General features: G+C 71.1%; 132 protein-coding genes, 13 tRNA genes and 1 pseudogene. 68 read left to right on the forward strand and 78 right to left on the reverse strand.

Features of this window, described 5'->3' with window-relative positions; genetic code table 11:
- Positions 1 to 62: 62 nt before the first annotated feature.
- Complete coding sequence (locus Afe05nite_RS22170) at positions 63 to 4,070, reverse strand: PAS domain-containing hybrid sensor histidine kinase/response regulator (RefSeq protein ID WP_203819091.1); 4,008 nt, start codon at positions 4,068 to 4,070, stop codon at positions 63 to 65.
- A gap of 80 nt (positions 4,071 to 4,150) precedes the next feature.
- Between Afe05nite_RS22170 and Afe05nite_RS22175 the strand changes: the two genes are divergently transcribed.
- A complete protein-coding gene (locus Afe05nite_RS22175) occupies positions 4,151 to 6,175 on the forward strand; it encodes a response regulator (RefSeq protein WP_203819092.1) in 2,025 nt (674 codons plus the stop codon).
- 278 nt (positions 6,176 to 6,453) lie between these two features.
- Here Afe05nite_RS22175 and Afe05nite_RS22180 read toward each other — a convergent pair whose 3' ends face one another.
- Both Afe05nite_RS22180 and Afe05nite_RS22185 read right to left on the reverse strand, forming a co-directional pair.
- Positions 6,454 to 6,789, reverse strand: coding sequence for a YnfA family protein (locus Afe05nite_RS22180; protein ID WP_203819093.1), 336 nt, complete (start codon positions 6,787 to 6,789; stop codon positions 6,454 to 6,456).
- 93 nt (positions 6,790 to 6,882) lie between these two features.
- On the reverse strand, positions 6,883 to 7,203 hold the full coding sequence (locus tag Afe05nite_RS22185) for a hypothetical protein (protein ID WP_203819094.1): 321 nt from the start codon (positions 7,201 to 7,203) through the stop codon (positions 6,883 to 6,885).
- A 100-nt stretch (positions 7,204 to 7,303) separates the two neighbouring features.
- On the opposite strand from Afe05nite_RS22185, the gene Afe05nite_RS22190 reads away from it, so the two are divergent.
- From Afe05nite_RS22190 to Afe05nite_RS22200, 4 genes are read left to right on the forward strand one after another with little or no spacing between them, the layout of a single operon-like run.
- On the forward strand, positions 7,304 to 7,720 hold the full coding sequence (locus tag Afe05nite_RS22190) for a GNAT family N-acetyltransferase (protein ID WP_203819095.1): 417 nt from the start codon (positions 7,304 to 7,306) through the stop codon (positions 7,718 to 7,720).
- Positions 7,721 to 7,769: 49 nt separating this feature from the next.
- Entirely contained in the window at positions 7,770 to 7,904 is a 135-nt protein-coding gene (locus Afe05nite_RS44620) for a hypothetical protein (protein ID WP_275407498.1), read from the forward strand.
- Positions 7,904 to 8,590, forward strand: a complete 687-nt coding sequence (locus tag Afe05nite_RS22195) for a DsbA family oxidoreductase (protein WP_203819096.1) — start codon at positions 7,904 to 7,906, stop codon at positions 8,588 to 8,590. The genes Afe05nite_RS44620 and Afe05nite_RS22195 overlap by 1 nt, the downstream gene beginning before the upstream one ends.
- On the forward strand, positions 8,587 to 9,141 hold the full coding sequence (locus Afe05nite_RS22200; protein ID WP_203819097.1) for a TetR/AcrR family transcriptional regulator: 555 nt from the start codon (positions 8,587 to 8,589) through the stop codon (positions 9,139 to 9,141). Before Afe05nite_RS22195 ends, Afe05nite_RS22200 begins: the two co-directional genes overlap by 4 nt.
- Here Afe05nite_RS22200 and Afe05nite_RS22205 read toward each other — a convergent pair.
- The 3 genes from Afe05nite_RS22205 to Afe05nite_RS22215 form a co-directional block, all read right to left on the reverse strand.
- Positions 9,096 to 9,524: a hypothetical protein gene (locus tag Afe05nite_RS22205; RefSeq protein ID WP_203819098.1), complete on the reverse strand. Its 429-nt coding sequence runs from the start codon at positions 9,522 to 9,524 to the stop codon at positions 9,096 to 9,098. The two genes, Afe05nite_RS22200 and Afe05nite_RS22205, sit on opposite strands and share 46 nt — an antisense overlap.
- Positions 9,525 to 9,845: 321 nt before the next feature.
- Positions 9,846 to 10,886 (reverse strand): alpha/beta fold hydrolase, encoded by a 1,041-nt coding sequence (locus Afe05nite_RS22210; RefSeq protein ID WP_239118077.1) that lies wholly within the window; start codon positions 10,884 to 10,886, stop codon positions 9,846 to 9,848.
- Positions 10,887 to 11,109: 223 nt separating this feature from the next.
- Positions 11,110 to 13,485 carry a phosphoketolase family protein gene (locus Afe05nite_RS22215; RefSeq protein ID WP_203819099.1) on the reverse strand — a complete coding sequence of 792 codons (2,376 nt, stop codon included), beginning with the start codon at positions 13,483 to 13,485 and terminating at the stop codon, positions 11,110 to 11,112.
- Between the two features lie 261 nt (positions 13,486 to 13,746).
- Here Afe05nite_RS22215 and Afe05nite_RS22220 point away from each other — a divergent pair, with 261 nt between their 5' ends.
- Together Afe05nite_RS22220 and Afe05nite_RS22225 are read left to right on the forward strand one after the other, a co-directional pair.
- Entirely contained in the window at positions 13,747 to 15,306 is a 1,560-nt protein-coding gene (locus Afe05nite_RS22220) for a sulfatase-like hydrolase/transferase (protein WP_239118078.1), read from the forward strand.
- 59 nt (positions 15,307 to 15,365) lie between these two features.
- Positions 15,366 to 16,739 carry a transaminase gene (locus tag Afe05nite_RS22225; RefSeq protein WP_203819100.1) on the forward strand — a complete coding sequence of 458 codons (1,374 nt, stop codon included), beginning with the start codon at positions 15,366 to 15,368 and terminating at the stop codon, positions 16,737 to 16,739.
- Here the strand turns inward: Afe05nite_RS22225 and Afe05nite_RS22230 are convergent.
- The 3 genes from Afe05nite_RS22230 to Afe05nite_RS22240 all read right to left on the reverse strand — a co-directional run bounded on the left by Afe05nite_RS22230 (position 16,723) and on the right by Afe05nite_RS22240 (position 18,812).
- Positions 16,723 to 16,986 carry a hypothetical protein gene (locus Afe05nite_RS22230; protein ID WP_203819101.1) on the reverse strand — a complete coding sequence of 88 codons (264 nt, stop codon included), beginning with the start codon at positions 16,984 to 16,986 and terminating at the stop codon, positions 16,723 to 16,725. The two genes, Afe05nite_RS22225 and Afe05nite_RS22230, sit on opposite strands and share 17 nt — an antisense overlap.
- A 206-nt stretch (positions 16,987 to 17,192) precedes the next feature.
- The gene (locus Afe05nite_RS22235; RefSeq protein ID WP_203819102.1) at positions 17,193 to 17,912 is read right to left on the reverse strand and encodes a hypothetical protein; all 720 of its coding nucleotides are present in this window, start codon (positions 17,910 to 17,912) and stop codon (positions 17,193 to 17,195) included.
- Positions 17,913 to 18,059: 147 nt separating this feature from the next.
- On the reverse strand, positions 18,060 to 18,812 hold the full coding sequence (locus Afe05nite_RS22240) for a PASTA domain-containing protein (protein ID WP_203819103.1): 753 nt from the start codon (positions 18,810 to 18,812) through the stop codon (positions 18,060 to 18,062).
- A gap of 150 nt (positions 18,813 to 18,962) precedes the next feature.
- Between Afe05nite_RS22240 and Afe05nite_RS22245 the strand changes: the two genes are divergently transcribed.
- Positions 18,963 to 20,477 (forward strand): methyl-accepting chemotaxis protein, encoded by a 1,515-nt coding sequence (locus Afe05nite_RS22245; RefSeq protein WP_203819104.1) that lies wholly within the window; start codon positions 18,963 to 18,965, stop codon positions 20,475 to 20,477.
- Between the two features lie 63 nt (positions 20,478 to 20,540).
- On the opposite strand, the gene Afe05nite_RS22250 is transcribed toward Afe05nite_RS22245, so the two are convergent.
- Positions 20,541 to 22,121, reverse strand: a complete 1,581-nt coding sequence (locus tag Afe05nite_RS22250) for a methyl-accepting chemotaxis protein (protein WP_203819105.1) — start codon at positions 22,119 to 22,121, stop codon at positions 20,541 to 20,543.
- Between the two features lie 203 nt (positions 22,122 to 22,324).
- On the opposite strand from Afe05nite_RS22250, the gene Afe05nite_RS22255 reads away from it, so the two are divergent.
- Positions 22,325 to 24,910, forward strand: coding sequence for a hypothetical protein (locus Afe05nite_RS22255; RefSeq protein WP_203819106.1), 2,586 nt, complete (start codon positions 22,325 to 22,327; stop codon positions 24,908 to 24,910).
- Between the two features lie 164 nt (positions 24,911 to 25,074).
- Here the strand turns inward: Afe05nite_RS22255 and Afe05nite_RS22260 are convergent, their stop codons facing one another.
- Positions 25,075 to 25,821 (reverse strand): acetoacetate decarboxylase family protein, encoded by a 747-nt coding sequence (locus Afe05nite_RS22260; protein WP_203819107.1) that lies wholly within the window; start codon positions 25,819 to 25,821, stop codon positions 25,075 to 25,077.
- Positions 25,822 to 26,022: 201 nt separating this feature from the next.
- Here Afe05nite_RS22260 and Afe05nite_RS45125 point away from each other — a divergent pair, with 201 nt between their 5' ends.
- The 6 genes from Afe05nite_RS45125 (at position 26,023) to Afe05nite_RS22290 (ending at position 30,756) form a co-directional block, all read left to right on the forward strand.
- Entirely contained in the window at positions 26,023 to 26,226 is a 204-nt protein-coding gene (locus tag Afe05nite_RS45125) for an NAD(P)(+) transhydrogenase (Re/Si-specific) subunit beta (protein WP_239118079.1), read from the forward strand.
- Positions 26,227 to 26,282: 56 nt separating this feature from the next.
- A complete protein-coding gene (locus Afe05nite_RS22270) occupies positions 26,283 to 27,464 on the forward strand; it encodes an alpha/beta hydrolase-fold protein (protein WP_239118080.1) in 1,182 nt (393 codons plus the stop codon).
- Positions 27,465 to 27,475: 11 nt separating this feature from the next.
- A complete protein-coding gene (locus Afe05nite_RS22275) occupies positions 27,476 to 28,351 on the forward strand; it encodes an ATP-binding cassette domain-containing protein (RefSeq protein ID WP_203819108.1) in 876 nt (291 codons plus the stop codon).
- Positions 28,351 to 28,959: a hypothetical protein gene (locus Afe05nite_RS22280; RefSeq protein ID WP_203819109.1), complete on the forward strand. Its 609-nt coding sequence runs from the start codon at positions 28,351 to 28,353 to the stop codon at positions 28,957 to 28,959. Before Afe05nite_RS22275 ends, Afe05nite_RS22280 begins: the two co-directional genes overlap by 1 nt.
- Positions 28,960 to 29,045: 86 nt before the next feature.
- Positions 29,046 to 29,672 (forward strand): VanZ family protein, encoded by a 627-nt coding sequence (locus Afe05nite_RS22285; protein WP_239118082.1) that lies wholly within the window; start codon positions 29,046 to 29,048, stop codon positions 29,670 to 29,672.
- A gap of 19 nt (positions 29,673 to 29,691) precedes the next feature.
- The gene (locus tag Afe05nite_RS22290; protein WP_203819111.1) at positions 29,692 to 30,756 is read left to right on the forward strand and encodes a magnesium and cobalt transport protein CorA; all 1,065 of its coding nucleotides are present in this window, start codon (positions 29,692 to 29,694) and stop codon (positions 30,754 to 30,756) included.
- 72 nt (positions 30,757 to 30,828) lie between these two features.
- On the opposite strand, the gene Afe05nite_RS22295 is transcribed toward Afe05nite_RS22290, so the two are convergent.
- From Afe05nite_RS22295 to Afe05nite_RS22310, 4 genes are all read right to left on the reverse strand, one after another.
- A complete protein-coding gene (locus Afe05nite_RS22295; protein WP_203819112.1) occupies positions 30,829 to 31,632 on the reverse strand; it encodes a SigB/SigF/SigG family RNA polymerase sigma factor in 804 nt (267 codons plus the stop codon).
- 127 nt (positions 31,633 to 31,759) lie between these two features.
- Positions 31,760 to 32,452 (reverse strand): hypothetical protein, encoded by a 693-nt coding sequence (locus Afe05nite_RS22300; RefSeq protein WP_203819113.1) that lies wholly within the window; start codon positions 32,450 to 32,452, stop codon positions 31,760 to 31,762.
- Positions 32,453 to 32,514: 62 nt separating this feature from the next.
- Entirely contained in the window at positions 32,515 to 33,648 is a 1,134-nt protein-coding gene (locus Afe05nite_RS22305; protein WP_239118083.1) for a glutamate--cysteine ligase, read from the reverse strand.
- A 76-nt stretch (positions 33,649 to 33,724) separates the two neighbouring features.
- Positions 33,725 to 34,939: a hypothetical protein gene (locus Afe05nite_RS22310; protein ID WP_203819115.1), complete on the reverse strand. Its 1,215-nt coding sequence runs from the start codon at positions 34,937 to 34,939 to the stop codon at positions 33,725 to 33,727.
- Positions 34,940 to 35,704: 765 nt separating this feature from the next.
- Here Afe05nite_RS22310 and Afe05nite_RS22315 point away from each other — a divergent pair.
- The 3 genes from Afe05nite_RS22315 to Afe05nite_RS22325 all read left to right on the forward strand — a co-directional run bounded on the left by Afe05nite_RS22315 (position 35,705) and on the right by Afe05nite_RS22325 (position 40,607).
- Complete coding sequence (locus tag Afe05nite_RS22315) at positions 35,705 to 37,834, forward strand: transglycosylase domain-containing protein (protein ID WP_239118084.1); 2,130 nt, start codon at positions 35,705 to 35,707, stop codon at positions 37,832 to 37,834.
- 37 nt (positions 37,835 to 37,871) lie between these two features.
- Positions 37,872 to 38,843 (forward strand): glycoside hydrolase family 6 protein, encoded by a 972-nt coding sequence (locus Afe05nite_RS22320; RefSeq protein ID WP_239118085.1) that lies wholly within the window; start codon positions 37,872 to 37,874, stop codon positions 38,841 to 38,843.
- Positions 38,844 to 39,185: 342 nt separating this feature from the next.
- Complete coding sequence (locus Afe05nite_RS22325; RefSeq protein ID WP_203819116.1) at positions 39,186 to 40,607, forward strand: FAD-dependent monooxygenase; 1,422 nt, start codon at positions 39,186 to 39,188, stop codon at positions 40,605 to 40,607.
- Between the two features lie 25 nt (positions 40,608 to 40,632).
- Here Afe05nite_RS22325 and Afe05nite_RS22330 read toward each other — a convergent pair whose 3' ends face one another.
- Genes Afe05nite_RS22330 through Afe05nite_RS22340 form a run of 3 tightly spaced genes read right to left on the reverse strand, consistent with a single transcriptional unit; the run spans position 40,633 to position 44,677 of the window.
- Entirely contained in the window at positions 40,633 to 41,346 is a 714-nt protein-coding gene (locus tag Afe05nite_RS22330) for a peptidylprolyl isomerase (RefSeq protein WP_203819117.1), read from the reverse strand.
- A gap of 32 nt (positions 41,347 to 41,378) precedes the next feature.
- The gene (locus Afe05nite_RS22335; protein ID WP_203819118.1) at positions 41,379 to 44,081 is read right to left on the reverse strand and encodes a PQQ-dependent sugar dehydrogenase; all 2,703 of its coding nucleotides are present in this window, start codon (positions 44,079 to 44,081) and stop codon (positions 41,379 to 41,381) included.
- A 53-nt stretch (positions 44,082 to 44,134) separates the two neighbouring features.
- A complete protein-coding gene (locus Afe05nite_RS22340; protein WP_203819119.1) occupies positions 44,135 to 44,677 on the reverse strand; it encodes a TetR/AcrR family transcriptional regulator in 543 nt (180 codons plus the stop codon).
- 87 nt (positions 44,678 to 44,764) lie between these two features.
- Here Afe05nite_RS22340 and Afe05nite_RS22345 point away from each other — a divergent pair, with 87 nt between their 5' ends.
- Positions 44,765 to 45,127, forward strand: a complete 363-nt coding sequence (locus Afe05nite_RS22345; protein ID WP_203819120.1) for a DUF4267 domain-containing protein — start codon at positions 44,765 to 44,767, stop codon at positions 45,125 to 45,127.
- 57 nt (positions 45,128 to 45,184) lie between these two features.
- Here Afe05nite_RS22345 and Afe05nite_RS22350 read toward each other — a convergent pair whose 3' ends face one another.
- Positions 45,185 to 45,910, reverse strand: a complete 726-nt coding sequence (locus Afe05nite_RS22350; RefSeq protein WP_239118086.1) for a TetR/AcrR family transcriptional regulator — start codon at positions 45,908 to 45,910, stop codon at positions 45,185 to 45,187.
- Between the two features lie 194 nt (positions 45,911 to 46,104).
- Between Afe05nite_RS22350 and Afe05nite_RS22355 the strand changes: the two genes are divergently transcribed.
- The 4 genes from Afe05nite_RS22355 to Afe05nite_RS22370 all read left to right on the forward strand — a co-directional run bounded on the left by Afe05nite_RS22355 (position 46,105) and on the right by Afe05nite_RS22370 (position 49,900).
- On the forward strand, positions 46,105 to 47,151 hold the full coding sequence (locus Afe05nite_RS22355; protein WP_239118087.1) for a YihY/virulence factor BrkB family protein: 1,047 nt from the start codon (positions 46,105 to 46,107) through the stop codon (positions 47,149 to 47,151).
- Positions 47,152 to 47,222: 71 nt separating this feature from the next.
- Complete coding sequence (locus tag Afe05nite_RS22360; RefSeq protein ID WP_203819122.1) at positions 47,223 to 48,407, forward strand: PP2C family protein-serine/threonine phosphatase; 1,185 nt, start codon at positions 47,223 to 47,225, stop codon at positions 48,405 to 48,407.
- A gap of 217 nt (positions 48,408 to 48,624) precedes the next feature.
- Positions 48,625 to 49,422 (forward strand): hypothetical protein, encoded by a 798-nt coding sequence (locus tag Afe05nite_RS22365; RefSeq protein WP_203819123.1) that lies wholly within the window; start codon positions 48,625 to 48,627, stop codon positions 49,420 to 49,422.
- A 10-nt stretch (positions 49,423 to 49,432) separates the two neighbouring features.
- On the forward strand, positions 49,433 to 49,900 hold the full coding sequence (locus Afe05nite_RS22370) for an SAM-dependent methyltransferase (RefSeq protein ID WP_203819124.1): 468 nt from the start codon (positions 49,433 to 49,435) through the stop codon (positions 49,898 to 49,900).
- 13 nt (positions 49,901 to 49,913) lie between these two features.
- Here Afe05nite_RS22370 and Afe05nite_RS22375 read toward each other — a convergent pair whose 3' ends face one another.
- The gene (locus tag Afe05nite_RS22375; protein WP_203819125.1) at positions 49,914 to 50,804 is read right to left on the reverse strand and encodes a phosphotransferase family protein; all 891 of its coding nucleotides are present in this window, start codon (positions 50,802 to 50,804) and stop codon (positions 49,914 to 49,916) included.
- Between the two features lie 5 nt (positions 50,805 to 50,809).
- The gene (locus Afe05nite_RS22380) at positions 50,810 to 51,277 is read right to left on the reverse strand and encodes a PNPOx family protein (RefSeq protein ID WP_239118088.1); all 468 of its coding nucleotides are present in this window, start codon (positions 51,275 to 51,277) and stop codon (positions 50,810 to 50,812) included.
- A gap of 93 nt (positions 51,278 to 51,370) precedes the next feature.
- Between Afe05nite_RS22380 and Afe05nite_RS22385 the strand changes: the two genes are divergently transcribed.
- On the forward strand, positions 51,371 to 53,101 hold the full coding sequence (locus Afe05nite_RS22385) for a hypothetical protein (RefSeq protein WP_203819126.1): 1,731 nt from the start codon (positions 51,371 to 51,373) through the stop codon (positions 53,099 to 53,101).
- On the forward strand, positions 53,098 to 53,862 hold the full coding sequence (locus Afe05nite_RS22390) for a hypothetical protein (RefSeq protein ID WP_203819127.1): 765 nt from the start codon (positions 53,098 to 53,100) through the stop codon (positions 53,860 to 53,862). The genes Afe05nite_RS22385 and Afe05nite_RS22390 overlap by 4 nt, the downstream gene beginning before the upstream one ends.
- Before the next feature lie 44 nt (positions 53,863 to 53,906).
- Here the strand turns inward: Afe05nite_RS22390 and Afe05nite_RS22395 are convergent, their stop codons facing one another.
- Positions 53,907 to 54,449: a hypothetical protein gene (locus tag Afe05nite_RS22395; protein ID WP_239118089.1), complete on the reverse strand. Its 543-nt coding sequence runs from the start codon at positions 54,447 to 54,449 to the stop codon at positions 53,907 to 53,909.
- Between the two features lie 131 nt (positions 54,450 to 54,580).
- On the opposite strand from Afe05nite_RS22395, the gene Afe05nite_RS22400 reads away from it, so the two are divergent.
- Positions 54,581 to 55,207: an alpha/beta fold hydrolase gene (locus tag Afe05nite_RS22400; RefSeq protein ID WP_203819128.1), complete on the forward strand. Its 627-nt coding sequence runs from the start codon at positions 54,581 to 54,583 to the stop codon at positions 55,205 to 55,207.
- Positions 55,208 to 55,229: 22 nt separating this feature from the next.
- Here Afe05nite_RS22400 and Afe05nite_RS22405 read toward each other — a convergent pair whose 3' ends face one another.
- Positions 55,230 to 56,063, reverse strand: coding sequence for a hypothetical protein (locus tag Afe05nite_RS22405; protein ID WP_203819129.1), 834 nt, complete (start codon positions 56,061 to 56,063; stop codon positions 55,230 to 55,232).
- A 354-nt stretch (positions 56,064 to 56,417) separates the two neighbouring features.
- On the opposite strand from Afe05nite_RS22405, the gene Afe05nite_RS22410 reads away from it, so the two are divergent.
- Entirely contained in the window at positions 56,418 to 56,780 is a 363-nt protein-coding gene (locus Afe05nite_RS22410; RefSeq protein WP_203819130.1) for a histidine phosphatase family protein, read from the forward strand.
- On the opposite strand, the gene Afe05nite_RS22415 is transcribed toward Afe05nite_RS22410, so the two are convergent.
- Both Afe05nite_RS22415 and Afe05nite_RS22420 read right to left on the reverse strand, forming a co-directional pair.
- The gene (locus Afe05nite_RS22415) at positions 56,750 to 57,211 is read right to left on the reverse strand and encodes a DUF4440 domain-containing protein (protein WP_239118090.1); all 462 of its coding nucleotides are present in this window, start codon (positions 57,209 to 57,211) and stop codon (positions 56,750 to 56,752) included. The genes Afe05nite_RS22410 and Afe05nite_RS22415 overlap by 31 nt on opposite strands.
- Before the next feature lie 433 nt (positions 57,212 to 57,644).
- Complete coding sequence (locus tag Afe05nite_RS22420; RefSeq protein WP_203819132.1) at positions 57,645 to 58,244, reverse strand: DUF998 domain-containing protein; 600 nt, start codon at positions 58,242 to 58,244, stop codon at positions 57,645 to 57,647.
- Between the two features lie 104 nt (positions 58,245 to 58,348).
- On the opposite strand from Afe05nite_RS22420, the gene Afe05nite_RS22425 reads away from it, so the two are divergent.
- Positions 58,349 to 59,185, forward strand: a complete 837-nt coding sequence (locus Afe05nite_RS22425) for a hypothetical protein (protein ID WP_203819133.1) — start codon at positions 58,349 to 58,351, stop codon at positions 59,183 to 59,185.
- Positions 59,186 to 59,358: 173 nt separating this feature from the next.
- On the opposite strand, the gene Afe05nite_RS22430 is transcribed toward Afe05nite_RS22425, so the two are convergent.
- Together Afe05nite_RS22430 and Afe05nite_RS43920 are read right to left on the reverse strand one after the other, a co-directional pair.
- A complete protein-coding gene (locus Afe05nite_RS22430; protein ID WP_203819134.1) occupies positions 59,359 to 60,306 on the reverse strand; it encodes a hypothetical protein in 948 nt (315 codons plus the stop codon).
- 73 nt (positions 60,307 to 60,379) lie between these two features.
- The gene (locus Afe05nite_RS43920) at positions 60,380 to 60,931 is read right to left on the reverse strand and encodes an EF-hand domain-containing protein (RefSeq protein WP_239118091.1); all 552 of its coding nucleotides are present in this window, start codon (positions 60,929 to 60,931) and stop codon (positions 60,380 to 60,382) included.
- A gap of 129 nt (positions 60,932 to 61,060) precedes the next feature.
- Between Afe05nite_RS43920 and Afe05nite_RS43925 the strand changes: the two genes are divergently transcribed.
- The 3 genes from Afe05nite_RS43925 to Afe05nite_RS22450 all read left to right on the forward strand — a co-directional run bounded on the left by Afe05nite_RS43925 (position 61,061) and on the right by Afe05nite_RS22450 (position 63,460).
- Positions 61,061 to 61,537: a DUF4279 domain-containing protein gene (locus Afe05nite_RS43925; RefSeq protein WP_239118092.1), complete on the forward strand. Its 477-nt coding sequence runs from the start codon at positions 61,061 to 61,063 to the stop codon at positions 61,535 to 61,537.
- 9 nt (positions 61,538 to 61,546) lie between these two features.
- Positions 61,547 to 62,194, forward strand: coding sequence for a ThuA domain-containing protein (locus Afe05nite_RS22445; RefSeq protein WP_203819137.1), 648 nt, complete (start codon positions 61,547 to 61,549; stop codon positions 62,192 to 62,194).
- Positions 62,195 to 62,329: 135 nt separating this feature from the next.
- Positions 62,330 to 63,460, forward strand: coding sequence for a protein kinase domain-containing protein (locus Afe05nite_RS22450; RefSeq protein ID WP_239118107.1), 1,131 nt, complete (start codon positions 62,330 to 62,332; stop codon positions 63,458 to 63,460).
- On the opposite strand, the gene Afe05nite_RS22455 is transcribed toward Afe05nite_RS22450, so the two are convergent.
- Genes Afe05nite_RS22455 through Afe05nite_RS22465 form a run of 3 tightly spaced genes read right to left on the reverse strand, consistent with a single transcriptional unit; the run spans position 63,450 to position 67,216 of the window.
- Positions 63,450 to 63,818 carry a hypothetical protein gene (locus Afe05nite_RS22455; protein WP_203819139.1) on the reverse strand — a complete coding sequence of 123 codons (369 nt, stop codon included), beginning with the start codon at positions 63,816 to 63,818 and terminating at the stop codon, positions 63,450 to 63,452. The two genes, Afe05nite_RS22450 and Afe05nite_RS22455, sit on opposite strands and share 11 nt — an antisense overlap.
- Positions 63,819 to 63,856: 38 nt before the next feature.
- A complete protein-coding gene (locus tag Afe05nite_RS22460) occupies positions 63,857 to 64,948 on the reverse strand; it encodes a phosphotransferase (RefSeq protein WP_203819140.1) in 1,092 nt (363 codons plus the stop codon).
- Between the two features lie 18 nt (positions 64,949 to 64,966).
- On the reverse strand, positions 64,967 to 67,216 hold the full coding sequence (locus Afe05nite_RS22465) for an ATP-dependent Clp protease ATP-binding subunit (RefSeq protein WP_203819141.1): 2,250 nt from the start codon (positions 67,214 to 67,216) through the stop codon (positions 64,967 to 64,969).
- 199 nt (positions 67,217 to 67,415) lie between these two features.
- Between Afe05nite_RS22465 and Afe05nite_RS22470 the strand changes: the two genes are divergently transcribed.
- Complete coding sequence (locus Afe05nite_RS22470) at positions 67,416 to 68,126, forward strand: hypothetical protein (RefSeq protein ID WP_203819142.1); 711 nt, start codon at positions 67,416 to 67,418, stop codon at positions 68,124 to 68,126.
- Here the strand turns inward: Afe05nite_RS22470 and Afe05nite_RS22475 are convergent.
- Genes Afe05nite_RS22475 through Afe05nite_RS22485 form a run of 3 tightly spaced genes read right to left on the reverse strand, consistent with a single transcriptional unit; the run spans position 68,100 to position 70,279 of the window.
- The gene (locus Afe05nite_RS22475; protein ID WP_203819143.1) at positions 68,100 to 69,005 is read right to left on the reverse strand and encodes an alpha/beta fold hydrolase; all 906 of its coding nucleotides are present in this window, start codon (positions 69,003 to 69,005) and stop codon (positions 68,100 to 68,102) included. The two genes, Afe05nite_RS22470 and Afe05nite_RS22475, sit on opposite strands and share 27 nt — an antisense overlap.
- 30 nt (positions 69,006 to 69,035) lie before the next feature.
- Positions 69,036 to 69,734 carry a hypothetical protein gene (locus tag Afe05nite_RS22480; protein WP_203819144.1) on the reverse strand — a complete coding sequence of 233 codons (699 nt, stop codon included), beginning with the start codon at positions 69,732 to 69,734 and terminating at the stop codon, positions 69,036 to 69,038.
- Positions 69,734 to 70,279 (reverse strand): RNA polymerase sigma factor, encoded by a 546-nt coding sequence (locus tag Afe05nite_RS22485; protein ID WP_275407501.1) that lies wholly within the window; start codon positions 70,277 to 70,279, stop codon positions 69,734 to 69,736. Before Afe05nite_RS22485 ends, Afe05nite_RS22480 begins: the two co-directional genes overlap by 1 nt.
- 150 nt (positions 70,280 to 70,429) lie before the next feature.
- Between Afe05nite_RS22485 and Afe05nite_RS22490 the strand changes: the two genes are divergently transcribed.
- Positions 70,430 to 70,624, forward strand: coding sequence for a hypothetical protein (locus Afe05nite_RS22490; RefSeq protein WP_203819146.1), 195 nt, complete (start codon positions 70,430 to 70,432; stop codon positions 70,622 to 70,624).
- A 97-nt stretch (positions 70,625 to 70,721) separates the two neighbouring features.
- Here the strand turns inward: Afe05nite_RS22490 and Afe05nite_RS22495 are convergent, their stop codons facing one another.
- From Afe05nite_RS22495 to Afe05nite_RS22505, 3 genes are read right to left on the reverse strand one after another with little or no spacing between them, the layout of a single operon-like run.
- Complete coding sequence (locus Afe05nite_RS22495) at positions 70,722 to 72,113, reverse strand: AMP-binding protein (RefSeq protein WP_203819147.1); 1,392 nt, start codon at positions 72,111 to 72,113, stop codon at positions 70,722 to 70,724.
- A 23-nt stretch (positions 72,114 to 72,136) separates the two neighbouring features.
- Positions 72,137 to 73,330 carry a helix-turn-helix domain-containing protein gene (locus tag Afe05nite_RS22500; RefSeq protein WP_203819148.1) on the reverse strand — a complete coding sequence of 398 codons (1,194 nt, stop codon included), beginning with the start codon at positions 73,328 to 73,330 and terminating at the stop codon, positions 72,137 to 72,139.
- A gap of 19 nt (positions 73,331 to 73,349) precedes the next feature.
- Positions 73,350 to 74,243 (reverse strand): oxidoreductase, encoded by an 894-nt coding sequence (locus Afe05nite_RS22505; protein ID WP_203819149.1) that lies wholly within the window; start codon positions 74,241 to 74,243, stop codon positions 73,350 to 73,352.
- 102 nt (positions 74,244 to 74,345) lie between these two features.
- Between Afe05nite_RS22505 and Afe05nite_RS22510 the strand changes: the two genes are divergently transcribed.
- The gene (locus Afe05nite_RS22510) at positions 74,346 to 75,212 is read left to right on the forward strand and encodes a helix-turn-helix domain-containing protein (RefSeq protein ID WP_203819150.1); all 867 of its coding nucleotides are present in this window, start codon (positions 74,346 to 74,348) and stop codon (positions 75,210 to 75,212) included.
- A gap of 31 nt (positions 75,213 to 75,243) precedes the next feature.
- Positions 75,244 to 76,425, forward strand: coding sequence for a methyl-accepting chemotaxis protein (locus Afe05nite_RS44625; RefSeq protein ID WP_275407499.1), 1,182 nt, complete (start codon positions 75,244 to 75,246; stop codon positions 76,423 to 76,425).
- Positions 76,426 to 76,537: 112 nt separating this feature from the next.
- Here the strand turns inward: Afe05nite_RS44625 and Afe05nite_RS22520 are convergent, their stop codons facing one another.
- Positions 76,538 to 77,137 (reverse strand): TetR/AcrR family transcriptional regulator, encoded by a 600-nt coding sequence (locus tag Afe05nite_RS22520; protein WP_203819151.1) that lies wholly within the window; start codon positions 77,135 to 77,137, stop codon positions 76,538 to 76,540.
- 61 nt (positions 77,138 to 77,198) lie between these two features.
- Between Afe05nite_RS22520 and Afe05nite_RS22525 the strand changes: the two genes are divergently transcribed.
- The 4 genes from Afe05nite_RS22525 to Afe05nite_RS22540 are packed head-to-tail and all read left to right on the forward strand — an operon-like array spanning position 77,199 to position 82,645.
- Positions 77,199 to 78,362, forward strand: coding sequence for an acyl-CoA dehydrogenase family protein (locus Afe05nite_RS22525; protein WP_203819152.1), 1,164 nt, complete (start codon positions 77,199 to 77,201; stop codon positions 78,360 to 78,362).
- The gene (locus Afe05nite_RS22530; protein ID WP_203819153.1) at positions 78,352 to 79,566 is read left to right on the forward strand and encodes an acetyl-CoA C-acetyltransferase; all 1,215 of its coding nucleotides are present in this window, start codon (positions 78,352 to 78,354) and stop codon (positions 79,564 to 79,566) included. Before Afe05nite_RS22525 ends, Afe05nite_RS22530 begins: the two co-directional genes overlap by 11 nt.
- A complete protein-coding gene (locus tag Afe05nite_RS22535; protein WP_203819154.1) occupies positions 79,563 to 81,572 on the forward strand; it encodes a 3-hydroxyacyl-CoA dehydrogenase NAD-binding domain-containing protein in 2,010 nt (669 codons plus the stop codon). Before Afe05nite_RS22530 ends, Afe05nite_RS22535 begins: the two co-directional genes overlap by 4 nt.
- Complete coding sequence (locus Afe05nite_RS22540) at positions 81,569 to 82,645, forward strand: CaiB/BaiF CoA transferase family protein (protein ID WP_203819155.1); 1,077 nt, start codon at positions 81,569 to 81,571, stop codon at positions 82,643 to 82,645. The genes Afe05nite_RS22535 and Afe05nite_RS22540 overlap by 4 nt, the downstream gene beginning before the upstream one ends.
- A 144-nt stretch (positions 82,646 to 82,789) precedes the next feature.
- Here Afe05nite_RS22540 and Afe05nite_RS22545 read toward each other — a convergent pair whose 3' ends face one another.
- From Afe05nite_RS22545 to Afe05nite_RS22570, 6 genes are all read right to left on the reverse strand, one after another.
- On the reverse strand, positions 82,790 to 83,527 hold the full coding sequence (locus Afe05nite_RS22545) for a phosphotransferase (RefSeq protein ID WP_203819156.1): 738 nt from the start codon (positions 83,525 to 83,527) through the stop codon (positions 82,790 to 82,792).
- A gap of 42 nt (positions 83,528 to 83,569) precedes the next feature.
- Positions 83,570 to 84,439, reverse strand: coding sequence for an ATP-grasp domain-containing protein (locus Afe05nite_RS22550; RefSeq protein WP_203819157.1), 870 nt, complete (start codon positions 84,437 to 84,439; stop codon positions 83,570 to 83,572).
- Positions 84,328 to 84,768, reverse strand: coding sequence for a hypothetical protein (locus Afe05nite_RS22555; protein ID WP_203819158.1), 441 nt, complete (start codon positions 84,766 to 84,768; stop codon positions 84,328 to 84,330). The genes Afe05nite_RS22550 and Afe05nite_RS22555 overlap by 112 nt, the downstream gene beginning before the upstream one ends.
- A 31-nt stretch (positions 84,769 to 84,799) precedes the next feature.
- The gene (locus Afe05nite_RS22560; RefSeq protein ID WP_203819159.1) at positions 84,800 to 85,402 is read right to left on the reverse strand and encodes a 3'-5' exonuclease; all 603 of its coding nucleotides are present in this window, start codon (positions 85,400 to 85,402) and stop codon (positions 84,800 to 84,802) included.
- A 146-nt stretch (positions 85,403 to 85,548) separates the two neighbouring features.
- Positions 85,549 to 85,872 (reverse strand): nuclear transport factor 2 family protein, encoded by a 324-nt coding sequence (locus Afe05nite_RS22565; protein ID WP_203819160.1) that lies wholly within the window; start codon positions 85,870 to 85,872, stop codon positions 85,549 to 85,551.
- A 45-nt stretch (positions 85,873 to 85,917) separates the two neighbouring features.
- Positions 85,918 to 86,748, reverse strand: coding sequence for an SDR family NAD(P)-dependent oxidoreductase (locus tag Afe05nite_RS22570; RefSeq protein WP_203819161.1), 831 nt, complete (start codon positions 86,746 to 86,748; stop codon positions 85,918 to 85,920).
- A gap of 69 nt (positions 86,749 to 86,817) precedes the next feature.
- On the opposite strand from Afe05nite_RS22570, the gene Afe05nite_RS22575 reads away from it, so the two are divergent.
- Entirely contained in the window at positions 86,818 to 87,474 is a 657-nt protein-coding gene (locus tag Afe05nite_RS22575; RefSeq protein ID WP_203819162.1) for a TetR/AcrR family transcriptional regulator, read from the forward strand.
- On the opposite strand, the gene Afe05nite_RS22580 is transcribed toward Afe05nite_RS22575, so the two are convergent.
- The 3 genes and pseudogenes from Afe05nite_RS22580 to Afe05nite_RS43945 all read right to left on the reverse strand — a co-directional run.
- A complete protein-coding gene (locus Afe05nite_RS22580; RefSeq protein ID WP_203819163.1) occupies positions 87,471 to 87,638 on the reverse strand; it encodes a hypothetical protein in 168 nt (55 codons plus the stop codon). The genes Afe05nite_RS22575 and Afe05nite_RS22580 overlap by 4 nt on opposite strands.
- A 153-nt stretch (positions 87,639 to 87,791) precedes the next feature.
- On the reverse strand, positions 87,792 to 88,799 hold the full coding sequence (locus tag Afe05nite_RS43940) for an alpha-amylase family protein (RefSeq protein ID WP_239118095.1): 1,008 nt from the start codon (positions 88,797 to 88,799) through the stop codon (positions 87,792 to 87,794).
- A gap of 454 nt (positions 88,800 to 89,253) precedes the next feature.
- Positions 89,254 to 89,805: pseudogene (locus tag Afe05nite_RS43945) on the reverse strand (maltotransferase domain-containing protein); the annotation flags it as partial.
- A gap of 133 nt (positions 89,806 to 89,938) precedes the next feature.
- Between Afe05nite_RS43945 and Afe05nite_RS22590 the strand changes: the two are divergent.
- Positions 89,939 to 90,781 carry a PHP domain-containing protein gene (locus Afe05nite_RS22590; RefSeq protein WP_239118097.1) on the forward strand — a complete coding sequence of 281 codons (843 nt, stop codon included), beginning with the start codon at positions 89,939 to 89,941 and terminating at the stop codon, positions 90,779 to 90,781.
- Positions 90,782 to 90,810: 29 nt separating this feature from the next.
- On the opposite strand, the gene Afe05nite_RS22595 is transcribed toward Afe05nite_RS22590, so the two are convergent.
- Both Afe05nite_RS22595 and Afe05nite_RS22600 read right to left on the reverse strand, forming a co-directional pair.
- A tRNA-Cys gene (locus Afe05nite_RS22595) sits at positions 90,811 to 90,892 on the reverse strand.
- 6 nt (positions 90,893 to 90,898) lie between these two features.
- Positions 90,899 to 90,971: transfer RNA gene (locus Afe05nite_RS22600), tRNA-Arg, on the reverse strand.
- A 241-nt stretch (positions 90,972 to 91,212) separates the two neighbouring features.
- Between Afe05nite_RS22600 and Afe05nite_RS22605 the strand changes: the two genes are divergently transcribed.
- On the forward strand, positions 91,213 to 91,695 hold the full coding sequence (locus Afe05nite_RS22605) for a hypothetical protein (protein WP_203819165.1): 483 nt from the start codon (positions 91,213 to 91,215) through the stop codon (positions 91,693 to 91,695).
- 40 nt (positions 91,696 to 91,735) lie between these two features.
- Here Afe05nite_RS22605 and Afe05nite_RS22610 read toward each other — a convergent pair whose 3' ends face one another.
- From Afe05nite_RS22610 to Afe05nite_RS22700, 19 genes are all read right to left on the reverse strand, one after another.
- On the reverse strand, positions 91,736 to 92,107 hold the full coding sequence (locus tag Afe05nite_RS22610; RefSeq protein WP_203819166.1) for a hypothetical protein: 372 nt from the start codon (positions 92,105 to 92,107) through the stop codon (positions 91,736 to 91,738).
- A 54-nt stretch (positions 92,108 to 92,161) separates the two neighbouring features.
- Positions 92,162 to 92,386, reverse strand: a complete 225-nt coding sequence (locus tag Afe05nite_RS22615; RefSeq protein ID WP_203819167.1) for a hypothetical protein — start codon at positions 92,384 to 92,386, stop codon at positions 92,162 to 92,164.
- Positions 92,387 to 92,579: 193 nt separating this feature from the next.
- Positions 92,580 to 93,848 (reverse strand): barstar family protein, encoded by a 1,269-nt coding sequence (locus Afe05nite_RS22620; protein WP_239118099.1) that lies wholly within the window; start codon positions 93,846 to 93,848, stop codon positions 92,580 to 92,582.
- Between the two features lie 95 nt (positions 93,849 to 93,943).
- Positions 93,944 to 96,343, reverse strand: a complete 2,400-nt coding sequence (locus tag Afe05nite_RS22625; protein WP_203819168.1) for a hypothetical protein — start codon at positions 96,341 to 96,343, stop codon at positions 93,944 to 93,946.
- Positions 96,340 to 96,708, reverse strand: a complete 369-nt coding sequence (locus Afe05nite_RS22630) for a tyrosine-type recombinase/integrase (RefSeq protein ID WP_203819169.1) — start codon at positions 96,706 to 96,708, stop codon at positions 96,340 to 96,342. The genes Afe05nite_RS22625 and Afe05nite_RS22630 overlap by 4 nt, the downstream gene beginning before the upstream one ends.
- 8 nt (positions 96,709 to 96,716) lie before the next feature.
- Positions 96,717 to 97,595: a site-specific integrase gene (locus tag Afe05nite_RS22635; RefSeq protein ID WP_203819170.1), complete on the reverse strand. Its 879-nt coding sequence runs from the start codon at positions 97,593 to 97,595 to the stop codon at positions 96,717 to 96,719.
- A 49-nt stretch (positions 97,596 to 97,644) separates the two neighbouring features.
- A complete protein-coding gene (locus Afe05nite_RS22640) occupies positions 97,645 to 98,184 on the reverse strand; it encodes a tyrosine-type recombinase/integrase (protein ID WP_203819171.1) in 540 nt (179 codons plus the stop codon).
- A gap of 94 nt (positions 98,185 to 98,278) precedes the next feature.
- Positions 98,279 to 98,351, reverse strand: a tRNA-Glu gene (locus Afe05nite_RS22645).
- A gap of 40 nt (positions 98,352 to 98,391) precedes the next feature.
- Positions 98,392 to 98,478 (reverse strand) — tRNA-Ser (locus tag Afe05nite_RS22650).
- A 4-nt stretch (positions 98,479 to 98,482) separates the two neighbouring features.
- Positions 98,483 to 98,556, reverse strand: a tRNA-Pro gene (locus tag Afe05nite_RS22655).
- Positions 98,557 to 98,585: 29 nt separating this feature from the next.
- Positions 98,586 to 98,659 (reverse strand) — tRNA-Ile (locus tag Afe05nite_RS22660).
- A gap of 1 nt (position 98,660) precedes the next feature.
- Positions 98,661 to 98,747: transfer RNA gene (locus Afe05nite_RS22665), tRNA-Ser, on the reverse strand.
- 4 nt (positions 98,748 to 98,751) lie between these two features.
- Positions 98,752 to 98,823 (reverse strand) — tRNA-Asp (locus tag Afe05nite_RS22670).
- Between the two features lies 1 nt (position 98,824).
- Positions 98,825 to 98,900 (reverse strand) — tRNA-Ala (locus tag Afe05nite_RS22675).
- A gap of 113 nt (positions 98,901 to 99,013) precedes the next feature.
- Positions 99,014 to 99,086: transfer RNA gene (locus Afe05nite_RS22680), tRNA-Gln, on the reverse strand.
- A 37-nt stretch (positions 99,087 to 99,123) separates the two neighbouring features.
- Positions 99,124 to 99,567 (reverse strand): HNH endonuclease, encoded by a 444-nt coding sequence (locus tag Afe05nite_RS22685; RefSeq protein ID WP_203819172.1) that lies wholly within the window; start codon positions 99,565 to 99,567, stop codon positions 99,124 to 99,126.
- 46 nt (positions 99,568 to 99,613) lie between these two features.
- A tRNA-Gly gene (locus Afe05nite_RS22690) sits at positions 99,614 to 99,686 on the reverse strand.
- A 27-nt stretch (positions 99,687 to 99,713) separates the two neighbouring features.
- A tRNA-Glu gene (locus Afe05nite_RS22695) sits at positions 99,714 to 99,788 on the reverse strand.
- 136 nt (positions 99,789 to 99,924) lie between these two features.
- A tRNA-Trp gene (locus Afe05nite_RS22700) sits at positions 99,925 to 99,997 on the reverse strand.
- A gap of 791 nt (positions 99,998 to 100,788) precedes the next feature.
- Between Afe05nite_RS22700 and Afe05nite_RS22705 the strand changes: the two genes are divergently transcribed.
- Complete coding sequence (locus tag Afe05nite_RS22705) at positions 100,789 to 102,063, forward strand: EAL domain-containing protein (RefSeq protein WP_203819173.1); 1,275 nt, start codon at positions 100,789 to 100,791, stop codon at positions 102,061 to 102,063.
- A 195-nt stretch (positions 102,064 to 102,258) separates the two neighbouring features.
- Here the strand turns inward: Afe05nite_RS22705 and Afe05nite_RS44630 are convergent, their stop codons facing one another.
- On the reverse strand, positions 102,259 to 102,387 hold the full coding sequence (locus Afe05nite_RS44630) for a hypothetical protein (protein ID WP_275407500.1): 129 nt from the start codon (positions 102,385 to 102,387) through the stop codon (positions 102,259 to 102,261).
- 333 nt (positions 102,388 to 102,720) lie between these two features.
- On the opposite strand from Afe05nite_RS44630, the gene Afe05nite_RS22710 reads away from it, so the two are divergent.
- The 5 genes from Afe05nite_RS22710 to Afe05nite_RS22730 all read left to right on the forward strand — a co-directional run bounded on the left by Afe05nite_RS22710 (position 102,721) and on the right by Afe05nite_RS22730 (position 109,381).
- Complete coding sequence (locus Afe05nite_RS22710; RefSeq protein ID WP_239118101.1) at positions 102,721 to 104,331, forward strand: restriction endonuclease; 1,611 nt, start codon at positions 102,721 to 102,723, stop codon at positions 104,329 to 104,331.
- A gap of 297 nt (positions 104,332 to 104,628) precedes the next feature.
- Positions 104,629 to 106,134, forward strand: a complete 1,506-nt coding sequence (locus Afe05nite_RS22715) for a PQQ-binding-like beta-propeller repeat protein (RefSeq protein WP_203819174.1) — start codon at positions 104,629 to 104,631, stop codon at positions 106,132 to 106,134.
- Between the two features lie 356 nt (positions 106,135 to 106,490).
- Entirely contained in the window at positions 106,491 to 107,444 is a 954-nt protein-coding gene (locus tag Afe05nite_RS22720; RefSeq protein ID WP_203819175.1) for a S66 peptidase family protein, read from the forward strand.
- A gap of 296 nt (positions 107,445 to 107,740) precedes the next feature.
- Positions 107,741 to 108,118 (forward strand): hypothetical protein, encoded by a 378-nt coding sequence (locus Afe05nite_RS22725; RefSeq protein WP_203819176.1) that lies wholly within the window; start codon positions 107,741 to 107,743, stop codon positions 108,116 to 108,118.
- Between the two features lie 294 nt (positions 108,119 to 108,412).
- Positions 108,413 to 109,381, forward strand: coding sequence for an alpha/beta fold hydrolase (locus Afe05nite_RS22730; protein WP_203819177.1), 969 nt, complete (start codon positions 108,413 to 108,415; stop codon positions 109,379 to 109,381).
- Between the two features lie 89 nt (positions 109,382 to 109,470).
- Here Afe05nite_RS22730 and Afe05nite_RS22735 read toward each other — a convergent pair whose 3' ends face one another.
- Entirely contained in the window at positions 109,471 to 110,121 is a 651-nt protein-coding gene (locus Afe05nite_RS22735; RefSeq protein WP_203819178.1) for a lysophospholipid acyltransferase family protein, read from the reverse strand.
- A gap of 746 nt (positions 110,122 to 110,867) precedes the next feature.
- Between Afe05nite_RS22735 and Afe05nite_RS22740 the strand changes: the two genes are divergently transcribed.
- Positions 110,868 to 112,235 carry a DNA polymerase IV gene (locus Afe05nite_RS22740; RefSeq protein ID WP_203819179.1) on the forward strand — a complete coding sequence of 456 codons (1,368 nt, stop codon included), beginning with the start codon at positions 110,868 to 110,870 and terminating at the stop codon, positions 112,233 to 112,235.
- Positions 112,236 to 112,301: 66 nt separating this feature from the next.
- On the opposite strand, the gene Afe05nite_RS22745 is transcribed toward Afe05nite_RS22740, so the two are convergent.
- A complete protein-coding gene (locus tag Afe05nite_RS22745; protein ID WP_203819180.1) occupies positions 112,302 to 112,661 on the reverse strand; it encodes a MarR family winged helix-turn-helix transcriptional regulator in 360 nt (119 codons plus the stop codon).
- A 98-nt stretch (positions 112,662 to 112,759) separates the two neighbouring features.
- Complete coding sequence (locus tag Afe05nite_RS22750; RefSeq protein WP_203819181.1) at positions 112,760 to 113,140, reverse strand: hypothetical protein; 381 nt, start codon at positions 113,138 to 113,140, stop codon at positions 112,760 to 112,762.
- A 658-nt stretch (positions 113,141 to 113,798) separates the two neighbouring features.
- Between Afe05nite_RS22750 and Afe05nite_RS22755 the strand changes: the two genes are divergently transcribed.
- A complete protein-coding gene (locus tag Afe05nite_RS22755) occupies positions 113,799 to 115,472 on the forward strand; it encodes an ATP-binding protein (RefSeq protein ID WP_203819182.1) in 1,674 nt (557 codons plus the stop codon).
- A 308-nt stretch (positions 115,473 to 115,780) separates the two neighbouring features.
- On the opposite strand, the gene Afe05nite_RS22760 is transcribed toward Afe05nite_RS22755, so the two are convergent.
- Positions 115,781 to 116,872, reverse strand: coding sequence for a M35 family metalloendopeptidase (locus Afe05nite_RS22760; protein ID WP_203819183.1), 1,092 nt, complete (start codon positions 116,870 to 116,872; stop codon positions 115,781 to 115,783).
- Between the two features lie 95 nt (positions 116,873 to 116,967).
- Between Afe05nite_RS22760 and Afe05nite_RS22765 the strand changes: the two genes are divergently transcribed.
- Positions 116,968 to 117,225: a hypothetical protein gene (locus Afe05nite_RS22765; protein WP_203819184.1), complete on the forward strand. Its 258-nt coding sequence runs from the start codon at positions 116,968 to 116,970 to the stop codon at positions 117,223 to 117,225.
- Positions 117,226 to 117,268: 43 nt separating this feature from the next.
- Here Afe05nite_RS22765 and Afe05nite_RS22770 read toward each other — a convergent pair whose 3' ends face one another.
- The gene (locus tag Afe05nite_RS22770) at positions 117,269 to 117,958 is read right to left on the reverse strand and encodes a DNA-3-methyladenine glycosylase family protein (RefSeq protein WP_203819185.1); all 690 of its coding nucleotides are present in this window, start codon (positions 117,956 to 117,958) and stop codon (positions 117,269 to 117,271) included.
- 191 nt (positions 117,959 to 118,149) lie between these two features.
- Here Afe05nite_RS22770 and Afe05nite_RS22775 point away from each other — a divergent pair, with 191 nt between their 5' ends.
- Positions 118,150 to 118,353: a hypothetical protein gene (locus tag Afe05nite_RS22775; RefSeq protein ID WP_203819186.1), complete on the forward strand. Its 204-nt coding sequence runs from the start codon at positions 118,150 to 118,152 to the stop codon at positions 118,351 to 118,353.
- Between the two features lie 48 nt (positions 118,354 to 118,401).
- On the opposite strand, the gene Afe05nite_RS22780 is transcribed toward Afe05nite_RS22775, so the two are convergent.
- Both Afe05nite_RS22780 and Afe05nite_RS22785 read right to left on the reverse strand, forming a co-directional pair.
- The gene (locus Afe05nite_RS22780) at positions 118,402 to 119,154 is read right to left on the reverse strand and encodes a thioesterase II family protein (RefSeq protein ID WP_239118104.1); all 753 of its coding nucleotides are present in this window, start codon (positions 119,152 to 119,154) and stop codon (positions 118,402 to 118,404) included.
- Positions 119,155 to 119,186: 32 nt separating this feature from the next.
- Positions 119,187 to 121,844 carry a helix-turn-helix transcriptional regulator gene (locus Afe05nite_RS22785; protein WP_203819188.1) on the reverse strand — a complete coding sequence of 886 codons (2,658 nt, stop codon included), beginning with the start codon at positions 121,842 to 121,844 and terminating at the stop codon, positions 119,187 to 119,189.
- A gap of 949 nt (positions 121,845 to 122,793) precedes the next feature.
- On the opposite strand from Afe05nite_RS22785, the gene Afe05nite_RS22790 reads away from it, so the two are divergent.
- From Afe05nite_RS22790 to Afe05nite_RS22815, 6 genes are read left to right on the forward strand one after another with little or no spacing between them, the layout of a single operon-like run.
- Positions 122,794 to 123,891, forward strand: coding sequence for a hypothetical protein (locus Afe05nite_RS22790; RefSeq protein ID WP_203819189.1), 1,098 nt, complete (start codon positions 122,794 to 122,796; stop codon positions 123,889 to 123,891).
- Positions 123,888 to 124,607 carry a DUF6182 family protein gene (locus tag Afe05nite_RS22795; protein WP_203819190.1) on the forward strand — a complete coding sequence of 240 codons (720 nt, stop codon included), beginning with the start codon at positions 123,888 to 123,890 and terminating at the stop codon, positions 124,605 to 124,607. The genes Afe05nite_RS22790 and Afe05nite_RS22795 overlap by 4 nt, the downstream gene beginning before the upstream one ends.
- The gene (locus Afe05nite_RS22800; protein ID WP_203819191.1) at positions 124,586 to 126,196 is read left to right on the forward strand and encodes a GH3 family acyl-acid amido synthetase; all 1,611 of its coding nucleotides are present in this window, start codon (positions 124,586 to 124,588) and stop codon (positions 126,194 to 126,196) included. Before Afe05nite_RS22795 ends, Afe05nite_RS22800 begins: the two co-directional genes overlap by 22 nt.
- Positions 126,193 to 128,535 carry a hydroxymethylglutaryl-coenzyme A reductase family protein gene (locus tag Afe05nite_RS22805; RefSeq protein WP_203819192.1) on the forward strand — a complete coding sequence of 781 codons (2,343 nt, stop codon included), beginning with the start codon at positions 126,193 to 126,195 and terminating at the stop codon, positions 128,533 to 128,535. Before Afe05nite_RS22800 ends, Afe05nite_RS22805 begins: the two co-directional genes overlap by 4 nt.
- Positions 128,535 to 129,293 (forward strand): hypothetical protein, encoded by a 759-nt coding sequence (locus Afe05nite_RS22810; RefSeq protein ID WP_203819193.1) that lies wholly within the window; start codon positions 128,535 to 128,537, stop codon positions 129,291 to 129,293. The genes Afe05nite_RS22805 and Afe05nite_RS22810 overlap by 1 nt, the downstream gene beginning before the upstream one ends.
- Before the next feature lie 49 nt (positions 129,294 to 129,342).
- Positions 129,343 to 130,005, forward strand: coding sequence for an NAD(P)H-binding protein (locus Afe05nite_RS22815; protein ID WP_203819194.1), 663 nt, complete (start codon positions 129,343 to 129,345; stop codon positions 130,003 to 130,005).
- A gap of 37 nt (positions 130,006 to 130,042) precedes the next feature.
- Here Afe05nite_RS22815 and Afe05nite_RS22820 read toward each other — a convergent pair whose 3' ends face one another.
- Complete coding sequence (locus tag Afe05nite_RS22820) at positions 130,043 to 133,249, reverse strand: cytochrome P450 (RefSeq protein WP_203819195.1); 3,207 nt, start codon at positions 133,247 to 133,249, stop codon at positions 130,043 to 130,045.
- 232 nt (positions 133,250 to 133,481) lie between these two features.
- Between Afe05nite_RS22820 and Afe05nite_RS22825 the strand changes: the two genes are divergently transcribed.
- Positions 133,482 to 134,399, forward strand: a complete 918-nt coding sequence (locus Afe05nite_RS22825) for a phosphotransferase enzyme family protein (RefSeq protein ID WP_203819196.1) — start codon at positions 133,482 to 133,484, stop codon at positions 134,397 to 134,399.
- A 9-nt stretch (positions 134,400 to 134,408) separates the two neighbouring features.
- Here the strand turns inward: Afe05nite_RS22825 and Afe05nite_RS22830 are convergent, their stop codons facing one another.
- Entirely contained in the window at positions 134,409 to 135,587 is a 1,179-nt protein-coding gene (locus tag Afe05nite_RS22830) for a cytochrome P450 family protein (protein ID WP_203819197.1), read from the reverse strand.
- A 202-nt stretch (positions 135,588 to 135,789) separates the two neighbouring features.
- Between Afe05nite_RS22830 and Afe05nite_RS22835 the strand changes: the two genes are divergently transcribed.
- A complete protein-coding gene (locus Afe05nite_RS22835) occupies positions 135,790 to 136,701 on the forward strand; it encodes an alpha/beta fold hydrolase (protein WP_203819198.1) in 912 nt (303 codons plus the stop codon).
- Between the two features lies 1 nt (position 136,702).
- Positions 136,703 to 137,959, forward strand: coding sequence for an MFS transporter (locus tag Afe05nite_RS22840; protein ID WP_203819199.1), 1,257 nt, complete (start codon positions 136,703 to 136,705; stop codon positions 137,957 to 137,959).
- A gap of 35 nt (positions 137,960 to 137,994) precedes the next feature.
- On the opposite strand, the gene Afe05nite_RS22845 is transcribed toward Afe05nite_RS22840, so the two are convergent.
- Positions 137,995 to 139,737, reverse strand: a complete 1,743-nt coding sequence (locus Afe05nite_RS22845) for an acyl-CoA dehydrogenase family protein (RefSeq protein WP_203819200.1) — start codon at positions 139,735 to 139,737, stop codon at positions 137,995 to 137,997.
- Positions 139,738 to 139,910: 173 nt separating this feature from the next.
- On the opposite strand from Afe05nite_RS22845, the gene Afe05nite_RS22850 reads away from it, so the two are divergent.
- From Afe05nite_RS22850 to Afe05nite_RS22880, 7 genes are all read left to right on the forward strand, one after another.
- Positions 139,911 to 140,171 (forward strand): acyl carrier protein, encoded by a 261-nt coding sequence (locus tag Afe05nite_RS22850; protein WP_203819201.1) that lies wholly within the window; start codon positions 139,911 to 139,913, stop codon positions 140,169 to 140,171.
- Entirely contained in the window at positions 140,168 to 141,403 is a 1,236-nt protein-coding gene (locus Afe05nite_RS22855; RefSeq protein WP_203819202.1) for a beta-ketoacyl-[acyl-carrier-protein] synthase family protein, read from the forward strand. Before Afe05nite_RS22850 ends, Afe05nite_RS22855 begins: the two co-directional genes overlap by 4 nt.
- 268 nt (positions 141,404 to 141,671) lie before the next feature.
- The gene (locus Afe05nite_RS22860) at positions 141,672 to 142,427 is read left to right on the forward strand and encodes a helix-turn-helix domain-containing protein (protein WP_203819203.1); all 756 of its coding nucleotides are present in this window, start codon (positions 141,672 to 141,674) and stop codon (positions 142,425 to 142,427) included.
- 194 nt (positions 142,428 to 142,621) lie between these two features.
- On the forward strand, positions 142,622 to 149,851 hold the full coding sequence (locus tag Afe05nite_RS22865; protein WP_203819204.1) for a type I polyketide synthase: 7,230 nt from the start codon (positions 142,622 to 142,624) through the stop codon (positions 149,849 to 149,851).
- A 29-nt stretch (positions 149,852 to 149,880) separates the two neighbouring features.
- Positions 149,881 to 159,207 (forward strand): type I polyketide synthase, encoded by a 9,327-nt coding sequence (locus tag Afe05nite_RS22870; protein ID WP_203819205.1) that lies wholly within the window; start codon positions 149,881 to 149,883, stop codon positions 159,205 to 159,207.
- Positions 159,208 to 159,273: 66 nt separating this feature from the next.
- Positions 159,274 to 164,136, forward strand: a complete 4,863-nt coding sequence (locus Afe05nite_RS22875) for a type I polyketide synthase (protein WP_438868670.1) — start codon at positions 159,274 to 159,276, stop codon at positions 164,134 to 164,136.
- 54 nt (positions 164,137 to 164,190) lie between these two features.
- Positions 164,191 to 164,935, forward strand: a 745-nt coding sequence (locus Afe05nite_RS22880; protein WP_203819206.1) for a beta-ketoacyl synthase N-terminal-like domain-containing protein, incomplete at its 3' end; no start/stop codon positions are given.

Consider the following 164,935-nt stretch of genomic DNA (forward strand, 5'->3'; position numbering starts at 1 on the left):
CCACCCAGTTCTACCGGCTGTTCGGACCGGACTACCCGGCCGAGGATCGGCCGTTCGCTGGGCTACCTGTTCGACGCCGTGGTGCGGGTGCCGGTCACGGCCGGCTGACCGGCCAGGATCTCGTCGATCGCGGCGAGCATCTCCCGGGTGCGGGGGCGCAGCTCGGCCAGTGGTTCGACGGCGGCGTCCAGAGCACCGTCGCGGGCCGCCTGTTCGAGACGCCCGCACACGTCGGCGAGATCGCGCGCCCCCAGGTTGGCGGCGACGCCCTTGAGCTGGTGGGCCTGGTCGCGCAGCCGGTCGGGGTCGTCCATCGCGACCGCCTGGATGATCTCCTCGACATGCCCGGGGGCGTTGGCGCTGAGCCGCCGCAGCAGCCCGGCGAGCTCGGCCGGTCCGAGCGCGGCCCCGGCTCCCCGCAGCAGGTCCAGGCGTTCCTCGAGCTGCGTGCGGACGACACCGGCGGCGGTCCACTTATCCAGGATGCTCGCCACCTCCGCGGGCATCAGCGGCTTGGCGATGTGGTCGTCCATCCCGGCGCCGAGGCAACGGTCGCGGTCCTCGGCGAGCGCACCGGCGGTCATCGCGATGATCGGCACGTGCCGGCCGCTCTCCTGTTCGGCGCGGCGGATGGCGGCGGTGGCCGCGTAACCGTCCATCTCCGGCATCAGGCAGTCCATCAGGATGGCCTGGAACCGGTGGTCGTGGGCCATCTCGACGGCCCGGCGCCCGTTGCCCGCGACGTCGGCGGTGTAGCCCAGGTTGGCGAGGATGCCGAGCGCGACGGTCTGGTTGATGTCGTTGTCCTCGACCAGCAGCACGTGCCCCCGGTTGAGCCGGGGCGCGGGCGGCGGCGCGGTGAAACCGGCCGTCGCGTGCACCGTCTCGGCGCCCTCCAGCGCCGGCCACAGCGGCACCGTGAACCAGAACGTGCTGCCCATGCCGGCCTTGCTGGACAGCCCGATCTCGCCGCCGAGTACGCCGACCAGCTCCCGGCTGATGGCCAGCCCGAGCCCGGTGCCCCCGAACCGCCGGGTCGTGCTCGCGTCGGCCTGGATGAACGGCTCGAACAGCCCGGCCTGCTGGTCGGCGTCGATGCCGATGCCGGTGTCGGACACCTCGAACCGGACCGGAACGCTGCCGTCCGGGAAACCGCCGGACGCCGGTGCGGCGGCCACCGTGACCCGGCCCTCGGCGGTGAACTTGACCGCGTTGCCGGCCAGGTTGAGCAGCACCTGACGCAGCTTGCCCGGGTCGCCGCTGAGCACCCCGGCCAGCGCCGGGTCGCATTCCGCGGCGACGACCAGCGACTTCGCCCCGGTCACGTCGGCGACCAGGCCGATCACCTCGTCGAGCAGCCGCCCGATCTCGAAGTTGGCCCGCTCCACGACGACCTTCCCCGACTCCAGCTTGGAGAAGTCCAGCACGTCGTTGATCACCGACAGCAGCGCGACACCGGCGTCGTTGATGCCCTGCACGTACCGTCGCTGGGTCTCCCCCAGATCGGTGTTGAGCAGCAGCCCGGACAGGCCGATCACGCCGTTCATCGGGGTCCGGATCTCGTGGCTCATCGACGCCAGGAACTGCGACTTCAGGTCGGCGGTCTGCACCGCCTGGTCCCGGGCCTGGGCGAGGGCCTGCTCGGTCTGCCGGCGGGCGGTGATGTCGCGGGCGAACGCGTGGAAGGTGGACTTCTCGTCGCGGCGGACCCGCCACATGGTCAGCTCGATCGGCAGTTCGGAGCCGTCCGAGCGCACCGCCGCCATCTCGGTGGGCCGGTCGAGCAGCCAGTCCCAGCGGCCCGCGAGGATGCGGGCGAGGGCGGTGCCGTAGCGGCGGGGCAGGATCGTGTCGACCACGTGCTCGCCGAGCACCTGTTCCCGGGTCCAGCCGAAGACCTGCTCCGACTGCCGGTTCCACTCGGTGATCAGCCCGCGGTAGTCCATGCTGATGAACGGGTCGGACGCCGCCGCCATGATCATCTGGAACTGCTCGCGCTCGAACCGCAGCCGGTGCTCCGCCTCCACCTCGGCGGTGATGTCGTGCGAGATCGTCGACGCGCCCACGATCACCCCGTTGGGGTCGCGGATCGGGGCCATGCTCAGGGACACGTAGATGGTGGCGCCGTCCTTGCGTACCCGCCGCGTCTCGTGGTGCTTGACCAGCTCACCGTTGCGCACCCGGGCCAGCAGCCGCCGCTCGTCGTCGGGCTTGTCGTCGGGCAGTATCACCGTCACGTCGCGGCCGATCATCTCCAGCGCGGTGTAGCCGTAGAGCCGCGCCGCCCCCGGGTTCCAGGTCAAGATCGTTCCGTCCAGGGTCTTGGACACGATCGCGTCGCTGGAGGCGGCGACGATGCCGGCCAGCTGCGCGTCCGACTGCGCCTGCGCGAGCCGGTCGGTCACGTCCTGCACCGTGGCGAACACGACCGTACCCCCCTCGCCGTCGACCGCCGCCAGGCTGATCTCCACCGGGCACTCCGTGCCGTCCCCGCGGCGCGCCCGCAGGCGCAACCCCTCGCCCATCTTCCGCGGCGAGGGCGCGGCCAGATAATCCCGCCGGTGCCGCCGGTGCGACCCGCGCAGCTCGGCCGGGATCAGCGTCTCCACCCCCATCCCGATCAGCTCGTCGCGCTCGTACCGGAACACCTTGGACGCCTGCACGTTGGCCAGCACGACGACCCCGTCGGCATCGACGCAGATCATCGCCTCCGGCGTGGCGTCGAGCAGGGCCCGGAACTTGCTCTCGGCGATCCGCAGCCGGGTGGTCTCGGTGGTCACCCCACAGATGGCGTACGCCGTGGCCTGCTCGTCCCGAAGCGGGAAGACAGTGGTCACGAACGTCCGGTTGCCGTCGTCGAACTCGTACACGAGAGGTTCGTCCGACGCCACCACCAGCCGGTCCCGCCGCTCGATCTCCCGCAACTCCTCGGCCGGGTGGATCTCCGCGGCCAGCCGGCCGGCCGCCGCCCCCGGCTCGACCCCGTAGATCTGTTCGTACGCCGCACTGGCCATCCGATAGCGCCCGTCCAGCCCGCGGATGAAGAACGCCGTCGGCGTGTGCCGCATGATCGTCTCCATCTGCGCGTGCCGCCGGAGCTCCACCCGCGCCGCCCGCCCCGCCGTCTCCATCCGGGCCGCCCGCGAGCCCGCCACCAGGCTGACGATCACCACGATGGTGACATTGGCGGCGACGAGCAGAGCGGCCTCGAGCCGGGAGTCGTAGAGCCCGGCCCGCTGTCCGGCCACCACGAGCCACCCGGTGACGGGAAGCGCGATGAGAGCCGCCACCAGCATCCGCCGCGTGGCCATGGCGCTCACCGTCTTGTCCCCCAGCACCCACACCAGCCCGACCCGCGCTCCCACCTCGCCCCCGCCGCGCACCGCCGGTCCCTCCGGACCCGCCCGCCGTTCGCTGCCGGCGCCGTCCGCCGCCGAGCGCTCGCCGCCACTGCCGTCCACCGGCGCGGGACGGCGGGGGGCGCCCGGGACGACCGGCGTCAGGAGGGCGGCGGCGGCGGCCAGCACGGCGGCGGCGGCGGTCAGCGGCAACGCGCGGTAACTCGAGTCGGCCGGCGCCTGGAGCAGCAGGCTGTAGAGGGCCAGCAGGCCGAGCACACCGGCGCAGATGGCGGCGCCCTGGCCGGCGGCGGCTGCTCCGGCGCGTACCCGGCCGGCGAAACCCAGCAGCAGAGCTGTCTGCGCGGCAGCGAGCAGGACGAACGCGGCGACCCCGTTGGGGGTCAGGCGCAGGCCGGAGAGCGGGAGGAACAGGTCGACGCCCCGCGCGAACTGGTCGGTGCCGATGGAGATGAGCGCCACGGCGGCGGCCAGCAGCGGGAGGGCGGCCGCGGGCCGGCGCCGGGCGCCCGTCACCCGGGCGTGGCAGATCGTGCCGGCGGCGAGCAGGACCAGGCTGGTGGCGGCGTAGGCGGGGCCGGTCGCCGAGGAGAGCACGGCGAAGGTCATCAGGGCCGCTCCGAGGAAACCCGTCACGGCGCCCATCGACTGCGCGAAGATCATCGCGGGCCGGGACTCGGTGTGCGCGGTAACCTTCTGCGAAGAAGACATATATCCGAAATATCATGTTCGTTGGTGTTTCGGGCGGTAACTTCCTGGGTTAGCGAAGCCGATAAGTAAGAGGTGATGCGGTGGCGACCGTGCTTGTCGTGGACGATGTGGCGGCCAACCGGGAACTCATGGCCATGCTGCTCGGCTATCGCGGGCACGAGGTGATAGAGGCCTGCGACGGAGCCGACGCGCTCGCCCTCGCCCAGAGCCATCACCCCGACGTGGTCGTCTCCGACGTGCTGATGCCCGGCATCGACGGACTGGAAATGGTGCACCGGCTGCGCAACGCCGCCGACGAGCAGGCCGCGCACGCCCCCGTCATCTTCTACACCGCCAACTACCTCGAGCCGGAGACCCGGCCGATCGCCGAGGCCTGCGGCGTCTCACAGGTGGTGCTGCGCAGCGCCGACCCGCGCGAACTGCTCGACGCGGTGGACGTGGCGCTGCGCAACGGCCCGGTCGAGATCACTCCCCGGTCCGCCGACGAGTTCGCCACCGTGCACGCCCGAGCGATCAACGCGAAGCTGGTCGAGAAGGTCAAGGCGCTCCAGCACACCGAACGCCGGTTCGAGGCGATGGCCGCCTCCTCCCCCGTCGGGATCGTGCTGCTCGACGCCGACGGCGACGCGACGTACGTCAACCCGCGCCTGTCCGAGATCGTCGGCGTACCGGCCGCGCAGTTGCTCGGCCGCGGCTGGCTGATCTGCCTCGACGCCGAGTCGCACGACGAGGCCCTCGCGGTCGTGCACGCGCGCGCCACCACCGAATCGGTCGAGCACCGCTACCGCAACCGCATCGCCCGCACCGGCGACGAGGCCCGCTGGCTGCGCGTGCACCTGCGACCGATCGCCGACCCGGAGCAGTCCGGGGCGGTCGTCATGGTCGACGACGTCACCGACGTGGTCGCGGCCGAGGAACGGGCCGGCTGGGAGGTGCGCCAGCGCCAGGCCGAGGCCCGCCGCCGGGACGCGGAACGCCTCGACAGCCTGCGCCGGATGGCCGGCGGCATGGCCCACGACTTCAACAACCTGCTCGGCGCGATGCTCGGCTTCCTGGCCCTGGCGGTCGAACAGATCACCGAGGAGGTGGAGGGCGGGCGCATCGCGGCCAAGACCGGCGAGGCCCTGCTCGACGACCTCGGCCAGGTCAGCAAGGGCGGCGAACGGGCGAAGAAGCTCACCGAGCAGCTGCTGGCGTTCGGCCGCCGCGAGATCAGCCAGCCCGAGATCATCGACCTCGACTCCTACCTGACCCAGGCCGCGGCCACGCTCGCCGAGGCGGCCGGGCCCGGCATCAAGCTCGACCTGCACCCCGGCGACGTGCCGACCGTGCGGATCGACCCCCGCCTGCTGGAACGGCTGCTGCTCATCGTGGTCAGCAACGCCCGCAACGCCATGCCCGACGGCGGCACCATCACGATCACCTGCGGCCGGTCCGCGCACGGCCAGGCGACGATCAGCATCACCGACGACGGCCAGGGCATGTCACCGGAAGTGCTGGCGCGGGCGTTCGAGCCGTTCTTCTCCACCAAGCCGGGCAGCCGTACGGCCGGACTGGGCCTGGCCACCGCGCAGGGCGTGGTCAGCCAGGCGGGCGGCGACATCACCCTCGACTCGGAGGAGGGGCGCGGGACGACCGTACTCATCAGACTCCCCGCCGCCGACGGCAACGCGCCCCGCCCGCGCGAGACGACGCAGGCCACGCCGCCGCCGCAGGCGGTCACCCCGCGCCTCGGTGACCTGACCGTCCTGCTGGTCGACGACGAGAAAGCGCTGCTCGACGTGACCGCGCGCTTCATCGCCAAGGCCGGCTACCGGGTGCTGACCGCGGGCGGCGGCGCCGAGGCCCTGGAGGTCGCCGAGCACCACAGCGGCCCGATCCATTGCCTGGTCACCGACGTGGTGATGCCCGGCATGGACGGCCGCCAACTCGCCCACCGCTTCCAGACCGAGTGGCCGGACACCAAAATCATCTTCATTTCCGGGTACGCCGAAGCCCTCATCGACACCGAGGGCCGCTCGCTGGAACCGGGCCGGACCATCCTCGCGAAACCGTTCAGCAGCGCCCAGCTGATCGGGACGTTGAAAGCGGCCCTGACCGCATGAGGGCGACAGCCGCCTATGCCTTGCGCGCCCGGACGATCGCCGCGTGACAGGGCGCCGGCGATGCAGGACGACCAGTCGCCGACCACGCCGCGCCGTTCCGGCGTCAGATGATCCTCGGCGACCACGTCGGAGATCCCGATCCGCCCGCCCGGTCGCAGCACCCGGAACATCTCGGCGAACACGGCGGGCTCGCCGGCCCCATTTTCAGGGAAACAGGGGCCTCGAACGCGAGGGCGCAAGAGCCGGGCGGACGGGGCATGGGAGGGAGTCGGGCGGGTTCAGGAGGTGCGCGGGGCGTACATGATCACGGCTACGCCGATCAGGCAGAAGGTGGCGCCGATGAGGTCCCAGCGGTCGGGGCGGAACCGGTCGACGAGCATGCCCCAGGCGAGCGAGCCGGCCACGAAGACTCCGCCGTAGGCGGCCAGGATGCGGCCGAAGTTGGCGTCGGGCTGCAGGGTGGCGACGAAGCCGTACGCCCCGAGCGCGATCACGCCGGCCGCGATCCACCACAGGCCGCGGTGTTCCCGCCACCCCTGCCAGATCAGCCACGCGCCGCCGATCTCGGCCAGGGCGGCGAGCAGGAACAGCAGCAGCGAGCGGACGACCGTCATGGTCGAAACCTAGACGACGCCGGCGGTCAGTTCGCTGACGAAGCGGTACGGAGGTCACGCCCGCGGCCGGTGAGTCGGCGCCGGCCGTCGCGCTCAGTCGGTGCTCCACCGGGGTGAGCTGGGTGACCACCTCGCCGTCCCCCTCGTTGCCGCGGCCACCGCGACGCTGGGCCAGGTAGCAGCCGAACTCGCGGGGTCACGGCGCGCCGGATCGAGCCGAGCGGTGGCCGCTTCATGGTCGCGGAAGAAAAGCACCTTGCGGTCGACGAGCGCCTCCATCAGCCGGCCGTGACCGCATCCGTAGTCGAGGATCCGCGCGTCGCGCTCGAGGCCGGCGAGCCAATGCATGATCAGCGGGTGCGTGAACGTCTTCGTCGCCCCGGTCGTCTCCCGGTAACGCCGCTCGTCAGGCATATCTGTCCACGGTGCCCTCCTCCGTGCCGGGCGGACCGACCCCCGGCTCCGCTACGGTCGTCGGCATGAGAACGCTTGCGCGGCACCGGCCGCCGACCGGGTGAGCGCGTCCGGCGCGGCGACCGTCCGCCAGTTCGAGTGGCCCGACTACGACCGGGTCGCGGCGCTGTGGTCGGCGGCCGGACGCGAGGTGGTGCCCCGTGCCGAGCTGGCGGCGAAGTTGACCCGTGACCCCGAGCTGTTCCTGGTGGCCGAGTCGGCCGACGGGATCACCGGCGTGGTGCTGGGGACGTACGACGGGCGCCGGGGCTGGATCCTGCGGCTGGCCGTCGACCCGGCCCGGCGCCGCCGCGGGCTCGGCCGGGCCCTGGTCGCCGAGCTGGAGGCCCGGTTCCGCGAGCTCGACTGCCCCCGGGTCAAACTGCTCGTCATGCCGGACAACGAGGCCGGTCTCCGGTTCTGGCGGGAGCTCGGTTACCTGCCGGCGCCGGACGTGCTGTGCACCAAACCGCTGTGATCACGAGCATCTTGCCGGTGCGGTCAAGTTCGAGCTAGGTTTCTTGACCATGGAGTCGAGTAACCGCGAGACGGTCGCACCGGCCGAGCCCGAAAAGGCCGAGCAGCCGGTGATCGTTCCGCTGATCATGGTGGAGTCGGACGACGACAGTGCCGTCTGCGATGTCGACGGGACGTGCTACTGATGAGCGACAGTGTCTTCGGCCGGGCCGCCGAGCCGCTCGTGATCGACGTCTGGAGTGACGTCGTCTGCCCGTTCTGCTACCTCGGGCACGCGGTCCTCGGTGCGGCCGTCGAGCAGTTCCCGCACGGCTCGGCAGTCGAGATCCGCTACCACAGCTTCCAGCTCAATCCGGCCTTCCCGGTCGGCGAGGCCACCCTCGCCGACGACTACCTGGCCCAGCAGTACGGCATGCCCAAGGCGCAGATCGCCGGCTCGCACGCGCAGCTCGCCGCCCGGGGCGCCCAGGCCGGCCTCGACTACCGGTTCGAGGACGCCCAGATGATCAACACGCTGGACGCGCACCGGATGATCCACCTGGCCAAGGCGCACGGCCGGGAGACGGCGATGGTCGAGCGGCTGTTCAAGGCCGAGTTCACCGACGGCCTCAACCTGGCCGACCACACGGTGCTCGCCGACCTCGCCGCCGAGTTGGGGCTCGACCGGACCGAGGCGGCCACGGCGCTGCGGACCGGGGCGTACGAGAAGGACATCCGCGCCGACCTCGCACAGGCCCGCCAGCTGGGGATCAGCGGGGTGCCGTTCTTCGTCTTCGACAACAAGCGCGCGGTCTCCGGCGCCCAGCCGGTCGAGACGTTCCGCAAAGCCCTGGACGTGACCTGGCAGGACCGGGCGACGCAGCCGGCATGACGCTGCGAGCCGACGCCCGGCGCAACGTCGAGGGCATCCGGCAGGCGGCCCTCGACGTCTTCCGCACCGGCGGCCTGACCACCCCGATGGACGAGGTGGCCAAGGCCGCCGGCGTCAGCAAGGGCACGATCTACCACCGGTTCGGCAGTCGGCGGGGGCTGATCGACGCGGTGGTCGACGAACTGGTGGCCGAGCGCATCGCCGCCCTCGTCGCCAAGGTCCAGGCGCTCGACGGGCCGCTGGAACGCTTCGAGGCGTACCTGCGCGGGATCTGGCTGCTCCAGTTCGACGAACCGGCCGCCAACGACGTGCTGATGCGGGCGCTGCCCGACTCCGAACCGCTGAGCAACCTCTGCGACCGGGCCTGCGAGTTCGCCCGCGACCTGCTGGGCGACGCGCAGCGGGTGGGTGCCGTGCGGGCCGACCTCACCCCGGAGGACCTGACCCACCTGATCCTCGAACGCGGTGCCGTCGTGCGGGCGTGCGACCAGCAGACCCGCGACGACTACGACCGGCGCCTCGGGTTCGCGCTGAGGGGACTGCGCCCGTAACGGACGTGCGGGAACGGGATCGACAGCCAGGCGAGGCCGGCCGCGGTGCCGACCAGGACCGGGGCGAAGAGCCAGTGCCAGTACGGCGTCTCGACCCCGTCGACCGCCGGCACGAGCACCGCCTGAACCGCGAGGATAAGCGCGACCACCGCCGCGATCGTGTAATCCCGCGACCGGTAACGCCGCACCGCCGGCCGCCGCGACACCGGGTAGACCCCCGGGTTCTCGTCGATCACCCGCTCCGCGACCGCCGCCGGCACCCCGCGCAGGAACAGGTCACCGCCACGAATCGGGTCCGGCGCCGGGCCGTACCGGTCCGGAATCGACAGGCGAGGCACCACTTCCGCCGGGACCAGCAGATTCACCCGTTCCCCCGCCACCATCGCGCCGCCTCCCCTGGATCTTCGGCGACCGGAATTTACTGCATTCGATCATCCAAGGTCCACACCCGGCCCACCGTCATATTGATCTTCGGATCGGTACGCCTCGGGGGTTCGTCATGTACCACAGCTGGTGGCCTCATCTGCGCACCTGGGGACACGCCCACCTGAGTGCGGCTCGTCGTGGGGCGATCAGCTACTACGTGACCTTCGCGTCAACGGTGCCGGCCAAGGCCGACTACCTCCGGGACGTGCCGTCGACCGACGAGGAAACGGCATTGCATCGTCCCGACTTGCCGTTCGCGGTGGTACGTCGGCCGGGGATCACCTGGCCGGCGACAGAGGCGGAGTGTGCTGCGCGATGGCGGTGACGAGGTCGGGCCAGAGTGGGGTCGGGCGGTCGTGTCCCATGTCCGGTACCAGCATGAGCTTTGCGCCGGGGATGAGTTCGGCCGTCCGCCTGCCCCCGCTGGGGTCGATGAGGGTGTCGTCCAGTCCATGGACGACCAGGGTCGGGACCCGCAGTTGCGCCAGGTCGCCGGCGCGCGAACCGTCCAGGACCATCGCGCCGAGCTGGCGTGGGATGCCGGCCGGATAGTGGGCGCGGTCGTAGCTCGCCGCTGCCGACCGCCGCAGTCCCTCGACGTCGGGGTAGCGGCGCGATGCCCACACCAGCTCGCGGTCGGCGGCGGCGATATAGCCGTCGCGGTCGGCCGGCCGGGGGGTGAACAGGACCTGCTGAGCCTCAGGCGTGGACTGTCCCACCTCGGGTTCGCCCGTCGAGGACATCATGGATGTCAGCGTGCGGATCCGGGACGGATGCTCGATCGCCATCCGCTGGGCGATCATGCCGCCCATCGAGGCGCCGACAACATGCGCGTGCTCGATCCCCAGTGCCGTGAGCAGGTTGATGCCGTCGGCGGCCATATCCGAGAGGGTGTAGGGAATCATTTTCCGGGCTGCCGGAATGTCACCGCCGCTGACCGCACCGATGAACGCCGTCAGATCGACCGGGTGGTGTTCCCACTTCGTCGACAGACCGCAGTCCCGGTTGTCGTACCTGATCACCTGACGACCCTGCGCGGCGAGCATCCGGCACAGGCCCTCGGGCCACGCGATCAGCTGCGCTCCGAAGCCCATGACGAGCAGCACCGCGGGATCGCGCGGGCGCCCGAACGTCTCGTAGGCGAGCTGAACGTCGGAGGAGACCCTGGCTACCGGCACCGGATGATCATCCCAGCGCGACGCCGCGGCCGGCGCGGTATTTTCGCCGCCCACCACGCCATCACGGAGCGTGCAGGCGATCTGTCCGGCCGCGTCAGCACCTTTCGGCCGAGCTGCTCCGCCCGGCTCCGCGACGACCACACCACCGGCGAATGGTCTTCAGCGGGGACTGACCCGGGCGGGCAACGATCGATCAATCAATCACGCTTGCGGCGCCGGAGCCCGAAACTGGCGACAAAGCCGATGAGAACGACAAGGCCGTTCCCCGCCACCGGGACCGGGCCGGTGGCGAGGAACGGCAGTGACCGGAAACGGCCTGTTCGATTCACCCGGGACCGTTGGCCGATCCCGTACTCGAATGGTGTCAGCCTCGCGGGGCGAGTGACCAATCGCGGACCTCGGGCATGTCCTCGAGGTTCTCGACGACGTAGAGCTCGTGCTTGGCCAGCTGGGCCTCGCACCACGCCTTGAGGTCGGCGGCGCCGCGCGGGAGGCGTTTGGCGTTGTTGATGGCGTCCATGACGAGGTGGTAGCGGGAGGTCTTGTTGCGGACCGTCATGTCGAACGGGGTGGTCGTGGTGCCCTGCTCGATGAAGCCGCGCACGCGGAAGCGGTCGGCGTCGGGGCGGCCGTGGACGACCTGGTGGATGGCGCCGGGGTAGCCGTGGAAGGCGAAGACGACGTCGACGGTGTCGGTGAACAGTTCGGTGAACTGGACCTCCGACATGCCGTGCGGGTGGTCCTTGGGGCGGGGCAGGCTCATCAGGTTGACCACGTTGACGACGCGGGTCTTGAATCCGGGCAGGCGCTCCTTGAGGATCTGGGCGGCGGCCACGGTCTCCATGGTGACCACGTCGCCGGCGCACGCCAGCACGATGTCAGGATCGGTCACGCCGTCGTCGGTGCCGGCCCAGTCCCAGATGCCGGCGCCGCGGGCGCAGTGGGCGATCGCCTCGTCCATCGAGAGGTATTGCAGCTGGGGCTGCTTGTCGATGACGATCAGGTTGACGTAGCTGCGGGACCGGAAGCAGTGGTCGGCGACCGACAGCAGGGTGTTCGCGTCCGGCGGCAGGTAGACGCGGGCCACGTTGCCGCGCTGGTTGAGCACGACCTGGAGCAGGCCGGGGCCCTGGTGGCTGAAGCCGTTGTGGTCGTTACGCCACGCGGTGCTGGTCAGCAGGATGTTCAGGGACGGCACCTTGGCGCGCCACGGCAGGTGCGCGGCCTCCTGCAGCCACTTGCCGTGCTGCACCGTCTGCGACGCGCTGACCATGGCGAACGCCTCGTAGGTGGCGAACAGGCCGTGCCGGCCGGTCAGGTTGTAGCCCTCGAGCCAGCCGTGGCAGTTGTGCTCGCTGAGCACCTCCATGACGCGGCCGTCGGGGCCGAGCTTCACGTCGCCCGGGACGGTCCGCTCCATGAATGCCCGGTCGGACACCTCGAAGACGGCACCGAGCCGGTTGGAGTTGGTCTCGTCGGGGCAGAACAGCCGGAACCGGTCGGGGCTCGACGTGTAGATGTCGCGCATCATCTCGCCGAGTCTGCGCGTCGATTCGGCGCGTTCGGCACCGGGCACCTTGACGTCGACCGCGTATGTGCGGAAGTCCGGCATGTCGAGGTCGCGGGTGAGCAGGCCGCCGTTCGCGTGCGGGCTGGCGCTCATCCGCAGGTTGCCCTCCGGGGCGGCGTCCCGGACGAGCGCCACCGGCGCGCCGGTGGCGTCGAAGAGCTCTTCCGGACGGTACGACCGGAGCCACTGCTCCAGCATCTTGAGGTGTTCGGGGTTCTCCCGCACGCCGGACAGCGGCACCTGGTGCGCCCGCCAGGTGCCCTCCACCAGCACGCCGTCGACCTCGTGCGGCCCGGTCCAGCCCTTCGGCGAACGGAGGATGATCACCGGCCAGCGGACGTCGTCGCGGCCGTCCTTCTTGTCCTGGATGGCCTGGTAGGCCTCGGCCAGGGCGGCGGCGAACCGCTGGTGCATGCCCGGCAGGTCGCCGCCGGACACCTCGATGATCTGGTAACCGTGTCCGCGCAGCAGCGATCGGACGTCCTCCGGGTCCTTGCGGCCGAGCACGGTCGGGCCGGAGATCTTGCCGTCGTTGAGGTGCAGGATCGGCAGCACGGCGCCGTCGCGCTGCGCGTTGATGAAGCTGATGCCCTTCCAGGAACCCTCGAGCGGGCCGGTCTCGGCCTCCCCGTCACCGACGACCGCGATGGCGAGCAGGTCGGGGTTGTCCATGACCGCGCCGAACGCGTGCACCAGCACGTAGCCGAGTTCGCCGCCCTCGTGGATGGAGCCCGGCGTGGTCACCGAAACGTGGCTCGGGATGCCGCCCGGGCTGGAGAACTGGCGGAACAGCTTGAGCAGGCCGCCCTCGTCGAGGGTGATGCCCGGGAAGTGCTCGGTGTACGTGCCCTCCAGGTAGCCCGCCGCCACCAGGGCGGGGCCGCCGTGCCCGGGGCCGGCCAGGTAGATGGCCTCCTGCCCGGTGTGCTGGATGAGCCGGGACACGTGCGCGTAGATGAAGGACAGCCCGGGGCTGGTGCCCCAGTGTCCGAGCAGCCGCGGTTTGATGTGGTCCGCGGTCAGGGGCTCGCGGAGCAGCGGGTTGGCCTTCAGATAGATCTGACCGATGGTCAGATAGTTGTTGGCCCGCCACCAGGCGTCCAGCCTGTCGAGATCTTCCTGACTGGGCTCGCCCAGGGTACGGACAAGATCGGCACTGACTGTCGTCACGGTGGGTTTCCTTTCACGGATCTTCGTCTGCCTTCGAACCTACGTGTTCGGGGAATCGGTTCCGAAGGGTCTTTCGGCCCTCCGGGTGACTTTTCGGCGACGCTGAACCTCTTCCGCCGCGGATCCGTTCCACCTGGGGTGCAGCCCGATGCCCCACTCCCCCCACGCTCCCGGATTCGCAGCTTCTTCGCCCTGTTTTCCCGCCCCGCGGCTTCCCGAACGCTGACGGTCCTGGCGGGTCTGTACCTCTTTGTCGCGTTGGTGTTTCCGAACGTCGTGACCCGGCTGACCCCGCTCGGCTTCCTCCGCATCCCGGTCGAGGGTGCCTTCCTCATCGCGCTGCTGATGACCCCGCCCCGGGCCCGGCGCGTGGTCGGCATCGCCGTCGGCGTCGTGCTCGGCTGGCTGATCATCGAGAAGTGCCTGGACATGGGCTTCTTCTCGGAGCTGAACCGGCCGTTCGACCCGGTCCTCGACTGGGTGCTGTTCGACGACGCGTACAGCTTCGTCGTCGACTCCTACGGCAGGGCCGCCGCCGTCGGCGCGATCGCCGCCATCGTCCTGCTGGTCGCCGCGATCATGGCGCTGACCACCTGGGCGACCCTGCGCGTCGGCCGGCTGGTCGGCGCGCACCAGCGCCGCTCGCTGGTCGCGGCGGGCGGCGTCGCGGTCGCCTGGGCGGCCACCTTCGCCCTCGGCGCGTCCTTCAACGGGACGGTGCCGGTCGCCGCGCGCTCCACCGCCACCTACGCGTGGGACCGGGCGCACCAGGCGCAGGCCGGGTTCGCCGACGCGGCCAACTTCAAGAAAGAGGTCGCCGCGGACGCGTACGCCGGCGTGGCCCCCGACAAGATGCTGACCGCCCTGAAGGGCAAGGACGTGATCTTCACGTTCGTCGAGAGCTACGGGCGCAGCGCGGTCGAGCACCCGGCCCTGGCGCCGATCGTCGACCCGGTCCTCGACGCCGGCACGGTCTCGTTGCGCAAGGCCGGTTACGGCTCGCAGTCGGGCTGGCTCACCTCGCCCACCTTCGGCGGGGGCAGCTGGCTCGCGCACTCCACCTTCGAGTCGGGCCTGTGGATCAACAACGAGCAGCGCTACCGCAACCTGGTCGCCAGCAACCGGCTGACCCTGACGCGGGCGTTCAAGAATGCGTCCTACAAGACCGTGAGCGTCATGCCGGGGGCCACCCGCGCGTGGCCGGAGGGCAGCTTCTACGGGTACGACGCGGTCTGGGACAGCCGTAACCTCGGTTACCAGGGCCCCAAGTTCTCCTGGGCGCCGATGCCCGACCAGTACACGCTCAAGCAGCTCAACACGGTCGAGTACAAGAAGCCCGGCCGCCAACCGCTGATGATCGAGATGCCGCTCGTCTCCAGCCACACCCCGTGGGCGCCGATCCCCGACTACCTAGACGACTGGGACTCGATCGGTGACGGATCGGTCTACGCCTCGATGGTCGCCGACGGCAAGAAGCCCAAGGCGCTGTGGGCGAACCCGCGCGACGTCCGCCCGGAGTACGGCAAGTCGATCGTCTACTCGGTGACCTCCCTGGTCAACTGGGTCATCAAGTACGGCGACGACAACCTCGTCCTGGTCTTCCTGGGTGATCACCAGCCGTCGCCGATCGCGTCCGGCGCCGGCGCCAGCCACGACGTGCCGATCTCGATCGTCACCAAGGACCGGGCCGTGCTCGACCGGATCGCCGACTGGAAGTGGGCCGACGGACTGCACCCCAAGGGCGACACCCCGGTCTGGCCGATGAACGCGTTCCGGGACCGGTTCTTCACCGCGTTCGGCCCGAAGGTGGCAGCGTCCTAGGGCCCGGAATCCGCGGTTGACCCCTCCCGGGACGCACCGATCATTGGTAGCGTCGCGCCATGCCGACGGATTCCGGAGTTGATCGAGCTCGTCTCGCCGCCCTGTTCGCCCGCGAGCGGTCCTCCTTCGCCGCCCGGCGCCCGCGTTCCGCAGCCGCGCACGCGGGCGCCGACCACTTGTTCGGCCGCGTCCCGATGACGTGGATGAACAAGAACGCCGCCGGATTCCCGATCTACGCCGCCTCCGCCCGCGGGGCCCGGCTGACCGACCTCGACGGCCACACCTACGTCGACTTCTGCCTGGGCGACACGGGCGCGATGGCCGGCCACTCCCCCGCCCCGGTCGTCGAGGCGGTGACCCGGCAACTGGCCGACGCCGGCGGCGCCACCACGATGCTGCCCACCGAGGACGCGGCGTGGGTCGGCGCCGAACTGGCCCGGCGCTTCGGCCTGCCGTACTGGAGCTTCGCCCTGACCGCGACCGACGCGAACCGCTGGGCCATCCGGCTGCTGCGGGCCGTGTCGGGCCGGCCGAAGATCCTGGTGAACAGCTACTGCTACCACGGGTCGGTGGACGAGTCGCTCATCGTGGTCGGCCCCGACGGCCACGGCATGTCCCGCGAGGGCAACGTCGGCGCCCCCACCGACGTGACCACGACCTCGCGGGTCGCCGAGTTCAACGACCTCGCCGGCCTCGAGCGCGAACTGGCCCACGGCGACGTGGCGGCGGTGCTGATGGAACCGGCGCTGACCAACATCGGCATCGTGCTGCCCGCCCCCGGCTACCTCGCCGGCGTCCGCGAGCTGACCCGCCGGTACGGCACCTATCTGATGAACGACGAGACCCACACCTTCTCGGCCGGCCCGGGCGGGGCGACCGCGGCCTGGGGGCTGGAACCGGACGTGCTGACGATCGGCAAGTCGATCGCCGGCGGCATCCCGATCGGGGCGTACGGGCTGTCCGCGTCCCTGGCCGACGCGCTGACCGCCCGCGCCGACCTCGACCTGGTCGACATGGGCGGTGTCGGCGGCACCCTGGCCGGCAACCCGGTCTCGCTGGCCGCCGCCCGGGCCACGCTGGAGTCGGTGCTGACCGAGGAGGCGTTCGCGGGCATGATCGCGACCGCTGCCGAGTTCGCCACCGGGGTCCGCAAGCTGATCGAATCGGCCCGCCTGCCGTGGTCGGTCGCGCAGCTGGGAGCCCGGGTCGAATACCGCTTCGCCGACCCCGCGCCGGTCAACGGCACCGAGTCGGCCGCGTCGGCCGACCCCGAACTGGAGGACTTCCTGCACGTCTACCTGGCCAACCGGGGCATCCTGCTGACCCCGTTCCACAACATGGCCCTGATGTCGCCGGCGACCACCCTCGACGACGTGGCCCGCCACCACGAGGTCTTCGCCGAGGCCCTCGCGGAACTCACCGGCCCGGCTTGACCGTCGCCCCGAGCAGGCTCTCGTCGCGGACCTGCGCGATCACCGCCGCGGCCATCTCGGCCCCCCAGCCCACCCGGGCGTGTTCCCGCAGAACGGTCTCGGTGTCGACGTCGAGTCGCTCGGCGATCTCGGCGATCCGCTCGGACATCTCCTCCTCGACGGTCCGCCGATCGATCATCATGCCGCGCTGACGCATCGTCGTTACGAACTCGTCGACCAGGCGGGCGAGTGTCGTTCCTGCTGGCACTTTGTGTCTCCTCGGGCTCGTCGATCATGACGATGACCCACAGTGTGAGCAACGTCGGGCTCGAACACCCGGCGACGCGACTGCCAAGATCGGCAGGTCCGCCGTACGGGGTCGGCCGTTCGACTAACTCGGGCACGGCCCGGACGGTCACGGGAGGAGCGGCGGCACTCAGACCTGCAGGGCCGACTCAGACCTGCAGGGCCGACTCAGACCTGCAGGGCCAGCTCGGTCTTGGTGGGCTGCAGGTCGGCCGGCTCCACGCCGTATGCCCGCAAGGCCGACGAGACCCGCTTGGCGACCGCCGCCGCCTGGCCGACCGGGCAGCGCGTGGACAGCTCGAGGAGACGCGAGCCGTCCGGGTAACGCCACCGCTCGGCGGTCAGGCCGTGGTCGAGGCCACGGACCTTGACGTTGAGGCACCGCACGTCGATCGGGCCGAACACGACCAGATCACCGAGCCCGACACCGGCCGGCGCGTACCGGTCGAGGAGTTTGCGCTGCCGCGCCGAGAGCAACTTGGTGAGCGATCGGCCGGCCCGGACGGTGCGAGCCACCTCTTTGCGGCCGAGGCGTACCTTGAGGGCGCCGGAGCAGACCGAGTGGCCCGGCAGGGCGTCGACCTCCATCCGGAACCGGTCGGCGTCACGCAGCCAGCCCGGCACCCGCCCCGGCACCACCGGTCGCAGCTTGACCACGGCGTCGTCGCGCTCGCGAGCCCGATCACGGAACCGGACGATCACGCCGTGCCGGTAGAGGTCGAGGGCGGGGGTGTCGAGGAAGTACACCCGCCGGTTGGGGCCGCGGTCCGGATCGATGCCGAGTCGGCGTCCGCGACGCTCCGTCACGACGACTTTCAGCTCGACCTCCGGGGCCTGCCCGACGAGCGTGCGCAGCCCGTCCGCGCGCCAGAATCCGGTCGAAGCCACAGCACGCGTCCTCTTCGAAGTCGGGGCGAGGTCGCGTGGCCGCATACCCTGGTACACCCTCCGTTAACCTGACAGCTACCCCAAGGTTAGCTTATGACCCCCGTCTCACCGGCCGCCGCGCGTGCGCGCCGGCCCGGCCGCTCGGGCTCAGGGGGCGGCGGACTCCACTGTGCTGACCGCGACGGCAGTACCGGACGGGACGGTGGTGCCCGGCGGGACGGCCTGGCGGGTGACCCGGGACGAGTCCGGGGCGTCCTCGGGGACCAGGAGCGTGACGTTGTTCTGGCTGGCCGCCTCGCGGGCCTCGCCGAGGGTCTGGTTGCGCAGTTCGGGAACGGTCTGCTGGTTCTGGCGCTCGGCGTCCTCGAGGAGTTCACGCACCCGGATGCTGGTCCACAGGTAGTAGAGCAGGAACCCGGCGAGCAGCCCGACGATCAGCAGCGACAGGCCGATGGCGCCGGAGTAGGGCCGGCCGCCCAGCGGATCGTGCAGGGCGTGCGACAGGGACCGCAGGGTGGGCACGACCTTGCCCAGATTGACCAGGCCCAGGCCGATGACGATGGTGGTCAGCCAGTCGGAGACCTTGATCAGGTTGGAGTTGGTCAGATAGAAGGTGCTCGTCGTGGTGGACTCGTCGGCGACCCGGGCGCGGGGCAGGCCGAACACGAAGCCCATCGCGGCGCCGATCGCGGCCGCCGCCACGAACAACGCGAACGCGGTCAGGCCGGCGCCGCCGCTGTGGGTCGTGGCGGTGAGCAGGATCGCGACCACGACGGCGGCGAGGAGCATGGCGATGGCGATCACGAGCACCCCGCGCTGGATCTGGTCGCCGACCCGGCGGTCGCGCCGGGCGGAGAGCGGGGAAGTGATGCGGGCGGAGAACAGCTCACGCAGACCCATGCGCGGCAGGTTACCCACTCGTCGTCGTCGATGGTCGAGCAGGACCGGGGCCGGCCGGTCGGGCGCGTTCCGAGCAGGTGGTCGGTTCGGTGCCGGCCAACCTGGGCATAACGTATGAAAACTCGAATTTCACTACGTAGCCTGACTTTCATGGGTCTGTTTGGTAAACGGACGCTCGACCAGCCCGTGGTGCAGCGCCGCAATCCCCGTGACATCGAGGCACTCGAAGAATTCGTGTCGAACCTCGAGGCCGCCACGGACGAGCCGAGCACCTGGCGGATCTTCGCGTCCACCTACGTCGAGTTCTACGACATGGAGTACGGCGCCGCCTGGCAGGTCGAGAACGGCGTGCCGCGCATCGAGTACGAGCTGGGCCGCATCAGTGGCGCCCTGACCGGCACCGCCGACCGGGCCAGCCTGGTCCAGCAGGCGATCCGCACCCGGGAGGCGGTCTACTCGGACGCGATGGAGGCCGATCCCCGGCTGTCCGCCGCGCACCGGGCCGGCGCCATCGCGGCCATCGCCATGCCGATCGTGCAGCGCGGTGCCGTCACCGCCGTCCTGGAGATGTACGGGCGCAACCAGGACGCCGTCGACACCGCCCTGATCAGCAAGTGGGGCGCCATCATGCGGGTCGCCGAGCAGGCCCGCCAGGCCGCCCTGGCGGCGTTCCGCACCCGGCAGATCGCCGACGACCGGCTCGCCGTCACCAACGTGGTCAGCGCGCTCGGTCACACCAACGACTCGTCGCGGGCCCTGCAGTCCGCCCTCGACGCCGTGCGCACCGCGTTCGGCTGGGCGTACGGCTCCTACTGGGAGATCGACGACGCCGAGAACGTGCTGAAGTTCAAGGTCGAGTCGGGGTCGGCCGGCGACGAGTTCCGCAAGGTGACCCTGGCCGCCACGTTCGCCGAGGGGGTCGGGCTGTCCGGCCGGGCCTGGCGCGCCCGCGACCTCGTCTTCGTACGCAACATCGGCGATCTCACCGACTGCGTCCGCGCCCCCGCCGCCACCCGGGCCGGAGTCCGGTCCGGGGTCTGTTTCCCGATCGTCAGCATGGACCAGATCGTCGGCACGATGGACTTCTTCACCACCGAGTTCATCGACCTCAGCGACTCCCGCGCGGACGCGCTGCGCAACGTGCAGCAGCTGGTCTCGCAACGCCTCGACATCGTGCGCAACGCCGAGATCTCCGCGCACAACGCGCGCGCCCTGCTCGACACCGTGTCCCGGTTGCGCGACGCCACCAGCGACGCGGCCCGGGTCGCCGACGAGGCGGTCAGCCGCGCCTCCGACATGACCGGCGACGTGGCCGCCCTCGGCGACGCCTCCAACTCGATCGGCGACGTCATCAAGGTGATCACCTCGATCGCCGACCAGACCAACCTGCTCGCACTGAACGCCACCATCGAGGCGGCTCGCGCCGGCGAGATCGGCAAGGGTTTCGCGGTCGTCGCCGGCGAGGTCAAGGAGCTGGCCCGGGAGACCGCCGAGGCGACCAAGCGGGTGTCCGAGCAGATCGCCGCCCTGCAGTCCAGCGCCGAATCGGTGGCCGGCGGGATCCGCACCACCAGCGAGACCATCGGGCAGATGGACGCGGTGCAGGTCCGCATCGGCGAGGTCCTGGAGGAACAGGCGATGATGGCGCACGCGTTCGAGCGCTGAGAACGGCTTGCACGGGCCGCGGCTGACCGCCGCGGCCCGGTTGTCGTGGAAGCGAGCGCTTCCTCAGTACCGGAAACGCGAGACCAGCGACTGCAGCTGGTTCGCGGTCACCGCCAGTTCGTCGGCCGCCTGCCGGGTGTCGCCGACCGCGCCCGAGGTGCGGCGGGTCGCGTTCGAGACCGTACCGATCGTCTGCGCGATGTTGCCGGCGCCCGCCGCCGCCTCGTTGAGCGTGCGGTTCATCTCCTGCGTGGTCGCCGTCTGCTCCTCGACCGCGCTCGCGATGGCCAGCTGGATGCCGTTGATCCGCTCGATGATCGCCGAGATCTCGCCGATCGCCGCGACCGCGCCGTCGGTGTCCGCCTGGATGGTCGACACCCGGCGGGAGATGTCCTCGGTGGCCTTGGCCGTCTCCTGCGCCAGATCCTTGACCTCACCGGCGACGACCGCGAAGCCCTTGCCGGACTCGCCGGCGCGGGCCGCCTCGATGGTGGCGTTCAGCGCGAGCAGGTTCGTCTGCTCGGCGATCGCGGTGATCGTCTTGACCACGGTCGCGATCTCCGCCGACGACGCGCCGAGCCGGCCGACGATCATGTTGGTCTGGGCGGCCACCTCGACGGCCTGCACCGCCACCTCGGACGCCTCGCTCGTCGAGACGCTGATGTCCCGGATCGCCGAGCCCATCTCCTCCGAGCCGGCCGACACCACCTGCAGGTTGTTGGAGACCTGGTCGGCCGCCGCGGCCACCGACCCGGCCTGCGCCGACGCCTCCGACGCGGCCGCGTCTACCTCACCCGACACCGCGGTCAGGTGGGCGGCGGCCGAGTTCAGGGTGCCGGCGTTGCCGGCCAGCTGCACCAGGTCCTCGCGCAGGCGCGAGATCCCCCGGTCCAGGGCGGCGGCCATCCGGCCGACCTCGTCCTCGCTGGTCACTCCGGAGGTACGGGTGAGGTCGCCCTCGGCCAGGCCCTGCGCGAGGTGGGAGACACCCTGCACGTCGCCGCGCACCCGGCCGGCCACCCGGAACCCGATGAGCAGACTGCTCAGCACGCCGGCCGCGAGCAGCCCGCCGACCAGCCAGGTGGCCACGGTGGTGTCCTTCTGCGCCTTCGCGATGCTCGCCTCGGACAGCGCCTCGGCCCGCTCCTGCAGCACGGACTCGTCGGCGCCCAGCGCCGAGTAGAGGGTGTTGTACTCCTGCACCAGCGCCGCGAAGTCGGCCGCCTTGGTGCCGCTCCGGTCGGTGGTGCTGAACTTGAGGTACGCCGCCCAGTCGGTCTTCGCCTTGGCCACCGCGGCCGCGCCGGCCGGGTCGTCGGCGAGGCTCGACTCCAGGCCGGCGAGCGCGTCGCCGATGGCCTTCTCGTTGGCGGCCAGACCCTTCTTCACGTCCGCGGTCAGACTCGGATAGAGCTTCAACGCCGACTGGTTGCTCGAGTACGACTCGATATTCTTCGCGAACGAGCCGGCCGCGGCCTCGAGCGCGATGGTGCGGCGCTGCGCGCCGGCGGCGTCATTGTTCTGCCCGTTGAGTGTCACGATGGCGACGCCACCGACAATCACTCCGCCGGCCGTCGCCGTGAGAACGGCCGCGCCGATCTTGGTACGCAACGAGCGGTTGTCGAAACCACTGAGCAGTCCCATGCCTCGCCTCTCCCGAACACGCCTCGCATGAAGATGATCGGCACGAACGTCCCGCGCGTTGAGGATCAAGCCGAAATTCCTGATTCGACACTGTTCGACCCGCTCACTCCCTCTAGGCCGTCCTAGGAGGCTAGGGTCTTTCTGCGCGGGCACTCACCGCGAATCGCCTGCCGCCGGGCGGCCGGCCCGGTACGGTCGCGAACATGGCCGCGGTTACCGAGACCGTCGCCCACCGCCTGCCGGGCATCGGCAGCCGGCCGGCGAACCACACCGACGGCACCGTCCCCCGCCAGTTGAGCGAGGACGAGCTGCGCCACCTGCTGCGCGACGGCAGCCCCACCGACGTGGCCGACGTGCTGCGGACGCTGCCCGAGGCCACCCGCCGGGCCCTGGCGGGTGCGGTCCGCAACGCCACCGCCCCCGAGCCCGCCCTGCTGGTCGCCGGGGCCACCTGCCTCCCCGGGGCCGACGCCGTCGTGTCGTGGCTGCGCTCGCGCCGCTTCCACGACGTACCCACGGCCGAGACCCTGACCGCCCTGGTCGCCGCCCTGACCGCGCCCGGCCGGCCACGCCTGACCTCGATCGCGGCGGTGCTGGCCGACCGCCTGCGCCCCCGCCCGTCCTGGCCCGGCGAATGGTCGGTGGCCGACGCCGTCTTCCGGGCCGCCGGCACCCCGCCACCCACGACGGACGCCGTGCTGCGCGCCTGGATCCGCGGTCACGCCGGAGATCCGGCGACGCTCGCCGAGCGGCTGGCCGCCGACCCGTGGCTGGACCACCTGCTCCCCCGCCTGTTCCACGCCACGGGCCTGGACCGGCACTGGCCGCCCGCCCTGGTCGAGCTGACCGGGACCGGCCGGGTGGACCGCAGCCACCTGCTCCGCCTCGCCCTGCACCGGCTGCGCGCCGGCGGCACGGCCACCGCCCTGCGCCCGGCCACCACCACCCACGACCTGCTGGCACCGACCCCGGACGAGCTCGCCCGGCACCGCAAGGACTATCTGGCCCTGTCGGTGGGCCCGCAGGCGCCGTTGGCTCGCCGCGCCCTCCAGACCTTGGCCGCCCCGCCGCCGGCCGCGCCGCCGGAGGGGCGAGGGCGGGCGGAACAGCGGCTTCCGGAAGCACCCGCGCCCGCGGCGCCCGGACCCCCGGCGGCGTCCGGACCCCCAGCGGCGGTGGTGCCAGTGGCGGCGGCGGTGCCAGTGGCGGCGGCGGACCCGATGCCGCTCGGGCGACCGGCTGCGGCGGCCGAGCCGACGCGCACCGGGCCGCGGACGACGGCACCTCGGTTCCCGGCCGCACCGGTACGGATGGCGGCCGACCCGATGCCGCCGCCGTTCGAGTCGGTGACGGAGCTTGTGGCGGAGCTCGCCGTTCGGGTCACCCGACCGCTGGAGCCGGTCAGCCTCGAGCGCATCCTGGCCGGGATCGTCGCCTTCGCCCAGTCCGAGCGGGACGAACTGGTTGCCGCCATCAGTCCGCTCGCGGACACCGCGACGGCCCCGTTCGACGTACTGCTGTGGACCCTGCTCCGGCCCGGCCGGGTGCCCGATCCGTCCCCGGCCGATCCGCTGTCCGCCATGGTGGTGGCGCGGCTGCGCGAGCTCGCCCAGCAGCTCGCCACCGGCACCCCGCCGGCCCTGCTGGCCACCCCGCTCACCACGGACGGCGTGGTCAGCCCCGTACGGCTGCTGTTCCGGCTGCTCGCCGCCGAGCGGGACGGGTGGCAGCCCGGACCGTACGACCTGGCGCAGGCCCTGCTGCGGTTGCCGCCCGCGGTGGACCCCAGCGTGGTCACCGCCGCCGACCGCCTGGTGTCCTCGGCCGGCCGCCAGTTCGCGGCCTGGCTGCGCGCCGGTGGACTCCCGCCCGTCACGGCCACTGTGCTTCCCGGGCCGCAGCGGCAGGCGACCTTCGTGGCCCCGCAGGCCCCGACGCTGCCGCAGGACGCCCGGCCCGAGCCGACCCCGGACGGCATCGCGCCCCTGCTGCACGATCCGGCACCGCTCGCCACGGTGGACAGCATCGTCCGCGACCTGCTCACCCCGCCGGCAACCGGGCCGGGCGAGTCGGCGCGCCCGGCGGTGCGCTGCTGGCCGCTGGTCTTTCCGCACCATCGGGAGGTGACCGCGGCCCACCTCGTCCCGATCCTGGCGACGGCCGTCGACGAGCCCGGCCTGGCCGACACGATCGGCGGGCTGGCCCGGTCGTCGGGCCCGTTCGGAGCCGCGATGGCGCTCACCCTGGCCCACGGCCTCGTCTCCGCCGCCGGCGCCCACGGCCTCGGCTCCCCTGGCGGCGCTCACCGCCTCGACTCTCCCAGCGGGGCCCACGGCCTCGGCTCCCCGGGCGGCGTTCACCGCCTCGGCTCTGCCGGCGGGGCCTACGGCGTCGTCGCGGCGGGCGACGAGGTGCGGCGGAGTTCCGTCGGCACGGTGCTGCACCTGGCCGGCCACGGCGGGTTGGACGCCGGTCTGCTGGGCCGGGAACTGCGGGCGCTGCTGATCGGTGACGACACCCTTGTCGAGACGGCCGCCGGCAGCCTCGAGAGCATCGGGGCGGGTGGGGCCTGGCACGTCGTCTGGGCGATCGCTCATGCCGTGGTGCCGGCCCTGCTCCGGCAGCACCCGGTGCCGGCCGGCACCCCCGCCCTGCTGGCCGTGGCCACCGACGCGGCCACCGCCACCGGCGCCCGAGCCGACCTGTCTGAGGTGACCACGGCCGCGGCCGGGCCGAGCGGAGCAGAGCTGGCGGCCCAGGCCGCCCGCCTGGCCGAAGTCATCCGCTGACCCGCTCCGGCCGAAACGGCCGAAGCGCTCCGCCCGACCACAGCGCGGCGGAGGGGGCGGCCGATGAGCCACCTGGCCAAGGGATCGGGCGGGTGACACGGCACGGGTCAGCGGGCGCGGCGATCAAGGCGGCAAGCTGGGCGGGACGTCAGCTGGGCGGGACGTCAGCTGGGCGGGGACGGTGCCGCGGTGGCGGTGAACGAGCCCAGCGAACCGGTCATCCGGTCGGCGCTCACGGTCAGCAGGGGACGCTTCAGCATGCCCAGCGCCGTCATCTTCGCGGCCATCGGGTGCTCGCCCAGCCGTACGTCATAGGCGCCCCGGCCCACCCGGATGCCGGACAGGTTCATCGGGAGGCGGCCGCGCAGCAGGCGGCCGGCCTGCGCGCCGTGCCGCAGGAAGGACCAGGCCGGAAGCTTGAGGCGGGTGCCGAAGGGCAGGCGGAGCCGGCCGTCCCCGATCGAGGCGTGCATGACCTCGGTTTCACCGTCACGCACGGTGATTCGCGCGGGCGGGCCGAAGGTGAGGTCGGCGGCCATGAGCCATTTCGGCAGGGCCCAGAAGTCCTGGCCGGCCTCGCGGGTGAAGGCGCCGGTGACCGGCAGGTCGACCAGGTGCAGGCCGGGCGAGCGCGGGCCGGCCGAGCGGCGCGGACCGCGGACCAGGAGCCCGACGCCGACCTCGTCGTAGGTCTTGAGCACCCATTCGTCGTAGTGGATGAACATCAGCACGGTGACGGCTCGGCCGAAGATCGTCAGCGGCTCGAGCGGGGAGCCGGCGAGCACCCGGCGGGCCTCGGCGGCGGGTGTCGTGAAGACCGCGGCGGCCATCCGTGCACTGGTGATCGTCACCGGGAGAGTGACCGTCTCCCCCTGGATCGACCAGGTAGTCGCATCGATGCGTTCCGCCATGCGCAGACCTTACCGGGCGTTCCGGGCCGGTAACACCCGTCAGATGGAGCCGGGTGGCCCCTGGCGGCGATCCGGGCCGGCATCGAAGCTGACGAGTGGGCGGGCATCACGATCATCGGCGGGTCGGGTACGCGAGATCACCGCCGGCAAGGTCGTGATCGTTCCCGGTTACCGCCTCGCCGACGCGCAGGCACAACCCGGGTGCGTGGCGCCGGCCGAGGCGCTCACCGAGCGGGTGTCGAGGTCTCCCACGCCATCCACCCGGTCGCCGGGCGGATGCCGGGACACATGAACGTGCTGCTGGCCGAGGCCGACGCCCGCTGTCCGCAGCCGGTCCGACGGCCCTGCCGAGTGGGCTGCACCCGTACGCGAACGGATGCGAACTCATCGATTTCAGTCGCTTGACACCTAGTGATCGACTTGGAACGCTCGGTTCCGGGAACGTACACGGGGCTGGAATCGTGGGAGCCGAAGCCTTGCAGAGTCCGCGCATCAGCCGATTGCTGTCCACCCTGTCCGATCGGGATCTCGACGACTTCTGGGTGTCGACACCGACCCCGCTGATCGAGCCGCTCGGCGACGAACAGATGCTGGTGACGTTTCTGTGGCGGGGATCGGCGACCTCGACCCGGGCGTGGTGGGGTGTCGACGTGCCGCTCGGCCAGGTGCCCGGCACCGATCTGTGGCACGGCTCCTCGGCGATGCCGACGAACCTGCGCACCGTCTACTGCCTGGCCCACGACGACACCGAGAGCTCCCCCGCGGACGAGACCGGGACCGGCCCGTCGCACATCGATCTGGGCAACCCGCACCGCATCCACTTCCCGGCCGACCCCGCCGACCCGGCCGACAGCGACTCCTGGCTGTCGGTGCTCGAACTGCCGGCGGCCCCGCCCGAGCCGTGGACCGCCCGGCGGCCCGGCGTGCCGGCCGGTGAGCTGACCGATGTGGTGCTGCCCAGTGCCGCCCTCGGCGGCGACCGCCCGGTCACCGTCTACCGCCCGGCCGGCACGCCCACCGACGGGCTGCCGATCCTGGTCGTCTTCGACGGTTACGCCGCCCAGCACGTGCTGCGCGTCCCGACGATCCTCGACAACCTGATCGCGGCCGGCCGCGTACCGCCGATGGTGGCCCTGTTCGTCAGCAGTTTCACCGGCCGGCGCGAGCGCGAACTGGAGCCCACCCCGCCGATCCACGGTTTCGTCGAGCACGAACTGGTGCCCTGGGCGCGTACCCGATTGGGCGCCGGCACCGCCGCCACGCGCAACATCATCGCCGGGGTGTCCCGCGGCGGCCTCGCCGCCGCCTACGTCGGACTGTGCGCGCACGAGATGTTCGGGGCGGTGCTCGCCCAGTCGGGCAGCTTCTGGTGGCCGCAGCCGGCCGACGGCGAACCGGGCTGGCTGATCCGGCAGATCACCCGGAGCCCGATCGTCGACCTGCGCTTCTACCTCGACGTCGGGGTGCAGGAGACGTTACCCGGGCCGGGCGGCGCGCCGAACCAGTTGAGCGTCGTCCGGCAGATGCGGGACACCCTGACCCGGCACGGATATCCGGTGCACTACACCGAGTTCATCGGCGCCCACGACTACGTGAACTGGCGCCGCACGTTCGCCGAGGGCATGCTGGCGCTCCACCGGTAGAGTGCCGCTCGATGATCGAGACCGTGGAGTTGACGAAGGTCTACGGCAAGGCGCGCGCCGTCGACGGCCTGTCCTTCACCGCCCGGCCCGGGCGGGTGACCGGGTTCCTCGGGCTCAACGGCTCGGGCAAGACCACGACGCTGCGCATGCTGCTCGGCCTGACCCGGCCGACGAGCGGCGCGGCGCTGCTCGGCGGCCGCCCGTTCGCCGAGCTCAAGGCCCCGCTGCGGCACGTCGGCGCGGTCCTCGAACAGGGCATCGTGCACCCCGGGCAGAGCGGGCGCGCCCACCTGCGCACCCAGGCGATGCTGGCCGGCGTCGGCCGCGACCGGGTCGACGAGCTGCTCGACCAGGTCGGTCTCGCCGACGCCGCCCGGGTGCGCGCGGGTGACTACTCGCTCGGCATGCGCCAACGGCTCGCGGTGGCGACCGCCCTGCTCGGCTCGCCCGAGGTGCTGGTGCTCGACGAACCGGCGAACGGTCTCGACCCGGAGGGCATCGCCTGGCTGCGATCGCTGCTGCGGGCGCACGCCGACGCCGGCGGCACGGTGCTGATCTCCAGTCATCTGCTCGCCGAGCTGGCCCAGCTCATCGACGACGCGGTGATCATCGCGAAGGGCCGGTTGCGCTACTCCGGGCCCCTCACCGAACTGTACGGCTCGGCGACCGGCCGCCTGCGGGTCCGCGGCCGCGACCCGGTGACGCTGTGGCGCGCCTTCGAGGAGGCCGGTGCCGAGGTCGCCCCCGACGACCAGGTGCTCGAGGTCGACGGGCTCAGCGCCGAGGACGCCGGGGAGATCGCGTTCGCCGCCGGGGTACCGATCTACGAGCTGTCGACCGACCTGCCCAACCTGGAACGGATCTTCCTCGAACTGGCGGCTGCCTGATGCTCACCATGATCCGCAGCGAGCTCTACCGGATGGCGACGATCCGCTCCAGCTGGCTGACGCTGTCCCTGGCCGGTTTCGTGGCGGCCGCGTTCGGCGTCCTCGAGCCGTACTTCTGGGCCCTGTTCGTCGGGCTCGGCGCGTTCGGCATCGCGGCCCTGACCGTCGCCCAGAGCCACCAGCACCGGACCGTCGCGCTGCTCTACCTCTCCCGTCCGCGCCGGCTGACCGTGCTGTTCGCGCAGGTCCTGACGACCGTCCTGGTCGCCGAGGCGTTCGCGATGCTCTCCGGGATCACGACAGTGCTCAAGAGCGCCGGCGACATCTACTTGCACACGCTCTATCTGGTGCCGGTGATGGCGGTGTTCGGGGCGGCCGTGGCGTCGCTGGTGCGCCGGGCGTCGTGGCTGCTGTTCGGCTTCGCGGTGTGGGTCGTGGTCGTCGAGGGGCTGATCGGCAAGCTGACCTGGAACCTGCCGATCTCGGCCTACCTGGACTCGGCAGGCGGCAGCCCCGACACGTTCAGCCTGGAGGTCTTCGTCCTGTGGACGGTGGCGGCGCTGGGGGCCGCGGTGATCCTGCTGCCCCGGGACCTGACCGGCGACTGACCGCCCGATCGGCGACGCTTATGCCGAGCCGACGGAGGATGCGATCGAATGGGCCGGTGAACCGTGCCACCCGTACCCTCCTTGCGTTGATCTTACTCGGCCTCGCCGCGCTCGGGTTCCTCCTCGGCCCGGCCCGCCGGATGCTGCTGATGGCCGCGCCGCGGTGCCTGGCCGGGCAGTGGCACGGCTGCTACGACACCGAGAACGGCGTGGTGCTGATGACGCTGGCCGGGCTGCCGGTGGCCGCCCTGGCCGGCTGGGCGCTGGCCCGGGTCCGCCGTCCCGCACCCTGGCGGACGTCGCTGGCCGAGGTGGGGTTGGTCTACGGGACCGTGCCCTGGATCTGGCTGACCCTGATGCCCGGACCGGGTGCCGGTGTCGTGGCCGGCCGGGTGAGTCTCGTACCGTTGCGGGACCTGGTGACGATGGCGCCGCTGGGGATCGGCGGCAATCTGCTCGTCCTGGCGGCACTCGGCTTCTTCGCCCCGATGCGGTTCGCGGCGCTGACCGCCCTCCCCCGGGTCCTGGCACTCGGCGCGGGTTGCTCCGTCCTGATCGAGACCGCCCAGTACGTCTTCCGGCTCGACCGGGTCTCCTCCGTCGACGACGTGCTGATCAACGCGATCGGTGCGATGCTTGCCGCGTTGCTGTCCCGGCCCTGGTGGCGTGTTTCCGCTGACGAGCGGCAACCGATCCGGGCCGGGGCGTCGTAGGCTCCGACCGGGAGGGGTCTTGGACATCCGGCAGAACTGGCAACCGGCCCGGCCGGCCGTGCGGCGCCGCGCCGACCACACGGCCATCATCGGCTGCGACCTGTTCGTCGGCGGCGAGTCGGTCGAGAGCCCCGGCCCGGCCGCCGATCTGGGCCGGCTCCACGACCAGGCCCGCGCGCAGGCGGGTGCGTTCGTCTGGCTCGGCCTGCACGAGCCGACCGAGGCCGCGCTCACCCGGGTCGCCGACGTGTTCGGCCTGCACCCGCTCGCCGTCGAGGACATCCTGCACCGCGAGCAGCGGGTCAAGGTCGAACGGTACGACGACGTGATCTTCCTGGTCGTCCGGGCCGCCCAGTACGTCGAGCACGAGCGGGTGACCGCCACCAGCGAGATCGTCAGCACCGGTTTCGTCGGCATCTTCGTCGGCCCGAACTTCGTCATCACCGTCCGGCAGGGCGTCGTGATGGAGCTCAGCTCGCTGCGGGCCGAGCTCAGCTCCGCCCCCGAGATGCTGACCCAGGGTCCGTGGTCGGTGGTGCACGCGATCCTCGACCGCCTGGTGGACGCCTACGTGGACATCGCCGCCGAGATGCAGACCGACGTCGACCTGACCGAGGCGGCCATGTTCGCGGCCGGCACCCCGGTCACCGTCGAGCAGATCTATCAGCTCAAACGGCAGCTGATGAAGTTCAAGGCGGCGGTGCTCCCGCTGCAGCGCCCGCTGGCCGCCATGGTCAGCAAGCAGTTCGGCGACCTGCCCGGCGGGATCCGCCGCTATTTCAGCGACGTGATCGACCACCACGCCGCCGCGGTCGACCAGGTGCTGGCCCTGGACGACGTGCTCAACGCACTGCTGCAGGCGCGACTGGCCCAGCTGAACGTCGAACAGAACAACGACATGCGCAAGATAGCCTCGTGGGCCGCGATCGCCGCCCTGCCCACCGCGATCGCCGGCGTCTACGGCATGAACTTCACCCACATGCCGGAGCTGACTTCACGGTACGGCTATCCGGCCGTGCTCCTGGTGATGCTGGGTGGCGCCACCGGCGTGCACCGGCTCCTGCGCCGGGCCGGCTGGCTCTGACCGCGCCGGCTCGGGTGGCTCGGGTGAGGACTGTCGGCTGACCGCTCGGTGAGCGGTCAGCCGGCACGCCGCTCAGACGGTCGCGTCCAGCTGGCCCCGGAGCTTGGCGAGGGCCTTGGTCAGCAGCCGGGAGACGTGCATCTGGGAGATGCCGATCTCGTCGGCGATCTGCGACTGGGTCAGGTTGCCGTAGAAGCGCAGCGTGATGATCTTCTGCTCGCGCTCGTCCAGGGTGGCCAGCGCGGGGGCCAGCGAGAGGCGGGTGTCGGCGTGCTCGTACTCGCGGTCGTCACCACCGAGGGTCTCGCCCAGCTCGGTGCTGCCCTCGGCCCCGACCGGGGTGGACAGGCTCGTGGTGTTGTAGGCGCGGGCGCCTTCCAGGCCCTCGAGCACCTCCTCCTCGGAGATGTCGAGGTGGGTGGCGATGTCCGCGACCGTCGGGGAGCGGCCCAGCGTGTGGGTGAGTGTGGTGTTGGCGCTGGTGATCGACAGGCGGAGCTCCTGCAAGCGGCGCGGCACCCGGATCGACCAGGTGCGGTCGCGGAAGTGGCGCTTGATCTCGCCGACGATCGTCGGGATGGCGAAACCGGCGAACTCGACGCCACGGTCGGCCTCGAACCGGTCCACCGCCTTGATCAGGCCGATCACCGCCACCTGGTAGAGGTCGTCGGTCGGCTCGCCGCGCCCGGCGTACCGGTTCGCCAGGTGCTTGGCGAGCGGCGTCCAGGCCTCGATCGTGCGGTCACGCACAGCGGGTCGCGACGGGTGCCCGGCCGGAAGCGCGGCCAGCGCGGCGATCAGTTCGCTCGCACGGTCTGTCGTCGCCGACTCGCCGCCGGCAACGGCGGTGTCGGAGGACGTAACGACAACCGTCATGGAGATCTCCTCTAGTTGGTGGGACCCCCTCATTCCCGCTCCACCAACAGCCCCAAACTCACCCTTTCGGCTGGTCTCACCTGGCCGAAAGGTGGATATGGCGGGCGCCGGGGCGGCGGAACCGGGTCTAGCCGCCGAGGCCGCCGACCCCCTTGGCGATCACCAACACCGAGATCACCAGGGCGGATGTCGACTCGATGCCCATCAGAATCTTGGCCCGGGTGGACAGGGGCATCGTGTCGGTCGGGCTGAACGCCGACGAATTGCTCAGCGACACGTACAGGTAGTCGACGATCGCCGGGACCCAATCACTGTTCTTGCTGGAGCCGGCCATCACCTCGTCGATCGCGTCGTGGTCCTCGTCCTGCGGGAACCGGAAGTCCGCCCGGGGCAGCCGTCCGCGGGGCAGATGGGTGCGGGCCACCGGTCCACCCCGGTCCAGTTCCCAGAAAGCCAGCCCGTACACGATCACGTTGGTCAGCCACACCTGGCCGGCGGCGATGAGCAGCTCGACGGCCTGCGAGTCGTCGGTGGTGACCAGCTGCCGCAGCAACAGCACCAGCGCGGCCGCGTTCGCCACCGCGATCAGGGCGACCAGGGTCAGCGCGGCGGCCCGCGCCCACGGGGTGTCCCGGGTCATCCGGCGCGGGTTGATGATGATCAGCGCGATCAGCAGCACGACCTCGAGAGCCGGGATGACCAGGCGCGGCCCGAGGATCAGCGGCTCGGGCAGCAACAGATAGAGAGCGATCGCCGCGACGACGACCAGCGCGGACGGAAGCCGCGCCTCGCCCCGCCGGGCCTTACCAGCCGTAACCACCGGCACAGCATGCCAGCCCGGAGCGCCGGCCACCCCTCGACCGGCACCGGCGGGCGGGCCGGTCAACGATCCGGGTGACCCTCGCGCAGCTCCCGCACCAGGGCGGAGACCACGGCCTTGAGACTGCCCTCGTTGGCCGCGGCCACCCGCAGCTGCCGCTGATAACTCGCGCCACCCTCGACGATGTCGCGCACCTGGGCCAGCTCGGCCACGCAGTCGAGCGACTCGGCGACCGGCGCCAGGATCGGCAGCAACCGGTCCAGGTCCTCGGCGACGAGCCGCTCGTCGCCGGCCGCGTTCTGGATGATGATGGCGTCCATGCCGTAGCGGGCGGTCCGCCACTTGTTCTCCCGGACGAACCATGGCTGCATCCGCGGCACGTCACGGCCGGCATCCAGCTCCCGGGAGAGATGCTCGACCAGGCACTGGGTCAGGGCGGCCAGGGCGCCGAGCTCGCGTGCGGTGCAGACGCCGTCGAACGTACGCACCTCGATCGTGCCCCACTTCGGCGACGGCCGGATGTCCCAGCGCAGCTCGGTCAGCTCCTCGATGACCCCGATGTGCAGCAGGTCGGCCGCCATCGCCTCGTACTGCGACCACTCGGTGAACTGCGGGGGCAGCCCCGCCGTCGGCAGCTGCTGGAACATCAGCGCCCGGTTGGAGGCGTAGCCGGTGTTCTCCCCCGCCCAGAACGGGCTCGACGCGCTGAGCGCCTGGAAGTGCGGCAGGTAGGTGAGCAGCCCGTCGATGATCGGCAGCACCTTGCGGCGGTCCTCGACCCCCACATGGATGTGTACGCCCCAGATCATCATCTGCCGGCCCCACCACCGGGTCCGGTCGATGAGGGTGTCGTAGCGCGGGTTGCCCGGCGTCACCTGCTGCTGGAACCACTGGCTGAACGGGTGCGTGCCGGACGAGATGAGGTCGACGCCCATCGGCTCGGCGAATGCGGCCGCCCGCTCGATCAGGCGGGTGAGGTCGGCCACCGCGTCCCGGGCCCGGCCGTGCGGCGCGCTGACGATCTCGATGGTGTTGGTGAGCAGTTCATTCGTGACGTGCGGGAAACCGTCGGCGGCGCCGATCCGGGCGAGCAGCTCGGGCGCGGCCGGACTCAGTTCGCCGCTGCGCCGGTCGACGCAGGCGATCTCCCACTCGATCCCCAGCCTCGATCGGAGCGACGGGGCGAAGTCGATCACGAGGTGCACTCTATCGGAGCGGCCCGCCCCGCCCGCCGCTCGGGACACCGGCCGATGCCGGTGCCCCCGGACGCGGTCACCCCTGGGCGGCTCCGCCGGGGGTGGCTCCGAGCAGGCCGGCCGGGTCGGACAGGACCATGTGCAGTGCCTTGGCCATCACTTCCGGGTCGAACGTCGAGGCGTGGAACACCGCGTCCAGGTGCAGCACCCCGTTCATCTCGGCGGTGCCCAGCGCGATGCCGTCCGGCTCGCAGAGGGTGGAGACGCTGATGTTGCGGCGCTCCGCCGGCTCGACCGCCCACGGCAGGTCCTTCAACATGTCGTGCCGGCCCTGGTGGCTGTAGGTGATCCGGGCCTGCGGCGCGGCCACGATCTCGCCCGGATAGGCCGGCGGCACGCCCTTCGACCGGCTGAGGAGAGTCTTGATCTCCTCGATCATCATCACCGTCAGGATGCGCGGGAAGCCCGTCTCGGCCTTGAGCACCCGGTCGATCGCCGCCGGATCGGTGGTGTCGCCGGGCGACAGCCACATGCCCATGCAGAAGTCGCTGTCGATCTTGACGTCGTTGGGCAGGAACCGGCGGGCGTCGGCGAGGAAGATCCCGCCGCCGAGGTTCGGGTCGACGCCGAGATCCCGCAGCGCGGCCGTGAACGCCGCGAACACGATCGCGGTCGTCGACACCCCCCGCGCGTGGACCTTGCGGAACTCACGGATCTTGCGCATGGCGTCGGCGGACCGGTCCGTACGCCAGGTGATGTCGGGTTTCCAGGGCCGCGTCGTCCCGGACCCGGCGCGGGGCGGACGGGGCAGACTCAGGCCCTGCTTCCAGTTCGCCCGTTTCGAGCCGATCTTCTCCCACCAGGCCCGCAGCAGCGCGCCCCGGTGCGGCTCGTAGGGCCGGACCGACGCGGCGCGGCCCTCCTCGGCGGCCTTGATCAGCTCGTGCAGCAGCACCAGCACCGGGCCGGCGTCGCCGTACGAGTGGGTGAACTTGATCGCCACGAAATCGGTGCCGACCATGATCCGCAGCGGGTGGTCGGTGCGCGCCTCGGACTGCAGCCGCAGGCTCGCCTCGAACATGTCGAGGTCGCCGGCGTCGGTCACGGAGCCCTCGACGAAGCGGGCGAATGCCGCGGCGTCCAGGTGACGCCACGTCGCCCGGGCCCGGTCGAGCCGGGACACCGCCCGGTGCGTGGGATCGTTGCGATGCAGGCCGATCAGGGCGCCGCGCACCCCGTCGACGGTGATGCCGGCAAGCGGGCCGACGGTGCGGATGTATTCGTACGGCAACCAGACACGCTCGCGAACGGTGAGCCGTGTACTGACGTTTGTGCTGGACAGATCTGCCTCCCCGGGGCTGATGCCGACGGCACATGATCGGCCCCCGGCGCGGTCCCGGGCCATCGCCCGACCAGCCGCCACCAGCGGACGAACGTTCCCGCGGGCCACCCATGAAGGCAAGAGCTGTCAGGTTCGGCAGCGAACCGGACGGGACAATTCACCGGTGACGAACGTGGGCCGGCGCCGGCGCCGGCCTGCTCGACCAGATCATCATCAGCATCGCCCCGGTCACCGACCCACCTGATCCCGAGCCCGATCAGCCACCCGCAAGACCCGATCCCGAGACCACAAAAACGACTCCTGTGCCGAAAAGGACCCGCTTCTCCTCGCCCCCGGAGACCACAACTTCCGGGCAAAGGGCTCTCCCACTCGACGGAGGGCCCCCATGCGGGTGATCCTGGCTGATGTCGGGCGCGAAGAGACGCACGGTCGGTGGGGAGCGGTTGAACCCGTGCGGGTACGAGTCGGGGCGGTCGACGGCGAGCCGGCCCGCTCCCTCGTTGAAGGTGGCCGTTGTCTCGAGTGGACCGCTGACACTGCGGGCAAGCCGGCGCGGGGCGTGCTCGGAGGGCCGCCTGTTCGGGCCGGTCGGGCGGCTGTTCGGCGGGGCGGACAGCGGGGCGGAGGCAGTCGGCTGCGTACCGGAATCATGACGGTTGTCGAAACAAAGCCCGCCCAGGAAACCCCCGGAATCGGGCGCGTAGCCTGCCCCGGGTGACATCCTGGTTCCACCGGCGCGACCACAATGTGTTCGTCAATGCCGGGACGCTGCTGATCTGTGGGCTGCTTACCGGAGTGGTGGCCGCGGCCGCCGCTTTCCCGGCCGCGGCTCTGTCCGGGCTCACGGTGAAGGCCGGCGAGAGTGCCTACAAGGCGCTGCCCAGCACGCTCACCGACTTCAGTTCGCCGCAGATCACCCGCATCTACGCGGCCGACGGCAAGACGCAGATCGCGGTCATGTACGACGAGTTCCGCAGCGACGTCCCGCTGGCGCAGATGTCGCCGAACGTGCGCAACGCGATCGTCGCGGCCGAGGACCGGAACTTCTACCGGCACAACGGCGTCGACCTCAAGGGCACGCTCCGCGCCCTGGTCAGCGACTCGAGCGGGGGCAGCAAGCAGGGTGCTTCGACGCTCACGATGCAATATGTGAGGTTGTCGCTGGAGTACAGCGCGACCGACCCGAAGGATGTCGTCGCCGCCTCCCAGGACACCCCCAAACGCAAGATCACCGAGATGAAGTACGCGTTGGACCTCGAGAAACAGCTCTCCAAGGAGCAGATCCTCGAGCGTTACCTGAACATCGCCCCGTTCGGCAACGGCGCGTACGGGATCTACGCCGCCAGCCAGATCTACTACAACAAGAACCCGAAGGACCTGGACGTCGCCGAGGCCGCCCTGCTCGCCGGTCTCGTCAAGGCGCCGACCAGCTTCAACCCCACCACCGCGAGCGGCTATCCGCAGGCCGTCGGCCGCCGCCAGTACGTTCTCGACGGCATGGTCACGACCGGCGCGATCACCCCGGCGCAGGAGCAGGCCGCGATGAAGGAGAAGGTCCCGCGTACGGTCCGCAAGACCGGCAACGGCTGCACCTCGGTGAGCAAGAACGAGTGGGGCTTCTTCTGCGACTACTTCACCCGGTGGTGGCTGCAGCAGGAGGCCTTCGGCTCGACCGTGTACGACCGGCAGCGGCGCCTCAACGACGGTGGTTACCGCATCGTCACCAGCATGGATCTGCGGGCCACCGAGGCCGCGCACGACCGGATCAGCGAGCGGATCTCGAAGAACAACAAGGACGCCCTGATGCTGGCCGCCGTGAAGCCGGGCACCGGTCAGGTGCTGGCTCTGGCCGCGAACCGCACCTACAGCCTCGACGAGTCGGGCAACCACGTCTCGTCCGATCCGAAGAAGGCGGCCCGCAATCTCAAGGGCACCTATCCCAACACCACCAATCCGATCATCAGCGGCGGTGGTGACGTCGACGGCTACCAGGCCGGTTCGACGTTCAAGATGTTCACCATGGTGACCGCGCTCAAGCAGGGCGTCCCGCTGAGCAAGACGATCAAGGCGGAAGTGCTGGCGAAGACCCACTACATCGTTGATCCGAGCAGCCCGGCCGCCTGTCCCGGCACGCACTTCTACTGTCCCGGCAACGCGGGCGAGAGCGAAGCCGGCACGTACAACATGTGGTCGGCGTTCGGGCATTCGGTGAACACCTACTTCGTGCCGCTCGAGGAGCAGGTCGGGGCACAGAACGTGGTGCAGACGGCCCGGGACTTCGGCATCCAGTTCCGCGCCTCCAACGATCAGGCGCTGGCCCAGCCGGGCAGTGCCGAGCAGTGGGGCGCGTTCACCCTCGGTGTCTCCGAGTCCACCCCGCTGGACCTGGCCAACGCGTACGCCACGCTGGCCGCCGACGGCCGGTACTGTTCGCTCACGCCGATCACCCAGATCCTCGACCAGGACGGCGCGAAGATCGACCTCGGCGCGCCGAGCTGCAAGCAGGTGGTGACCCCCCAGGTGGCCCGGCAGGCGGTCGACGCGGCCCGCTGCCCGGTCGGCGACTCGGCCCAGACCGGCGACTGCGGCGGCTCCGGCACCGCGCCGCAGGCCCGTGGCGAGGTCGGACATCCGGTCTTCGGCAAGACCGGCACGACCGACAGCTCCAAGACCGCCGCCCTGATCCTGGGCACCACCGACGTCGTGGTGGCGGGCTACCTGGCCGACCCGGACTGGCCGAACACCAGCCAGCACATGGATCACGGCACGGTCAATCCGGCGGTCTGGGACACGGTGGCCGACTACATGCGGGGCAAGCCGAGCGTGCAGTTCCCCAGCCCCTGATTCCTCAGGTCCGGGGCCCGGCTGCCGACCTACGGCCGTGGCCCTGATCAGACGGTTGACCGCGGCCGCCGTGCTGGCTTCGGCCGCCGCCGTGTCGCTGCCGGCCGCCACCGGCACCGACCCCCGGCCGACCGTCGCCACCATGCTGAGCTGGTCGAAGGGGACGTTCATCGACCCGCGGCTGCCCGCCGCGCGCTGGGTCGACGCGCACCCCGCGGACAGCCGCGCCGAGGCGGTCCGGACCGCGATCAGCAGCCGGCCGATGGCGCACTGGTTCACCGGCACCAGCGATCCCGACCTGGGGGCGGCGGTCACCGACTACACCCGGTCGGCCCAGGCCGCCGGCCAGGTCCCGGTTCTGGTCGCCTACAACCTGCCCGGCCGGGACGCCTGCGGCGCGGAGTCCGCCGGCGGGGCGGCCGGCCCGGCCGAGTACGAGGCCTGGATCACCACGTTCGCGGCGGCGATCGGCGTACGGCCCGCGATCGTCGTCCTGGAGCCGGACGCCCTCGGCGACTTCAGTTGCCTGACCGCGGCCCGGGTCGCCGACCGGCTGGCGCTGCTCGACACCGCGATCCGCACGCTGGCCGCGACGGCCCCGAGCACGTGGACCTATGTCGACGCCGGCCACGCCGACTGGATCGATCCGGCGACGATGGCCCAGCGGTTGCTGCGAGCCGGCGTCGCGCGCGCCCACGGTTTCTCGGTGAACGTCTCGAACTTCATCGGCACGACCGAGTCCCGCGGCTACGCCGAGAAGGTCCGGGCCGCCCTGGGACGACCGGCCGCGTACGTGATCGACACCAGCCGCAACGGCAACGGCGGCAACGGCCGGTGGTGCAACCCGGCCGGCCGCAAGCTGGGCCGCGCCGCCACGGCGGACCCGGCCGCCCTGGAACTCTGGATCGCCAACCCCGGCAACTCCGACGGCCGGTGCGGAGTCGCCCCCACCACCCGGGCCGGCGTCTTCGACCCGGCGTTGGCCCAGCGCCTGATCAGCGGACGATAGCCGCCGCTGCGCGGGGCCGGCTGTCTCAGGTGCGGTCGACCGGCGCGCGGTGGTCCAGTTCGGCGGTCAGGGTCGCGGCGCTTCGCTCACTCATCGGGGCACCCCTAGCGCGTGAATACTCTGTCACCTCCTGACCCCTTCTGGCGACGGGACCCCGTCCGGAGGACTGGACGAGCCGAGGTCCGGTCTTGTAACTTCCTGCTGTCCGTGACAAGGCCCGAGGAGGTGAGACCCATGAGCGCAGTTGCGATGTGGGTGCTCCCCCAGCCGTCACGGCCGGGCGACTGACGCAGGTGTCGCCGGGAGCGCCTAGCTGACAAGGCACTCCTGAAAGGCCACACCATGTTCGACGTGATCATTGCCGGATGCGGACCGGCCGGCGCCATGCTGGCCGCCGAGCTCCGGCTGCATGATGTCCGAGTTCTCGTCCTGGAGAAGGAAACCGAGCCCGTCTCCGCCGTCCGCATCGTCGGGCTGCACATCCGCAGCCTCGAGCTGCTGGCGATGCGGGGATTGCTGGAGCGCATGCTCGAACGGGGCCGCAAGCGGCCGGCCGGCGCCTACTTCGCCGCCATCGACCGGCCCGCGCCCGCCGGCCTCGATCCCGCGTACGCCTATCTGCTCGGTATTCCGCAGTCGGTCGTCGTCCAGCTGCTCGAGGAACACGCGGTCGCCTCGGGCGCGCGGGTGCGGCACGGCTGCGTGGTGGCCGGCCTGACGCAGGACGACGACGGCGTGACCGTCGAGCTGAGCGACGGCGAGAAGCTGCGTTCGCGCTATCTGGTCGGTTGTGACGGCGCGCGCAGCACGGTACGCAAGCGGCTCGGCGTCGGCTTCCCCGGCGAGCCGGCGCGCACCGAGACCCTGATGGGCGAGATGGGGGCGCAGACGCCGCCGGCGGAGATCGCCGCCGCGGTGGCCGAGATCCGCGAGACCGACAAGCGGTTCGTCTTCGGGCCGGCCGGGCCCGGGGTCTATCGCGTCATCGTGCCCGCCGCGGGCCTCAGCGACCGCGCGGAGCCGCCCACTCTCGACGATTTCGCCCGGGAGCTACGCGCCGTCGCCGGAACCGACTTCGGCGTGCACTCCCCGCGCTGGATGTCCCGCTTCGGCGACGCCACCCGGCTGGCCGAACGCTATCGGGTGGGGCGGGTGCTGCTGGCCGGCGACGCCGCGCACATCCACCCGCCGATCGGCGGGCAGGGACTCAATCTGGGTCTGCAGGACGCGGTCAACCTCGGCTGGAAACTGGCCGCTCGGGTCCGCGGGTGGGCGCCGGACTCGTTGCTCGACACCTATCCGGCCGAACGCCGCCCGGTGGCCGAGGAGGTGCTCGACAACACCCGTGCCCAGACGGAACTGCTGTCCGACGGGCCGGGACCGCGGGCGGTGCGCCGGCTGCTCACCGCGCTGATGGACTTCGACGAGGTGAACCGCTATCTGCTGGAGAGGATCACGGCGATCGCCATCCGGTACGACTTCGGCGACGGTCCCGACCTGCTCGGCCGCCGGCTGCCCGACCTCGACCTGACGCGGGGCCGCCTCTACGGCCTGCTGCACCGCGGCCGTGGCCTGCTGCTCGACCGCACCGGACGACTGACCACCGGCGGCTGGGCGGACCGGGTCGACCACCTCGCCGACCCGGCCGCCGCGCTCGAGGCGCCGGCCGTGCTGCTGCGCCCGGACGGCCACGTCGCCTGGATCGGCGACGATCAGCGGGAGCTGGACGCCCGGCTCGCCCACTGGTTCGGCGAGCCGGGCTGACCGGCCCGGCCGGGGTGCCCGGCGCTCAGCGGTGCCGCACGGCCAGGCGGATCTCGGTGCGCACCGCGGGCGGGCCGTCCGTCGGCGCCGGGTCCGCCGGCGTCGGGGTGATCCCGCCCGCCGCGATCCGGTCGAGGGTGTCCAGGCCGGCCGGCTCGACCCGACCGAAGATCGTGTAGTTCGGGCGCAGCGCGGAGTCGGCATAGACCAGGAAGAACTGGCTGCCGTTGGTGTCCGGGCCGGCGTTGGCCATGGCGAGCACGCCGCGGGCGTAGACCTTGCGCTCGCCGGTCGGGTCGGTGGGGGCGGGCGGCAGACCGGTCGGCAGCTCGTCGCGGTAGCGGTAGCCGGGCCCGCCCTCGCCGGTGCCCGTCGGGTCACCGCACTGCAGAACCGACAGCGTCGGGTACGCGGTGAGCCGGTGGCAGATCGTCCGGTCGTAGAACCGCTGCCGCACCAGGTGCAGGAAGCTCTGCACCGTGCACGGGGCCGGCGCCCGGTCGAGCAGCACCGGGATCGCCCCCAGGTTGGTGTGCAGCACCACCTCGGCCGTGCCCCGGGCGGGCGTGTGCCGGGGATCGCGGGGCAGCGGGACGGGCCGGGCGGCCGGCTCGTCGGGGGTCGGCGTGTAGGCGCACGGGCCGGCGGTCGGATCGGCCGGCCCGGCCGCGGACGCCGGCGTGGCGACGGTGAGGCCGAGCCCCGCGATGAGGACGAGCACGCTCAGATGCTTGAACATTCCCCCGGGTCTAATCGAGATGAGTGGATACGTCAAGGCCGTGGCCGGAGCAGCGTGATGCGGGCGGCGCCCAGCTCGGTCACGTACAGGTTGCCGGTGGCCTGGTCCTCGGTGACGTCCAGGGGCTGACTGAAACCGGTCAGGCCGGTGATCCCGGTGGTGCGGTTGGCCAGTGCGCCGGTGGCCGCCACGTCGAAGACCTCGATGTCCTGGCCGTCGGAGTAGCGGACCACCAGCAGCTTGCCGTCCAGCGCCCCGCCGCGGTATTCGATCGCCCCGTCGGCCGAGGCGTGCAGACCCGCGTCATAGGTGCCGGCCAGGTCGAAGTTGGCGTCCGGCAGGGTGCCGACCGGGTAGGCGCCCACCTCGTACGGGTCGGCGGCGGCCGTCGGATTGCCGCCGGCCAGCACCCATTCGCAGCGCACCGGGTTGGGGTGGCCGTAGTAGCGACCGGCCCGTACGTCGAAGACGTAGTCGGTCTCGGCGGTCGGCACGCCGGTGAGGCCCGGCACCGCCGGTCCGGTGTAGCCGCGGCGCGCACACGACGCCGGGAGGGTGGCCGGGGTCGCCGGGGTGCTTCCGCCGGCCGCCGAGCCGTTCGTCGGGGCGTACAGATGACCGTTGTGGTGCCAGACCAGATCGAACGCGTTGCGGACGCCGGTGGCGTACAGGGTCAGCGGCGCGGTCACGGCGTACGGGTCGTAGGTGCCGCCGTCCTCGGTCTTGACGTTCAGCGCAAGCGTGGCCGGCAGGCGGGCCGGGTCGAGGCGCAGGACGGCCGCGCTGAGCAGCCGTTCCGGCCGGTTCCCCCAGGTGGAGTCGGCGGCACCCATCGCGTTGTCGGCGCCCTGCGACAGATAGAGCGCGCCGTCCGGTCCGAACGCGAGCGAGTTGGTCTCGTGGTCCTTCACCGAGCGCGGCAGGCCGACCACCATCGGCGTGTAGGTGCTCAGGTCGGGCCCGGACAACCGGCCGACGCGGCCGGACCAGTCGGGCACGTCGAGCGGCCCGACGTACTGGTAGTTGTCGGTGACCCAGAGGATCGGCGCGGCCGCGGTGGACGCCGGGTCGAAGGCCATCCCGATGATGGTGCGGGCGGGGGCGCCGGGCAGGCCGCGGGCGGCGGCGTCGGAGCGTACGGTGCTGATGACCGACGCCGTGCCGAGCGTGCCGTCGGGGTTGATCGGGAAGCGGAACAGCCGCCCGTCGAGGGTGCCCGCGTAGAGAAGCCCGTCCGGGCCCTTGACCACGCTGGTGAACGACGCGCCGGTGGCCACCCCGGTGACCTTGTCGAACGCGGCCGGCCCACCGGTGCCGCTCCCGGTGCCGGTGGTGAAGACCATCGAGTACGGGGCGAACGGCTTGCCGGTCACGTCGGTGACGCCGCTGGTGACGGTGAAGCGGTAGGCGGTGTTCGCGGCCAGCGGGGCGGTCGGGGACAGGTTGATGACGTCTCCCCCACCGCTGGTGAGCACGGTGGCCGGGACCGCCGCCCCGGTGTCGAGCCGGGTCAGCGTCACTGTCGAGCCGGTCAGCGAGGCCGCCCGGACGCCACCGCCGGGCAGGACGAGGTCTTCGACGACACTGGCGGTCAACGGCACCCCGGTCGCGCCGTTGGCCGGTGAGCTGGTGCGTACGGCCGGGATCGTGGCACCGCCCGGCACCTCGGCGATGTCGGCGTACGCGAACTTGGTGTTGGTGCCGCCGGCCGGGCTGATCGTCAACCGGCCGTCGGTGACCCGCACCGTGCGGGTGGCGGTGGCGAACCTCGCGGCGGCGGTCGGCCGGAACGCCGCGATCGCGTTCTGGTCCTCGATGCCGACCCAGTGGACACTGTCGACGGCCGGGCCCGCGTCGCCGACCGCGACCGTCACCGTGTAGAGCCCCGCGGGCACGGCGGCCTCCCAGCGGCCGGGGGTGCTCACCCCGAGCGCGCCGGCCGGCAGCTGCGCGTGCACGAAGGTGGCCAGCCGCGGATCGGCCTGCGCGGCGGCCGGGTTGCGGTTGCGGCCGTTGCCGGTGAGGTCGACCGGGGTGCCCTCGCCGAGATCGACCCAGCCGTAACCGCGGGTGGCGGTGAAGGCGGCCCCGGAGTCGCGCAGATAACCCGCGGCGGGGTCGGTGGCCGCGTCGGAGAAGTCGACGTTCAGCGCGAAGTCGGCGGTGACCCGGCTGATCTCGACGTAGTTCAGCTTGGTGTTGGTGCCGGCGGCGGCGACGGTCAGCCGCCCGTCGGTCACCGTGACGGTAGTGGTGGCCTGCCGGAATTCGGCCGCGGCGGTGGACACGAAACCGTCGATCGCCCGGATGCCCTCGACGTCGACGGTGTTCCGGCTGTCGTACGGCGCCTGGTCCCCGGCCGACACCGTGACCTGGTAGGTGCCGTCGGCCACGGCGTACTCCCAGGCGCCCGGGGTGAGCACGCCGTTGGTGCCGCCGACATCGCCGTACTGGAGGTGGATCAGGGTGTTGAGGCGGGCGTCGACGCCGGTGCGGGCCCGGTCGCGGGTGTTGCGGGTCAGGTCGAGCGGCGTGCTCGTGCCCTGGCGCACCCAGCCCCACCCGCGGGCGTCGGTGAAGGCGGCACCGGTGTCGGCGACGTAGCCGCTCGGGACGGCGCTCGCGGCCGGCTGGAAGTTGACCTTGGTGAGGGCGGTGACGGCGGCGTGCGCGGGGGTGGCCACGGCGATCGGGAGCATGAGCAGGGCGAGGGTCAACGTCAGTCGACGGCGCATGCCGCCCAACGTCGCACGTCGATCGGCCGATGACTGTCGGCTGCGCGACGCAATCAGCGCGTGAACATCTCGACCAGCCGAGCCAGTCGCTGTTCCTGCAGCTCACGGGGCAGACGGCGGCCCCGGGTGAGGGTGACGAGGCCGTGCAGAGCACTCCACAGCACCTCGGTGAGCACGTCGTCGCCGGCCTCGCCGGCGCCCACGACCCGGCGCAGCTGGTCGAAGCCGTCCCGCAGCGCCGGCGGTGTCTCGTCGGTGGCGAACGGCAGGTCGACAGCCCGGCTGAACATCGCGTCGTAGAGCGCCGGCGATCGCTCGGCGAAGTCGAGGTAGGCGGCGGCGACGGCGGCCAGCCCGGACCGGGTGCGCAGCTCGTCGGCGAGTTCGGCGAAGCCCTGCAGCGCGACGGCGGCCATGATGGCGTCCTTGCCCGCGAAGTGGGTGTAGAGGACGGGCTGGCTGTATTCAACGCGCTCGGCCAGCCGCCGGGTGGTGACCCCCTCCCAGCCGTCGCTCTCGGCCAGCTCCCGGGCCGCCGCGATGATCAACCGTTCCCGCTCCGCGTGGTCGCGTTGGCGCCGTGCCTGTGCCGTCATGCGCCCACTCTAGCAGCGCTAGCCGAACTGTCAGCGCTATGCTAGCGTCGGCAGCAGATCTAGCACTGCTAGCACACTGGAGTGGACATGCTCACCGGTCTCGCCTATGGACTCGCGATCGCCCTCGACCTCTTCATCCTCTACATCGGCATCCGCTTCCTCAGCCGCCCCGAGCAGGCCGCGGCCGGCTACGGCGTCCCCTCGCCGCGCTCGGCCTACCTCAGCGTCAAAGGAGTGCGGGACGCCGCCTACGGCATCGTCGGCCTGTGCCTGCTGTTCTTCGCGGGCGTCACGGCCGAGGCCTGGTTCATGCTCGCGGTCGCCCTCGTGCCGCTCGGCGACATGGTCATCGTGCTGCGCAACGGCGGCACGAGAGCGGTCGCGTTCGGCATCCACCTCGCCACCGCCGCGATCGTCCTGCTCAGTGCCGCGCTCCTGGTCGCCGCCTGACGCGGCCGGCCGGGTCAGCAGCCTTGCGTTTATGACATAAACACATTCTTCGTCCGCCTACTTCTCCTCGGTGAGCCGGGCCGGTCGGCGGCGGCGTGGAAGGAGCAGGGCCACGCGGTCGAGCAGAGCCTCCAGGGCCTGTTCGAAATCGCCGGCGGCGGCGTCCACGGACAGGTGCGGCTCGAGCCGCTGGAGGATCGGATAGCGACTGAGGTCCCCGGTCGGGGCCACGTCGGGCTCCTCCACCGGCCCGGTCACCACGCCGCGGGCGGACACCTCGAGCAGCAGGTAGCCGAGCAGGAAGCTGCTGAACGCCCGGTAGACGGCGGCGGCGCTCTCGTCGGAGAAGCCGGCGTCGGTCAACACCTCGAGCAGCGACTCGATCCAGCGCAGGCTGCGCAGCGGCGGGCGCACCCAGGGAGCGGCCGGCGGGCGGGTCGCCACCAGCGGGAACACCTCCGGGTGGGCGAGAGCGATGCGGCGCTGGCCGTGCGCCAGGCGCTGGAGGTAGTCGACCCAGCCGGCGTGCGCCCGCAGGTGCACCTCGGGGTCGCTGAACATCTCGTCGACGACCGCCTCGACCACGCCGTCGAGCAGTGCCTCCCGGCCGGGAACGTACCGGTAGAGCGCCATGCCGTCGACCCCGAGACAGGCGCCCAGCCGCTGCATGGTCAGCATGCGCAGACCGTTCTCGTCGATGAACCGCACCGCCGCGTCGATGATGCGCCGCTGGTCCAGCCCGGCCCGCCCGGAGCCCGTGACCTGTTCGCCACGCTCCGCCATGCCGCCTCCCGCGCGCTGTGTGCCGTCAAGAACCGCACAAGCCTCCCACAGCCCGACGGCCCCGTACCGCCGCCTTTTTCCTCCTTCCGTTTACCACATAAACGGAGCCGGAAAATGGTCACCGCGATCGCGATTGAGAAAGCAATCGGGTGGGGATTCCAGCGACGCACCCAGGCCCTGGCAGGAGGCACATGATGAGCGCTGGACGTGAACCCGACCGCGACGCGGTCGCCAGCACCAGGACCGGCGACGACAAGCCGTACGATCTGTCGGCGCCCGGCCCGGACGCCGGCCCGGACAATCCCGCGCAGCTCAAGGGCACCGGGGTGGTCGCCGCGGTGAAGCGCACCGTCAAGCAGTTCTCGGAGGACAACCTCACCGACTGGGCGGCCGCGCTCACCTATTACGGCGTGCTGTCCATCTTCCCCGGCCTGCTGGTGATCGTCTCGCTGCTGGGCATGCTCAGCAGCGACGGCGAGGCGACCGTCAAGGACGCGGTGCACGAACTCGCCCCCAACCCCCAGCTGCAGGAACTGGTCGGCACCGTCCTCGACCAGGTGAAGGACCCGGGCGCGGCGGGCCTCGCCGCGATCATCGGCATCGTGGTGGCGTTCTGGTCGGCGTCGGGCTACGTCGCGGCGTTCATGCGGGCCTCCAACGCCGTCTACGACGTGCCGGAGGGGCGGCCGATCTGGAAGACCCTGCCGATCCGCGTCGGGGTGACCGGGGTGATCGGCGTCATGCTGGTCATCTCGGCCGCCATCGTCATCTTCACCGGGGACCTCGCCGAGATCGTCGGCGACAAGATCGGCCTCGGCTCGGCCGCCGTGCTGACCTGGAACATCGTCAAGTGGCCGGTGCTGCTGATGCTCGTCAGCCTGATGTTCGCGATCCTCTACTGGGCGTCACCGAACGCCAAGACCGGCGGGTTCCGCTGGGTCAGCCCGGGCGGCATCCTCGCCGTCGTGCTGTGGATCGTGGCGTCCATCGCGTTCGCGATCTACCTGGCCAACTTCGCCAACTACAACAAGACCTACGGCACCGTCGGCGGCGTGATCGCCTTCCTGGTCTGGATGTGGATCAGCAACATCGCCATCCTGCTGGGCGCCGAGTTCGACGCCGAGCTCGAGCGCGGCCGGGCCATCGCGGCCGGGCACGACCCGACCGACGAGCCCTTCCTCGAACTGCGGGACGACCGCAAGATCAAGAAGGGCAGCGAGCAGGGCTTGAGTACGAATTGAGCACCCGCCCCGCCCGGTCTGGTTGAATCGGCGGCCGGGCCGGTGGTCAGCCGGCCGGGAAGAAGGTCACGGTGAGTGCGCTCGACGCGATGCGGCAGCTGATCCGGCAGGGATACCGGGCCCGCCCCGAAGATCTCGCCGACATGGCCATGCAGGCCGCCCCGCTCCTCGGCGTCACCGCGCTGATCATCTACGTCGTGGATCACCAGCAGCGTGAGCTCCTCCCGCTGCTGGGTTCCTCGTTGCCGGTGAGCGAGACCACCGTCATCGACGGCACCCTCGCCGGGCGCGCCTACAGCACCCTGACCGCCGTACGCGGCTCGCAGGACAGCGGCGAGCAGGTCGTGTGGGTGCCCCTGCTCGACGGCAGCGAGCGCATGGGTGTCCTGCAGGTGATCGCCGACCGGCCGCTGAGCGACGAGGCGGTCGACGACTGCGCCACCGTCGCCGCCTTGGTCGGGGAACTGGTCGTCACCTGTGACCTCTACAGCGACACCATCGAACGGCGCCGGCGGCGGGAGCCGATGCAGCTGGCCGCCGAGATGCTGCGCGCTCAGCTGCCGCCGCTGACGTTCGCGACCGGCCGCACCGTCATCGCCGGCATCCTCGAACCCTGTTACGACGTCGGCGGCGACGCGTTCGACTACGCCGTCAACGGCGACACCGCCCACCTCGCCCTGTTCGACGCCGTCGGGCACGGGTCCAAGGGCGGCATGCGGGCCGTCATCCTCGCCTCGATCGCCATCGCCGCCTACCGCAACGCCCGCCGCACCGGGATGGACCTCACCGCGACCTACCACGAGATCGACGACGCCGTCCGCAGCCACGACCGCACCGGCATGATCACCGCGGTGCTGGCCGAGCTGAACCAGGACACCGGCATCCTGCAGGTCATCTCGGCCGGCCACCCCGGCGGCATCGTGCTGCGCCGGGGCCGGGTGGTGAGCGTGCTGCCGTCGCCCACCGCCCTGCCGGTGACCCTCGGGCACCACCGGCCGCCACTGATCGTCAAGGAGGCCCTCGAACCCGGCGACCAGGTGCTGCTCTACACCGACGGCATCACCGAGGCCCGCGACGCCGACGGCAACCCGTTCGGCCTCGACCGGCTCATCGACTTCGCCCAGCGGGCCCTCGCCGACCACCTGCCGGCCGCCGAGACGACCCGCCGGCTCGTGCACGCCATCCTCGAACACCAGGACGACCGCCTGCAGGACGACGCCACCGTCCTGCTCCTGCAGTGGCTCAGCGGCCCCTGACTAGGAAGGCCCCGGGCGGGTCCCCGACGGTTGCCGGGCGGTGCCCGGCAACCGTGGCGCGGGACATCGGCGGCGAGCAATTACGGCCAGATCAGCGCCGCCCAGCCACGCCCTGACGAGTCAGGCGCCGATCACTTCTTCGGTCAGTTGCCAGGTTTAACCATTAAAGTAATAATAGCCCGACTTGTCCGGTTTTGGTGTATTGATTTGAGGTCCGGTGCGACTGACACCTTTCGCCACCTTCGCCGTGTGCCTGATGCTGACCGCCGGCGTGCTCACGCCGACGACCGCCGCCGAGGCCGGCACGGCACGGACCGCCGCGTGCGAGTTCGTGCCGGCCGACGACGACGCGGCCGGCCCGCATGCGCCCGCCCCGGTCGACCGGTTCCGGACGCGTGCCGCGGTGCCGGCCCACGCGATCGCCTTCACCAGCCCCGACGGCTTCGGCGGACGCGAGTACATCCTCGGCCCGCCGAACGGGACCTGCGTCGCGCACGGCGGCCTGGATCAGGACTTCGCCCAGCGGATCACGGTGCCCGGCCACCACAAACCGGCGTTCGAACAGGTCTTCGGCGCCGGCGGCGACTACCAGCTGCGGTACGGCTGCCGCTACCTGCCGGTGATCCGCCGGTTCGCCGCTCCCGGCGACTGTCCGGCGCTGCCGCCCACCGAGCACGTCCAACTCGTCGACACCGGCCTGGCCACGATGCCCGCCGCGCTGGTCCGGGTCGAGCCGGAGGTGGCCGACCCGCAACTGAGCACGACCGGGACCGACCCGGTCCTGGCCGTGGTGCTCGCCTTCGACCTCGGCGGCGACAAGGCCGACCCGTCTTACCGGGCCGTCACGACGTCCTTCGCCGACTGCCGGTCGACCGCCGCGACCACCGACCTCTGCATCGCGTCGCTGCAGGTGTTCGTCGACGAGGCGATCGCCTTCCAGCGCAAGTACGTCGATTTCCCGGTCACCGGCGACCCCGGTGCGAAGATCCGCCGGGCGCTGGCGGGGCAGAGCTAGCCTGCGGGTCATGCCCAGCTTCGAGATCACCTCGATCGGTACGGTCCGCAACGAGCGTACGGATGTGCAGAACACCGACAACTGGGGTGCCGTCCGCAGCACGATCACCATCGACGAGCGCTTCGGCGAGACGTGCATGCAGGGCCTCGACGGTTTCTCGCACGTGGAGGTCCTGTTCGTCTTCGACCGGTTCCCGGCCGGCGGCGATCACCATGAACCGCAGCCCTATCGTGGCCGCCCCGACCTGCCGCCCGTGGGCGTGTTCGCCGGGCGCGGTCCCCGCCGGCCCAACCGCATCGGGGTGACCTGCTGCGCCGTGGAGTCGGTACGAGGTCGCGAGTTGACGGTGGTCGGCCTGGACGCGATCACCGGCACCCCGGTCATCGACGTCAAGCCGGTGATCGTGGAGTTCCTGCCGGTGGGGGTGACGCAGCCGGAGTGGGTCGGTGGCCTGATGGCGCAGTACTTCGAACCGTAGGACCGGGCCCGGCTCAGTCCGCCAGCGCGAGCAGCCACTCGGCGTTCAGCGCCACGTCCGGCCAGCGGTCGCGGGTGGCGCAGTAGCCGATCGAGCCCAGGCCGATGTGCAGCTGGTAGGCCCGCAACGCGACCGGGTCCGGGTGCCAGCGCCGCCCGATCGCCGCCTCGAGGTCGACCGCCGACCACTGCGGGTACCAACCCTGGCAGTAGAGCAGCCAGGCGGCGTCGTAGAGCGGGTCCCCGAAACCGGCGCTGCCCCAGTCCAGGACGCCGCGGATGCGGTCGTCCGCGGTGAGCACGTTCCGGGCCAGCAGGTCGTGGTGGATCATGCGGCGGTGGTCCGGCAGCCCGGGGACGAGCCGGCGCAGGGTGGCCAGGCCGCGTTCGAACGGTTCGAGCCCGACGTCGGAGGCGGCCAGGGCGGCCCGCCAGCCCGGCACGCGCGGCGTCTCCCGGTCGACCGCGAGCAGATGTTCCGGCCACGAACGGGCGGGAGCCACCCGGAACTCGTCCCAGACGCCGTAACCGCGGCCACCGATGTCGATGCGGCTGATCGCGTCCATCACGTCGAACAGGTCGGGCAGGACGGCGGCGAAAGCGGTCGCGTCCAGGTCGTCGAGCGCCGTGCCGGTCAACCGCTGCGACACGGCGTACGCCCATCCGTCGATCTCGCCGCGGACCGTGACCCGCGGCACCGGCAGCGTGCCGCCCACGACCGCGCCGACGGCCTCGTCCTTGGCGAAGTCCCCGCCGTGCCGGCTGACCCGCAGCACCATGGCGCGCCCGGCGACGGTGATCGCGTACGCCGTGGACCACGCCCCGGCGGCCAACGGTTCCGGAGTGCCCGCCTCGCGCAACACGGCACGGGCGAGGTGCCCGGCCACCTGATCGGGATGCGCCATGCTGGTCACCGCGGGCTAAGCCGGATCGCCCGGGCGCCGGCCGCCCACGCCCGCCGCAGGTCGTCGGGATCGGGCCGGCCGCGCTCGTCGTAGCCGATCCGGTTGAACCGGGCGAATTCCCGGTTGCCGCGCAAGATGACGGCGTAATCCTCGATCACCCGGGCCTCGTCGGTGCGCACCTCGACGTCGGCCAGCCGGCGCCGGCCCTTGAGCCGGACCTCCACCGCAACCCCGGTCCGCAGGTTCCGTCCCCAGGGGGACGACGTCCCGATGAGCAGGATGCCCGCGTGTTCTGTGTATGCGACCGGCACGGTGTAGCGCTTGCCCGACTTGCGGCCGACCACATAAAGGGTGATCAGGCCGCTACCGATGCCGCGGGACAGCAGTGGTGCCCGGAGCAGCCCGCGCACGATCCAGTTGGTCGCCCCCTGGAAGGCGAGGGTCCGCGCTCCACCGCCCGCCTCATCCGCCATCGGCCCACCCTCCCGTACGTCCGAAGCCGTCGCAAGCAGGCTCACTATGCTCGGCGGCGTGCCGAAGACCACACCCCTGCCGAGTTGCTCCCGGTGAGGCGGCCCGCCGCGCCCACGCTGGACGGACCGCGGGCCGAGAGGTGGCGGGCGGCGGCCGCGCCCTGGTGGGCCCTGCGCATCGCGCTGCTCCTCGGGTGGGTCAGCGCCTGCGCCGTCGCGGTGATCACGGACCGGACGTCCTGCACCCCGCTGGATCCCGGTGTCTGCGGGCCCGATCTGCCCTTCGCGGTGTCGATCGTCGTCCTGGTGGCCACCCCGGTCCTGGTGTGGTGGCTGCCGTTGGCCGGCTGCGCCTCGGGAATCCTGTTCGCCGTCCTGGACCTGATCTACGACGACCTCCGGGCCGCTCATCTGGCGTTCGCGGCGCACGCCCTGCTCTGCGCGGGCATCGCGGCCTGGCTGGTCGTGGCGCACCGCCGGCAGGCCGCGATCGTGGCGGAGGTGGCCGGGACGGTCCGCCTGGACCCGGCGCTCACCGAACGGCTGCGGCCCGGCATGCCCGGGTGGGGGGCGCGCACGCTGTGCGCCGTCCTGCTGCTCATCGCCGGGATCGGCGGCCTGACGTGGTACGCGCATCGCACCGGCCAGGTCACCCGGCACGAGGCGGCGGCGGTGCGGATGGACGCCGTCGTCCGCACCGCCGACCAGGCCGAGGACGAGATCGTCGTCGAGGTGCCGAGGCCGGTACGGGTCGCGGTGCTCGACTCGTACGAGCCCGGCCAGGTCGTCCCGGTGCTGGTGGACGGCTCATGGGTGCACCTGGTCGCCGAGCCGGCGGACGTGACCGGCTGGCTCAGCGCCGGTCTCGGGGCCTTCGCCCTCGCCGCCCTGCTGCTGGTGCGCGAGCAGCGCATGCGGGTGGCGCGCCGGCGGCTGCTGAGCGGCCCGCTGCCCGCCGTCGAGCTGACCGCCGAGCCGGACGACCAGGGGCGCGCCGTGCTGCGCGACGGTCTGGCGGTGGTGCCGGTCATGTCGGCACCCCTGCGACTCGCGCGGCCGCACCTGACCGGCGAGGAGGTGGAGTGGGCCGACGGCTGGCCGGCCGAGCCGGCCGAGGATTTCGGGCGGGACTGGCGCGGCCCCGGCCACCGGGGCGAACCGCCGGTCGTGACGGTGGCCGGCGACCTGCGCGCCGGCGGCTGGGTTCTGCTGCTCACCGACTCCGTCGTGCTGCTGCCGGAGGCGCCGGTGCGGATTCCCCGGCGGCGCCCCGAACCGGCCGACGCGCTCCCCGGTGAGCCCGTACCGGTGCCGGCCGGCGGCGACGGGCCCGACCTGCCGGTGGTGCTGCGCCCCCGCGCGCGTGACCGGCTGCTCGGCGCGTTGTCACTGCTCGGTTTCGCCGCCGGACCCGCCGTCGTGCTCGTCGGCCTGCCCGACGACTGGTGGCAGACCGTCGTCGCGCTGTGGTTCGGCGGTTTCCTGACCTACTCCGGCTGGAGCCGGCTGACCTCCCGGGTCGCGCTGACCCGCGACGGGCTCGTGGTGCACGCGGGCCTACGGATCCACCGGGTGCCGTGGCAACGCCTGCACGGCGTGCGAGCCGACGACGAGGGCCTGTGGCTCGCCTGGGAACCCGACGTCGCCGTCCAGGTCAGCCGGTTGCCCGACCGCGCGGGCGCGATGATGATGCGGCTGCGGGAGCTCGCTCTCGCCGCCGGCGGGCCGGGCGGCCCGGCGAACAGCCGGCTCGGCGGCGGTCCGGCGGTTCTTGCCGGGTACGTGCTGGTGGCGCTCGCCGCCGTCTGGTGGGGCCGGCGTTGACCCGCGCCGTCCCGCTGACCATGCTCGTACGCATGGGGGACGGGGTGCGTCGATGGATTCCACCGGCCCTCGCCCGGCCGGGCCCGACCGGCATTCTGCTTGCCTGGACCGGCGCGCTGCTCGCCTGGACGGCGCTGGCGACACCGCTGAGCGTCACGATCGGCGAGTATTTCGCCTACTACGACCCGCAGTCCGACCCGGAACGGCTGGCATATCACCGCGACCTGGCGGCGCACGTCTACACGGCCGGGCACTGGCTCGGCCAGCTCCTCGCGGCGCTCGCCGGTGCCTGGCTGGTCACCCGCCGGCCCGGCCCGGCGACGATGCTGCGGGTGGCCCTGGCCGGCGGGTTGCTCGGCCTGTTCACCGGCGTGGTGGCGATCCTCGCCGGCCGCCCCGCCATGCACAGCAACGGATATCCGAGCGTGGCGCCCGACCCGACGATGCTCTCCGACCCGGCCGTGCGCTGGTGCCTGCTGTCGAGCCTGGCGTGTTTCCCGCTGTGGGCGCTCCTCGGAGCGGCCGTCGGCCGGTTGGCGCGCAGGCGGGCGTTGCTCGCCACCGTCGCCGTGATGCTGGCCCAGCCCGCCACGCTCCTGCTGGTAGTGGGGATCGCCGCGCCCCCGTCGAGCCATCCGTTCGCGGTGGCGATGATCGTCGACGACAGCCGGCTCGCCGGCCTGATGCCGTTCGTCGTGCTGGCCTGGGTCGCCCTGGCCACCGCCGGGGCAGCGATCGTGAGCCGGCGCCGGCTCTCGTGACGGCGGCCCGCTCAGCGGCGCCTCGCTCAGCGGCGGCGGCTTGCTCAGCGGCCGGTTACCGGGGTGGCGGTGCAGTGCGCGTCGGCCCGGTCCACCACCAGGTCTTCCGGCGTCGGATAGCGGCGGTGCATCGCGGCCAGGACGTGGTCGCAGGCGATGCGGCTGAACGGCGTGTCGCGCATCCGGGCGACCGAAGCCCGCACGGTCGCGGCGAACTCGGCCGGCCAGCGAACCTCGTTCAGTGCCTTGACGGTGTTGTCGTCCCGGTCGACCAGCACGATCCGCACGATCGGGTCGTCGGCGACGTCCGGCACCCCGTCCTCCTCGGCGGAGGCGTGCGGCGTGTAGGCGATCTGCGACCACGACAGGATGGGCCCGAGCCGGTAGACGAGTATGCCGACGTGTTCGCCGTCGACCCACGCGAACCGCGTCGGAGTCGCCGTCACGGCGTCGATCTCCAGCGCGTGCGGGCGACTTATGAAAATCATCAGCTGCGCCGGCTCGCCGGCGAACATCGTGAGGGCAGCGCCCTCCGGATAGTTGACGTACGGCTCAAGCCGGCTACCGACCTCAACGATCGAGTGCACCCCGCCAGCCTAGCCGCGAAATGTCGGCTTCGCGGCTGATTGTTCATCTCATCCCCGCCCGCCACTCCCCCGCCGCGGCACCATCGACGAGCACAATTCGACGTGCTGCTCCAACGGGACGGGATGCCTCCATGACGACGGTTCTGCTCATCCACGGCGGGCTCTGGGAAGAAATGAACGCCGAACGCTTCTGGCACCGGCCCGGCATCGTCGCCGGGCTGCAGCGCCACGGCGTCGAGGTGCTCGCGCCCACCCGCCTCCGCCGGGCCCGCAGCTGGGCCTCCGAAGCGCAGCACCTGACGACCCTGCTGCCGGACCACCCGGTCACCGTGGTCGCCGGTTCGAACGGGTGCTCAGCCGCCATCCGCCTCGTCCGTACCCTCGGCCTCACCGAGCCCGACCGGTTCGATCGACTGCTGCTGGCCTGGCCCGCCACGGCCGGCGACGCCCAGGTCGACGCCCGCACCCGCCTGGGCCTGGCCGAACTCGGCGCTGAACCGGATGTCCTCGACGCCCTGCTGGCGGGCCGAACCCTCCGCGGCACCACCGACGACGAACTCGCCTCGATCACCATGCCGGTCGGCGTGCTTGGTTCGGTCCCGGAGAATCCGTACCACCAGCGCCGCACGGTCGACGCACTGTTACGCATCTTGCCGTCGGCAACCGAACTGCCGGGCTGCCCCGAACCACCCCACCCGGCCTTCCCGTCCCACGCCGACTCGCTCGTCCGCACGGTCGCCGATTTCGCGCTGACCTGACCGCCACAGCCGAAGCGGACAGCTACCGCCCCTTCGCCGCGTCAAGCGTCACAGTGATCTCCGACTTCAATATCGCCACACAGCCGCTCGGCAGTGTTTCTTCGATCCGATGGGCCTTCCCGGTGCTGTTCCGGATTACCTGTTCAAGTTCCTCGGCGCAGGTTGCATCTGCGTCATAAGGTGTGAACTTGAACGGGGTTCCGGCCTCGTCTTTCTTACTTCCCACACCACCATCGTGCGCGCTCCACGGCCCGTCACGGTCGGCAGCGGCAAAGCTCTTGGCGTCGCTTTCCCGGGCCCCGGTTCCCGCCACCGCGAAGAGGGATTCGCTTTTCTTTGTACTTGAAATAATGAACAATTTGTGGCCGGGCGCGAGCCCTTCGACCGTTCCGGAAAGGTCGAGCTCAGAGCCTGCCTCGATTCGCCGATCATCGATCGCGGGCACGTAGAAACGAACCTTGACGCCCGGCGCGGCGCTAGGCGGAGTGGTCGGCCCACTGGTCGGCCCACTGGTCGGCGGAGTCTTGGTGGCCGTCGATCCGGCCAGAAAGGCCAGCGTCGCACCGACCGCCGCCATCGCGACACCGCCGACAATGATGAGCAGCGCGAGGGCTGTCGCCCACATACCGATGCGGCCGCTACGACTGGCCTGGGCCCGCCAGAGCCATCCGAACAGGAGGACACCGGAGACGGCGAATGCCGTGCCGCCGGCTATTGCCGAATTGTGGTCAGCCTGCGCGAAGACCTGAGCGGCTGCCCAAGTCGCGCCGAACAAAGCCAACCATACGGCTTCGCCGATTACGATTTTCTTGCTTACGGGACGAATCTCGGCTGGTTCTGCGGAAGGATCTGTCACGTCGACGCCCTCGCTACCTGACATGCGTTATCGGCATTCCGGCATACTAGGCGCGCCGCCGACCCGAGGAAAGAAGGCGGTGGATATCTACCTCGGACGGCCATGTCGACATTCAGATAGCGAAATTATTGAACTCCGCCGATGGTCCGAACGGCCGATGCGCGATGCTGCGGGGAACCCCGCTCGATGATCTTCACCGCGCACCCTCGATCCCGAGATCCCACCCGAACGATGGGAGCTCGATGCCGCCGGCCGTCGAGGTGCCGAGACACTCGAGGACGTCATCCCGCCCGACGCCGTGCTGGTCTCCAGTCAGGAGCCGAAGCACGCCAGACGCTCGAGCCGGCCGGGCCCGTGCGCACCGACGCTCGCTTCAACGAAGTAACCCGCGACGAGCCCTTTCACGGCGACTTCCGGGCGCGCCGGCGCGCCTACGTCGCCGGGGCGGACCATTCGGGGTGGGAACGCCGCGAGCAGGTCGTCGCACGGTTCGGCACCGCGCTCCAACATTGGTACGTCCGAGCAGCCACCCGCCCGCTCGTCATCGCCACCCACGGCATGGCCATGACGCTATGGCCGGCCGATGCGGTCGGCCTCGCCGATCCCGCCGGTTTCCGGGACGACCTCCGCCTGCCCGACCTGTTCGAGATCAACCCGATCACCCGAACCTCGACCCGTGTGGTGGCTCACCGGGTTCCTCGGACCTCGGCTGACTGAACCCCTCCATCGATCGCCAAGCCGTCCCTTTCGTCGTCCCAGGCGACGGCGCTGATCCGCCACCCGGCGGGGAGGCGGACGAACTGCAACGTCTTCATGCCCCGCCCGGTGAAGGCCGCACCGTTCTGCACTCCGGCCTTCGCGTAGCTGCAGAAGTGGTGCGCGACATCGCCGAAGATCTCCGTGTGCCCGCGCAGTTCCCATTCCCGAAAATCGGTGAGCGTTCCGCCGGACAGCAATTCCCGGCGGGGTGCGATGAAGCCGTCCACGCCGGAGACGACGGGGACACCACCACCGGTCCGGACGATCACCGCTTCGGGCAGAAAAACCTGCCGAAGGGCGTCGAGCCGCGCGGTGCAATCGGCACCGGAGGCAAAGGCACCGAAGAACGTACGCACAATGTCCGCGATCGCGGCGCGGTCGTCAGCCACCGCCCGGTCCGGTCCCTCATCGCTCGTCACGGCGCCACGCTAGCGCGTACGGGATCAGGTTGCCTTTCGTCGCTCATCCGGGCGAGCCGTGACCGGCCGGCGCTTGCGGCATGAAACCCGCTCTCCACGGGTGCCCTGGATTGGAGCGCCGCGGTTAAGGTCGCAGGCATGGACCTCGACGCGGCAATCGAAAGCGTCGACTGGTCGTCGTTCGCTTCGCCGCCGTGGTACAGCCCGTCGGCGGTGCGTACGGCATTGGTTGGAATCACCTCTGGCCGGGTGGAGTCCGATGTTGCCTGGGCCGCGGCGGCGTTACAGGACGCCGTGGCGCATAGGCACTCCGGTTCGTTATCGCCGGCGGCGGGGCCTGCGGTGGATGTCCGCGGGCCGGACCAGCGTGAACCGGGACGCATTTCGGGTGCCGTGCGCCGGATCACCTCGTGGCGGCCTTGCGATCTTGCGGTCCTCTGCCGGACAGCGCCGCGACCAGCGGCCAGCACGCCTGCGCGCCGGCCGCGACGCGTTCCGCCAACCCGACTCGGCCACCGGCGCTCAAGGTGAATGCGAACCAGCCCACCAGGCCGAGCAGTGCCACTGCCGCGGCTACGGACACGACCGGTCGCAGCGCCACCGGACCACGGCCCCGGCGCCAGGCAAACGCCGGCCACACCGCGAGGGCCCCGAACGCCGCACCGGCGGCCACCGCGTGTGCCGGCGCCGATCCCGAGGCCGGAAGAGGAAAGCAGGCCACCAGAACCGTCGCCACACCACCGACACCGAGCGCGATCCGACCTGCCGGAGCCGCCCGGGACAGCCCCAGCGCAGTCACGCCGTGACAGACCCCCACACCCACCAGCGCCAAGGTCATCAACCACCGGTCGTTGGCATCGCGCGCCGCCAGCGAACTGATCGTCGCCACCGTGCTGTCGTAGCCCCGCGGCTGCCGCTGCGCAGCCACACTCCACCCACCGATCAGCACAACCGGGGCCGCCGCCGCCGACAGCAACGCCCACCACGGCGTAGACGCTCGCATGATCACAGTGTGCCGCAACCCCATGGCGACGTTCGGCTATCCCGCCGCGTGGCCGGCGAGGTGGCAACGCTGCCGCTTTTGAAGAGCCTCGCTAACATCGGGCGATGCGGCATTCGCGCATCACGAGAGCCTTGTCGATCATACTTCCGGCTTTGGCGCTGATTGCTGCCTTCGGAGCGTTCCTATGGCTGGGGCGCACCACCGACCGGATCGGCGAAATGGAGGTCGCCTACGTCCGCTCGGAAGCCAACCTCAGAGAATGTCCCCGACTATACTGTCAGATAAGTGATACCTATCGGGCCGGGCAACAGGTCATTATCGAGCGCGTTGTCAGCGGTGATCGTGTCGACGGGTCCGACGAGTGGCTCGAAATCCGTTACGGCTCGGCAACTCGATTCGTCCATCGCTACGTAGTCGAAGCGCCGTCCACGTCGCTGGGTAACACCGTCGAGGCGTTGTTGTCACTGCTTTCTCTAGTTGTCATCGTTCCGCTCGCGCTATTGCCGCGACTGCAACGAAGAATCGTCCGAGAAAACGATGAGGCCGCCACGGACGGCCTTCTGTTCGGCGCCGTAGCAGCCTTTGGCATAGCTACCGGAACCTTGGGTTTTGTCTTCAGCAGGAGCAGCGGAGAGTCACTGGCCTCCTTCTTCGCGGGCACTTTCGTGAACCTGGGTTCAGGTCTGGCGGGAGCCGCGGTTGCATTTGTGCTGTTTCAAAGCCTCTTGGCAAAACGCGCTGCGGGGTCCCGGCAGGTTGATGCTCTGTCGGCAGAAATCGACCGCCTCCGAATAGACGTTCTCAGTCAGGTAGGAGAGTTACGCGGCGAAGTCGGCAGAATCGCGGCGTCATCGGCGGCCCACAGGCCCGTTTTGCGGAAGTCACCGCTGTCAAAATTAATCGCGCGAGTGCGCGGGGCGCCCAGCAGACCGAACAGGTAATTCCCCGAACCGCAACGGTAATGTAGGCGCACGGCTATCCACCGGCCGGTCGACGATTATCGCGTTCGGCGCGTTTCGGAATGTGTAGGTGAAATCCACGACTGAAGTCTCGCCGCGGAGAAAGCCGGGGGCGGCATCGCTGAAAAGCTTGTGCGCTCGCGTTGCGGGCCGGGTCAGTCCAGCTGGATCGCGGGGCGCAGTCGCATCGTGGCGAAGCTGTCGTCGTTCGCGACCTCGGCTGCGTAGTGGGAGTCGCGGTAGGCGGTCGCGACGGTCAGCCAGGACAGGAAACTACCGGCGCCGCCGCAGACGACGCTTCCGCCGTCGCCACCACAGACGACATCGCGTATGGCCGTACGTTCCTCGCGGTAAGGGTCCTGGCCGATGTGTAGACCGAACAGATTCGGCTCACGGTGCGGGCCCGTCGGCGCCGACCATGGGTCGCTGCCGGGATTGCTGTCTCCCCAACGGAACAGGGTCGTCGCACCGGCCCCGCATGCATGCTCCCATTCGTCCGGTGTCAGGAGTCGCTGCCCGAGTCCGGCCAGCCGGGCGACCTCGCCCTCGTAGGAGGGAGTCTCGAGTAGCCACGCGGCTTCGACGGTCCAGTCGGGTCGCAGGATAACCCGGGCGGCGTTCGACCATTCGGCCTGCCGTGGCGCGGGTTCCGCCGCCGGTCGAGGCCGCTGCTGGAGACGATCGACGCGGCGCGCGACATCCGGATGATCGGGCGGCACCGCGACGGCACCGGCCTCGACCGCTTCGACGGCCACCAGCAGCGAAGGCAGCTCGACTGATCGCGGTCCGGCGGTGACCGAGTCGGTGAACTGCCGGATGTCCGCGTCGATGCCGTACTCGTCCGCGCTGTCGGCGAAGCTGGCCTGCTGTTCTGCCGTCGGCTCGAAACGGGCACCGTCGAATCCCACGTTCACCGGGCCACCCGGCACGAACGCGAACCGCTCGCCGCCCACGACGAACACCGCGACCGGCGCACGTCGCCCGGCATACTCGTGCGCTTGAACCTCGACCAGTTCGGCACCGGCTCGAACGGCGATCGACCGGGCAACCTTCGCGGCGGTGTCGGTACCGAGACTGAACCACTTCGCCGCGTCCATGATCACCGCGGCAGCCTACCCGGGACCCCGGTGCCGGCCGAGCGACAGAATTCGCACGACGGAGCGGAACATCGGCGATTCAGCGTTCGATGTGGCCGAAGAAGAGGCTGGCGGGCGAGTCCAGCTCGGGTGAGGTGAAGAAGTCCCGGATGGCGCCGATGAATTCGCCGCGGCTGATCCGGCCGTCGTCGTCGGTGTCGAGTTCGAGGAAGACGTTCAGCGCTTCGAGGTCCGAGACGCCCCAGGCTTCCAGGAACACCTTGTACTCCGGCTTGCTGATGGTGTCGTCCGCGTCGGTGTCCATCACGTCGAAGATCGCCTGCGGGACCGCTTCGGCCATGGTGAACCGGCTGCTGTCGGCGCCGGCGGCCTGGTTCGCGAGGACGAACTGCTCTTTCGACAGCCGATCGACGCCGTTCACCTGCCGCATCAGCTCCGACCAGTACCTCTGGTAGGCGGCTCGCAGCGCATGTGCCCGGGGGTCGTCCGTCTCGATGCCGTAGCCGTCCAGGTAGCGGCTGATCAGGCGTTCGTAGTCGCTCCAGTCGACGAATCCGTCCCCGTCGGTGTCGCTCGCCCCGAACAGGTGCCCCAGTTTCACGGCGATCGGATCATCAGCGCCATCGGTCATGTGCCCTGGACCTCCACATGCGTCTTTTGTCAGCAACCTACCCCAAAATCGGCGAGCGGACCGATCGTCGCACTCCGTACTCCGTCGAACCGGCGCCAAGGACGGCCGGGCGGCTCCTATCCTCCTCCGGTGCACATCGACCAGTACGCCTACTTCGCGCTGTTCAGCCGCAGCACCTCGGCGGCCGAGATGACTGCGATCCTCGGTATCGAGCCCGACGAGACCACGGTCCGCGGCAGTCGCCGCACCGAACCGTCGGCGGTCCCGGTCCGGCACGGCTGGAAGATCGTCTGCCGCGAACCGGGGTTGTGCGTCGACGAGCAGGTCGCTCGCATTCTCGACCGGCTCCGCCCGCACACCACGGCCATCGGCGCGCTGGCCAACCGCTTGGCCGCCGCAGATCAAGAATCCGGTGCCGTCCTGGAGATCGTGCGCTGCTTCCGCGGCGAGGACGCCGAGCGGCACGAGCACCGCGAGGACGCCCCGAACCTGTTCGGCTGGCATCTCGACCGGGCGGTTCTGGATTTCCTGCGGGCCACGGGAGCGGTCTTGGACGTCGACGAGTACGACATGACACCCGACCGCGCCGAGGACGCTGGTGTCTAGGCTGCCGGGGTGACCCAGGACCGCGTTCTTGTCTTCACCCGCACGACCGGTTACCGCCACGACTGCATTCCCGCGGCGGTTCAGGCGATGCGTGAGCTGTGCCCGGCCGCGGAGGTGACCGAGGACCCGGACGACTTCACCCGCGCCAACCTCGCCCGGTTCGCCGCGGTGGTCTTTCTCAACACCAACGGCGAGGTTCTCACCGAGGCGGCCCGGCCGGCCCTGGCGGGGTTCGTGCGGGCCGGCGGCGGCTTCCTGGGGGTGCATTCGGCGGCGGCCACCGAGTACGACTGGCCGTTCTACGGTGAGCTCGTCGGCGCGTGGTTCGACCAGCATCCGGCGGTGCAGCCGGCCACCGTCACGGTGGCCGACCCGCTGCACCCGGCCACCGCGGAGCTGCCGGCGGCCTGGGATCGGATCGACGAATGGTACGACTTCCGGTCGCGGCCCGACGCGCGAGTGCTGTTGCGCGTCGACGAGTCGAGCTACAGCGGCGGGCTGATGGGCGCCGACCACCCCGTCGCCTGGTGTCACGAACGCCTCGGCGGGCGGTCGTTCTACACCGCCCTGGGGCACACCGTCGAGGCCTACGCCGAGCCCGCGTTCCGCCGCCACCTGGGTGAGGCCCTGCGCTGGGTGCGGCACGGCGCCGAGTGAAGGCACGGCGCCGAGTGAGGGCACAGCGCTGATTGCGAAGAGAGCTTTAACAGCAGCATAAGAGTGACCTCCGACGCGGTTTCGGCGTGCCTCCGCCGGGTAAGCTGCGGCCACGACGGGGAGGTCGCTGTGCAAATGCTCGCGGGGCGCTACGGGTTGGGAGATGCTCTTGGCCAGGACGGCGGCGCCGTGGTGCATCACGGATTCGACACCGTCCTGCGACGGTCGGTGGCCGTCAAGTTGTTCTCGCCCGACGCGAGTGACGTGTTGCGCGAGGCGCGCACGGCCGCCGGGCTCGGCCATCCGAACATCGCGCAGGTCTACGACTACGGCGAGATCGGTGACGGTGGCACGCCGTACCTGGTGATGGAATTTCTCGATGGTGAGACCCTCGCCGACCGGTTGGCTCGCACCGGCGCGCTGCGCTGGCGCGAAGCCGCCCAGATCTGTGCCGGCGTCGCCGGTGCGCTGGCCGCCGCCCACGCGCAGAGCCTGGTGCACGGTGGCATCAGCCCCCGCACCGTGAAGCTGACCACCGACGGGGTGAAGGTCCTCGATTTCGAGATGGCCACCGCCGTGGCGAACTACGGCGTCGACGTCAGCGCGCTCGGCTTCCTGCTGTTCGAGTGCCTGACCGGCGCGCCGGCGCGACCGGGCGAGCAGTTGCCGCGCATCCTCGGCGCGCCGCGTGACCTCAGCCTTCTCTATGAGGCGTGCGCGACCGAAGCGGTGCCGGCCGCCTCCGTCGCCGAGGCTCTCCGGCGGATCGCCGGCCCTGTTCCGTCGGTCCGGTCCGCCAACCCGTCCCGCTCCCGGCGGCGGGCCGCGGCGATGGCTTCGGCCGCGGTCGTCACGGCGGTGCTGAGCATCCTCGGCGTGCAGCTCGCCAACGGCACCGCCACTCCGGGTGGACGTTCGGCGGAGGCCGCCGTCGAGGCTCCGCCGCCGGCCACGGCCGTGCCGGCCACCAGCAGCCCGGTGCGACCGACGCCGTCGGTCAGCGGCTCGGTTCGCAAGCCCGTCGTGACCAGCACCGCCCGTGCGCACAAGAAGGCTCGCGTCTACACCCCGCAGACGTCCGCGCCGCCGTCCGCCGCCCCGTCGGCGTCGCCGAGCAAAACGCCGCCGAGCGCGCCGCCCTCGACCAAGCCGACGCCGAAGCCGACGACCGACGACAGCACGCCGCCGGTCGAGCCGACCGACACCCCGACCACCCCGGCGCCCGAGGACACCCCGCCGGTGAACGGCGAGTCGATCAGCGGTTGAGGTGAGCGGCCAGGCCGCCGAGCTCCTCGCCGGCGACGACCACCGACCGCACGTTGACCTGGGTGGTCTCGACCCCGATCAGCCAGATGCCGGTCACCGCGCCGCCGTCGTCCCGGCGCGGCTCGCGGGTGAAGTCGAACAGCGCCCGGCCGGCCGGGACGTCCCGCGCGGTGCGCGATTCGCCGGTGCCCCGGACGTGGTCCAGCAGCTCGGTGACGGCGCCGCCCGGTTCCGGCCCGACGGCGTCGAGGAACGCCTGGTTGGCCGCCTCGATCCGGTGGCCGGGTTCGACCAGCACCGCGAAGACGACAGTGGACTGCCCGAACAGCGCCCGCTGGTCCACATCTGCTGCAGTCACGGCCAAGAGACTGATTGGGTGGCGGCACCGGGGGAACGTCAGGCCACGTCGAACACGGCACGCTGGGCGAGCACGTAGGCGATGTCGCCGCGATAGAACTCGTCGTGACCGGCTTCGATGTGCCCGGCGAAGGCCGCGTGGCCGGCGGCGGCCGCGGCGTGCATGAAATCGACGAGGGCGGTCAGCCTCGCGACCACGGCGTCGACCAGCCCCGCCCGGTCCGCGGCGGCCAGGCCGTAACTGTCGCAGAACACCCGCAACCGGACCGCCTGCTCCGCGGTCGTCCCGAAGCCGTCCAGGTGGCCGGGAACCGTCATCGGCACCCACCGGTAGGCCGCGTAGGCGACGTCCCACAGCCGCGGCCCGGGATGCGCGAAGTCGAAGTCGATCAGGCCGGCCACCCGGTTGCCGTCGAGCACACAGTTGTGCGGCGCGAAATCCCCGTGACAGATCACCTCGACCGGTTCGCGAGCCGGCACCTGCCAGCCGGTCCGCGGCGCGGTCGCGGCGTACTCGGCGGTCGCGTCGTGATAGCGCCGCAGCAGCTCCGCCGCGCTCACCAACGCCTCCGCGGAGGCGGCCGCCGGCGTCGCCGGATAATTCGACACCTCCCCCGGCAGAAAATCCAGGACCTCGAAACCGTCAGGCGTCACTCGATGTACGCGCGGCGCCTCCCGGAAACCCACCGCCGCCAGGTGACGCAGCAGGTCGTGGACGTGCGGCGACCACGGACCGGTCGGCCGGCGCACCCTGTTGCCGACCCGGACCACCTCGTTCACCCCGCCGCCGGCCAGGATCTCCGAGCCGACGTACACCCACGCGGTCGCCCCGGACGCCAGCGGTGCCTCGACGCGGTGGTAGCCGTCGACCTCGTAGTCGTCCGCCCGCAGCAGGTCGTCGTCGGTCACCTCGAGAGCCGCGCCGTCGACCGTGTCGGCCGGGTCACCGGTCGCCAGCAGGACCGGATGGTGGGTGCGCCCGCTGACCGCGATCACCGCCGGGTCGGTGATCTCCAGCGCGGCCAGCCGGAAGCCGACGATCCGGTCCGGCCGCGCGGCCGGCGTGCGACCGAAATTGGCTCGCTGCACGGCCGGATCACGGAGGGTTCCATAGGAGAACAGCAACGGCATGGTCAGCAGGCTATTGCCTCAGCCGGGCTGTCCGACAGCGATTTCGCGCGAGCGGAAGACGAGCGCGTCGTCCACCCGGTCGATCACCGTGACCTGACCGGGCCGCAGCTCGTCGAGCAGGATGCGGTCGGCCAGCACGTCCTCGACCTCGCGCTGGATGGTGCGGCGCAGCGGGCGAGCGCCGAGCGCCGGGTCGAAGCCGGTGGCCGCGAGGTGGCGCCGGGCCGCCGCGGTGACCTCGATGCCCATGTCCCGGTCACGCAGGCGCAGGTCGACGCGGGCCAGCATGACGTCGACGATGGCCCGCACGTCGGCCTCGGTCAGCCGGGGGAAGACCACGATGTCGTCGATGCGGTTCAGGAACTCCGGCCGGAAGTGCTTCTTGAGGGCATCGTGCACCTTCACCGCCGTACGGTCCTGGTCCTGGCCTTCGGGCTGGAAGCCCAGCGGAACCGCCTTGGCCAGGTCCCGCCCGCCCAGGTTGGTGGTCAGGATGAGCACCGTGTTGGTGAAGTCGACCGCCCGGCCCTGGGCGTCGGTGAGCCGGCCGTCCTCGAGGATCTGCAGGAGCGTGTCGAAGACGTCCGGATGGGCCTTCTCGATCTCGTCGAACAGCACCACCGAGAACGGTTTGCGGCGCACCTTCTCGGTCAGCTGGCCGCCCTCGTCGAAGCCGACGTAGCCGGGCGGCGCACCGACCAGGCGGGACACCGTGTGCCGGTCGTGGAACTCGGACATGTCCAGGCGCAGGAGGGCGTCCTCGGAGCCGAACAGGAACTCGGCGAGGGCCTTGGCCAGCTCGGTCTTGCCGACCCCGGACGGCCCGGCGAAGACGAACGAGCCGGCCGGCCGCTTCGGGTCCTTCAGCCCGGCCCGGGTCCGCCGGATCGCCCGCGCGACCGCCCGCACCGCCTCGGCCTGGCCGATGATCCGCTTGTGCAGCTCGTCCTCCATGGACCTCAGGCGCGCCGTCTCCGACGAGGTCAGCCGCTGCACCGGGATGCCGGTCCAGCCGGCCAGGACCTCGGCGATCTGCTCGTCGCCGACCTGCCGGTCGCCCTCCGGCCGCGCGTCCGCCCGGGCGCCGGCCTCGTCGATCAGGTCGATCGCCTTGTCCGGCAGGAACCGGTCGGCGACGTAGCGGCCGGCCAGGGTGACCGCGGCGGTGAGGGCGACGTCGGTGTACGAGACGCGGTGGTGTTCCTCGTAACGGGGGCGCAGGCCCTTGAGGATCTCGACGGCCTCGGCCGAGCTCGGTTCGCCGATCGGGACCGGCTGGAACCGGCGGGCCAGGGCGGCGTCCTTCTCGAAGTACTTGCGGTATTCGGCGGTGGTGGTGGCGCCGATGGTCTGCAGTTCGCCGCGGGCCAGCATCGGCTTGAGGATCGAGGCGGCGTCGATCGCGCCCTCGGCCGCGCCCGCCCCGACCAGGGTGTGGATCTCGTCGATGAACAGGATGACGTCCCCGCGAGTGCGGCACTGGCCGACCACCTTCTTGAGACGCTCCTCGAAGTCGCCGCGGTAGCGCGAGCCGGCTACCAGGGCGCCCAGGTCCAGCGCGTACACCTGCTTGTCGCGCAGCTTCTCGGGAACCTCGCCGGCCACGATGCGCCGGCACAGCCCTTCCACGACGGCGGTCTTGCCGACGCCGGGCTCGCCGACCAGCACCGGGTTGTTCTTGGTGCGGCAGGACAGCACCACGGTGATGCGGTCGATCTCCCGGTCGCGTCCGACCACCGGGTCGAAGGCGCCGTCGCGCGCTCGCCGGGTGAGGTTCTCGCCGTACTGGTCGAGCAGGGCCGAGGTCGGCGGCGGCCCGGCGGCCAGGGCGGGATGTCCGGACAACAACTGCAGGACCTTCTCGCGTACGCGGGGAAGGTCGGCGCCCAGCGCGACCAGGATCCGAGCCGCGCCGCCCGCGCCCTCCCGGACCAGCCCGAGCAGGATGTGCTCGGGGCCGATGTGGTTGTGCCCCAGCTTGAGGGCCTCGCGCAGGGAGAGTTCGAGGACGTTCTTGGCGGCCGGGGTGAACGGCACGTGCACGCCGGCTTCCTCGTGGCCCTCGCCGACCGCCGCCGCGACCTCGATCCGGGCCGCGCCCAACGTGACGCCCAGCGCGCCGAGGGCCTGGGCGGCCACCCCGTCGGCCTCGCTGAGCAGACCGAGCAGCAGGTGCTCGGTGCCGATGTAGTGGTGGTCGAGCAACCGGCCCTCTTCCTGAGCCAGGACGACAACGCGGCGGGCCTGATCGGTGAATCGTTCGAACACGACAGTCACGTCCTCGCGGCGAGGCCCCACGCACCCCACCCGGTCGGCGCACGGGGGCGCGCTCAAGGGTGGTGTGCGCTGAGTCGGTGACTCTTGGCGTCGCTGCGGGCCCGCGTGGGGGGCTCGCCCGCTCGTGCAGGCGCGGCTACCCCCCGAACGTACCGCAGGAAATCTACGATGGGTTCGAGGGAGGGCCGTGATGACCGCTGCCGAACGCCGCCGCCAGGCCGGGGACCGTGCTCGCCGCCGTGCCGTACGGGCTCTCGCCGCCCAGCTGGGAGTGCCTTATACGGTCGCGGCCCGGCTGATCGCCGACCCGCACCACCCACCGGTGTTCGCCCGTCGCGAACAGCGCCCGTTCGAGGTCCGGGTGCGCGACACCCGGCAGGCCGCCGCTCCCCCGCTGGGCCGGGCCGCCCATCTGACGACCCGCTTCCCCCGCCTGCACACCACGGCGGGCCAGCTCTATCACGGCCGCCACCGGCGGCAGTTGCTGGCGATGGTCTACACGGTGGTGGCCCACGAGTCCCCGGACCTGCGGCCGGCGGCCGAGGAGCTGGCCTGGGTGGCCGACCTGGGCGAGGAGACCGCCGTCGACATCACCTGCGCGGCCCTCGACCGAGGGGCGCGGCTGCTGCTCGACGAGGATCAGCCCGGCCCCCTGCGGGGATCGCTGCCGGGCGCCCGGCAGACCCTCGACGCGGTGCTGCTGGCGGCGCACCGGTTGCCGACGCCCGGCAGCCGGATCGATTTCCACGGGCACACGGCCACGGTCGTCGGGGCCCGCTGGCCACGAAGCGGGCCGCCGACGGCATTTGAGGTGCGACTCGACGACGACCCGCGGGTCCACCTGGTCGAGCTCGGTCAGGAGCAGGAGCCGGCCTCAGCCGATGGCGCGGCTGCCCGATGACGGGTGCGCGTCGAGGAACGCCTCGACGCGGTCGGCCACCAGCCCCGGCGAGTGGACCGGAAGGTCGTGCGACGCCCCCGGCACGACCTCGACCCGGGCGCCGGGCATGACCCGGCCGAGGCGCTCCGCCACCTCACCGGTCCGGTAGAGCACGCTGCGCTCGCCGAGCAGCACCAGCGTGGGCGTGGTGATCCGGCCGAGCTGCTCGTCGGTCAACACGTCCGGCATCGGCAGCCGGCGGCGGAACCTCATGGTCAGCGGCAGCAGCGGCATCAGCTCGTCGGCACGCAACGTGGCGTTGCGCACCGGCCCGGCGAGCCGGTGACGCACCGGCCTCGGGGTGAGCCCGGCCAGCCCGCCGGCGATCAGCCACACCCAGAACCGCGCGCCGATGCGCCCGAGACCACCGGGGTCGAGCAGGGTCAGACTGGCCGCCCGGCCGGGAAACGCCAGCTCGTGGTGGAGCAGGGTCCACCCGCCGTAGGACATGCCGATCAGGTGGCAGCGCGGCACGCCCAGCCCGGCAAGCGTTTCGGCGAGAACGGCGGCGGCGTCGTGGGCGGTGCCGATCGGGCGGCTCTGCCGGGCCATGCCCGGTTCGCCGATGGGGTCGAGCGCGATCACCGGGTGCCGGCGGCCGAGACGTTCGGCGTACTGGTACCAGGTGACCGCGCTGCCGCCGGCCCCCGGCACCAGCACGACGGGAATCCCGTCGGGGCGGCCGGTGCGGTAGGCGACGGCGTCGCCGTAGCTGGTGGCCACCGTGCTCGGAACCGGTGGTTCCGGCCAGAGCCGGGTCAGCAGGGCGCGGTAGGCGGGGTCGAATCGTTGCCGGGCGCGCGCAGTGGTGAAGTCGCTGATCCGCTCGGCCGCTTTCATGATACGAACGTACCATGAAAGCGGCCGGGGTCAGTTCGACGGCGACGGCGAGAACGAGTAGGGCGGACCGGACGGCCCGAAACCGGTCCGGCCGGTCTCGCTCAGGAACTCGAAGGCGAAGCCGGCCCGCCCGTTCGAGCGGGCGTCACCCGAGGCGAAAACCCGCAGATAGCCGTACGACGGCTGGTGGATCTCCAGTTCGAGGGGTGCCGGGTGGCCGGCCGCGCACGTCGCGTTGCCCGCGCCCAGCACCGTGTCCCCGGAGTTGCCCTGCTTGACGACGACTCCGACGGTGCCGGCCCCGACGCAGAAGAACCGGAACCGGTAGGTGTCGGCGGGCATGTCGTTCAGGTGGTTCTCGTAGTCCGGGTAGACCACCCCGTTCGTCGCGTTGATCGAGGTAGGTGTCTTCGACCGGTCGGCGAGCAGGCCACCGGCCGCCCGCACCGGGTCGAGCTCGGACCCGGTCGGCTCCGGCATCACCGGCGGTCCCCCACTGGACGACGCCTCGGCCGGGCTGCCCGCGGAGTAGTCGCCGCCGGCGTCCGGGCGGGTTCCCAGACCCGCGCCGAGCAGCATCGCGGCCACCACGAAACCGGCCCCGGCCGAGACGGCGGCACCGCGCCGCCGGCGTACTGTGCTGCGGACCTTGGGCGCGCCCGGCGCGACGATCTCGCCGAGCGTGTCGCGACGCAGGTCCGCAAAACGTTTTCCGAGTTCGTCGGTCATCACGAGATCTCCTTCGGCGAGGTCGAGGTGGGCGGCCCGGCGAGTTGCCCGGCAAGCGACTGGCGGGCGCGGTGCAACCAGGACTTCACGGTCCCCGCCGGTACGCCCTCCCGTTCGGCGATCTCCGCCACGCTCAGGTCACCCAGGTAGTGCAGGACGGTCGCCCGGCGCTGGGTGTCCGGCAACGTGGCAAGCGCCGCGATCAGCGCCACCCGGTCCGGATCGGGCCCGTCGACCTGCGGCTCGACCGGACGCTGGCGGCGCAGGAAGGTGCGCACGGTGCGCTTGCGCCGCCACCGGCTGACCGCCAGGTTCCAGGCCACCCGGCGCACCCAGGCCACCGGGTCGTCGAAGCGGGACATGGTGCGCCACCGGGCGTACGCCCGGCAGAACGCCTCCTGGACGACGTCCTGAGCCTCCTGCCGGTCCCCGAAGTAGGCATAGAGTTGCACGGTGAGGTCGCCGTAGTGCGCCGCATACATCTCGTCGAAGGACGACGTCTCGTTCGGCACGACCGCCAACGCCTCCGGTCCCGTTCCGGCGATTGCTGTCACGCCCACTACACGCCCGGCCCGGCGCCGAGGTTGCACCCGACCGCCGTCCGGGCTGAGGGCTTTCGTCGGCGGGTTCGACTTTGTGGCGCAGGAAGTGTCGTAGCCGCCCCATCGTCCACTTTCGCTGATGGCTTGGTCGAGATGACCACGACCGCGCGGATCCCGGAGCCGTTGGCGACCGGCGACCGTCCGCTCTGGGACATGTGGCGCGGCGGCGGCCCCACCCGCACCCACCTGGTGTCCGGCTACGACCGCAAGAGCTGGCTGCCCGCCGTCACCTTCGATGATCCGGTCCGCGATCTCGGTGAGGACGGCGTCCAGCTGGAGCTGCGCTGAAGAAGCGTTGCCGACCGGGCCTCAGCGCCGAGCCGGGTCGGCGCTGAGGCTCGGCTACGAACGGCTCCTGCTCCCGCCCGCAGGATCGGTCCGGGGCTCAGACGTCGCGCAGGCGGGCCTTCTGCACCTTTCCCATCGCGTTGCGGGGCAGCGCCTCGACCACGCGGACCGCGCGGGGTCGTTTGTGGGCGGCCAGGCGTTCGGCGACGAACGAGATCAGGTCGGCCTCGGCGGGCGGGCCGGACTCGGCCACCACGAACGCGGTGATCCGTTCGCCCAGGTCGGGGTCGGGCAGGCCGATCACGGCGACTTCGCGGACGGCCGGGTGCAGCAGCAGGACGTCCTCGACCTCGCCCGCCCCGACCCGGTAGCCGCCGGTCTTGATCAGGTCGGTGGAGGCGCGGCCGACGATGCGGTGCCAGCCGTCGGCGGCGATCGTGGCCACGTCGCCCGTCGAGTACCAGCCGTCGGTCAGCGGGGCCGGGACGACCGCACCGTCGCGCAGGTAACCGTCGAACATGGTCGCGCCGCGGATCTGCAACTGGCCGATCGTGGTGCCGTCGGCCGGCAGCGGTGCACCGGACTCGTCGATCAGGCGGGACTCGATGCCGGTCAGCGGCAGGCCGACCGAGCCGGGGCGTCGTTCACCGGCCGAGCGGACGCTGACCGTGATCAGGGTCTCGGTCATGCCGTACCGCTCGACCGGGGCCTGCCCGGTCAACTCCGCCAGCGCGTGGAAGACCGGCGTGGGCAGCGGCGCACTGCCGGAGACGAGCAGGCGGGCCGGTTCCAGCGCGCGGGCGGCGGCCGGATCGGCGGCGACCCGCGACCACACGGTGGGCACGCCGAAGTACATGGTGCCGGGGGCCGCGGCGTACGCCGCGGGGGACGGCCGCCCGGTGTGGGTGAGCCGCCCGCCGATCCGCAGCGGCCCCAGGGCGCCGAGAACCAGGCCGTGCACGTGGTAGAGCGGCAGACCGTGGACGAGCGTGTCGGACGGTGTCCACTCCCACGCCGAGGCGAGCGCGTCGAGGTCGGCGGCGATCGCGGCGTGCGAGACCACCACTCCCTTGGGTTTGCCGGTGGTGCCGCTCGTGTAGAGGACCAGGGCGGGGCTGGTCGGCGGGACCGGCGCGGGGAGGACTGTCGAGCGCGCGGTGCGGGTGATCGGGACGACCGGGATGTCGGTGGCCGCCGAGTCGTCGGAGAGCAGCATCGTCGCGCCGGAGTCGCGGAGGATGTGCTGTCGTTCGAGGACACCGGCGTCGGGCGGGACCGGCACCACCGGCACCCCGGCGAGCAGGCCTCCGGCGACGGCCGCGACGGTGGTGGCGTCCGGCACGGCATCCACGGCCACGATCGGCGCGCCCGCGATGTCGGCGGCGATCGAGGCGGCCCAGCCGAGCAGGTCGTGCCGCGCGTACCGGCCGGACTGGGTGACCAGGGCGTCGTCGAGGTCTTCCGGGGACAGGAGGGCGGTCAGCAGCATGACCGCATCCTGACATGTCCCGGTCAGGCGACCCGCATGCGCTCGCACAGGCCGCGCAGTTCGGATCCGCCCGCGAGCCGCCTGGACCGTTCCAGCAGAGCGCGCGTGGTTTCCTGGGCCACCGCTGAGGTGTGCACGTGCTGGGGTGCGATGCGTTCGGCGGTGAGCAGGAATCGGATCGCCTCCTGGTCCTTGCGCAGCCGGGCCAGCGCCCGTGCCGTGTCGGCGTAGTAGAAGACCTGCCGGAAGCCGTACGCCAGCACCCCGGGGTTGGTGTCGCGGGCCACCTCGGCGGCGCGGCCCGGGTCGTCGCCGTCGACCTCGATGCCGATCCGCCAGATGCCGACGTTCGTGGGCCCGAAGTAGAGGGCCAGGGTGGTGGTCTCGCCGGTGTGCTCGGCCAGGGCGGCGGCCTCGGCGGCCCAGGCCCGGCTGTCGTCGGTGTTGCGGCGACCCCGGCTCGCGTAGGAGCACAGCAACCGCAGTGTGCCGGCCACCTCGGCGCCGCCCGGCCGATCGCTGAGATCGTCGATCGCGCGGGAGGCGATGGTGAGCGCCCGGTCGAAGGAGCCGCACGCGGAGGCCGCCCCGGCCCGCGCGTAGGCCGCGACGCCCAGCAGGACCGGGTCACCGGCGGCCTCGGCCGCGTCCCGGCACCGCTCGGCGGCCAGCCACGCGTCCGCGAGATGCCCGAGGTTACGCAGCACCGAGGAGGCGATGTGGGTGGCATTGATCAACATGGGCAGGGCCTCGCGGCGGCCCGGCCCGGCCGCGGCGGCGTGCAGGCCGCGCAACAGATCCGGGGTCAGCCGGGCCGCGCCGGCGTAGTCGCAGGCCTGCCGGAGCTCGTCGGTCAGCGTGAGCTGACCGGCCAGGGACGCGAGCGGTGGCGCCGCGACCGACGGCGTCTCGGTCAGATCGATGTCGACCAGGGCCTGCCGGATGCCGTGCACCGCGGCGTGGGCGGCCACCACGGCCCGGTCGGCGGCCGGCACGACGCTGCCGGCGAGCTCGGCCGGGGAACACTCGAGGGCGGTGGCGATGTCGGCGAGCATGAACCGGTTGTCGGCCGCCTGCCGCCCCCGTTCGATCCGGCTCCAGGTGGCGTGTGAGATCCCGGCGCGGCTGGCGGCGTGCCTGATGCTCCAGCCGCGGAGCAGGCGGCGGGCTTGGATGCGATCGCCGATGCTCGGGTCGGCGGTGAGTCGTGGCGTCATGTCCGGACCGTAACCGCGCTCACTCGCCCGGCTGGTCCATGGTTGTACCGGCGGCGATCCCGGCCAGCTCGGCCAGCGCGTCGGCGGGCAGCTTCAGCCCGGCCGCGGCCATGTTCTCCCGCAGGTGCGCCACGCTCGACGTGCCCGGGATGAGCAGGATGTTGGGTGACTGGTGCAGCAGCCACGCCAGGGCCACCGCCTTGGGGGTCGCACCCAGCCGCGCGGCGACCGAGTCGAGCACCTCGGACTGCAGCGGGTCGAACCCGCCGAGCGGCCAGAACGGCACATAGGCGATGTCCTGCGCGGCGAGCGAGGCGATCAGCTGCTCGTCCCCGCGGTGCGCGACGTTGTACCAGTTCTGCACGGTCACGACCGGGGCGATCGCCTGCGCCTCGGCGACCTGGGCGGCGTCGACGACACTGAGCCCGAGATGCCGGATGAGCCCCTGCGACCGCAGCTCGGCGAGGGCCCCGAACATCTCGGCGACCGACCCCGGCACCGGTGTGTGCCCGGCACTGCCGCCCCCGACCCGCAGGTTGACCACGTCGAGCGTGTCCACCCCCAGGTTGCGCAGGTTGTCGTGCACCTGGGCGACCAACTGGGCCGGCTCCCGGGCGTGCAGCCAGGCACCCTTGTCGTCACGCACGGCGCCGACCTTGGTGACGATCACCAGCTCCTGCGGGTAGGGCGTGAGGGCCTCGCGGATCAGCTGATTGGTCACGTGCGGCCCGTAGAAGTCGGCCGTGTCGATGTGGTCGACGCCCAGCTCGACGGCCGTCCGCAGCACCCGGATCGCCTCGGCCCGGTCGGCCGGCGGCCCGAACACGCCGGGACCCGCGAGTTGCATCGCCCCGTAACCCATCCGATTGACGTTTCCCATCGGATTCACCTTGAAGGTGCTCTTCGTCGTCATGAGCACAGCCTGGTCCGGCCGGGCGGAATCAGGCAGTGGAGCGCTGATCCTGGGAGTGCCGGGGCCAGGTTCGCGACCGCCCGCCGGTCTAGCGTGACGGGCATGAGCGACAACCCGATCGGCGAGTTCCTGCGGGCCCGCCGGGCCCTGGTCACCCCGGAGGAGGCCGGCGTGCGCGTCACCGGCGTGCGCCGCGTCGCCGGGCTGCGTCGCGAGGAGGTGGCCATGCTCGCCGGCATCAGCGGCGACTACTACCTTCGCCTCGAGCAGGGCCGCGACCGCAACCCGTCGGTGCAGGTGCTGGCCTCGATCGCCCGGGTGCTCCAGCTCGACGAGACCGCCACCGACCACCTGATCGGCCTGGCCGCCGACAAGCCGCGCCGGGCCCGCCGCCCCCGCCGCGAGTCGGTCCCGGCGGGCACCCTCCAACTGCTCGACGTGCTCGGCCTGCCGGCCTTCGTCGAGGGCCGCTATTTCGACGTGCTCGCCGCGAATGCGCTCGCCACCGCGCTCTCCCCCAATCTGCAACCGGGCCGCAACCGGATGAGGTCGGTCTTCCTCGACCCGCAGGAGCGCGCCCTGCATCCCGACTGGGAAACCGACACCGCCACCCTGGTCGCCGGTTTCCGCGAGTCCGTCGGCGCCGACACCGACGACCCCCGGTTCGTGCTTCTGGTCGGCGAGTTGTCGCTGGCCAGCGACAAGTTCCGGCAGTTGTGGGCCCGGCACGACGTGCAGGCGCTGCGGGGCCGGCCGGCCCGGCTCGACCATCCGGAGGTCGGTGAGCTGACGCTGCGCCGCGAAAAACTCGCCATCGGCGGCACCACCGGTCAGATGCTCGTCGTCTACCACGCCGCCCCGGGCAGCGACAGCGCCGACAAGCTCGCCCTCCTCGGCTCTCTAAAGCAGGCTGCCGCGTCGCCGATTCATACCCCGTCGCCGCAGTCGGACCGAATGGAGCGCCGGTGAAAGCCATCGTCAACACCCCCGGATCCACGGCGTGAGCTGGCTCTGGGCCGGGCTGACGCTGGCGCTCGCCGCCGGCGCGTTCGCCGCCGGGGCCCGCCTTCAGCGTCGCCGTGCCCTGCGGTCCCTCGAGACCGGGAGCACCGGCCCGGTGACCTTCGAGGGCGTGCGCGATCGGCTGATCGAGCTGGCCGCCCTGGTGACCGACCGGGAGACCGACCTGGAGCAGATGCGCGCCGACCGCGAGGAGCGGGCGCGCCTGACCGAGCAGGAGCAGCGGCAGATCAACGGCCGGCTGCGCCGCCGCGCCAAGGAAGCCATCGACGACACCGGCGCCGTCATCGGCGAGCGCCTGCGCGACGTGGTCGAGCAGGTCGGCGCGGCCCGCCAGGCGGCCAACGCCACCCACGAGCGGGTCGGGTCGACGAGCGCCGCCGCGGCCACCATGGTGCGCCGGGCCCGCAGTGCCGACGAGGCCGCGACGGCCCTCAACGACAGCCTGCACCAGGTCGCCGGCATCGCCGGCGTGATCGGTGAGATCGCCTCGCAGACCCGCATGCTCGCCCTTAACGCCACCATCGAGGCGGCCCGCGCCGGCGCGGCCGGCAAGGGTTTCGCGGTGGTCGCCGACGAGGTGAAGAACCTGGCCGACACCACGGCCAACTCCACCGACAAGATCACCGCGACGATCGCCGCGCTCGAGGCCGACGTGGCCCAGATGGGCGGCACGCTCACCGCGATCGTCCAGGACGTCGACGAGATCGAGCAGGCGATGGGCCTGCTCGACGGCATCGCCGACGACCAGCACCAGATCGTCGAGCGCCTCAACTCCACCGTCGACGCCACGATGCTGCAGATCCAGGACCTCTCCGAGGTGGCCGAGCGGCTGGAACGCCGCCGCGCCGACCGCCTGTCCGCGACGGGCGACGTGCGGTTGCGGGTGCCGTCCCGGCCCGACCCGGTCGCCGGCCGCCTGACCGACCTGAGCAACGGCGGCCTGGGCTGCACCGTCCCGCCCCGCACCCCGATCGCGGTCGGCGACACCGCTCAGGTCACCGCCGAGATCAACGGCGTCACGGTGAACATGTCGGGGCGGGTGGTCCGCCGCCGCGACCTCGTCGACGAGATCGAACTGGGCCTGGAACTGACCGATGTGGGCGCCGAGGCGCAGCGCCAGATCGACGCCCACATCAGCCGCGCGTTCGAGACCGCCTGACGGCGCCCGCACCGCGGCCGGCCGGCGTTGTTTCTTGAGGGGTCTCAGATCAGTCTGAGACCCCTCGGCTCGCCCGCGCGAAACCCGGGACCAACGGTGCGGGGAAGGCCGGTCAGGCGTCCGGGAACACCCGGTCCACCATGGTGAGCAGGGTGGCGGTGAGCAGATTGTGCACCTGGGCGCGGGTGAGGTCACCGCGCTGGAGCCACTCGCGGGCGGTCGAGGTGGCGAGGCCGACATAGGAGCGGGCCATGGCGTGCAGGGCGGCGTTCGGCTCGACGAACCCGACGGCGGTGAGCACCTGGTCGGCGGCCACGTCGACGGCCTCGGTGATCACCCGGTCGACGTCGGCGTCGCCGGCCATGCCGCCGGCGTTGATGGCGCCCAGCCACGAGGTGGAGTGCCGGGACACGACGTCCAGGAACCAGCAGACGATCGATTCCGTACGGGTGGCCAGGTCACCCGGCGGCACCAGGGCGAGGGCCGACGACGGCACGGTCAGCATCACCCGGATGACCTCCAGGTAGAGCTCCTTCTTCGTACCGAAGTAGTGGTTGACCAGGCCGCGGGCGACTCCCGCACCGCTCGCCACGTCGCCTGTCGAGACGTCGGCGTAGCCGCGCTCGCCGAACAGGCGCACAGCGACCGACAGGATCTGTTCGCGCCGGGCGTCCGGTTCGAGCCGGCGGCGCTGGCCCGCGTCCACACTCACGAAGTGGACCTTACGGCACCGCGCTTGTTGACACCGTGTCAACAAGCCGCGAGAGTGAGGCATGCCCACTCCCGGACTGGACGGGTACGTCCCGTCATGGCACAAGCCGGAGCACGACGACCTGGCCGAGCTGGCTCGTGACTTCTTCACCCAGCAGGTGCTCCCGCACACGGAGCGCCTCGAGAAGCAGGGTCACCCCGACCGCGAGCACTACAAACAGGCCGGTTCGCTCGGCTTGCTGGGGCTCAGCGTGCCGGCGGAGTACGGCGGCGGCGGGGGCGACTTCACCCACGAGGCGGTGATGCTGCACGAGCAGCAGCACGTCGGCGAGGGCAGCCTGGGCCTGGCCGTGCACAGCGGCATCGTGACCGGCTACCTCGTGGCGTACGGCACCGACGAGCAGAAACGTCGCTGGCTGCCGGGTCTGTGCGACGGCGAACTCGTCGGCGCGATCGCGATGACCGAGCCCGGCGGCGGCTCCGACCTGCAGGCGATCCGCACCCGGGCGGTCCGCGACGGTGACGACTACGTGATCACCGGGTCGAAGACCTTCATCACCAACGGCGGGCTCGCCGACCTGATCATCCTGGCCGCCAAGACCGACACGACCCAGGGCGCGGCGGGCATCAGCCTGATCGTCTGCGAGGTCACCGGTGAGCCGGCCGGGTTCCGCCGCGGCCGGCTGCTGGAGAAGATCGGCCTGCACTCCAACGACACCGCCGAGCTGTTCTTCGACGACTTCCGGGTGCCGGCGGCCAACCTGCTCGGCACCGAGGGCGGCGGGTTCTTCCAGATGATGCAGCAGCTCCCCCAGGAACGCCTGGTCATCGGGGTCGGGGCGGTGTCGGCGATGCAGCGGGCGGTCGAGCTCGCGGTCGCCTACGCGAAGGAGCGCACCGCCTTCGGCAAGACCGTCCTCGCCCACCAGAACACCCGGATGGTCCTCGCCGACTGCGCCGCCCGGACCCGCGTGTCGCGGATCTTCCTGGACGACTGCATCGCCCGGCACACCCGTGGTGAGCTGGACGTCCCGACCGCGGCGATGGCGAAGCTGACGCTCACCGAGGGCCAGTGCGAGGTCGTCGACAAGTGCCTGCAGATCTTCGGCGGCTACGGCTACACGACCGAATACCCGATCGCCAAGATGTACGCCGACGCCCGCGTCCAGAAGATCTACGGCGGCACCAACGAGATCATGAAGGAGCTGATCGCCCGTGTCCTCTGAGGCCTTCGTGTACGACGCGGTGCGCACCCCGCGCGGCCGTGGCAAGGAGTCCGGCGCGTTGCACGGCGTCAAGCCGATCACCCTGGTCGCCGGCCTGATCGACGCGCTGCGGGAGCGCAATCCCGGACTTGACGAGTCGACCATCGACGACCTCGTGCTCGGTGTCGTGACCCCGGTCGGTGAACAGGGCGGCGATCTCCCCCGGGCGGCCGCGCTGCTGGCCGGGCTGCCCGAGACGGCGGCCGGGGTCCAGCTCAACCGCTTCTGCGGCTCCGGCCTGGAAGCCGTCAACCAGGCCGCCGCCCGCATCCGGTCGGGCTGGGAGCACCTGATCCTGGCCGGTGGCGTCGAGTCGATGTCGCGCAACCCGATGGGCTCCGACGGCGGGGCGTGGTTCCTGGACCCGGAGACCGCCCTGGCCACCGGTTTCGTGCCGCAGGGGGTCAGCGCCGACCTGATCGCCACGATCGAGGGCTTCAGCCGCGCCGACGTGGACGGCTATGCGGTGCGCTCCCAGGACCGCGCGGCCAAGGCCATCGCCGGTGGCCACTTCGGCCGCTCGATCGTCCCGGTGCGCGATCCCAGCGGTCTCACCGTTCTCGCCGCCGACGAGCACCCCCGCCCGGACACCACCCGCGAGGGGCTGGCCCGGCTCAAGCCGTCGTTCGCGACCATCGGCGAGGCGGCCGGCTTCGACGCGGTGGCGCTGCAGAAATACCACTGGGTCGAGAAGATCGACCACGTCCACCACGCCGGCAACTCGTCCGGGATCGTGGACGGCGCCGCCCTGACCATGATCGGCAGCGAGCGGTACGCGGATGCGGGCCTCACCCCGCGCGCTCGCATCGTCGCGGCCGCGGTCACCGGCGCGGACCCGACGATCATGCTCACCGGCCCGATCCCGGCCACCCGCAAGGCGCTGGCCATCGCCGGGCTGGAGACCGCCGACATCGACCTGTTCGAGATCAACGAGGCTTTCGCCGCCGTGGTCCTCAAGTACGAGCGGGACCTCGGCCTCGACCCCGAGAAGGTGAACGTCAACGGCGGCGCGATCGCTCTCGGCCACCCCCTCGGCGCCACCGGCGCGATGCTGCTCGGCACCGCGCTGGACGAGCTGGAACGCCGCGACCAGCGCCGCGCCGTGATCACCCTGTGCATCGGCGGCGGCATGGGTGTCGCCACCGTGATCGAGAGGCTCTCATGATCCGCTACGAGCGCGCGGCGGACGGGATCGTCACCCTCACCATCGACGACCCCGACCAGTCCGCGAACACGATGAACGTCGCCTACGCGGCCGCCATGACCGAGGCGCTGGACCGGCTGGAGGCCGAGCGCGACGACGTCACCGGGGTGATCGTGACCAGCGCGAAGACGACGTTCTTCGCCGGCGGCGACGTGCCGATGATGAGCCGGGTGACCGAGGCCGAGGTCCCCGAGCTCTTCGAGCTGCTCACCACCGTCAAGCGGGACCTGCGCCGGCTCGAGACGTACGGGCGACCGGTCGTCGCCGCGATCAACGGGGCCGCGCTCGGCGGTGGGCTGGAGATCGCGCTCGCCTGCCACCACCGGATCGCCCTGGACGCGAAGGGGACCCGGCTCGGCTTCCCCGAGGTGACCCTCGGCCTGCTGCCGGGAGCCGGCGGCGTGACCCGCACCGTCCGGCTGCTCGGCCTCGCCCCGGCCCTGACGAGCTGGCTGCTCACCGGGCGCCGGTTCAAGCCCGCCGACGCCCGGGAGAACGGCCTGGTCGACGAGGTCGCGGCGACCGAGGACGAGATGATCGCCAAGGCCCGGGCCTGGATCGCCGCCAACCCGGCGGCCACCCAGCCCTACGACCGGCCGGGCTACCGGATGCCGGGTGGCACGCCGAGCCACCCCAGGCTCGCCGCCCAGCTGCCCGCCTTCGCGGCCACGCTGCGCAAACAGCTCAAGGGCAACCGGCTGCCGGCGCCCGAGGCGATCCTGGCGACCGCCGTCGAGGGCGCCCAGGTCGACCTCGACACCGCCCTGATGATCGAGACCCGCCGCCTGATCACGCTGCTCACCGGGCCGATCGCCAAGAACATGATGGGCGCGCTGTTCTTCGACATGCGGGCGGTCAACGGTGGCCTGGCCCGGCCCCGGGTGGCCACCCTGCCGGCGACCCGGATCGCGGTGCTCGGCGCCGGGATGATGGGCGCCGGGATCGCCCAGGCCTGTGCCCGCGCCGGCCTGCCGGTGGTCGTCAAGGACGTGACGCCCGAGCTCGCCGCCCGCGCCGCCGGCCCCGGCATCATCACCACCGCCGACGTCGACGACCTGCGCGGCTGCGACGTGGTGATCGAGGCGGTCTTCGAGGACCCGGCCCTGAAGGCCGAGGTGTTCGCCGAGGTCGAGCCGGTTCTCGCGCCCGGCGCGCTGCTCGCCTCCAACACCTCCACGCTGCCCATCACCGGCCTGGCCGAGTCGGTCGGCCGGCCCGCCGACTTCATCGGCATGCACTTCTTCTCCCCGGTCGGCAAGATGCCGCTGCTGGAGATCGTGGTCGGCGAGCGCACCCGCGACGAGGCCGTGGCCCGCGCGTTCGACCTGGGCCGGCGCCTCGGCAAGACACCGATCGTGGTCAACGACGGGCTGGGCTTCTTCACCAGCCGGGTGATCGGCAAGTTCATCGACGAGGCGATCGGGATGCTCACCGAGGGCGTCCCGGCCCCGTCGATCGAGCAGGCCGCCCTCCAGGCGGGCTACCCGACCGGTCCGCTCGCTCTCGCCGACGAGGTCAGCCTCGCCCTGGTGCAGCGGATCCGCCGGCAGTTCGAGGCGGCCGCCGGCGACACGTTCGAGCGACAGCCGTCGCACGACCTGGTGGACCGGATGGTCGACGAGCACGGCCGGCCGGGGCGCGCGGGCGGGGCGGGCTTCTACGCGTACGCGGCCGGCAAGCGCACCGGCCTCTGGCCGGGCCTCGCCCAGCTCGCCACCGACGAAGGCCGCGGTGTTCCGTTCGCCGACCTGCGGGACCGTTTCCTGTTCGCGGAGGCGATCGACGCGCAGCGGTGCCTGGCCGAGGGGGTGCTGCGCACCGAGGAGGACGGCAACGTCGGGTCGATCCTCGGCATCGGCTACCCGGCCTGGACCGGCGGGGTGCTGCGGTTCGCCCGGCACGACGATTTCCCCGGCCGGGCGGCCGAGCTGGCCGAACGCTACGGCGAACGGTTCGTCCGGTCGTGAGCGGTCCGCTGGCCGGGGTCCGGGTCGTCGAGCTCGCCGGGCTGGCCCCCGGCCCGTTCGGCTGCATGATCCTCGCCGATCTCGGCGCCGACGTCGTCCTGGTCGACCGGCCCGGTGGCCCCGGCATGGCTCCGCCACCGGGACCGCTGCAGCGCGGCCGGCGCGCCCTCGCCCTCGACCTCAAGTCCGAAGCCGGCGTCGCCGAGCTGTTCCGCCTCGTCGAGCGCGCCGACGTCCTGGTCGAGGGCTACCGGCCCGGCGTCGCCGAGCGCCTCGGCCTCGGCCCGCTCGACTGCGAGAAGATCAATCCCAGGCTGGTGTACGCGCGGATGACCGGCTGGGGTCAGGACGGCCCGTTCGCGTCCCGGGCCGGGCACGACATCGACTACATCGCGTTGTCCGGCGCCCTCGAACCGATCGGGCGGGCCGGACAACGTCCGCACGCCCCGCTCAACCTGATCGGCGACTTCGCGGGCGGCGGCATGCTGATGGCGGTCGGCGTCCTCGCCGCCCTGGTGGAACGTTCCGCCTCCGGGCGCGGCCAGGTCGTCGACGCCGCCATGGTCGACGGGTCGGCGCTGCTCACGACGTTCGTCCACGGCCTGAGCGCGGCCGGGATGTGGCCGTTCCCGCGCGGCCGGAACCTGCTCGACGGCGGCGCACCGTTCTACGACACGTACGCCTGCTCGGACGGCGGTTTCGTGGCCGTCGGCGCCCTGGAACCGCCGTTCTACGCCGCCCTGCTCGACGGGCTGGGACTGGCCGGGGAGGAGCTGCCGGCCCAGCACGACCGGGACGGCTGGCCCGTACTCCGGGAACGCTTCTCCTCGATCTTCGCCACCCGCGGCCGGGACGAGTGGGCCGACCTGTTCGCCGGCACCGACGCCTGCGTCGCCCCGGTCCTGGCCCCCGGCGAGGCCGCCGGCCACCCGCACAACCAGGCCCGGAACGCGTTCGTCGAGGTCGGCGGGATCATCCAGCCGGCGCCCGCCCCACGGTTCGGGCGCACCCCGCCCGGCACGCCGCGGCCGGTGGCCGGGACCACCGTCGACGAGGTCCTCGCCACCTGGTGAACCCTCAAGACGCCACCCCGCGAGCCGAACCTTGCGGGGATGAGCAAGACACCCGAACCGTCGGTCCGGCGACGGCGGCGCACCCTGGAGGCCGCGCTCTCCCGCGGCTGACCCGTCAGCGCCTGCGGGCGGGCCGCGGCCCGGTCACATGCGGGCCTTGAGCACGTCGATCTCGCAGCCCGGGGCGGCCGGGTCGAAACCGTGCCCGGCCAGCCAGCGCACGTTGAGCAGGCTCCGCAACGACCACCAGCCGCGGATCACGTCGGCGTCGGCCTCCGGCCCGTAACCGGCGAGGACGTCGGCCAGGCGCTCCTCGTGCCCCAGCGTCAGCCCGGCCAGGTCGGCCATCGGGTCACCCGGCGCCGCCTCGGACCAGTCGATCACGCCGGTGACCTCGTCACCCTCGACGAAGACGTGGGTGATCTGCATGTCGCCGTGCACGAAGACCGGGGTGAACGGCCGGAACGCCGCCTCGGCGACCCGGCGGTTACGCGCGACCAGGTCGGCGGGCAGGATGGCGGAGCTCACCAGCAGCTCGCACTCGACCTCGAGTTCGGCCGCCACCTCGTCGAGGCTCCGCCCGGGCCACGGCGGCAGCGGCGCGTCGTGCAGCTTGCGGAGGGCGGCCCCGGCGGCGGCCCACGCCGCCGGCGACGCGGGCGACGGTTCGCCGAGGCGGCCCAGGGCCGTGCCCGGCACGGCGGCGATGGCCAGCACGTTCGGCTTCTGCCACAGCACCCGCGGGGCCGGGATCGGCGCCATCGCGATCGCCGCCACCTCCCGGTCGATGCGCGTCTGCACGGTGTCGACCTTGAGGAACACGTCCCCGAGGCGCAGGGTGGTGCGCTCACTGTGCGCGACGACGACGGCGATCTCGTCCATGGCGGCCATTCTGGCCGGGCCGCTCCGCCGTCGTCACCCGGTTTACCCGGTCGCGGTCGACGCCGCCACCAGGCGGGCCACCGCTTCCGGTGGGGCCTGCGGCAGGAACAGCGACGGCTCGACCAGCTCCACCTCGAGGACGCACGCCTTGCCGTCGTCGTCGCGAACCAGATCGACCCGCGCGTACAGCGGAACACCGAACCGGCTGGTCACGATGTCGATCACGCGGCGGGCCACCGCGATCTGCTCGTCGTCGGCGACGTACGGCGCGTTGGTCTCCTCGGCGAACAGTTCGTCGATCACCCCGGCGCGGGGCAGCGCGACCCGCTTGCCGGCGGCATGGCTGTACTGACCGGCGAAGAACACCAGCGGCCACTCGCCGTCCACCTCGACCGACTTGAGCAACGGCTGAATCAGCACACTCGCCCCACCCTCGTGCAGCCGGCGCACGTGCGCCCGCGCCACGTCGTGCTCGGCCGGTCCGTAGCCGGCCGCGTCCCGGCTGCCGGCGCCGATCGCCGGCTTCACCACGAACTCGCCGTCGGGAAACACCGGCTCCTCCCCCGACCCCGGCTCGGCGAACACGGTCGGGGTGACCGGCACGCCGGCGGCGTCGAGCTCGGCGAGATAGTGCTTGTCGAGACTCCACCGCACCATCGGCACCGGATTGCGCAGATCCGTCACCTCGGCCACCGCGTCGAGCCACCGCCTGAACTCCCCGAGCCGCTGCGGATAGTCCCAGGTCGACCGCAACACGACCCGGTCGTACGAAGCCCACCGCACCGCCGGGTCGTCCCAGTTCACCACCTCGGCCTCGACCCCGGCCGCCCGCAGCGCGGGCAGCGCCAGTTCCTCGTCCTCGTCGAGCCCGCGGGCCTCCCGAGCCGACACCCACGCAAGCCGTCGCACCACAGCCCGCACTCCCCTTTCTCCACCCACGGCACGTCCGCCGGCCGCAACCATTCCGGCCGGGCTCTCTCGTCTTCCCGACGCGCGAGCCCGTCGAGCCACTCGGCCGGCTGTTCGTCCGGGAAGTTCTGTCCGCCGCCGTGGACCACGCCCTCGTCGATCCGGTCGAGCTGATATCCGGCGAGGTCGGCGACCGGGCCGCGCAGCAGAAAGACCTCGGCGTCGACGCGGGCGCCGCGCACCCGCAGCACCCAGGTGGCGTCCATGCCGGCCGGGTCGAACGACCCCTCGACCTGGGCCGCCGGGCGCCGGGCCGCGACATCGCGCAGCACAAAGCCCAGCGCTTCGGTACGTTCCCTCGGCCTACGGTGGGCCGGCGCTCGGCGCGGCCGTGAGATCGAAGATCGGCAGGCCCATTTCGCGCAGGTGGCGCAGGGTTTCGAGGATCGAGTGGCAGTCCTCGAGCGCGTCATGATTCGACTCGATCGGCCCCGGCCGCCCGAGCGCACCGGCCAGGCTCCCGGCGGCGAGAGGCACGGTCGACGGCAGGACCCGATTGAGGTACGGCCGGATGTTGACGAACGGCGGCAGCGGCCCGGCCGTACGGCGCCCCGGCGGATACTGCAGCACCAGGTTCTCGCCCAGGATCACCATGTCGTTGCCGTACGAGAGGGCATAGCCCCCGTCGCAGAACTTGAGGAAGAGGTCGAGCGCCTCGGCGAAGCCGACTCCCCGCTCGGTGATCGCGTCCTGGCTGATGCCGGTGAGCTGTTGGAAGAAGGCCGAGAGCCGAGGATTGCGCACCGGCTGCACCAGCACCTCGAACTCGCCGTCGAGGGCGAGCGTCACCGGGTCGACCCGTACCGCTCCGATCTGGACGATCTCCCGGAACTCATCCGCCCCGGTCCACCCGCGGTCCTGCGCACCGACCCAGGTCGTGTACTCGAGGTCGAAGATCACGATCACGCCCCCACGCTACCGACCACCGGCCCGATCCTCACCATGCCACCCGGCCAAGATCGACACAACTTCCCCGGGAGGCGCCGCACCAAGCGGGTCGGCGGCGCCCCGGCCGGCCGGGGCGGCCCTCGGCTGCCCCGGCCGGCGATGGCTCAGACCGGGGCGATCGCGAGGTCGATGACCTGGTCGTCCTTGATGCCGAACACGAACGAGAAGGACAGCGGCCCGCCGGGGAAGTCGCCGTCCCCGGAGGCCACCAGCCGGTCGCCCGCGAACGAGGTCGGGGTGAGCACGATCTTGGGAGTGATCAGATGACTCTGGACCCACTCGCGGATCTCGGCCCCGCCGGTCCAGGTCTTCCCGTCATCGCCCACGGTGGCTCCCTCGCCGAAGACCGCGACCAGGGCGTTCGCGTCGTGCGCGTTGGTGGCCGCGATGAAGTTCTCGACGGCCTTGGGCAGCGTGATGTCGTTCATTTCAACTCTCCGTTTCTCGGGTGTCAGGATTCGGGGCGACACGGCTCAGAAGTCCGCGCTGCGGGACAGCTTCTCGTTGGCGCGCAGCTCCGCGAGTGCGTTCTCGTGCATCTCGACCACGGCGTCGTAGCCGGAGTTGCCGAGCACGAGCCGGTGCGGCGGGACGGGTGCGTTCATCGCGTTGAGCACGGCCTGCACGCCGCGAACAGGATCACCGGGCTGCTTGCCGTCGGCGTCCACGAAGGCCGCCTTGACCGTCTCGACCATCGGCACGTAGGCGTCGACGGTCTCGGTGACGGGCTCGTTCTGGAAGTAGGAGAAGGCACTGGTGCGGAAGGCTCCCGGTTCCACCGCGAGCACGCGCACACCGAACGGCTCGACTTCCTGGCGCAGGGTCTCGGTGAGTCCTTCGATCGCGAACTTCGCCGCCGCGTAGTAGCCGAAGCCCTGTGCGCCGACGAGGCCGGCCACCGACGACATGTTCACGATCCAGCCGTCGCCGCGTGCCCGCATGCCGGGCAGGACCGCGTGCATCAGGTCGACGACGGCGAACAGGTTGAGGTCGAAGGTGCGGCGGATCGTCTCGCCGGGGGCGCCCTCGATCGAGCCGTACCAGCCGCGGCCGGCGCTGTTGACGAGCACGTCGATGCCGCCGAACCGCTCCTCGGCCCGCCGCACCGCCGCCCGTACCTGGTCGGCGTCGGTGACGTCGAGCTGCAGAACCAGGACCCGGTCGCCGTACGGCTCGGCCCATTCCCGCAGTTCAGAGGGCCGGCGTGCGGTCACCGCCACCTGGTCTCCCTGGGCCAGTGCGGCCTCGGCGTAGGCCTGGCCGAACGCTCCGGGCGTCGCACCCGTGATGAACCAAGTTCTCATGGCTTTCCCCTCTCGCTATAGCAGCGCTACAGGAGGCAATGTAGCGCTACATGCGCTAATGTAGCAAGCATGCAGAACGCACGGGATCGGCTCCTGCTCGCCGCGGCGGAGTTGCTGGAGAGTGGCAGCACGGTGTCCACGAGGGCGGTGTGCGACCAGGCCGGGGTGCAGGCCCCGACGCTGTACCACCACTTCGGCAGCAAGCAGGGCCTGATCGACGCCGTGGCGAACCACGGCTTCACCCAGTACACGGCGGTCGAGAAGTCCGGCGACCCACTGGTCGACCTGCGCGCGGGCTGGGACCGGCACGTGCGGTTCGGGCTGGAGCACCCGTCGTTCTACGGGCTGCTGTACGGCCGCGCCGAACCGGGAAGGGTCTGCGCCGTCACCGCTCCCGCGCACGCCGCGTTGCGTGAGCGGTTCACCGCCGCAGCGGCCCAGGGCCTGCTCAAGGTGCCGGCGGCGGACGCCGCCGAACAGCTGTTCGCCGCCAACATCGGCATCACGCTCACCCTGATCAGCCAACCGGAGCCGGATCTCGGGCTGTCCGAACGCGTCCGCGAGTCCGCGCTGGCCGGAGTCCTGCACACCCCCTCGGCCGACGCGCCCGCGACCCGGGCAAGCACCGCGTTGACGTTGCGCGCGCTGGTCGACAACGACCCCGGCGACCTCACCCCCGGCGAACGCGGACTGCTCGCCGAGCTGCTGGAGCGCCTGGCTCGCTAGTAGAGCGCGGCGGTCACCGCACCGGCGACGGCGAGCACCGCTCCCCCGCCCAGCAGGGCGACACAGAGCCGGTTGAGGTTGCGGCCGGAGACGGCGGGCTGATCGAGTACGGCGAGGGCCACGCCCCAGGCGACAGCGACCGCGCCGAGCAGATACTGGAGCACGTCAGCCCACCGGCCGATCGACCTGCGTCATCATGCTTCTCCGTTCGTCGACCGGATGAGCCTGCGACGCGGCGGTGGCCGGCAACTGACCGCCCGGCGACCGGAAAGTGACGACTGGCGATACGGCACGACGCATCCCCGGCCGACGGCGCCCTACCTCTCGATGTGGACGACGTGCACGGGTTCGGTGGCCGGTCCCAGCCGCACGAAGTTGTGTTCCGACCAGTTCCAGCGCTCGCCGGTGATCAGGTCGTGCGCGATGAACCGGTCGTGCGGAGCAAGTCCGAGGTCGGCCAGGTTCAGGTGGATCCAGGTGTCCCGGGTGTGGTCCGGTTCCAGGTTGACGACGACCACGATCACGTCGTCGCGGTCGTAGACCCGGCGGGCCTTGGAGAACACCAGGATGTGCTCGTCGTCGGCGTGATGGAAACGCAGGTTGCGGAGCCGGTGCAGAGCCGGGTGGGCGCGGCGGATGTTGTTGATCAGCGTCAGGTACGGGGCCAGGGTGGTGCCCGCCTCGTCGTGCTCGGCCCAGTGCCGGTCCTTGTACTCGTACTTCTCGTTGTCGATCTGCTCTTCGGCGCCGGGCCGGGCGACGCGTTCGGTCAACTCGTAGCCGGCGTAGATCCCGTAGCTGGGGGCGAGGGTCGCGGCCAGAGCCGCCCGCATCTTCCACGCCTCGAGCCCGCCGCGCTGCATGAACGGGGTGAGGATGTCGTGCGTGGTCGGCCAGAAGTTCGGCCGCATGTAGGCGGCGGCCGGGCCGGCGAGCTCCGTGGCGTACCGCTGGATCTCGTCCTTGGTGTGCCGCCACGCGAAATAGGTGTAGGACTGCTGGAAGCCGATCTTCGCCAGGGTGTGCATCATCGGCGGGCGGGTGAACGCCTCGGCGAGCCAGATGACGTCCGGCCGGTCGGCGCCCACCTCGGCGATCAGCCGCTCCCACAGCCACAACGGCTTGGTGTGCGGGTTGTCGACGCGGAAGATCGTGACGCCGTGGTCGAGCCACAGCCGTACGACACGCAGGATCTCCGCGTACAGACCCTCGGGATCGTCGTCGAAGTTGAGCGGATAGATGTCCTGGTACTTCTTCGGCGGGTTCTCGGCGTACGCGATCGACCCGTCGGCCCGGGTGGTGAACCACCGCGGATGAGCGGCCACCCACGGGTGGTCGGGGGCGCAGTTGAGCGCCAGGTCCAGCGCGACCTCCAGGCCGAGCTCCCGCGCACGGGCGGTGAAGGCGTCGAAGTCGGCGAAGGTGCCGAGGTCCGGGTGGACGGGTGTCGTGGCCGCCGTCGGACGAGCCGATCGCGTACGGCGAACCGGGGTCGGCCGGCTCCGCGGTCAGCGCGTTGTTCCGGCCTTTGCGGTTGACCTCGCCGATGGGATGGATCGGGGTCAGGTAGACCACGTCGAAGCCCATCCCGGCCACCGCGTCCAAGCGCTGGGCCGCCGTCCGGAGGGTGCCACTGCGCCACTCGCCGGTGCCGTCGTCGAACCGGGCCCCCTCGGACCGCGGGAAGAACTCGTACCAGGCGCCGAACAGCGCACGTTCCCGCTCGACCAGCCAATCGAAATCCCGCGACGCCGTGACGTGATCGCGCAGCGGCCGGGCATCCAGCACTGCCCGGACCTCGGCGGCCACGCCCGCGCCGAGCCGGTCCTGCGGCGTGCGCCCCGAGTCGCGCAGGCCGGCGATCGCGTCCGTCAGCACGGTGAGCTCTTCCTTGCCGCGGGGCACCTCGGCGGCGGCCCGGTCGAGCACGCGAGCGCCTTCCGCCAGCATCAGCTCGACGTCGACACCGGCCCCGACCTTGATGACGGCGTCGTGGAACCACGTCCCGTACGGGTCGGTCCAGCCCTCCACCCGAAAGGCCCACCTCCCGGCCCGGTCCGCGGCGACGGTGGCCGACCAGGCGTCGAGCCCGGCATTGACCCGGTCCATCGGCACGCGGTGCTCGAGCCCGTGCGGGTCGGTGAGGATCACGGTGGCGCCGACCGCGTCGTGCCCCTCCCGGAAGACGGTCGCGGTCACCTCGAACTCCTCGCCGGTGACGCTCTTGGCCGGCCGCTCACCGCGCTCGACCACCGGACCGACGTCGACCACCGCGATCCGCCCGATCGTTGCTCGCACCACGACACGACTCCCGTCAAACCAGATCGGCACTGCGGACGACCTTCAACGCTTACCCGGTACGCCGCCGCCATATCCGGCCGTTCCCGCAATGTTCACCACGGCAATCCCCCCTCGACCCCACTACCGCCTGCGACGCCGGAACCTTGATCGTTACCCTGGGCTGGTGATTCAGCCGGCCGACGGGCACGTACACACGGAATTCTCCTGGGATGCCCCCGACGGCTCCATGGAACGGACCTGCGCCCGCGCGGTGCGGCTCGGCCTCCCGGCCGTCGCGTTCACCGAGCACGTCGACTACTCCCGGTGGTCGGTCGACGAGGTGGTCCTGCGGCAGTCACCGCTGCGGCGCGAACTCACCGGCCCCGACGGCGTGCTGGTCCCGCCCGAGCTGGATCAGGAGGGCTACCTGGCCTCGGTGGAGCGTTGTCGTGAGCTTTTCCCCGCGCTGCACGTCATCAGCGGCGTCGAGCTGGGCGAACCCCACTGGAATGCCGTACCGGTCGCGAAACTGCTCGGCACCGGCCACTACGAGCGGGTGCTCGGCTCGCTGCACGCCCTGCCCGTCGACGGCCGGCTGGTCGAGGCCAACGCGCTCTACCGGCAGCGTCCGGCCGTCGAGGTCATGCGGCTCTACCTGGCCGAGATCGCCGACCTGATCGTCCGCTCGGACGCGTTCGCGGTCCTCGCCCACCTCGACTACGCCATGCGCGGCTGGCCCGCCGAGGCCGGGCCGTTCGACCTGCATGCCTTCGAGGACGAGTTCCGGTACGCGCTACGCGCCCTCGCCGCCTCCGACCGGACGCTGGAGGTCAACACCCGTATCCCGCTGGCCTCGGAGATCGTCCGCTGGTGGCGCGAGGAAGGCGGCAAGGTGGTCACCTTCGGCAGCGACGCGCACGTCCCCGACGCCGTCGGCACCGGCCTGTCCACGGCCGTCGACATGGTCGAGGCATTCGGTTTCCGGCCGGGTCGTCACCCGTACGACAGGTGGACCCTCCCCGGGTGACGATCTCCACAGCGGAACGGCACGAGACGTGGAAGCCTTGGGGGGACTCGAACCCCGCGCACTCGGACTCGTTTTGCAGACGAGCAGCTCCACCCGGAACTCGCCAAGGCCACGACCTGCCCGCGAAGGGATTCGAACCCCTGACCCCCGGTTCCGGAAACCGGTGCTCTGTCCACTGAGCTACGCGGGCATGGTGCGAGCGGGAGGACTCGAACCTCCTGAGCACATGTGCAGCCGGTTTACAGCCGGCCCCTTAACCGAACTTCGACGAAAGTTGATATTGGGAAGATGATGGGCAACCTGACCGCGGCCCGGCTGCGGCGGACTGCAGTCAGCCCGGCACACCTCGGCGGGATCACGGCCGCGGAGGGGCGTCGACACCAGACATCGTCGAGAGTCCGACCCTCGCGACCTGGTACCTTCCCGGACTGATGACACAACGTTTCGGTGACCGAGCGAGATTCTGCGTGGAGGTGGGCGAGACCACGCCTCCCGCACTCCGCGTTGTCGATCTCTGGGCGGCCGGCAAGTGGCTCACCACTGACGACAACACGGCCTACACTCCTTCACTGTCCCACTACATGCGACTTGAGGCAGATCGTGTGCGCCGGGGTGACGTGCCGTCCTGCCCCTTTCCTGGCCGTCCGCCGGCGGAGATTTTCCAACTGCTTCGGGCGGACGAGACAGAGTTCGCGCAGCAGTTTTGGTTTATGCGTTGGAGCGAGATCGTCGACAACGTGTCAGCCTTCGCCTACCTCGATGACGACTTGGTGATCATGTTCGGGTTCTGGAGGACAAACCACCGCTTCACAGATGATCTGGGCACAGGTTTTGTTACCAGAATTCCTCCGGCAGAGTTCGCGTCTATCGCCAATGCGGCAGCCGACTCGCTGGATGCCGGCGTCACTCAATAAACGAGTGGTTGAGCGGCGATTAGCCGCGCCGGCACCAGCTTCAACGGTTGCCGGTCAGCCTAGCGGCAACACGGTCGACTAGCGCCGCAAAATCATGAACATCATTTAGCTCAACGTATTCCGTAATCACTTCGTCGCTTGCGACTGGAACGTAATCAACATCAACCCACCCGCCAGCATATAAGACGAACTGAGCTTCCGAAGCCTGCCCTTGAAGACGGAGACCAAGCGACATGGGCCTCCGCACTTGTTCTCGGTCTGTCAATAATGGCGCTGGCCAGTCGGCTTCATTGTCGATCCACGTCGGAGTCTCGACGATAAGACCGAGCCTCAGCCACTTCGCCCGTCGGCGCCCGATGAGAGCGGCCGCTTCATCGAGGTCCAGATTGCTGAGGTCGATGCGGCGTTCCATAGCTAGGGGGTTCCGCCCAGGTGAAGAAGCCCCTTGTGAGGGTTGCTGGCAGGATCAGTCGAGCGAAGCCCTGATCAGAGGCATGCCGATATTGGTCGTCTTACTTTTGGCGATGGTGCGGTCGAGGCTTGCCAGTTTAGCTTCGGCAGCCGTGAGGCTGAACTGCAGTCCTTCGACTTCGCCGAGCCAACCATTATGCCGGGCCTCACTAACGCGGGCGGCGAGGTTTCGTGCTATCTCGACCAGGCGCCCTCGCTGCTTCGGATCAACTCGAAGCATCGGACAGCGAATGCAGGCTTAACCGAAGTGATCTTGAAGCGAGGGAACACGACAGTCCATTCCAGCCATCACCCCGAGTCATGGGAGGGGTGTCGAATCTGGCGCCCTGGGAGTATCGATGTCGGACTAACAAGAAGAGGCGACCCGGAGACGAGCGGCGTGGGCTGCTTAATTTGACGGCGGCGCGGTCGATTCAGCGTAAGTCGATCTCGACTTGTTCCGCTGTGAGAAGGTCCAGCAGATATTGCAAGGAGACCGCTGGGCCCAGCCTGCGTCGGTCGTAGCCGTCCACCAAGTGCTGCCGGGCGACGATGGAGTTGTGCCAGGTCAGCCGGAACGGTGTCCGCGCGCCGAAGCCGCCGTGGAGACAGTCGTCGAGGGCGTCGAGGTTCCACCCGAAATAGCCACCGGGGCCGTTGATCGCCTCACCGATCGCGCAGTAGAACCCTTCGATGTCGGTTACGAACCGGCCGTCGAGATCGTACGTGGCGCCGGCGGGCCGGTCCGGCGCTGCGGGCACACGGCCGAGAGCGATACCAGCCCAGTGGTGACGAAGTTCCCGGTCGTAGCCGGCCCACAGATTCTTCTCGGCCGGTCGGCCGGTGCGCCAGTGGCCCAGCATGTCGAGCACGCGTGTCGGGAACGGTTCCCTCGGGTCGCTGTCGATGGTGATGTCGAGAAGACCGGCACCGAGTCGCGACGGCTCGCTGGCCTGGACGCTACCGGACACCGCAGCACCGACGAGGTGCCCGGTCGAACCGTCGGCAGCGACTACATGCACCTCGGCGAGGATCCGACGGCGACGCTCAGCGGCCGTGGTCGACTGCCCGATCGCGTCGAGCGCGGTCAGCAACGCAGGTGCCGGCCGGCAACCGCGCAGCCTGACTTGTGGTACCGGCGGTGCGGCCTGGTCGCGGAACACGCCGGTCAGGTCGAGGCAGGTCCCGTAGCGTTCCTGGCCCCCGCCCAGGAGAACGAAGTCCGAGGTGTCACGAGGACGTCTCACCGCATCGGTGCGGTCATCGACATCGACGAAGCCGCTGAGGTCGACATCCACGGTTCCGGGCATGCTGGTGCTGGGACGTCGACCCAGCACGATGACATCACCGAGGTACTCGCCCGACCAGACCGGCGGTGTTCCTGGCGGTGGCGAGGGCTCGGTGATGGCGACGTCGCCGAGCCAAGCCTGATCCGTACCGAGTGCCTCGGCGGGGAGCCGATTCAGTAGATCGGCGAGTGCACCCTCCGGCGCGCAACCGACAAGCGTGAAATGTTCTCGCGGTCGGGGTGGTAGATCAACGAACAGTCCCTCGATCTCCACACACCGTCCCAGCGGGATGTCGTCGTAGCAGTCATCCAAGCCGACCTCGCCGAGGAGCAACCAGCGGAGGCCAGCCCCGGACTCCTTTTCCCATCGCCGCTGCCCGGGCAAGGGGGCTTCGGGACCATCGATCACTGCCACACGGTCACCCTATCGACTTGAGTTTGCGATCAACTTGTCGGGAAAGGGGATGTCAGGACGCTTCCTGGCGGGATACGCGTTCTCATCGGTCCGGCCTACGCGAGTTCGATCGGCCCGCGGACGGGCCGACATCCGGCATACCGAGGTGAACGGGCGACTGACAAGCAGTACGCATGGCTTCGAGCTTTTGAGCCGCCGCTGCCATGGTGGTCTCGATCGCGGCGACTTCGCCGATCCAACCTTGATCTTTGGCCTCCTGCAGCCGGTCGGCGAGGTTGGCGTGGATCTCCTCCAGCCGTGGTAGCTGGGCGGGATCGACCCGAAGGAGTGGGCACCTGACACACGCGTTTTCGTGCTGGCAAGGCGTTCCATGGTCGCGGCCGCAGGTGCCGAGGGCGACCTTCCGCAGCTCGAAGTGGGCGAGGAACTGGTCCCATTCGGCGGCGGTGAGTTCGCGGTATTCCGCGCTGGGGCGTTCGGCGCGGCGGCGGGCGATGAATGCCCGGTGGTGGGTGATCACGTCGTCGGGGTAGATCGCGGCGTACCCCATTGTGGTGTCGACCGTGGCGTGGCCGCAGACCTTGGCCGCGATGTGTGGGGGCAGCCCGGAGCGGATGGCGTCGGTGACGAAGATCCTCCGGGAAGTCGTGGGGCCGCCACTGCAGCGGCTGTCCGCCGGCGACGATCCGCGCGGTGTCGGACATGGGGACCAGGCATTCCCGGATGTAGCTGCGGGTGAGTGGCCGGTCCTCGGTGCCGAAGCGCTGCTGGAACAGAAACGGCATCGGCGGGCTCCAGGTCTGCTCGAACACGTCGTAGGCGGACACCAGCGGTAGGGCGGCTTGGCCGGCGCGGACCCGGAAGATGATCGCGGTCAGTACCTCGGCGAGCTCGGGCGAGACCAGCAGCAGCCGCTCTGCGTCGGTCTTCGAGGGGGCGACCTGCAGCATCGGCACGACCTCGCCGGTGGTGGGCAGGGTGTAGGCGATGAAGCTGTAGTGGGTGAGTTCCAGCATCTCCTCGATGCGGATCCCGGTGTGCCGCAGCACTTCCACCGTCGCCCACGACCAGAATGCCGCCTCATCCTCATGGGTCAGATCTCGCCGCTTGCCGGTGGCCAGGTCGGTGGCGAAGACCCGGCCGGACTGGCCCACCCGGCACCGCTGGAGGTCCTGGCCGGCCACGGTGAACCGTCCTCCGGCGGGCGTCTCCTGGGCAGCGTTGAGTCGCTCTTCGGCGTCCTTGCGCTGCTGCTCGACGGCTCGTAGCAACGTGGGCATCAGCGGCAGTTGAGTCCGGGTCCGCTGATCCATCCGGGCCTTGACGCGCGCCTGGGCCTTCTTGCGGGTCACCTCGGATGCTTTGATCGGACAGGGTGCCACCCATGGCGCCCATCGGGCCGGGTCGTCCGCGGCCCAGCGGGCGATGTCCTCGTAGAAGGCCCGCACGAAGACGAGCTCGCTGCGGTAGTTGACGCGAGCACGGACGGGTTGGCCGTCGTCGTCGCGGATGTAGGCCAGCCGTTCCTTCCAGGCACGGGCGACCGCCGGTTCCAACCGCAGCGAGTCGATGCCGGGGTGGTGCAGTTCCAGGTCGCGCCAGAACAAGGGGCAGAGGGTGCGGGCGACCGAACGCAGCGAGGTGTGATCGAGGTCGGGTGCCCGTTCGCTGAGGTACTCGACCAGCAGGTCGCGGACCGGCCGGCACTCGATGGCGCAGGCGTCGACGATCTGCTCGATGCTGCGGCGCCCGTCCAGCCGCAGCATCCGCAACCGTTCCGGGGCCGCGGCCGGCAGCATGCCCGCCTTCTTCAACGCCGCGTAGAACAACGGCCGGTCGGCGCTGCCGCGGAAGTGGTGCTCCTGCAGCGCTCTGGTCAGCTCGATGCAGTCGCCCACGGTGATGTCGGCGACAAGGCCGCCCTTGCGGATCACGATCCAGGTGAGCTTGTTCATCGCGTCGGACTTGGCCCAGTCGGCCGCGTGCCCGGTGTGCCGCTCGATGTTGCTGAATCCCTCAGGGTTCGTGGCCGTTCTGGTCTCGGCGAGCATCAGAGCGTGGCGTTGCCGCAGCAGCCATCGATAGCCTGGCCGGATGACCTGTCCGGCCACCAGCAGCGCCAGCCCGCACGACAACTCGTCACGATGATGACGCCGGACCGGGGCACGCTCGCGCAGCGGCAGATCGGCCCAGTCGAAACCCGCGGTGTCGGCTCCACTGGCCAGCCACCGGTCCTGCCAGGTATCCCCGGGCTGGCGCTCAAGCCAATCCAGCAGCTTGCCCAAACCGCGTCGTCGCGTCTTGTCCCGGGTGCGGCCGGTGCTCGGGTCGGTGAACGCCTGCAGCAGCCGTTCCGTCAACGCTTCCCGGCTCTGGCGGGTCTGCCACCAGCCTTCCTCGTCGGCCCGCGGCTCCCATTCGCTTGGCCGGGCCGTCGTATCGGCGTCGACGATCCCGGTGGTGGCGGCCGCAATGCCCGGCGCTGCGATCGTCACTGCGTGTCTCCGCCTGTGGTCGCGGCGCCGAACAGGGTCGTCAGCACCTCGGGCCGATACCCGGGTGCCGGCGGCGCGGGTGGCTTGGCCAGCTCGGCCCGCTGCCGCTCGTGGTGGGCAAGGACGCGGGTGATGACCTCGTCCGGGGTAGGCGCGGTGTAGATCTCCGTGGTGGTGATGTGCGCATGTCCCAGCACCCATTGCACGTCGGACAACGTCAGATTCGGGTCACGGACCATCCTCTTGGCGGCAGAATGTCGCAGGTCATGCAGGGTCCAGTTCGCGCCGAGCGCCGCGTTCGCCTTGTTGAACAGCATCCTGACGGCGTCGTAAGTCAGCGAGCGAACGGTCGGCGCAGCGTCCACCACAACGCCTAGTCCGGCCCCTTCGGCACCAGATCCCGCACTTCCTGCTGGTAGAGTCGCAGCCACACGAACGCGTCCGTGGACGCCGGTAACTGCTGCAGTGCCCGGCTCCCCTTGCGGACCACGCCGATCACCTGCTCCTCCGGAACGACCAAGCGCTGCCGGACGCCGAGCAACTCCGACGCGCGAGCACCGGTCGAGATGTAGAACGCGATCAGCGCCCGGTCCCTGTTGCAGGACAAGGCCGCGAACAGGTCGTTGAATGCCTGATCGGGAATGCTCCGCGGCGCTGGCTTGGGTTCCTTGGGCTGGTACATCGCTCGCCTCGACGGACGCCGGAACGGCTGCATCGGGTTGTGGTGAGCATTGAGATGGTCGTCCTCGGCGCCCCTGCTCTTGGGGAACGGGTTGACCAGCGGCCGGCCGTGCATCTCCCGGTGGTACTCGTAGAACGATCGAATCGCGGCACGGGCATGCCGCCGAGTTCGGGCCGCGTAGTTCTCGCCGGATGTTGCCTTGCCGGTCACCGGGTTCACCGAACCTGCGGCTGGTGTGTCAGGACGGCGCTGTCGCGGTGGCTTCTTGCTGATTTTCAGCCACAGGGCGAAATCCCGAGCCTCAGCCCGGCCAGCGGCATGCCAATCGATGCCGACCGCGCGCAGGAACCGGAACCACGCCAGCAGTTCGTATGCGTAGGAGCGCAGCGATGCTGGGCTGGCGTCGTCCGCGAGCATGTGGTGCAGGAACTCGCTGACCGCTTCCACCTCGACGCCGTCTTCGTCCAGAACTCGAAACGGCCGCAACCGATCGGCGGTCTCGTCCACGCGGCCGGCCCTGTCGACCTTCAACGCTGCGACGTTCCTGAACGTCGAACCGGGCTCTGCCATCTATACCTCCGCTGGCCGTCGAGCTTGACGACCGGGAGATGACAGCAGATCAGGGCCGTCGCCCACAGTCACCCGCAAGGAGGACTCGGGCTCCGGACAGAGATCCGACGTCACTCTCCGTTGACTGTGCGGGAGTCCGATGGAAGGTAGGCGCTATTTCGGTCAACGGGACATGCTCGTGTTTACAGGGGCTTCCGTAGGGTCGCCCACAGTCCCCGAGTTCGAGCTTTCGCAGCTCGAAGTGCTGCTGGAAATCACGCCATTCATCGTCGGTCGGTTCACGATACTCGTCCTCTGGACGTACCTTCCGCCGCGCCTCCAGGAAGCTGCGATACGAGCGGATGAGATCATCTTGAAAGACTGCGAGGTAATGCTGGGTCGTGGCCAGGTTGGCATGCCCCAGAAGCCGCGCCACGATATGAACCGGAAGCCCGCCGGTGACGGCCTCGGTAGCAAACATTCGCCGAAAGTCGTGCGGCGTGAAACGCAGCGGTTCTCCTGAGGAGTTCCGAAGGCTCGTGCGGGCTAATGCGGCGTTGAGTAGATCGGTGATCCGGTGATGATTCAGTACGGCTCGGCGGGATCCCACGCAGAGGTCCCGTCCTTAGTCCGGTCAACAGACCGACTCACCGTCGTCGGCGCGCTCGCTTGGGTGATCGCCGATCGGGCGACGATGGATCAAGTGGAGCCGGCGGGACTCGAACCCGCACGATCCGGGTTGAAAGCCCGGCCGACCTGGCATTAGTCGACGGCTCCGGGTCCGGCACCGGAATCGAACCGGCAATCGGCGCATGCGCGGAAGGGAGGAGGGTCGAACTCCTACGGGCGTAACCCCAACGGTTTTCGAGACCGCGGCCGGCGCCATCTGTCGGCTGGCCCTTCCCAAGTCTGGTCGACAGGATTTGAACCTGCGGCTTCTCGGCCCCGAACCGAGCGCTCCACCAAGCTGAGCTACGACCAGATCGCGTCATCCGGACCGGCCGTCTGGCGTCCTGGTGCGCGGAATCGAACCGCGGGCCTCCGCCTTATCAGGGCGGCGCTCTCACCGACTGAGCTACACCAGGTTGGCGGAGAGAGCGGGACTCGAACCCGCGAGGGGCGGACCCCCACCGCATCAGCACTGCGGCGCCATAGCCACTAGGCGATCTCTCCGTTGCGCCACCGACGGGACTCGAACCCGCGGCCCCCCGATCGACAGTCGGGTGCTCTCCCTCTGAGCTACGACGGCATGGTGGAGCCGGCCGGGCTCGAACCGGCTACCTCCCGCTTGCAAGGCGGGCGCTCTCCCAGGTGAGCTACAACCCCATGCGTACCCGGAGCGGGAGTCGAACCCGCACTGACCGCCTCCTCGGGACGGCGCCTCTGCCGGTTGGGCTACGAGGACATGGGCGGCAGGGCCGGACCGGACACCTGCTGCGCTCCGAGAGGAGGACTCGAACCTCCAACCTTCCGCTCCAGAGGCGGACGTGCGGCCAGTTGCACCATCTCGGATCGGGCCGGCCGCCGCCGCGGCGGCGGCCGGCTGGGGTCATGCGCGAGCGGCCGAAACCCAGGTGGGTGTACGGGGCTCGAACCGCATGACCATCCCCGCCTGACGCGGGGTCCGGTCGGCCTTGCGCTGGTTGCAGGGGTAGCACGCGGCGATCGTGTTGAGCCACGTGTTCTCGCCGCCCTGCGAGCGCGGGACGATGTGGTCGACCGTGGTGGCCGGCTGCCGGCAGTAGCCGCAGCGGCGGTGGTCTCGGGCCAGGACCCCACGCCGGGACCAGGCCGGGCCATCGGTCTGCCGCCACCGGGCGTAGACCCAGCGGACGAGCCGGACGACTTTGGGTACGGGCCAGACGCCGATCGCGCGGTCGGGGATCTGGTCGTGAACCTCGGCGACCTGGCGGACGAGCATCTTGACGGCGTGGCGGAGGCTGACCCGGGTCAGCGGCTCCATGTCGGCGTTGAGGACCAGGACGTCGGACACCCGGGTCACCTCCTTCCTGCTTGTTGTCGACGGTGATGTCGTAGCGAGCGGACGGCGGGACTTGAACCCGCGACCCCCACCTTGGCAAGGTGATGCGCTACCAACTGCGCCACGTCCGCATGAGAGCCACGGGCCACCGCGGTGCGTGGTCCTGGTCGGGCTCGAACCGACGATCTCCTGGCTGAGAACCAGGTGAGCTTTGCCGACAGCTCCACAGGACCAGGTGCTGGATATTTCGTGTTGCCAGGGCCCGCCGGCCGCGTGGTGGCGCCGGCGGGACCTGTACTCATGCCATTTCCGCTGTGGAGTTCTCAAGTGGTGCCATGTCCATGCCCGCCGGTTCGGCGAGGGACCAAGCAGGGGTGACAGGGCTCGAACCTGCAACCTTCGGTTTTGGAGACCGGTGCGCTTCCCGTTGCGCCACACCCCTGTGCGGTTGTGCCGGAAGGCAAAAAATGCCGCCTTCCCGGTTCGGGAGGCGGCTTCCGCGGCGTGCGGTGAGCTCGGGCGCTTAACGGCGCCTCCCTGGTACGGACTTGCTGAGCTGGTCTTCGGGGAACTCGTGGGCCGTCATGAGCGCGCAGCCGGCCGAACCCCGTAGCACGATGTGCTGCGGGTTGGTCTCGGCGTGCCGGCGATACATGAGCGGAACTCCTGAGTGAGGTCGTCGAGGACGGAAACGGGCGAAGAACCAGAAAGCCGCCCGGTCCCGGATCGGGAGGGGCGGCGCTGTCGCTAGCGAGGTTGCTAGCTGCGCCACCGGTGGTGTTCCTGATTCGGGTAACTATCGTCCAGGGAGCGGGATTGCCCGGCACAGATCGTGACGGCCTCACCCAGCGGCGCGGGCCGCCGTACGGTGCTCGAGGCTTGCCACCACATCGGTGCTCCCTGACATCGGTCGTCGTTGGTGATCCCTACGTTAGGGGGATCGGGATGGGTGAGCAACGCGTTTTCCATGGCGGACATCGCTGGTTGCTTCTGGGCGACGCCGGATTCAACGACACCTGCGACGACGACACTCGGCACTGACCAGGCCTGGGTCACTGGCACACCGGCCGGCCGAGAGCAATCTGTGGGCCGGCTACGATCGGGAGCTTCGCCACTACTGGGCCGGCCTCGCTCTCCATCGTCTGCCTGGTGGGCCGCCGCCTTCAGGTGCCGCCGACGCCGCGCGCGTCACAAACACTCAAGTCCAAGGCTGAGGCGTCGAATCGTTCAGGCATGGACTTGGAGACTCGTGTCGGGTCGGTCGAGCAGATCATCGACACCGGCGCCGTACACCCGGTCTTCCAGCCCATCGTCGAGCTGTCGACGCGCCGGATCGTCGGCGTGGAGGCGCTCACCCGCGGCCCCGCCGGCTCACCGCTGCACTACCCGGACGCCCTGTTCGCTGCCGCGAATCAGGCGGGCATGCTGCACGAGCTCGACACGATGTGCGCCGCCCTGGCGATCGAGGGCTTCAACGCCCACCGCGGCAGCCTTCCGCCACTGCTGTTCGTCAACTCCGAACCGGGAGCTCTGACCAAGCCACCCACGCCGGCCCTGCGGGCCGCCCTGGCGAACCAGCGGGACTACCGCATCGTCATGGAACTCACCGAACGTACGCTCGCCGCCAATCCGACCGGCCTGCTGCAAGTCGCCCAGATGTGCCATGCGGTGGGTAACGCCCTGGCCCTCGACGACGTCGGCGCCGATCCGCTGTCGCTGGCCTTCCTGCCGCTGATCGAGCCCGAGGTCGTCAAGCTGGACATGCATCTGCTGCGCGATCCCACCAGCGCCGACACGATCGCGACCGTCGCCGGCGTCGGCGCGTACGCGCAACGCACCGGCGCGGTGGTGCTGGCCGAAGGCATCGAAACCGAATACGACCTGGCCACCGCCACCGCGTTGGGTGCCACCTGGGGGCAAGGATTCTTCTTCGGCAAACCCGGCCCGCTGCAGAACCTCGCCGGACGACCGATGAACGCCCAAGCCCGGTTGCGGGCCGCACAGCCGGGCCTGCACCACGTTGCCGGCACCCTGTTCACTACTGCCTCCGCGGCACACCCGCCACGACAGGTCAGTCGTCATGTCGCGGCGGCGTTCGCCGACCATCTGCTGCAGGAAGCGACCACCGCCGGCCAACACGGCGTGGTGCTGGCCATGAACCAGGACCCGGAGAGCTTCGACCAGTCGCTGCCGAGACTGGCGCAGATCGCCGCCCGGGTGGGGTTCACCGGCGTGGTCCGACCGCCCGGAAGCGCCCCAGCACCGGACGGTGTTCGCCAAACCATCGACGACACCCTCTCCACCGAGCGGTTCGAGGCGGCTCTGGTGGTGGTCCGGCCCGGCGCGGCGGCCGCACTGTGCCTACGCCGCCTGCCCGATCCCGACATGGTGGAACTGGTCCTGTCCCACGACCCCACCGTTGTGCACGGCCTGGCCCGGATGCTGCTGGGACAGTTGGGCACCCGCTTCGAGTTCCCCGCCGTGGTAGGCGGTCCTCGCTCGGCCTGACGTACAGCGGACATGAACCCCGGCTGCGCTCCCGAACCGGCACCGCCCGGCCGGCGGACGCCGATGCACGGGCAAAATATCGCTTTGGCACACTGCCACCGATTGCCTGGGGCGGTGAATCCTCGCCCGGGTTCGGGTTGGCGTCCAGTGGCAGCCGCACCGCACCAGCCCTGCCGACCCCTTTCACCCGACATTTCAAGGACCGGCCTTGATGTACGGGTCGGCCTGGGCCGGGCCGCCCGCTTCGAACACGACCTGGACCGTACCGTCCACGGAATCGACGTAGCGGGTGCCACGGCCGCCCGCCGCAGAGGTCGACTTCATCGGAGCCGATTTCAAGCCCGGCGACCGGGCTCAGGGTGCCGTCGAGGATCGCGTATGCGGCTGCCGTGCTCGCGGATCTCGCCGCCGGCGAACTTCCCGAGGAGCTTGTGGTTACCATGCCGGGCGCCGTGGGATGCGGGAAGTCTGCGAAGCCGGTATTGGCGGCCCGCCGTCGTTGCGGCCCAGCGACGCCCGGTGCGTCCACCCGCCGGCGAATTGCGTGGGCCGTGTCGACCTTCTCTACGGCGATCACGTAGGCGGATCAGCTGATTACACTTTGGAGTTTCACGACGGTAATGTGCTCCGCGTTCGCACGTGACGCGGGAGGATTCATTGGCTCGGCGTAAAGGCATCATCGCTTCCCTGCAACGCGAGCACGCCCGGCAGATCCGGGCAGCTCAGCAGGCCCAGACGGCGTACGTCCGCCAGCAAACCGCGATGCGCCGGGCCGCCGAACAAGCCGCCCGCGCCGCGCAGCGAGCCGCCGTGGCCGACGAACGCGAACGTAAACGCCTCTACCTCGAGGCCCGCGCGGCCGAGGTCGCCGCCGACAACGCCGACATCCAAGCGCACCTCGAAGAGCTCGAACAGCTACTGCAGTCCACCCTCGAGGTCGACGACCACATCGACTTCACCCGGCTGAGAAAGCGGGTTCAGCATCCCCCGTTCAACCCGGGCCAGCTGGCCCAGCCGATCCCGGGACCGGATTGGCGGCGCTTCGAACCACCCGCGCCGACCGGACTCGGCAAAATGTTCGGCGGGCAGAGCAAGTACCAGCAGCAGCTCGCGGCCGCCCGAACGCAGTTCCTACAGGCCCAGGGTCAGCATGCCGCCGCCGAGGCCGACCGGCAGCGCCGGCTCGCCGCCGCCTACCAGCAATACCAGCAGCACTGCCAGCGCGTCGACGCCGAGGCCGCCGCACAGAACGCCGAGATCGACCGGTTCGCGGCAGCGTTCGCCGCCGGGGAGCCGCAGGCTGTCGTCGACTACTTCGGCATGGTCCTCGCGAACTCGGTCTACCCCGACGACTTCCCCCAGCAGTACCGCCTCGCCTACGTGCCCGAGTCCCGGCAGCTGGTCGCCGAATACGAGCTGCCCGCCCTGGATGTCGTGCCGGCAGTCAAGGAACATCGATACGTCAAGACCCGCGACGAGATCACCTCCACCGCCCGGCCGGCCAAGGACGTCCGCGAGCGCTACACCTCCGTGGTCACCCAGGTCACCCTCCGCACCGTGCACGAGCTGTTCGAGGCCGACCGCACCCGGCTGGTCGACACCGTCGTGTTCAACGGCGTCGTGGACACCACCGACCCGCGCACCGGCCAAGCCGTCCGCCCGTGCCTGGTCACCCTGCGCACCACTCGCGACCAGTTCACGCCGATCAACCTGGCCAAAGTCGACCCGGCCGCCTGCCTGCAACATCTCAGCGCCTCGGTGTCCAAACGTCCCGAAGAACTCGCGCCGGTCCGGCCGGTCCTGGAGTTCGACATGGTCGACAAGCGGTTCATCGACGAGGTCGACGTCCTGGCCGACCTCGACGAACGCCCCAACCTGCTGCGCCTGAACCCTTACGAATTCGAGTCGCTGATCCAGAACCTGTTCGCCAAGATGGGCCTGGACACCAAACAGACCCGCGCCTCCCGCGACGGCGGCGTTGACTGCGTCGCCTACGACCCCCGCCCGATCTTCGGCGGCAAGGTCGTCATCCAGGCCAAGCGATACAAGAACACCGTCGATGTGTCCGCAGTCCGCGACCTGTTCGGCACTCTGCAGAACGAAGGTGCCTCCAAAGGCATCCTCGTAACCACCAGTGGCTACGGCCCCACCTCTTACGAATTCGCGTCCGGCAAACCGATCGAACTCATCGACGGCGCCAACCTGCTCTACCTCCTCGCCGAACACGCCCAGCTCCAAGCCCGTATCGACGCATCCGAACTCGAGTAGCCAGAGCCGTGCACGGGTCGGCAGGAGTTCCGACGTCATGTCCCCCGCGGACATCTTGGCTGACCCCGCGGCGAGCACAGCCGGTAAAGCGTCCTAGGAACCTGGGTTTGGTCCCGTGAACCACGGGCCGAAGTCGAGAACCCGGAACGCGCGCTGATACGTTGGCGGCGCGCCGAGAGGTCGACCAGTGCTGATGCGGGAACTCTCGAACGGGGGATCGTCCGTTCCCGCAGGCTGGTGCCCGGTAACCGGGGGGCGCGGATTCCCCGCGTCTCAACTCCAGGATGGTCTTCAAGGGTGAACGCTTCGCTGCGGGTCGAACGGATTCTGGGAGACCGGCCCTTCGCTGAGATCGGCGAGCCCGTCCTGGCGGTCATGGCCGACGATCGCCTCGCGGTCGCGGGCGAGTTCGTCCACGAGTCCCGCCGGGCGCCACTGGCCGTCTACGACACCGGTGACCTGTCCTGCCTGGCGGTTGCCCGGTCGCGTCATCCCGTCCATGCGATGGCGTTCCATCCGACGCTGCCGCTGCTGGCAGCCGGCACCGGCCGCTACGACGGCGGCTACTTCTTCGAAGGCGAACTACTTCTGCTCGACCTGCGCACGAGCGCGGTCGTGTCGCTGTTCGAACACCCGCTGGGCCGCCAGGTGCTCGGCCTGCAATGGCTCGACGACCACCGGTTACGCCTGCTGCTGGCACCACCGGACGATTGGCAGGACCGGGCGGCGTGGGTCGAGGGGCAGGTGGCGGTGGTCCGCCGCGACGACTGGAGTGCCGTCGCCCCGGCCTCGCTCGAACCGACGGAACTGGCCGGCCCTCGGGTTCCGATGCCCCGCCCCGACGACAGGGTGCCGGCAAGCGCGGCGGTGCGGCGTCTGAGCCCCCACGCTGAGCCGCGGCGCACCGTTCGCGCGGTCGAGGAACTGTCCGACGGGCGGATCCTTGCGGCGCTCGCGGATGTCACGGTGGAGTGCTGGCTGGCGTCGAGCGAGGTCCAGTGGCGCGTTTCGGACGACAATGGCCAGGATAGCGGCGGCCAGGACCTGGTGGTGTCGGCGGACCGCCGATCGGTCTGGGTCGGCCTCGTCCGGCCCGGCTGGCAAAACGCCCCGCAGTCGCTGATCCGGTATTCACTGACCGACGGCGCCCAGCTCGACGAGATGAGTCCGCAGCATCCGTACGCTCTGGTCCAGTGCGCCGACGGACAGCCTGCCGTGGCCCCCCTCGGGACGGTGCCGCAGGCCACCCGGCTGCGGGTGCGCCGAGGCCGGCGCATCTACGTCCGGGAGGTCGAGCGTCTGGGCACGTCGTTGCTCGCACGGGCGTCCGAGTGGCTGTCGGCCGCTGATCCGGTGCCCGCCACGATCGACGGTCGCCCGCGTGAAGCCGGCCAGGCCCGACGTCTGTTTCCGTATTCATGGGTGCCAGGCGAGTCGCACTTCGCCGGGCCAGGAGTCGAACTAGCGGACGGCAGCCTGGTCTATGCCGGCACGGTGTACGACGGTCGGGGTCTGCAGCCGGGCGGCGCCTTCGTGGTCCGGCGCGACCTGGCCACCGGGAACCCGCTGTGGACCTCCCACACCGATCACGCCGCCGTCGATCTCGACACCGACACCGACACCGCCTATGTCGCCTACCAGGACGGCGAGATCGTGGCCCTGGATCTGCAGAACGGCGCCGTACGCCAGCGGTGGCGCCTGCCCCGCGTCTTCCCGACCGCCCTGACCGTGACCGGACCCGATCGGCTACTTGTCGGCACCAGCGACGGACGAATTCTCGACTGCCGGACCATGCCGAGCTGAGCCGGCCCGTGCCGGAGAACAGACGTTAACGGGCTGCGGTGGAGTCCGCAGTGGCACATGGGAGATCGACGACCCGCGACGCTCTGGCGTGCTTGCCAGGAGTGCGAGGTCGGCCAGGCCAGCCGTACCGCTGATGTGGGCCAGAACTATGTAAGCGAGGCCGAGCGGTTTCGCCACCACGCTGGCCGGACGACACCAGCGCGATCCGGCGTCGACGTATCGTGCCGTGCACGAGGAGGTCGCTGGCCACTACCAATAGCCAACCGTTGGTGGTGTCCTGGGCGGTGCCACCGTCCCGGCGTATTCCGCCACGGCGGCGGCCCGGTCGTCATGACTCGTCTCGCTAACCTGTTCCCATGGTGCCGTTTTCACCGGTGAGACCGGCAATGCTGCAACCGGGCGAGCTGGTGCGGTTGGTCGCGCCATCGGGATGGGTCCGCCCCGACCGCGCCGCCGCCGCGATACAAGCACTGACCAGCTGGGGACTTCGAGCACAGGCGGCGAAGAGCGCCCTCAGCCGCCACTTCTATCTCGCCGGAACTGACGAAGAGCGGCTGGACGATGTCAACGACGCGTTCCGCGACCCGGAGGTCCGCGCAGTCCTATGCCTGCGAGGAGGATACGGAGCGCAGCGGATCATCGACGATATCGACTTGGACGCCGTCCGCAATGATCCAAAACTCTTCATGGGCTATTCGGACATCACCGCACTTCACATCGCGCTGTGGTGCGAGACCCGTCTGTCGACCGTGCACGGCCCGGTGGCCGCCTACCTGAGCGATGCCGACAGCTCGACAAAAGGAAGCGTCCATCGGGCGCTGATGACCGGTGATCCGGTGGTCATGACCGCCGACGAGAAGGAGAGCACCTTCGACGTTCGAGTAGCCGGCCGAGCCGAAGGAATCCTTCTCGGCGGGAACCTGACCATGCTGGCCACGATGGCAGGCGGGCGGCACAAACCGGATCTGGGCGGCGCGATTCTGGTGATCGAGGCCACGAACGAAGAGCCCTACCGAGTCGACCGCTCCCTCGTCCAGCTCAAGCGAGCCGGATGGCTCGACGGCATCGCGGGCGTCGCCGTCGGCCAGTTCACCAACTGTGTCGACGACGGGCCGACCCCCACGGTCGAACAGGTCCTGTCGGAACAACTCGGATCGTTCGGCGTCCCGGTACTCGGCGGTCTGCCCATCGGACACGGCGACCAGCAGACCACCGTGGGCCTCGGCGTCCCGGCCGTCCTGGACGCGGACTCCGGAACACTTGTCGCCCAGCCGGTCGGCCGACCGGCAGACCAGCAAGCCTCCGGTTGACGACGAGAACGAGACGATCTCACCTGCTGACAATCACCTCAGCAGGACAGGACGACCGATCGAATCAACGCTCCTGGCTGCTGATTTCGGCGGCTCTTTCCAAGCAGTCCGGCCCGGAACTGCAGGGGAGGATGCGCTGGCGGAGCAGGTCGAGGTTGCGCAGCCGTACATGGTCGTTCGAGTGCTGGTGCTCTGCTCAAAAATCTGTCGGGAATCCGGGTCACGGCGTCCGGCGACGGCGCCATCGACGATCACCGGAGTGCGTGCGCGGCCACGTCTATGGGTATGAGATCACCATGAGCTCACCTATCGACGAGGACGCGCCCGCGTTGGCGACAGTGGCAGCTAGATCGGTCGAGTTGCTGAGCGACGCGACCGGGCCGGAAGTCGGGTACCCGGGTCTGACCGGCACCGGCGACGTCGAGGACGTGCTCGCCGCACTGAACCGGATGGCCGGGGACCTGCAACAAACCGCAACCCAGCTCAAGCGCTATCTCGACGACGAGTTCGCCGCGGGCCACCTCACCCGGGCGCCCGGCTCGAACGGCCAGAACGCCGAGACCGTCGCGGCCGCCAGACAGGCCCTGACCGACGTCCAAGAGAATGCTCGGACACTGGCTCGGCTTCTGACCACGGCCGAGACCGCGATGCTCGCACTGCGACCCGGCAGCTGACGCAGCAGAGCCCAGGCGACCGCGACGCGATACCAGCGGAGCGCCCGGCCCGCGGTCGGATCAGGCCGAACAGGTCGGCCGGCCGCGGGTCCGGTTACCCGGCCGGCGCCACGGCGCGGCGTCCCGCCCGCATGAGGCCGGGACGCCTGCGCAAGCCGGTGAGCCCAGGCCGGGTTCCTTGGCCCAGCCGTGAGACGCGCCTTGTCAGCGGCAAGGTGGGTAGGGCTGGCCCCCCATCCGAGAGGGTTGCCAGCAGGATCGAACGCGGCCGAGAAACCGCCAAAAATGATCTCCATGACCGTACAGAACGATCTCGGCGCCACGCAGAAATTGTCGCGGTTCCGCCGGGCCGCCTTCGCCCTCGTCCTGTCCGTCGCCGTAGTCGGCGCGGTCTGCGGGTGCGGTGATTCGGCGGCGTCGAAACCCGCGCACCCGGCCGGCCCAGCAGCTCCGGCCCCCGCTGCCGCGACCAACGCGGCCGAACCCGCGAACTCGGCCTCTACGGCGGGCCAGCACATGATCACCAACAACGGGCATCGCCTGGCGTTCTACGTCGTCCCCGGGCACTCACCGGCCATCGTGTTGGACTCCGGTGGCGGCGAGGACCACACCCAGTGGAAAGACATCGTCCCGCAGCTGTCGACGGCGACCGGGTCACAGATCATCACCTACGACCGGGCGGGGTTAGGCAACAGTGACGAGGTGAGGGGCCCCTGGGACGGCCGGGCCGCCGCCTCTGACCTGCAGGCCGGTCTGCGCGAGCTCGGCATCACTGGCAATGTGATCCTCGTGTCCCACTCGCAGGCCGGGGAGGTTGCCACCTACTTCGCCCGCGCCAACCCGGGCGTACTGTCCGGGGAAGTACTCGTCGACGCCAACGTGCCCCCATTCTTCACCGACGGGCAAATTCAGCGCCTCGTCGCGCTCACCACGCCGCAACTCGAAGCGCTCAAGAAGCAGCCGTCGACGAAGGCGAACCGGCAGCTCATCGCCACATCCGAGAACTTCGGTCCCACTCATCTGGCGTACCACGAGGTCTCCTGGCCGGACAGCGTCCCGGTCACCTACATCGCGTCGGAGAAGACGCCGTTCGACGGCTCCCCGCAGGACGCCCGGCGCTGGCGCGACGCGGCGGCCGCGTTCGTCGCGGCCGGGCCCGGACGCACCCTGATCACCGCCAAGGGAAGCACACACGAGATCCCGCAGGACAAGCCCCAGCTCGTCGTCGACGAGATCGAAAAGCTGGTCGCCGCTCGCCGCTGAACCACCCCACCGACGATTCCACCCGCCCCGGATCAGAGGCGTCGCAATCCGCCGGCGTGAACTCTGTAGCGCCAATTGTCGACTTCTGGCTAGGGTCGCCCCGCCGCCGCTACCGGTGCGACGGCGCGGAGTTCGGCGGTCAGCCGCGTGGCCAGTTCCAGCGCGGATTCCGACGGCGGCGACGGTGTGGGTTCGAAGAATGTCACCTTCAACCGGGGGCGCCGCGGGAAACGGGCGATATCCACGGTTCCGGAGACCGCCGCGCAGACGATGCGGGCTTGCGGCACGGCCTGCGCGAGGCGTCCGGCGCCGCTCCGGGCGCGAAGCTGCCGGCCCTGTGAGCGGGTGCCTTCAGGGAAGATCCCGAGACAGCCGCCGGCGGAAAGACACTGCACCGCGGCATCCAGCGCGTCGGTGTCGGCTTGGCCACGCCGTACGGGAATCTGCCCCATCCCGTTGAGCACGCTGCGGAGCAGCGGATTCTTCCAGAGTGACGCTTTGGCCAGGGCTTGGATCTGCCGGTGTCGGCGGGCGGCGACCGCGATGACTACGGGGTCCCACGCGCTGTCGTGGTTTGCCACGATGATCGTCGCGCCGTGCTTGGGAACGTGGTGCACGCCCACCACTTCCAGTCGGCCCCACCAGCGGACAATCGGCCCGGCCGCCGTCATGACCGCTCGATAGACCGGCGGGATCCGGCCGGCGTTGTTGATCTCAGCGGCAGAACGATTGCGCTCCATGACTCACTCTCACTGTCCAGGCCCATGCCGCTTCACCAGCGAACGCTTGCTGCTTTGCTCGCGCCTGCCGCCGTCCCCTGCATGGACGGCGGCTCACGGGCCCTGTTTAACAGGTCGAGCGGGCCTCAGCAACGCGACGGAGTTGTGGTGAGGTGCGCAAGCTCCCCACGAAACTGCGTTTTGTCGGCCGGTGGGCACGCCGGTCGGACTGCGGATGGTGAGCGCGGAGTACGCGGACTTGTCGGGCTCGGTGCCGGCGAACACAACCGCGGCCTGGTACGCGGCGACCTTTCGAGAGGCCCGGCCGGGGAGTCCGGCCGGAAGTAAGAGGCGGCTCAAGGGGCGGTCGCACGCGTGACACACGAACGGTGTCCTGAGTAGACGCCACCGGACCCGGCCTTCATCGGGGGCCGGGCAACTCTGGAAGTCCCAGGTTGACCGGTCGTGCCCAGTGCGCCCGTTTGTCGATCTGCGCCAGATGCACCCGACTCGAGCTCCGGTACTTCTTCCTGGGCGGCAGTCCTTTCCTGCCTGCTCGGCGGCGACAAGCTGACCGGTACCCAGACGGCATGGACACGCGCATCCACACCGCTGCAACTGCGGCGTACAACCTCGCGGCACGCGACCAGGCCCACCTTCGCTCGGCGGTGACGCGGATCCGAATCGCGGCAGGCATGCCGGTACACCGGCGTTCGATCGCGGACACTGGAGGTGGGCGACGGGAATACGGGTCAGCGGAGGTGGGCGTGAGGCAGGAGGCAAGTCTCGCGCATGTCGATCTCGACGCCATGTTCGCCGCGGTGGAGCAACGCGACAAGCCCTCACTTCGTGGCAAGCCGGTGATTGTGGGTGGGGTCGCCGGCCGGGGTGTGGTGGCGACCGCCTCGTACGAGGCACGCCGGTTCGGGGCCCGCTCGGCGATGCCGACCTCGGAGGCGCGGCGCCGCTGCCCGTCCGGCACCGCCTTCCTGACGCCGCGTTTCGCCGCGTACCGCAAGACCAGCGAGGTCGTGATGGCCCTGCTCCATGAGCTGTCGCCGCTGGTCGAGCAGGTCTCCATCGACGAGGCGTACATCGACCTCGCCGCCGGCGGCCATGACCTGTCGCCGGCCGGCGTCACGGCGGTCGCCGAACAGATCCGGGCGTCGATCGCGGCCGCCACGGGCGGTGTGACGGCCTCGGTCGGGGTCGGCACCTCCAAACTCGTCGCCAAGATCGGCTCGGACCTGCACAAGCCCGACGGACTCACCATCGCCGCCGCCGGAGACGAGCAGGCTCTACTACAACCGCTGCCGGTGACCCGCCTGCCCGGCGTCGGACCCGCCACCGCCGAACGGCTGCGCCGCGCGGGCATCCACACCATCGGTGCCCTGGCGCAGGTGGAGCTGCCGCCGCTGATCGACTGGTTCGGCCAGGCCCACGGCGCCGGCCTGTACCGGCTGGCCCGCGCCGACGACGACCGGCCGGTCGTCAGCGAACGCGAGGCGAAATCGGTGTCGGCGGAGGAAACCTTCGCCGTCGACCTCACCGACCGGGCCCGGCTCGGCACCGAGATCGACGTACTCGCCACGAAGGTCGGCGGCCGGCTCCGAGCCGGCGGCCTGTCCGCTCGCACGGTCACGATCAAAATCCGCCACCACGACTTCACCACCATCACCCGTTCGACCACCCGGCCCCAGCCCACCGACCAGCCGCGCTTGATCGCCCAGCTCGCCCGCCGGCTCCTGGCCGAGGTGGACACCTCAGCCGGCATCCGCCTGCTCGGCGTCGGGACGAGCGGTCTGGAAACCTTCGTTCAGGACGACCTGTTCGGTGACACCGAACCGGACCAGCCCAGCGGGCAGCCGGCCCCGGGCCCAGCCCCGAGCACGACCGATCAGAGCGCCGTCGTGCGGGAGCACCACGTGCCCGGGTCTTGGCGGGCGGGCCAGGACGTGCAGCACGACCGGTACGGACCGGGATGGGTATGGGGCAGCGGACGCGGCCTGGTCACCGTCCGGTTCGAGGGACCCACCACGGCACCGGGCCCGATCCGTACGTTCGACGCCGCCGACGCAGCCTTACTTCCGGCTGATCCACCCGAGTGGGTAAGCAGCGCCTTATCACCGACATAGCAGCGACGCCGCGGCGATGACACCGAAAGGCCCGCCCTTCATCTCCCGTGGGAGTGCGGCGAGCGGTCAGGGACGGGTCGGCCGGGCTGGCGCTTCTATTGCGTGCGACCTGGCAATCAGATCAGCCATTGCTCGCCGGAAATCTTCGCGGCGTTGTCGACTCCAGCCCACGGTCAGGTCGTCGAAGACCTGCTCCTGCCATCTGTGCGCGTCCTTCAATGCGGCTTGCCCGGCGGTGGTGATGGAGACCTCCCGCCGGCGCCCGTCGGACGTGCCCTTCGCCATCGACAGGTAGCCCGCGTCAGTAGCACTCTTGACAAGCCGTGATGCTCCGCTCTGGTCGATGCCGAGTTCGTGTGCAACCGCGTTCACGGTGGCCGGTTCGTCGCGAGCGACCAACGCGTTCACCGCCTCTGTCACCTGCACGAGGCGTCCCTGCTCGGCAATCGTGGGATCTCCCGCTGCTCTGCGCCGCGACCAGAGCCGGACGAAACTGAACAGCAGCTGCCCGGGTCCTCGGGCACTCATTCGGATGCGGCCATCTCTCGGCAGATGTAGGCCAGTTCGAGCGCTGACCGCAGATCAGGCAGTCGCAGCGCGGCAGTTACCTTAGCCCCTGCGACGCGGAACACTGTCGCCACGCGGGTAGGCGTCCGACTGTCAGGCCAGGTCGCATCCTCTTCAACGACCATCAGTCGCTCGCTAACCGGGTGCCAGGACCGCGGAACCAACCGGATGCCCGAATGCTCCACCCAGTCCGCGAATTGCACGGGCGTGATCGGTCCTGCACCCCTCGGCCCCAGGACGATGATGGGATCACCCACCGCGTGCATGGACCGCTGCAGATCGCCGGCGTTCACACTCGTATGCCACTCGTTGATGGCTTCCTCGAGGTTTGACTCCATGCTCTCAATTATATGCGATACGCATGTAACTGCACGGATCAGTGTCAACGGCCGGCGATCCCGCCCGCGGGACTTGACCCCCGTTCGGTCTCGAACCCTGCCGGGAGAGCCCGGCGCGTCAGCTGCTGCAACGGCGGCACGGCACCGCCGCCGAACAGCCGCGGCCACAGGCGGATCAGGTAATTCCCGATACCACGCAGGCGTTGCCAGGCCGCGTACGTTGCCTCGCCGCCGGCGGCAGAGGGGTTCCAACCCCGCAACCGGATCAGTCGGGGCGGCGGGGAACGGCGCCGGGCACCGTTGGTACACCGAACGGGAGGCCACCGTCAGCCGTACGTCCGCTGGTACGACGGACGCATTGGATCAAGACTGGCGAACGGCACCGAGGGGGACCATGACGACCGAGTTCGCGTTCGACAACCAGATTCTGGTGCTGGACGGCCGGGCAATTCGCCGAGTTCGGCGAGTTCGTCGCCTTGGCGCTAGCGGCGCGCGACCGCGCCCCCAACCTGTAGCCGCCGGCCGGCGCTCTCGATCGAAGGATGCCTTGAGATGTTCGGACAGCGGCGAATCCGCAAGCATGGCCGTACCGCTCCAGAGCGATGATGCGGCGGCAAGGCCTCAGGGCCATTGCTTTCCCGTCGATGAGATAGTCGCGATGACTGTTGATGATCTCCGGCTGCGCGTTCCGGGCCGGGTAGACGATCCCGTCCGGTTGCAGGCACTGCGGGCGACCGGGCTGCTCGACGCCGACTCGGCGACGTCGCTGGACAGGCTGACGCGGTTAGCCACCCGGCTGGTGCAGGCGCCGGTGGCGCTCGTGTCACTGGTCGACTCGGACCGGCAGGTGTTCGTCAGCGCGGTCGGCTTGGCCGAGCCGTGGGCCTCGCGGGGGCAGACCCCGCTGACGCACTCGTTCTGCCAGTACGTGGTCACCGATCAGGCGCCGCTGGTGATCGACGATGCCCGTGCCGACGGCCGGCTGTGCGGGAACCTGGCCATCCCCGATCTCAACGTGATCGCCTACGCGGGGTTCCCGCTGCGCTCGCCCGACGGTCAGGTCCTCGGCTCGTTCTGCGCGATCGACGGCCGGCCGCGGCAGTGGTCGGCCACCGAGGTGGAGATCTTGCGGGACCTGGCGGCCAACGCCGAGTCGGAGATCGCCCTGCACGTGGCGCACGGCGACCTGTTGCTGTCCTCGGCACGAATGCAGACGGTGCTGGAGACCGCCCAGGACGCGTTCGTGTCGATGGACCAGGAAGGCCGGGTGACCACCTGGAACGACGCCGCCGAGCGCCTGTTCGGTTGGCCGGAGGCCGAAGCCGTGGGCCGGCGGGCCACCGAGCTGCTGATCCCCCAGCGATTTCATGACGCGCACCGGGCCGGGCTCGCCCGGGTCCGGCGTAGCGGGGAGTCGAGGCTGGCCGGTCAGCGACTGGAACTGACCGCCGTCGACCGCGCCGGCCGCGAATTCCCGATCGAGATGACCATGCAGATGGGCCAGGAGCGGGGCCGGCCGGTCTTCCACGCATTCCTGCACGACATCACCGAACGCCACCAGCTCGCCGTACAGCGCGAACAGTTGCTCGAGCAGCAACAGCAACAGGTCCGCCGGCTGCGCGAGATCGATCAGATGCGCGACGAATTCATCGCCATGGTCATCCACGAGCTGCGCAACCCGATCGGCGTCATCCAGGGCTACACCGAGATGCTGGTCGCCGACCCGGACCTGACCGAGCATATCCGCGGGGAGCTCGCCGTCATCGACCGAACCAGTGGCCGGCTCACCCAGCTCGTCGACGACCTGCTCGACCTCGCCCGCCTCGACGGCGGCCAGATCGGCATCGACACCGCGCCCCTGCAGCCGGCTGCGCTGATCCACGACGCCGTGCACGCTCACCAGGGTGCCGCCGCGAACCGCCAGATCACGCTGACCGAGGACATCGGGCCGCTACCCGTCATCAACGGCGAAGCCCGCCGGCTCCAGCAGGTCGTGGACAACCTGCTGTCCAATGCCCTCAAATACACTCTGCCCGGCGGCACCGTCGCGGTCACCGCCCGCGGTGACGGCGGCGGCGTGGTCCTGACGATCGTCGACTCCGGCATCGGCATCCCCGCGGAGCAGTACCCGCGTCTGTTCGATCGGTTCTTCCGGGCCAGCACCGCCACCGAACGCGGGATCAAGGGCACCGGGCTGGGCCTCGCCGTCACCAAAGCCATCATCGAGGCACACCACGGCACGATCACCGCCGGACCCGGCCCCGACAGAGGAACGTGCTTCACGGTGACCCTGCCGGGCGACGGCGACAGACCGGACGATCGGGCAAGCTGAACCGAGGGTGTCGGTCCCTTCCATTGGCCTGCGGGCCGCAGCCGTACGACGCCGGGCGGATCTGCTGCGATGCGACGGTGGCGGTGGAGAGCCGGCGCGTGACCACAGGTGAGTTCGCTGAGCGGCCCGTGCCGTGCCGCCATCGTCCGCCGTGCCGGCCACGCGTACTCGATCCTGTCGATGTCAAGTTCCGCGAGCCGAGCCGAGCCGTTCGGCGGCAGCCCGATCCAGCCAGGGCGCCGTAGAGTTCGCTACGTCGCGCGAAATGCGCTGGACCGGGCTGCCGAGCGGAGCGGGCTGGTCGGGGGTCAGCGACTCTCAGCGAAATACTCGTAGTTGTCGGCGTTGTCGACGGCGTTGCCCGGGTTCGACGAGGCGAGTTGCTTCGCCGCGGTTTGCCCGTACGCGTGATCGTCGGTGCCACCGTTGACGGTGAAGTGACTCGACTCGTGGATCAGTGTTCCGGCTTTCGAGTCGGTGCCGGTGGCCGGCGCGGTCCAGAACGCGTTGCAGAGGTAGATGACGTAGGGCTGGTCCGGGTAGACGTACGCGTAGTAGTCCTCGTCGCTGGTGCAGTCGAGCGTCAAGGCCTTGCTGGTCAGCTCGGTGGTTATCTTGCCGTACGCCGAGGTCACCCGGGCGAAGCGCGTCGAGCTGTAGGTGCCGAACCAGGTGGTGTAGGCGCCGCCGCCGGACGGGTTCGCCGCGAGCCAGGTCTGCGACTTCTGCGAGTACGTTGCGGCGTTGGTGACGGCCTTCTTCAGCGCAGTCTGTTCACTCGTGGTACAGCCGCGGTAGGTGATGCTGACCGCGGCGGCGGCGAGCTTGACCTGCTCGGTGACTGTCGGCGCGACGATGGACGCCGGGTCGGCCTTCCGGATGCCGCCAGCGCTACGGACGGTAGCGTGCTCGGTGGCGATCCGGAGCGTGTCCTCGAGCGCCGCGGTTGCCCGGTTCAACACCCGCACCCGGGTCGATGCCAGAGCGACGGTGAAGGTTCCCGGCCGGGACAGGTCGTAGTCTCCCGCCAGATCCACGGTCACGGCGTAGCTGCCGCCGGCCGGAATGTGCGTGTAGTCGGCGGCGGTCGGAGCCCCGAACTTCACCAGCTTGCCTCGATAGGGCACCGGTGCGCCGTCTCTGGTGACGGCCAGAACCGCGTTGGACTCGCGCGCCTGCGGCAGGTCCCGGGAGAGCACGTCAACCGCCGACGATGACGCGTTCCGAACCGCGACACGCACGGTGAATGTGCTGGTGGTCAGCTCGCCGATCTGGACGGTCGCAGTGAGACCCGCGGGGCTGGCCGCGGCCGCCGAACTCGCCCCGACGGCGGTGGCTGCCGGGATCGCTATCCCTACAGCGAGGCATGCCGCCCAGAGCGGACGTCGAGAGATGCGCACATGGTGTCCTTTCTCGCCATCGACTCCCCTGGGCTGCCCTCCGGGGGTCAGCGACGCGAGGGCCGATGCTTAAACATCAATAGTTTTCAATATAAATGATCACCCGCTTCGATCAATGGGCGTTTCATCCCAAGGAGGTCATATCTCGGCGACGCGGCGGAGGGCTCGACCACGAGGGGTTCGACCGGGTGGTCCACCCGATCCCGCCGACCGCGACGGCGATGGCGACCTGCGGCATCGGGGCTGACGTCACCCCGTTCACGGCGATCACCGACATCGCCGGCACGTCAAGGTCACGACGGTCAGCCGCACGCTCTTGCCGGAATGACTCGGTGATCGATTTCGACGCCTGAGCCTCAGCTGAGACGCCGGAGCCTCAGCTGACAGGCCTGAGCCTCAGCTGACAGGCCCGCGACGACCAGGCCGGCCGGGTGGGGACGTCGAACCGACCCGCCGTGACAGGTAATAGTGCCAGAGGAGGATCGTGGCGATGGTCCGGTACGGCGCCCATTCCCGGGCGACGGCGGTCAGCTCCTCGGCGGTTGTCGTCCGGGGAAGGCCGGCCAGCTCCTTGAGCCCGTTGACAGCGCCCAGATCCCCGGACGGGAACACGTCGACGCGGTGCAGGGCGACGATCAGATAGACGTCCACGGTCCAGTTGCCGACGCCCTTGAGCCGGACCAGCCGATCTCGTACGGCGCTGTCCGGGAGTTTCTCGAGCTCGCCGAAGTCGAGTTGGCCGTCGGCTACCTGCTGAGCGAGCCCGCGGACGTAGTTCGTCTTCTGCCGGCTGAAGTAGGCCGCACGGAGCTCGTCGTCGGTCAGCGCCAGCACGTTCTCCGGGGTGATCTCGCCGACCCGCTCCCGCAGCTTCTCCAGAGCAGACTTCGCCGAGGCCTGCGAGACCTGCTGTTCGAGAATGAACCAGACGAACGACTCGAAGGTATTGGGCCGATCCCAGAACGGGGGGTGACCGAACTCGTCCACGACCCGCCGCAGCCGGGGATCGCGAGCCGCAACCTTGTCACACAGCGCGGGGATCCCCCTCTCGGTGAAGACTCCGTCCGCCGTATCGATGATGAACACCCCGTCCGAAGGCCGTGCCCCCACCGTGCCCCGACCACACCGGGCATCCCGGTCGAGGGGGTATAGGCGAAGTGCTGTGGCGAGAATACGCGGACCAGGATGTCGTCGGAGGTCCACGGCTGGGCGTCCCGTTCTGAGTGGCACAGTGGGACGGGCACGGGGTCGCTTCGGGTGAAAGGTCGTACCGGAAAATGAGCTGGATTCGGGTGGTCGGTGGTGCGCTGCTGTTCCTGATCGGCGGCGTCTGGGTCCTGCAGGGGTCCGGCGCGACCGGCGCGACCGGCGGAATGAACGGCGAGCGGCAGTGGCTGCTGATCGGCATCGTCGCTGCCGTGGTCGGGTTTTTCCTGCTGGTCAGCGGCATCAACCGACTGCGGTCCCGGATACGACGGTGACCGTGCGGGAGCACCCGTCATCCTCCCGACGACCCCGCGCCGCACCACCTATGCGGAGGTCCGCTGCTCCTCCTCGATGTGGGCGGTGATCGCGGCCAGGATGGCCGGCATGTGGTGGGTCAGGTAGAAGTGGCCGCCGGCGAACGTGGTGAAGGTGAACGGCCCGGTGGTGTGCCCGGCCCAGGCCCGCATCTCGGCGGCGTTCACCTTGGGGTCGGCGTCGCCCAGCAGCGCGTACACCGCGCAGGTCAACGGCGGCCCGGGAAGGTACTTGTAGGTCTCGATCGCCCGGTAGTCGTTGCGCAACGCCGGCATGATCATCTCGACGATGTCCGGCGTGTCGAACATCCGGGCGTCCGTTCCGTCGAGCCGGCGGAGCTCGGCCAGCACCCCGGCGTCGGACATCTCGTGCACCCGTTCGCCCCGGTCCACCGACGGCGCGAACCGTCCCGAGACGAACATGCCGCTCACCGCGATGCCCTCGGCCTGCAGTTGCCGGACGATCTCGAAGGCCACGGTGGAACCCATGCTGTGCCCGAAGAAGGTCAGGGGCCGGTCGGCGACCTGCCGGACGGCCGGGACGATCTGCTCCGCCAGTTCCTGGATCGTCGCGGTGAAGGGCTCGTTTCGCCGGTCCTGGCGGCCCGGGTACTGCACCGCGAGGACGTCGACCGAGGGCGCCAGCGCCAGCGCGACGGGGTGATAGAAGGTCGCCGATCCGCCGGCGTGCGGCAGGCAGATCAGCCGGTGCGGGGCCTGTGGCGCGGAGCCGTAGCGGCGCAACCAGGTCTCGGTGGACAACGGGCCGAACCTCCGGGAGAGGAAAGAGGGTCTCACAAGCTGTCGGTCAGCGCATCGAGCGCGTCGCGCCGGTCGATGCCGAGCTTGCGGTAGATCCGGGTCAGGTGCTGCTCGACGGTGCTCATCGTGATGAAGAGCATGCTGCTGATCTCGCGGTTGGTGTAGCCCTGGGAGGCAAGTCGGGCCACCTTGGCCTCGGCCCGGGACAGCTTGGTCGCGCGCTCCGTCCGGGCCGGCGGAGCGGAATAGGCCATTGCCACCGCGGGCTCAGCCCCGCGCCGGCGGGCCAGCTTCTCGGCGCGGCGCTGCACATCGCGTCCGGCGGCCAGCTCTCCGGCGCGCTGATAGGTGCGGGCCAGGACCTTGAGCGTGCGAGCCTGTTCCAACGATTCACCGTGGCGCTGCAGCGCGGTGACCGCCTCCCGTAACAGAGGCAACCCCTCGGCCGCCGGAAGGGTCTCAGCCAGCACGCGTATCGCGCGGCTGCTGCTCCACGACGACGCCGGGACGAGAGCCAGATGTTCACGCGTCAACCGGCGCGCGGTCTCCGGGTCTCCCTGTCGCAGGGCGACCTCGGCCAGTTCGGAGCGCCAGGGCAGCAACCCGGGAGCCTCCATTCCCCAGGATCGCAGGATGTCGCCGATCGCCCGCAGGTCGTCGGCCGCCGACTGCGGCGCGCCGGTCGCCAACTGGTGACGCGCACGGGCGCGCAGGTGCAACAACCCGTACGGGCTGCGGAGGAAGTCCTCGGGCAGCTCGACGGTGAGTTCCGCAGCGACCTCCTCGTGCCGGCCCTGTTCGGTCAGGGCCATCATCCGGACCGCACGCGGCAGCGCCACCAGGGCGCTCCAGGGCCCGCCCCGGGCCGCCTCGATCGCCTGCTGGGCGAGAGTCTCGGCCTGGACGAAGTCGCCACGCCACAGGGCTGCGGTCGCCTGAGCCGCGTCCAGCAGCAAATGCCACTGCGGCAGATCGGATGAGCCCGCCTCGCGGACGAACGACTCGTACCACGGCTGGGACTGCTCGAAGCACTCCAAGGCCAGCATGGTGAAGATGGCGACCTGACCCGCTTCCAGGTCGGACGCCCGGGCGACGATCCGTTGCAGCACCTCGATCGCCCGGGCAGCCGCCTGCTCGGGGCTTCCGCCGGCGAGCAGACGAGGCAGGGTGACCGCCTGGAGCAGCCACGGGGAGCGGCCGATGACCTGCTCCGGGGCCAGCTCGACGGGCGCGCCGGCCGGGGTGCCGGGAAAGACGTGCCGGATCCACATGTCACTGATCGCGTGCTCGGTCCTTTCCCGCGGTCCGGTGCCATCGCCGCCGGACAGGGCAAGAAGGCTCCGGGCGTCTTCGGCTCGCACCTGCCAGGCCATCATCCGAGCCAGCCGGGCCGGCACCTCGCCCGCGAGGCCGCTCTCGCGCACGTTGCCGGCCAGCGACGCCAGCAGATCCCCGATGCGGCCCGGTTCGGACAACCACCGCACGTCAAGCAGTCGAGCCCGGATCGCGCCCCGGGCATCCGGCGCGGTGGACCAGTCCAGCGCGACGTTGAGCAACGCCGCGGCGGCCTCGAAGTCACGCTCTCGCAGCGCCTCCTCCGCCGCCTCGCACAACACGTCGGGCGCCCAGGACTGCGACGCCTCCGCGTTGGCCATCAGATGCCGGGCGACCACCGTCGCCGAAGCGCCGTCCTCGTGAAGCACTTCCGCGGCGCGCAGATTCAACCGCCGCACCACAGCGGGCTCCGCGGCGGCCTGGACCGCCGCCTGCACACGCGAGCGCAGGAAGTGACCGGGTGCGAGCAGGCCGATCGCGATGAGCTCGTCGAACAATTCGCTCAACCGGGCCACGGAAAAACCGAGCACCCGGCTCAGCGTCGCCGGATCACAGTGGTCGCCGAGCACTGCCAGCCCCTGGGCGACCTCCAGCAGTTCGGGGCTGTCGTGCAGATAGAGCAGATGTTGCACGGCCCGGCTGAACTCCGGCCCCACCCCCGCCTGCCACTGCGCCGCCGAGGCCGCCGTGACCAGGTCGTCCAGCGACGCCGCCAGCAGACTCGCGTTACCACCGATCGACGGATAGACCTGCCCGATCAGGGAGTTGTAGAGGTCATCAGGGAGCCGGCTGCGGAACAATTCGGAGACCCCGCCGGCTGACAACGGCCGCAGCTGCACGCGCCGGTACGGCCCCCGCAAACTCAACGACGGCGCCCTGCCGGTCAAGACGCTGCTGCGCCAGGCGACAACCCCGAGGACCGCGCCGGAGCCCGCGAGGCGGGACAGCTCCTCGAGAAAGCGGCGGCACGCCGGGTCAAGAAGATTGGCGTCGTCCGCGATGACCGCCACCGGGGTCAGCCGGCTCATCCTGGCCAGCATCGCCGCCAGTTCGGCGGGATCGTCGTGCGGTACATCGCCGATCCGGTCGGTGATCAGGCGCCGAGCGGTACCCAGCAGGGTGCTGGAATCGTCTGCGCGGTCACCGGAGGCGAACAGGACCTGCAGGCCGCGGTCACGGGCCATCCGGCTGGCCGCGCGCAGCAACGCCGAGCGCCCGAAGCCGGCCGGGCCGGTCACCACTGTCATCCCGCCGGTGCCGACACTGCCCTGCGCGATGGAGTCCGCGATCACCAACAGCTCGGCCTCCCGCTCGGCCAGCTTGGGCTCGAACGGTGTGGCCGGTTCCCCGACCATCTGCAGCAACTTACCCCTCTGCATTTCGGGAGCGGGTGTCAGCTCAGGATTCATGCACCGTAAGACCATTCGACTTCCTCACGAACGGGAAAAGGTCCTTCGTGTACACCTTATTATTGTTCTTGTTTCAAGTGTGTGACGGGCCCGACGGAAAAAATTCCGCCTCTCGGGAACCGTAGTCGACTCGCCGAGAATGCGACCAGGCGGGATCACGAAGCACGCCGGGACGCTCACCCTCGGCGACGCCCACATACGTGACGGCCGCAACATCAGCCCCTCTCCCCATCCGGCAAACAGCCGACAAATGGCCAGCTGAACGCGCATTTCCAGCCGGTCCGACGAGGTGATGCCACTCGCGTCCGGACGGCGCCGGCCGGCCGACAGTCGCTGCCGGTAGCTGTCCAGCGGCTCAGCAGGGCCGCCGAAAAGACCTATTTAATCCGAAAATTATACCCGGAAGCCCCGAGGCGCCTGCCCGTGCACGCTCACTCCACCTTGACACCGGCGAACGTTACGTATATAGCGGCTCGGCCGGATGACCCGTCCTCACCCGTCGCCGACATCTAGACGAGCACGAATGCGTAACCGGCCATTGACAATGCCCTGAAACCCCCTTGCCGGAATCGTCCGCCGGAGAATCTTGAATAGACACCGATTAACTTTTACCACTGTCGTCGAACCGGCGTCGCATAGGCGACCGGGGCATTAGGGGGGTACTAGGGGTGCCCCTCGTCGGGAAAAGGCCGTTCACCGGGAGTTCACCCGTGACCGGCCGGTCCGGGCGCTACCACCCGGCCGGATGCCCGCCCGTCGCCGCCGCGACCGATGCCCCTATCACCCCCTACCTCCGGCAACGGCACCCCTAAGGGGCTGCAATCGCCGGAACAACAGTGCGTGAATGAAATCGGCATTACCGGGTCGAGGAGGGATTCATCATCGTGGCGCGGCCATGAATACGCACTGGGACGAGTTGGTGGTCGCGCCAGTGACCATCACGCCGACCAAGCCCTTGACACCCACCCACGTCAAAGGTCTTTTGTGGACGGACGTGCTGACCAAGGCGAGCCGCCGGATCGGCCGCACCCGGCTGGTCTGGAATCCGCGGATGGCTCACCTGACCACTCAGACCACCGCCTTCTGGTGGCATCTCGACCGGACCGAGCCGGAGACCGATTGGGGCACGGAGTCCGAGGCCTCGATCGGCGGCCGCTACGTCCGCTTCCACCAGGGCCGTCCCGTCGTCGAGCCGCGGCAGCTCGACCCGTATTTCGAGCGGGTCGAACAGACCGGGTGGATCCATCCGGCCGCTCGCCGACTGCTCGGAATCTGGAAAGCCCAGCTCGGCCAGCTCAACGTGGCGGATCCCGGCCTCACCGACCAACGGCCGCTGGCCGCCGGCACCGGCGAGACGCTCGACCGGCTCGCCGACCGGCGCCTGCTGATCGACCACCGGCGTTACGGCGGCCCGATCCTGCTCGACGCAGCCCGCTGGGGCATGCCCGTCCGGCAACTGGTCAGCACGGCCGGACACGCCAACTATCTGCTACCCATCCTGCGTGAGCTACTGCCGGCGATCCGGCCCGGGCGGCTGTTCGTCCTGCTCTACGACGACGGGCTCAACGCCGACTACACCATGCTGGAGCGGGTGTTGGCCGAGTTCGGGGCGACGGTCACCCGTCTGCCGCTGAGCCGGGTGCCGATCGGCGGCCGGGTGGTGTCCAGCAAGTACGGCGGCTGGGCCGGTTCCACTCTGGGCGACATCGCCGCCACCGAGGGCTCAGCCGACCGGGCCGCGTACCGGCTGGGCATGCGCATGTACTTCGTCGGATCCCTCGATCGCGGCTCGACCCAGTCCTTCCGCATCGATCTGCTGCGCCGCCGCGTCGGCCGAGCCGCCCGGATCCTTGCCCTCGGGCCGGCCTCCGCCGAGTGGCTGCCCGATCTCGGCCGGCCGGCCGGCTACGTCGACCCCCACCGGCTCACCACCGCGGTCTTCGGGCCGCGGCCGCGGGCGCTCTCCCCCGGGATACGAGGGATATTCGGATGAGCGGATCCCCGCAGGAGTTGCTCGCGGCCGCCGCCGTCGCCCGGCTGGAGGACGCCGCCGGCAGCGGCACCGCAGGACCCGGGCTGAGCGTCGCGGTGGTGGTCCAGGACTTCGAGGCGGAACCCTTCTTCCGCTCGGTGATCCAGTTCGCCCTGGCCGTACCGAAGGCGGAGGGCGAAGCCTGGCAACGGGCCTTCACCCGGACCATCTTCCTGGCCGGCCGGCCCGACAGCCTGGCGCAGCGCTTCACCGCCGACCTGAACGGTCCGGCGGGGTCCGTCGCCTGGTACGGACCGGCCCGGGAGAAGCAGCTGCGTAACCTGTCGCGGATGCTGCGCGCCTTCCAGGGCGACGCACCGGTTCTTCCGCCACCGGGGAGTGTCCTCGTGCGAGCGCCCGGACCGCCGAGCGGGACCGAGCACACGGCGACGATCGCGACCAGGGACGTCAGCTTCGCCGGCTACCTGGTGCACACCCACCACCTGTTCGCCGAGGCGACCTTGCGGGGGCTGATCCGCCCCGGCGACACCATCCGCGTCGAGCACCGCGGCGAGCTCGACGGCCCGCTGATCCGGACCGCGCTGGATCCGGCGCTCGCACCCGGCGTGCAGACCCGGATCACCCATGACGGCCGCGACCCCGACCGGCTCCGCTTGTACGCGGTGCTCGTCGCGGGGAGAAAAGGAGACGAGCCATGCAAGCCGACCGCGTCCTGACGGAACAGCAACGGCTCCTGAGCACGCTGGAACGCCCCGAGCAGGTACAGAGCGAGCTGCTCGCCGGCATCCTCGCGACCAACCAGGACACCGACTACAGCCGCGTACACGCATTGTCCAAGGTGGGCGATGCGGACGAGTACCGCCGGGCCGTGCCGATCCGGACCCACGAGGATCTGATGCCGTGGATCGACCGGATGCTGGCGGGCGAATCCCGCGTGCTGACCGCCGAGGACCCGGTCATGTACTTCTCCTCGAGCGGCAGCACCGGCCGGGAGAAACACATCCCGGTGACACCGAGCTACATGCGCGAGGTCTTCCTACCGTTCTACTACGCCTCGTTCGGCGTGCTGGTCCGGTCGATGCCACAGCTCCTGAGCTCCGCCGACGAGGTGCTCAACCTCTGGCAGGACCCGGGCTCGCCGAAGGGCAGCACCCGCGGCGGCCAGCAGCACATCGGCCCGAGCCAGGTCGACTACCAGCAGTTCGGGGAGAGCAGCGCGGCCGCCCCGGGCGGGAACGCGTCGTGGAGCCGGATCCCGCCGGAGCTGGCCGATGCGGACCCCTACGAACGCGCCTACTTCAAGCTGCGGCTGGCCGCGGAGCAGAACATCCGCCTGCTCATCGCCGTCAACCCGGCCCTGGCCGCGGGCCTGCCCTACCAGCTGGCCCAGGTGTGGCCGCGGCTGGTGGAGGAGATCCGGGCCGGCACTCTGGGCGGCCGGCCCCACGGCACCCCCGATCCCGTACGCGCCGACGAGATCGCCCGGCACGCGGCCGAACACGGCACCCTCCGGCCCCGCGATCTGTGGCCGGAGCTGTCGGCCATCGTCGTGTGGAACAGCGCGCTGGGCTCGCTCTATCTGCCGAACCTGAGCGAATCGTACGGCCCGGGGGTCGAGTTGATCGACGCACCGATCGCCTCGTCCGAGGGTCCCGCAGCCGTGCCGGTCGACCGCAGCCCGCTCGGAGCGCCGCTCTACCTCCCCGGCTGCTTCTACGAATTCGTCCCGGCCGACCGGCGCCTGACCGAGGACGCCGAGACCGTGCTGGCCCACGAGCTCGAGGTCGGCCGCGACTACCACCTGGTGGTCAGCCACCTCGGTGGTCTCTACCGCTGCGCGATCACCGACGTGGTCGAGGTGACCGGTCACCTCGGGCGGACCCCGCGCATCCGGTACGCCGGTCGCGGGGTCGAACGGCCGTTGGCCGGGATCCGGCTGACCGAGCCCAGCGTGATCCGCGCCCTGGCCGCCGCCGTCGCCGACACCGGCGCCCGGCTGCGCAATGCCACCGTCAAGCCGGCCGGGGACCGCTATCAGGTCGCGGTGGCCGGCGACCTCCCCGAAGGCTTCGCCGCGGCGCTCGACGCCCGGCTCGGTGAGACCGCGGACGGTTATCGGGCGGCCCGTACGGCCGGGACCCTGGCCCCGGTGCAAGTCGTGCGCGTACACCACGACGCGTTCCTGCACGAGTGGGAACGGAGTATCCGGGCCGGGCAGCGACCATCCCGGGTGAAGGACCGGATCTTCCTGCCCGGTACCGAGACCTGGGCGCGGATCGTCACCGACCAGGAGGTTGCCGCATGACCGACGTCATCCCCGGCCGGGGCCAGTACACCGAGGAGGCCCGGCTGCGCCGCCTGGAGTGGCTGCGCGGCCGGACCGGAGCGGCGATGCCCTCGGCGGAGAAGACCGGTTTCGACGCCCGGGCCCTGACCGGCAACCTGGAGAACTTCGTCGGCTCGGTCGAAGTGCCGGTCGGCCTGGCGGGCCCGCTGCTGTTCGACGGCCGGGCCGCCCAGGGCGGCATCGTGGCCCCACTGGCCACCACCGAGGGCGCCCTGATCGCCTCCGCCTCGCGCGGGGCCCGGGCGATCACCGACTCCGGCGGCGTGACGACCCGGGTCCTCTCCCAGCGAATGAGCCGGGCGCCGGTGTTCGAGTTCGCCGACATGGCCACCGCGCTGCGATTCGCCGACTGGCTGCGATCGGTGCGCCCGCAGCTCGACGAGCAGGTCGCCCTGGTGTCACGGCACGCCCGCCTGATCGACGTCGACCCGTACCAGATCGGTCGTTACCTGCACGTCCGGTGCGTCTTCGAGACCGCGGACGCGGCCGGGCAGAACATGACCACCGCCGCTACCTGGCAGATCTGCCGCTGGCTGACCGAGGCGCTGCACGACCAGGACTCGTTGCGTCCCGAGCGCATGATGCTGGACGGCAACCTGAGCAGCGACAAGAAGGTCAGCGCGGTCTCCATGCTGGCCGGTCGCGGCAGCCGCGTCACCGCCGAGACCCGGATCAGCGCCGACGTCGTGGCGGCGGTGCTGAAGAGCGACCCGGCCGTGATGGTGCGGGCCCACACCGCGACGGTGATGGGCGCCCAGCAGGCCGGCATGGTCGGCTACGGCATCAACGCCGTCAACATCGTCGCCGCGCTGTTCGTGGCGACCGGCCAGGACATCGCCAGCGTGCACGAGTCCGGCGTGTCGATCCTCTCGCTCGAGCTGGACGGGCCCGACCTGCTGGCCACCATCCTGTTGCCCAACCTGGTGATCGGCACCGTCGGCGGCGGGACCGCCCTTCCCCATCAGCGGGAGTGGCTGACCGCGCTGGGCTGCGCGGGCGACGGCGGGGCCGAGCGATTCGCCGAGATCGTCGCGGGCTTCGCCCTCGCCCTCGACGTGTCGACCGCGGCGGCCATGGTCAGCGGCCAGTTCGCCGACGCCCACCGGCGGCTGGGCCGCGCCCGCCCGGTCGAGTGGCTGCTCAAGGCCGACCTGAATGCCGCTTACCTGCGCCCACCCCTCGCCCGGTGCCTCGCCGATCCGGGGCTGGTGGTCGAGTCGGTGACGCTGGCCCCCGAACTGCACGGCGACGGCATCGCGAGCGAACTGGGCGCGCTCGGCGAGCGGCGCAAGCTCACGGGCCTGCTCCCGATGACCGTGCACTGGACCGCGGGTGACGGCACGCCGGTCACGGCCGACCTGGTGGCGAAGATCAAACCGCGTGGCGAGGACCTCATCGCCGGCATCGCGATGGTCGCGTCCCGGTGCGGTCGGGAGGTCGCCCAGGCCTGGGACCAGTGGGGCGGCGAGAGCGACTTCGCCGGCACCCACCGCCGCGAGCCGGCCGTCTACCGGCGCCGCGAGCCTCCGCTGACCGCGCTGCTGCCCCGCTGTTTCGGCATCGTCGAGGACGACAGCCGCGAGGCCTACGTGATCCTGATGGAGCGGCTGGTCCACACGCCCGGACCATGGGACTCCGAGCGCATCGATCGGGCGTTACGCGGCATCGGCGCCGTCCACGGGCATTGGCTCGGCCGGGACCAGCAGCTGATCGCGGAGGGCTGGCTGCACCGGGGCGCGGGTGGCTCGCACCTGGCCAAGGCCGGTGAGCTGTGGGAGGCACTGGCCCGGTACAACGCCGCCGAGCACCCCGGCCTGATCGGGGCCGAACGCCGCGATCTGCTCCTGGGGGCAGCCGGCAGCGTCGGCTTCTGGGACCAGGAACTCGAGGCGATGCCGCGGACGCTGGTACACAACGATTTCAACCAGCGCAACGTCACGGTGGCCGACGGCCGGCTCATCGCCTACGACTGGGAGCTTGCCACCGTCGACGTGCCCCAGCGCGACGTCGCCGAGCTGCTGGCCTTCACCCTCGGCCCGGACGCGTCCGAGGCGGCGGTCGAGCACCACCTCGAGGTGCACCGCGACGCCGTGGCGGCGGTGTCCCCCGCGGCAACCGGGCTGGTGGCCGGAGCCGACTGGCGTCGCGGGTACCACCTGTCCCTGCGCAAGCTGCTACTGAGCCGCCTGCAGCTGTACACGGCCGCCCACGCCCACCGCGAGTTCGCGTTCCTCCCGGCGGTACTCGACTCGGCCTTCCACCTGTGGGAGATCGAGGCGCGGCGGGACGCCGAGTGATGCGCACGGCACTGGTCGGCCTGGACGGCAGCGGGAAGACCACCGTGGCCACCCGCCTACGGAAGCTCCACGGAGTGGCGGTCATCCACGCCATCCGCCCGCACGACGACCCCACCAGCCCGTACGCGGAGCTCTCCCGGCATCTGACGGCGGCCTCGGCCGCCGCCGACTCCGTCGGCCACCCGCAGCTCAAGGTCGCGTTGCTCTATCTGCAGCTCAACCTCTACGGACCGCAAGAGCGCCGCAACACCGTTCCGGTTCTGGTGTCCGATCGGCATCCGCTCGTCGATCCGCTGGTCTACCTGCCGATGTACGCCCGCATGGCGACCACCGGCGGCCCGGGTCCGGACGTCGGTCGTTGGTGGGCCGCTCAGGAACCGGAGACGGCCCGCGTGGTCCGCGACTGGCTGTGGGAGTGCGGCGGCGGCGAGGACATCTGGGCGCTCGGCACCGAGCTACTAGGCCTGGCCACCCTGGCCGGCGAAGAGCTGACCCGCGAGCTGGTCCAGCGGCTCGAGGTGGACCCACCGGACCAGATCGTCATGCTGGCACTGCCGGTCGAAGAGGCCCTGAGCCGCACCCGACGGCGGTCGTCCGGCACCGAGCTGCACGAGACGACCGCCGCGCTGAGGGCCGTGGAGGCGGCGTACGAACGGGTGTTGTCCGATCTGGCGACCTCGATCCCGGTCCATCGGGTCGATTGCTCACGACGCGACATAGCTCAGATCACCGACGACGTGGCCGCTCATCTTCGCTGAGCCCGCCGCCCTTTGCCCGACCAACCGCCCGATCACCGAGGAGCTCACGTTGGATGTTCTTGTCATGGGTATCACCACCGGTCTCGGCGCACGCCTGGCCGACCAGCTCCGGGCCCGGGGGGATCGCCCGATCGGCCTGGTGCACCGGCTGGAGCAGCGCGACGACCTGCGTGCCTCCGGGGTGGACGCCCTGGTCGTCAACGAGAGCGGGGAGGGCCACGCCGAGCTGTGGGGCGCTCTGACCGGGGCCGGCGGCGTGGTGCTGGCCACCGGCAGCGGCACGGAGACGGCCGGGCCGTCGGCCGGCCGGGCCGGCGCGTCCGGGCTGCTCATGATGGCCGCCGAAGCGGCCGGCGTCGCCCGGTTCGTGCTGATCAGCAGCTTGCTCCCGGGCCGGGCGCTGCGGGAGTCACTCGGCGACGGTCTGCCGGCGTACCTGTCGGCCAAGCGGGCCGCCGAGCAGGAGCTCCGGGAGCGTGCCCTGTCCTGGTGCGTCGTGCGTCCCGGCCGCCTGACCGACGAGCCGGCCACCGGGCTCGTCTCGGTCCGCGGCGGCGAAGATCCCCGACCCGACGGTACGATCCCGCGCGCCGACCTGGCCGCGGTCATCGTCGAGGTGCTGACCGCCGACCCACCGGTGACCGGTCTGCTGGCCGTCGGCGCCGGCTCGGAGCCGGTGACCACAGCTCTGCGATCGGTCCACGCCGGGTGAGGCGTACGGGCCCGGGACGCCCCGGGCCCGTACGGTCTCAGCCAGCCGCGTAGATGTCCTCCACGTACCGGTCGTCCACCATCAGATCGGCCAGCCAGGCCGCCGACTTCTCGCTCGAGGAACCGGTCTTCCGGCCGTGCAGCTGCTCGAAAGCCCGGCGGACGCCCACTCCCATACCGGTGGCGTCACCGCAGACGTAGACGGTCGCCCCGTCCTCGAGCAGCTGCCACACCTCGTCGCCGTCCGCGGCGATACGGTCCTGTACGTAGCCACGCTCCGATCCGGACACCCGGGAGAAGGCCGGCCGCAGGCTCACCACGCCGGCCCGGTCGGCGGCGGTCAGCTCGGCCGAGTACAGGAAGTCGACCTCCGGATCGGTGCAGCCGAAGTAGCACAGCGACGGAGCCAGCTCACCCCCCGCCGTGCGGCGCACCATCCGGTCGGCGATCGCACCCCGGAACGGGGCCAGCCCGGTACCGGCCGAGACCAGAATCGTCGGGCGCTCGTGGTGCACGCCCAGCACGTCCCGGCGGGGTGAGACCCGGGCCAGCACGACGTCGCCCACCTCGACCCGGTTCAGATAGCCGGAACCGGTGCCCTGGTAGCGCCCTCTTCCGGAGCGGTGCGGCTGGTCCAGCCGGGACACCATCAGATCCACCACCCCGGGCGATACGAACGCCGACGACGACACCGAGTAGTACCGGATCCGCATCGGCGGGAAGAGCTCGAGCACGGTTGCCCAGTCCAGCCGCCCGGCCAGGGCCGGGAACCGCTCGATCAGATCGAGCACCGATGCGTGGCCCGGCGCCCGGACGGCCAGCTGAACCTGCTCGGGTGGGCATGGGTTCAGCTCGGCCAGCCGGGCGATCTGCTCGGCGGTCGCCGGATCCTGCAGCTCCAGGTGCCGGGCGAGCAGGTCGCGCACGGTCAACGGCCGGTCGGCCGGCAGGGCATGCCGCAGCGGGGCACCGGGCCGGATGGCCAGTAGCGTGTCCAGGCCGGCACCGAGCAGCCCGGCCGCCCGGTCCACCAGCCCCGCCTCGTTCACCGGCAGGACCACCAGATGGTCGCCCGTGCGGTAGGCCTGACCGTCCGGCAGGCGCAGGCTGACCGAGCGCTTGGCCCGGCCCTCGGGCCGGGCCGGATCGGCCAGGTCGCCCGTGGCGACGACTGTCATCGCCCGCAGATCGTGGCGGGCGGCGAGTGCGGCCCACGGATCGGGCGGGATGATCTCGACCTGGTAACCGGTGTCGCCGGTGGATTCCTCGCCGGTCGAGCCGGGGTCACCGTACTCGGTGAGCAGCGCCTGCCGTAGCTGGTCGGTGAACCGGCGGGCCGCCTGCTGCTGACCGGTGCTCACATCGACCGCCACCCGCTCCAGCAGCCGCCGGCCACCGGCCGCCGCCAGCCGGTCGTCGATCAGCGTCGGCACCCGCTGGTACGTGGTCGGCCAGTTCCGGTCGCCCACGCCGAGCACACAGAAGCGCACGCCGTCAGCGAAACGCTCGGCCTCGGCGCCGGCCAGGCGCTCGACGAACCGGGCCGCGTCGTCGGTCGGTCGTCCGTTGTAGGACGAGGCGACCACCACCACCGGCTCATCGCGGGGCAGGTCCGCCGTGGCGTAGTCGTCCAGAGGCGAGAGCACCGTCTGGAAACCGATGGCCGCACCCAGCTCGGCGACCTGCTCGGCCAGTTCGAGGCTGTTACCGAGGTTGGAGCCGTGCAGCACGTGCAGAGTGTTGCCGGCCCGTACCCGACGTGGCAGCCCGCGCACGTCCCCGGTGGCCTCCGGCGCCGCGGTGACGTCGGCCCCCGGGGCCGCGACGGCCGCCCGGACGGCTCGCCGCTCGGCCGGGACCCGGCGGCGCACCTTGAGCCGGAAGTCGGCGGGCTTCATCGTGAGTCGCTGGGCGATCCGCAGCTGGTAGGACTCGGGGTCGAGGAAGCGGTAGCGGTGGATCAGCAGGCCGAGAACCAGCACGGCCTCGTGCATCGCGAACTGGCGGCCGATGCACGCCCGTTCGCCGGTGCCGAACGGCTTGAACGCGTGCACCGAACGGGCGGCCTCGCGTTCGGGGCTGAAATGGTCGGGATCGAAGGCATTGGGGTTGTCTCCCCAGACGGTCGGGTCGCGGTGCAGCACCGGCGCCAGTACGACCGCCCAGTCGCCCTTGTTCATCGGGTGCCGGCCGAGCAGGGTCGTGTCGACCTTGGCCTGCCGGCTGAAGCCCGCGGCGGCCGGCCACAGCCGCAGCGATTCGTTGAACACCTGGCGGACGTACGTCAGGTTGCCGATGTCCTCGTACGACGGGGTCACTTCGTCGGTGTCGCCCCACAGCGCGTCCACCTCGGCCCGCGCGCGCCGGAGCACCTCCGGGTGGTTCACCAGGAAGTACATCGCGAAGGCGAGCGAGCCCGAAGTCGTCTCGTGGCCGGCGGCGAGGAACGTGACGACCTGGTAGCGCGCGTTGACCGGATCGAGCTTCTCGCCGCTGACCGGATGCGGCGTCTCCAGCATGAGGCTCAGCATGTCGTCCTCGGTCGGCGTGCCGGCCGTCGTCCGCGCCTCGATCACCTCGTCGACCACGGAGGCGATGAAGTCGCAGTCGGCCTTGAACTCGGCGTCCGCCGCGCTGTGGTCCAGGCCGTCGTCGGGCCGTCGCATCTCGAGGGACTGGCTGTAGGCGAGCCCACGGACCATGGCGGAGACGAAGGGGTGCGGCTCGGCCCGCTCGAACGAGGAGAAGTCGTACCCGAAGCCGGTGAGGCCGATCGTGTCCAGCGTCATCCGGGTCATGTCGTCGGCGACGTCGACGAACTCGTCGTCCGCCGCGTCCCACGCACCGATCAGTCGCTTCGCCACCTTCACCATCGTCGTGTGGTAGCGGCGCAGGGCACTGCCGGAGAAGGCCGGCAACAGGATGTCGTGCGCCTTCTGCCAGTTCGGTTCGTCGTTGAACGCGGTGAACAGCCCGTCGCCGGTGAAGCCCCGCACGGTCTGCTGCCCGATGGACATGTACTTCTCGAAACGGTCCTCGTCGGAAAGGTCGATGGCCGCCTCGAGCGAGCTCGCGGAGATGATGTCGAAGCCGTGGTAGCGGCGGATGTACACGCCACCGTTCTGCAAGGCCAGCCGCAGCGACAATTCGATCGGACTACGGACGTCGAGCGTCATCTGGGAGACGTCGACGACCGGGATGGGTTCGATCGGCGCCTCGGTCGCAACAGCCTCGTCGACGGACATGAATGGGGCCTCCGAAGGACTCATCGACATGATTTCGAGTAGCACTCAAACTCGGCCAACATAACGCCACGAATGCCGTCCGGAAGCCGCCCGGATGACATTTCAGGGGTCGTTTCTGGGGTAGGCGGCGGATCACCCCTAATACCCCCTAGGTCGGGCCGCCGGCATAGCGGACACAGTCCCGGAAGCGGATACTCGGTGCCATTTACCGGAACCGTCGGGAGTGGATCACATGTCGCAGCCGTCACCGGAGTCGCTACCCCTGCAGCCGTGGGGCGCCGAGGACTTCACCGTGGTGTCCTGGCCCGAGCAGGACTGGCACGCCGGGTGGAATTCGCGGGTCTGGCTGCTGGAGCGAGACGGCGAACGAGCGGTCCTCAAGGCCGTACCGGAGCATCTGCCGACCCGGCTGCGGCCCGGTCTCGAGGCCGCCGAGATCGTCGAGGCGGCCGGCATCCCGGCCGGCGCGCCGTACCGGACGACCGGCGGGGACGTCGCCGCCGACGCCGACGACTGGACCTGGGTTCTCCTGCGGTACGTGCCGGGCCGCTCCGCCTCGGCCGCCGACCACGACGACCTGGCGCTGGCCGGCCGGGTGCTGGGCCGTGTCCACACCGCCCTGTCGGACGTCCCCGAGACCCCGGAGACCTCGGTGTTCACGCAGCGGGACTGGCTCACCATGGAACAACCGTTCCTGGTCGGCGACAACGCGTGGATCCCGGCGGCCATCGAGGCCGGCTTCGCCGCGATGCCGGCCGACCTGTCGACCGGGCTTATTCACGGCGACCCGCAGATCAACGACTTCCGGGTAGGTCCGGAGGCGACCGGGCTCATCGACTGGGCCGAGGTGCTGCACGCCCCGTACGTCTTCGATCTGGGCATCCTGCTCAGCACCCTGGGCGCGGGGGTCGACCCGGAGCCGCTTCTCGCCGCGTATCTGAGCGCGGCACCGGTCAAGGCGGCCGAGTTCGCCTACCTCCCGGAGATGATGAAGATCAGGGCGGCGATCGAGGGCTGGATCTTCGCGAGCCGGGACGCGTTCGGCATCGAGCTGGGCGACAGCTCGTACACCAACGCCGAGATCGTGCAGCTGGCCCGGGGGCGCTACCTTGCCGCCGAGGCGCTGGCCCCGGACCACTTCCTTCGCTGAGCCGGTCACTCACCAGCGCACAGGCAGGTGCCGGACGCCGCGCATCACCAGACCGGGGAAGAACCGCAACGGCTCGGCGTCCGGGTCGAGCCGCAGGTCGGGGCAGCGCCGCAGCAGCGTCCCGATCGTGATCCGGGCCTCCAGCCGGGCGAGCGGCGCGCCGAGACAGAAATGGATGCCGTGCCCGAAGGCGAGATGGCGGCCGGCACCGCCCGACGCGCGGGTGATGTCGAAGCGGTCGGCGTCCTCGAACCGGCGGTCGTCCCGGTTCGCCGACAGCAGGCTGACCACGACCAGCCCGCCGGCCGGAACGGACACGCCGCCGAGCTCGACCGGCTCCCTCGCATACCGTTTGGTGCTGGTCTCCACCGACCCCTCGAAGCGCAGCATCTCCTCGATCGCCGAGTCGAGCAGGGACATGTCGGAGCGCAGCAGGGCGAGCTGGTCCGGATGGGCCAGCAGCGCCCGGATGCCGTTGGCGACCATGTTCACGCTTGTCTCGTGCCCGGCGAGGACGAGCAGGAACGCCATCGCGCGGACCTCGCTCTCCGACAGCCGGTCCCGGTCCTGCTCGGCGGTGCGCAAGAGGGCGGAGACCAGATCGGGCCCCTCGGCCGCACCCCGCCGGCTCTCGATCAACCGGCCGAGGTAGTCGTGCAGGGCTCGGCTGCCGGCCATGGCCACCGCCGGGTCGGCCGGCGCCAGCATGTCGATCGTCCAGCGCCGGAAGTCCTCGCTGTCCGACTCCGGGACGCCCAGCAGATCACACAGGATCGTCATCGACAGCGGAAACGCGAGCGCATCCACGAGATCGGCGCGGCCCTCCGGCATGGCCGCATCGAGCAGGCCGTCGACCAGCTGCTGGATCCGGGGGCCGAGCGCCTCGACCCGGTGGGGGGTGAAGTCACGACCGACCAGCCGCCGCAGCCGGGTGTGATCCGGCGGATCGACCACCAGCAGGTGCCCGTCGACGAAACGCTCGGCCAGTCCCGCGGTGCTCCGAGATTTCGACAGCCGCGGATCGGCCAGCGCGCTGCGGCCTTCGCCGTAGTCCACGACGATCCAGCTGCGGCCGCCGTCCCCGGCGCGCAGCTCGTGGACCGGACCGTCCGCGCGCCACTTCGCGTAATACGGGAATGGGTTCTCGATGAAGTCCGGCCCGAGAGCCGCGAGCTCGATGACTGCCATTGTTCGTCGTCCTGTCCGGCGGCGGATGTCGAGAGCTCATTCAAGCGACCCGGCCGGCGTACCCGCAACGATTCCGGTCATCGTGGCCGCAAATAGGGGGTGATAGGGGATTGGAAAAGACGCGGCCCCGGCCGAATATCGACCTCACGTCTTTCCAGCCCGGATGCCAGAAGCGCCGGAGACCGGCCATACAGGAGTGGTAATGACAGTTGCGGCACGGGAAGAGATCAGGGAACTGACGTACCAGGGGCTGCGGTACACCTGCCGGATCTCGTGGTGCGAGAACCCGGATATCGATCCTATTCTCGTGCTGTGCGGCGCGTACCAGGACGTCTACACCTGGCGCCGGTTCGACAAGTACTGGAACCACGTGGCGACCACGATCAGCCTGGATCTGCCCGGCTCGCACACCACCGACCCGGTGCCGGCCGACGAGGGCTACGACGTCCACGCCGGCGCGCTCGGCCACGCCCTGGACGAGCTGGGGCTCGAACGGGTCAACCTGGTCGCGATCAGTTATGGGTTCGGCCCGGCCCACCTGTTCGCCCAGAAGTCCCCCGAGCGGATCAGCAACCTGGTGCTGAGCGGTGCCGCCGCGGATTTCCCGCCGGACGTGCGCCGGACCATGGTCGACGGCATGCAGTTCCTCGAGTCGGGGAACGTGATGGAATGGGCCCGCGGAACGGTCGGGCTCTTCATGTGCCAGGACCCGGAGGTGACCGTTCGCAACCGGGAGCTGCTCCACCGGGCCCTGATGGCGAAGTTCACCAACGTCCCGATCGAGGAACTGCCGCGGTACCTCAACCTGAGCCGGCGCGCCGTGGAACACCTGCCGACCCGGCCGGGCGGCATCTCCGGGGTCCGCACTCTGTGCCTGACCGGCGAGCACGACACGATCGCGGTACCGGACGATGCCCGCGCCCTCGCCGCCGAGATCGACGGTGCTCTGTTCACCACGATCCGGGAGACCGACCACCTGGCCTTCCAGGAGCGCGGAGCGGACTGGGCCGAGACGCTACGCCGGTTCTTCTCCGGCGAATCGCTGCAGGGACTGGACTTCCTCACGCCGATCGAACAACCCAGCCGCGCCCTCGCCGTCGACGCCAGTCTCTGACGTGGTCGCGCCCGTCGCGTCCGGGCCGGGCGTAGCCGCCGACCCGGCGGCGTCCCGCCGGATCTGGTTCCTGCTCCCGCTGTCGGCCTTTGCGACATTCACGTTGATCGGCGGCGTCACCTCGGTCCTGCTCGGCCGTCAGGTGGCCATGCACTACTCCGACACCGATGCCGCCGGCGTCCTGGGCCTGGTGCTCGCCGTGACTTCGATCCCGACCGTCGTGACTCAGCCGATCTTCGGAGCCCTCAGCGATCGTGGCCGGCGAGGGCGCCCCCGCCGCCGTAATATCTGGGTCCTCGGTTCGGCGTTCGCGATCATTCCGTTCGTGGTGGCGACCGCACTGGCCGGCAACGTCGTCCTGATCACCCTGCTGTGGTGCCTGGCGGCCTTTCCTCTCAACGCCGCCTCGGTGAACCTGTCCACGGCCCTGCCCGAGCGGGTTCCGGCCGCGAAGCGCGCGACCATGTCCGGGTTGCTCGGTCTCTCCCAGGTATCAGGGCTCCTGGCCGGCCTCGTCCTCGGCGGTCTGAGCAGCATCCTGTTCGGCTATCTGGCCGTGGGCGCCGTTTACGTGCTCACCATGATCCTGTTCGCCGCGCTCGCCCCCGAGACCCACCACGAGCTGCCTGAGCCGCCACCAGCTCCGGCCCGGCGATGGGGACTGCCCTCGTTCACCGGTGCGCGCGATTTCTACCTCGCGGCGCTGGGCCGCTTCCTGGTCCTGTTCGGGACCCAGGTGGTGCTCGGCTTTCTGCTTTACACGCTGCGCGACTACGTCCGCGTCGGGGACGGCTCCTTGGCCGATGCGACCGCCGCGCTGGTGCCCCTTTCAGCGGTCAACGGGGCCGCCACTCTGCTCTCGGCCGCCTGCAGTGGCTATCTGGCCGACCGGCTCGGCCGGCTCAAGATCTTCGTGGTGATCTCCAGCCTGATGATCGTCCCGGTCGGTCTCATCCTGTTCCTGTCGGCCACCCTCGCGGCTGTCTATGTGTGCGCCGGCCTCCTCGGGCTGGCCTTCGGCACCTATCTCGCCATCGACCAGGCCCTGGTGACCGCGGTTCTGCCCAGCGAGAGCCGGACGGGTGGCGACCTCGGTCTGATCAACGTCGCGAGTACGCTGCCGAACGTCCTCGGACCGGCCGTGGCCGGTGGGCTGGTCGCCCTGACGGGCTCCTTCCGGCCGGGCTTCGTCACGATGATGATCGCCGCTCTGCTCGGCGCCCTGACCGTCCGCTACATCAGCGACCGCGTTCGATGACTTCCATCCCTGGGTGAGCCGGGACATGGCCGGTCTCACCGGGCGATCGGGAAGTCCTCCAGGGAGAACATCAGGCCCTCGTCGTAGCGACGCAGCATGTCGGCCTCCGCCGCCAACCCCTGGACGTGGTCGAACGGCCTGATCCGGTGCATGATGCGCTGCAGACAGCCCAGCAGCCAGTCCCCGGCACCGAAGTCACCGCCGGTCTCCTCGCGATTGACCAGCCAGGTCTGCAGGCAGGCGGAAGCCGCCCACAACAGGCTGAACATCCGTGACGCGTCGTCCATCTCGGCCGAGGAGGCGAAGGCGGGGTCGGCGGCGCGAAGGCCCGCCACCCGTTTTCTGAGCGCGCCCCATTCCTCGTCGAGCTCCCGGACCAGGAGCTCGATCGCCGCTGCGGTGGTGCTCGTCACGGCCGCGGAGGAGCCGGCCCCCAGCATCGTGACGGCGTGCCGCCAGTTCTGACCGACCTCGTCGACGCCCCGGTTGGTCAGCTGGAGTTTCTCACCGTCCGGTTCCCATCGCACGGCACCTTTCGAGAACGAGAACACCGCGGCCATGGCGTCCCCCGCCTCGTCGATGCCCTTGGGCGAGCGCTCCAGGACCACCGACAGCTGGGCGGCGATCGCGCGAACGCAGACATGGGTGGTGCCGTCGAAGACGCTGACCACCGAGTTGTCTCGGAGTAACTTCTGGAACATTCCGTACCAAGGGCCTTCCCGCATGAATTTGCGAGCGCCGAGGATCTCGCCGACATCGGCCATGACGTCCTCGACCAACGTGGGAACCAGGTACTTCGAAATCGCCGACCACAGGCTGAGTCTTCCGGGCAACGCGGACATCGCCCGGAAGGCCGGACGGGCGACACATTCGGCGATCAGAAGGTCGAGATAGGAACCGACCAACTGCCGGCGAATCGGGGGGATGTCGTATGCCGTCTTCGCATAGAGCTCACGCGATCGAAGATGGGCGAGCGCCAGGCGCAGTGCACTGTCCCCGCTGCCGAGGGAAAATGTGGCCAGCATCGTCCGCGTCACCTGAAGCGTCTTCATCGTCTGTTTCAGGCCGTCCCGGCCGATCTGGGCCGACGGCGGGATCTCGCAGTCGCTGAACTTCACGCCGGACAGATCGAAGCCACGCAGACCGTGCAGCCGCACAGCGGGAATATTCGTCCAGCCGTCGGCCGGCAGGTCCGCCTTGAACAGGCAGACGATCGAGAACCCGTCACCGCTCGCGCCGGGGGACCTGGCCAGCACCGTGATGAAGTCACCTCGGGTCGCATTCCCGATGGGCCACTTCGCACCACTCAGAAAGACTTTCCCGGCGCTGCTCACCAGAACCGCGTCCGACGCCATGAGATCGCTGCCGTGCTCGGCCTCGGAGATGGCGAATCCGCCGAGCGAGCCACTGACCAGCGCCTGAGCGAGCCGGGTGCGCTGCTCGGCGGTACCCCAGAGCCACACCGGCATGGCCGCCAGCAGGGTGCTGCCGAACGACAGGGTCACCGTCAGGTCACGGCGGGCCGCGACCCGGCCCGCCCACAGGACATCCTCGGGCCGGTCCAGCGCACCGCCGAGACTCGCCGGGATCATGAACGCCGGAAAACCGAATTTCCGCATCAACGACATCGCCTGCTCCGGCAATTCCGAAGCCTCGTCGCACTCGACCTGCTGCCGGTAGTTGAATATGTTGGCCGTGTCGTTCGGGTCGCCCAGGCCGAGCTCGAGCTGCTCCGCCCGAAGACCGATACCGCCCCGGCGCACAACGGATTCCGGCATGTCCACCCTCGCCTCTCCATACACGCGTTACGTCGCCGTCGCGTGCCATGAGCCGAAATACTCCATCCGCGGGCTGTCCTCGGCACCGGTGTTCCGCCACACGGAACGCCCGGGTCGGCGGGTATGAACATTGTTACCGTCGGCGTTCTCATCGGACCCAGGAGGAGCTGAGGATGATTTCGTTGACCGAGGAGACATTCACGAAGATGTTCGAGGAAGCCCTGCTGGAGGTCCTCGGGGAAATCCCCGACGGCGTGGGGTTCGACTCGAGGTTCAGCGACCTGAAAATCGATTCGCTGTCCCGCCTCGAGGTCATGACGATCCTCGAGGGGCGGCTTCAGACCCGGGTCGACGACTCGATGCTCCAGAAGATCGACAGTGGCCGCGACATGTTCCTCCTGCTCACCGGAACCCCGATCAAAGAGGATGCGTGACTGTCGAGGTCGTCGTCACCGGGGTCGGAGCCATCAGCGCGATCGGCGATGACGCCGCCGCATCCCATGACGCCCTGGTCGCCGGCAGATGCGGCATCCAGGTCCGGCCGGGGACGGACGTCGCCGGTGCCCGGCCGACGCTGCAGGCCGCGATCGGCGACGGATCAGCGATCGGGGCGACCCGGCTGGAGCAGCGCAAGTGGGACCGGGCGACCGCCTTCGCCATGCACGCCGCGCGCGGCGCATGGGCGATGGCCGGGGCTCCGGCGGTCGACCCGGAACGTCTGGCGGTCGCCGTCTCCGGCGCCTTCCCCGGATATCTGTCGCTGATGCGGATAGTCGAGGACTTCGCCGCCAAGGGAAGCTTCGCTCTCACCGCGGCATCCATACCCCGCACGATGGTCAACGCCCAAGCCGTGAACATCGCCATCGAGCTCGGTGCCCGGGGCGGGTCCTACGCTCCGAACAGCGCCTGCGCCTCGGCGTCCGACGCGATCGCTCTGGGTTATCGACTCATCGTCTCCGGCGAGGCCGATGTCGTGGTCGTCGGGGGTGCCGACGCACCCCTGCACCCGGTCATGCTCGCGGGGTTCCAGGCCATGCGGGCGCTGTCCGGGAACATCGGCGAACCGCATCTCGCCAGCCGGCCGCTCGACCGTCGGCGGGATGGTTTCGTCATGGGCGAGGGGGCCGGCGTGCTGGTGCTCGAAGCACTGGACTTCGCCCGGAGCCGGCAGGCCAAGCCGATGGCGATGTTGCGTGGCTTCGGTGCCACCTCGGACGGCCACCACCTTGTCGCACCCCACCCCGGCGGAGTGGCGGCCTCCTCCGCCATGCGTAAGGCGCTGGAGCGTGCCGGTGTCGGCCGGCACGAGGTGACCGCGATCAGCGCGCACTGCACCGGCACGCCGGTCGGTGACGCGGCGGAATCCACCGCGATCACCCGGCTGTTCGGGGCACACACCGGCGGAATCGCGGTCACCGCCACCAAGAGCGCGATCGGCCACACGATCGGCGCGTCCGGAGCCCTCGCCGCGGTGCTGGCCTGCTGCGGCCTGCAGGAGCGCGTGGTCGCGCCGGTCCTGGGCTTCCACGAATCCGACCCCGGCGTCGAACTGGACATCGTGCACGGTAGTCCCCGGTACCTGTCCGTCGACCGTAAGCAGGTCTCTCTGGTCAACGCCTTCGGGTTCGGAGGCCAGAACGTCAGTCTGTGCTTCTCCGAGCCCTGACCGGAAGAGGCGGCAACCGTCAGCCCGTCCCCCGCTCACCGAGCGTTCGGCGGGCTGTCCGCGGTCCCCCCTCAACCCCGATGGAAGCGGCCACCGGCCCCCCTAAAGTCTCGGGTTCGTCTGGTAATCCTCGACAAACCGGTGGAATCATCTGCCACGCAGATGACGCCCGGCTGCCGCCCGCCGGCCTTCGGAAGGATGCTCGGTGACGACCACTGACCTCCGGCCTTCTGGTCCAAGTCGAAAAGTTCGGGGCGACACCATGCCGGTGCGGAGTCGAACAGGTGGCCAGGCGGTCGGCTCGGTGCTCGCTTCGCCCGAGCGGCCCACCATGCTGTCCCGCGGGATCCGCATCCTCAACTGCTTCGACGAGCCCGGCGCGAGCTACGCGTTGTCCGACATCGCCCGCCGTACGGGTCTGCCCAAGACCACGGCACATCGGCTGATCGGCGAGTTGCTCGACTGGGGCATGCTCGATCGCAACGGCAGCGCCTACAGCCTCGGACGCAGCATCGCGGCACTCAACGCGCGGCTCTCCGAGGACACCGCGGTCGCCTATCACCTGCTCGCCTCAGCCCAGCGCCTTCCGACGAGCCTGCCGGAGCCGGTTCTGCTGTCGGTCTTCACCGAGCAGAGCGTGACCCACTTCGACACCAGGCGGGAACGCCGGGTCATGGACAACGACCTCGCGCTGGACCAGCCCTGGCCGGCCTGCATCGCCGCGGCGTCGAAGATCGCCCTGGCTTCGTGGCGCTTCCGGCCCACCGAGCCCGTCCTCCGGATCCCCGACACCGCTCGGCTCGCCTCGGCACAGGCCTGGTCGGACGCGGACCTGCTGAGGTCCGTACAGCAGGGTTATTCCACGTGCCGGGTCGGAGACATGGTCGCGGCCGCCGTGGTGATACGCGATGCGACGGCACACGCCTGCGGCGCCTTGTCGACCGCGGTTCCGGCGGAGCCCGCCAGGCGGGCCGAGACCATTCGCACCCTCATCGCCGCCGGCGGCAGCATCACGAAGGCCTAGCAGACCGGGCCGGCACGGATCCCCCGGATTGCCGCTCGACCACCCTGCGCCCCTACCCGACAGGCGCGAACGCGGTAGGGGGGCGCTAGGGGTCTCCAGGGGTGGCTGTGCCTGCCCGTTGCTTGTTTGCTGGGACTCCAGATCCGCAGGCTGATTTTGCCTGTCGAGCCTTTACCTCCAAGGGATATTCGCCCATGACCCAAGGTGTTCACCGCGTCGTCCTCGTCGTCGGCATCGGCCACCGTCCGGCCACGGGCCCGATCCCGCCCGCCGCCGCCGTCTGGAGCGCGATCGAGGACGCGGGGGCCATCGCGTCGGCCGCGCAGCCGATCGTGGTCCTCACCACGGTCGCGGTCCCCGACCTCGACGGCATCGAGGGTGTGCTGGTCCATTCCGCCGACGACCCCTTCGCCGCCGCCGAAGCGTGTCTCCTCGAAGAGACGGCCGCTCTGGTCGTCGTGCCGCAAGGCCCGGACCACCCGGCCGTCGCGCTGGCGCTCGGTTCTTCCGCTGACGACGGCTACGGCCCGCTACCGGCCGACCGGTCGACGATCTCGCGGCTCTCGGCGAAGGCGAGTGCGCCGGGTGCCGAGTTGCCGTTCACGGCGCCGCTGCTGGTCTCCGGCCGCACCGAGGCGGGATTCCGCGCGTACGCCAAGGAGCTGGCCACCTATCTCGAGCGGACGCCGCAGGCGTCGATCGCCGACACCGCCTACACGCTCGCCATGACCCGGACGATCTGGCCGCAGCGCGCGGTGATCGCCGCATCGGAGCGGGCGGCCGTCGTCGCCGCGCTCGAGCGGCTGGCGACGGGTGTCCCCGGCGAAGGACTCGTCCGCGGTGCCACCGACCCCGGACCCGGCCCGGTGTTCGTCTATCCGGGACAGGGTGCGCAGTGGGCCGGGATGGCCACCGAACTGGCCGCCACCGCTCCGGTCTTCGCCGACGCGCTCGCGGAGTGCGCCCGCGAGCTACGCCCGTACGTCGACTTCGAACTCGCCGACGCGCTAAGCGGCGCCGTGCCGATGGACCGGGTCGAGGTGATCCAGCCCGCCCTGTTCGCCGTGATGGTGGCGCTGACCCGGCTGTGGCAGTCGAACGGGATCACCCCCGCCGCCGTCGTCGGGCACAGCTTCGGCGAGATCGCCGCGGTGACCGCCGCCGGCGGGTTGTCCCTGGCGGACGGTTGCCGTCTGGTGGCCGCCGTCAGCCAGGCCCTCGCCCGGCTGCAGGGCAACGGCGACATGGTCGCCGTCGCCCTGCCGGCCGACCGGCTGGGCGCGCTGATCGCCGAGTGGGGTCTCGACCTCGAGATCGCCGTCGTCAACGGTCCGAGCTCCACGGTGGTCGCCGGGCCCGGCGAGGCCGCCGCCGAGCTGGTTGCCCGGCTGCGGGAACGCGGCGACCGGGCCCGGATCCTGCCGATCAACATCGCCGGACACACGCGGCACATGGAGCCGATCCACGAGTACCTGATCGGCGAGGTGGCCCCCATCCGGCCGCGGGCCAGCACCGTGCCGGTGCACAGCTCCACCGCGCCCGAGCCGCTGGACACCGCCGTGCTGGATGCCGAGCACTGGTTCGCCAGCCTGCGCGACACCGCCGAGTTCCAGCGGGTCACCGAGACCCTGCTGGGCTCGGGGCACCGCTTGTTCATCGAGATGAGTCCCCACCCCGTGCTGGCCATGTCCATCACCGAGACCGCGGCCCGGGCCGGCCGGGAAGCGGTCGTGCTCGACACCATGCGGCGCGACGACGCGGGCTACGACCGGTACGTCCGGGCCCTGGCCGAGTCACATCTGAACGGCGCGGCCCCGGACTGGTCGACGGTCCTGTCCGGCGCCCGGAAGATCCCCTTGCCGGCCTACCGGCCCGACCGGGACACCACCGGCGACGACGGCGACAGCCTGCGTGACCGGCTGCTGCCCCTGAACCCCGACGCGCGCCTCGAAGAGGTCGTCCGGCTCGTCAGCGGTCTGCTACCGGCCGGCGAGGGTGCGGACCAGGACTTCCGGTCGCTGGGAGTCGACTCGGTCGGCGCGCTCGCCCTGCGCAACCGGCTGAACGAGCTCACCGGGCTCCGGCTGAGCGTCACGCTGCTCTTCGACCACCCCACCCCGCGGGCGGTCGCCGCGGAGGTCGTCCGGGCCTTCTTCGGCGGCACCGAGCAGGAGGACACCGGCGGCCCGACCGACGGCCCGCCGGACCCGCGGGAGCCGATCGCCATCGTCGGCATGGCCTGCCGCTTCCCCGGCCGGGTCGACTCCCCCGCCGATCTGTGGCGGATGGTGCACGACGGCCGCGACGGCATCACCGCCTTCCCCGGCGACCGGGGCTGGGACCTGGGCGCGCTCTACGATCCGGACGCCGCCACGGCCGGCACTTTCTATCCGCGCGAGGCCGGCATGCTCGAGGACGTGGCCGGCTTCGACGCCGACTTCTTCGGCATCTCGCCGCGCGAGGCGCTGGCGATGGACCCGCAGCAGCGGCTGCTGCTGGAGACCACCTGGGCGGCCCTGGAGGACGGCGGTATCGACGGCACCGCCCTGCGTGGCAGCCGGACCGGCGTCTTCACCGGCATCATGAACCTGCCCTACGGCAGCCCGCCGCACCAGGCGCAGCCCGAACTGGAGGGCTACGTGGTGACCGGCACGCTGGCCAGCGTCGCCTCCGGCCGGGTCGCGTACGTCCTGGGGCTGGAGGGGCCGGCCCTCACCCTGGACACGGCCTGCTCATCCTCGCTGGTGGCGCTCCACCTGGCCGCCCAGTCCCTGCAGCGGGGCGAGAGTGACCTGGCCCTGGTCGGCGGGGCCACAGTGATGGCCGAGCCCGGCCTGTTCATCGAGTTCAGCCGGCTGCGCGGGCTCGCGGCGGACGGCCGTTCCAAGCCGTTCTCGGCCGCGGCCGACGGCTTCGGCATGGCCGAGGGCGTCGCGGTCCTCGTGGCCGAGCGGCTGTCGGACGCGCAACGCCTCGGCCACCCGGTCCTCGCGCTCGTGCGCGGTTCGGCGATCAACCAGGACGGTGCGTCGAACGGGATGACCGCGCCGAGTGGCCCGGCCCAGCAGCGGGTGATCCGGGCCGCGCTGCGCGACGCCGGGCTCGGACCGGTGGACGTGGACGTCATCGAGGCCCACGGCACCGGCACCAAGGTCGGCGACCCGATCGAGGCGCAGGCCCTGATCGCCACGTACGGGCGCGGCCGGCCGGCGGACCGGCCGATCCGGCTGGGCTCGGTGAAATCGAACATCGGGCACACCCAGTCCGCGTCCGGCATCGCCGGCGTGATCAAGATGGTCGAGGCGATGCGGCACGGGGTGATGCCCCGCAGCCTGCACGCCGAGAATCCGACGCCCGAGGTCGACTGGTCGGCCGGGACCATCGAGCTGCTGGCCGAGAACCGCGAGTGGCCGAACGACGAGCACCCGCGCCGCGCCGGGGTGTCCTCCTTCGGGATCAGCGGCACGAACGCGCACGTGATCCTCGAGGAGTTCGTCGCCGGGCCGCCGGCGGCCGAGCTCGGCGGCGTCACCCCGCTGATCCTGTCCGGCAAGAGCCCGGAGGCCGTCCGGGACCACGCGCTGGCCCTGCACCGGCACCTCACCGCCCACCCCGACCTGCCCCTGGGCGACGTCGCCGGGACCCTGGCGCACCGCGCCGTCTTCGCCCACCGCGCCGTCGTCTCCGGGGACCGCGAGCAGATCCGCACCGCCCTCACCACGGTGACCCCGGTCCCCGTCGCCACCCGGGTGGCCGCCGTCTTCTCCGGCCAGGGTGCCCAGCACCTCGGCATGGGCCGGCAGCTGGCGGCCGACTTCCCGGTCTTCGCGGCCGCCCTCGACGAGGCCTGCGCCCACCTCGACCCGCTGCTCGGCCGGCCCCTGCGCGAGGTCATGTGGTCCGGCGGCCCGGCACTGATCGACCGGACCGAGTACACCCAGCCCGCCCTGTTCGCCTTCCAGGTCGCCCTGGCCCGGCTCTGGCAGTCCTGGGGTCTCACCTTCGCCGCCCTGGCCGGGCACTCCGTCGGTGAGATCGCCGTCGCCCACATCGCCGGCGTGCTCACCCTGCCCGACGCCGCCCGGCTGGCCGTCACCCGCGGACGGCTCATGGGCGCTCTGCCGGCCGGCGGGGCCATGGCCGCCGTCGACGCCCCCGCCGCCGAGGTCGAGGTCGGCGGCGGCATGGCGATCGCCGCGATCAACGGCCCCCGATCCGTGGTCGTCTCCGGCCCCGAGGCCGAGGTCGGCGCCGCCGTCGCCGGCTGGAAGGACCGCGGCCACCGCGCCACCGTGCTCCGCGTCAGCCATGCCTTCCATTCCCCGCTCATGGAGCCGATGCTCGCCGCCTTCGCCGCCGAGCTGGACACCCTCACCTTCCACCGGCCCACCATCGCGATCAGTTCGTCGGCCGACACCGGCCACCCGATCACCACCGCGGCCTACTGGACCGACCACGCCCGCAACGCCGTGCTCTTCCACCGGGCCGTGACCAACCTGCCCGAGGTCGACGTCCTGCTCGAGATCGGGCCCGGCGCCACCCTCACCCCGTTGGTCGACAACGGCATCCCCTCGACCCGCCGCAACCAGGACGAGACCCCGGCGATCCTCACCGCGGCCGCCGGCCTCCCCGTCGACTGGCGGCGGATCGTCCCGGCGGGTGGCCCGACGCCGCTGCCCGGCTACCCCTTCCAGCACCAGCGCTACTGGCTCGGCGGGCCGGACGTGTCCGGGGCAGCGTACGGGTCCGATCCGCAGACCCATCCGATGCTCACCCAGCGCACCGACCTGCCCGGCACCGGTGGCGTCCTGCTCTCCGGCAAGCTCACCCCGGGCACCGACCCGTGGCTGTCGCATCACGTGGTCATGGACACGATCCTGCTGCCCGGCACCGGCTTCGTGGAGCTGGCGGTCGAGGCGGGCCGGGCCGTCGGCGCCGGTACGGTCGAGGAACTGGTCCTGCGCGCTCCGATGGTCTTCCCCGCCGGCCGGGCCCGCGAGCTCCAGGTGTGGATCGCCCCGGACCAGGGCGACGGCCAGGACCTGCAGATCCGTACGCGGGAGCCGGCCGGCGAGTGGACCCTGCACGCGACCGGGCTGCTCGGCACCCGCAGGGCCGACACCAGTGCACTCGGCGCCGACTGGGCCGGACCGGTCTGGCCGCCGGCCGGCGCCACCGAGGTACCGGGCGCGAGCTTCTACCCCGACCTCGCCGCCCGCGGTTACGAGTACGGTCCGGCTTTCCACGGCGTCAAAGCCCTCTGGATCCGCGGTGACGACCTCTTCGCCGACGTGGTCCTGCCGGAAGGACAGCCGACCGGCTTCGGCATCCACCCGGCCCTGCTCGACGCCGCGCTGCACGCCCTGCCGATCACCGGCCGGCTCTACGACGGTGCCGACGACGTCCGGCTGCCGTTCTCGTTCAACGGCGTCTCGCTGCTGTCGGCCGACGCGCGGCGGGTGCGGATGCGGATCCGGGTGGACGACGCCACCGGCTCCGCCGCCGCCTACGCCACCGACCCGGACGGCCGCCCGGTGCTGGCCATGGAGTCGCTGATCATCCGTTCGGTGCAGCGCTCCCAGCTGGAGTCGGCCGGTGCGATCGAGCCGGCCGGGCGCTTCGCCGTCGGGTGGGAACGACTCGCGACGGCGGCCGGCGCTGACCGCGTACCCGGGAACTGGCTCGTCCTGGGCGCCGTGGACCCGCAGCTCACCGCTCTGCTCTCGCCGGTCCCGGCCGGGGCCGTGCCGGACGGTGTGCTGGTCGGCGCGGGCGGCGCCGAGGATTTGCTGGCCGCCCTGCACGAGGTCGGCGACGTCGCGCCGGTGTGGTGCGTGACCAGTGGAGCGGTCGGCGTCGGCACTGGCGATCCGGCCGCCGACGTGCGTGCGGCCGGCGCCTGGGGCCTGGGCCGGGTCGCCGCGCTGGAGCTGCCCGGCCGGTGGGGCGGCCTGATCGACCTCCCGGCCGGCGTCGACGCGGCCGGCGCGCGGCTGCTGGCGGGCATCCTGTCCGGCGCCGGCGACGAGGACCAGCTGGCGATCCGGGACGGCGCGGTATGGGCCCGCCGGCTGGTGGCCGCCCCGCCGGCGGGCACCGAGACCTGGACCCCCAAGGGCACCGTTCTGATCACCGGCGGGACCGGCGGACTGGGCGGTCAGGTAGCCCGGCGGCTGGCCGCGCTCGGCACCACCGGCCGGCTCGTCCTGCTCTCCCGGCGCGGGGCCGACGCGCCCGGGGCCGCCCAGCTGACCGAGGAACTCGTCGCCGCCGGGGCCAACCCGCTCCTGGTGGCGGCCGACATCACCGACCGCCGGTCGGTCGGTGAGCTGATCGACCGGCTGGCCGCCGAGGGCACCCCGGTGAGCACCGTCGTGCACACCGCCGGAGTGGTCAGCGAGACCCGGATCGCCGACCTCGGGCCCGAGGCGCTGGCCGCCGAGACGGCGGCCAAGGTGCAGGGCGCGTTGGTGCTCGACGAGCTGCTGGCGGACCTGGACGACTTCGTGCTCTTCTCGTCGATCTCCGGGACCTGGGGTGCGGCCGGGCAGGCGGCCTACGCGGCCGGCAACGCCCAGCTGGACGCCCTGGCCCGGCGGCGGCACGCGAGCGGTCGGCCGGCCACGGCGATCGCCTGGGGCCCGTGGCTGGGCGGCGGCATGCTGACCGACCGCGACGAGCGCGAGCTGCGCCGCCGCGGGCTGGCGCCGCTGGCCGTACCGAGCGCGATCCTGGCTCTCGAGCAGGTCGTGGCGGCCCGCGCCGTCGAGAGCGTCGTGGTCAACGTGGCCTGGCCGCGCTTCCTGCCCGCCTTCACCGCCTCCCGGCCGAGCCGCCTGCTCGTCGGTTTCGAGCCCGCGGCCACGCCGGAGCCGGTCGCGGCCACCGGCGCGGGGTCGCTCACCGAGCGGCTGGCCGCCCTGCCGGTTGCCGAACGCCGGCCCGCGTTGCTCGAGGTGGTCTGCGCCAACGTGGCCGCCCTGATCGGACAGTCCGAGGTGGGTCGCATCGATCCGGGCCGGGCGCTCAAGGACCTCGGATTCGACTCGCTGACCTCGGTCGAGCTGCGCAACAAGTTCGCCGCGCTGCTCGGCATCCGGCTCTCGGCGACCTTGGTCTTCGACTTCCCGACGCCCCACGCGCTGGCCGATCATCTGCTCACCGAGCTCGATCTGGGCGCCGCCACCGGCGCCGACGTGCCGCTGCTGGAGGAGTACGGGCGGATCGAGGCCAAGGCGCTCTCCCCGTTGACCGCCACCGCCGACCGGCTCGAGCTGACCGCCCGACTGCGCGGCCTGCTCGACCAGCTCGAGCTGCTGGACGAGCGACCGGACCGCCCGGCCGACACCGGCACCGCCGGCCTCGAGCACGCCAGTGTCGCCGAGCTGATGAATTTCATCGATGCCGAGTTCGGCAACCCCTGATCCGCCACAGCCGATGGGTGCCACCTGACATGACCGAGGAAAGCCAGCTCGTCGAGTACCTGCGCAAGGTCACGACCGACCTGCAGCGGACCCGCTCGCAACTGCGGGAAGCCGAGACACGCGGCACCGAGCCGATCGCCATCGTCGGGATGGGTTGCCGCTATCCCGGCGGGGTGCGCTCGGCCGAGGACCTGTGGCGGCTGGTCGCCGAGGGCCGCGACGAGATCAGCGAGTTCCCCACCGACCGCGGCTGGGACGTCGCCAACCTCTATGACGCGGACCCGGCGGCCAAGGGCAAGTCGTACACCCGCGAGGGTGGCTTCCTCGACGGCATCGAGCTGTTCGACGCCGAGTTCTTCGGGCTGAGCCCGCGCGAGGCGCTGTCGATGGACCCGCAGCAACGGCTGCTGCTGGAAACCACCTGGGAGGCCCTGGAAGACGCGGGTATCCGGCCGGAGACGCTGCGCGGCAGTCGTACCGGCGTGTTCACCGGGGTCATGCACCACGACTACGGCAGCCGCTTCCACGAGGCGCCGGACGGCTTCGAGGGCTACCTCCACACCGGCAGCGCCGGCAGCATGGCGGTCGGTCGGGTCTCCTATCTGTACGGGCTGGAAGGCCCCGCGGTCACCGTCGACACCGCCTGCTCGTCGTCGCTGGTGGCACTGCACCAGGCCGTCAGCGCACTGCGCGGCGGCGAATGCGATCTGGCCCTGGCCGGCGGCGTCGCCGTGATGGCCACCCCGAACTTCTTCGTCGAGTACAGCCGGATGCGGGTGCTCTCGACCGACGGTCGATGCCACTCGTTCGCCGACGACGGCGACGGGACCGGCTGGTCCGAGGGCGTCGGGGTGCTGGCCGTGGAACGGCTGTCGGACGCGCGGCGCCTCGGCCACCGGGTACTCGCCGTCGTCCGCGGCTCGGCGGTCAACCAGGACGGCGCGTCGAACGGGATGACCGCCCCGAGCGGCCCGGCCCAGCAGCGCGTCATCGAGGCCGCCCTGCGGCACGCCCGGCTGTCGGCCGACGGCGTCGACGTGGTGGAGGCGCACGGCACCGGCACCCGGCTGGGCGACCCGATCGAGGCGCAAGCCCTGATCGCGACCTACGGCAAGGCCCACAGCGCGGGTGACCCGCTCTACCTGGGCTCGCTGAAGTCGAACATCGGGCACACCCAGGCGGCCGCGGGCGTCGCCGGCGTGATCAAGATGGTCCAAGCCATGCGGCACGGCGTCCTTCCCCGCAGCCTGTACGCCGACAACCCGACGACCGAGGTCGACTGGTCGGCGCGCACCGTCGAGCTGCTGGCCGAGTCCCGGCCGTGGGAACGCGGAGACCGGCCCCGCCGGGCCGCGGTGTCGTCGTTCGGGATGAGCGGCACTAACGCGCACGTGATCCTCGAGGAGTACGTCCCCGAACCGGCCGTCGCACCGGCGAGCCCGAGCGGCATCACCCCGCTGATCGTCTCCGGCAAGACCGCCGAAGCCGCCCGGGCGCAGGCGCAGACCCTGCGCGAGCACCTGCTCGCCCACCCGGAGCAGCCGCTGGCCGATGTCGCCGGGACCCTCGCCCACCGCCGCAGTCTCTTCCCGCACCGGATCGTGGCCGGTGGTGACCGGGCCGGGATCGTGGACGGGCTCACCACGACCGCACCCGCCGTCGCGCTCCCCGGTGGACGAATCGCCGCCGTCTTCTCCGGTCAGGGCGCCCAGCATCCCGGCATGGGCCGGCAACTCGCCGCCGACTTCCCGGTCTTCGCCGCCGCTTTCGCCGAGGTCTGCGCCGTCGTCGACCCGCTCCTGGGCCGGCCGCTGCGCGAGGTCATCGACTCCGAGGCCGTCAACCGCACCGAGTACGCCCAGCCGGCCCTGTTCGCCTTCGAGGTGGCCCTGGCCCGGCTCTGGCAGTCCTGGGGCCTCACCTTCACCGCCGTCGCCGGGCACTCGGTCGGGGAGATCGCCGCCGCCGTCATCGCCGGAGTTCTCCGCCTCGAGGACGCGGCCCGGCTGGCGGTGACCCGCGGCCGTTTGATGGGCGCCCTTCCGGCGGGTGGCGCCATGGCCGCCATCAACGCCCCCGCCGCCGAGGTGACGATCGGCGGGGACGTCGCCGTCGCGGCCGTCAACGGGCCTGACAGCGTGGTGGTCTCCGGGCCCGAGGCCGACGTGGACCGCGTCGTCGCCGACTGGAGGTCGCGCGGCCACCGGGCCGCCCGGCTGCGGGTCAGCCACGCCTTCCACTCGGCGCTGATTGAGCCGATGCTCGCCGCGTTCGGCGCCGAGCTCGCCACCATCACGTTCCACGAACCGGCCATCACCATCAGCGCCTCGGCGGACACCGCCCACCCCATCACGACCGCGGCGTACTGGCTCGACCATGCCCGCAAGGCCGTTCTCTTCGCCCACGCGGTCGCCGGCCTGCCCACCGTCGACGCGCTGTTGGAGATCGGTCCCGACGCCGCCCTGACCCCGATGCTCGACGACGCGATCCCGTCGAGTCGCCGCGACCGGGACGAGACCCGCACCCTTCTCGCGGCGGCCACCACCCTGCCGATCGACTGGGCCGCCGTCGTCCCGGCCGGGCGGCCCGTCGCCCTGCCCCACCATGCTTTCCAGCACCAGCGCTACTGGCTGGACCAGCCCGCCGGCCACCCGTTCCTGACCGGTTCGGTCGAGCTGCCCGACGACGGTGGCCTGATCCTCACCGGCCGGATCTCCCCCTCCACCGACCCCTGGCTCGACGGGCACGCCGTCTCCGGCACCGTCCTGCTGCCCGGCACCGGCTTCCTCGAGCTGGCCCTGCTGGCCGCCCGGCGGACCGGCGCCGGCCAGGTGAGTGACCTGGTCGTCCAAGCGCCCCTGGTGCTCAGCCCCACCGGTGTCGACATCCAGGTGTCGGTCGCGGCCGACCGGGGCCTGACGATCCGCAGCCGGGACGAGGACGGCGGCTGGCACGTGCACGCCACCGGCAGCCTCGCCGAGCCGGCCGAGGCCCCCGCCGGCACCGATTGGGCGATCGCCTGGCCACCGCCGGGCGCCACCGCGGTGGACGTCGCGGCCCTCTACGACGATCTCGACAGCCGCGGCTACGCCTACGGGCCGGTCTTCCGCGGCCTGCGTGCCGCCTGGCAGGACGGCCACGACCTGTACGCCGAGGTGGCCCTGGCCGAGGCCGACCAGGACCGCCGCTTCGGCCTGCACCCGGCCCTGCTCGACGCCGCCCTGCACGCACTGGCCCTGACCGGCGACTCCACCGAGGTACGCCTGCCGTTCGCCTTCAACCGCAGCACCATGCACTCCAGCAGCGCCGCCGACGTCCGGGTCCGCCTGCGCACCACGGCCGGCGCCGCCCGGCTCGACGTGGCTTCCCCGACCGGTGACGCGGTGCTGACCGTCGACGAGCTGGTCCTGCGGGCTGTGGATCCGACCACCCTGGCCGCGCGGGCCGGGGCACAGGTCGACCGCTGGCGCCACGAGGTGACCTGGGAGCGGCTGCCGGACGCGACGGCCGGCCCGCTGGCGGGCACCTGGCTGGTCCTCGCCCCGGCCGAAGTCCCGTGGATCCCGGCCCTGCTCGAGAGCCGGACCACCGACCTCGCCGCCACGCCGGTGGGCGTGCTCTGCTTCCCCACCGGCCCGGAGGATCTGCTGACCACCGTCCGATCGCTCACCGAGGCCGGCGTGGCCGCGCCGATCTGGTGTGTCACCCACGACTGCGAAACCGACCCGGACGCCGCCGCGATCTGGGGCGCCGGCCGGGCCGCGGCCCTGGAACTCCCCGGGCGCTGGGGTGGGCTGGTCGACCTGCCCGCCCCGCCGGACGCGACGGCGATCGGCCGCCTCGCCGCCCTGCTGGCCGACTCGGCCGGCGAGGATCAGATCCGGATCACCCCCGCCGGCGCGTACGCCCGGCGGCTGGTCAAGGCCGCTCCCGTGCGCGACCTTCCCCCTTGGTCGCCGTCCGGCACCGTCCTCATCACCGGTGGGACCGGCGCCCTGGGCGGCAGCGTCGCCCGCTGGCTGGCCGGACTCGGCGGTGCCTCGCTGGTGCTGATCTCCCGGCGCGGACCGCAGGCCCCCGGTGCGAGCGAGCTGCTGGCCGAGCTGACCGCCGCCGGCACCCCGGCCCGGATCGTCGCCGCCGACGCGGCCGACCGGGCGGCCATGACCCAGCTGGTTCGGGAGGCCGCCGACGCCGGAGTGCCGGTCCGCGGCGTGTTCCATGCCGCCGGAGTGGCCGCCGAGTCACCGATGCTGCGTACCGACCCGGACCGGTTCCGGGCCGTCCTGGACGGCAAACTCGAAGGTGCGCGCGTGCTGGACGCCGTCCTCGGCGACTCCGAACTGGACGCCTTCGTGCTGTTCTCGTCGGTCTCCGGGATCTGGGGGGCCGCCGGGCAGTCCGCCTACGGCGCGGGCAACGCCGGCCTGCACGCGCTGGCCGCCGCCCGCCGGGCCCGAGGGCTGGCCGGGACCGCACTTGCCTGGGGCCCGTGGGCCGGTGGCGGCATGGTCGACGCGGACCGGGAGCCGCGGCTGCGGCGGCAGGGTCTCGTCCCGCTGCCGACGGCCGACGCGATCACCGCGCTGGCCCGGTCGGTCGCGCTCGGCACCGACAGCGTGCTGGCCGAGGTCGCGTGGTCCCGCTTCCTGCCGTTGTTCACCGCCTCCCGCCCGGCGCCCCTGTTCGCCGCCTTCGCTCCCCGCCCGGTCGGCACCGCGGCGGCCACTCCGGCGGTCCGGACCGAGAGCATGGTCGACCTGGTCCGCGCGGAGATCGCCGCGGCTGTCGGGCACGCCGACGCCACCCGGATCGCCGCCGACCGGCCGCTGCGGGAGCTGGGCTTCGACTCCCTGATGTCGGTGCAGCTGCGCAACCGGCTGTCGGCCGCCACCGGGGTGAAACTGCCCGCGACGCTGGTGTTCGACTACCCGACCGCCGCCGCGCTCGCCGCCCACCTGGAGGCCTCCGGCCGGGCCGCCCCCGCTGCGGCGGCCGCGACGGCCACCGCGACCGGGGACGACCCCATCGCCATCGTCGGTATGGCTTGCCGCTATCCCGGCGACGTGACGTCGCCGGACGACTTGTGGCGGCTGGTCGCCGAGGGACGTGACGCGGTGACCGAGTTCCCGGCCGACCGTGGCTGGGACCTGGCCGGGCTGTACGACCCGGATCAGAACCGCACCGGGCACACGTACACCAAGGAGGGGGGTTTCCTGGCCGATCCGGCCGGCTTCGACGCGGCCTTCTTCGACATCCCGCCGCGCGAGGCGCTGGCGATGGATCCACAGCAGCGCCTGCTGCTGGAGACCTCCTGGTCGGCGATCGAGCACGCCGGGATCACCCCGGCGTCGCTGCGCGGCAGCCGCACCGGCGTCTTCGCCGGGGTGATGTACAACGACTACTACACCCGGCTGGACGGCATCCCGGACGGTCTCGAGGGCATCCTCGGCCTGGCCAACAGCAACAGCGTGATGTCCGGGCGGATCTCCTACCTGCTCGGCCTGGAGGGCCCGGCGATCACCGTCGACACCGCCTGCTCCACCTCGCTGGTCACCCTGCACCTGGCCGGCCAGGCGCTGCGGGCCGGCGAGTGTGATCTGGCCCTGGCGGGCGGCGCGACCGTGATGGCCTCGCCGAACATCTTCATCGAGTTCGCCCGGCAGGGCGGCCTGTCCCCCGACGGCCGATCGAAGTCCTTCTCGGCCGGGGCCGACGGCACCGGCTGGTCCGAAGGCGCCGGCATGCTGGTGCTGGAGCGGCTCTCCGACGCCCGGCGGCTCGGCCATGAGGTCCTCGCCGTGGTCCGCGGCTCGGCGGTCAACCAGGACGGCGCGTCGAACGGGATGACCGCCCCCAACGGGCCGTCCCAGCAGCGGGTGATCCGGGCCGCGCTCGACCGGGCCGGACTCACCGCCGGGCAGGTCGACGCGGTCGAGGCGCACGGCACCGGCACCCGGCTGGGTGACCCGATCGAGGCGCAGGCCCTGATCGCCACGTACGGCGACGCCCACAGCCCGGCCGGTCCGCTGTATCTCGGCTCGCTCAAATCGAACATCGGGCACACCCAGGCGGCCGCGGGCGTCGCCGGGATCATCAAGATGACTCAGGCGCTGCGGCACGAGACGCTGCCGCCGACCCTGCACGCCGCGGTGCCCTCGCCCGAAGTGGACTGGTCGGCCGGCACGGTCGAGCTGCTCACCACCGGGCGGGCGTGGCCGCGGGGCAGCCACCCGCGCCGGGCCGGCGTGTCGTCGTTCGGGATCAGCGGCACCAACGCCCACGTCATCCTCGAGGAAGGCGACCCGATCCGGGTCCCGCCACCCCGCCCGGTCACCACCCCGCTGCTGTTCCCGCTGTCCGCGCGTACGCCGGGCGGGGTCCGCGCCCAAGCTCTCGCCTTGCGCGATCACCTGCTGGCCCACCCGGAACTGCCGTTGGCCGACGTCGCGTGGTCGCTGGCGAACACCCGTTCCGCCTTCCCGCACCGGTCATCGGTGGTGGCCGCCGACCGGGCGGAGGTGCTGTCCGCGCTGACCGCCGTCACGCCGGGCGTGGCCGGTCCCGGCCGGGTGGCCGCCGTCTTCTCCGGGCAGGGCGCCCAGCACCCCGGCATGGGCCGGAAGCTCGCCGCCGACTTCCCCGTCTTCGCCGCCGCCCTCGCCGAGGTCGGCGCCGTCGTCGATCCACTGCTCGGCCGGCCGTTGCGCGACGTCATGGACTCCGAACTGGTCAACCGCACCGAGTACGCCCAACCGGCTCTGTTCGCCTTCGAGGTGGCGCTGGCCCGGCTCTGGCAGTCGTGGGGGGTCACCTTCACGGCGCTGGCCGGGCATTCGGTCGGGGAGATCGCCGCGGCGGTCGTGGCCGGGGTGCTCACGCTCCCGGACGCGGCCCGTCTCGTGGTCGCCCGCGGCCGGCTGATGGGCGCCCTGCCGGCCGGCGGTGCGATGGCCGCTGTCAACGCCGCCGCAGCCGACGTCAAGACCGGCGGGGACGTCGTCATCGCCGCCGTCAACGGCCCGCAGAGCGTCGTCGTCTCCGGGCCCGAGGCCGACGTGGAGCGGATCGTGGCGGAATTCAAGGCTCGCGGCCGGCCGGCGACCCGATTGCGGGTCAGCCACGCCTTCCACTCCCCCCTGATGGAGCCGATGCTGGCCGCGTTCCGCGCCGAGCTCGACGGCCTCACCTTCCACCAGCCACGCATCCCGATCAGCACCTCCGCCGACACCGAACACCCGATCGACGGCGCGGCCTACTGGGTCGATCACGTGCGCCGGGCGGTGCTCTTCGCCGACGCGGTCGGCGGGCTGCCGGCCGTCGACGTGCTGCTGGAGATCGGCCCGGACGCGGCGCTGACGCCCATGCTCGACGAGGCGGTCGCGTCGAGCCGCCGGGACCGGGACGAGACCCGGACGGTGCTGGCCGCGGCCGGGGCGCTCGTCGGCCGCGGCGTCGTCATCGACTGGTCCGCGCTGCTCCCGGTGGGTGCGCGGGTCCCGCTGCCCACCTATGCCTTCCAGCACGAACGCTTCTGGATCGACGGCGCGGTCGTCCCGGCGACCGTCGACCGGTACGAGGTCACCTGGGACGAGATCCCCCCGGCGACCGGCACGATCGAGGGCGACTGGGTCGTCGTCATGCACGAGGGCCAGGACGAACCCGAGATCCTCGACGCCCTCAAGAACTCCCGCGCCCACCTCCACGTGATGACCGCCGGCACCGAGATCCCCACCGGGACGACCGGGATCATCTCCCTACTCGCCCTCGACGCCGCCGAACACCCCGACCACCCCGGCACCTCCACCGGAGCCCTGGCCACCCTCTCGCTGATCCAGGCGCAGCGGGACAGCCGCCTGTGGACCCTGACCCGCGGCGCCGAGACCGACGCCTGGCAGGCCCAAACCTGGGGCCTGGGCCGGGTCGCCGCCCTGGAACACCCCACCACCTGGGGCGGCCTCATCGACCTGGACGGTGACTTCAGCCCGCCCGCTCTGCACGTCGCGCTGACCAACACGGCCGGCGAGGACCAGATCCGCATCGTCGGCGACCGGGTCCAGGGCCGGCGGCTCAGCCGGACCACGGCCCCGGCGACCGGCCCGTGGTGGACCGGGGGCACCACCCTCATCACCGGCGGTACCGGCGCTCTCGGCGCCCACACCGCCCGCTGGCTCACCACCCACGGCGCGCCGAAACTCATCCTGACCAGCCGGCAGGGACCCGACGCACCCGGCGCCGCCGAACTCCGAACCGAACTCGGAGACACGGTCAGCATCATCGCCTGCGACATCACCGACCGGGGTCAGGTGGCCCGGCTCGTCGCCGACCACCCGGACATCCGCGCGGTCGTCCACGCCGCCGGAACCACCACCGAGCAGGCACTGGCCGACCTCGACCCGGCCTCCTACGCGGCCACCACGGCCGCGAAGGTCGCCGGGGCCGAACTGCTGGACGAACTGTTGCCCGGCGACCTCGACGCGTTCGTCGTCTACTCCTCGATCGCCGGCACTTGGGGCAGCGCCCATTCCGGCGCGTACGCCGCGGCCAACGCCCACCTGGACGCCCTCATCCGCCGGCGGCGGACCGGAACCTCGATCGCCTGGGGCCCGTGGGCCGGCGGCGGCCTGGCCGACCCGGAGTTCCGCCGCCATCTGCGAGAGCGCGGCATCCGCGCGCTCCCGCCGCGGCAGGCGGTCGAGACCCTCCGGTACGCGGACCCGGCCGCCGCCACCGTCAGCGACATGGACTGGGACCGGTTCGCGGACGTCTTCACCGCCCAGCGGCCGAGCCCGCTGCTCAAGCACCTGGTCAGCACCCGGGAGGAACCCGGCTCGGAGCGGAGCGCCCTGGCCCGCCGGGTGGCCGGGCTCGGCTCCGACGAGCGGCACGGCGTCGTGCTGGAGCTGGTCTGCGCCGAGGTCGCCTCGGTACTCGGCCACGAGTCCGCGCGCGACGTCGACCCCTACCGGGCCTTCCAGGAGCTGCGCTTCGACTCGATGATGTCCGTCGACCTGCGGACCCGGCTCAATCGGGCGACCGGGCTGCGGCTGCCCGCCACTCTGGTCTTCGACCACCCGACCCCGGAAGCGGTCACCGAGTTTCTGTGCCAGGAGATCACCCCCGGCCGCGACGAGCTGACCGGGCTCGTGCTGGCCAACTTCGACCAGCTGGAGAGCACGCTACTGGCGCTCGATCCCGGCGACGGCACCCGGACCCGGTTCACCGCCCGGCTCGGCGCCCTGCTGGCCAAGCTCGACCGGCCGGCCGGCGACGCGGCACCCGCCGGCGGCACGACCACGCTCGCCACCGCGAGCGCGGCGGAGCTCCTGAAGCTCATCGACCAGGACCTCGACTGATGGAGAGGGAACAGACCCATGCCCGGTGACGTGACCCAGGACCAGCTGCTGCAGGCATTGCGCAAGGTGACCGGCGACCTGCAGGACACCCGTACGCGCCTGCGGGAGGCGCAGGCCCGCGAGCGCGAGCCGATCGCCATCGTCGGGATGGGCTGCCGGTACCCGGGCGATGCCGACTCCCCCGAGGCACTGTGGGATCTGGTCAGCGAGGGCCGGGACGCGATCGCGGGGGTGCCCACCGACCGCGGCTGGGATCTGGCCGCCCTGTTCGACCGGGATCCCGAGCGCAAGGGCACCTCGTACGTCCGCGACGGCGGGTTCCTGCGCGGCGCCGCCTGGTGGGACGCCGGTTTCTTCGGCATCTCGCCGCGTGAGGCGGTGACCATCGACCCGCAGCAGCGTCTGCTGCTCGAGGTGACCTGGGAGGCACTGGAACGGGCCGGGATCTCCCCGCTCTCGCTGCGCGACAGCGACACCGGGGTCTTCGCCGGGGCGATGTACCAGTACTACGACGTGCCGCTGCAGGCCTCGGCGGAAGACTTCACCGGCTTCCTCACCACCGGCAACAGCGGCTCGGTGGTATCCGGCCGGATCGCCTACACGCTGGGCCTGACCGGGCCCGCGGTGACCGTCGACACCGCGTGCTCGTCGTCGCTGGTGTCGCTGCACCTGGCCAGCCAGGCGCTGCGACGCGGTGAGTGCGCCCTGGCCCTGGCCGGCGGGGTGACGGTGATGGCCACCCCGCTGACCTTCACCGAGTTCAGCCGCCAGCGCGGCCTGGCCCCGGACGGGCGGGCCAAGTCGTTCGCCGAGGCCGCCGACGGCACCTCGTGGGGCGAGGGCGCCGGGATGCTGGTGCTGGAAAGGTTGTCCGACGCGGACCGCAACGGCCACCACGTGCTGGCGGTCGTCCGGGGTTCCGCCCTGAACCAGGACGGCGCTTCCAACGGCATCGCCGCGCCGAGCGGGCCGGCCCAGGAGAAGGTGATCTGGCGGGCGCTGCGCGACGCCCAGCTGTCGGCTTGCGACGTGGACGTCGTCGAGGCGCACGGCACCGGCACCACGCTCGGCGATCCGATCGAGGCGCGGGCGCTGCTGGCCACGTACGGGCAGGAGCACCCGGCCGACCGGCCGCTGTGGCTCGGCTCGTTCAAGTCCAACGTCGGGCACACCCAGGCCGCGGCCGGGGTCGGCGGGATCATCAAGATGGTGATGGCCATCCGCACCGGGACGCTGCCGCCGACCCTGCACGTCGACGAGCCGACCACGCGCGCCGACTGGTCCGGAGGCGCCGTACGGCTGATCACCGAGCCGCAGGCCTGGCCCGAGACCGGGCGGCCGCGCCGGGCCGCCGTGTCCGCCTTCGGGGTGAGCGGCACCAATGCGCACGTCATCATCGAGCAGGCGCCGGTCTCGGTGCCGGAGCGCACCTCCGGCACTCCGGCCGCAGCGCTGCCGTGGCTGCTCAGTGCGCGCAGCCCCGAGGCCCTGCGGGCGCAGGCCCGGCGACTCAGCCGGCAGGTCGCCGCCGAGGAGCCGGACCCGGCCGACGTGGCCGTCTCACTGGCCACCACCCGCTCAGCCTTCGAGTACCGCTCGGTCCTGGTCGGCCCGGACCGGCCGGCGCTGCTGAGCGAACTCGACGCGCTCGCCGCCGGCGAACCGGAGCAGGGCCGCATCGACGGAACGGCCGCCCCACGCCGCCGGGTCGTGTTCGTCTTCCCCGGCCAGGGCGGCCAGTGGGCCGGGATGGCCCAGGAGTTGCTCGACACCGCGCCGGTCTTCGCCGCCCGGCTGCGCGAGTGCGAGGTGGCGCTGGCCCCGTACGTGGACTGGTCGCTGCTGGCCGTTCTGCGCGGGGAACCGGGCGCGCCGTCGCTGGACCGGGTCGACGTGGTCCAGCCCGTCCTGTTCGCGATGATGGTGTCGCTGGCCGAGCTGTGGCGCTCGGCCGGAGTCAGGCCCTCGGTGGTGATCGGGCACTCCCAGGGCGAGGCCGCCGCCGCCTGCGTCTCCGGCGCGTTGTCGCTGGCGGACGCGGCCAAGGTGGTGGCCCTGCGCAGCCGGGCGCTGGCCGGGATCGCCGGCACCGGCGGCATGATGTCGCTGCCGCTGAGCCGGGCCGACACGGCCGCGCTGGTGTCCGGCTATGCGGGCCGGCTCTTCCTGGCCGTGGCCAACGGACCGGCCTCGACGGTGGTCTCCGGCGACGCGGCCGCCCTGGACGAGCTGCTGGCCACCTGCGAGAGCCGCGGGATCCGGGCCAAGCGGGTCGCGGTGGACTACGCGTCGCACTCGCCGTTCGTCGACGCGATCGAGGACCGGATCCGGACCGAGCTGGCCGATCTCGACCCGCGGCCGACCACTGTGGACATGCTCTCCACCCTTACCGGGGAACTGGTCCGGGCGGGCGAACTGACCGGCTCGTACTGGTTCCGCAACCTGCGTGAGCCGGTGGAGTTCGAGGCCGCCGTGCGCAAGCTGGCCGAGCCCGGCGACGCCGTCTTCGTCGAGGTCAGCCCGCACCCTTTGCTGATCATGGCGATCGGCCGGACCACCGAGTCGCTCGGCCTGGACACGCCGCTGGTGCCCACACTGCGCCGTGACTCCGGCGGGCCGGCCCGGTTCCTGACCTCGCTCGGCGAGGGCTGGGTCCGCGGCCTGACCGTCGACTGGGCCGCAGTGCTGCGCGACAGCGGCGGACGGCGAATCGACCTGCCGACGTACGCCTTCCAGCGCAGCCGCTACTGGCCCGGTCCCCGCGAGGTGACCACCGTCGCCGGACAGAGCGACGGCGGCACCGGCACCGACTCGCTCCTCTGGGACGTCCTCGCGGCCGGCGGTGAGACGCTGACCGGCACGCTCGGGCTCAAGCCGGACGAACCGGCCGACGCCGTGCTCCCGGCGCTGGCCGCGTGGCGCCGGGGCCATGTGGAGCGGGCCCGGCTGAACTGCTGGCGTTACGGCATCCGCTGGGAGCCGATGCTCCTGGACCCGGCGGCGAGCGCCACCCTCGACGGGGACTGGCTGGTGGCGGTACCGGCGGGACCGGGTCGGGACCCGGTGATCCACTGGGCCCGGGAATCGCTCGAGACGGCCGGCGCCCGGGTGGTCGTCGTGGAGCTGGACCCGCGGGTGGCGGACCGAGCCGGCTGGGCCGGGCAGCTCGCCGGCCTGCCGCCACTGCGCGGCGTGCTGTCCCTCCTCGCCCTGGACACCCGGCCGCTGCCGGACCGGGCCGCGGTCACCGGCGGGCTGGCCGGAACCGTCCAGCTGATCCAAGCCCTCGGCGACACCGGCGTCACCGCTCCGGTCTGGGCCGTGACCCAGGGCGCGGTCGGCACCGGGCCGGGCGATCCGACCACCGATCCGGCCCAGGCCACGGTCTGGGGGCTCGGCCGGGTGGCCGCGCTGGAGCACCCGGAGCGCTGGGGCGGCCTGATCGACCTGCCGGCCGCGTTGGACGCGAGCCTGGACGGCCGGCTGGCCCAGGTGCTCAGCGCGCCGGGCGGCGAGGACCAGATCGCGTTGCGCCCGACCGGCGCCCTGGCCCGGCGGCTGACCCGGGCCGCCACCGACCTGCCCGACCCGGCCACCGTGGCGGACGGGACCGGCTCGTCGGCCTGGCCCGCGCACGGCACCGTGCTGATCACCGGCGGCACCGGGGCGCTGGGCGCCCGGCTGGCCCGGCGACTGGCCGGTCAGGGGGTCCGGCACCTACTGCTGACCAGCCGTCGAGGGCCGGACGCACCGGGCGCCGCCGACCTACGGGCCGAACTGGCCGGGCTGGGCGCGTCGGTGACGATCGCCGCCTGTGACCTCACCGACCGCGAAGCGGTTCGGGGCTTGCTGGACTCCGTCGATTCGCGGGCTCCGCTGGTCTCCGTCGTGCACGCCGCGGCGGTGCTGGACGACGGCTTCGTCGACACGGTCACCGCCGATCGGCTCGAGACCGTGCTGGCGCCCAAGGCCCTGGCCGCCCGGCATCTGCACGAGCTCACCGCCGACGCCGAGCTGGCGTCGTTCGTGCTCTACTCCGGCTTCGCGGGCACGGTCGGCAGCACCGGCCAGGGCGGGTACGCCGCCGCGAACGCCTATCTGGACGCGCTGGCCGAGCAGCGTCGCGCGACCGGGTTGCCGGCCGTCTCGGTGGCCTGGGGCCCGTGGGCCGGCGGCGGACTGGTCGACGACGCCGTCGAGCAGCGCCTCGAGCGCACCGGCCTGCCGGCCCTCGAGCCCGAGGCCGCGGTCACCGCGCTGATGCTGGCGGTGGCCCAGGACGGCCCGGCCGGCCTGGTGCTGGCCGACGTGGACTGGTCGCGTTTCACCGGCTCGTTCACCGCGGTGCGGCCCAGCCCGCTGCTGGCCGACTTCGCGACCGTCGAGGTGGCCGGCCCGGCCGCCGCCGAGCCGACCGGAGCGGTTCTGGCCCGGCGGCTACGGCCGCTGCCGGAGGCCGAGCGCCAGCGGCTGCTGATCGACCTCGTACGCCGACACATCGGGGCGATCCTCGGTTACGCCCAGGCCGGCACGATCGCCGGTGACCGGCAGTTCAAGGACCTGGGCTTCGACTCGTTGACGGCGATGGAGCTGCGGAACCGGATGCAGAAGGCGACCGGGCTGGCCCTGCCGGCCACCCTGGTGTTCGACCACCCGACACCGACGGCGCTCGCCGCCCACCTGGGCCGGGAGCTGCTGCCCGAGGCGGCGGTCACCGTCGACTCCACATTGGACGAGCTGGAGGCGGCACTCGGGCGGCTGACGCCGGATGCCGCTGGGCGGGGCACCCTGGCCGCCCGGCTGCGGTCGATGGCCGCCCGGTGGGACGAGCCGCGGCCGGCCGGGCGAGCGGCGGGCGGCCCGGCCCTGGACGAGGCGAGTGGCGACGAGGTCATCGCGTTCATCAACCAGCAACTCGGCATCGCGTAACCGGTGCGTGTCGATCAACGGTCAGTGGGTTCCGTCGGGAGATGTGGGTAAGAGATGCCGTCCGAGAATGAACTGTTGGGTTACCTCAAGCGGGTCAGTGCCGAACTGCACGAGACCCGTGAGCGGCTGCAGGACGTCGAGGAGGCCGCCCGCGAGCCCATTGCCGTCGTCGGGATCGGCTGCCGGTTCCCGGGCGGCGTCTCGTCGCCGGAGGAGCTGTGGCAGCTGGTGGCCGAGGGCCGCGACGCCATCGGCGACTTCCCGGTCGACCGGGGCTGGAGCCGGGAGAGCCTGCGCGACGCCGAGTCCGGGAAGGAGTTCACCGGCGGCGGCGGCTTCCTGGACGACGCGACCGAGTTCGATCCGGGTTTCTTCGGCCTCTCCCCGCGCGAAGCGGCGGCGATGGACCCGCAGCAACGGTTGCTGCTGGAGGTGTCGTGGGAGTCGCTGGAGCGGGCCGGAATAGTCCCGGCGACGCTGCGTGGTGGGGACACCGGCGTCTTCGTCGGCACCGGCATGCTCGACTACCTGGGGCACCTGCGCGAGGCCAAGGTGAAGGAGGCGGCCGGCTTCCTGATCACCGGGAACTCGGCGTCGGTGCTGTCCGGGCGGATCTCGTACGCCCTCGGGCTGGAGGGCCCGGCGGCCAGCGTGGACACGGCCTGCTCGTCGTCGCTGGTCGCCCTGCACCTAGCCGTGCAGGCACTGCGCTCGGGCGAATGCTCGCTCGCCCTGGCCGGCGGCGTGACCGTGCTGGCCACCCCGTACGCGTTCGTGGAGTTCAGTCGGCAGGGCGGCC

This window comes from Paractinoplanes ferrugineus (assembly GCF_016862195.1).
Lineage (GTDB): Bacteria > Actinomycetota > Actinomycetes > Mycobacteriales > Micromonosporaceae > Actinoplanes > Actinoplanes ferrugineus.

What these genes read in the sequence shown, in the direction of transcription:
- Afe05nite_RS22720 (WP_203819175.1), top strand. Translation starts at nt 106,491, where the DNA reads ATGGTGCCGTTTTCACCGGTGAGACCGGCAATGCTGCAACCGGGCGAG.
- Afe05nite_RS22375 (WP_203819125.1), bottom strand. Translation starts at nt 50,804, where the DNA reads ATGGCGCATCCCGATCAGGTGGCCGGGCACCTCGCCCGTGCCGTGTTG.
- Afe05nite_RS22460 (WP_203819140.1), bottom strand. Translation starts at nt 64,948, where the DNA reads ATGCCGTTGCTGTTCTCCTATGGAACCCTCCGTGATCCGGCCGTGCAG.
- Afe05nite_RS22245 (WP_203819104.1), top strand. Translation starts at nt 18,963, where the DNA reads ATGGGTCTGTTTGGTAAACGGACGCTCGACCAGCCCGTGGTGCAGCGC.
- Afe05nite_RS22800 (WP_203819191.1), top strand. Translation starts at nt 124,586, where the DNA reads ATGCAAGCCGACCGCGTCCTGACGGAACAGCAACGGCTCCTGAGCACG.
- Afe05nite_RS22785 (WP_203819188.1), bottom strand. Translation starts at nt 121,844, where the DNA reads ATGGTCGGGGAACCGGCCACACCGTTCGAGCCCAAGCTGGCCGAGCGG.
- Afe05nite_RS22250 (WP_203819105.1), bottom strand. Translation starts at nt 22,121, where the DNA reads ATGGGACTGCTCAGTGGTTTCGACAACCGCTCGTTGCGTACCAAGATC.
- Afe05nite_RS22325 (WP_203819116.1), top strand. Translation starts at nt 39,186, where the DNA reads ATGTTCGACGTGATCATTGCCGGATGCGGACCGGCCGGCGCCATGCTG.
- Afe05nite_RS22180 (WP_203819093.1), bottom strand. Translation starts at nt 6,789, where the DNA reads ATGACGGTCGTCCGCTCGCTGCTGCTGTTCCTGCTCGCCGCCCTGGCC.
- Afe05nite_RS22575 (WP_203819162.1), top strand. Translation starts at nt 86,818, where the DNA reads ATGCAGAACGCACGGGATCGGCTCCTGCTCGCCGCGGCGGAGTTGCTG.
- Afe05nite_RS22400 (WP_203819128.1), top strand. Translation starts at nt 54,581, where the DNA reads ATGACGACGGTTCTGCTCATCCACGGCGGGCTCTGGGAAGAAATGAAC.
- Afe05nite_RS22755 (WP_203819182.1), top strand. Translation starts at nt 113,799, where the DNA reads ATGACTGTTGATGATCTCCGGCTGCGCGTTCCGGGCCGGGTAGACGAT.
- Afe05nite_RS22795 (WP_203819190.1), top strand. Translation starts at nt 123,888, where the DNA reads ATGAGCGGATCCCCGCAGGAGTTGCTCGCGGCCGCCGCCGTCGCCCGG.
- Afe05nite_RS22370 (WP_203819124.1), top strand. Translation starts at nt 49,433, where the DNA reads ATGCCCAGCTTCGAGATCACCTCGATCGGTACGGTCCGCAACGAGCGT.
- Afe05nite_RS22420 (WP_203819132.1), bottom strand. Translation starts at nt 58,244, where the DNA reads ATGCGAGCGTCTACGCCGTGGTGGGCGTTGCTGTCGGCGGCGGCGGCC.
- Afe05nite_RS22280 (WP_203819109.1), top strand. Translation starts at nt 28,351, where the DNA reads ATGCTCACCATGATCCGCAGCGAGCTCTACCGGATGGCGACGATCCGC.
- Afe05nite_RS22705 (WP_203819173.1), top strand. Translation starts at nt 100,789, where the DNA reads ATGGACTTGGAGACTCGTGTCGGGTCGGTCGAGCAGATCATCGACACC.
- Afe05nite_RS22545 (WP_203819156.1), bottom strand. Translation starts at nt 83,527, where the DNA reads ATGGACGAGATCGCCGTCGTCGTCGCGCACAGTGAGCGCACCACCCTG.
- Afe05nite_RS22450 (WP_239118107.1), top strand. Translation starts at nt 62,330, where the DNA reads ATGCTCGCGGGGCGCTACGGGTTGGGAGATGCTCTTGGCCAGGACGGC.
- Afe05nite_RS22835 (WP_203819198.1), top strand. Translation starts at nt 135,790, where the DNA reads ATGACAGTTGCGGCACGGGAAGAGATCAGGGAACTGACGTACCAGGGG.
- Afe05nite_RS22200 (WP_203819097.1), top strand. Translation starts at nt 8,587, where the DNA reads ATGACGCTGCGAGCCGACGCCCGGCGCAACGTCGAGGGCATCCGGCAG.
- Afe05nite_RS22490 (WP_203819146.1), top strand. Translation starts at nt 70,430, where the DNA reads ATGACCACGACCGCGCGGATCCCGGAGCCGTTGGCGACCGGCGACCGT.
- Afe05nite_RS22330 (WP_203819117.1), bottom strand. Translation starts at nt 41,346, where the DNA reads ATGTTCAAGCATCTGAGCGTGCTCGTCCTCATCGCGGGGCTCGGCCTC.
- Afe05nite_RS22195 (WP_203819096.1), top strand. Translation starts at nt 7,904, where the DNA reads ATGAGCGACAGTGTCTTCGGCCGGGCCGCCGAGCCGCTCGTGATCGAC.
- Afe05nite_RS43920 (WP_239118091.1), bottom strand. Translation starts at nt 60,931, where the DNA reads ATGACCGATGGCGCTGATGATCCGATCGCCGTGAAACTGGGGCACCTG.
- Afe05nite_RS22850 (WP_203819201.1), top strand. Translation starts at nt 139,911, where the DNA reads ATGATTTCGTTGACCGAGGAGACATTCACGAAGATGTTCGAGGAAGCC.
- Afe05nite_RS22495 (WP_203819147.1), bottom strand. Translation starts at nt 72,113, where the DNA reads ATGCTGCTGACCGCCCTCCTGTCCCCGGAAGACCTCGACGACGCCCTG.
- Afe05nite_RS22475 (WP_203819143.1), bottom strand. Translation starts at nt 69,005, where the DNA reads ATGAAAGCGGCCGAGCGGATCAGCGACTTCACCACTGCGCGCGCCCGG.
- Afe05nite_RS22255 (WP_203819106.1), top strand. Translation starts at nt 22,325, where the DNA reads ATGGCCGCGGTTACCGAGACCGTCGCCCACCGCCTGCCGGGCATCGGC.
- Afe05nite_RS22510 (WP_203819150.1), top strand. Translation starts at nt 74,346, where the DNA reads ATGAGCGACAACCCGATCGGCGAGTTCCTGCGGGCCCGCCGGGCCCTG.
- Afe05nite_RS22295 (WP_203819112.1), bottom strand. Translation starts at nt 31,632, where the DNA reads ATGACGGTTGTCGTTACGTCCTCCGACACCGCCGTTGCCGGCGGCGAG.
- Afe05nite_RS22570 (WP_203819161.1), bottom strand. Translation starts at nt 86,748, where the DNA reads ATGAGAACTTGGTTCATCACGGGTGCGACGCCCGGAGCGTTCGGCCAG.
- Afe05nite_RS22565 (WP_203819160.1), bottom strand. Translation starts at nt 85,872, where the DNA reads ATGAACGACATCACGCTGCCCAAGGCCGTCGAGAACTTCATCGCGGCC.
- Afe05nite_RS22335 (WP_203819118.1), bottom strand. Translation starts at nt 44,081, where the DNA reads ATGCGCCGTCGACTGACGTTGACCCTCGCCCTGCTCATGCTCCCGATC.
- Afe05nite_RS22480 (WP_203819144.1), bottom strand. Translation starts at nt 69,734, where the DNA reads ATGACCGACGAACTCGGAAAACGTTTTGCGGACCTGCGTCGCGACACG.
- Afe05nite_RS22615 (WP_203819167.1), bottom strand. Translation starts at nt 92,386, where the DNA reads ATGCTTCGAGTTGATCCGAAGCAGCGAGGGCGCCTGGTCGAGATAGCA.
- Afe05nite_RS22765 (WP_203819184.1), top strand. Translation starts at nt 116,968, where the DNA reads ATGATCACCCGCTTCGATCAATGGGCGTTTCATCCCAAGGAGGTCATA.
- Afe05nite_RS22260 (WP_203819107.1), bottom strand. Translation starts at nt 25,821, where the DNA reads ATGGCGGAACGCATCGATGCGACTACCTGGTCGATCCAGGGGGAGACG.
- Afe05nite_RS22830 (WP_203819197.1), bottom strand. Translation starts at nt 135,587, where the DNA reads ATGGCAGTCATCGAGCTCGCGGCTCTCGGGCCGGACTTCATCGAGAAC.
- Afe05nite_RS22350 (WP_239118086.1), bottom strand. Translation starts at nt 45,910, where the DNA reads ATGGCGGAGCGTGGCGAACAGGTCACGGGCTCCGGGCGGGCCGGGCTG.
- Afe05nite_RS44620 (WP_275407498.1), top strand. Translation starts at nt 7,770, where the DNA reads ATGGAGTCGAGTAACCGCGAGACGGTCGCACCGGCCGAGCCCGAAAAG.
- Afe05nite_RS22380 (WP_239118088.1), bottom strand. Translation starts at nt 51,277, where the DNA reads ATGGCGGATGAGGCGGGCGGTGGAGCGCGGACCCTCGCCTTCCAGGGG.
- Afe05nite_RS22725 (WP_203819176.1), top strand. Translation starts at nt 107,741, where the DNA reads ATGAGCTCACCTATCGACGAGGACGCGCCCGCGTTGGCGACAGTGGCA.
- Afe05nite_RS22240 (WP_203819103.1), bottom strand. Translation starts at nt 18,812, where the DNA reads ATGGGTCTGCGTGAGCTGTTCTCCGCCCGCATCACTTCCCCGCTCTCC.
- Afe05nite_RS22605 (WP_203819165.1), top strand. Translation starts at nt 91,213, where the DNA reads ATGACACAACGTTTCGGTGACCGAGCGAGATTCTGCGTGGAGGTGGGC.
- Afe05nite_RS22865 (WP_203819204.1), top strand. Translation starts at nt 142,622, where the DNA reads ATGACCCAAGGTGTTCACCGCGTCGTCCTCGTCGTCGGCATCGGCCAC.
- Afe05nite_RS22730 (WP_203819177.1), top strand. Translation starts at nt 108,413, where the DNA reads ATGACCGTACAGAACGATCTCGGCGCCACGCAGAAATTGTCGCGGTTC.
- Afe05nite_RS22610 (WP_203819166.1), bottom strand. Translation starts at nt 92,107, where the DNA reads ATGGAACGCCGCATCGACCTCAGCAATCTGGACCTCGATGAAGCGGCC.
- Afe05nite_RS44630 (WP_275407500.1), bottom strand. Translation starts at nt 102,387, where the DNA reads ATGAAGTCGACCTCTGCGGCGGGCGGCCGTGGCACCCGCTACGTCGAT.
- Afe05nite_RS22185 (WP_203819094.1), bottom strand. Translation starts at nt 7,203, where the DNA reads ATGCCTGACGAGCGGCGTTACCGGGAGACGACCGGGGCGACGAAGACG.
- Afe05nite_RS22500 (WP_203819148.1), bottom strand. Translation starts at nt 73,330, where the DNA reads ATGACGCCACGACTCACCGCCGACCCGAGCATCGGCGATCGCATCCAA.
- Afe05nite_RS22340 (WP_203819119.1), bottom strand. Translation starts at nt 44,677, where the DNA reads ATGACGGCACAGGCACGGCGCCAACGCGACCACGCGGAGCGGGAACGG.
- Afe05nite_RS22810 (WP_203819193.1), top strand. Translation starts at nt 128,535, where the DNA reads ATGCGCACGGCACTGGTCGGCCTGGACGGCAGCGGGAAGACCACCGTG.
- Afe05nite_RS22750 (WP_203819181.1), bottom strand. Translation starts at nt 113,140, where the DNA reads ATGGAGTCAAACCTCGAGGAAGCCATCAACGAGTGGCATACGAGTGTG.
- Afe05nite_RS22870 (WP_203819205.1), top strand. Translation starts at nt 149,881, where the DNA reads ATGACCGAGGAAAGCCAGCTCGTCGAGTACCTGCGCAAGGTCACGACC.
- Afe05nite_RS22170 (WP_203819091.1), bottom strand. Translation starts at nt 4,070, where the DNA reads ATGTCTTCTTCGCAGAAGGTTACCGCGCACACCGAGTCCCGGCCCGCG.
- Afe05nite_RS22805 (WP_203819192.1), top strand. Translation starts at nt 126,193, where the DNA reads ATGACCGACGTCATCCCCGGCCGGGGCCAGTACACCGAGGAGGCCCGG.
- Afe05nite_RS22205 (WP_203819098.1), bottom strand. Translation starts at nt 9,524, where the DNA reads ATGGTGGCGGGGGAACGGGTGAATCTGCTGGTCCCGGCGGAAGTGGTG.
- Afe05nite_RS22425 (WP_203819133.1), top strand. Translation starts at nt 58,349, where the DNA reads ATGCGGCATTCGCGCATCACGAGAGCCTTGTCGATCATACTTCCGGCT.
- Afe05nite_RS22355 (WP_239118087.1), top strand. Translation starts at nt 46,105, where the DNA reads ATGAGCGCTGGACGTGAACCCGACCGCGACGCGGTCGCCAGCACCAGG.
- Afe05nite_RS22225 (WP_203819100.1), top strand. Translation starts at nt 15,366, where the DNA reads ATGCCGACGGATTCCGGAGTTGATCGAGCTCGTCTCGCCGCCCTGTTC.
- Afe05nite_RS22635 (WP_203819170.1), bottom strand. Translation starts at nt 97,595, where the DNA reads ATGGCAGAGCCCGGTTCGACGTTCAGGAACGTCGCAGCGTTGAAGGTC.
- Afe05nite_RS22790 (WP_203819189.1), top strand. Translation starts at nt 122,794, where the DNA reads ATGAATACGCACTGGGACGAGTTGGTGGTCGCGCCAGTGACCATCACG.
- Afe05nite_RS22505 (WP_203819149.1), bottom strand. Translation starts at nt 74,243, where the DNA reads ATGACGACGAAGAGCACCTTCAAGGTGAATCCGATGGGAAACGTCAAT.
- Afe05nite_RS22775 (WP_203819186.1), top strand. Translation starts at nt 118,150, where the DNA reads ATGAGCTGGATTCGGGTGGTCGGTGGTGCGCTGCTGTTCCTGATCGGC.
- Afe05nite_RS22525 (WP_203819152.1), top strand. Translation starts at nt 77,199, where the DNA reads ATGCCCACTCCCGGACTGGACGGGTACGTCCCGTCATGGCACAAGCCG.
- Afe05nite_RS22845 (WP_203819200.1), bottom strand. Translation starts at nt 139,737, where the DNA reads ATGCCGGAATCCGTTGTGCGCCGGGGCGGTATCGGTCTTCGGGCGGAG.
- Afe05nite_RS22345 (WP_203819120.1), top strand. Translation starts at nt 44,765, where the DNA reads ATGCTCACCGGTCTCGCCTATGGACTCGCGATCGCCCTCGACCTCTTC.
- Afe05nite_RS22535 (WP_203819154.1), top strand. Translation starts at nt 79,563, where the DNA reads ATGATCCGCTACGAGCGCGCGGCGGACGGGATCGTCACCCTCACCATC.
- Afe05nite_RS22275 (WP_203819108.1), top strand. Translation starts at nt 27,476, where the DNA reads ATGATCGAGACCGTGGAGTTGACGAAGGTCTACGGCAAGGCGCGCGCC.
- Afe05nite_RS22825 (WP_203819196.1), top strand. Translation starts at nt 133,482, where the DNA reads ATGTCGCAGCCGTCACCGGAGTCGCTACCCCTGCAGCCGTGGGGCGCC.
- Afe05nite_RS22735 (WP_203819178.1), bottom strand. Translation starts at nt 110,121, where the DNA reads ATGGAGCGCAATCGTTCTGCCGCTGAGATCAACAACGCCGGCCGGATC.
- Afe05nite_RS22470 (WP_203819142.1), top strand. Translation starts at nt 67,416, where the DNA reads ATGACCGCTGCCGAACGCCGCCGCCAGGCCGGGGACCGTGCTCGCCGC.
- Afe05nite_RS22820 (WP_203819195.1), bottom strand. Translation starts at nt 133,249, where the DNA reads ATGTCCGTCGACGAGGCTGTTGCGACCGAGGCGCCGATCGAACCCATC.